Source organism: Streptomyces sp. NPDC026500 (genome assembly GCF_055567635.1).
In genome coordinates, this window is the sequence record NZ_JBVHQB010000001.1 from 454,232 (window position 1) to 684,917 (window position 230,686).

Annotated in this window: 188 protein-coding genes, 2 tRNA genes and 3 pseudogenes (2 of these 193 cut by a window edge); 119 read left to right on the forward strand and 74 right to left on the reverse strand. The window is 70.5% G+C overall.

Features of this window, described 5'->3' with window-relative positions; genetic code table 11:
* Window positions 1-471 carry the 3' portion of a YbjN domain-containing protein gene (locus tag ACZ4N5_RS02080; protein WP_467755205.1) on the forward strand. It extends 72 nt beyond the left edge of the window, so the window shows 471 of its 543 coding nt (coding positions 73-543); the start codon falls outside the window, past its left edge; its stop codon occupies window positions 469-471.
* 54 nt (window positions 472-525) lie between these two features.
* On the opposite strand, the gene ACZ4N5_RS02085 is transcribed toward ACZ4N5_RS02080, so the two are convergent.
* Window positions 526-1,725, reverse strand: a complete 1,200-nt coding sequence (locus ACZ4N5_RS02085; RefSeq protein WP_467755206.1) for a hypothetical protein — start codon at window positions 1,723-1,725, stop codon at window positions 526-528.
* A 670-nt stretch (window positions 1,726-2,395) separates the two neighbouring features.
* Complete coding sequence (locus ACZ4N5_RS02090; RefSeq protein WP_467755207.1) at window positions 2,396-3,610, reverse strand: pyridoxal phosphate-dependent aminotransferase; 1,215 nt, start codon at window positions 3,608-3,610, stop codon at window positions 2,396-2,398.
* Between the two features lie 1,317 nt (window positions 3,611-4,927).
* Here ACZ4N5_RS02090 and ACZ4N5_RS02095 point away from each other — a divergent pair.
* The 7 genes from ACZ4N5_RS02095 (at window position 4,928) to ACZ4N5_RS02125 (ending at window position 13,082) form a co-directional block, all read left to right on the forward strand.
* A complete protein-coding gene (locus ACZ4N5_RS02095) occupies window positions 4,928-5,458 on the forward strand; it encodes a DUF2617 family protein (RefSeq protein WP_467755208.1) in 531 nt (176 codons plus the stop codon).
* Window positions 5,459-5,778: 320 nt separating this feature from the next.
* The gene (locus ACZ4N5_RS02100; protein ID WP_467755209.1) at window positions 5,779-7,455 is read left to right on the forward strand and encodes a polyamine aminopropyltransferase; all 1,677 of its coding nucleotides are present in this window, start codon (window positions 5,779-5,781) and stop codon (window positions 7,453-7,455) included.
* A gap of 67 nt (window positions 7,456-7,522) precedes the next feature.
* Entirely contained in the window at window positions 7,523-8,722 is a 1,200-nt protein-coding gene (locus tag ACZ4N5_RS02105) for an SRPBCC family protein (protein WP_467755210.1), read from the forward strand.
* A 56-nt stretch (window positions 8,723-8,778) separates the two neighbouring features.
* Window positions 8,779-9,573, forward strand: coding sequence for an aldose epimerase family protein (locus ACZ4N5_RS02110; protein ID WP_467755211.1), 795 nt, complete (start codon window positions 8,779-8,781; stop codon window positions 9,571-9,573).
* A 10-nt stretch (window positions 9,574-9,583) separates the two neighbouring features.
* Window positions 9,584-10,132: an orotate phosphoribosyltransferase gene (pyrE, locus tag ACZ4N5_RS02115; protein ID WP_467755212.1), complete on the forward strand. Its 549-nt coding sequence runs from the start codon at window positions 9,584-9,586 to the stop codon at window positions 10,130-10,132.
* A gap of 186 nt (window positions 10,133-10,318) precedes the next feature.
* Window positions 10,319-11,341 (forward strand): class II fructose-bisphosphate aldolase, encoded by a 1,023-nt coding sequence (gene fbaA / locus ACZ4N5_RS02120; protein ID WP_467755213.1) that lies wholly within the window; start codon window positions 10,319-10,321, stop codon window positions 11,339-11,341.
* A 130-nt stretch (window positions 11,342-11,471) separates the two neighbouring features.
* Entirely contained in the window at window positions 11,472-13,082 is a 1,611-nt protein-coding gene (locus tag ACZ4N5_RS02125) for an MFS transporter (protein WP_467755214.1), read from the forward strand.
* On the opposite strand, the gene ACZ4N5_RS02130 is transcribed toward ACZ4N5_RS02125, so the two are convergent.
* Window positions 13,051-13,626: a hypothetical protein gene (locus tag ACZ4N5_RS02130; protein WP_467755215.1), complete on the reverse strand. Its 576-nt coding sequence runs from the start codon at window positions 13,624-13,626 to the stop codon at window positions 13,051-13,053. The two genes, ACZ4N5_RS02125 and ACZ4N5_RS02130, sit on opposite strands and share 32 nt — an antisense overlap.
* Before the next feature lie 127 nt (window positions 13,627-13,753).
* Between ACZ4N5_RS02130 and ACZ4N5_RS02135 the strand changes: the two genes are divergently transcribed.
* From ACZ4N5_RS02135 to kynU, 3 genes are all read left to right on the forward strand, one after another.
* Window positions 13,754-14,167, forward strand: coding sequence for a DUF3151 domain-containing protein (locus ACZ4N5_RS02135; protein ID WP_356465547.1), 414 nt, complete (start codon window positions 13,754-13,756; stop codon window positions 14,165-14,167).
* Window positions 14,168-14,369: 202 nt separating this feature from the next.
* Window positions 14,370-15,215 (forward strand): tryptophan 2,3-dioxygenase family protein, encoded by an 846-nt coding sequence (locus ACZ4N5_RS02140; RefSeq protein ID WP_467755216.1) that lies wholly within the window; start codon window positions 14,370-14,372, stop codon window positions 15,213-15,215.
* Window positions 15,208-16,410: a kynureninase gene (gene kynU, locus ACZ4N5_RS02145; RefSeq protein ID WP_467755217.1), complete on the forward strand. Its 1,203-nt coding sequence runs from the start codon at window positions 15,208-15,210 to the stop codon at window positions 16,408-16,410. Before ACZ4N5_RS02140 ends, kynU begins: the two co-directional genes overlap by 8 nt.
* A gap of 295 nt (window positions 16,411-16,705) precedes the next feature.
* On the opposite strand, the gene ACZ4N5_RS02150 is transcribed toward kynU, so the two are convergent.
* Window positions 16,706-17,377: a TetR/AcrR family transcriptional regulator gene (locus ACZ4N5_RS02150; protein WP_467755218.1), complete on the reverse strand. Its 672-nt coding sequence runs from the start codon at window positions 17,375-17,377 to the stop codon at window positions 16,706-16,708.
* 207 nt (window positions 17,378-17,584) lie between these two features.
* On the opposite strand from ACZ4N5_RS02150, the gene ACZ4N5_RS02155 reads away from it, so the two are divergent.
* The 8 genes from ACZ4N5_RS02155 (at window position 17,585) to ACZ4N5_RS02190 (ending at window position 27,372) form a co-directional block, all read left to right on the forward strand.
* A complete protein-coding gene (locus ACZ4N5_RS02155) occupies window positions 17,585-18,688 on the forward strand; it encodes an alpha/beta hydrolase (protein ID WP_467755219.1) in 1,104 nt (367 codons plus the stop codon).
* A gap of 558 nt (window positions 18,689-19,246) precedes the next feature.
* Complete coding sequence (locus tag ACZ4N5_RS02160; RefSeq protein WP_467755390.1) at window positions 19,247-20,173, forward strand: alpha/beta hydrolase; 927 nt, start codon at window positions 19,247-19,249, stop codon at window positions 20,171-20,173.
* On the forward strand, window positions 20,166-21,389 hold the full coding sequence (locus ACZ4N5_RS02165) for an acyltransferase family protein (RefSeq protein ID WP_467755220.1): 1,224 nt from the start codon (window positions 20,166-20,168) through the stop codon (window positions 21,387-21,389). Before ACZ4N5_RS02160 ends, ACZ4N5_RS02165 begins: the two co-directional genes overlap by 8 nt.
* A 340-nt stretch (window positions 21,390-21,729) precedes the next feature.
* Entirely contained in the window at window positions 21,730-23,100 is a 1,371-nt protein-coding gene (locus ACZ4N5_RS02170) for a sensor histidine kinase (RefSeq protein WP_467755391.1), read from the forward strand.
* Window positions 23,097-23,783: a response regulator gene (locus ACZ4N5_RS02175; RefSeq protein WP_467755221.1), complete on the forward strand. Its 687-nt coding sequence runs from the start codon at window positions 23,097-23,099 to the stop codon at window positions 23,781-23,783. Before ACZ4N5_RS02170 ends, ACZ4N5_RS02175 begins: the two co-directional genes overlap by 4 nt.
* A gap of 149 nt (window positions 23,784-23,932) precedes the next feature.
* A complete protein-coding gene (locus tag ACZ4N5_RS02180; protein WP_467755222.1) occupies window positions 23,933-25,282 on the forward strand; it encodes a sensor histidine kinase in 1,350 nt (449 codons plus the stop codon).
* Entirely contained in the window at window positions 25,279-25,962 is a 684-nt protein-coding gene (locus tag ACZ4N5_RS02185; protein WP_467755223.1) for a response regulator, read from the forward strand. Before ACZ4N5_RS02180 ends, ACZ4N5_RS02185 begins: the two co-directional genes overlap by 4 nt.
* A 189-nt stretch (window positions 25,963-26,151) precedes the next feature.
* Entirely contained in the window at window positions 26,152-27,372 is a 1,221-nt protein-coding gene (locus ACZ4N5_RS02190) for a cytochrome P450 (protein WP_467755224.1), read from the forward strand.
* 199 nt (window positions 27,373-27,571) lie between these two features.
* On the opposite strand, the gene ACZ4N5_RS02195 is transcribed toward ACZ4N5_RS02190, so the two are convergent.
* Complete coding sequence (locus tag ACZ4N5_RS02195; RefSeq protein ID WP_467755225.1) at window positions 27,572-29,185, reverse strand: ABC transporter permease; 1,614 nt, start codon at window positions 29,183-29,185, stop codon at window positions 27,572-27,574.
* Window positions 29,182-30,174: an ABC transporter ATP-binding protein gene (locus tag ACZ4N5_RS02200; RefSeq protein WP_467755226.1), complete on the reverse strand. Its 993-nt coding sequence runs from the start codon at window positions 30,172-30,174 to the stop codon at window positions 29,182-29,184. Before ACZ4N5_RS02200 ends, ACZ4N5_RS02195 begins: the two co-directional genes overlap by 4 nt.
* Before the next feature lie 103 nt (window positions 30,175-30,277).
* Between ACZ4N5_RS02200 and ACZ4N5_RS02205 the strand changes: the two genes are divergently transcribed.
* Window positions 30,278-30,775 carry a GbsR/MarR family transcriptional regulator gene (locus ACZ4N5_RS02205; protein WP_467755227.1) on the forward strand — a complete coding sequence of 166 codons (498 nt, stop codon included), beginning with the start codon at window positions 30,278-30,280 and terminating at the stop codon, window positions 30,773-30,775.
* A 129-nt stretch (window positions 30,776-30,904) separates the two neighbouring features.
* Here the strand turns inward: ACZ4N5_RS02205 and ACZ4N5_RS02210 are convergent, their stop codons facing one another.
* Entirely contained in the window at window positions 30,905-31,759 is an 855-nt protein-coding gene (locus ACZ4N5_RS02210; RefSeq protein ID WP_467755228.1) for a diacylglycerol kinase family protein, read from the reverse strand.
* Between the two features lie 200 nt (window positions 31,760-31,959).
* On the opposite strand from ACZ4N5_RS02210, the gene ACZ4N5_RS02215 reads away from it, so the two are divergent.
* On the forward strand, window positions 31,960-33,243 hold the full coding sequence (locus tag ACZ4N5_RS02215; protein ID WP_467755229.1) for an adenylosuccinate synthase: 1,284 nt from the start codon (window positions 31,960-31,962) through the stop codon (window positions 33,241-33,243).
* A 156-nt stretch (window positions 33,244-33,399) separates the two neighbouring features.
* On the opposite strand, the gene ACZ4N5_RS02220 is transcribed toward ACZ4N5_RS02215, so the two are convergent.
* The 5 genes from ACZ4N5_RS02220 to ACZ4N5_RS02240 all read right to left on the reverse strand — a co-directional run bounded on the left by ACZ4N5_RS02220 (window position 33,400) and on the right by ACZ4N5_RS02240 (window position 40,384).
* Window positions 33,400-35,262: an RICIN domain-containing protein gene (locus ACZ4N5_RS02220; RefSeq protein WP_467755230.1), complete on the reverse strand. Its 1,863-nt coding sequence runs from the start codon at window positions 35,260-35,262 to the stop codon at window positions 33,400-33,402.
* 39 nt (window positions 35,263-35,301) lie between these two features.
* Window positions 35,302-36,123, reverse strand: a complete 822-nt coding sequence (locus ACZ4N5_RS02225; protein WP_467755231.1) for a carbohydrate ABC transporter permease — start codon at window positions 36,121-36,123, stop codon at window positions 35,302-35,304.
* A complete protein-coding gene (locus ACZ4N5_RS02230) occupies window positions 36,120-37,010 on the reverse strand; it encodes a carbohydrate ABC transporter permease (protein ID WP_467755232.1) in 891 nt (296 codons plus the stop codon). Before ACZ4N5_RS02230 ends, ACZ4N5_RS02225 begins: the two co-directional genes overlap by 4 nt.
* Before the next feature lie 155 nt (window positions 37,011-37,165).
* Window positions 37,166-38,407: a sugar ABC transporter substrate-binding protein gene (locus ACZ4N5_RS02235; protein WP_467755233.1), complete on the reverse strand. Its 1,242-nt coding sequence runs from the start codon at window positions 38,405-38,407 to the stop codon at window positions 37,166-37,168.
* 36 nt (window positions 38,408-38,443) lie between these two features.
* A complete protein-coding gene (locus tag ACZ4N5_RS02240) occupies window positions 38,444-40,384 on the reverse strand; it encodes a glycoside hydrolase family 127 protein (RefSeq protein WP_467755234.1) in 1,941 nt (646 codons plus the stop codon).
* A gap of 350 nt (window positions 40,385-40,734) precedes the next feature.
* On the opposite strand from ACZ4N5_RS02240, the gene ACZ4N5_RS02245 reads away from it, so the two are divergent.
* The 3 genes from ACZ4N5_RS02245 to ACZ4N5_RS02255 all read left to right on the forward strand — a co-directional run bounded on the left by ACZ4N5_RS02245 (window position 40,735) and on the right by ACZ4N5_RS02255 (window position 44,518).
* Window positions 40,735-41,766: a LacI family DNA-binding transcriptional regulator gene (locus ACZ4N5_RS02245; protein WP_467755235.1), complete on the forward strand. Its 1,032-nt coding sequence runs from the start codon at window positions 40,735-40,737 to the stop codon at window positions 41,764-41,766.
* Between the two features lie 321 nt (window positions 41,767-42,087).
* Window positions 42,088-43,905, forward strand: a complete 1,818-nt coding sequence (locus ACZ4N5_RS02250) for a bifunctional metallophosphatase/5'-nucleotidase (protein WP_467755236.1) — start codon at window positions 42,088-42,090, stop codon at window positions 43,903-43,905.
* A gap of 322 nt (window positions 43,906-44,227) precedes the next feature.
* Window positions 44,228-44,518 (forward strand): DUF3303 family protein, encoded by a 291-nt coding sequence (locus tag ACZ4N5_RS02255; protein ID WP_467755237.1) that lies wholly within the window; start codon window positions 44,228-44,230, stop codon window positions 44,516-44,518.
* A gap of 168 nt (window positions 44,519-44,686) precedes the next feature.
* Here the strand turns inward: ACZ4N5_RS02255 and ACZ4N5_RS02260 are convergent, their stop codons facing one another.
* From ACZ4N5_RS02260 to ACZ4N5_RS02270, 3 genes are all read right to left on the reverse strand, one after another.
* Entirely contained in the window at window positions 44,687-45,337 is a 651-nt protein-coding gene (locus tag ACZ4N5_RS02260) for a hypothetical protein (protein WP_467755238.1), read from the reverse strand.
* Window positions 45,338-45,545: 208 nt separating this feature from the next.
* A complete protein-coding gene (locus tag ACZ4N5_RS02265) occupies window positions 45,546-46,241 on the reverse strand; it encodes a GntR family transcriptional regulator (RefSeq protein WP_467755392.1) in 696 nt (231 codons plus the stop codon).
* A gap of 170 nt (window positions 46,242-46,411) precedes the next feature.
* Entirely contained in the window at window positions 46,412-47,767 is a 1,356-nt protein-coding gene (locus ACZ4N5_RS02270; RefSeq protein ID WP_467755239.1) for an aminotransferase class III-fold pyridoxal phosphate-dependent enzyme, read from the reverse strand.
* 289 nt (window positions 47,768-48,056) lie between these two features.
* Between ACZ4N5_RS02270 and ACZ4N5_RS02275 the strand changes: the two genes are divergently transcribed.
* The gene (locus ACZ4N5_RS02275) at window positions 48,057-50,126 is read left to right on the forward strand and encodes a serine/threonine-protein kinase (RefSeq protein ID WP_467755240.1); all 2,070 of its coding nucleotides are present in this window, start codon (window positions 48,057-48,059) and stop codon (window positions 50,124-50,126) included.
* Between the two features lie 153 nt (window positions 50,127-50,279).
* Window positions 50,280-51,047: pseudogene (locus ACZ4N5_RS02280) on the forward strand (substrate-binding domain-containing protein); the annotation flags it as partial.
* A gap of 91 nt (window positions 51,048-51,138) precedes the next feature.
* On the opposite strand, the gene ACZ4N5_RS02285 reads toward ACZ4N5_RS02280, so the two are convergent.
* Complete coding sequence (locus tag ACZ4N5_RS02285; RefSeq protein ID WP_467755241.1) at window positions 51,139-51,882, reverse strand: SLATT domain-containing protein; 744 nt, start codon at window positions 51,880-51,882, stop codon at window positions 51,139-51,141.
* A gap of 309 nt (window positions 51,883-52,191) precedes the next feature.
* Here ACZ4N5_RS02285 and ACZ4N5_RS02290 point away from each other — a divergent pair, with 309 nt between their 5' ends.
* From ACZ4N5_RS02290 to ACZ4N5_RS02320, 7 genes are all read left to right on the forward strand, one after another.
* Window positions 52,192-52,536 (forward strand): YbaB/EbfC family nucleoid-associated protein, encoded by a 345-nt coding sequence (locus ACZ4N5_RS02290; protein ID WP_467755242.1) that lies wholly within the window; start codon window positions 52,192-52,194, stop codon window positions 52,534-52,536.
* An 86-nt stretch (window positions 52,537-52,622) separates the two neighbouring features.
* Complete coding sequence (gene recR, locus ACZ4N5_RS02295; protein ID WP_328554338.1) at window positions 52,623-53,222, forward strand: recombination mediator RecR; 600 nt, start codon at window positions 52,623-52,625, stop codon at window positions 53,220-53,222.
* Window positions 53,215-53,874, forward strand: coding sequence for a DUF5063 domain-containing protein (locus ACZ4N5_RS02300; protein WP_451806387.1), 660 nt, complete (start codon window positions 53,215-53,217; stop codon window positions 53,872-53,874). The genes recR and ACZ4N5_RS02300 overlap by 8 nt, the downstream gene beginning before the upstream one ends.
* A gap of 284 nt (window positions 53,875-54,158) precedes the next feature.
* Entirely contained in the window at window positions 54,159-55,436 is a 1,278-nt protein-coding gene (locus ACZ4N5_RS02305) for an aspartate kinase (RefSeq protein ID WP_467755243.1), read from the forward strand.
* Window positions 55,433-56,497, forward strand: coding sequence for an aspartate-semialdehyde dehydrogenase (locus ACZ4N5_RS02310; RefSeq protein WP_467755244.1), 1,065 nt, complete (start codon window positions 55,433-55,435; stop codon window positions 56,495-56,497). The genes ACZ4N5_RS02305 and ACZ4N5_RS02310 overlap by 4 nt, the downstream gene beginning before the upstream one ends.
* Before the next feature lie 436 nt (window positions 56,498-56,933).
* On the forward strand, window positions 56,934-57,602 hold the full coding sequence (locus ACZ4N5_RS02315) for a SigE family RNA polymerase sigma factor (protein ID WP_389281336.1): 669 nt from the start codon (window positions 56,934-56,936) through the stop codon (window positions 57,600-57,602).
* Window positions 57,599-58,732 (forward strand): hypothetical protein, encoded by a 1,134-nt coding sequence (locus ACZ4N5_RS02320; RefSeq protein ID WP_467755245.1) that lies wholly within the window; start codon window positions 57,599-57,601, stop codon window positions 58,730-58,732. Before ACZ4N5_RS02315 ends, ACZ4N5_RS02320 begins: the two co-directional genes overlap by 4 nt.
* Before the next feature lie 148 nt (window positions 58,733-58,880).
* Here ACZ4N5_RS02320 and ACZ4N5_RS02325 read toward each other — a convergent pair whose 3' ends face one another.
* Window positions 58,881-59,720: an SURF1 family protein gene (locus ACZ4N5_RS02325; protein WP_467755246.1), complete on the reverse strand. Its 840-nt coding sequence runs from the start codon at window positions 59,718-59,720 to the stop codon at window positions 58,881-58,883.
* Window positions 59,721-59,769: 49 nt separating this feature from the next.
* A complete protein-coding gene (locus ACZ4N5_RS02330) occupies window positions 59,770-60,144 on the reverse strand; it encodes a nuclear transport factor 2 family protein (protein WP_467755247.1) in 375 nt (124 codons plus the stop codon).
* Between the two features lie 128 nt (window positions 60,145-60,272).
* On the opposite strand from ACZ4N5_RS02330, the gene ACZ4N5_RS02335 reads away from it, so the two are divergent.
* Window positions 60,273-62,102 carry a S9 family peptidase gene (locus ACZ4N5_RS02335; RefSeq protein ID WP_467755248.1) on the forward strand — a complete coding sequence of 610 codons (1,830 nt, stop codon included), beginning with the start codon at window positions 60,273-60,275 and terminating at the stop codon, window positions 62,100-62,102.
* A 186-nt stretch (window positions 62,103-62,288) separates the two neighbouring features.
* On the opposite strand, the gene ACZ4N5_RS02340 is transcribed toward ACZ4N5_RS02335, so the two are convergent.
* Complete coding sequence (locus ACZ4N5_RS02340; protein WP_467755393.1) at window positions 62,289-64,274, reverse strand: NAD-binding protein; 1,986 nt, start codon at window positions 64,272-64,274, stop codon at window positions 62,289-62,291.
* A gap of 243 nt (window positions 64,275-64,517) precedes the next feature.
* Here ACZ4N5_RS02340 and ACZ4N5_RS02345 point away from each other — a divergent pair, with 243 nt between their 5' ends.
* The 9 genes from ACZ4N5_RS02345 to ACZ4N5_RS02385 all read left to right on the forward strand — a co-directional run bounded on the left by ACZ4N5_RS02345 (window position 64,518) and on the right by ACZ4N5_RS02385 (window position 73,641).
* Window positions 64,518-65,282, forward strand: coding sequence for a Crp/Fnr family transcriptional regulator (locus ACZ4N5_RS02345; RefSeq protein ID WP_467755249.1), 765 nt, complete (start codon window positions 64,518-64,520; stop codon window positions 65,280-65,282).
* A gap of 280 nt (window positions 65,283-65,562) precedes the next feature.
* Window positions 65,563-66,174, forward strand: coding sequence for a hypothetical protein (locus ACZ4N5_RS02350; protein ID WP_467755250.1), 612 nt, complete (start codon window positions 65,563-65,565; stop codon window positions 66,172-66,174).
* Window positions 66,167-68,404, forward strand: coding sequence for a hypothetical protein (locus tag ACZ4N5_RS02355; RefSeq protein WP_467755251.1), 2,238 nt, complete (start codon window positions 66,167-66,169; stop codon window positions 68,402-68,404). The genes ACZ4N5_RS02350 and ACZ4N5_RS02355 overlap by 8 nt, the downstream gene beginning before the upstream one ends.
* A gap of 78 nt (window positions 68,405-68,482) precedes the next feature.
* Entirely contained in the window at window positions 68,483-69,565 is a 1,083-nt protein-coding gene (locus ACZ4N5_RS02360; protein WP_467755252.1) for a hypothetical protein, read from the forward strand.
* Entirely contained in the window at window positions 69,558-70,865 is a 1,308-nt protein-coding gene (locus ACZ4N5_RS02365) for a DUF4407 domain-containing protein (protein ID WP_467755253.1), read from the forward strand. Before ACZ4N5_RS02360 ends, ACZ4N5_RS02365 begins: the two co-directional genes overlap by 8 nt.
* A gap of 117 nt (window positions 70,866-70,982) precedes the next feature.
* A complete protein-coding gene (locus ACZ4N5_RS02370; protein WP_467755254.1) occupies window positions 70,983-71,492 on the forward strand; it encodes a Pycsar system effector family protein in 510 nt (169 codons plus the stop codon).
* A gap of 515 nt (window positions 71,493-72,007) precedes the next feature.
* Window positions 72,008-72,775: a calcium-binding protein gene (locus ACZ4N5_RS02375; protein WP_467755255.1), complete on the forward strand. Its 768-nt coding sequence runs from the start codon at window positions 72,008-72,010 to the stop codon at window positions 72,773-72,775.
* 186 nt (window positions 72,776-72,961) lie between these two features.
* Window positions 72,962-73,270, forward strand: a complete 309-nt coding sequence (locus tag ACZ4N5_RS02380) for a hypothetical protein (RefSeq protein WP_467755256.1) — start codon at window positions 72,962-72,964, stop codon at window positions 73,268-73,270.
* Window positions 73,267-73,641, forward strand: a complete 375-nt coding sequence (locus ACZ4N5_RS02385; protein WP_467755257.1) for a winged helix-turn-helix domain-containing protein — start codon at window positions 73,267-73,269, stop codon at window positions 73,639-73,641. The genes ACZ4N5_RS02380 and ACZ4N5_RS02385 overlap by 4 nt, the downstream gene beginning before the upstream one ends.
* Window positions 73,642-74,778: 1,137 nt before the next feature.
* Here ACZ4N5_RS02385 and ACZ4N5_RS02390 read toward each other — a convergent pair.
* The 3 genes from ACZ4N5_RS02390 to ACZ4N5_RS02400 all read right to left on the reverse strand — a co-directional run bounded on the left by ACZ4N5_RS02390 (window position 74,779) and on the right by ACZ4N5_RS02400 (window position 79,296).
* Window positions 74,779-75,312: a hypothetical protein gene (locus ACZ4N5_RS02390; RefSeq protein ID WP_467755258.1), complete on the reverse strand. Its 534-nt coding sequence runs from the start codon at window positions 75,310-75,312 to the stop codon at window positions 74,779-74,781.
* Window positions 75,313-77,668: 2,356 nt separating this feature from the next.
* Window positions 77,669-78,916 (reverse strand): XRE family transcriptional regulator, encoded by a 1,248-nt coding sequence (locus ACZ4N5_RS02395; RefSeq protein WP_467755259.1) that lies wholly within the window; start codon window positions 78,914-78,916, stop codon window positions 77,669-77,671.
* A gap of 158 nt (window positions 78,917-79,074) precedes the next feature.
* Window positions 79,075-79,296 (reverse strand): hypothetical protein, encoded by a 222-nt coding sequence (locus ACZ4N5_RS02400; protein ID WP_467755260.1) that lies wholly within the window; start codon window positions 79,294-79,296, stop codon window positions 79,075-79,077.
* 45 nt (window positions 79,297-79,341) lie between these two features.
* Between ACZ4N5_RS02400 and ACZ4N5_RS02405 the strand changes: the two are divergent.
* Together ACZ4N5_RS02405 and ACZ4N5_RS02410 are read left to right on the forward strand one after the other, a co-directional pair.
* A pseudogene (locus ACZ4N5_RS02405) lies at window positions 79,342-80,577 on the forward strand (LacI family DNA-binding transcriptional regulator).
* Between the two features lie 356 nt (window positions 80,578-80,933).
* Window positions 80,934-82,052, forward strand: a complete 1,119-nt coding sequence (locus ACZ4N5_RS02410; protein WP_467755261.1) for a ParB N-terminal domain-containing protein — start codon at window positions 80,934-80,936, stop codon at window positions 82,050-82,052.
* A gap of 709 nt (window positions 82,053-82,761) precedes the next feature.
* On the opposite strand, the gene ACZ4N5_RS02415 is transcribed toward ACZ4N5_RS02410, so the two are convergent.
* The 3 genes from ACZ4N5_RS02415 to ACZ4N5_RS02425 form a co-directional block, all read right to left on the reverse strand.
* Window positions 82,762-82,835, reverse strand: a tRNA-Pro gene (locus tag ACZ4N5_RS02415).
* 28 nt (window positions 82,836-82,863) lie between these two features.
* A complete protein-coding gene (locus ACZ4N5_RS02420; RefSeq protein WP_467755262.1) occupies window positions 82,864-83,664 on the reverse strand; it encodes a Pr6Pr family membrane protein in 801 nt (266 codons plus the stop codon).
* Window positions 83,665-84,091: 427 nt separating this feature from the next.
* The gene (locus ACZ4N5_RS02425) at window positions 84,092-85,018 is read right to left on the reverse strand and encodes a metallophosphoesterase (protein WP_467755263.1); all 927 of its coding nucleotides are present in this window, start codon (window positions 85,016-85,018) and stop codon (window positions 84,092-84,094) included.
* A 204-nt stretch (window positions 85,019-85,222) separates the two neighbouring features.
* Between ACZ4N5_RS02425 and ACZ4N5_RS02430 the strand changes: the two genes are divergently transcribed.
* Window positions 85,223-85,687, forward strand: coding sequence for a GatB/YqeY domain-containing protein (locus ACZ4N5_RS02430; RefSeq protein WP_467755264.1), 465 nt, complete (start codon window positions 85,223-85,225; stop codon window positions 85,685-85,687).
* 133 nt (window positions 85,688-85,820) lie between these two features.
* Here ACZ4N5_RS02430 and ACZ4N5_RS02435 read toward each other — a convergent pair whose 3' ends face one another.
* Entirely contained in the window at window positions 85,821-88,100 is a 2,280-nt protein-coding gene (locus ACZ4N5_RS02435) for a transglycosylase domain-containing protein (protein WP_467755265.1), read from the reverse strand.
* Between the two features lie 405 nt (window positions 88,101-88,505).
* On the opposite strand from ACZ4N5_RS02435, the gene wblA reads away from it, so the two are divergent.
* Window positions 88,506-88,844, forward strand: coding sequence for a transcriptional regulator WblA (gene wblA, locus ACZ4N5_RS02440; protein ID WP_028799159.1), 339 nt, complete (start codon window positions 88,506-88,508; stop codon window positions 88,842-88,844).
* A gap of 133 nt (window positions 88,845-88,977) precedes the next feature.
* Here the strand turns inward: wblA and bagB are convergent, their stop codons facing one another.
* Together bagB and bagA are read right to left on the reverse strand one after the other, a co-directional pair.
* The gene (gene bagB / locus ACZ4N5_RS02445) at window positions 88,978-90,366 is read right to left on the reverse strand and encodes an ATPase BagB (protein ID WP_467755266.1); all 1,389 of its coding nucleotides are present in this window, start codon (window positions 90,364-90,366) and stop codon (window positions 88,978-88,980) included.
* The gene (gene bagA, locus ACZ4N5_RS02450; protein WP_467755267.1) at window positions 90,363-91,340 is read right to left on the reverse strand and encodes an ATPase BagA; all 978 of its coding nucleotides are present in this window, start codon (window positions 91,338-91,340) and stop codon (window positions 90,363-90,365) included. The genes bagB and bagA overlap by 4 nt, the downstream gene beginning before the upstream one ends.
* Window positions 91,341-91,466: 126 nt before the next feature.
* On the opposite strand from bagA, the gene ACZ4N5_RS02455 reads away from it, so the two are divergent.
* From ACZ4N5_RS02455 to ACZ4N5_RS02470, 4 genes are all read left to right on the forward strand, one after another.
* The gene (locus tag ACZ4N5_RS02455; protein WP_261704751.1) at window positions 91,467-91,628 is read left to right on the forward strand and encodes a DUF4177 domain-containing protein; all 162 of its coding nucleotides are present in this window, start codon (window positions 91,467-91,469) and stop codon (window positions 91,626-91,628) included.
* On the forward strand, window positions 91,625-92,095 hold the full coding sequence (locus tag ACZ4N5_RS02460; protein WP_467755268.1) for a RidA family protein: 471 nt from the start codon (window positions 91,625-91,627) through the stop codon (window positions 92,093-92,095). Before ACZ4N5_RS02455 ends, ACZ4N5_RS02460 begins: the two co-directional genes overlap by 4 nt.
* Window positions 92,096-92,352: 257 nt before the next feature.
* On the forward strand, window positions 92,353-93,222 hold the full coding sequence (locus tag ACZ4N5_RS02465) for an NUDIX hydrolase (protein WP_467755269.1): 870 nt from the start codon (window positions 92,353-92,355) through the stop codon (window positions 93,220-93,222).
* Window positions 93,219-94,049, forward strand: a complete 831-nt coding sequence (locus ACZ4N5_RS02470; protein ID WP_467755270.1) for an MBL fold metallo-hydrolase — start codon at window positions 93,219-93,221, stop codon at window positions 94,047-94,049. Before ACZ4N5_RS02465 ends, ACZ4N5_RS02470 begins: the two co-directional genes overlap by 4 nt.
* A 66-nt stretch (window positions 94,050-94,115) precedes the next feature.
* Here ACZ4N5_RS02470 and ACZ4N5_RS02475 read toward each other — a convergent pair whose 3' ends face one another.
* Window positions 94,116-94,934, reverse strand: a complete 819-nt coding sequence (locus ACZ4N5_RS02475) for a nucleotidyltransferase (protein ID WP_467755271.1) — start codon at window positions 94,932-94,934, stop codon at window positions 94,116-94,118.
* Window positions 94,935-95,182: 248 nt separating this feature from the next.
* A complete protein-coding gene (locus ACZ4N5_RS02480) occupies window positions 95,183-95,857 on the reverse strand; it encodes a Crp/Fnr family transcriptional regulator (protein WP_006382668.1) in 675 nt (224 codons plus the stop codon).
* 336 nt (window positions 95,858-96,193) lie between these two features.
* On the opposite strand from ACZ4N5_RS02480, the gene nth reads away from it, so the two are divergent.
* Genes nth through ACZ4N5_RS02495 form a run of 3 tightly spaced genes read left to right on the forward strand, consistent with a single transcriptional unit; the run spans window position 96,194 to window position 99,228 of the window.
* Window positions 96,194-97,252 carry an endonuclease III gene (nth, locus tag ACZ4N5_RS02485; protein WP_467755272.1) on the forward strand — a complete coding sequence of 353 codons (1,059 nt, stop codon included), beginning with the start codon at window positions 96,194-96,196 and terminating at the stop codon, window positions 97,250-97,252.
* A gap of 52 nt (window positions 97,253-97,304) precedes the next feature.
* Complete coding sequence (locus ACZ4N5_RS02490) at window positions 97,305-98,015, forward strand: NUDIX hydrolase (RefSeq protein ID WP_467755273.1); 711 nt, start codon at window positions 97,305-97,307, stop codon at window positions 98,013-98,015.
* Window positions 98,016-98,028: 13 nt separating this feature from the next.
* On the forward strand, window positions 98,029-99,228 hold the full coding sequence (locus ACZ4N5_RS02495) for a MarP family serine protease (protein WP_467755274.1): 1,200 nt from the start codon (window positions 98,029-98,031) through the stop codon (window positions 99,226-99,228).
* Window positions 99,229-99,243: 15 nt separating this feature from the next.
* Here the strand turns inward: ACZ4N5_RS02495 and ACZ4N5_RS02500 are convergent, their stop codons facing one another.
* The 6 genes from ACZ4N5_RS02500 to ACZ4N5_RS02525 form a co-directional block, all read right to left on the reverse strand.
* Window positions 99,244-99,423: a hypothetical protein gene (locus ACZ4N5_RS02500; RefSeq protein ID WP_261704743.1), complete on the reverse strand. Its 180-nt coding sequence runs from the start codon at window positions 99,421-99,423 to the stop codon at window positions 99,244-99,246.
* A 162-nt stretch (window positions 99,424-99,585) separates the two neighbouring features.
* On the reverse strand, window positions 99,586-100,536 hold the full coding sequence (locus ACZ4N5_RS02505) for an alpha/beta fold hydrolase (protein WP_467755275.1): 951 nt from the start codon (window positions 100,534-100,536) through the stop codon (window positions 99,586-99,588).
* Window positions 100,533-101,009, reverse strand: a complete 477-nt coding sequence (locus ACZ4N5_RS02510; RefSeq protein WP_467755276.1) for a phage holin family protein — start codon at window positions 101,007-101,009, stop codon at window positions 100,533-100,535. Before ACZ4N5_RS02510 ends, ACZ4N5_RS02505 begins: the two co-directional genes overlap by 4 nt.
* A gap of 43 nt (window positions 101,010-101,052) precedes the next feature.
* Window positions 101,053-102,405 (reverse strand): Na+/H+ antiporter NhaA, encoded by a 1,353-nt coding sequence (gene nhaA, locus ACZ4N5_RS02515; protein ID WP_467755394.1) that lies wholly within the window; start codon window positions 102,403-102,405, stop codon window positions 101,053-101,055.
* 407 nt (window positions 102,406-102,812) lie between these two features.
* On the reverse strand, window positions 102,813-104,813 hold the full coding sequence (gene acs / locus ACZ4N5_RS02520; protein WP_467755277.1) for an acetate--CoA ligase: 2,001 nt from the start codon (window positions 104,811-104,813) through the stop codon (window positions 102,813-102,815).
* Window positions 104,814-105,382: 569 nt separating this feature from the next.
* Window positions 105,383-107,770: a SulP family inorganic anion transporter gene (locus ACZ4N5_RS02525; RefSeq protein ID WP_467755278.1), complete on the reverse strand. Its 2,388-nt coding sequence runs from the start codon at window positions 107,768-107,770 to the stop codon at window positions 105,383-105,385.
* A 337-nt stretch (window positions 107,771-108,107) separates the two neighbouring features.
* Here ACZ4N5_RS02525 and ACZ4N5_RS02530 point away from each other — a divergent pair, with 337 nt between their 5' ends.
* Entirely contained in the window at window positions 108,108-109,382 is a 1,275-nt protein-coding gene (locus ACZ4N5_RS02530) for a polysaccharide deacetylase family protein (RefSeq protein WP_467755279.1), read from the forward strand.
* A gap of 94 nt (window positions 109,383-109,476) precedes the next feature.
* Here the strand turns inward: ACZ4N5_RS02530 and ACZ4N5_RS02535 are convergent, their stop codons facing one another.
* A complete protein-coding gene (locus tag ACZ4N5_RS02535; RefSeq protein WP_467755280.1) occupies window positions 109,477-110,457 on the reverse strand; it encodes an ATP-binding protein in 981 nt (326 codons plus the stop codon).
* A gap of 101 nt (window positions 110,458-110,558) precedes the next feature.
* Here ACZ4N5_RS02535 and ACZ4N5_RS02540 point away from each other — a divergent pair, with 101 nt between their 5' ends.
* Window positions 110,559-111,383, forward strand: a complete 825-nt coding sequence (locus ACZ4N5_RS02540; RefSeq protein ID WP_467755281.1) for a Fic family protein — start codon at window positions 110,559-110,561, stop codon at window positions 111,381-111,383.
* 367 nt (window positions 111,384-111,750) lie between these two features.
* Here ACZ4N5_RS02540 and ACZ4N5_RS02545 read toward each other — a convergent pair whose 3' ends face one another.
* Window positions 111,751-112,584, reverse strand: a complete 834-nt coding sequence (locus ACZ4N5_RS02545; RefSeq protein ID WP_467755282.1) for an HAD family hydrolase — start codon at window positions 112,582-112,584, stop codon at window positions 111,751-111,753.
* A 573-nt stretch (window positions 112,585-113,157) separates the two neighbouring features.
* On the opposite strand from ACZ4N5_RS02545, the gene ssd reads away from it, so the two are divergent.
* The 5 genes and pseudogenes from ssd to ACZ4N5_RS02570 all read left to right on the forward strand — a co-directional run bounded on the left by ssd (window position 113,158) and on the right by ACZ4N5_RS02570 (window position 117,741).
* Window positions 113,158-114,252 carry a septum site-determining protein Ssd gene (gene ssd, locus ACZ4N5_RS02550; RefSeq protein ID WP_467755283.1) on the forward strand — a complete coding sequence of 365 codons (1,095 nt, stop codon included), beginning with the start codon at window positions 113,158-113,160 and terminating at the stop codon, window positions 114,250-114,252.
* Window positions 114,249-115,808 (forward strand): TadA family conjugal transfer-associated ATPase, encoded by a 1,560-nt coding sequence (locus ACZ4N5_RS02555; RefSeq protein WP_467755284.1) that lies wholly within the window; start codon window positions 114,249-114,251, stop codon window positions 115,806-115,808. Before ssd ends, ACZ4N5_RS02555 begins: the two co-directional genes overlap by 4 nt.
* Before the next feature lies 1 nt (window position 115,809).
* Complete coding sequence (locus ACZ4N5_RS02560) at window positions 115,810-116,667, forward strand: type II secretion system F family protein (protein WP_467755285.1); 858 nt, start codon at window positions 115,810-115,812, stop codon at window positions 116,665-116,667.
* Window positions 116,664-117,452 (forward strand): annotated as a pseudogene (locus ACZ4N5_RS02565) (type II secretion system F family protein); the annotation flags it as partial. The gene ACZ4N5_RS02560 and the pseudogene ACZ4N5_RS02565, both read left to right, overlap by 4 nt.
* Window positions 117,439-117,741 (forward strand): Rv3654c family TadE-like protein, encoded by a 303-nt coding sequence (locus ACZ4N5_RS02570; protein WP_467755286.1) that lies wholly within the window; start codon window positions 117,439-117,441, stop codon window positions 117,739-117,741. The pseudogene ACZ4N5_RS02565 and the gene ACZ4N5_RS02570, both read left to right, overlap by 14 nt.
* Window positions 117,742-118,134: 393 nt before the next feature.
* Here the strand turns inward: ACZ4N5_RS02570 and ACZ4N5_RS02575 are convergent, their stop codons facing one another.
* Window positions 118,135-120,588, reverse strand: coding sequence for a DEAD/DEAH box helicase (locus ACZ4N5_RS02575; protein WP_467755287.1), 2,454 nt, complete (start codon window positions 120,586-120,588; stop codon window positions 118,135-118,137).
* A gap of 80 nt (window positions 120,589-120,668) precedes the next feature.
* On the opposite strand from ACZ4N5_RS02575, the gene bldG reads away from it, so the two are divergent.
* The 11 genes from bldG to ACZ4N5_RS02630 all read left to right on the forward strand — a co-directional run bounded on the left by bldG (window position 120,669) and on the right by ACZ4N5_RS02630 (window position 138,572).
* Window positions 120,669-121,022, forward strand: a complete 354-nt coding sequence (gene bldG / locus ACZ4N5_RS02580) for an anti-sigma factor antagonist BldG (RefSeq protein WP_028799135.1) — start codon at window positions 120,669-120,671, stop codon at window positions 121,020-121,022.
* A 101-nt stretch (window positions 121,023-121,123) separates the two neighbouring features.
* Complete coding sequence (locus tag ACZ4N5_RS02585; protein WP_355842799.1) at window positions 121,124-121,552, forward strand: ATP-binding protein; 429 nt, start codon at window positions 121,124-121,126, stop codon at window positions 121,550-121,552.
* Between the two features lie 312 nt (window positions 121,553-121,864).
* Entirely contained in the window at window positions 121,865-124,273 is a 2,409-nt protein-coding gene (locus ACZ4N5_RS02590; protein ID WP_467755288.1) for a sodium-translocating pyrophosphatase, read from the forward strand.
* Between the two features lie 230 nt (window positions 124,274-124,503).
* Complete coding sequence (locus ACZ4N5_RS02595; protein ID WP_467755289.1) at window positions 124,504-125,100, forward strand: small secreted protein; 597 nt, start codon at window positions 124,504-124,506, stop codon at window positions 125,098-125,100.
* A 247-nt stretch (window positions 125,101-125,347) separates the two neighbouring features.
* Entirely contained in the window at window positions 125,348-126,877 is a 1,530-nt protein-coding gene (locus ACZ4N5_RS02600; RefSeq protein ID WP_467755290.1) for a DUF7059 domain-containing protein, read from the forward strand.
* Window positions 126,878-127,942: 1,065 nt separating this feature from the next.
* Window positions 127,943-128,140 (forward strand): hypothetical protein, encoded by a 198-nt coding sequence (locus ACZ4N5_RS02605; protein ID WP_467755395.1) that lies wholly within the window; start codon window positions 127,943-127,945, stop codon window positions 128,138-128,140.
* 248 nt (window positions 128,141-128,388) lie between these two features.
* A complete protein-coding gene (topA, locus tag ACZ4N5_RS02610; protein ID WP_467755291.1) occupies window positions 128,389-131,184 on the forward strand; it encodes a type I DNA topoisomerase in 2,796 nt (931 codons plus the stop codon).
* Between the two features lie 107 nt (window positions 131,185-131,291).
* Window positions 131,292-134,669, forward strand: a complete 3,378-nt coding sequence (gene tmk, locus ACZ4N5_RS02615) for a dTMP kinase (protein ID WP_467755292.1) — start codon at window positions 131,292-131,294, stop codon at window positions 134,667-134,669.
* A gap of 456 nt (window positions 134,670-135,125) precedes the next feature.
* Window positions 135,126-136,331 (forward strand): DNA polymerase III subunit delta', encoded by a 1,206-nt coding sequence (locus tag ACZ4N5_RS02620; RefSeq protein ID WP_467755293.1) that lies wholly within the window; start codon window positions 135,126-135,128, stop codon window positions 136,329-136,331.
* A 475-nt stretch (window positions 136,332-136,806) separates the two neighbouring features.
* Complete coding sequence (locus ACZ4N5_RS02625) at window positions 136,807-138,390, forward strand: alpha/beta hydrolase (RefSeq protein WP_467755294.1); 1,584 nt, start codon at window positions 136,807-136,809, stop codon at window positions 138,388-138,390.
* Window positions 138,391-138,498: 108 nt separating this feature from the next.
* Window positions 138,499-138,572 (forward strand) — tRNA-Thr (locus ACZ4N5_RS02630).
* A gap of 11 nt (window positions 138,573-138,583) precedes the next feature.
* Here the strand turns inward: ACZ4N5_RS02630 and ACZ4N5_RS02635 are convergent.
* Window positions 138,584-138,964, reverse strand: a complete 381-nt coding sequence (locus ACZ4N5_RS02635; RefSeq protein WP_467755295.1) for a hypothetical protein — start codon at window positions 138,962-138,964, stop codon at window positions 138,584-138,586.
* Window positions 138,965-139,217: 253 nt separating this feature from the next.
* Here ACZ4N5_RS02635 and ACZ4N5_RS02640 point away from each other — a divergent pair, with 253 nt between their 5' ends.
* Window positions 139,218-141,056: a hypothetical protein gene (locus ACZ4N5_RS02640; protein ID WP_467755296.1), complete on the forward strand. Its 1,839-nt coding sequence runs from the start codon at window positions 139,218-139,220 to the stop codon at window positions 141,054-141,056.
* 283 nt (window positions 141,057-141,339) lie between these two features.
* Window positions 141,340-141,927 carry a hypothetical protein gene (locus ACZ4N5_RS02645; protein ID WP_467755297.1) on the forward strand — a complete coding sequence of 196 codons (588 nt, stop codon included), beginning with the start codon at window positions 141,340-141,342 and terminating at the stop codon, window positions 141,925-141,927.
* Between the two features lie 107 nt (window positions 141,928-142,034).
* Here ACZ4N5_RS02645 and ACZ4N5_RS02650 read toward each other — a convergent pair whose 3' ends face one another.
* Both ACZ4N5_RS02650 and ACZ4N5_RS02655 read right to left on the reverse strand, forming a co-directional pair.
* The gene (locus ACZ4N5_RS02650; protein ID WP_467755298.1) at window positions 142,035-142,316 is read right to left on the reverse strand and encodes a hypothetical protein; all 282 of its coding nucleotides are present in this window, start codon (window positions 142,314-142,316) and stop codon (window positions 142,035-142,037) included.
* 252 nt (window positions 142,317-142,568) lie between these two features.
* Window positions 142,569-144,131 (reverse strand): APC family permease, encoded by a 1,563-nt coding sequence (locus tag ACZ4N5_RS02655; RefSeq protein ID WP_467755299.1) that lies wholly within the window; start codon window positions 144,129-144,131, stop codon window positions 142,569-142,571.
* 386 nt (window positions 144,132-144,517) lie between these two features.
* Between ACZ4N5_RS02655 and ACZ4N5_RS02660 the strand changes: the two genes are divergently transcribed.
* The 4 genes from ACZ4N5_RS02660 to ACZ4N5_RS02675 all read left to right on the forward strand — a co-directional run bounded on the left by ACZ4N5_RS02660 (window position 144,518) and on the right by ACZ4N5_RS02675 (window position 150,564).
* Entirely contained in the window at window positions 144,518-144,814 is a 297-nt protein-coding gene (locus ACZ4N5_RS02660; RefSeq protein ID WP_467755300.1) for a hypothetical protein, read from the forward strand.
* Between the two features lie 28 nt (window positions 144,815-144,842).
* Complete coding sequence (locus tag ACZ4N5_RS02665) at window positions 144,843-145,268, forward strand: DUF3052 domain-containing protein (RefSeq protein ID WP_467755301.1); 426 nt, start codon at window positions 144,843-144,845, stop codon at window positions 145,266-145,268.
* Window positions 145,269-145,438: 170 nt separating this feature from the next.
* Window positions 145,439-146,296, forward strand: coding sequence for a glycosyltransferase family 2 protein (locus ACZ4N5_RS02670; RefSeq protein WP_467755396.1), 858 nt, complete (start codon window positions 145,439-145,441; stop codon window positions 146,294-146,296).
* A gap of 320 nt (window positions 146,297-146,616) precedes the next feature.
* A complete protein-coding gene (locus tag ACZ4N5_RS02675; RefSeq protein ID WP_467755302.1) occupies window positions 146,617-150,564 on the forward strand; it encodes an AfsR/SARP family transcriptional regulator in 3,948 nt (1,315 codons plus the stop codon).
* A gap of 132 nt (window positions 150,565-150,696) precedes the next feature.
* Here the strand turns inward: ACZ4N5_RS02675 and ACZ4N5_RS02680 are convergent, their stop codons facing one another.
* Window positions 150,697-152,388, reverse strand: a complete 1,692-nt coding sequence (locus ACZ4N5_RS02680; RefSeq protein WP_467755303.1) for a bifunctional 3'-5' exonuclease/DNA polymerase — start codon at window positions 152,386-152,388, stop codon at window positions 150,697-150,699.
* Window positions 152,389-152,555: 167 nt separating this feature from the next.
* Window positions 152,556-153,347 carry a Clp protease N-terminal domain-containing protein gene (locus ACZ4N5_RS02685; protein ID WP_467755304.1) on the reverse strand — a complete coding sequence of 264 codons (792 nt, stop codon included), beginning with the start codon at window positions 153,345-153,347 and terminating at the stop codon, window positions 152,556-152,558.
* 162 nt (window positions 153,348-153,509) lie between these two features.
* On the opposite strand from ACZ4N5_RS02685, the gene ACZ4N5_RS02690 reads away from it, so the two are divergent.
* A complete protein-coding gene (locus ACZ4N5_RS02690) occupies window positions 153,510-154,637 on the forward strand; it encodes a DUF2786 domain-containing protein (protein ID WP_467755305.1) in 1,128 nt (375 codons plus the stop codon).
* A 100-nt stretch (window positions 154,638-154,737) separates the two neighbouring features.
* On the opposite strand, the gene ACZ4N5_RS02695 is transcribed toward ACZ4N5_RS02690, so the two are convergent.
* Window positions 154,738-155,295, reverse strand: a complete 558-nt coding sequence (locus tag ACZ4N5_RS02695) for a DUF4232 domain-containing protein (RefSeq protein ID WP_467755306.1) — start codon at window positions 155,293-155,295, stop codon at window positions 154,738-154,740.
* 297 nt (window positions 155,296-155,592) lie between these two features.
* Window positions 155,593-156,099: a hypothetical protein gene (locus ACZ4N5_RS02700; protein WP_467755307.1), complete on the reverse strand. Its 507-nt coding sequence runs from the start codon at window positions 156,097-156,099 to the stop codon at window positions 155,593-155,595.
* A 413-nt stretch (window positions 156,100-156,512) separates the two neighbouring features.
* Between ACZ4N5_RS02700 and ACZ4N5_RS02705 the strand changes: the two genes are divergently transcribed.
* The 4 genes from ACZ4N5_RS02705 to ACZ4N5_RS02720 all read left to right on the forward strand — a co-directional run bounded on the left by ACZ4N5_RS02705 (window position 156,513) and on the right by ACZ4N5_RS02720 (window position 158,694).
* On the forward strand, window positions 156,513-156,905 hold the full coding sequence (locus tag ACZ4N5_RS02705; RefSeq protein ID WP_467755308.1) for a VOC family protein: 393 nt from the start codon (window positions 156,513-156,515) through the stop codon (window positions 156,903-156,905).
* A gap of 232 nt (window positions 156,906-157,137) precedes the next feature.
* Window positions 157,138-157,557 (forward strand): ArsR/SmtB family transcription factor, encoded by a 420-nt coding sequence (locus ACZ4N5_RS02710; protein WP_467755309.1) that lies wholly within the window; start codon window positions 157,138-157,140, stop codon window positions 157,555-157,557.
* Between the two features lie 185 nt (window positions 157,558-157,742).
* Window positions 157,743-158,204, forward strand: a complete 462-nt coding sequence (locus ACZ4N5_RS02715) for an SRPBCC family protein (RefSeq protein ID WP_467755397.1) — start codon at window positions 157,743-157,745, stop codon at window positions 158,202-158,204.
* A gap of 205 nt (window positions 158,205-158,409) precedes the next feature.
* Entirely contained in the window at window positions 158,410-158,694 is a 285-nt protein-coding gene (locus tag ACZ4N5_RS02720) for a DUF397 domain-containing protein (protein ID WP_467755310.1), read from the forward strand.
* Window positions 158,695-158,864: 170 nt separating this feature from the next.
* Here the strand turns inward: ACZ4N5_RS02720 and ACZ4N5_RS02725 are convergent, their stop codons facing one another.
* Window positions 158,865-159,386, reverse strand: coding sequence for an ATP-binding protein (locus tag ACZ4N5_RS02725; RefSeq protein WP_467755311.1), 522 nt, complete (start codon window positions 159,384-159,386; stop codon window positions 158,865-158,867).
* A gap of 338 nt (window positions 159,387-159,724) precedes the next feature.
* Here ACZ4N5_RS02725 and ACZ4N5_RS02730 point away from each other — a divergent pair, with 338 nt between their 5' ends.
* The 3 genes from ACZ4N5_RS02730 to ACZ4N5_RS02740 all read left to right on the forward strand — a co-directional run bounded on the left by ACZ4N5_RS02730 (window position 159,725) and on the right by ACZ4N5_RS02740 (window position 162,836).
* Window positions 159,725-160,549, forward strand: coding sequence for a helix-turn-helix domain-containing protein (locus tag ACZ4N5_RS02730; protein WP_266765787.1), 825 nt, complete (start codon window positions 159,725-159,727; stop codon window positions 160,547-160,549).
* Window positions 160,550-160,694: 145 nt separating this feature from the next.
* Window positions 160,695-162,155, forward strand: a complete 1,461-nt coding sequence (locus ACZ4N5_RS02735; RefSeq protein WP_467755312.1) for an aldehyde dehydrogenase family protein — start codon at window positions 160,695-160,697, stop codon at window positions 162,153-162,155.
* Between the two features lie 132 nt (window positions 162,156-162,287).
* Entirely contained in the window at window positions 162,288-162,836 is a 549-nt protein-coding gene (locus tag ACZ4N5_RS02740) for a DinB family protein (RefSeq protein WP_467755313.1), read from the forward strand.
* Window positions 162,837-162,998: 162 nt separating this feature from the next.
* Here the strand turns inward: ACZ4N5_RS02740 and ACZ4N5_RS02745 are convergent, their stop codons facing one another.
* Both ACZ4N5_RS02745 and ACZ4N5_RS02750 read right to left on the reverse strand, forming a co-directional pair.
* Window positions 162,999-164,405 (reverse strand): glutamate decarboxylase, encoded by a 1,407-nt coding sequence (locus tag ACZ4N5_RS02745; protein WP_467755314.1) that lies wholly within the window; start codon window positions 164,403-164,405, stop codon window positions 162,999-163,001.
* 86 nt (window positions 164,406-164,491) lie between these two features.
* A complete protein-coding gene (locus tag ACZ4N5_RS02750; RefSeq protein WP_467755315.1) occupies window positions 164,492-165,778 on the reverse strand; it encodes an ion channel protein in 1,287 nt (428 codons plus the stop codon).
* Window positions 165,779-165,931: 153 nt separating this feature from the next.
* Between ACZ4N5_RS02750 and ACZ4N5_RS02755 the strand changes: the two genes are divergently transcribed.
* Window positions 165,932-166,699 (forward strand): MerR family transcriptional regulator, encoded by a 768-nt coding sequence (locus tag ACZ4N5_RS02755; protein ID WP_467755316.1) that lies wholly within the window; start codon window positions 165,932-165,934, stop codon window positions 166,697-166,699.
* Window positions 166,700-166,911: 212 nt separating this feature from the next.
* Here ACZ4N5_RS02755 and ACZ4N5_RS02760 read toward each other — a convergent pair whose 3' ends face one another.
* A complete protein-coding gene (locus tag ACZ4N5_RS02760; RefSeq protein WP_467755317.1) occupies window positions 166,912-167,277 on the reverse strand; it encodes a YbjQ family protein in 366 nt (121 codons plus the stop codon).
* 139 nt (window positions 167,278-167,416) lie between these two features.
* On the opposite strand from ACZ4N5_RS02760, the gene ACZ4N5_RS02765 reads away from it, so the two are divergent.
* Entirely contained in the window at window positions 167,417-168,595 is a 1,179-nt protein-coding gene (locus ACZ4N5_RS02765; protein ID WP_467755318.1) for a DedA family protein, read from the forward strand.
* A 46-nt stretch (window positions 168,596-168,641) separates the two neighbouring features.
* Here the strand turns inward: ACZ4N5_RS02765 and ACZ4N5_RS02770 are convergent, their stop codons facing one another.
* Entirely contained in the window at window positions 168,642-170,300 is a 1,659-nt protein-coding gene (locus ACZ4N5_RS02770) for a threonine/serine exporter family protein (protein ID WP_467755319.1), read from the reverse strand.
* 156 nt (window positions 170,301-170,456) lie between these two features.
* A complete protein-coding gene (locus ACZ4N5_RS02775) occupies window positions 170,457-170,948 on the reverse strand; it encodes an inorganic diphosphatase (protein ID WP_210578029.1) in 492 nt (163 codons plus the stop codon).
* A gap of 79 nt (window positions 170,949-171,027) precedes the next feature.
* Here ACZ4N5_RS02775 and dacB point away from each other — a divergent pair, with 79 nt between their 5' ends.
* From dacB to folE, 6 genes are all read left to right on the forward strand, one after another.
* Entirely contained in the window at window positions 171,028-172,584 is a 1,557-nt protein-coding gene (gene dacB / locus ACZ4N5_RS02780; protein WP_467755320.1) for a D-alanyl-D-alanine carboxypeptidase/D-alanyl-D-alanine endopeptidase, read from the forward strand.
* A 149-nt stretch (window positions 172,585-172,733) separates the two neighbouring features.
* Complete coding sequence (locus tag ACZ4N5_RS02785) at window positions 172,734-173,882, forward strand: zinc-dependent metalloprotease (protein WP_467755321.1); 1,149 nt, start codon at window positions 172,734-172,736, stop codon at window positions 173,880-173,882.
* A gap of 192 nt (window positions 173,883-174,074) precedes the next feature.
* Window positions 174,075-175,238 carry a tRNA lysidine(34) synthetase TilS gene (gene tilS / locus ACZ4N5_RS02790; protein ID WP_467755322.1) on the forward strand — a complete coding sequence of 388 codons (1,164 nt, stop codon included), beginning with the start codon at window positions 174,075-174,077 and terminating at the stop codon, window positions 175,236-175,238.
* A gap of 169 nt (window positions 175,239-175,407) precedes the next feature.
* Window positions 175,408-175,968, forward strand: a complete 561-nt coding sequence (gene hpt, locus ACZ4N5_RS02795) for a hypoxanthine phosphoribosyltransferase (protein ID WP_261704688.1) — start codon at window positions 175,408-175,410, stop codon at window positions 175,966-175,968.
* Between the two features lie 199 nt (window positions 175,969-176,167).
* Window positions 176,168-178,195, forward strand: coding sequence for an ATP-dependent zinc metalloprotease FtsH (gene ftsH, locus ACZ4N5_RS02800; RefSeq protein WP_467755398.1), 2,028 nt, complete (start codon window positions 176,168-176,170; stop codon window positions 178,193-178,195).
* A gap of 145 nt (window positions 178,196-178,340) precedes the next feature.
* A complete protein-coding gene (folE, locus tag ACZ4N5_RS02805; protein ID WP_326721525.1) occupies window positions 178,341-178,946 on the forward strand; it encodes a GTP cyclohydrolase I FolE in 606 nt (201 codons plus the stop codon).
* A gap of 14 nt (window positions 178,947-178,960) precedes the next feature.
* On the opposite strand, the gene ACZ4N5_RS02810 is transcribed toward folE, so the two are convergent.
* From ACZ4N5_RS02810 to ACZ4N5_RS02835, 6 genes are all read right to left on the reverse strand, one after another.
* The gene (locus ACZ4N5_RS02810; protein WP_261704685.1) at window positions 178,961-179,449 is read right to left on the reverse strand and encodes a DUF3180 domain-containing protein; all 489 of its coding nucleotides are present in this window, start codon (window positions 179,447-179,449) and stop codon (window positions 178,961-178,963) included.
* Window positions 179,450-179,522: 73 nt separating this feature from the next.
* Window positions 179,523-180,134 (reverse strand): 2-amino-4-hydroxy-6-hydroxymethyldihydropteridine diphosphokinase, encoded by a 612-nt coding sequence (folK, locus tag ACZ4N5_RS02815; protein WP_467755323.1) that lies wholly within the window; start codon window positions 180,132-180,134, stop codon window positions 179,523-179,525.
* Entirely contained in the window at window positions 180,131-180,490 is a 360-nt protein-coding gene (gene folB / locus ACZ4N5_RS02820; RefSeq protein ID WP_355842688.1) for a dihydroneopterin aldolase, read from the reverse strand. The genes folK and folB overlap by 4 nt, the downstream gene beginning before the upstream one ends.
* A gap of 247 nt (window positions 180,491-180,737) precedes the next feature.
* Window positions 180,738-181,232, reverse strand: coding sequence for a nuclear transport factor 2 family protein (locus ACZ4N5_RS02825; RefSeq protein WP_467755324.1), 495 nt, complete (start codon window positions 181,230-181,232; stop codon window positions 180,738-180,740).
* Window positions 181,229-182,140, reverse strand: coding sequence for a dihydropteroate synthase (folP, locus tag ACZ4N5_RS02830; protein ID WP_467755325.1), 912 nt, complete (start codon window positions 182,138-182,140; stop codon window positions 181,229-181,231). The genes ACZ4N5_RS02825 and folP overlap by 4 nt, the downstream gene beginning before the upstream one ends.
* 272 nt (window positions 182,141-182,412) lie before the next feature.
* Entirely contained in the window at window positions 182,413-184,242 is a 1,830-nt protein-coding gene (locus ACZ4N5_RS02835; RefSeq protein ID WP_467755326.1) for a phosphatidylglycerol lysyltransferase domain-containing protein, read from the reverse strand.
* A 199-nt stretch (window positions 184,243-184,441) separates the two neighbouring features.
* On the opposite strand from ACZ4N5_RS02835, the gene ACZ4N5_RS02840 reads away from it, so the two are divergent.
* The gene (locus ACZ4N5_RS02840) at window positions 184,442-185,572 is read left to right on the forward strand and encodes an alpha/beta hydrolase (protein ID WP_467755327.1); all 1,131 of its coding nucleotides are present in this window, start codon (window positions 184,442-184,444) and stop codon (window positions 185,570-185,572) included.
* A 374-nt stretch (window positions 185,573-185,946) separates the two neighbouring features.
* Window positions 185,947-187,641: a DNA polymerase III subunit gamma/tau domain-containing protein gene (locus ACZ4N5_RS02845; RefSeq protein ID WP_467755328.1), complete on the forward strand. Its 1,695-nt coding sequence runs from the start codon at window positions 185,947-185,949 to the stop codon at window positions 187,639-187,641.
* Window positions 187,642-187,787: 146 nt separating this feature from the next.
* Here the strand turns inward: ACZ4N5_RS02845 and ACZ4N5_RS02850 are convergent, their stop codons facing one another.
* On the reverse strand, window positions 187,788-189,074 hold the full coding sequence (locus tag ACZ4N5_RS02850) for a PH domain-containing protein (protein WP_467755399.1): 1,287 nt from the start codon (window positions 189,072-189,074) through the stop codon (window positions 187,788-187,790).
* A 101-nt stretch (window positions 189,075-189,175) separates the two neighbouring features.
* Window positions 189,176-189,679, reverse strand: a complete 504-nt coding sequence (locus ACZ4N5_RS02855; protein WP_467755329.1) for a PH domain-containing protein — start codon at window positions 189,677-189,679, stop codon at window positions 189,176-189,178.
* A 31-nt stretch (window positions 189,680-189,710) separates the two neighbouring features.
* On the opposite strand from ACZ4N5_RS02855, the gene ACZ4N5_RS02860 reads away from it, so the two are divergent.
* Complete coding sequence (locus ACZ4N5_RS02860) at window positions 189,711-190,862, forward strand: NADH-quinone oxidoreductase subunit D (RefSeq protein WP_467755330.1); 1,152 nt, start codon at window positions 189,711-189,713, stop codon at window positions 190,860-190,862.
* On the opposite strand, the gene ACZ4N5_RS02865 is transcribed toward ACZ4N5_RS02860, so the two are convergent.
* A complete protein-coding gene (locus ACZ4N5_RS02865; RefSeq protein ID WP_467755331.1) occupies window positions 190,827-192,020 on the reverse strand; it encodes an SAM-dependent methyltransferase in 1,194 nt (397 codons plus the stop codon). The genes ACZ4N5_RS02860 and ACZ4N5_RS02865 overlap by 36 nt on opposite strands.
* Before the next feature lie 118 nt (window positions 192,021-192,138).
* Between ACZ4N5_RS02865 and ACZ4N5_RS02870 the strand changes: the two genes are divergently transcribed.
* The 3 genes from ACZ4N5_RS02870 (at window position 192,139) to ACZ4N5_RS02880 (ending at window position 194,780) form a co-directional block, all read left to right on the forward strand.
* Complete coding sequence (locus tag ACZ4N5_RS02870; protein ID WP_467755332.1) at window positions 192,139-193,347, forward strand: sensor histidine kinase; 1,209 nt, start codon at window positions 192,139-192,141, stop codon at window positions 193,345-193,347.
* Between the two features lie 54 nt (window positions 193,348-193,401).
* The gene (locus tag ACZ4N5_RS02875) at window positions 193,402-194,073 is read left to right on the forward strand and encodes a response regulator (RefSeq protein WP_467755333.1); all 672 of its coding nucleotides are present in this window, start codon (window positions 193,402-193,404) and stop codon (window positions 194,071-194,073) included.
* Window positions 194,074-194,147: 74 nt separating this feature from the next.
* Window positions 194,148-194,780: an AAA family ATPase gene (locus tag ACZ4N5_RS02880; RefSeq protein ID WP_467755334.1), complete on the forward strand. Its 633-nt coding sequence runs from the start codon at window positions 194,148-194,150 to the stop codon at window positions 194,778-194,780.
* A 151-nt stretch (window positions 194,781-194,931) separates the two neighbouring features.
* On the opposite strand, the gene ACZ4N5_RS02885 is transcribed toward ACZ4N5_RS02880, so the two are convergent.
* On the reverse strand, window positions 194,932-196,038 hold the full coding sequence (locus ACZ4N5_RS02885) for a DUF5937 family protein (protein WP_467755335.1): 1,107 nt from the start codon (window positions 196,036-196,038) through the stop codon (window positions 194,932-194,934).
* Window positions 196,039-196,207: 169 nt separating this feature from the next.
* Between ACZ4N5_RS02885 and ACZ4N5_RS02890 the strand changes: the two genes are divergently transcribed.
* Complete coding sequence (locus tag ACZ4N5_RS02890) at window positions 196,208-196,426, forward strand: hypothetical protein (RefSeq protein WP_355842652.1); 219 nt, start codon at window positions 196,208-196,210, stop codon at window positions 196,424-196,426.
* Window positions 196,427-196,460: 34 nt separating this feature from the next.
* Here ACZ4N5_RS02890 and ACZ4N5_RS02895 read toward each other — a convergent pair whose 3' ends face one another.
* Window positions 196,461-197,672 carry a threonine aldolase family protein gene (locus ACZ4N5_RS02895; protein WP_467755336.1) on the reverse strand — a complete coding sequence of 404 codons (1,212 nt, stop codon included), beginning with the start codon at window positions 197,670-197,672 and terminating at the stop codon, window positions 196,461-196,463.
* 219 nt (window positions 197,673-197,891) lie between these two features.
* Here ACZ4N5_RS02895 and ACZ4N5_RS02900 point away from each other — a divergent pair, with 219 nt between their 5' ends.
* From ACZ4N5_RS02900 to ACZ4N5_RS02950, 11 genes are all read left to right on the forward strand, one after another.
* Window positions 197,892-198,830, forward strand: coding sequence for a Rossmann-like and DUF2520 domain-containing protein (locus ACZ4N5_RS02900; protein ID WP_355842646.1), 939 nt, complete (start codon window positions 197,892-197,894; stop codon window positions 198,828-198,830).
* Window positions 198,827-199,819, forward strand: a complete 993-nt coding sequence (gene panC / locus ACZ4N5_RS02905; protein WP_467755337.1) for a pantoate--beta-alanine ligase — start codon at window positions 198,827-198,829, stop codon at window positions 199,817-199,819. The genes ACZ4N5_RS02900 and panC overlap by 4 nt, the downstream gene beginning before the upstream one ends.
* Complete coding sequence (locus ACZ4N5_RS02910; protein ID WP_467755338.1) at window positions 199,816-201,585, forward strand: L-aspartate oxidase; 1,770 nt, start codon at window positions 199,816-199,818, stop codon at window positions 201,583-201,585. Before panC ends, ACZ4N5_RS02910 begins: the two co-directional genes overlap by 4 nt.
* 5 nt (window positions 201,586-201,590) lie before the next feature.
* Window positions 201,591-202,568: a carboxylating nicotinate-nucleotide diphosphorylase gene (nadC, locus tag ACZ4N5_RS02915; protein ID WP_467755339.1), complete on the forward strand. Its 978-nt coding sequence runs from the start codon at window positions 201,591-201,593 to the stop codon at window positions 202,566-202,568.
* Between the two features lie 8 nt (window positions 202,569-202,576).
* Window positions 202,577-203,374, forward strand: coding sequence for a type III pantothenate kinase (locus ACZ4N5_RS02920; protein WP_467755340.1), 798 nt, complete (start codon window positions 202,577-202,579; stop codon window positions 203,372-203,374).
* 159 nt (window positions 203,375-203,533) lie between these two features.
* The gene (locus ACZ4N5_RS02925; protein WP_467755341.1) at window positions 203,534-205,162 is read left to right on the forward strand and encodes an LPXTG cell wall anchor domain-containing protein; all 1,629 of its coding nucleotides are present in this window, start codon (window positions 203,534-203,536) and stop codon (window positions 205,160-205,162) included.
* Between the two features lie 164 nt (window positions 205,163-205,326).
* On the forward strand, window positions 205,327-205,923 hold the full coding sequence (locus ACZ4N5_RS02930) for a hypothetical protein (RefSeq protein WP_467755400.1): 597 nt from the start codon (window positions 205,327-205,329) through the stop codon (window positions 205,921-205,923).
* A gap of 13 nt (window positions 205,924-205,936) precedes the next feature.
* Complete coding sequence (locus ACZ4N5_RS02935; protein WP_328554209.1) at window positions 205,937-206,122, forward strand: hypothetical protein; 186 nt, start codon at window positions 205,937-205,939, stop codon at window positions 206,120-206,122.
* A gap of 194 nt (window positions 206,123-206,316) precedes the next feature.
* Window positions 206,317-206,733 (forward strand): BlaI/MecI/CopY family transcriptional regulator, encoded by a 417-nt coding sequence (locus ACZ4N5_RS02940; RefSeq protein WP_389083906.1) that lies wholly within the window; start codon window positions 206,317-206,319, stop codon window positions 206,731-206,733.
* 9 nt (window positions 206,734-206,742) lie between these two features.
* Window positions 206,743-207,312 carry an amino-acid N-acetyltransferase gene (locus ACZ4N5_RS02945; protein ID WP_356783973.1) on the forward strand — a complete coding sequence of 190 codons (570 nt, stop codon included), beginning with the start codon at window positions 206,743-206,745 and terminating at the stop codon, window positions 207,310-207,312.
* A 227-nt stretch (window positions 207,313-207,539) separates the two neighbouring features.
* Window positions 207,540-207,875 (forward strand): histone-like nucleoid-structuring protein Lsr2, encoded by a 336-nt coding sequence (locus ACZ4N5_RS02950; protein WP_467755342.1) that lies wholly within the window; start codon window positions 207,540-207,542, stop codon window positions 207,873-207,875.
* Here the strand turns inward: ACZ4N5_RS02950 and ACZ4N5_RS02955 are convergent.
* Window positions 207,854-208,588, reverse strand: a complete 735-nt coding sequence (locus ACZ4N5_RS02955; protein ID WP_467755343.1) for an SCO3374 family protein — start codon at window positions 208,586-208,588, stop codon at window positions 207,854-207,856. The genes ACZ4N5_RS02950 and ACZ4N5_RS02955 overlap by 22 nt on opposite strands.
* A 430-nt stretch (window positions 208,589-209,018) precedes the next feature.
* Here ACZ4N5_RS02955 and ACZ4N5_RS02960 point away from each other — a divergent pair, with 430 nt between their 5' ends.
* Complete coding sequence (locus ACZ4N5_RS02960) at window positions 209,019-211,544, forward strand: ATP-dependent Clp protease ATP-binding subunit (protein WP_467755344.1); 2,526 nt, start codon at window positions 209,019-209,021, stop codon at window positions 211,542-211,544.
* A 77-nt stretch (window positions 211,545-211,621) separates the two neighbouring features.
* On the opposite strand, the gene ACZ4N5_RS02965 is transcribed toward ACZ4N5_RS02960, so the two are convergent.
* On the reverse strand, window positions 211,622-214,753 hold the full coding sequence (locus ACZ4N5_RS02965; protein WP_467755345.1) for an NACHT domain-containing protein: 3,132 nt from the start codon (window positions 214,751-214,753) through the stop codon (window positions 211,622-211,624).
* Between the two features lie 667 nt (window positions 214,754-215,420).
* Here ACZ4N5_RS02965 and ACZ4N5_RS02970 point away from each other — a divergent pair.
* Window positions 215,421-216,107 carry a M23 family metallopeptidase gene (locus ACZ4N5_RS02970; protein WP_467755346.1) on the forward strand — a complete coding sequence of 229 codons (687 nt, stop codon included), beginning with the start codon at window positions 215,421-215,423 and terminating at the stop codon, window positions 216,105-216,107.
* 89 nt (window positions 216,108-216,196) lie between these two features.
* Here the strand turns inward: ACZ4N5_RS02970 and ACZ4N5_RS02975 are convergent, their stop codons facing one another.
* Window positions 216,197-216,808 carry a TetR/AcrR family transcriptional regulator gene (locus ACZ4N5_RS02975; RefSeq protein ID WP_467755347.1) on the reverse strand — a complete coding sequence of 204 codons (612 nt, stop codon included), beginning with the start codon at window positions 216,806-216,808 and terminating at the stop codon, window positions 216,197-216,199.
* 171 nt (window positions 216,809-216,979) lie between these two features.
* On the opposite strand from ACZ4N5_RS02975, the gene ACZ4N5_RS02980 reads away from it, so the two are divergent.
* The 3 genes from ACZ4N5_RS02980 to ACZ4N5_RS02990 all read left to right on the forward strand — a co-directional run bounded on the left by ACZ4N5_RS02980 (window position 216,980) and on the right by ACZ4N5_RS02990 (window position 219,784).
* Window positions 216,980-218,593 carry an MDR family MFS transporter gene (locus ACZ4N5_RS02980; protein ID WP_467755348.1) on the forward strand — a complete coding sequence of 538 codons (1,614 nt, stop codon included), beginning with the start codon at window positions 216,980-216,982 and terminating at the stop codon, window positions 218,591-218,593.
* A 170-nt stretch (window positions 218,594-218,763) separates the two neighbouring features.
* Window positions 218,764-219,243, forward strand: coding sequence for a helix-turn-helix transcriptional regulator (locus ACZ4N5_RS02985; RefSeq protein ID WP_467755401.1), 480 nt, complete (start codon window positions 218,764-218,766; stop codon window positions 219,241-219,243).
* Window positions 219,244-219,337: 94 nt separating this feature from the next.
* Window positions 219,338-219,784: a VOC family protein gene (locus tag ACZ4N5_RS02990; RefSeq protein WP_467755402.1), complete on the forward strand. Its 447-nt coding sequence runs from the start codon at window positions 219,338-219,340 to the stop codon at window positions 219,782-219,784.
* A gap of 98 nt (window positions 219,785-219,882) precedes the next feature.
* On the opposite strand, the gene cseC is transcribed toward ACZ4N5_RS02990, so the two are convergent.
* From cseC to ACZ4N5_RS03015, 5 genes are all read right to left on the reverse strand, one after another.
* Window positions 219,883-221,364 (reverse strand): two-component system sensor histidine kinase CseC, encoded by a 1,482-nt coding sequence (cseC, locus tag ACZ4N5_RS02995; RefSeq protein WP_467755349.1) that lies wholly within the window; start codon window positions 221,362-221,364, stop codon window positions 219,883-219,885.
* Window positions 221,365-221,464: 100 nt separating this feature from the next.
* Complete coding sequence (cseB, locus tag ACZ4N5_RS03000; RefSeq protein ID WP_467755350.1) at window positions 221,465-222,172, reverse strand: two-component system response regulator CseB; 708 nt, start codon at window positions 222,170-222,172, stop codon at window positions 221,465-221,467.
* Between the two features lie 19 nt (window positions 222,173-222,191).
* On the reverse strand, window positions 222,192-222,845 hold the full coding sequence (locus ACZ4N5_RS03005) for a hypothetical protein (RefSeq protein WP_467755351.1): 654 nt from the start codon (window positions 222,843-222,845) through the stop codon (window positions 222,192-222,194).
* On the reverse strand, window positions 222,833-223,372 hold the full coding sequence (locus ACZ4N5_RS03010) for a SigE family RNA polymerase sigma factor (RefSeq protein ID WP_339130720.1): 540 nt from the start codon (window positions 223,370-223,372) through the stop codon (window positions 222,833-222,835). Before ACZ4N5_RS03010 ends, ACZ4N5_RS03005 begins: the two co-directional genes overlap by 13 nt.
* A 252-nt stretch (window positions 223,373-223,624) precedes the next feature.
* Window positions 223,625-224,542, reverse strand: coding sequence for an HhH-GPD family protein (locus ACZ4N5_RS03015; RefSeq protein WP_467755352.1), 918 nt, complete (start codon window positions 224,540-224,542; stop codon window positions 223,625-223,627).
* 192 nt (window positions 224,543-224,734) lie between these two features.
* On the opposite strand from ACZ4N5_RS03015, the gene ACZ4N5_RS03020 reads away from it, so the two are divergent.
* Window positions 224,735-225,577: a hypothetical protein gene (locus ACZ4N5_RS03020; RefSeq protein WP_467755353.1), complete on the forward strand. Its 843-nt coding sequence runs from the start codon at window positions 224,735-224,737 to the stop codon at window positions 225,575-225,577.
* Window positions 225,578-225,680: 103 nt separating this feature from the next.
* On the opposite strand, the gene disA is transcribed toward ACZ4N5_RS03020, so the two are convergent.
* Window positions 225,681-226,805 carry a DNA integrity scanning diadenylate cyclase DisA gene (gene disA / locus ACZ4N5_RS03025; protein ID WP_467755354.1) on the reverse strand — a complete coding sequence of 375 codons (1,125 nt, stop codon included), beginning with the start codon at window positions 226,803-226,805 and terminating at the stop codon, window positions 225,681-225,683.
* 68 nt (window positions 226,806-226,873) lie between these two features.
* Window positions 226,874-228,283: a DNA repair protein RadA gene (radA, locus tag ACZ4N5_RS03030; protein WP_467755355.1), complete on the reverse strand. Its 1,410-nt coding sequence runs from the start codon at window positions 228,281-228,283 to the stop codon at window positions 226,874-226,876.
* Between the two features lie 364 nt (window positions 228,284-228,647).
* Here radA and ACZ4N5_RS03035 point away from each other — a divergent pair, with 364 nt between their 5' ends.
* Window positions 228,648-230,438 carry a BACON domain-containing protein gene (locus ACZ4N5_RS03035; protein ID WP_467755356.1) on the forward strand — a complete coding sequence of 597 codons (1,791 nt, stop codon included), beginning with the start codon at window positions 228,648-228,650 and terminating at the stop codon, window positions 230,436-230,438.
* 94 nt (window positions 230,439-230,532) lie between these two features.
* Here ACZ4N5_RS03035 and ACZ4N5_RS03040 read toward each other — a convergent pair whose 3' ends face one another.
* A protein-coding gene (locus tag ACZ4N5_RS03040; protein ID WP_467755357.1) for a DUF3109 family protein crosses the window boundary here: on the reverse strand, window positions 230,533-230,686 show its 3' end. 686 nt of this gene lie beyond the right edge of the window; 154 of the gene's 840 nt are visible here — the last part of the coding sequence; the start codon falls outside the window, past its right edge; its stop codon occupies window positions 230,533-230,535.

The following is a 230,686-nucleotide window of genomic DNA, read 5'->3' on the forward strand; positions in this document are numbered from 1 at the left end:
CCCGTGGTCCCGGATCAGGACCTCGTGAAGCAGCTCCTTGATCAGATGGAGCTGAAGTACGTCGTCGACGACGAGGGTGACCTCGCGGCGCCGTGGGAGGAGTTCCGTACCTACTTCATGTTCCGCGGCGAGGGCGACCAGCAGGTCTTCTCGGTGCGGACGTTCTACGACCGGCCGCACCAGCTCGACGAGAAGCACGCGCTCCTCGAGTCGATCGACGACTGGAACCGTCGCACCCTGTGGCCCAAGGTCTACAGCCACACTCACGACGACGGCACCGTCCGCCTGATCGGTGAGGCGCAGATGCTGATCGGCACCGGCGTCAGCCTGGAGCACTTCGTGTCCTCCACGGTCAGCTGGGTGCGCGCCGCCATCGAGTTCGACAAGTGGCTCGTCGAGCAGCTCGGCCTGGAGCAGGAGATCAACGAGGCGGAGAAGCCCGAGGACGGCGACGAAGCCGAAGACGAGTAGGCCCGTCCCCGCAGCGGCGCTCATCACGGCGCGCACCGGCCTCTGGGACAGGTCCTAGAGCGGGGTGTGCGCGATGACGACCAGATACGCGCCGTAGGCGAACGAGAGCCCGGCCAGGGCACCGACCACCAGGGTCGCGTGCCAGGGGCGGGCTCTCGCCGTTCGCACCAGCGCGCGGGCCAGCGGCAGCAGCAGCGGGAACGCCGGCAGCAGGAAGCGCGGCTTCGACTCGAAGAACCCCGAGCCGCCCAGCGCGATCAGCAGCAGGACGCCGCTGTAGACGAGCAGCGGCAGGGGCGCCCGGTCCGCGATCAGCAGGGCGTACAGCAGGACGGCCGCGGCGACGATCACCATCGTCATGGGGAACACGAACCGGTCCCCGTGGAGCAGCAGGTGCTTGACGAAATGGAGCGACCCCGTGCCGAGGTCGAAGCGCGAGCCCCACAGCCGCTGCACCTGGAAGTAGCCGCCGAGCCAGTCGCCCTCGTGGTGTCCCACCCACAGCACGTAGCCGACCCAGCCGATCGGCGCGAGCGCCGCGCCCGTCCACAGCCTGTGGGAAACTTTTCCGCGGCTCCGCCAGATCTCGTGCGCCGCCGCCGCGAGGACCGCCGCGGCCACCGTGAAGCCGTTCGGCCTGGCCAGCCCCGCGAGCGCGGCCAGTGAGCCCGCCCACAGCCAGCGCCGGTCGAGCACCGCGTACAGCGACCAGGCGGCGAACGCGGTCAGCACCGGCTCGGTGTACGCCATCGTCAGCACCACCGAGTGCGGCAGCAGGCCCCACAGCAGCACCAGCGCGGTACCGACCGCGCGGCCGTGCAGGCGGGCCCCGATCGCGTACACCCCGCACACGGCGGCCGCCGCCGCGATCCAGGCGACCAGCAGGCCCGCCGAGCCCCCGGTCAGCGGGGTCAGCGTGGTGACGGCCCGGACGAGGGCCGGGTAGAGCGGGAAGAACGCGAGGTCGCTGTGGACGACCGTGGGGTGGAAGTGGAGCGTCCGCCCGTAACCGTGCGCGGCGATCCCCAGATACCAGGCCGAGTCCCAGGACCGCGCGAGCAGGGCGACCGGGTGGTTGCCGGTGGCCCAGGCGGTCCCGGCGAGCACGAGGAGGCCGGCCAGGCGCGCGGCTGCGAACAGTCCGAGCGCCGTGACCGCGGCGTACGGCAGGTTGCGCGCGGCGCGGGAGGGGCGGACGGCACGGTCGCCGGGCTCCGTGAGAGCGGGGCGAGCGAGGGTACTCGGGTGGGTCACACCCCGAACTGTGCGTTCCCTACGGGGTATTTGCGAGCTTTGATCGTCCGTGCGGGTTCCGTTCCGGGGTCCTCGGCGCGCCGCCCGCGTGTGGGGTGCCGCCGGTGCTAAGCGTGCCCCGCACAGCGGGTCCCCTTCCCCCTCCCGGACCCGTCCCAGCTCGTCCCCGGCCCGGCCCAGCTCGCGCGCGGTCCGGTCGCTGGCCTTTGCTCCGGGCCGGACCCCCGGTTCGGCCGCCCGGGCACCGGCCTTCGCCCGGGCCGGACGTCCGGTTCGGCCACCGGGCCGCAGGTCGCCCGGCCACCGGCCTTTGCCCGGGCTGGACGTCCGGTTCGGCCACCAGGCCACCCGGGCCACCCTGGCCGCCCGGCCACTGGGCCGCTGGGCCGTCTGGACATCGCCGCCGTCTGGCCGCAGGGACGGCGCGGCCAGCAGACCGTCCCGGTCTGCTCTTAAGCGCCCTCCTGGTGGCGGGGCCTGGATCCTCCGCTGAGCGCATGGGCGAACCGTCTTCCCCTTGGCCACCGGGCCACCGGGCCACCGGGCCGCCCGGCCACCGGGCCACCGGGGCCACCTGGGCGACCCGGGCCACCGGGCCGCTGGGCCGCCTGGACATCAAGCCGCCTGGCCGCACTGAGAGCACGGTCAGCGGACCGCCCACAGCGGGGGTTCAGGATGCGAGGCGCTGCAGGCGGCTGGTGGCCTCGGCGAGAACGTCGTCCTTCTTGCAGAACGCGAAGCGGACGAAGGGCGCGCCCTGCTCGCGGTGGTCGTAGAAGACGGCGTTCGGGATGGCCACGACCCCGGCGCGCTCGGGCAGGGCGCGGCAGAACGCGAAGCCGTCCGTCTCGCCGAGCGGGCGGATGTCGGTGGTGATGAAGTACGTGCCCTGCGGCCGGAAGACCGTGAAGCCCGCCTCGGCGAGGCCCGACGCCAGCAGGTCCCGCTTGCGCAGCATGTCCGCGCGGAAGGTCTCGAAGTACGCGTCCGGCAGCGCGAGGGCCTCGGCGACGGCGTACTGGAAGGGCCCCGACGCCACGTACGTCAGGAACTGCTTCGCCGACCGTACGGCGCCGACCAGGGCCGGCGGCGCGGTCACCCAGCCCACCTTCCAGCCGGTGAACGAGAACGTCTTGCCCGCGCTGCCGATGGTGACCGTCCGCTCGCGCATCCCCGGCAGGCCGGCCAGCGGTACGTGCTCGGCGTCGTCGAAGACGAGGTGTTCGTAGACCTCGTCCGTCACCACGAGCAGATCCCGCTCGACGGCGATCCGCGCGATCTCCGTCAGCTCCGCCCGGGTGAGGACGGTACCGGTCGGATTGTGCGGGGTGTTGATCAGCAGCAGCCGGGTCCGCTCGGTGACCGCGTCGCGCAGCTCGTCGAGGTCGAGCCGGAAGCGCCGGTGGTCGACCCCGTCGTGGGCGCCCTCGTCGGGGCGCAGCGTCACGGGCACGCGTGTCCCGCCCGCCATGGCGATGGAGGCCGCGTACGAGTCGTAGTACGGCTCCAGGGCGATCACCTCGTCGCCGGGCTCCAGGAGCGCGAGCAGCGAGGCCGCGATGGCCTCGGTGGCGCCCGCCGTCACCAGGACCTCGGTGTCGGGGTCGTACGACAGGCCGTAGTGGCGTTTTTGATGCGAGGCGATCGCGGTGCGCAGCTCGGGGACGCCCGGACCCGGCGGGTACTGGTTCCCGCGGCCGTCCCGCAGCGCGCGGACGGCCGCCTCCCGGATCTCCTCGGGGCCGTCCGTGTCGGGGAAGCCCTGTCCGAGGTTGATCGAGCCGGTGCTCAACGCGAGGGCGGACATCTCGGCGAAGATCGTCGTCCCGAACTCGGCCAGCCGGCGGTTCAGAAAGGGGCGCGCACTGGAGGTCATGCCGGTCATCCTGCGCCCAAGTTCGGGAGTTCCTCAACTCACCTTCGCCGGTGGGCACCTGCGCCGACAGCCGGGACACCGCTTCTGAGCAGGGGAGAGCTTTCGCCGACTGTCGTCAACTGTCGGACGCCGGTCACCCTCGGTCGGCCCGGCCCCGCGTCGGCCGACGCGGCCGGGGCGATGACGGCTCCGGCGGTCAGGACGGCGGCGGCTGTGGCGAACAGTGCGGATTTGCGAATAGCTTTCAAGGTCAACCCCGTTTTGTGTTCGTAGCGTTGGAGTCTCTGGAGCGATGGCCGACCCCAACTCGCCCTTGGTCCAGGGGCGGTCGAGGTCAGTAGTCGAATTACGTCATGTCCGCCGACGCACCGTCTCAAGATCCTCATTCCGTCATGGATGTCACTCGGGAGCAGGGAACCGATACAGGCCTCGCGGCCTCGGCCGGAGGCCGACCATGAATGCGGCCCAGTGATGCGCACCGGGCCCCTGATCCGCACTTCTGTGCAGGTCATGGGGCATCCCCACATTTGGATGCTCAGGAGTTCCTCAACTCTGCTTTGGGCCGCGGAGCGTGAGGGCATCCCCCAGTCACGCAGGACCGGAATCGAGAAGCACGGCCCACGGGGGGCCGCTTCGGGGGAACGGAAGGAGGGTGACGCCATGATCATCGGCATCATCCTGGGGGTCATTGTGCTGGTTGTGGTCATGAGGGCCGTCGGTGGAGTCAGGAGGGGATGGCGCCGCTCCCGGGGCAGCGGCGGTGGCGGCAGCCGTAGTTGGTGGGCCGGCGGTGCGGACGGCGCCACGTCCTGTGGTTCGTCCGGCGGCCACCACGGGGGGCACGGGGGTCACTCCTGCGGGGGTCACTCGTCGTGCGGAGGCTCGTCCTGCGGAGGCGGGTCCTCCTGCGGTGGGGGCGGATGCGGCGGAGGCAGCTGACACGGGGCAGCTGAGCTCCCTGCGGAAACGCATCCGGCGCACGGACGTGCCCGTCGGCCGACGACTGCCGACGGGCACGTCCGTGCGCCGGGCGCACGCCATTGTTGAACAGTTGAGCTGTGGAGCCCTCGGGGGGATGGAAACCCCACGAAGTTGGGTAAAAACGCTGTGGCGGAACCACAGTTCATGATTCCCTCTAAACCACCAAAGCAGCCCTGGTAAATCACCAAGCAGCCCTGGGCCGACAGGCCTCGGAAGTCCATCGGATGGTCCTATCGGACGCGTCCTTCGGATGCCCTTCCGGCCGGGCTGACCGGGCCGTTCCCCCGGTGTTGACCGGGTGCGCCGGAACCCCACCTCACCTTTGCGTGCTAGCGGAGCCGACCCATGCTCACGACCCTGAAAACCTCGTACACCGACACGCGCGCGGCCGATCTCGCCTGGACCCTGGGCCGCGAACCGCTGCCGGCCCTCGCCACCCTCGACCTCGAACTTGCCGGGGCGAAACTTCAGTTGAGACTGCTCGGCGCGTCCCACCAGGTACTCCTGGAGGAGGAGCGGGGCAGTTGCTCGGAGACCGTCGCGTGCATCGCCGGCAGCAGCACACCCCTGCCGCTCGGCGTCGCGAAGCGGTTCGACGACTGGGAGTACGAGTTCGCGGCCCGCGTCGAGATCCTGTCCCCCGGCTCCTTCGCGGGCCGCGCCCAGGAGTTGCTGGCGCTGGTCTCCGACCACCCCCAGGGTCTCGCCGGCGTCTTCCCCGGCAGCCCGCACGCGTTCACCGCGATGCTCGCCCAGCGCCACGAGGGCCAGGTCCATTGGCGTACGTGGCACGCGTACCCGCAGGACGGCCAGTTGGTCGCGACGCGTACGCGGGTCGGCGTACGGACGGACGCCTTCAGCGCGTCCGGCGTCTGAGGGCCGGGTCGCGCGCGACCCGACCGTCGACGTGTCCGGTTGTTCCACATGCCGTTGTTCCAGGTCCCGTGTTCCACGTCCGGTGTTCCGTGTTCCGCGTCCGGTGTTCCACGTGCCGCTTTTCGAACCCTGCTCCCCGTGTCCCGTATCCGGCGGCGGCGGGGGGCGGGCGCGTGGCGGGACGCGGTAGGTGCGGATGTGGGGTTCGCGCGCGGTGTGCCGGGAAGATGCCCAGGTCAACTCCGTGCACCATGAAGAGCAATAGTTTCCACACGTGTGGGTGACGAGACGTAGTGGCGGCGTGACGTAGCGTTCACGACGTGATCGAACCGCACGCGCCAGCTCCCCCCGGCGCGCCGCCGCCCTGGGGCGTCCAGGGCCAGGCGCGGCTGCCCGTCCGTCCGGGCATCGGCCGGTTCCTCGTCCTGGCGGGAGTGTTCGTCTGCGCGGCATGCGGACTCGTGTACGAACTCGAACTCGTCGCCCTCGCCTCGTACTTGATCGGTGACTCGGTCACCCAGGCATCCGTCGTGCTCTCCGTCATGGTCTTCGCCATGGGCGTCGGCTCCCTCGCCGCGAAGCGGCTGCGCCCCTGCGCCGCGGCCGGCTTCGGCGCCGTCGAGGCGGCGCTCGCCCTGGTCGGCGGATGCAGCGCGATGGCCCTGTACGCGGTGTTCGCCTGGACGGGCGCATGGGGCGGCCTGTGGGCGGACGGGCCCCGCTGTCTGCTGGTGGCCTTCTCGCTCACCATCGGTCTGCTCATCGGCGCCGAAGTCCCCCTCCTCATGGAGCTGATACAACGCATCCGCCGCCAGGACCCGGGCGGCGCGGTCGCGGACCTGTTCGCGGCGGACTACGTGGGCGCCCTCGTCGGAGGCCTCGCCTTCCCGTTCCTGCTGCTGCCCCTGCTCGGCCAGCTGACGGGCGCGCTGCTGACCGGAACGGTGAACGCGGTCGCCGGCGGCGCCCTCGTACTCGGCCTGTTCCGAAGGGACTTGACCCGCCGCGCGCGCTGGACCCTGGTCGTCGCCAACCTCGTCGTCCTCGGTCTGCTCGCCTCGGCCGCGGTGCTGGTCGGCGACTTCGAACGGGCCGCACGGCACGCGCTGTACGGGGCGGACGTGCGTGTCGCGCTCCGCACCGGTGTCCAGGAGGCCGTCCTCACCGGCGGCACCCGCGGCCGTCCGCTCCACCTCTTCCTCGACGGCCGCCTGCGGTTCAGCGGCCGTGACGAGCACCGCTACCACGAGGCGCTCGTCCACCCCGCGATGAACGGACCGCACGCCCGCGTGCTCATCCTCGGCGGCGGTGACGGACTCGCCGCCCACGAAGTACTGCGCCACTCCGGGGTGCGCCACATCGACATCGTCGAACCCGATGCGGACGTGGTCCGGCTGGCGCGCCACGACACCGCGCTGTCCGCCCTCAACCACCATGTGTACGACGACCCACGGGTGCACGAGGTGACGGCGGACGCCTTCGGCCGGCTGCGCGGCGCCCGGTCGACGTACGACGTCGTCATCTCGGACCTGCCCGATCCGGGCATCACGGCGAGCACCAAGCTGTACTCGCAGGAGTTCTACGGCCTCGCGCGCCGCGTGCTCGCCCCCGGCGGGCGTCTCGTGGTCCACGCGGGCCCGCTGGCCGACCGGCACCGGGCTTTCTGGACGGTCGACGCGACGATCCGTGCGGCCGGGCTGTTCACCAGGCCCTACCGTGTCGGCGGCCGGGACTCCGGCTTCGCGGCGGGTCCCGACCGTATCGCCGGCGGCTCCGCGGGCGCTGCGGGCGATACGGGCGCGGCGGGCTCCGCGGGCGACTGGGGTTTCATCCTGGCCTCCCGTACACCCGCACCCCTGAGGCTGGACTCCTCCTGCCCGCGGCTGCGCACCCTCACCCAGGCGGCCCTGACGGCGGACGCGCGCGCCGCCTCCCGAAGCCGCTTCCTGCGCCCCCTCCCGCCCTCCACGCTGGTGCATCCGCGGTACACCGACTGAGGTCCGGGTGCGGGAATCCCGGGATACGCGGGTGCGGTCCGGGTGGTGCTGGGTAGGCTCGGCTGACATGGAGCATGAGGTGTTCGTTCCGTTTCCGGCCGGGCGGCTGAGGGAGGCGCTGGCCGATCCCGTCCGGGTCGCCCGTGCGATCCCGGGTCTCCAGCAGGACGCGTCGGCCGTCTCCGACAGCGCGGCGGACGCGGACTCGCCGCCCGTCTCCGGGACCGAGCCGCCCGTCTCCGGGACCGGACAGGGCGCCGCGGAGATGTCCTCCCGGGCTCGGCGCGAGCGGGACGCGGGGGCCGCGCGCGTCGCCGGGCGCCTGAAGGTCCGCGTCGCCGGTCACACGATCACCTATCGCGGCGCGTTCCGGGTCACCGCCCAGGAGGACGGCTCGTACGCCGTCGAGGGCGACGCCACGGAGGTACGCGGCGGAGGCGCCGTGAAACTTGCGCTGACCCTGCGGCTCCTCCCCGCCGACGGCGGTACCACCCTCGCGTTCGGCGGCACGGCCTCCGGCGACGGCCGCGTGGCCGAACTCCCGCACGACGCGGTGTCCTCGGCGGGACAGCGCCTGCTGACCCGCTTCGGAGAAACCCTGACAGCAGACCTCACGACACGGGCCGACTCCGTGTCCCGAGCCGAGGCCGGACCCGAGTCCGGACCCGGGGCCGGACCCGGGACCGAACCCGAGGCCGGACCCGGGACCGAACCCGAGGCCGCGTCCGAGACTGAACCTGCAGCCGGAGCTGAGCCCGAGGCCGGAGCCGAAACTGAGACCGGAACCGGAACCGGAACCGGAGCCGAAACCGAAACCGAGACCGGAACCGGAACCGAGACCGAAGCCGAAGCCGAGAAGGAACCCGGACCGGGACCCGAACCCGAGATCGAAGCTGAACCGGAAGTCGGTGCTGGTGCTGGTGCTGGTGCCGGGGTCGAGGCGTCCTCTCTCTACGAGGCGGACGTGCCGCCCTCTTCGCTCGACCCGTTGGCCGAGGACGACGAGTTCGACGGCGAGGACTTCGTGGCGGAGGCCGGGGAGCCGGGGCGTGCGGACCCCATGGCCGAGGCGGCGCATGCGCGGCGGACGATGATCGGTCGCAGCGCGGAGGAAGTGGACCACGCTCCTCCGAGGGGCCGCTACGCCCCCGTCCCGCCCCCGGAGGCCACCGCCGCCCGCGCCACCCTCCGCTGGGCGGCCCCCGCCGCGGCCCTGGCGCTGGCCTCGGCGATCGTCGTGACCCGGGCGCTGCGCAGGCGCCGTTGAGGGAGCGGTGAGGGCGGGAAACCACAGGGCGCTCCGGCCCCAGTAGGGTCGACCCCGTGAGTAACGAAGACATCACGCTGACCGCGGGTGACGCGGAGGTGACCGTGGCGCCGGGGAACGGCGGACGGGTCGGGAGTCTGCGGGTCGGCGGCGTCGAACTGCTGCGGCAGGGCGCGAAGTTCGGGTGCTTCCCGATGGTCCCGTGGTGCGGGCGCATCCGCGACGGCCGGTTCCTCGACGGCGCCGCCGTCCGGCAGATGCCGCTCAACTCCCCGCCGCACGCCATCCACGGCACCGCCCGCGACGGCTCCTGGACCACGGCCCGCGTCACCACGGACGGCGCCGTGATCACGTACGGCCTGGTGGACCCCTGGCCGCACCCCGCTCGCGTCACCCAGGCCTTCACCCTCACCGAGGACGACCTGACGATCACCATGTCCGTGGAGACGTACGGGGACTCGTTCCCGGCCCAGGTCGGCTGGCACCCCTGGTTCAACAGGAACCTGGGGGACGGCGGCGAGGACGTCCGCGTCGACTTCCGGCCCGCGTGGCAGGAGGAGCGGGGCGAGGACCATCTGCCCACCGGCCGCCGCGTCGACCCGAAGCCCGGCCCCTGGGACGACTGCTTCGGAATGCCGGAGGGCGTCGACGTCACGCTCACCTGGCCGGGGCGGCTGGAGCTCAAGGTCGGCAGCCGCGAGCAGTGGGTCGTCGTCTACGACGAGCAGGAGGCGGCCGTGTGTGTGGAGCCGCAGACCGGTCCGCCGAACGGGCTCAACACCCACCCCCGGCTGGTCACACCCATCGACCCCCTCGAAGCCACCACCACCTGGAGCTGGCGGCGGCTCTAAGCTGGCGTCCATGAGTGACGTACGCGGCGAGCTGCTGCAGCAGATCAAGGACAAGGCCGTGGTGCACGGCAAGGTGACCCTCTCCTCGGGTCTTGAGGCCGACTACTACGTGGACCTGCGCCGGATCACGCTGGACGGCGAGGCGGCCCCGCTCGTCGGGCAGGTCCTCCTCGACCTCACCGCCGGCCTGGACTTCGACGCGGTCGGCGGGCTGACCATGGGCGCCGACCCGGTCGCCGGGGCGATGCTGCACGCCGCCGCCGCGAACGGGCGCAGGCTGGACGCCTTCGTCGTCCGCAAGGCCGCCAAGGCGCACGGCCTGCAGCGCCGTGTCGAGGGTCCCGAGATCAAGGGCCGGCGCGTCCTCGTGGTCGAGGACACCTCGACGACGGGCGGCTCCCCGCTGGAGGCCGTCCAGGCCGTCCGGGAGGCCGGAGCCGAGGTCGTCGGCGTCGCCACGATCGTCGACCGTGCGACCGGTGCCGCCGAGAAGATCGAGGCCGGCGCCGGGGTTCCGTACCTCTTCGCCTTCTCCAAGGGCGAGTTGGGCCTCGACTGACGAAAGCTCCCGCGGGGCCCCGCCGACGGCCGGGTCCCGCATGTCGGATGGGGGTCTGGAGCATCCGGCGATGTCTGGAAAGATGGGGCCGACGATGACGTCGCCCCCCTAGGTCAGGGCCATAAGCACCAGTCCCGTCGTACCGCAGCAGCAGTACGCAGACCCGCACATACAAGGAGCGGACAGATGCCCATCGCAACCCCCGAGGTCTACAACGAGATGCTCGACCGGGCGAAGGCAGGCAAGTTCGCCTACCCGGCCATCAACGTGACCTCGTCCCAGACCCTGCACGCTGCGCTGCGCGGCTTCGCGGAGGCGGAGAGCGACGGCATCATCCAGATCTCCACCGGTGGTGCGGAGTTCCTGGGCGGTCAGCACAAGAAGGACATGGTGACGGGCGCCGTCGCGCTCGCGGAGTTCGCGCACATCGTCGCCGCCAAGTACGACATCACGGTCGCGCTGCACACGGACCACTGCCCGAAGGACAAGCTGGACGGCTACGTCCGTCCGCTGCTCGACATCTCCGCCGAGCGCGTCGCCCGCGGTGAGAACCCGCTGTTCCAGTCCCACATGTGGGACGGCTCCGCCGAGACCCTCGCCGACAACCTGGCCATCGGCCAGGAGCTGCTCGCCAAGGCCGTCGCCGCGAAGATCATCCTCGAGGTCGAGATCACCCCGACCGGTGGCGAGGAGGACGGCGTCAGCCACGAGATCAACGACGAGCTGTACACGACCGTCGACGACGCCCTGCGCACCGCCCAGGCCCTCGGCCTGGGCGAGAAGGGCCGCTACCTGCTCGCCGCGTCGTTCGGCAACGTGCACGGTGTGTACAAGCCGGGCAACGTCGTCCTGCGCCCCGAGCTCCTCAAGGACCTCCAGGAGGGTGTCGCCGCCAAGTACGGCAAGGCGAGCCCGTTCGACTTCGTCTTCCACGGCGGCTCCGGCTCCACCGCCGAGGAGATCGCCACCGCGCTGGAGAACGGCGTCGTGAAGATGAACCTCGACACCGACACCCAGTACGCCTTCACCCGTCCTGTCGTGGACCACATGTTCCGCAACTACGACGGTGTGCTGAAGGTCGACGGCGAGGTCGGCACCAAGTCGAAGTACGACCCGCGCACCTGGGGCAAGCTCGCCGAGGCCGGCATGGCCCAGCGTGTGACCGAGGCCTGCGCCGCCCTGCGTTCCACGGGCACCCGGCTCAAGTAGTCACCCGGTGGTCCGCCGGTAGGCCCCTGGTAGTCCACCGGTGGCCCTTCGTGGTGGTCCTTAGGTAGTCATCCCTGCGGAAGGGCCCGGCACCCGCCACGGTGCCGGGCCCTTCCGTATGCTCCGAGGTATGGCTGTGCCTGCGAGGGACGCATCGGACGTGTCGGACGGCAGACCCGCGGTACGGATCGCCTCCCCGACGGGGAAGTGGATCCTGCTGACCACCGTCCTCGGCTCCAGCATGGCCCTGCTGGACTCGACCGTCGTCAATGTCGCTCTGCCGACCATCGGCCGTGACCTGGACGCGAGCCTCGCCGCCCTCCAGTGGACCGTGAACGGCTACATGCTGTCGCTGGCCGGACTGATCCTGCTCGGCGGCTCGCTCGGGGACCGTTTCGGGCGCCGGAAGGTCTTCGTCATCGGCGTGGTGTGGTTCGCGGCCGCCTCGCTGCTGTGCGGGCTCGCGCCCAACGTGGGCGTGCTCGTCGCCGCGCGTGTCCTCCAGGGCGTCGGCGGGGCGCTGCTCACCCCCGGCTCGCTGGCGATCATCCAGGCCTCCTTCCACCCGGACGACCGGGCCCGTGCCATCGGCCTGTGGTCGGGCTTCGGGGGTGTCGGGGCCGCCGTCGGGCCGTTCCTGGGCGGCTGGCTGGTGGACGGGCCCGGCTGGCGCTGGGTCTTCCTGCTGAACATCCCCGTCGCGCTGGTGTGCGCCCCGATCGCCCTGCTGCACGTTCCGGAGTCGACCGGCGGAACCTCCCGATCGACCGGAGCCGAGAGCGGGGAAGGCAAGCCGCACCGCGGCTTCGACGTCCTCGGCGCCGTCCTCGGCGCGCTCTCCCTCGCCCTGGTGACGTACGCGCTGATCGAGGCCACGAGCGGTTCCCTGCTCGTGTGGCTGGCGGCCGTCGGAGGCGTGGTGGCGGGGGTGGCCTTCGTGTACGTCGAGCGGCGGCGGCCCGATCCGATGATACCGCTGGACATCTTCGCCTCGCGCCAGTTCACGGCCGTCAACCTGGTGACCCTGTGCGTCTACGCGGCCTTCGGAGGCTTCTTCTTCCTGACCGCGCTCCAGCTCCAGGTCGTGGCGGGCTACTCCGCGCTCCAGGCCGGTACGGCGCTGCTGCCGACCACGGTCCTGATGCTGCTCTTCTCCGCCCGCTCCGGCGAACTCTCCCAGCGCATCGGCCCGCGCATCCCGCTGACGGTCGGACCGCTGCTGTGCGCGGCGGGCATGCTGCTGATGCTGCGGGTGGGCGTGGACGCGTCGTACGTGGCCGACGTACTGCCCGCGCTGCTGGTGATGGGGCTCGGCATGGTCACCCTGGTCGCGCCGCTGACCGCCACCGTCCTGGCCTCCGTGGACACCGGGCGAGCGGGCCTGGCCAGCGGGATCAACAACGCGGCGGCCCGGGTGGCCGGGCTCCTCGCCGTGGCCGCGCTGCCGCTGCTCACCGGGATGGGAGAGGAGGCGTACCGCTCGGCGGACGCCTTCGACGCCGCCTTCCGCCGGGCGATGCCGCTGTGCGCCGGTGTGCTGGTGGTCGGCGCGGTGCTGGCCTACACGACCGTACGCCGCCCGCCGCCCGGCTGCCTCCGCCCCGAGTGCCACACCCACGGCTCGCTGACGGCACCCCCGCTGGAACCGGAGCGATCCCGGGGCGTCCTCGGGACCCCGGGCTCCCCCGGCTCCCCAGGCTCTTCGGGTTCTACGCCTTCCAGCGCTGATCCAGCTTCGTGATCGTGCCGGAGGCGTCGGTCCGGTAGGCGAAGTACATCCGGCTCGCACGGGCCGAGGCCTCGGCCTTGGCGAGGAAGGCGCGGACATCGATCGGCTTGTTCACGTTGGTGTCGTAGAACGGCTCGTTCACGGAGAGCTGTGCCGTCGCGGAGAGCCGTGTCTCGTGCCGCGGGCCGATCGCGTGCCATACGGGGGCGTCGGGCCGCGGGCAGGTCCAGGAGCCCTCCTGGACCTTGATGTACGAGCCGTCCTTCGCGACGCGCGTGCCGGGCAGCAGCGTGACGTCGACGCCGGACCAGCCCTTGCAGAGGGGACCGTCGGAGGAGGCCGCGGCGGTGGCCGTCGGCTCGGCGCCGGCGGTCGGGGCCGCGGTCGCGGCGGAGGCGGTGGCCGGTGCGGAGGGGGTGGCCGGTGTGGAGGAGGTACCGGCGGCGGTGTCGTCCCCCGGTCCGCAGGCGGTCGTGGTCGTGGCGAGCAGAACGGCGGCGGCGAGGGCGCCCAGGGCGCCACCTCTGCGGATCCGGGCAGCGGTCGGTACCGCCATGATGATTCCCCCGTTGGCGTGAACACGTTCGACAGATGCTGATCGAAGTGTGACCGCGGAACGGATCGTTCCCTGAGCGCCGTGGGCAACCGTTACCGATCACGGACAATGCAGCAGACTGGAACCCATGACGATTCACGAGAACCTTCTCGGGGGACCGCCCCCGACCCATCTCCCGGACGACCCGGAGCCGCGCGAGCTCCTCGCGAACGGCACGGCCCCCGCCGATGTCGCCGCCAAGTACCCCACCTCCTCGCTCGCCTGGGCGCAGCTCGCCGACGACGCGTTCGAGCGCGGCGGTGTCGTCGAGTCGTACGCCTACGCCCGTACGGGATACCACCGCGGCCTGGACGCCCTGCGCCGGAGCGGCTGGAAGGGACACGGACCGGTGCCCTGGGAGCACGAGCCGAACCGCGGTTTCCTGCGCGCCCTGCACGCCCTCGCCCGCGCCGCCCAGGCGATCGGCGAGCAGGAGGAGTACGAGCGCTGCAGCCAGTTCCTGAAGGACTCCTCGCCGACGGCGGCCCAGACCCTGGGCTAGTCCCCGGACCGGTTTCCGGGGACGCCGGGCCTGTTCCGGGCGGGTTCCTTCGGGGCACCGTGATGCGGGTCCGCCTGGTGTGACCAGGCGGACCTTGCGGTTTCGGGGGACGATTGTGGAGGATGCCCGGTGGGGACCGGGGCCCCCGTGTCGGTAACGGCAGGGGCGGACCGCTACCCGGAGCACATTGCAGGAGACAGCGATGTCCCACCAGGCTCAGCCCACGCCGGCTCAGGAGCCCGAGACTCCGCATCTCGACTTCCAGGGCACGACGCCGTACGAGGACTACGTACAGGCCGACGTGCTCACCCACCTCCAGCACACCCTCTCCGACGACCCCGGAGAGATGGTCTTCCTGGTGACGACCCAGGTCATGGAGCTGTGGTTCACGGTCATCGTCCACGAGTGGGAGACGGCGGCCAAGGCACTGCGCGCCGACGACGTCCCCGTCGCGGTGGCCGCGCTGAAGCGGTCCGTACGGGAGCTGGAGGCGCTGAACGCGTCCTGGCGTCCGCTCGGACAGCTCACCCCCGCGCAGTTCAACTCCTACCGTTCGGCCCTCGGCGAGGGTTCCGGTTTCCAGTCGGCGATGTACCGGCGCATGGAGTTCCTGCTCGGCGAGAAGTCCGCCTCCATGCTCGTCCCACACCGGGGCGCGGCGCGGGTGTACGCCGAGCTGGAGAAGGCGCTGCACGAGCCGAGCCTGTACGACGAGGTGCTGCGGCTGCTCGCGCGGCGCGGGCACGCGATCCCGGCCGCCGTGCTGGAGCGTGACGTGTCGCAGCGCTACGAACCCGTCCCCGAGGTCGAGGCCGCGTGGACGGCCCTGTACGCCGGTGACGACACCGACGAGCTCGCGCGGCTCGGCGAGGCGCTGACCGACGTCGCCGAGCTGGTGTGGCGCTGGCGCAACGACCACCTCGTCGCCACGCGGCGGGCGATGGGCTCGAAGACCGGCACGGGCGGCTCCGCCGGAGTGGCCTGGCTGGAGAAGCGCGCGCAGAAGAACGTGTTCCCCGAGCTGTGGACGGCGAGGTCCTATGTCTGAGCGAGACTCTGTGTCCGCGCAGGCCGCGCGGGCGGCGGAACTGGACGCGGCCGACGAACTCGCCGGGCTGCGCAAGCAGTTCGTGCTCGACGACGTGGTGTACCTGGACGGGAACTCGCTCGGCGCGCTGCCGGTCGGGGTCCCGGGCAGGGTCGAGGACGTCGTCCGCAGGCAGTGGGGCGAACTCCGCATCCGCTCCTGGGAGGAGAGCGGGTGGTGGACCGCGCCCGAGCGGATCGGCGACCGGATCGCCCCGCTGGTCGGCGCGGCGGCCGGACAGATCGTGGTCGGCGACTCGACCAGTGTGAACGTCTTCAAGGCGCTGGTGGGCGCGGTACGGCTGGCGGGCGAAGGGCGCGACGAGATCCTCGTCGACGCGACGACGTTCCCGACGGACGGGTACATCGCGCAGTCCGCGGCCCGTATGACGGGCTGCGAGCTGCGTCCGGTCGATCCGGACGAGGTGCCCTCGGTACTCGGCTCCCGCACGGCGGCGGTGCTGCTCAACCACGTCGACTACCGCACGGGCCGGCGCTTCGACCTCCCGTCCCTGACGTCCGCGATCCGTGCGGCGGGTGCCGTATCGGTGTGGGACCTGTGCCATTCCGCGGGCGCCCTGCCGGTCGGGCTGGACGAGCACGGGGTGGACCTGGCGGTCGGCTGCACCTACAAGTACCTGAACGGCGGCCCGGGTTCGCCCGCGTACCTCTACGTCCGCGCCGGCCTCCAGGACCGCTTCGACTCCCCGCTCCCCGGCTGGAACTCGCACGCGGACCCCTTCGGCATGAGCCCGTCGTACGCACCCGCGCCGGGCGCGTTGCGCGGGCGGGTCGGCACGCCGGACATCCTGTCGATGCTGGCCCTGGAAGCGGCGCTGGAGGTGTGGGACGGCGTGTCGATCGACAGCGTCCGCGCCAAGTCGCTCGCCCTCACCGACTTCTTCCTGGAGTGCGTCTCCGCGTACGTCCCCGAGGGGCGCGTCGAGTCCGTGACTCCCTCCGCCCACGCGGAGCGGGGCAGCCAGGTGGCCCTGCGCTGCGCGGACGCGGGCGCTGTGATGAAGCGCCTGATCGACAACGGCGTCGTGGGCGACTTCCGTCACCCGGACATCCTCCGCTTCGGCTTCACCCCCCTGTACGTCGGCTTCGCCGACACGGAGAGGGCAGCACGGGTACTGGCGGAGACGTTGAGCTAACAGGAGCCGGACCCCCCGGCTTCGAGGGCGGGGCGGGGCGGAGCGGGGTTCAGCCCCTCCGGCGTTTGCGGAGCGGGGTTTGCGGAGCGGGGTCTGGGGCGGGTCCCAGGCACGATGGGGGTCCCCTCTGGTCGAGCGAAGCGGACCCCTTGGGGGAGGGCAGGGGCGGAGGGGCGAAACCCCTCTGGCCCCGCCGCCCGGTGCCGTCGGGTCTCCGGTCTTGCCCGGCACAGCCTGGGCGTCTTGGCGCTCCGGGCGACGGGGATTCCTTGGTGCGGGCCCCCGGCCGGAGACGTCACTCGGCGGAGACGAACACCCCGGCCCCCGCGGCGGCCACCGCCGCGGACGCCGCCCGCTCCGCATCGGCGACACCCGGCACCACGCCAGTCGCGAGCAGCCCGAAAAACAACGGCGCCGAAACGGCCCGCACGACCGCCACCACATCCGTCCCCGCCGGCAACTCTCCCCGGGCAACCCCCTGTTCCACACAGGGCACCCACTCGGCGACCCGTACCTCGCAGAACCTCCGCAACGCCTCGGCCGCCTGCGCGTCGCACGCCCCCGCGGCGATCACCGCCCGGAACAGCGCCCCCTTCCGAGGATCGGCGAGCGTCCGCCGTACGAGCTCGGCATGGGCCCGCAGATCCCCGAGCACGCTCCCCGTGTCCACCCGCGGAAGCGGCCGCCCGGCCATGTCGCCGAGCAGATCGGCGACCAGCCCCGCCACCGACCCCCAGCGCCGGTACACCGTCGTCTTGCCCACCCCGGCCCGTCGGGCGACATCGGCCGGATCGAGCCGCGCGAACCCCTCCTCGGCGAGCACATCCCCGGCGGCCCGCAGTACGGCCGCACGGACGCGCGCCGTACGCCCCCCGGGACGCACGGTGCCGGGCTCGGCGAATCCGGCGGATCCGGCCGACTCGACGGGCTCGACCGGGTCGACCTGGTCGGTGGGGTCGGCGGACATGACGGTCTCCTTCGTCGGGCATTCGTCGAACACGCTCCGGAGCGGCGCGACGCCACCCGCCAACGTAACGAAACAGTAGAACCGTTTACCCCTCACCGAGCGTGACAACCCGTTGTCGGCGCACGTCACCGGCCTGATACCGTCCCCGCCAACGGCCGAATTGTTCCCTGGTCCGCCAAATCCGTTTCACCGCTGAGAGGTTGGAGCATGCAGGACGACGCCGAATCCCGGGACGGCGGCGACGCCGCGGCAGAGCACCGCGCGGGCGCACAGCACGACGGTGCGCAGCGGGACGGTGCCGAGCGCGACGCCGCCATCGCGCGCGGCGCCGCCGAAGAGGCGTCCGCCTTCTCGCACCCGGCCGTGGACCCCGACGTCACCCTGGCGTACGGCGACCACCCCGACCAGGTGATCGACTTCTACGCCCCGCGCGACCCGGACCCGGAGGTCCCCACCCCTCTGGTGGTCGTACTGCACGGCGGCGCCTGGCGTGCCCCGTACGACCGCCGCCACATCACCCCGTTCGCCGACTTCCTGACCCGCCGCGGATTCGGCGTGGCGAACGTCGAGTACCGCCGCGGCGCGGCGACGCCCCCCGCGCCGGCCGGTCCCGCGATCCCCGCGCAGGGCGGCCCCGCCGTCTCCGGCGCGGACGGCCTGGCTTCTTCCGGGGCCGACGGATCCGGCGACCGAGGCGACGGCGGAGCCCAGGGCGGCAGCGGCGGCGATACCGGTGCCGGGGCTCCGGTCGCCGGCCGGTGGCCCGACACCTTCGACGACGTGGCGGCCGCGCTCGACGCACTGCCCGCACTCGTACGCGAGGCAATTCCGCAGGCCGACCCCCGGCGCATCGTGATCACCGGCCACTCGGCGGGCGGTCACCTGGCCCTGTGGGCCGCGGCCCGGCACCTCCTGCCCGCCGACGCGCCCTGGCACCTCGACCGTCCCGCGCCACTGCGCGGAGTCGTCGCCCTCGCCCCGATCGCGGACTTCCAGGTCGCGGAGAAGCTCGCGGTCTGCGGCGGGGCGTCCCGCCAACTCCTGGGCGGAGAAGCAACGTTCGCGGAACGCCTGCCGTACGCCGACCCCGTGCGGCTGCTCCCCACCGGTATCGCCACCACGCTCGTCCAGGGCCGTACCGACGTCGTCGTTCCGCAGGCGGTCGCCGAGTCGTACACGGACGCGGCCGCCAAGGCGGGCGAGGTGGTCGGTCTGACGCTCCTGGAGGGCGTCGGCCACTTCCCCCTGATCGACCCGGCCGCCGACGCCTGTGCCGTGGTGGCGGAGGAGATCGCCCAGCTGGCCTGGTAGCCGGGCAGCTCGGTCGATATCCGAGAAAAGAGCCCAACTCCCCTGATAAGCAGGGGAGTTGGCCGAGAGTTGGCCGCCCTCTTGCCTCTCTCTCCCGAACCCCGGTCATACCCGTAGTACCTGAGAGCTACCTCCAGGATGGGGTCCGCAGCGGGACGCGGATGACAGGTGACGATCCGTAATTTCCCTTCCAGCGACGCCCGATGAGCGGGCGGACGGGGAGGGACGGACACCATGAATTCCCGGGCGAAGCCGATCTTCAGGAGGAGAGCGGACGTCTTCGCGGACCCGCCACGGGACAGGCGGAGCGCACCACCCGCGGCGACCAAAGCTCCGCGCCCTCGCGCCGAGGTTCGGCACCCTTGTGCCGAGGCTCCGTGTCCTGGCGCCGAGGTTCCGCGCCCTCGTTCCGAAGGCCCTGGGCCTCGTTCCGAAGGCCCGTGGTCTCGCGCCGAAGTTCCGTGCCCTTGTGCCGAGGCTCCGTGTCCTGGCGCCGAAGTCCCGCGCCCTCGCCCCGAAGTCCCGCGCCTCCGTGCTGGAGGCGGGGTCGCCCGTCGGCTGCGCCGGACGCTGCTCGCCGCGCTCGTCACGGCCGCGGTCGTCGTCCCCCTGTCCGCCGCCGCCCGCCCGGAGATTCCCGCGCCGGCACCCGCGGTCCTCGCACCGCTGACGGCGGCGACCCTGGAGAAGGCGTACGAGGCGAACCGGGCCGACGCGGCGGAGGCGGCCCGGATGGCCGCGGACCACGGGGACCGCACCCGGGCCGCCGACGACCGAGCGATGGCCGCCCCCTCCCGCCATTTCCTCTCCTTCGACGGCAGGGGGCCCGGCCGGGCCGTCGAGGTCTTCGGCGACCTCGCCCACGCCGACCGCGTGGCCGTCCTGGTCCCGGGCTCGGACACCTCGCTGGAGACGTACGACCGTTTCCGCGCCGGCGCCGTCGCCCTGCACGACCGACTCGGCCCGCGCGGCGCCGTCCTCGCCTGGCTCGGCTACGAGACGCCGGGCACCGTGAGCGCCACCGTCCTGACGACGGACCGAGCGGAGCAGGCGGCCCACCTCCTGCGGACGTTCGTGCGCCAACTGCGCGGCGTCGTCGGCCGGTCGGCGCACCTGTCCCTGCTGTGCCATTCGTACGGCACGGTGGTCTGCGGCCGCGCGGCCCAGGGCCTGGACGTGAGCGACATCGTGGTCGTCGGCAGTCCGGGTACCGGAGCGTCCTCCGCCGCCGCGCTGCGCACCTCCGCCCGTGTCTGGGCCGCCCGCGGCTCCGCCGACTGGATCGCGCACGTCCCGCACGCGAGCGTCGGCCTCTTCGGTACGACCGTCGGCTTCGGCCCCGACCCGGTGTCCCCGTCCTTCGGCGCCCAGGTCTTCCGGGCGGGCGTCGGCGGCCACAGCGACTACTTCGCACCGGGTTCGGTGTCCCTGGCCAACCTCGCCCGCATCGTCCTCGGCGACACCTCGGAGGTGACCCGTGCGTGACCTGACCGGCACGACCGCGCTGACCGGCGTACGGACCGCGATCCACCGCATCGACCGCGCCACCCCCGTCGAGCGGGACCGCGCCGTCGACGCCCTGCGCGCCCTCGCGATCCTGGGCGTCGTCCTGGGCCACTGGCTGGTGACCGCGCTGGTCGCGGACGGCGGCGCGCTGCACACGGCGAGCCCGTTGCAGCACATGCCCTGGCTGACCCCGATCTCCTGGGTCTTCCAGACGCTCGCCGTGTTCTTCCTGGTGGGCGGCCATGTGGCGACGAAGAGCTACGCGTCGGCGCAGGCGCGCGGCACGACGTACGGGCAGTGGCTGCGCGCCCGGATGGGCCGTCTTCTGAGGCCTGTGGCGGCGGTGCTGGCGCTCTGGGCGGTGGCGACGGCCTGCCTGCTCGCGTCCGGCGCGGACTTCGGCACGGCGCACACACTGGTGAAGCTGGCGCTGTCCCCGCTCTGGTTCCTGGTCGTCTTCGCCGGACTGACCGCGGCGACACCGCTGGTGACCCGCCTCAACCCGCTGTGGCCGCTGGCCGTCGTTCTCCATGTGGACGTCATTCGTTTCGGCTTCGGCGGCCCGGCGTGGCTCGGCTGGGTGAACCTCGCGGCGGGCTGGCTGGTGCCGTACGCCCTGGGCGCCGCCTGGACACGCGGCGAACTGGAACGGCGGCGCGCGGGCTGGGTGTTGTTCGGCGGCGGCGCGGTGGCGACGGCCGCGCTGGTGACGTGGGCCGGTTATCCGGCGTCCATGGTCGGCATACCGGGGGCCGCCGTCTCCAACCTCAACCCGCCGACGCTGGCCGCGGTCACCTTCGGCCTGGCCCAGTGCGGACTCGCCCTGCTGCTGCGCGACCCGCTGCGGCGGGGGATGCGGCGCCCCGCGGTCTGGGCGGGCACGGCCTTCGCCAACCTCTCCGCGATGACGATATTCCTCTGGCACCAGACGTCCCTGATGGCGGTGACCGCCCTCGGCCTCCTCGCGGGTCGGCTTCCTGGCCTGCACACCACCCCCGACTCCCTGATCTGGGTGGCCGCGAGGGTCGCCTGGCTGCCCGTCTTCGTCTGCGCCCTCGCCCTGTGCTGGTGCGCCTTCAGCGTGCACGAGCGGGGACCCCGTCGCCCCACCGGCCGCCCGTCCCGGGTCGTCCGTGTCCACCGAGTCCACCGCGGCCACGGCCCGGCCACACCCGGGGCGGCGCCTCGTGCCTAGGCTTGACGACGTGACCAGCGAGGAGCACCGGCCCCCGAACAACGAGCCCGCCACGCTCCCTGACGTCCCCTCACACCCGCCCGGAACCTCCGCTCCCACCTCGGTGTCCGGAGCGTCCGCTCCCGCCACGGTGCCCGGAGTTCCCGCGCCCGCCACGGTGCCCGGAACCTCCGCTCCCGCCACGGTGCCCGGAGTTCCCGCGCCCGCCACCGCGCCCGGAGCCCCCGCCCCCACCACCGTGCCCATCAGCCGTGGAGCCCGTTCCCCCCGCGGCATTCGCGTACAGGCACTTGCCCAGGTCTCTTTCCCGTTCCTGCGCGGGATCCTGGCCGAGCTCGCGGTGCCGGCGGCCGCGCCGCTGCCGCCGTTGTCCCGGCCCCGTTGGCTGCGTCGGCTGCCGCATGTCGTGGTGTGCTTGATCGCCCTCGGTCTCGGGCTGGCGGCCATGGACGAGCTGAGCGACGGCTATCGACTGGGTGTCCCGCTGGGCACGTTGAGCGGCATCGCGCTGGGCGCGGCGATCGTGTTCGCGCTGTGGCGTCCAGTGCCGGCCTGGTGGCTGTCGCTGGGTGCCACCGTGGTCGCCGCCGCCGCTGCCCGCTCGGACATAGCGGCGGCCGTCCCGGGACCGGTGCCGGGACCGGACTGGCCGTGGAGCACGTCCGCGATCATGGCGCAGGCCTTCGTGCTCTTCCTGCTCGCCCTGCGGTTGCCCTCGCGCGTCTCTGTCGGCGCGCTGGCCCTGACCGGTCTGGCCACCTATGTGCTGCAGGGCCTGGCCGGCGGACCGTCGTACCCCCCGAGGGCCGTGCTCCCCGGACCGTCGTATCACCCAACGGGAGCGCTCGCGGTCGTCGTCTTCGCCGCCGCCGTCCTTCTCGGCACAGCGCTGCGTGGTCGTCGCGAGGCCCGCACCCAACTGGTCGAACAGGCGTCCCTGACCGAGGAGGAGCGCGCCCGCCGCACGGTCCTGGAGGAGCGCAGCCGTATCGCGCGCGAGCTCCATGACGTGGTCGCGCACCACATGTCGGTGATTTCCATTCAGGCACAGGTCGCCCCGCATCTGGTCGAGAACCCGACCGAGGAATTGAAGGAGAACCTGGAAGGCATCCGGCAGAACGCCTTGGAGGCGCTGACCGAACTGCGCCGGGTGCTCGGAGTGCTGCGTTCGGAGAATCCGGAGGACCCGTACGGCCTCGGTGCGGGTGCGGGTGCGGGTGTGGCGCCGGACGCCCCGCAGCCCACGCTGGACCGTCTGGAGGCGCTGGTCGAGAACACCCGCGCCGCGGGACTGGACGTGACCACGGAGATCGCCGGGGAACAGCTTCCCCTGGCACCGGGCGTCGAACTGTCGGCGTACCGGATCATCCAGGAGGCACTGAGCAACGCCCTGCGCCATGCGCCGGGTTCAGCGGTGAAGGTGGAGCTCTGGCACTTCCCGCGGGGCCTCCAGGTGAGAGTCGTCAACTCGCGGCCCGAGCGCCCCGCTCCGCCGTCCCCGGGCGCGGGACACGGACTGCTCGGCATGCGGGAGCGCGTCGCGATGCTGGGTGGCACCCTCGTGACCTCGGAGACGTCGTGCGGCGGTTTCGCGGTGGCGGCCTTCCTCCCGGGCAACGGCACCGCACCAACCGACGAAGATGCGCCCATCCACGATGCCGCCCGGACCGACGACACCTTCACAGGCCTCCCAGGAGAAGAGACGCCATGACGACCGTGAGCGGCACCGGCACCATCCGCGTACTGATCGCCGACGACCAGCAGATGGTCCGCCAGGGATTCACCGTGCTGCTCAACACCCACCCGGGCATCGAGGTGATCGGCCAGGCGGTCGACGGACTGGACGCGATCCTCAAGGTCGCCGAACTCGCCCCGGACGTCGTCCTGATGGACATCCGCATGCCCGAACTCGGCGGCATCGAGGCGACCCGTCGCATCACCACCGACACCCCGAACATCAAGGTCCTGGTGCTCACCACCTTCGACCTCGACGAGTACGTCTACGAAGCTCTGCGCGCCGGTGCGTCCGGCTTCCTCCTCAAGGACGCCTCGGCCGATCAACTCGCGGAGGCGGTCCGGGTGGTCGCGGCCGGCGACGCCCTCCTCGCCCCTGGCATCACCCGCCGCCTCATCGCCGAGTTCTCCCGCCTCGACTCCACCCCGCGCGCCCCGCTCAAGCAACGCATCGGCGACCTCACCGAACGCGAAACCGAGGTCCTGGCCCACATCGCCCAGGGCCTCTCCAACGCCGAAATCGCCCAACGCCTGGTGGTGGCCGAGCAGACCGTGAAAACCCACGTCGGCCGCATCCTCGTCAAGCTGGGCCTGCGCGACCGCACCCAAGCAGCTGTCTTCGCCTACGAATCAGGCCTGATCCGCCCCACCGGCTACTGACCCGCCTGGCCCCCACGCCACGGGGCCAGCCCATCGGCATCGGCCCACCCCCACACCCCCGGCCCTACCCGTAGTACCTGAGACGGACCCGCAAGGACCCTCCTCGCAGGTGACGACCACACCCCCCACCCGGCCCTACCGTTTTGAACGTGACCGAGACGACCCAGACGCAGACGACACCCCCGCCCCCCGGAGGTGCCGGGGCCAAGCCCCGCAGCCCGGAGTACCGCCTTGCCGCGGACGCCGTGCGCGGCCTGCGGCAGGACATGTTCCACGATGCCTTCGCCTACCGCCCGCTCCCCCCGATGCGCACGGACGGCCCGCTCACCCGCCGCCTCCCCGGAGCCCTGCGCGCAAAGGCGGCCTGGATCCCGCACGGGACGGTGGCGGCGGTCGGCCTGGTGGCGATGGCCGCGGGATACAGCGCCGCAGGCGGCCAGTTCGCCTCCTTGCTGTGCGGGCTCCTCGCCCTGCTCCCGGTCCTGGCGACCCTCGTCCGCCCGGTCGGCGCCTTCTGGTTCTCGATGGCGGCGGCCCCGGTCGTCGCCATGTTCGGCAGCGCCTGGAGCGACTGGCCGTGGGCGCCCGGCAGTTTTATAGCGCATGTCACGGTGCTGACGGTCGTGGCGCTGCGCTCACGCCCCCGCGTGGCGGCGTGGATGTGGCTGCTGACCGCGGCGTACAGCCTGCTCGCCGAGACCCTTTTCGGCGGGGGCTACTACAGCATCAACACCTTCCCGCTGCTCTTCGTCTCCGCGCTGGCCCTCCTGGTCGTCACGGTCCTGAACATCCGCAAGGAGGCCGAGCAGGAGGTGACGGCCCACCAGTCGGAGACGGCACACGAGCGTTCCCGGCGCACGCTGCTCGAAGAGCGCACGACGATCGCCCGCGAGCTGCACGACGTGGTCGCGCACCACATGTCGGTGGTCGCCATCCAGGCGGAGGCGGCGCCCTACCGGGTGGAGAATCCGCCCCCGGAGCTGGAGCAGGCGTTCGTGACGATCCGGGAGAACGCGGTGGCGGCGCTGACCGAACTGCGCCGTGTGCTGGGTGTGGTCAGGGCCGAGGACTACGAGGCCCCGGACGCACCGCAGCCCACTCTCGCCGATCTCGACGCGCTCCTCGCCAACGTGCGGGACGCGGGTCTGACCGTGGAGAAGGCGGTCACCGGTGCGGTGCGCGAACTTCCGCAGGGCGTCGAGCTGTCGGCGTTCCGGATAGTCCAGGAGGCTCTCAGCAACACGCTGCGGCACGCGCCGGGCGCGTCGGCCCGTGTCGAGATCGGTTATGTCCTCGGCGGGCTCGGCCTGCGCATAGTCAACGGTCCCGCGCCGGTGACGACCCTGGAGAAGTCCACGCACGGCGCGGGGCACGGCATCACGGGCATGCGCGAGCGGGTCACGATGCTGGACGGTGAGATGACGACGGGCGTCATGGACGACGGAGGGTACGAGGTGGCGGTGTTCCTGCCGGTGCCGTCCGGGGAGGGGACCGAATGACGGGCGGCACGAGTCGTGCGATCCGCGTGCTGATCGCCGACGACCAGATGATGGTCCGCGAGGGCTTCTCCGTGCTGCTCGGCGCGATGCCGGACATCGAGGTGGTCGGCGAGGCGGTCAACGGCCGGGAGGCGGTCGACCGGGTCCGTGAGCTGCAACCGGACGTCGTGCTGATGGACATCCGCATGCCGGAGATGAACGGGATCGACGCGACCCGGGAGATCGTCGCCGCGGACGGTGCCGCGAAGGTGCTGGTGCTGACGACGTTCGATCTCGACGAGTACGTGTATCAGGCGCTGCGGGCAGGAGCGTCCGGCTTCCTGCTCAAGGATGCCTCGGCCCGCCAGCTCGCCGACGGGGTGAGGGTGGTGTCGGCCGGGGAGGCGCTGCTCGCCCCCTCGGTCACCAGGCGGCTGATCACCGAGTTCTCCAAGCTCGCGGACGCGCCCCGGTTGTCGGCGACGGCGCACGCGGCGTACGGGGATCTGACCGATCGGGAGACGGAGGTGCTGGTGCTGATCGCGCAGGGGCTGTCGAACGCGGAGATCGCCGCGCGGCTCGTCGTCGCGGAGTCGACGATCAAGACCCATGTGAGCCGCATCCTGGTGAAGCTGGGGCTGCGGGACCGGACGCAGGCGGCGGTGTTCGCGTACGAGGCACGCCTGGTCACACCCGGGTGACCGTGACACATCGGATCGCACCCAGGTGACCGTGGCATGGCGGGTCACACCCGGGTGATCGTGGCACGGCGGGTCGCGCGGAGGGACTGGCGGGAGCCGGCCGTACCGGCGTAACGGGACGGACAGGCGGTGGCACGCTGTTCAGGACGGCCCTGTTCAGCGAGGGGTGGGTCGGGCTAGCGTCCGTTCATGGCAGCTTTGGAGAGTTCGCGGGCCTTCGACCCGTGGGATCCGGCGTTCGTGGCGGACCCCTACCCGGCGTACGAGGAACTGCGTGCGCGCGGCCGGGTGCACTACTACGAGCCGACGAACCAGTGGCTGGTGCCGCACCACGCGGATGTGTCGGCGCTGCTGCGGGACCGCCGGCTGGGTCGGACGTATCAGCACCGGTTCACGCACGAGGACTTCGGGCGGACCGCGCCGCCGCCGGAGCACGAGCCGTTCCATGTGCTCAACGATCACGGGATGCTCGATCTGGAGCCTCCGGACCACACGCGGATCCGGCGGCTGGTGTCGAAGGCGTTCACGCCGCGCACGGTGGAGCGGCTGAAGCCGTATGTGGAGGGGCTGGCGGGTGAGCTCGTCGACCGGCTGGTGGAGGCGGGCGGCGGGGATCTGCTGACCGATGTGGCGGAGCCGCTGCCGGTGTCGGTGATCGCGGAGATGCTGGGTGTCCCGGAGTCCGAACGGGCACCGTTGCGGCCCTGGTCGGCGGACATCTGCGGGATGTACGAGCTGAATCCGTCCGAGGAGGTGGCGCGGAAGGCGGTGCGGGCGTCGGTGGAGTTCACCGAGTACCTGCAAGGGCTGATCGAGGCTCGCCGCAAGGAGCCGGCGGACGATCTGATCTCGGGTCTCATCGAGGCGCACGACGAGGGCGACCGGCTCACCGAGCAGGAGATGATCTCCACCTGCGTGCTGCTGCTGAACGCGGGACACGAGGCGACGGTCAACTCGACGGTGACCGGCTGGTGGACCCTGTTCCGGCATCCCGGGCAATTGGCGGCGCTGCGGGCGGACCACACGCTGATACCCACGGCGGTGGAGGAGCTGATGCGCTACGACACCCCGCTCCAGCTGTTCGAGCGCTGGGTGCTGGACGACATCGAGATCGACGGTACGACGGTCCCGCGGGGTGCGGAGATCGCGATGCTCTTCGGGTCCGCGAACCGTGACGCCGAGGTGTTCGCGGACCCGGAGACGTTGGACCTGTCCCGGGCGGAGAACCCGCACATCTCCTTCAGCGCGGGTATCCACTACTGCATCGGCGCTCCGCTGGCCCGGCTCGAACTGGCGGCGTCCATGAGCGCGCTCCTGACCAGGGCCCCCGCTCTCCGGCTCACCGAGGAGCCGGTCCGCAAACCGAACTTCGTGATCCGCGGACTGGAGGGCCTGTCGGTCGAGGTCTGAGGGGTATCGCCACCCCCTGCCCGACGGCGCGGCCCCTGCTGTCGCCGGGCCGCCGCACCGCCTCTCACCTCGCCTGCCTCAGCGCCTCTCACCTCGCCTGCCACCCCGTCAGGCGCCTCGCCCGTCACCCCCTCGGGCCGCGCCGCCTGACATTCGCGTCAGGCCGCCCGGCGTGCCATCCGTCGGGCTGCGTCGCCCCTCACGTGGTCAGGTCGCGGCGGCGCAGGGACGTCAGTCCCACTGCCGTCAGGGCCGCCGCGATTGCGGTGAGGACGAGGACCGGTGTCCAGGCCATGGTGCCGCCCGGCAGCTTCGGGAGGTGACCGAAGGGGGAGAGGTCCATGACGGCCTGGGGGATGTTCAGGGCGGGGCCGATCCAGCCGAGGAGAAGGGCGAGGCCCGCTGCGGCCCAGGACGCGGGGGCAAGCCGGGGCGAGAGGCCGTAGAGCAGGACGGCGACGCCGCCCAGGGTCCAGATCGCCGGGACCTGGACCAGGCAGGCGCCGAGGACGGCGCCGACTTCGGAGCCGTAGCCGAGACCGAGGCCCAGTCCGCCGAGCAGCATGATGAGGACCGCGCCGCCGAAGGCGAGGACGAGGTGTCCGCCGGCCCAGCGCAGCCGGCCCACGGCGGCGGCGAGCAGGGGTTCGGCGCGCTGCGAGGTCTCCTCGCCGTGCAGCCGGAGCACGGAGGAGACGATGTAGAGGGCGGCGACCATGCCCAGCATGTTCACCATGGCGGCGAGGAACGCGTCGGTGATCCCGGCCTGCCCGCCCATCCGCTCGATGATCTCGCGGGTCTTGGCGTTGCCGCCGACGAGGTCCGCGGCTCCCTTCGTGATGCCGCCGAACGCGGCGCCCGCGGCGAGGAAGCCGAGGCTCCAGCCGAGCACGGCGCCGCGTTGCAGCCGCCAGGCCAGTGCTTCCGCCGTGCCGAGGCGGCCGGTCGCGGGTCCCGGCCGGGTGGGCAGGAAGCTCATCCCGACATCCCGCCGCCCGGCGAGTGCGTAGGCGGCGGCGCCCTGTGCGGCGACGGCGGCGACGAACAGCAGCAGGACCCACCAGCGCTCGTCCGCGTAGGCGCGGAGGTTCTCCAGCCAGCCCACAGGGGAGATCCAGGTCAGCAGCGACGAGCCGTCGTCGGTCGCCGAGTCGCCCGCCGCCCTGAGGACGAACGCGGCGCCGATCAGCCCGCCCGTCAGCCCCTTGGCGAGCCGTGCGCTCTCCGTCAGCTGGGCGACGATCGCGGCCATGGTCGCGAAGACCATCCCGGTCGCGCCGATCGCGAGTCCCAGCGCCAGGGCCCCGGCGCCGCCCTGTCCGGCGAGGCCGCCCGCGATGAGCAGGGCGAGGACGCCGTTGGCGACGAGCGCCGCGAGCAGGGCGGCGGTCAGCGGGGCCCGCCGTCCGACCATCGCGGCGGAGATGAGTTCCTGCCGTCCGCTCTCCTCCTCGTCCCGGGTGTGCCGTACGACGACGATCAGGCTCATGATGGCGGCGAGGACTCCCGCGTAGCCGCCGATGCGCCAGGCGGTGAGTCCGCCGAGCGAGTCGCTGAACACCGGCCCGTAGGTGGCGCGCAGGGAGCTGTTGGTGAGCATCTGCCGTGCCAGGGTGGCGCGTTCGGCCGGGGTGCTGTAGACGGTCTTCAGCGAGGCAGGCAGGGAGAGCACCATCAGACCGGTCACGCCGATCCACAGCGGCATCATCACGCGGTCGCGGCGCAGTGCGAATCTCAGCAGGGTTCCGGTGCCGGCCAGTGGGCGGGAGCCGCCGACGCGTGCGGCGAAGGCGTCGGCGGTCGTGGCGGTCATCGGGCCATCGCCTCTTCGGACCCGTCCGCCCGGACATCCTCCTGGTAGTGCCGCAGGAACAGCTCCTCCAGGGTCGGCGGGGTCGAGGTCAGGGACCGTACGCCGGAGTCGGTCAGCGACCGCAGGACGGCGTTCAGTTTGTCGGTGTCGACGTGGAGCCGGACCCGGCACTGGACCCCGTCCGGCCGGGCCCCGGTGTCCTCGACTTCGAGATCGTGGACCCCGGGCAGGGACGTCAGTCCGTTCGGCGGACCGGTGAGTTCGGCGGTGACGCTGGTGCGGGTGAGGTGGCGCAGGTCGGCGAGGGAGCCGCTCTCGACGGTCTGGCCCTTGCGGATGATGCTGACGCGGTCACAGAGTTCCTCGACCTCGCTCAGGATGTGCGAGGACAGCAGAATGGTGCGGCCCCGGTCGCGCTCCTCCCGGACGCACCGCTGGAAGACCTCTTCCATCAGCGGGTCGAGGCCCGAGGTCGGCTCGTCCAGGATGAGCACGTCGACGTCCGAGGCGAAGGCCGCGACGAGGGCGACCTTCTGGCGGTTGCCCTTCGAGTAGGTGCGCCCCTTCTTGGTGGGGTCGAGTTCGAAGCGCTCGATCAGGTCGGCGCGCCGCGCCGGGTCGAGGCCGCCGGTCCGTCCGCCGTCCTGCCCGCCGCGCCGGGCGCGGCCCCCGTTGTGGAGCCGCCCGTAGAGGTCGATGACCTCGCCGCCGGAGAGGTTGCGCCACAGGGTCACGTCGCCGGGGACGTAGGCGACCCGGCGGTGCAGTTCGACCGCGTCCGCCCAGGGGTCCATGCCCAGCATCTGTGCCGCGCCCGAATCGGCGCGCAGCAGGCCCAGCAGGACCCGGATGGTGGTGGACTTCCCGGAGCCGTTGGGGCCGAGGAAGCCGTGCACTTCACCGGCCTCGACCTCCAGGTCGAGGCCGTCCAGTGCGTGCGTCTTGCCGAACGACTTGTGCAGTCCGGCGACGCTGATTGCCGTCGTCATGGTCCAGAACGTACGCTTCTTTCAGAAATTTGTGAAGTTAAGGAAACATATAAATCCTGGATACACTCGACGGCGACGCGTGAGCTGGGGAGATGATCGAGAGATGGCGGAACCGACTACGGCGGAGCGGGATCCGGAGGCGGTCTCGAAGTTCGTCGAGGGCTTCGCGGCGCAGCTCGTCGAGGCCGGGATGCAGCGGATGCCCGCCCGGGTCTTCGCGGCCCTGCTGGCCTCGGACTCCGGGGCCATGAGCTCCGCCGAACTCGGCGAGCAGCTCCAGGTCAGCCCCGCGGCCGTGTCCGGCGCGGTGCGCTATCTCGCGCAGCAGCACATGGTCTCGCGCGAGCGCGAACCCGGCTCGCGGCGCGAGCGGTACCGCGTGCACAGCAACCAGTGGTACGAGGCGTTGACCAACCGCGACGCGGTGCTCAAGCGCTGGGAACTCGCCCTGCGCGCCGGCGTCGACTCCCTCGGTTCCACGACCCCGGCCGGGCGCCGGCTCTCCGAGACCCTGGCGTTCTTCGAGTTCATCGACGGCGAGATCGCCGCGATGATGGAACGCTGGCGCGCCCACCGCCAGACGCTGTACGGCGACGAGTGACGAGCGGGGACCGGGCGCCCCGGTCCCGAGTTCCGGCCCGCCCCGTCAGGGTGGACCGGCATCTCCCCGTCACCCGTTGCGCGCGTGGACCAGGTCCCCCCGTTGCCCAGGTGGACCAAGCCCCTCCTGTCAGTGTGCCGTCGGCAGGGTCAGGCCCCAGGCCGACTCCCGTACTGTCCAGGTCCGGGTCCGGACCGGGCCGCTCACCACGGAGTCCGCGCGGTAGCGGAAGTCGGCGCCGGAGACGGTGACCTTGTGTCCCAGCAGCCGCAGGGGCGAGGACTCGGCCCCCACGGACACCCCGCGGACCTCGATCTCGGCTCCCGTCCCCGATTCCCCGGGTGTCACGGACACGGCTTCCACGGGCTGGTCCAGATCCACCACGCACACCCCGTCGACCTCGATCCGCAGCCGGGAGGGCCCGAGTCCGGGTGCGGAGGCGAGCCGGGACGGCCGCGAGGCGAGAGTCCGTACCAGGGACTGGCAGGTGCGGAGCCAGGGATGCGCACCGGCCTCCCCGGGCGCTCCCGCGTGCACCGGAGCGGGCGTCCGGGAGGGCAGCGAGGGGATGCGCAGCGCGCCGAGCACCACGCCGTCACTGTCGTCCACGAGCAGGTCGAGCCGTCGCTCGGCCCCGTCGAGGACCGCTCTGGCCGCCGCGACGGCCCCCATCGGCACCCCGAGCGAACGGGACAGCGACAGCACACCGCCCACGGGCACGAAGGACAACGCGCACGCGGCGAGTTCCCGCTGCCGGTGCAACAGGGACACCGCCCGCAGCAGGGCACCGTCGTCACCGATGACGACGGGTCGGCGCGCACCCCGGCGGATCAGTGCCCGAGCAAATTCCTCGGGCCCCTCCGGAAGGCACACTTTCGTCGCCGCACCCGCGCTGAGCACGTCTTTCGCGATCCGGACGGACTCGCCGTCCGTCCGTCGGGCGACCGGGTCGATGACCACCAGGAGCTGGTCGGAAGCCGCCACCTCGGTCCTGCCTCGCTTCCTCGGGTAGCATCTTTGTGCAAGAGCCCCTTGCGCCTTTGCGCCAGGGGCTTCGTCTATTCCGGGGCATCCGGTCCGACGGTCGCGGCCAATGGTGGTCGCCGGCGTACGCAGCCGTAGTCAGAACCAGCCGCGTACGTCCCCGACCTTGGACATGCCCCGCCCGGAAGGGGTGTACGCCTGTGCCCGCACTTGTGCTGCTCGGTGCTCAGTGGGGTGACGAAGGCAAGGGAAAGGCCACCGACCTGCTCGGTGGATCCGTGGACTATGTGGTGCGCTACCAGGGCGGCAACAACGCCGGCCATACGGTAGTCGTGGGCGACCAGAAATACGCCCTCCACCTCCTCCCTTCCGGAATCCTCACGCCGGAGTGCACTCCGGTGATCGGCAACGGAGTCGTCGTCGACCCGTCCGTCCTGTTCTCCGAGCTGAACGGACTGAACGAGCGCGGCATCGACACCTCCAAGCTGCTGATCAGCGGAAACGCTCATATCATCACGCCTTACAACGTCACTGTCGACAAGGTGACGGAGCGCTTCCTCGGGAAGCGGAAGATCGGGACCACCGGACGCGGTATCGGTCCGACCTACGCGGACAAGATCAACCGCGTCGGCATCCGGGTCCAGGACCTCTATGACGAGTCGATCCTCACCCAGAAGGTCGAAGCGGCTCTGGAGGTCAAGAACCAGCTGCTCACGAAGCTCTACAACCGCCGCGCCATCGAGGCGGGCCAGGTCGTCGAGGAGCTGCTGGGCTACGCGGACCGGCTCAAGCCGTACGTCGCGGACACCGTCCTGATCCTCAATCAGGCGCTGGAGCAGGACAAGGTCGTGCTCTTCGAGGGCGGCCAGGGCACGCTGCTGGACATCGACCACGGCACGTATCCGTTCGTGACGTCGTCGAACCCGACCGCGGGCGGCGCCTGCACGGGTGCCGGCGTCGGCCCGACCAAGATCAGCCGGGTCATCGGCATCCTCAAGGCGTACACGACGCGTGTCGGCTCGGGCCCGTTCCCGACCGAGCTCTTCGACGCGGACGGCGAGGCGCTGCGGCGCATCGGCCACGAGCGCGGCGTGACGACCGGCCGTGACCGGCGCTGCGGCTGGTTCGACGCGGTCATCGCCCGCTACGCGACCCGCGTGAACGGTCTGACCGACTTCTTCCTCACCAAGCTGGACGTCCTGACCGGCTGGGAGGAGATCCCGGTCTGCGTGGCGTACGAGATCGACGGCAAGCGCGTCGAGGAACTCCCGTACTCCCAGACCGACTTCCACCACGCGAAGCCGATCTACGAGAAGCTCCCCGGCTGGTCGGAGGACATCACCAAGGCGAAGACCTTCGCGGACCTCCCGAAGAACGCGCAGGACTACGTGAAGGCGCTGGAGGAGATGTCGGGCGCGCCGATCTCCGCGATCGGCGTCGGACCGGGCCGCGACGAGACGATCGAGATCAACTCGTTCATCTAGCGCGGAGCGGTGTCCGGACCAGATTCGGAGCGGTAACCGGAACAGGTTCCGGAGCCGTGTCCGGTCCAGGTTCCGAAGCCGTTTCCGAAACGGTTGTTTCCACGAGTGCGCCCCCGGCCGACATCCGGGGGCGTACCCGTACCTGGGGAGCCGGCCTCAGCGCGAGGTCAGCCTCCACAGGTGGTCGGCGGTGCCGTTGTCGTCCCACTGCAGGACCTGGGCGCCGGTGGAGGTGCTCATGCCGTTCACGCCGAGCAGCAGACCGCTGTTGTAGTTGGCGATCTTGTAGTAGCCGTCACCGGCCGGGACGATCTGCCAGAGGTGGTCGGCGGTGCCGTTGTCCGCCCAGATCAGCGCGGTCCCGCCGTCCGCCGTGCTCGCGTTCGTGATGCCGAGCAGCAGGCCGCTCGCCTTGTTGGTGATCCGGTAGAGGCCGGATCCGGCGGCGGAGAGGGTCCAGGACTGGCTGGTGCCGGTGGAGGACGTGGCCTGGACGACCGCGGTGCCCTGGGCGGTGCCCGCGTTCTGGGTGTCCAGGGCGAGGGCGCTGTTCTTGTTGGTGATCTGGTAGGTCCCGGCGAGCGATGTGGAGCTGCCGCTGGGGGTGATGACCAGGTGGTAGCCGTCCGAGGCGTTCATGGCCACGGGCACGGTGACGGACCCGTTCGAGACGGTGTAGTCGGCCTCCGAGATCGTGTACGGGGCCGATACGGCCGTGGTGCGGCCCTTGGACGGGGTGTACTCCAGCTTGGCGTGCACGGTGCCGCCGAAGGCGGACAGTGAGCCGAGGCCCTTGACCGTCACGGCCGTCGAACCGGTGCCGCCGCCGAAGACGACGCTGATCTGCCGGCCGTCCCCGGTGCGGGACGCGGCGCCGTCGATGCCGGTCTGGGCCGGGGGTGTGGTGGGGACCATGCTGCCCGACATGTCGCCGTACCACTTGTAGAGCCAGTACGAGCCGTTGGGCGATCCGCCGGTGTCGGTGAGGGTGTCGCCGAGGGTGCCGTAGTGGTTCCAGAAGGCCAGCTCGGCGTCGTGGACACCCGCCCGCTCGAACTTGGCGACATAGCCGACGAGCGTACCCGGCACCCCCACCTCGGTCGGCGTCGCGTACTCCTCGATGGAGATCGGGCGCGCGCTGATGCCGAGACTGCTTTCCAGGGATCGGTACGCCGCCACGTGCGCCGCGATGTCCTGGGAGCCCTGGAGTTCGTGCCAGGCGATGATGTCGGGGACGGTGCCGGCGGCCTTGGCGGCGGTGAGGAACGTGCTCATCCAGCTCTGGTTCCACGCCGAGTGGCTGGGGCCCTGGATCGGGGTGGTGGTGTCCTTGGCGCGGACCTCCTTGTAGGTGCGCGTCCAACCCGCCTCGAACGTACCGGCGTTCGTGGTGTCCCAGGTCCAGTCGGGTTCGTTCCACAGCTCGTAGGCACGGATGTCGGTGGCGGAGGAGGACTTGACCGACGCGATCTGGGTGTCCACGGCGGACAGCCAGTTGCTCCAGCTCACCCACTTGTAGGGGAAGTTCGGATACCAGTCGGGCATGCGGACGACGACCCCGGCGCCGGCCCGCGCGGCCTTGGACGCAACGGTCAGCGCGTCGCCCCCGGGAGCGGGTTCGCCGTTGGGGAGCTGTGAGCCGCCCGGTGCCATCTGTACGAAGGTGTTCGGCTTCAGCGGGGTGACCAGGCCGTCTGCCGGGGTGCTCGCGTCGGCGAGGCCGTACAGGCTGCCGCTCGCCACATGGGTGACGGAGCGCAGGGTCTGGTCGGCGTTGACGACCAGGGTGGTGGCCGCGGTGGGAGCGGCCTGGGCGGGGGGTGCGGTCAGGAGGGCGGTGGCGGCCAGGGCGATGGCCCCCAACGCGGCCTGCGTCCGGCCACGGTGGGGTCTGACGGCGGCGCGGCGCACTCGGCTCGCGGGGTTCGATCCGGCTGCGCGGCCCGTACCGCCGATCTGGTTCGTACGGCCTGAGCGGCGCATGGAGCTCGTGCGTCTGGTGCGGCTCGTGCGGCTCATGGAGGAGCCTCCTGGAGGTGGGGAGCGGGGAACGCCTGCTCAGTCCTTCACCGCGCCCGCGGTCACGCCCGCGGCCACGTAGCGCTGTGCGAGGACGAGCAGGACGGTGGCGGGAACCGACGCGACGACGGCGGTGGCCATGATCGCGTTCCATTCCTGGTTGTTGTTGCCGATGTAGTGGTAGATGCCGAGGGTGATGGGGCGCATGTCGCCGCCGCCGTCGAGGGTGTTGGCGAAGACGAAGTCGGACCAGGCCCACAGGAAGCCGAAGAGCGAGACCGTGACGATCGCGTTCCGGCTCACCGGCAGGACGACGGAGCGGAAGATCCGCCAGGTGCCGGCGCCGTCGATCCGGGCCGCGGAGATGAGTTCGCCGGGAATGCCCGACATGAACGCGGCGAAGATCATGACGCCGAACGGCACGGCGATGGTGGAGTCCGCGATGATCAGGCCCCACCAGGAGTTGAGCAGCCCGAGGTCCAGGAAGAACCCGTAGAAGCCCATCGCCATGACGATGCCGGGGATCATCTGGGCGACCAGGAGTGCGAGGCCGAGCGGTCCGGCGCCGGGCGGCCGCAGCTTGGCGAGGGAGTAGCCGGCCGGGGCGGCGAGGACCAGGGTGAGGGCGACGGTGCCGAGACCGATGAGCAGGCTGGTGCCGAGATAGGGCAACTGGTCGTTCAGGACGGCTCGGTAGCCCTCGAAGGTGGGGTGCAGCGGGAACAGGTCGGGCGGGCTCTTGCGCATGTTCCGCTGCGGGGTGAGGGATACGTTCAGCATCCAGTACACCGGGAAGAGCATCAGCGCGATGAGGGCGGTGCCGATCACGGTGTGACGGCGCTTGCCCGTACGGGACTTCACGACTCCTGCCTCCTCTGGACGCGGACGTGCAGCAGCCCGAAGGCGAGGGCGATGACGATGAGGATGTTGCCGACGGCGGCGCCGGGGCCGAACTTGGGCAGCAGGGTGCCGAATCCGAGCTGGTAGGACCAGGTCGCCAGGGTGGACGAGGAGTCGCCGGGGCCGCCCTTCGTCATGATCCAGATCAGGTCGAAGACCTTGAGGGTGTAGACGAGGCCGAGCAGCAGCGTGATCGCCGAGACCGGGCGCAGCAGCGGGAAGGTGATGCGGCGGAACTGCTGCCAGGCGTTCGCCCCGTCCAGGGCGGCGGCCTCGTACAGCTCGGCCGGGATGTTCTGGAGGCCGCTGTAAAGGATGACCAGGTTGAAGGGGATGCCGATCCAGATGTTGGCGATGACGACCGACGTCAGCGCCCAGTGCGGTGAGGTGAGCCAGCCGACGGGGTCGACGCCGACCAGGTGCAGGGCGTAATTCACCACGCCGGACTCGCTGTTGAACATCCAGGACCAGGTCGACGCCGACACGATCAGCGGCAGCAGCCAGGGGATGAGGAACAGGGCCCGGAGGGTGGGGGCCAGCGGGAACCGGCGGTTGAAGAAGACGGCGAGCGCGAGGCCGGCGGCGTACTGGACGGCGATGGACGCGAAGGTGAAGACCATGGTGTGCCGCATCGCCGGGGCGAAGGACGGGTCGTTCAGTACCGTGCGGAAGTTGTCCCAGCCCGAGAACGGGGCGTCGCCCGCGACGAAGGATCTGACGGTGTAGTCGCGCAGGCTCAGGTCGAGGTTGCGGTAGAGCGGGTAGGCGTAGAAGGCGGCGAGGTACGCGGCCAGCGGGGCGAGGAAGGCGAGCGCCGTCAGCTGGCTCCGGCGGTGATGGGTGAGCATGCGGGCTCCTGGGCGCGGGAATTTCAGCCCCTCCGGCGTTTGAGGAGCGGGGTCTGGGGCGGAGCCCCAGGGACGGGAAGACAGGGGCGGCGCGGGCGAAGGACGGCTGGGCCCCGCCCGTCGACCGTCCCGCCCGTTGCCGCCCTGCCCAGGGCCTATCCCTTGGAGGCCGCGGTCTGCGCGTCCGCCAGGGCCGCGGCGGGGCTCTTGGCGCCGGAGAGTGCCGCCTGCACGGCGGTCCACATCGGCTGGGAGATGGTGGGGTATTTGGTGCCCAGGCCCCCGCTGGTACGGCCACGCGCCGCTGCGACCGCCTCCACCCACGGCTTGAGCTTCGGGTTCGCCTTGACCTGCTGGGCCTGGACGGCGGCGGTGGGTGCCACATAGGTCAGCGTCGTGTCGCTCGCGAGCAGGTTCTGGGCGCTGGTCAGACAGGCGACGATCTTCTTGCTGGTGTCGTAGCGGCCGGTGTCCTTCTGCACGGGAACGGTGACGAATTCGCCGCCGGTGGGAACCGGTGCCGAACCGCCGTTCTGCGCCGGGATGTTGACGATTCCGTACGGGAATCCGGCCTTCTCGGCGTTGGCGAGCTGCCAGGTGCCGTTCTCGCCGAAGGCGTAGTCCCCGGTGGCGAACTCCTGCCAGCTGGTGGTCTGGGTGTTGTTCAGTACGTCCTTGGGGGCGTAGCCCTCGTCGACCCACTGCTTCCACAGGGTGAGGGCCGCCACGCCCTTGGGGGAGTCGAGCTGGGTGAGGTCGCCGCCGGAGCCCCAGAACCACGGCAGGAACTGGAAGCTGCCCTCCTCGGTGTTGATCGCCGAGAAGGTGATGCCCTTCTTGCCCGCCGCCTTGATCTTCTTGAGGGCCGCGGTGAGGGACTGCCAGTCCTTGATGCCGGCCGGGTCGACGTGCGCGGCGGAGAGGACCTTCTTGTTGTAGTAGAGGGCGAGGGTGTTGGCGCCGATGGGGACGCCGTAGGCCGCGTTGTCGAGGGTGCCCGCGCCGATGATGTTCTTCTGGATCGCGGTCGTGTCGAGGCCGAGGTCGCTGGTCCTGGTGAGGATGCCCGCCTCCACGAGGGTGGAGACGACCGGGTTGTCGACCATCATCACGTCGGGCGCGTTGCCCTGCTGGGCGGCCAGCAGCGCCTTGTTGCCCAGGTCCGTGGTGTCGTACGCGGTGCGCTTGACCTTGACCCCGGCCTCGGTGCCGCACGCGGTGACGCGCTTGCCCCAGTCGGAGGAGGCGTCGAACTGCGGGTACGGGTCCCAGAAGGTGTACGTCGAGGAGGAGCCGGACGAGGAGGAGGAGCCGGAGCCGCCGCCGCACGCGGTGACGGTGGCGAGGGCACAGGCGGTGGCTATGGCTGCGGTCAGGGTGCGGCGGGTGCTTCTCACGGGGTGACCTCGTTGTCGGGAGAGGGACGTGCGGATTCAGGACGTGGGCAGCCAGACGCGCATGCCGCCGTCCTCGCGGTTGGCCCAGGCGTAGTAGGGGATCGCGGTGAGTTCGACGGGGTCGCCGGCCGGCGGGGCGTCGTGACCGGTGGCGGGGCGGTAGGGCCACCAGGAGCCGTCGGTGGCGAGGGTGCGGCGGTGTCCGGCGGCCAGCACGGTGGTGACGCCGCCGAGCAGGTCGGGGCGCTGTTTGACGGCGAGCGGGCGGGTGGTGTCGAGGACGATGTCGTCCAGGCCGCCGCCCGGGTGGTCCGCCTGTTCCAGGCAGTACACGAGCGGGCCGCGTTCGATCGCCGCGCAGCCGCGTACGGCGTCCACGCGCGGGTCGGCCGCGGTGAGCCGGGCGTCCAGGGCGAGTTCGAGGATCACCCGGTCGCCGGGGGCCCAGGTCCGCTCCAGGCGCAGCCAGCCGTCCTCGACGGGCGCGTCCGTGCCGTCGTACGTCCGGTCGCCGTCGTGCACCCGGAACGCGTCGCACCACTGCGGGACGCGGAGCGACAGGGTCCAGGGTGTCTCGGGCGTCTCCGTGACGGTCAGGGCGATCGTGCCGTGCCACGGGTAGTCGGTCTCGGCGCGTACGACGACGGGGGCGGCGGCCAGGTCCGCGCGGTACTCGCCGGTGACGTACTGGTGGATCTGGAGACCACCGGCGTCGGCGGACGCGAGGTAGTGCTCCAGGGAGGCCAGCAGCCGCATGACGTTGGGCGGGCAGCAGGCGCAGCGGAACCAGCGGGTGCGGCGGGCGGACTGGTCGCCGCCGGGGTCGGTGTGGCCGTCGCGGACCTGGAGCGGGTTCACGTACAGCCAGCGCTCGCCGTCCAGCGAGACTCCGGCCAGGAAGCCGTTGTACAGCGTGCGTTCGATCAGGTCGCCGTAGCGGGCCTCGCCGGTGAGCAGGGCCATGCGCCAGCTCCACTGGACGGAGGCGATGGCGGCGCAGGTCTCGCAGTAGGCGCGCTCGTTGGGGAGTTCGTACGGGTCGCCGAAGTCCTCCTCGTCGTGGTGGGCGCCGAGCCCGCCGGTGAGGTGGGTCTTCGTCGCCACCATGGCCTGCCACAGGCGCTCGGTGGCCGCGCGGAGTTCGGCGTCGGCGGTCTCGGCCGCCAGGTCCGCCGCCGCGGCCAGCAGATACAACTGCCGTACGGCGTGGCCCTCCACGGTGATCGCCTCGCGCAGCGGGACACGGTCCTGGCAGTAGGCCTCACCGCCGAGCAGGCCGTGGCCGTGCCGGTCGACGAAGTAGCCGGCCAGGTCGAGATAGCGGCGTTCGCCGGTCTCCCGGTAGAGCTCGACCAGGGCCGTCTCGATCTCGGGGTGGCCGTCGATGCCGTCGAGGGGCTTCCCGCTGCCGGGGGTGCCGAAGACCGAGTCGACGTGGTCGGCGAAACGGCGGGCCACGTCGAGGAGTTCGGGGCGTCCGGTGGTGCGGTGGTGGGCGACGGCCGCCTGGATGAGGTGGCCCGCGCAGTACAGCTCGTGACCCCAGCGCAGATCCTGGTAGCGCTCGCCGTTCCCGCGCACCTGGAACCAGGTGTTGAGATAGCCGTCGGGCTGCTGCGCGGCGGCGACCAGGGCGATGATCCGGTCCACGTCGGTGGCCAGGCCGCCGACGGGCTCCTCGGCCAGCTGCCAGGCGGCGGCCTCCAGCCACTTGTAGACGTCGGTGTCGAGGAACGGGTACGCGCCCTGGAACACACCCTCGGCCGTGCCCGCCGCCAGCCGCAGGTTGTGCAGGTTGCCCGCCGACTCCAGCAGGCCCGGTCCCTGGGGGATGGAGGTGCGCGCGTTGACCTCACGGCGGGTGTGCCAGAAACCGGCGCCGATCGTGACGGGCGCGGGGCGCAGCGCGCCGAGGGCACCGGGAGTGGGGTGGACGGGTCCCGTGCCGGGGAGGGCGGAGGAGCGTGTGCGGGGCATGGTTCTCCGGTTCTCGTCGGAACGCGTTCGACGGGTCGTGCATCGTTCGGGAACGGGTACGGCAGGGGGCTGGGGTACGGGTACGGCGGGGCTCGGCTACGGGTACTGGTACGGGTGCGGCGGCTGCTCGGGTACGGCGGTGCGGTCGGCTGCTGGGAACTCGTTTGAGCAACCGTTTTCCTGCCGGAAAGTAGAGGGGAGACGGCCGGAGGGGTCAAGGGGCGCGACGCAGATTTTTCTCCGCTGCTCCGGCTCTGGCCCGTACCCCTGGCCGCTGGCACGATGGGGTCGCTAATGTCGTCGGCGAGGGACAACGACGTCCCGGTCGACGCGAAGGAAAAGGATTGCCCGTGACTTCTGCTCCGCGCTCGTCCTCCGCCGGCCGGGCCAAGCTCGCCGATGTCGCCGCTCTCGCGGGGGTCAGTGTGGGTACGGCGTCGAAGGCGCTGAACGGCGGCGGGCGGATGCGGCCCGAGACCCGCCAGCGGGTTCTCGATGCCGTCGAGTCGCTCGGCTTCCGGCCCAACCAGCACGCGCAGAGCCTGCACACCGGCCGCAGCTGGACGGTCGGTCTGATGACGACGGACGGCATCGGCCGCTTCTCCACCCCCGTGCTGCTCGGCGCGGAGGACGCGCTCGGCGCCGGGAAGATCTCCGTGCTGCTGTGCGACACCCGGGGCGACTCGATCCGGGAGCAGCACCATCTGCGCAATCTGATGGACCGCAGGGTGGACGGCATCATCGTCACCGGCCGCCGCACGGACCCGCGCCCGCCGCTGACCGGCGTCGACCCGATCCCCATCGTCTACGCGCTCTCCCCGTCCAACGACCCGGCCGACACCTCCGTCGTCTCCGACGACCGGGGCGGCGCCCAGCTCGCCGTGGAACATCTGCTGGCCGCGGGCCGGACCCGGATCGCGCATGTCACCGGCCCGGAGCACCACGCGGCCGCCCGCGACCGCGCCCGGCACGCGGCCGAGCACCTGGGGCGCTCCTCGCTGCGACTGGCCACCGGGCGCGTGCACTTCGGCGAGTGGAGCGAGGCGTGGGGGCGCCGGGCCGCCGACGCGGTGCTGCGCACGGCCCCGGACACGGACGCCTTCTTCTGCGGCAACGACCAGATCGCGCGCGGGGTCGCCGACGCGCTGCGCGAGCGGGGCGTGGACGTCCCCGGTGACATCGCCGTGGTCGGCTACGACAACTGGGACACCATGGCGCTGGCCTGCCGCCCGCCGCTCACCACCATCGACATGGACCTCACCGAGATCGGCCGGATCGCCGCGCTGCGCCTCCTGGAAGCCATCGACGCCGACGACGCGGAGCCGGAGCCGGGGGGCGTCCACACGGTTCCGTGCCGGCTGGTGGTACGCGAGTCGAGCTGATCGCAGACTCCGGCCTTCCGGCTCCGGGTGCCCGCCTCCCGGCAGCCCCGACAGTCCCGGGCGTGCTCCGCGTGCTGCGGGGAATGGCCAGGCAGCTGGGGCCGAAGTCGTCCCGAGCGCGGTGTGACGGCGGGGTGAACGTGGTTCGAAACCCCGGTTCGTTGAGTCCCGGAGACCTCGAACTGACCGTTACTTGACCGGGAGATGGGCTTCTCCTGGTTCCGGAGTGGATAGGTGGGCGACCACGCTCTACGCGTGTAGTTCCGCACGGCTCGCACGGCACGTCCCCCTGCCCACGTCACCCCAGTCCCAGGAGTCCGTATGCCCGTCAATCCCCTGAACCGCCGGGAGTTCGTGAAGAAGTCGGCCGTCACCGGTGCGGCCGTGGCCGTCGGCGGCGTGGTCGCGGCGGCCCCCGCGCAGGCGGCGGACCGCAAGCCCCCGAAGCCGCCGCGCACCTGGTCGTTCTCGATTCTGGGCACCACCGACCTGCACAGCCACGTCTTCGACTGGGACTACTACACGGACGCGGCGTACAAGGACAGCAAGGGCAACTCGGTCGGCGTCGCGCGCGTCGCGACCCTCGTCAAGGAGCAGCGCGCCGCCAAGGGCGAGGACCACGTCCTGCTCGTCGACGCCGGCGACATCATCCAGGGCACCTCGCTGGCGTACTACTACGCACGGGTCGACCCCATCGTCGGCACCGACGGCAAGCGGGGTCCCAAGCACCCCATGGCCATCGCGATGAACGCCATGCGGTACGACGCCGCCGCGCTCGGCAACCACGAGTTCAACTACGGCATCGAGACGCTGCGCAGATTCGAGCAGCAGTGCCACTTCCCGCTGCTCGGCGCCAACGCGCTGGACGCGAAGACCCTGCGCCCGGCCTTCCAGCCGTACACCGTGAAGCGCATCCGTGTCCCCGGCGCCCCGGACATCAAGGTCGGCATCCTCGGTCTGACCAACCCCGGAATCGCCCTGTGGGACAAGGACAACGTCGCCGGGAAGATGGCGTTCACCGGGCTCGTCGAGCAGGCGAAGAAGTACGTCCCGCGGATGCGCGCGCTCGGCTGCGACGTCGTGTTCCTCACCGACCACTCGGGTCTGGACGGGAGTTCGTCGTACGGCAACGAACTCCCGTACGTGGAGAACGCCTCCAACCTCGTCGCCCAGCAGGTCCCCGGCATCGACGCGATCCTCGTGGGCCACACCCACACCGAGGTCTCGTCGTACACGGTCACCAACACCGAGACCGGCAAGGACGTCGTCCTCTCCGAGCCCTACTGCTACGGCATGCGGCTGACCGTCTTCGACTTCGAGCTCGAACTCGTCCGCGGCCAGTGGAAGGTCACCAGCACCAAGGCGCAGACCCTCAACAGCAACACCGTCGAGGAGGACGCCGAGATCACCCGGCTGATCAAGGCCGACCACGACCTCGTGGTGAAGTACGTCAACACGCCCGTCGGCACCTGCACCGCCGACCTCTCCGCGGCGGAGGCGTGCTGGAAGGACGTCCCCGTCATGGACTTCATCCACCAGGTGCAGATGGCGGCCGTCGCCACCGGTCTGTCGACGGCCGACGCGGCCCTGCCGCTGATCTCCGTCGCCGCGCCCTTCAGCCGCACCGCCGACATCCCCCAGGGCGACGTCACGATCCGCGACGTCGCGGGGCTCTACATCTACGACAACACCCTGTACGGCAAGAAGCTGACGGGTGCCCAGCTCAAGGACTACCTGGAGTACGCGGCGAAGTACTACCACCAGGTCCCGTCCGGTACGGCGGTGGACACCGCCACCCTCACCAACGCCAACAGCTTCTGGGACTACATGTACGACACGGCGGCGGGCGTCTCCTACGAGATCGACATCGCGCAGCCGGAGGGGTCGAGGATCAAGAACCTCTCCTACAACGGCACCGCGGTCGCCGCCGACCAGCTCTTCGTCGTCGCGGTCAACAACTACCGGGCCAACGGCGGCAGCGGCTACCCGCACATCGCGGCCGCCGACATCGCCTACAGCTCCACCAACGAGATCCGCCAGCTGATGATCGACTACGTGACGGCCAAGGGCACGCTGAACCCGGCGGACTTCGCGGTCGCCAACTGGAAGTTGACGCAGGACGGTACGCCCGTCTTCTGATCCGGCGCGCCCGGCGCAGCCGCTCCGCAGGGAACGCGGCCCCGGCGCGCCCGCCGCACCCGCCCCACGAGGAACCCGGCCCAGGCCTCACCGCAGAGGGTGAGGGCTGGGCCGCCCGCGTCCGACCCGTTCCCTGCCCGCGCCCGGACCCGGCCGCCGAGTTGGCGCCACCGGCCCGGCGCGGACGCCTTCTCGTGCGCACACCGCGGCCGCGCTCGGCGCTGCAGGTGCTGGAGTGGGCACGCGGATGACAAGGGGCATAGCCTGAAAGTGCACGTTTGGGTGCCTATGCGTGCGTCGACCGATGGAGAGGGTGAGTGCGATGCGCGTGATGCTCAGGGCGACCATGGACACGGAAAAGGCCAACGAGCTCATCCGTGACGGGAAGTTGCACCAGTTGATGCAGGAAACGATGGAGAAGCTCAAGCCGGAGGCGGCCTACTTCACCACCAACGACGGCAACCGCGCCTGCTACCTGGTCTTCGACCTGGAGGACAGCAGCCAAATCCCGGTGATCGCCGAGCCGTTCTTCATGAGACTCGGCGCCCGCGTCGAGTTCTCCCCCGTCATGAATGCCGACGATCTCAAGAAGGGCCTGTCCCAGCTCGGCTGACGGCCGGCTGCGGGAACAGGCGCATTCGGGCCGGGCTCGGAGGCGTATCCGGGCAGGGGTGCGCGGACGTATCCGGCCGGACGTGCGCGGGCTTGTCCCGACGGGCCGGTGTCGTGTCCGCCGGTGCGGGGCCGTGTACGGCCGGGGCCCCGCACCGTGAGATCCGGATCAGCTGAAGATGATCATTGAGCCCTGGGCGAGACTCCGGGTCGCCGCGGCGTGCAGGCCCAGCCAGACATGACGCTCGCGGGCGAAGGGGCTGGAGTCGTACGGGGCCGGAGCGGCGGGCTCCTCCAGCTCCGTGGGGGCGCTCGGGGGCTGCGGTGGTGTCGGGGGGTTGGCCGGGTCGATGCCGATCGAGGGGGCCACGAACTCGAGTTCGCGCAGGAGGGCGTGGGAGGAGCCCAGGGGCCCACCGCCCGCGAGGAGTTCGTCGTTGGCCAGCGGGTGCGGGAACTTGACCGGCACGTACGCGCCCGCGTGGTCGTAGTGCCAGACCAGATGCGACTGCTGGGCGTTCGTCTCGAACATCTCCAGCAACTGCTCGTAGTCACCGCCCAGTTCGTCGACCGGCGCCACCGCGAGCCCGCACATCTGGAGCAGGTAGGCGCGGCGCAGGAAGTGCAGCGCGTCGTAGTCGAAGCCGGCGACCGGGGCCACGTCACCCGACAGGCCGGGCATGTACGCGTACACCGGCACCGGGGGGAGTCCGGCCTCGGCGAGCACCTTGTCGTAGAGCGCGAGTTCCTCGGCGAAGGGGTTGTCGGGGGTGTGGCACAGCACGTCGACGAGCGGGACCAACCACAGGTCACAGGCCAACAGACGGCTCCTCTTGCTCCTTGGGGTGCAGGGTGGTCAGGGCAGCGTAGTGCGCGTGGCGGTGTTGTGAAGAGGCCGGTACGCAAGTAGGCCACCGGGTTGGCCGGGGTCGGTCCGCCGCCCGGGGGCCGGGCCCCCATCCCCCCGATCGCCCGGAGGGTGTGTCCTCAAACACGGGACCGGGGCGAACCGGGTCCCGGTCCGCGTCTCAGGGGGCGTCGAGGCGCTCGATGAGGGCGAGCGCGTGCTCGTTGTACGCCGCCACGATCGCCCGCGCCGTGTCGGCGTCGCGGCGCGCGAGCGCGTCCACCAGTTCCGTGTGGCCGGACCACAGCTGGCCTCTGAGGTCGGCGACCCGGCGCAGGTGCTGGACCGTGCAGACCCAGGACTGGACCCGCAGCCGGTGCAGGAAGTCGCCGAGGTAGGTGTTGCCGAAGAGGCTGCTGAGCTCGCGCCAGAAGCGTAGGTCGTAGCCGATGAGGATGTTCAGGTCGCCGGCGGAGGCCGCGCGCTGGGCCTCCTCGCCACGGCGCCGGACGGCCGCGAGGGCGGCGAGCGCGCGGGGGTCGTCGGCCTGCCGCATGCCCTCGGCCACGAGGGTCTGGAACATGCCCTCCGTGATCAGGCTGCGCGCCTCGACCATGCCGCGGTAGTCGGCGGCGGAGTACTCGTGCACCCGGAAGCCGCGGTGCTGGTCCGCGTCCAGGAGCCCCTGGGCCGACAGGTCGACCAAGGCCTCGCGGACGGGGGTGGCGGAGACGCCGTACTGCTCGGCGATCTCCTTCACCGTGAACTCCTGGCCCGGCCGGAGGCGACCCCCGAGCACCTCGTCACGGAGCGCGTCCGCGATCTGCTGCCGCAGGGTGCTGCGGGTTACGGCGCCCGTGCCGCCGGTGCCGGCCATGGTGGTCGTCTCACTCCCCATCGCGTGGGTGGGTGCGCGTGTCTACTCGCGTATCCCTTCGAGCAGGCCACCATACGCCGTGGGGGTCGGCGGGCGGATTCCACGGCACCCCCGAAGGGCCCGGACAACCGCGCGACCGACCCCCACAAGGGCGGGAACCCCCTAGGGCCTCACACTGTGTGCTCGTCCGCCACCGACAGTGCCTCGTCCAGGGCCGCCAGCCCCTCCTTGGCCTCGGCCTCGGTGATGTTGCACGGCGGTACGACGTGGGTGCGGTTCATGTTGATGAAGGGCCACAGACCGCGGGCCTTGGCCGCGGCACCGAACGCGGCCATCGGCGCGTTCGCCTCGCCCGCCGCGTTGTACGGGACCAGCGGTTCCCGGGTCTCCCGGTCCTTCACCAGCTCCAGCGCCCAGAAGACGCCCGTGCCGCGCACCTCGCCGACACTCGGGTGCCGCTCGGCCAGCTCGCGCAGCCCCGGCCCGAGGACCGTCTCGCCGATGGCCGCGGCCTGGTCGACGATCCCCTCCTCCTCCATGACGTTGATCGTCGCGACGGCGGCGGCGCAGGCCAGCGGGTGCCCGGAGTAGGTGAGCCCGCCCGGGTAGGGCCGCCTGGCGAAGGTCTCGGCGATGGCGGCGGAGATCGCCACGCCGCCCAGTGGCACATAGCCGGAGTTCACGCCCTTGGCGAAGGTCATCAGGTCCGGCGTCACCTCGTAGTGGTCGGCGGCGAACCACTTGCCGGTCCGGCCGAACCCGGCCATGACCTCGTCCAGGATGAAGACGATCCCGTACCGGTCGCAGATCTCCCGCACCCCGGCGAGGTAGCCGGCCGGCGGCGTCATGATGCCCGCGGTGCCCGGGATCGTCTCCAGGATGAGGGCCGCTATGGTCGCGGGCCCCTCGAAGGCGATCGTGTCCTCCAGGTGCTGGAGCGCGCGCTCGCACTCCTGCCGCTCGCTGTCGGAGTGGAACGGGCTGCGGTACAGGAACGGCGCCCAGAAGTGGACGACACCGGCGGCGCCGATGTCGTTCGGCCAGCGCCGCGGGTCGCCGGTGAGGTTGATCGCGGTGGAGGTGGCGCCGTGGTACGAGCGGTAGGCGGAGAGCACCTTCGGACGGCCGGTGTGCAGCCGGGCCATCCGCGTGGCGTTCTCGACGGCTTCCGCGCCGCCGTTGGTGAAGAAGATCTTGTCCAGGTCGCCCGGGGTCCGCTCGGCGATCAGCCGGGCCGCCTCCGAACGCGCCTCGACGGCGAAGGCGGGCGCGAACGTGGACAGGGTCGCGGCCTGTTCCTGGATCGCGGCGACGACCTTCGGGTGCTGGTACCCGATGTTGGTGAAGACGAGCCCGCTGGTGAAGTCCAGATACCGCTTGCCTTCGTAGTCCCAGAAGTACGACCCCTCCGCGCCGGCGACGGCTAGCGGGTCGATGAGCTCCTGCGCGGACCAGGAGTGGAACACGTGCGCGCGGTCCGCGGCCTTCACGGCGGCGCCGGCCTGGGGGTTGGGCTGAGGGGTCATGCGGCGAAGCGTAAATGTCCACGGACCGGGCGCGATATCGGCGTCCTGTCTGTGGTCGGGGGCTTTCCGCGACAGTCTGTCGGGCTTGGCCGAGGGAGGGGCCCGCGTTCCGGAGCGTCCGGCGGCCCATTCCGGCGATCCCCTGGCGGCGGCCGTCAAGGCGACGGCGGGACCTGTTACCAAAACGGGATCAGTCGTGACGGAACCGTAGACACCGCCCCGCCCACCTCCCCGTATGGCGCACTATCCTCGGTCTGTTGCACACATATGGGGGAGGGTGGGCGCTGGCATGGAGAACTTGGGGGCAGGGGATCCGCAGCAGATCGGGGCGTACCGACTGCTGGCGCGGCTCGGTGCCGGAGGGATGGGCCACGTCTATCTCGCGCGGTCCGACCGGGGACGTACCGTCGCCGTCAAACTCGTCCGGCCTGAACTCGCCGAGCAGGAGGAGTTCCGGGCACGCTTCCGCCAGGAGGTGCAGGCGGCGCGCCGGGTCGGCGGGCTGTGGACCGCCCCCGTGCTGGACGCGGACACCGAGGCCGCGATCCCCTGGGTGGCCACCGGCTATGTCGCGGGGCCCTCGCTCCAGGCCGTCGTCGGGCGCGACCACGGCGCGCTGCCCGAGCGTTCCGTGCGCATCCTCGCCGCGGGCCTCGCGCACGCGCTGAAGGACATCCACGCCGCGGGCCTCATCCACCGCGACCTCAAGCCCTCGAACGTCCTCGTCACCATCGACGGCCCCCGCGTCATCGACTTCGGCATCGCGCGTGCCCTGGAGACGGTGACCGACGGCGGCCTGACCCACACCGGGGCACTCGTCGGCTCGCCCGGGTTCATGGCCCCCGAGCAGGTGCGCGGCGACCGTGTCACGCCCGCGTGCGACATCTTCTGCCTCGGCTCCGTCCTGTCGTACGCGGCCACCGGCACGCTTCCGTTCGGGGCGGCCAACAGCGGTGTGCACGCCATGATGTTCCGTATCGCGCAGGAGGACCCCGACCTGACGGGTGTGCCCGAGGGCCTCGCCGACCTCGTGAAGGACTGTCTGCGCAAGGACCCCGGCGCCCGGCCCGGTCTCGACGAGATCCTGGAGCGCACGGGCGCGGAGGACACCGTCTCGGAAGGGCGCACCCTCGACCCCTGGCTGCCCGGCTCGCTGGTGGCCCAGCTCGGGCGCCACGCGGTGCAGTTGCTCGACAGGGAGAACCCCGACGACGGACAGGCGCAGCCGTCCGGTGCTCCGGCGCTCGGTGCCGTTCCCGCCAGGCCGGCTCTGCCGCCGGCACCCGCGGCGCCGGTCCCCGCCCCGGACCTCTCCAAGCCGCCGGCCGGCTCGCCCGCCTCCTCGGCCTCCGCCGCGTCCTCGACGCCCTCGGCCTCCTCCTCGGCGCCCGCAGCGTCGGCCGAGGCCTCCCCGGAGCACGCGCCCTCACCCGCCGAGGAGGGCTCCACCCCGCCTCCCCCCGGGCAGCCCGGCCCCGTGAACCATCTCCCCACCGTCATCGGGGGCTCGGGCGCGACGCCTCCTCCGGTGGCGCCGGCCGGTCCGCACCCCGCCTACGGCTACCCGCAGCAGCACCCGCAGCCCGCCGGCCAGGGCCCGGCCCACCCCGCGTACGGCTATCCGCAGGCCGGCTGGGGATCGCCCCAGCCGCCGTACGGCTCGACGCCTCCCTATGGTCCGGGCGTCGCCGCGGGCCCGTACGGACCCGGCGGCGCGACCCCGCCGCCCTACGGCCCGACCCCTCCGTACGGCCCCATGGCCGCCCCGCCCGGCTTCGAGCCGCCGCGCAGGAGCGGCCGGTCCACCGCCCTCCTCGTCGTCGTGGCCCTGGTCGTCGCACTCGGCGCGGGCGGCAGCGTGTACGCGCTGCTCAAGGGCAACGCGGGCGGGGGCGGCCAGGACGACCCCAAGGCGTCCACCCCGGCCTCCGGCGGGACGACACCGGGGCAGAGCGCGTCGCAGACGCCGACCACCGACTCCGGGTCGCCCAGCGACGGGGCGACGCAGGGCGGCACCGTCCCGGAGGCGTTCCTCGGCACCTGGGACGCGGCCATCGACAACGCCACCGGCCACCACACGCGGCGGATGACCATCCAGCAGGGCGGGGTCGGCGACACGGTGCTGACGGTCACCGCGGACGGCAGTAGTTACCACTGTGTCTTCCAGGCCGCCCTCGCCGCCGCTCCGGGGCCCGGGGGGCCGCTGGAGATCGGCCCCTCCCAGGTCACCGTCGGTGAACCGCCGTCCTGCAAGCCGGGTGACGCCTCCGAGGTCACCCTCCTGCCGGACGGCCGGCTGCGGCGGGCGAAGACCGGCTCGGCAGCCGAGGCCGAGCTGACCTACACGAAGAGCGGCTGAGCCCTTGGCCCACCCCGCGGGCGGCGGCCCGCGGGGCCCCCGGAAAAGCGCCGACTGCCGTGCTGTCCGAGGCTGTTGAAGTTCACTTCCCGTATGTGGGTTGTTTCCGGCCGGAGCCGTACGGTGACCGCACCGCAGTGCTCGGGCGCGCACGACTGCCAGGGCGCCACGATCAACGTGGACGCCCACGGCAGCACGGCCGGCGTGCGCGAACTCGACACGGCGGGGAAGGGGTCGCAGAAAGGGTCCCCGGCCCTCGTCGCCCTCTCCGATGGCCCCAAGCCGGGCGACTTCCCGCAGCTGCGGGAGAACCGGATCGCGGTGTCGGTCTTCACGCTGGTCGTCAACGACTCCGTCCCGGTCAGGGACCTGTCGCTGACCGACGTACGACGGCTGTACCGCGGCGAGATCAAGAACTGGAAGCAGCTCGGCGGACCCGACAGGCCCGTCCTCCTCGTCAGCCGGGACGCCAACTCCGGTACCCGGCAGGTGTTCCAGCGCCGGGTGCTCGGGCGCGGCGAGATCGCCAACTCCTCGCTGGACTGCGTCCACCAGGACGACGCGACGGCACCGCTCGTGCGCTGCGAACTCGACTCCACCGAGCAGGTGCTGAACACGGTCGCGAGGCTCCCCGGCGCGATCGGCTACAGCGAACTCAATGACGCCACCGGGCACAAGGGCCTGCACCGGATCAGCCTGGACGGTCACGGCGCCTCGGTCGAGGACCTGGAGCACGGAACCTCGGACTACCCGTACCGCGAGATCGAGTACGCCTACACCTACGGACAGCCGCCCGCCGACTCCCTCGCCTCCAGCTTCCTCTCCTATATCAGCCGGGGCAGCGGCCAGGACGTCGTGCGCACCCACGGCCATCTCCCGTGCGGGACGCCGGTCGGGCTGAGGATCTGTGGAGCCGGGTGACGCTGCGGCAGCCAGGCAGCCAGGCAGGGCAGCCGGCCGGCCCGGCACACGCGTCCCGTGGAACTGCTGACGGGGCTTTCGTGCGGGACCGCTACCGGGGCTCGGGCGGGCGCTGGCGGGGCATATTCGGGCGGGTTCCCGGTGGCAGGGGGGCGCGCCCGTTCAGGGGCGAGCCGTCGGGCCGGGGCGCTCCCGCCGAGGACGACTGGATCCCCAGCGGCGCCGGCCCCGTACGGAACTCCACCATCCAGTCGGCCGTCTCGGTGCGCACCAGCTCCGTGACGTCCTCCGAGAACCGGCGCAGCACCCCGATGCACCGGTCGGCCGCCTCGCTGGCCGTCCCGTCCGCGGGCCCGAGGACCTCCCGCACGCTCTCGGACGCCCAGTCGAACTGAAGGGCCTGAAGCCGTCGCTGCACGGCCTGTGCGGTGGCCACATCCCTTATCCATCCGGAGGTCACTCCGAAGAACCGGTCGACTGCGACGCAGGAGACCGCGAGCAGCAGTGCCAGATATCCCCAGGGAGCCGCCCCCCGCACGGACCCGGTGAGGTCGAGCAGCGGCAGCGCGGCCCCGGCGACGGCTCCCAGCGAGGCCCCGCACCGCAGCAGCCGCGCCCCCCAGCGCTTCCAGACGCGGTCGGAGAGGTACCAGGCGGCCGTGTCGAGCGCCCCTTGTTCCACCCACTGGTAGAGCTCATGGAGTCGCTCGGCGGGCTCCCCCCAGTCGCCGAGCGGAAACGGCCGACCGGTCAGGTCGCCCGGCCGCAGCCCCGCCGCGCCCTCGCTCCGCCCGTCCTGGGGCGGCCCCTCCGGCTGCATCTCCGGCTGACTCACCCGGCACTCCCTAGTTGACGACGGTGATGGACGGTGATGACGGACGACGGTGACGACGGTGGCGCATATGACACTGCGTGATGTCGTGTGACGCGTGGTGCAAATGCGCCGCCCCCTTCCTACCGCCCAATGGGTGGCGATGGACCGGGTTTACCGGCTTTTCCGCCTGGAAGAGGGTCTTGATCAGGTATAGGCGCTGTGACGGTGTCACTCGAAAGAGTGCTTGGGCGACGGGCCCGTCGACCACGTAGGCTCGTGCTGGACAGGAAAAACGGTCCAGACAGCCGTACTCGAAACCAGGAGCTGATCGTGATTCCCGGTGGTGGCCAGCCCAATATGCAGCAGTTGTTGCAGCAGGCCCAGAAGATGCAGCAGGACCTGGCGAACGCGCAGGAGGAGCTGGCGCGGACCGAGGTCGGGGGCCAGTCGGGCGGCGGCCTGGTGAAGGCGACCGTGACGGGTTCCGGAGAGCTCCGCGCCCTGGTGATCGACCCGAAGGCGGTCGACCCCGAGGACACCGAGACGCTCGCCGACCTGATCGTCGCGGCCGTCCAGGCGGCGAACGAGAACGCGCAGGCGCTCCAGCAGCAGACGCTCGGCCCGCTCACCCAGGGGCTCGGCGGCGGCAGCGGCATTCCCGGTCTGCCTTTCTAAGACCGGTGGCGGCCAACTACCGTACGCACCAGGAAGAAACGTAAGACGGACCCAGGCGGTAACAGGACACTCGGAAAGGCAATCCGTTGTACGAAGGCGTAGTTCAGGACCTCATCGACGAACTGGGGCGGCTCCCCGGCGTCGGTCCCAAGAGCGCGCAGCGGATCGCCTTCCACATCCTTCAGGCGGAGCCGACGGACGTGCGCCGGCTCGCGCAGACCCTCCTGGAGGTCAAGGCGAAGGTCCGCTTCTGCGCGACCTGCGGCAATGTGGCGCAGGAGGAGTTGTGCAACATCTGCCGCGACCCGCGCCGCGACCTCTCGGTGATCTGTGTGGTGGAGGAGCCGAAGGACGTCGTCGCGGTCGAGCGCACGCGTGAGTTCCGCGGCAAGTACCACGTGCTCGGCGGCGCGATCAGTCCGATCGAGGGCGTGGGCCCGGACGACCTGCGGATAAGGGAACTGCTGGCCCGCCTCGCCGACGGCGCGGTCACCGAGCTCATCCTGGCCACGGACCCGAATCTGGAGGGCGAGGCCACGGCCACGTATCTCGCCCGCATGATCAAGCCCATGGGCCTCAAGGTCACCCGCCTGGCCAGCGGCCTCCCGGTGGGTGGCGACCTGGAATACGCGGACGAGGTCACGCTCGGCCGCGCCTTCGAGGGGAGACGACTTCTAGATGTCTGACGCCACGCTGCATGCGACCAGCCCGGACCCCGACGACTTCGTGGTCCAGATCGCGGACCAGGTAGAGAGCTTCCTGGTCGCCGTCACCGAGGTGGCCAAGGGCGACGAGCCGGACTCGGCCGTGCCCTTCCTCCTCCTGGAGGTCTCCCAACTCCTCCTGGCCGGCGGCCGTCTCGGCGCGCACGAGGACATCGTCCCCGACGAGCGCTACGAGCCGGACCTCGGCCCGGAGGCGGATGTGGACGAACTCCGCGAGCGTCTCGCGGTGATGCTGGAGCCGATCGACGTCTACTCCGAGGTCTTCGACCCCTACGAGCCCCGCAAGGCCCCCGTCCCGGCCCGTATCTCCGACGACCTGGCCGACGTCATGGCCGACCTGCGCCACGGCATGGCCCACTACCGCGCGGGCCGCACCACGGAAGCCCTGTGGTGGTGGCAGTTCTCCTACTTCTCCAACTGGGGCTCCACCGCCTCCGCGACCCTGCGTGCCCTGCAGTCCGTGGTGGCCCACGTCCGGCTGAACCAGCCCCTGGAGGAGCTCGACGGCCTCGACACCGACCAGGAGATCGGCGAGGAAGCCCTCGCGGAGGAGGCCGGCAAGGTCATGGCGGAGGAGATCGCGGGGCCGCTCGGCCTGCGCACGGTCAAGTAACCGGCCGCGCTCCGGCGGAGGCGCGCGGTGCGGTCGGCCGCGCTCCGGCGGAGATCCGGGGCCCGCGGTGTGACTCGGGGCACTTTCGGAGTGCCGGGGCTCCGGCACGGGCAGGTGCCGTCTCGGAGCGGCCGGATGTCCCTTACCGACCTGACAGCCCGGGGTGATCACGTCGTGAGCGGGACATCTCACGATGCGATACCCCGGAAGGGAAATCCGGCCGCTCGTTAGACTGAGCCGACCGCAGTTTTGCGGTGCAGAGACGGATTGAGCGAGGAGCGCACGTGGGCCTTGTCGTGCAGAAGTACGGAGGTTCCTCCGTAGCCGATGCCGAGGGCATCAAGCGCGTCGCCAAGCGGATCGTGGAAGCGAAGAAGAACGGCCACCAGGTGGTCGTGGTCGTTTCCGCGATGGGCGACACGACGGACGAGCTGATCGATCTCGCCGAGAAGGTATCTCCGATGCCCAGCGGCCGGGAGTTCGACATGCTGCTGACCGCCGGAGAGCGGATCTCCATGGCCCTGCTGGCAATGGCGATCAAAAACCTGGGCCACAGCGCCCAGAGCTTCACCGGCAGCCAGGCAGGCGTCATCACCGACTCGGTCCACAACAAGGCGCGGATCATCGACGTCACCCCGGGCCGTATCCGTACGGCGCTCGACGAGGGCAACATCGCCATCGTCGCCGGCTTCCAGGGCGTCTCGCAGGACAAGAAGGACATCACCACACTGGGCCGCGGCGGGTCCGACACCACGGCCGTCGCGCTGGCCGCGGCGCTCGACGCCGAGGTGTGCGAGATCTACACCGACGTGGACGGCGTGTTCACCGCCGACCCGCGTGTGGTCAAGAAGGCGAAGAAGATCGACTGGATCGCCTTCGAGGACATGCTGGAGCTCGCCGCCTCCGGCTCGAAGGTGCTGCTCCACCGCTGTGTGGAATACGCCCGCCGTTACGACATCCCGATCCACGTGCGCTCGTCCTTCAGCGGACTTCAGGGCACCTGGGTCAGCAGCGCACCGACCAAGCAAGGGGACCAGAAGGTGGAGCAGGCCATCATTTCCGGTGTCGCTCACGACACCTCCGAGGCCAAGGTCACGGTCGTCGGTGTCCCGGACAAGCCGGGCGAGGCCGCCGCGATCTTCCGCGCCATCGCCAACGCCGAGATCAACATCGACATGATCGTGCAGAACGTGTCGGCGGCGACCACGGGCCTGACGGACATCTCCTTCACCCTCCCGAAGACCGAGGGCCGCAAGGCCATCGACGCCCTGGAGAAGGCGAAGAGCGTGATCGGCTTCGAGTCGCTGCGCTACGACGACCAGATCGGCAAGATCTCGCTCGTCGGCGCCGGCATGAAGACCAACCCGGGTGTCACGGCCGGCTTCTTCGAGGCGCTCACCGACGCCGGGGTCAACATCGAGCTGATCTCGACCTCCGAGATCCGCATCTCCGTCGTCACCCGCGCCGACGACGTCAACGAGGCCGTACGGGCCGTGCACACCGCCTTCGGACTCGACTCCGACAGCGACGAAGCCGTTGTCTACGGAGGCACCGGGCGATGACCGGACGACCGACGCTCGCGGTCGTGGGAGCGACCGGGGCCGTCGGCACCGTCATGCTCCAGATCCTGTCGCAGCACGCGGACATCTGGGGCGAGATCCGTCTGATCGCCTCGCCGCGCTCGGCCGGCCGCAAGCTGGCCGTGCGCGGCGAGCAGGTCGAGGTGGTGGCCCTGTCGGAGGAGGCTTTCGACGGGGTCGACGTCGCGATGTTCGACGTTCCGGACGAGGTGGCCGCCCAGTGGGCGCCGATCGCCGCCGCCAAGGGCGCGGTCGTCGTCGACAACTCCGGCGCCTTCCGGATGGACCCGGAAGTGCCCCTCGTCGTGCCCGAGGTCAATCCGCACGCCGCGCGTGTGCGCCCGCGCGGGATCGTCTCCAACCCGAACTGCACGACCCTGTCCATGATCGTGGCCCTCGGTGCCCTGCACGCCGAGTTCGGGCTGCGCGAACTAGTCGTCTCCTCGTACCAGGCGGTCAGCGGCGCGGGCCGTGCCGGCGTCGACACCCTGCGCCGGCAGATGTCCCTCGTCGCGGGTACGGAACTGGGGAACAGCCCCGGTGACGTACGCCGCGCGGTGGGCGACGACACGGGCCCGTTCCCGGAGCCGGTCGCCCTGAACGTGGTGCCGTGGGCCGGGTCGCTCGCCGAGGACGGCTGGTCCTCGGAGGAGATGAAGGTGCGCAACGAGACCCGCAAGATTCTCGGGCTGCCCCATCTGAAGGTCGCCGTGACCTGCGTCCGCGTCCCCGTCGTCACCACGCACTCGCTGACCGTGCACGCCCGCTTCCAGGACGAGGTGACCGTCGACAAGGCGCGGGAGATCCTGGCCACCGCGCCCGGAGTCGTGCTCTTCGACAACCCGGCCGCCGGGGAGTTCCCCACGCCCGCGGACGTGGTCGGCACCGACCCGACCTGGGTGGGCCGGGTCCGCCGGGCACTGGACGACACGTCGGCCCTCGAACTGTTCGTGTGCGGGGACAACCTGCGCAAGGGCGCCGCCCTGAACACCGCTCAGATCGCGGAGCTGGTGGCGGCGGAGATCATCGGGAGCACTCGCTAGGTCCGGCCCCGGATGCCCGCCGGTTCCGCACGTTCTGCGCTCCCCGCCGGCGGCGGCCGTAATCCTGGTGCCCTGCGGGCGGTGGGTTTGTAGGATCTCCCTCGGTTCAGTGATCAACTTAATGGTCCGGACCACTTGTACAGACCCCCATCGGCGTTCGAAGATTTGGTTCCCCGCTCTCCGCAACCGCGCGGAGGACGGGGAGCGTCTTTGCGGACGCCATTCAGAGGCGTCCAGGGGGCGGCAGAGCATTGGGCATAGGGGAAGAGCTGTTACGCATGAGGGCATCTAGTGCACCGTCGCGCGCGCTCAGCGGCGTACCGGCGGGCGGTCCGGGGGGCGTTCCGCAGGACGGGACTCCCGCCGATGTGACACCCGGCGCAAATGTGATGCCTGTCGCGTACAACCCTGCCGGGGGGACGTGTGTCCAACTGGCGTGGCAGAGGTACTCGAATTCACCGCGGTACAGACAAGGGGCGTGGCCCTGCGTCCACCCCGCCGACTCCGCAGCCCCGGCGCGTCCGGCGGCATGCCGGTGATCGCGCCCATGCCCTCAGCGCGGCCCGCCCGCATTCCGAATCAGCGTGACGGCGCCGAGAACAGCCTGGCGGCAGGTACGACCGTCGACCATCTCACCGAGACCTACCGGGCGCACTACCGGTCGCTCCTCGGCCTGGCGGCGCTCCTGCTCGACGACACCGCCTCCTGCGAGGACGTCGTCCAGGAGGCCTTCATCCGGGTGCACTCGGCGCGCAAACGCGTCCGGGACCCGGAGAAGACGCTGGCCTATCTGCGCCAGACCGTCGTCAACCTCTCGCGTTCGGCCCTGCGCCGGCGCATCCTCGGCCTCAAGCTCCTCTCGAAGCCGATGCCCGACATGGCGAGCGCCGAGGAAGGCGCGTACGACCAGTTGGAGCGCGACGCGCTGATCAAGGCGATGAAGGGACTCCAGCGCCGTCAGCGCGAGGTCCTGGTCCTGCGCTACTTCGCGGACATGACCGAGGCCCAGGTCGCCGAGACGCTCGGTGTCTCCCTGGGTTCGGTGAAGGCTTACGGCTCGCGGGGCATCGCTGCGCTCCGTGTCGCCATGGGGGCCTCCGCATGAGCGGGTACGAGGACCGGCGGCGCCCCGAGGAAGAGGGGCGTCCGGAGTACGAGCACAAGCAATCGCACGCTGGGAACGGAACTGTGAACCACGGCCCCGACGAACAGCCCGACACACTGGGCACGGACGGACTGGGCTCCGAAGGGCTCGGCTCCGACGAGCTGGCGCTGCGTCGGCTGCTGCACCGGGCAGTCCAGGAGATCGAACCCACCGACGGCACCCTGGACCACCTGCGCCGTGCGGTACCGGCCCGACGGGCCCGCAAGCGCCAGGCCGTGGTCGGCATGGCGGCGGCGGCCCTCTTGATCGGTACGGCGATCCCGGCGTTCGTCCATGTCGCCAACTCCTCCGGGTCGAACGCCGACCAGTCCATCGCGGCCAACAGCTCGCAGGCCCAGGGCGGCGCGAACCAGGGCAAGGACTCGGACGGCGGCCAGGGCAAGGACGCGGGCGGCTCCGCCGGCACGTCCAAGGACAACGGCACCGGCGGCAGTACGCAGACACCGGGCGGCAAGGACAAGGGCGCGAGCGGGGCCGCCACGGGCGGTGCCGACCCCTCGGCCTCCGCCTCGGTGGCCACCACGTGCACGGCGGACCAGCTCGGCGGGGCCTCCGGTACCGCCGCCGCCCCGGACTCCACCGGCACGGTCTACGGCTCCTTCACCGTCTCGAACATCTCCACCACCGCCTGTACGGTCACCGGCGCCGGGACGGTCAGCGCACTCGCCCAGGGTGCGGCGGACGCAACCAAGATCGGTGTGGCGACGCATGTGGCGGGCGACGCGGCCACCGGGCTGCCCGACCCCTCCACGGAGGTCACCTCCCTGGTCCTCCAGCCGGGCACCTCGTACGTGGTGAAGTTCGCCTGGGTGCCCTCGTCGACGTGTCCGGCCACCGCGGACCCCTCACCGGACCCGACCCCGACGCAGGGCGCCACCGACACCGGCGGCACGACCACCGACGCGGCGGTCACCGGCACCTCGCCCCAGCTCCTCGTCGCGGACGGTGTGCAGGACGGCAGTGTCATCGTCTCCGGCACGGCGGCGACGGGCGGCGCGACGGCATCGGTCACCGTGTCCAACGCCTGCGCGGGCACGGTGTACCACACGGGGATCCTGGCCTCGTCCTGACGGACCCGCGACGCTCGTTCCGGCCCGTGCGTACCGCTCGGGTGGAGCGGTACGCGGCGCGCGGGTGGAGCGGTACGCGGCGCTGGGGTGGAGCGGTGCTCGGGCTCCGGCCCCGGCTCGCCCCAGGCCGCCCGGTCGGCCCGCCCTGTCAGGCCGTGGCGGACGGCGTCGCCGGAGCGGCGGCACCGGTGTCGGCGTCCTCGGACTGCTTCTCCGGGGCGTCGGGGGCGTTCGGGACAAGCCCCAGTTCGGCGTCGCGGGCGAACTCCACCTCGCGGCGCAGGAGGCGGAACCACATGAAGACGACGAAGCCCGCGAAGACGAACCACTCGCCGGTGTAGCCGAGGTTCTGGAACGCCTTGAGGTCCAGGCCCGTGTTGTCCGGCGCGGTCGGAGGAACCGCCTTCATGCCGGCGTCGGCCCTGTCGAGGGTGATCCACGCGTCGTACGGGGTGTACGGCACGAGGTTCACCAGCGAAGCGGAGCTGATCGCGGCGGTCTGTCCCGGGGGAAGTCCTCCAGTCGCGCTGACACCGTTGGACCCGGGACTCTCGGACGCCTGGAGCGCACCGGTGACGGTGACCTCGCCGCCGGGTGCGGCCGGGGCCTTCGCCGGGTCGGCGGCACCGGGCAGCCAGCCCCGGACGACGGGCAGCGCCTTGCCGCCGTCGACCCGCAGGAGCGTCAGCACGTAGTACCCGCTCCTGCCGTCCAGTTCCCGGCCGGGCACGAGAAGCTGCTTGCCGTACCGGCCCTTCGCGGTGGTCTGCTTGCCGGACGTCACCGTGGTCACGGGCAGCATCTCGGCCAGCGGCCGGGCGGGGTCGGTCCTGGCCGTCGAGGCCGCCGCCTCCGCCGTCCGGTGGTCCCGCACCCGGTCCTCGAACCGCCCCAACTGCCACGACCCCATGAAGATGCAGAAGGGGATGGCCAACAGCACGAAGACGTTGATCCCCCACCAGCGGGGCGTCAGCAGGAACCGGTACACGCCGTCCACGGTACGGGGCGGCCGAGCCGGACTTGGCCGTGGGGCCCGCTCAGTACCGCTCGGCCAGATGCTCCCGGCCGGCCGGAGGCTCGTACGGCTCGGGCCAGAAGTCGGTCACCGTGGCGATACGGCCCTCCTCGTCCGCCGTGAAGAACGTGATCGCCTGCATCTCCTCCAGGCCCACCGTGAAGTGGGTCCGGGTGACGGCCTGACCGGACTCGACCAGGACGCGCTCGATCCGGACGTGCCAGTCGCCCGGATACTCGCGGTTGAACTCGACGTACCGCTCCCTGCCGCTGATGCGTTCCCGTGTCTGAGGCAGGGTGTAGACGACGTCATCGGCGAGCAGGTCCGCGAACGCTCCCCACTCCCGGGCGTCCGCGGCGGCCCAGTAACTCTCGACGGTCTTGCGCAGATCGGTCATGCGAAAAAGTCTGCACCCCGGCACTGACAACGGCTCTGACCTGCGCACGCGGCCCGGGGGCCACGAGGTTGTCCACAGGTTGGGGACCTCGTCGGCGCGAGGCGGGGCGAGCCAGGCACTATGGGGCCATGACTGAGAGCACCAGGTCCACCGAGCAGCAGCAGGCAGACATGCCCGACTGGGAGAAGCGCTTCCGGGCACCGCGGGTGTCGCTGCCGGACTGGGCGGAGGACGCCCCGCACCGCTCCCTGTTCGTCTCGAACGCGACGGGGACGTACGAGCTGTACGCGTGGGACCGCGCGACGGGGGAGCAGCGCCAGGTCACCCACCGGGCGAACGGCACGACGGACGGGGTGCTCTCGCCCGACGGCGAGTGGATCTGGTGGTTCGACGACAAGGACGGCGACGAGTTCGGCATCTGGCGGCGCCGCCCGTTCGACGCCGCCCTGGTCGAGGGAGGCGTCGACGAGCCGGCGGTCCCCGGCCTCGACCCCTCCTACCCGTCGGGCCTGGCCATCGGCCGCGACGGGCGTACGGCCGTCGTCGGCCGCTCGACGGACGACGACGGATCGACGATCCATGTGGCCCGCGCCGGCGAGGCCCCGGTGGAGATCTACCGGCACCGCGAGTCGGCCGGCGTCGGCGACCTCTCGCACGACGGTTCGCTGATCGCCGTCGAGCACACCGAGCACGGCGACGCGATGCACTCGGCGCTCAGAGTGCTGCGCCCGGACGGTTCGACGGTCGCCGAGCTCGACGACACCGAGGGCGGCACGGTCGAGCTGGGCCTCGAAGTGCTGGGCTTCGCCCCCGTCGACGGGGACGGCCGACTGCTCATCGGGCACCAGCGGCGCGGCCGCTGGGAGCCCCTGGTGTGGGAGGTGACCACCGGCGAGCAGACCGACCTGGGCCTCGACCTTCCCGGTGACGTGGCCGCCGAGTGGTATCCGGACGGCTCGGCCCTCCTGATCGCCCACAGCTTCGAGGCGCGCAGCGACCTGTGGCGCTACGACCTCGCCTCCGGCGAGCTCATCGAGGTCGCGACCCCGCCCGGCACGGTCTCCGGGGCGACGGCCCGCCCGGACGGGACGGTGGAGTACCTGTGGTCGTCCGCGGCCGAGCCGTCTGCCGTCCGTTCGACGACCGGCGAGATCGTCCTGGACCCGCCCGGCCAGAAGTCCCCGGGATCGGTCCCCGTGGAGGACGTCTGGGTCGAGGGACCCGGCGGCCGCATCCACGCCCTGATCCAGAAGCCGGCCGGCACCACCGGCCCGCTGCCCACCGTCTTCGAGATCCACGGCGGCCCGACCTGGCACGACAGCGACTCGTTCGCGGCGGGCCCGGCGGCCTGGGTCGACCACGGCTACGCGGTGGTCCGGGTCAACTACCGAGGTTCCACGGGCTACGGCCGCGCGTGGACCGACGCGCTCAAGCACCGCGTCGGCCTCATCGAGCTGGAGGACATCGCGGCGGTCCGCGAGTGGGCGGTGACGTCCGGCCTGGCCGACCCCGAGCGGCTGATCCTCACCGGCGGTTCCTGGGGCGGCTACCTCACCCTTCTCGGTGTCGGCACCCAGCCCGACGCGTGGGCCCTCGGCATTGCCGCCGTCCCGGTCGCCGACTACGTCACGGCGTACCACGACGAGATGGAGGCGCTGAAGGCCATGGACCGCACGCTCCTCGGCGGCACTCCGGAGGAGGTCCCCGAGCGCTTCGAGGCGTCCTCCCCGCTGACCTACGTCGACGCGGTCAAGGTCCCCGTCTACATCTCGGCCGGTGTCAACGACCCCCGCTGCCCCATCCGCCAGATCGACAACTACGTCACGCGCCTCGCCGCCCGCGACGCCGTCCACGAGGTCTACCGCTACGACGCGGGCCACGGCTCCCTGGTCGTCGACGAACGCATCAAGCAGGTCCGCCTGGAACTGGACTTCGCGGAACGGCACCTGGGGAAGTAGCCCCGGAACCCCGCGCGGAGGGGCCCGGCGGAGGGGCCGGGTCCCCCTCCGCCGGACCTCGCCGGACCTCGCCGGACCTCGCCGGACCTCGCCGGACCTCGCGGGCCCCCGCCGGACCTCGCCGCACCTCGCCGGACCCGGCCGGACCTCGCCGGACCCGTCAGGACCCCGCCGGACCACTCCGGCCTATGTCCCGGCCCGCTGCCGGGGCCGCCGGCCGAGCAGCTCCGCGAGCCCCCGCCGCGTCGCGGCGAGCACCACATGGTCCTCGGACCGCAGGACGTAGGTGGAGGGCAGGTCCCACACCAGCCGGGGGCCGCGCGAGGAGGACGCCGGGGCCGCCCGGCGTTCCGCGGGAGTCGCCGTGTCCAGCGCGAGCACCCGCCAGGCCCCCGCCCGGAACGCCTCACCCACCGTGCGCCCCTCCAATTGCGGATGCCCGCCCACGTCCACCGCGGCGAACAGCAGAACCCGCCGCTCGACGGGAATCGCCCCGAGGATCTGCCGCCCCATCATCGCCCCCGCGAACGCGGGCGCGGCCAGATGGGACACGCTTCGGCTCCGGGTGAGCGCGTCGGGATGCGCGGCCCGCAGGGTGCGGTACACGGCGGTCGCGAAGTCGTCGTCGTACAGCCGCAGTACGACCCGCAGATCGGGCCGTAGGGTCCGTGCGTAGAGCACGGCCTCCAGGTTCATGGTGTCCGCGCTGGTCAACGCCAGCAGCGCGTGCGCCCGATTGATCTTGGCGGCCTCGAGCACCCCTTCCTGCGTCACGTCCCCCAGCACCACAGGCACCCGCAGCCTCCGTGCCAGCGCGAGCCCCCGCGCCTCGGGATCGGCCTCGACGCACACCACGGGAATGCGCAGCTCCCGCAGCCGCGCCAGCACCCGCGTACCGATCTTGCCGACCCCGAGCAGCACCACGTGCCCGGACAGCCCGCGCGGCGGCTTGCGCAGAGCGGTCCCGCTGCGGAAGGTGCCGAGCGCCTCCAGCACCGCGGCCAGCAGCACCGGCAGCAGCAGCAACCCGACCATCCCGGAGCAGAGTTGGAGGATCTGCCGCCCGAGCGGCTCGCCGATGGCGGGATCGTTGATGGCGAAGAGATCGAGCAAGGTCAGATACGTCGCCTGGAGCGGGGGCTCCCTCGTGACCAGCACCGACGCGACGGCGAGCCCGATCACGCACCCGACGAGTCCCGCGAACGACCAGCGCAGCCGCCGGGACAGCAGGGAGCCGAACCACGGGACGACGCCCCGTCCGGCGTTCAGTTCCGGACCGGAGTACGACACGTTCTCCAGGACGACCGTGGCGCGTCCGGTCGCGGCGGCCACCGCCCTTTCGTCGGGCAGGAGTTGAGGCCCCTGCGCGCCGCTGCTTTCGGAACCGTCGGCGCCGGCGGGGTCGTTGGTCGTGGCGGACAGCAACGCCAGCGTGCACAGCCCCGGATCGGCGACCTCGCCCGGACCGGGCGGCGGCCGCTCCACCGCGCGCAGCATCAGCCCGTCGGTCTGGACGACCTTGCTGGTGCCGGCCACGGCGGTCGCGGCCAGCGCGGGCGCGGCCGTGTCGGCGTCGGACAGCACGGTGGTGGAGGCGTCGTAGGTCTCGATGTTCCTGCCCGCCTGTGAGGCATCCGGCCCCGAGGCGCCCCCGGCGGTGTCCGAGGCGCCGGCCCCGGCGGCGAGCGCGCTGTCGGCAGCGGCGGCCAGTGCCGAGGCCTGGTCGAGGAGCGCCTCGATGTGCTGCCCGAGGCGCCGGTTGTAGAGCCGCAGAACCAGCCGGATCCGCGGGTTGAGCCGCCGGGCGGTGAGCGCGGCACGGATGTTGGTCTCGTCGTCGTCGTACACGAGCGCGAGCGCGGCGGCCCGCTCGACGCCCGCGTAGGCGAGTGCACCCTCGGTGAGTTCGGCGGCCTCCACCACCCGCTCGGAACCGGGAGGCTCATCGGTCCGGCCACCTCCGGACTCCCCTGGGCCGCCCCCGTTCCCGGAGGCCCGGTTCACGGCCGCGGACACCCGGTCGAACAGGGCCGTGGCCCGCGTCCGCCCGACGACCGGCGGCCGCACACCGCCCTGCGCGGGCGGCACCACGAGGGTCACCCGCTCGCCGTACACCGCACGCAACTCGGCGGCCAGCCGATGTGCCAGGGCGTCGTCCCCGGCCACCACCATGTGCTCGGCGGCGTCACTCGACACACTCTGAGACGGAAGATTCCCCACGAGGAGGAAGAGTGCCCCATGGGTACGGGTGGTTCCAGTGGGGAAGCCCGGGAACCCCGGGAGGCCTGGTCCTGCCCGCGCCCCGCTGACCGTCGGCCGAGTCGAGACCGTGCGTTCGATCGAATTGAGCTCTTGTGCGCGACAACAGGCCATGTTGCCGCAGGACGCCTTGCCGGCCGGGTGTGCAGCGGCAGCATGGTCGGGTCGCTGAATGGCGTGTTTCGCGCGGAGCGAGATCTTCGGGGGTGCGAGATGGATGGCGGCTGGCAGCCTTTCACGTTTCTCAGCAGACTGCGGAGTGAGACCCGGGACGAGTTCCTCCAGCAGGGAATCAAGAAGCACTACTCACCTCACCAGCCACTTCTGCAGCAGGGCGACTCGAGCCGTCATGTATTGCTGATCACCAGTGGCGTGGTGAAGGTCGCTGCCAGTTCCGCGAGCGGATACGACGTGCTCCTCGCCGTCCGTCTGGCAGGTGATCTCGTGGGAGAGATGGCGGCCTTCGAGGAATTGCCCCGGTCCGGCACAGTGGTGGCGTGCAGTGAAGTGACGGTGCGGATCATTCAGTTGCCCGTACTCGAAGGCCTTCTGTCCCGCCATCCGGATGCGATGAGGGCCATGCTGCGCATGCTGTCCGCGCGGCTGCGCTGGGCCAATCGCCGGCGCATCGACTACAAGGCGTACGACGCACCTACCCGATTCGCCCGTGTACTGGCCGAGTTGGGTCAGGCGTACACCCAGCCCGCTCCCGACGGCGACGGCAAGCGGTGCGTGCTCGGTTTCACGCTGACCCAGAAGGAACTGGCGTCACTGGCCGGCCTCGCCCTGCCGACGGCCGAAAAGTGCCTGGCCACCCTGACAGCGCAGGGACTTGTGCAGTGCAGTTACCGAAACATTACAATCTGTGACGTTCCTAAGCTGCTGGAATTCGCCAAACTCGATGGTGAGATCCCGTACTGATACGGGATCGGATCAGGCCGACTCTCCTAGCCTCTGGGCAGCGCAATGCGGGCCTTGCCTGCTCAGAGAGGAAGATCCAGTGGTCGAGTGGTCCGGGTACCACCCCTGTACGTGTATAGCCGTGGACGCACAGTCATACGGAAGCAAGAACGATCGAATACAGTCTGAAATGCAACACGATCTGCCCAGAATTCTCGACAGGGCGGCCAGGAGTGCGGGACTGGACCGTTCGGAATGGCAGATTCAGCCGAAGGGCGATGAGCAACTCGCCGTCCTGCCCATGAGTGGCGATGAACCCCGCCTGGTCGACGACTACTTCCGGCACCTGGTGTCCGAGCTGCGTCATTACAACGGGCAGCGGACAGGGGCGGCCCGTATGCGGCTTCGCGCCGTCGTGCACCACGGCCTGGTGGAACTCGCGGACAACGGGTTCGCCGGAACCGCGGTGGTGGTCACCGCGCGACTGCTCAACTCCCACCCTTTGTACGAGGCGTTGAAGACCCACGACACGGCAGACCTGGCGCTCATGCTGTCAGAACAGGTCTTTCGCTCTCTTGTGGCCGGTGGCCACACCACGCTGCGGCCGTCGGACTTCCGTCGCGTCACCGTCGAGGTCAAGGAGTACAGGTCGACCGCCTGGGTCACGGTGCCCACGCTCGGCACGCGGTCCGCGGCCGACGAACGTCGGGCATCCGCCGACCGACCGCACCGCGCCCCGGCGGATCCGCCGGAGCCCGCGACCGCGGCGGACGCCGACGAGGAGCCCGCGAACAGCGACAGCGGTGCGGGCACGCGCAACGAATACCGCGCGGACCGGATCAGTGTCACCAACATGACCGGTCCTGTGGACGCGCGGAAGGCCGTGTTCGGCTTCGGTGCAACCGATGCCTGATCACACCGACGGCCTCGGCCGGCCGGACCCCGACGACAGCCTCGACGTGACCCCGGTCGCACCGGTTCCACCCGTCGACGAGAACGGATTTCCCTCTCCGGCGCACGACGGGGCCGATGACGGCGCGGCGGACGATCCCGCGGAGGACTCCCACGACCAGGACGCCCAGGCCCGGCTCCATGAGGAACGCAGGGCCGAAGAGGACGAGAAGGAGAAGGACGGGAAGGGATACGACGACCTGCGGCTGGTCCAGCAGCGCGTCTACAACAACTTCTACGCGTCCGTGGACGCCTCCGGGGCGGCCTTCGGGTTCGCTGCCGGGGCGCGGACCGGCCTCGCGCCGGGCATCGTGGAGCCCGAGACGGTGGACCAGGCGCTGCGTTTCTACGTCCGCCCAGAGCCCTGCTTCGACGAGGCGCTCGGCAGACTCTCCAGCGACTCCCTCGTCGTCCTCACCGGTCAGGATGGATGCGGTCGAGGCGCGGGCGCTCTCGCACTGCTCAGGGAGGTCGCCGGCGACGGTGCGAGTCTGCGCAGTCTGTCCCCTGCGAACGCGTTGGCCGACCTGGTCACCACCATGGCCATCGAGGCGGGCCATGCGTACGTCATCCGCGACTACGTCGGTGAGACGAACGTCGAGGCGGTACAGGAGTACGAGGTCGGGCGACTGAGCGAGGAACTGCGCCGCAAGGGTGCGTTCCTGGTGATCACCGCGGGCCGCACGACTCCTCGGCGCCTGGCGCTCAGCGACCACTGCGTCCAGTGGCGGGCACCGGACCCCTTGGAACTGTTCCACCACTGCCGGGAGCGACTGGCGCCTGTCGAGATCGACCCGGGCACGGAGAAGGAACTGCTGGAGGGCATCGCCGAACAGCGCCGCCCGGCCGATGTCGTGGCCGCGGCGGAGGCGCTCGCCGAGAATCCCCGGAAGGCTGTCGAACTGCTCCGGGACGGGGACAGCAGGATCGTCCAGGATTGGTTCGCCGCCAAGCCGTCCGCGGACGACCTGCTGCCGATTGCTGCCCTCGCCTTTCTCGAAGGGGTCCCGGAGCGGATCTTCGAGGGAGCGTGCGCCCTGCTCCTCGCCCGTATGCGGGCGTGGGAGCTGACCGGTGAGACGCCGGTCGAACCGGAAGCCGTCACCACACTGCCGCCCCACGGTACGGGCTTCGAACAGTCCCGGGCCCGCTGGAACGACAGGGCGGTCGGACTCGTTCGTGTGGAACGCCGTGCCGGCCCCGGCCAGGACGTCGCCCGCAGCGAACGGCGCCTCGTCTTCACCTCCCCGCGCATCCGCGATCTCGTCATCGGCGAACTGCACGGCCTGTACGGGTACAAGCTGTGGTATCCGCTGCGGCAGTGGCTGGGCGACCTGTCCCGGCTGCCCGACCTGGACGCCCGTACCGAGGTCGCCCGCGGCACGGCCGTCCTCGCCCGGTACGCGCTGACCGAGGTCGAGGAACACCTGCTGCGCAACTGGGCCGAGGGGATCACAAGCCAACGGGTCACGGCCGCGCTCACCCTGCAGTTCATGTGCGAGGCCGAACACCTCGCCCCGCAGGCGCTGAACATCGCGCTCGGCTGGGCGGACAACAGCGGACCCGGCCGGGCCGTCACGACGGCCATGGCGCTGACCGGAAAGCTCGGATCGCTCTACCGTCTGGAGGCGCTCAACTGGTGCTGGTTCCTGACCGGGCGCGGCGAGCGCATCGCGTTCGCCGCACGCCGCTCACTGGTCCTGCTGCTCCAGACCGCCGAACAGGAACCGGAACGCGCGCTGCTCACCCTGCGGTACGCGCGTACCCGCCTCGCCGCCACCGCGAAGCGGTCCAAGGAGCATGCCGACGCGCTGCGCACGGTCGTCCAGCTCCTCGAGGCCGAAAGGCTGGAGGAACCCGGACCCGTCGTCGCCACGCTGCTGCGGCAGGGCCACGACAATGCCCGGCACCTGGGAGCGCTGTGGGCGGCCGTACTGCTCAGCAGCTTCCGCCGTCGTGCGGTCCGGGCCCTGTGCCGCACTCTGGTGCACCTGCGGGAGGACCCCGGCGCGATTGATGCCGTACGTCGACTCGGCGAGGCGATGCGGGCCGCGTCCGGCGACCGGCAGTGGAACGCCCTGGCCCACGCGCTCTCCGGCGCCCTGCGGGATCCCGACTTCGCCGTTCCCGGCACCCGTCAACTGGCCGTCGTCCTGGTCGGATCGCTGCGCGGCGTGCCCCACTCGGACTAGATCCGACCAGGGCGTCGCTCTCTTCCCGCCCTGCCTCTTTTCTCTGTCTCCGTCTTCAGTTCAAGGAGCCCGAAGCAAGTGAACTATCCAGTCATCGCCGAGCAGGTCCTGGACACGATCCAGGGCAGCTGGTGGTCACGGCGCCGTCGCCGTGACGATGTACCGTCCCTGCCGCCCGGCGCGGTCTACGTCTTCAGGGTCGGCGGCAACTACCGCTGCTTCCCCGAGGGCATGGTCTTCGACCCGTCCCATCCCGACGTCCTCGACGCCTCCTCGGTCAGCCTCGTGGACACCAGGGCCCGTCTGGTGGAGGTCGAGCGCAGGCTCCCCTCGGTGAGCGAGGCCGACCAATTCACCGTCCGTGCCTCCTTCACCTGCCAGGTGACCGATCCGACGGTCATCGCCCGGCAGGGCGTCATCGACGTCGTCGAACCGCTGCGCGCCTATCTGCTCGGTGACAGTGACCTTCCCAAGGCGAGTGCCGACCACCGGGTCGAGGAGATCAACGCGGTCCGGGCCGAGGTCGCCCGCCGCATGACCGCCTACAGCGCGGTCGTGCCGCCGCGGGTCGCCGGGATGAGCCTGGAGTTCGTGAGCGCCGAGGTCAGCACGGTGGAGAGCCTTCGCGCCTGGGAGGAGAAACTGCGCGACGCGCACCGCAACGGCCGGCTCAGCCAGTACCAGATCGACCTGGAGACCAAGAACGCTTCGGTGATCGCCGATCTGCTGTCCCAGGGGTCCGACCATGTGGACGCCTTCGGCATAGCGAGGCAGGAGATCGACGTCCCCCAGGCCGCGGCCCGTATCCATCGGACGGCCGAGGAGGAGGGGGCCCGCAGGCATGCCGCGGCTTCCGCCGCCCAGGCCCACGCGCAGGCGCAGGAGACGGCCGAGTCGCAGATGCGGCGTGACATGGTGCTCACCCTGCTGCGGCAGATGGGCGCCCACGACGACTTCGTCGACTACCAGCAGGTCCTCGAACAGGTTCTGCGCGAAACCGGCAGGCGCCCTGGCATCGGCTCCGGTACTGGTGCCGGGGACGTTCCCATGGTGGAACCGGCATCGTCCGCACGGCCGGCGTCGGTGCCGCGGGACCGACCCGGGGCGGCCCGGGACCGTCGCGAGGGCTTCGTCCAGAACGAGGACGATCTCTTTGACTGAGCACCGCACCCGCCCCGCCGGCACGCGCCGGTCCGCCGATGTCGCCGCCCGGCTGCGCGCCCTGAGCGGTGTCAGCGAGGGGCTACTGGACCGGACACCGCACGAACGCGCCAAGTACACGGCACTCGGGGGAGTGGTATTCGGCACCTCCGTCATCGCGGCGTTCTCGATGTGGAACTTCGCGACGGAGGCGCTCGGCAGGGCGTCCGTCCTGGCAGTGATCCCGACCGTGATCTGGATGCTGTTCATCCTCAACCTCGACCGCCTGCTGGTCACCCCGCAGCCGAACGCGCGACGCCAGGCAGGGCCCCTGGTTCTGCGCCTGCTGATCGCCCTGATGCTCGGTGTCGTCATTGCCGAACCCCTGGTGCTGAGGATCTTCGCGACAGCGGTGGAGGAGCACGTCGCCGGGGAGCGCATCGGAGACATCGACCGGCTCAGGTCGAACCTGGTCCGCTGCAACCCCGTTCCGGACACCACCACGGTCACCGCGCCGAAGAACTGTGCCTCCGCGTACGTACTCTCCTTCAGCGAGGCGCCGGGTCAACAGGCCGACGAACTAGGCACGTTGCGGTCCGACGCGGCCGCGCTCCAGAAGCGGGTGGACCGGGACACGAACAGGCTGGAGGCGATCGACACGGAGGTCCGCGCCGAGTGCCGAAGGCTGATCCGTATCGCGGGCACCGGCCTGTACCAGCGGACCTCCGAATGCCTCCGGCTCCGTGCGAAGGCGCAGGACTACCGCACGTCGCACCACACCGAACAGAACGAGACCCGGCTGGCAGGCATGAACAGCCGCATCGAGAGCCTCGGCGGCCGACTGACCTCCGCACGGGACGACTTCTCCAAGGCCCGTGACACGGCGATCGAGAAGCGGATCTCCGACGAACGCGCCAAGCAGAAGGAGATCGGCGTCCTGGAGCGCATCCAGGCTCTGGACGACCTCGCGGGTGGCAACACCGTTGTTCTCGTGGGCATCTGGATGATCCGCCTGCTCTTCGTCCTGCTCGACATGCTTCCGGTGATGGTGAAGTTTCTCGGCCGCGAGAACTCCTACGAGCAGATGCTCACCATCCACAGCAACAGCGCGGTCCGTATCTACGGTGAGCAGGTCCGCCTCGACGAACGGCGCGCCCTGGCCGACTTCGAGATCGCCCAGGACGCGATCGAGCAGGAGATCCGTCGCAACCGCGCGGAGTCGGAGGCGGCCCTGCGGGAGCACACGGCCGCGATGAACATCCGTGTGCGTCAGGCGGTGAACGCGCTGGAGGACGAACTCCGTCGCACAGCCGGCGTCTGACCACGAGACGGCCGGTCAGCCGGCCACATGAGTACGCCAACGGCGCAGCGGCCGCCCCGGTCCCACACCGGGGCGGCCCGGCAACGGCAATCCCAGCGACAGTCGAAAAGGGGAACCATGGCTACAGGCGAGGGCACGGCGGGGCCCGTTCGTGACACAGAGCTCGCCCGCATCTTGCTGGTCGAGGCGCGCGAGGAACTGCTCAAGGCCGACAACAAGGCCGGTTTCCTTCTGGCGACCCTGGGCGCCATGCTCACCGCGCTGCTCGGGACGATGTGCGGCGGCGTCATAGAACCACGCCGGCATGTCGTGATCTCACAAGTCCTGCTCTGTGGCGGCTGCATCACCTGCCTCATGGCCCTCGTCCTGCTCGGTCTGGCCGTGGCCCCGCGCGTCGGGCGGCCCCGCATCCTCCGAGCCCACTACTTCGGCGACGCGAGTGCGACGGCTTCCGTTCCCGACCTCGCGGAAGCCGTACGCCGCACCGCCCCTCTGGACCGTGACCTCAGCCAGCTGACGATCCTGTCCCGAACCGTCTGGATCAAGTACCGCTGCATCCGCCACGCGATGGCCTGGAGCGCGGCCTTCGTCACCCTCACCCTGCTGGGAATCCTGACCGGCACATAGAGCGTGCCCCGGCAGAGACAGCTGCAGAGGCCGAGGCGCGCGGACAACCGGCGGCCCCCGTCACCGCCGCCCGGCGAGGGGCCGGGTGTTTCTGCATCCCATAAGGCGTTCCAGCCCCGGGAACGGCCGGCGGCTCGTAGCCGATCCGCATCACTCGGCTCCCAGCCGACGGTCGTACGGCTCCCGGACAGCCGGAACCCTTTCGCCTCGGGACGACGCGCTGATCCGGGGGCCGGAGCCCGGCTGCCCATCTCGTCCGTAGCAGGCCTCGACGCAGGAGCGACGCGCCTCGCACCCAGCGAGAAGGCGGGGTTCACCTGTTTCGGCGGGGTATCAGTGGCCGGAGAGCTGCTGGGCAGGCACGTCTTGCGATGCTCGCGGCTCCGGCACGCGTGAGGCACGCACACATCGACCTGAGGCGTACGTACAACCATTACCCCAGGTGAACGGTCTTGTGCACACCCGGACTCCAGAGCGGAGATCCGGTTCACCGTTCCTGTTGTCTCTGGAGAACCATGCGCATCCGTACGGCCGCGGCCGCCACTGTCGGCAGCTTGGCGCTGCTCACCCTCCTCGCGCCTGCCGCGCAGGCGGACACCCACAAGGGCGACACCACCGTCACCTCGGTGATCTTCAGCAAGACCACCGTCAACGTGGGTGTCAGCGAGGTCCAGAAGCTGACCGCCACAGCCACCGCCAAGGACAACTCGGGTATCAAGATCATGGCCGGCCTCAAGCTGGTGAGCTCCGACAGCCGCGTCCTGTTCGCAAAGTCGTCGACGTGCACACGCCCCACGTCGACGACCATGAAGTGCAGTTGGACGTACGACCTGGACCCCGACAGCACCGACTACCCCGATCTCCGTAACAGCTCGGCCGGCACCTGGCACCTCAATCTGGAGGCCGCTGCCTATGACAGCGACTTCTATACGCTCGACAGCAGCGCCACGGTGAAGATCAAGCGCTATGCCAAGCTGGCGACGACGCAGGCGACGCCCGAACCGGTCGCCAAGGGCGGAACGCTGACGGTGACCGGCGCCCTGACCCGAGCCGACTGGAACACCAACGCATACACCGGCTTCGCCACCCAGAAGGTCGCCCTCCAGTTCAAGAAGTCCGGTGCCTCGACGTACACCACAGTCAAGACGGTGACCACCGACAGCGCCGGCAAGCTGAAGACGACGACCACGGCGAACGCATCCGGCACCTGGCGCTGGTACTTCGCGGGAACGGGGACGACCAGCTCGGCGACGGCGACGGGGGACTGGGTCGCGTTGAAGTAGGGCTCTTCTCGGCGCAGCCGGGGCGGGGGTGCTGACCGCCCAGGAGTCGGCGGGCGGACAGCCGGCCTTTTTGCGCGGCTGGGGTGCCCACCCCGCTCATTGGTTTGGCAACAAAGAACCCCCGGGTCATCGGCCTGGGGGTTTCACATGGAGCGGGTGAGCCGAGAATCGACCTGCACTCTCCGCTTGGGAAGCTCATGTCGCCCGGGGCCGGCTGTCATCGGACTTCTCGCCCTCGGAATTGCCGAGCGCAGTTGGATCGCCGCGGCGGCCGGCATCGCTCACGCCCTGCTGCTCACGGGGTACCTGGGAGCCTCCTGGGGCAGCGGATGGCTTCCCTGGCAGCACCCGGCCCACCCCGGCTGGGCCGACGGACCGCAGTTCAAGGCCTTTCTGCTCGCTGCCGTCCTGCTCTTCGCCGGTCTGTGTGAGTGGACAGCGGTCCGCCGCCGGGGCGCGCCCGGTGCCGCAGCTGCGGGTACGGTCGTCTCATGAGCGTCGAAGACTCGACCGCTTCGCAGGACGACCAGGAGGAACTGCATCCCACCCAGGCGCTGGACGACACCGTCCACCAGCGCGTGCGGCTCGGCGTCCTCACCGTTGCCCGCGAAGCCGACCGGGTCGAGTTCAGCTTCCTGAAGAAGCAATTGGCCGTCACCGACGGAAATCTCTCCCGGCACCTGAAGGTGCTGGAGGAGTCCGGAATGATCAATGTGGAGAAGGGCTACGCCGGTCGACGCCCCCGAACATGGGTCACCCTCACCCGTGAAGGTGCGCAGGCCCTGGACGCCGAACTCCGGGCCCTACGTGCACTCGTGCTACGCCTTGAGGCTCCCCGTCCCGCACCCGGCACACCCGACGCGTGATCACCGCTTCAGGAGCGAGGTTGGGCCGCGTCGCGGCTGAGGCAGCCCTGCGACAGGCCACCGATGCCCTGATCAGCGCCCGGACCGACTGAGCAGCGGCCCGGTGCGAGTGCCTGGCATCCGGCCTGCGCCTGGCTGCTTCCTCAGTTGCCCGGTCATGGACGGCATCTTCAAATGCGATCCGGAGCGCTAGTCGCTCAGATAGACCCGCGGCAACGTCAGAGGGCCTTTACCGATCCGGTAAAGGCCCTCTGAACTGCTATTTAGCTGTCGGGGTGGCGGGATTTGAACCCACGACCTCTTCGTCCCGAACGCGATCAGGCGCCTTCGTGACCTTGATTCGTGGTCACCCTGACCTTCTCGTTCGGCGCCAGCTCCGTCCATTGCTGTCCGTGCCAGTCCCGGCTTGGTTGCCGGGTTTGGCCCCCCGTTTGGCCCCCGGCCATCCATACCTCCGGCGAGGGTGGACTGGCCGGCACCCACTAAAACTCGTCCCGCTTGGGCGCCGTGGACACTGCGGCCTTCTTCTGGCGGCTCACGTCTGCACGGACCCTCGCGTTGACGAGCGTGGCTCGGCGCGAGAACGCGTCGCGTAGCTCGTCCGAAGAACGCGACGGATGCTGCCAGGCGTCGGTGCGCTCGTTTCTATTTCCCTGGTGGCTGGGTGACGACGATTCGCCAGACCACCGAATCGGCCGCCGAGAACTTCCACGCCAGTTCGTGCATATGAGCGTGCGGTATTTCGGCGGTGTATACGCCGGTCCCGTCACCGCACTGAGACCCGGCGAGAGGCTTTCCGGTGGCGATGATGTCGAAATTGGAGGGACCGGCGCATGTCCACATCACCGTGATGGATGAGGCCTTACCCGCTGACGCGGGAAGCGTGACACCGCCCTTACCGTGACCCGTTTTTGTGTACAGCGTCTTCGATCCGACAGGGAGCGACGACTGGACCGGATTGGGAAGGCGGTCCGGGCTCGTTGGGGTCTGTATCGCAGAGGGGGGTGCGCTGGCCCCCGTCTCCGCCCCGTGGGTGGAGGTCGCCTGCGGGTGAGCCTCGCCGGAACAGGCCGACACGAGCACCAGGGCCGACAGACCTACGGCCAGCAGGGAAGGCTTCATCAGATCGTCCTCAGCTCAGGAGTGGGCGATGTAGGGCGAGAGTGCAGGGAGCTTGGCGGTCCCGTGGTTCGTGACCCTCCACTCGCAGCCACCGTTGTAGGAACCCTGCTCCCAGTTGAAGGAGTATCCCTTCGAGCCGAGGGCGAGCCATCCGTCCCTCTGGCTCGCCGGAACCTTCCACGAGCCGCCAAGGGTGACGGTGGTGGTCTTCGCGTAGGAGACCGAGCCGCCGAAGGTCTCCTCGGCGGAAGCAACGATGATCGACTCACTGAGCTTTGCCGCATATGTGAAGGTGCCGGTCCAGGTGTGGCCCTTGGCCACCGAGACCGAGAGCGTGACGCCGGACTGTCCGTGGACGGTCTTGGACTTGTCACCGACGAACACGCTCTTGGCCTTGGTGATGGAGATGATCGAGTCTTGCTGGCAACTGTCCGGGTGCACGGGACCGTTGGCGACGGCGTCGGCGTCGCCCGGCGCCTGAGGGATCGGGTTCCCGTCTTGGTCGGCATTGACCGGTATTGGGGCGTCGTCCGCAAATGCAGTTCCCACGCCCCCGGACCCCATGGCGAGAAAAGCTGTCAGTGCAGCGGCTGTGCATGCGCGAGTTATGGCGTTCATTGTTCCCTCCGTTGTCGCTCCCCCCGGGAGCGGCATGAACAGAACAATCGTGGACTGCCTGGGTGATCGTCAAAGAAACTCGACTGATCTGAGCAAGACTTGAGCAGGACCATTGAAGATGGGTCATTGGCTACACCTTGGCCCTGCAAGCACGCGGAATCTCACGCTCCGTCGGTGCGAATCGATCGCGCGAGCGCGAGGATGTTGCCCTTTTAACAACCTTTTTGCTCAATCAAGGAATCTAAAGGATTGATCCTTGAATTTACCCTCGATCTTCATGACAGTTCGCCGGACAGGCCGGTGAACCACTTTGGTTGGTCGGGCGACGGGCTCGAGGCAACCAATCGGGACTGTGCGGGCCGTGCTGCCGGCGCCGCTCGGGATTCCCGCGAGCATGATGCAGTTGGTTAGTCACTATGACCGGCAGCGGCCGGTGGGGAGGCATCTGCGGGTGTCGGTGGACGCGAGGTTGATGGAGCGCTGGCTGGCTGGCTGGCCGGGCGGGTCGGTGCTGTAGGTGGCCGGGGAAGTGTTGGTGGAGGAGTCCGGGGTCGGCAGTAGCGACCAAGAGCCGGAAACCGGGATCCATGAGGCCGCAGCAGCACCCCACGGGGTGCCTCGCCCGCGATGCCGTCTCCTCAGGGTGGAACGCGCGGGGATCGGGGGCGCTTTGCTTGAAGACTGCTTGCTCCCGAACGCGATCTGGCCCCTTGTGACCTTGCTCCTGGGTCACTGGCCTGCTCGTTCGCCTCCAGAACAGCCACTACAGTCCAGGACTGTTCGGGTGCGGCTTCACCGTTTGGCCCCCGGATAGGCCCCCTTGCGAGTCGGGCTCTTCCCTGTCAGACGCCACCCGTGCACGGAGCGGACGCTGTCGGTGTCCCGCCTTGTCGGGGAAGTTGTCGGCAGCCCACCGAGGGGCTCGCTTGCCCGCTCCACCGTCTACGACTTCGCTTGACCGGGAAGAACTCTCGTCAAGGCTCCTTCAACAGTGGTTTTTGCAGTCCCCGATCCAGGAATGAGTGCCAGAGCTGCTGCTGCTAGCAGAAATACTCGAACAGAAGACCCAGCCGCCTCACCAACTCCAGGCAGGACGGGAATCAATAGGGCAAAAGTCACCATGGTTGCCGCGGGCACGGAGTGTAAGGCGACCCTTGCAACTCTAGAAGACCGTGACAGTTCTGGAGCATTCTCGAGTAGAGCCTCTGTGTCGCCATCGAGTGCGTTGATGAATCCTCTGACAAGAGAGTCTTCGATAAGAAGATACTGGGATTCTTCTCGTACTTTCGCCAACTCTACCGAGTGGCTCCGGATGGCAGCCGCCACTCTGAGGTGAAAGGATCGAATTTCACGCCGCAAGGATCTCTCGCGCAAGGTGGTATATCGAATTTGAATAGGGTATGCCTCTATGCGAGCAGCCCATATTTCGATGTTTTTCCTGAAGAGCATCCGATTGTTCGTGCACTCATACCAGTCTGTATATCTAGCAGCTATGGTGAGGCTTGACAGTTCGAATAGTGCCAGAGTCACAACGTCAAGACTGTGGACAGTGCGAAGTCGGTGACGTCGATGCAGTTGCCCCTCAAGTGTGTGAGCGGCTCTACTGATTCCGTACCCAGCAATAATTGTGGCTGGCAAGATGACAGCAAAACCCGTGGGCCATCCTTCGTAGGTGCGAATTAACCCAATTACTCCCACTGCCCCAAATGAGAAGAAAGTTGAAGCCGCAAAAATGGCGTGTCCGTGAAATTTTGCGAGCGGTGAGAATTGGCGCTGTACCGTTTCAGCGCGAGTTCCTGTAGGGCCCTTCCCGAAGGTTTGCCAAAAGGTCCTTCGGCGGTGAAGCGCGGGACCGATAGTGACAAGTAGGCTAGCGGCTAGGAATTGCTCAAATGCTAGCGTCTGGCCCTGTGTCAGGACTGATTTCCGTTCGGGTTTCCAGTAACTCGCTGGGTGTGAGTGAATTATGTATGTTGCGACCGCTAAGGCAATGGCAAGGCTTGACATGAAGAACGCTAGGTGGATGCGTTCTAGTCGTCTGGTGATTATCGGCTGGATGTGGTAACGCTCCATTATGGGAATCATTTTTTCGCGAATATCGCGATCTCGTAAAGTGTCGGCTTGGCCTGCAATGAGGGAAGCTCGCCCCTCTGCATCCTGTCTGATACCTATGGATCTTTCGCGCAGTAAGCCTTCCCAATTAGTGTTTCTTCGCATATCCTTCCCTCTTTCCTAGTGTTTCGGCGATGATCCTCATGTCACGATTCGCGTGAACCTACTGGCCAGCTCAGCGGGGCATAAATCCGGGCTTGTTCTCGGCGAGCGAGTGAAGGCGCGCAAGGTAGTCCTTGGCTGCTGGCTCGGAGCAGTACCGGTGTCGCATCTCTGCTGCGAGCTCACGGCTGGTCATGATCAGCGACGGCACCGACTGGCGGTCCCCTTCGAGGGCCCGCCCTCCCATGATGAGTGCCTGTTCCAAGTCGCCCTCACGCGCTGCCGTGACTCCGAGCGTGACTCGCGCTTCCGCGTCCCGCATCGGTGAGCGCTCGGTCCCGTCGAAGTCCGTTCCTGCCCTCAGTACTTCGTCGGCGAGCGTGCGCGCAAGCTTGTCTTCGCCGACCAGGCGGTAGCAGTCCATCGAGTAGAAGTCGAACTTGGCAGGGTCCACTACGAAGTGGTTGTCCAAGTTGTCGGGGTGCGGCATTCCTTCGAGTAGACGCCGTCCCTTGTCGAGCGCGACCTCAACTTGCCGGCGGTCTCCGAGCCGCGCCCACGCCTTGGCTTCCTGGCCTGCGAGCTGCACGGCCACGCTGTGGTGCGGTGCCACCTCGCCTCCGGCCTGCGCTGCCGAGATCACGCCGCGGTAGTCGCCGGTCGTGAGCGCGAACCATGCGCGCATCTCGTGCGCCCACCCGGCAACCTCTGGTTGGTCGGCTTCGGTCGCGAGCGAGAGGGCCGCCCGCCGCATCGTCTCGGCAGCGTGACGGTCTCCCATGTCGTACTCGACGCAGCCGACCAGGAGCGCGAGCCATCCGGACGGGGCAAGTACCTCGCGGTGCTGGGCAAGCGTGAGGCTCTTGGTGTGGAGCTCGACGACACGGCGCAGCCATTGGCGCCCCTCGATGATGAGCTGCCCGCTCGGCATGTACGGGTATTCCGAGCACAGTCGGTCGGTCGTGATCCGCAGAGCATCGAGCGTGGCGCCGTCGACATCCGACCGGTTGAGACGGCTCACGATCTCGAGCGTCTCCATACCGCTCGCTGCCATGATCTCCCGGTCTCCATCGCGCCGTGCCGGCGCAGGGAAGAGCGCGTGTGTCACGGTGCCGAAGGTGGCCGCGATGATCGGTTGGTAGAAGTCGTTCGGAGCCTGGCCGGACTCCCAGCGCTTCCACTGGCGAATCATGCTCTCTTCCGCGGGCAGCTCGGTGGGGGCGTGCGCGCGTAGGGCCCGGACTGCGTCTCGTTGCGACCAGTCGCGTGCCATTCGCTCAGCCGCGATACGCCGTGCCCATGCGGGCCTGTCGTCGGTCATGCGCCCTCCTCCGAGTGCCTGCTCCGAGTCTCGCGCGTGAGCCGGGGGGACAGGGAAGGTGACAGGCAGGTGTCACCGGACATGTCCCCTCCCCTCTTCTGCCGTCCCCTGGTTGTCACTTACTTCTCAACTCCCCATCCCCGCATGCTAGTTGCAGATCACGCACCACCCGGCACGGAGCGACTTTCGAGAGCTTCGAGCCTGCCACGGAGTTCCGAGACTTGGGAGGTGAGATGTTCGAGCTGACGCAGGACTTCGGGAAGGTCGACACCCGCGTCGGCTTCGGTGGCTTGCTGCGGATCGCGGGCGTAGCTGCCGCGGGACGTGGTCAGGATGAGGCCATCCTCGCGGAGGATCGCAAGCGCTCGCTGCACCGTCATTCCCGAGATCTTGAACCGCGTAGCCAGGTCTCGCACGGAGCCCACATGGGCCCCCGGCTACCTGAGTTCGAAGACCATCCGCTCGCGTCGATTCAGCGCACGGACGTCGACATCTGGGACAAGAAGGAACGGGCGCTCTGCGCCGTATCGAGCGTCAAGACATGGCGAGGCACCCTTCACCTGGTCCTCGAAGACGCGGTGAACGAGGCACTCATCACCTCCAACCCCGCAACCAAGCGCCGCGGAAGGGGCAAGCGCTGGTCGCTCACGTGACCGCGGACCGGAGAAGGTGGTCACAGACCCGCTCGGCATCCTTCTGCTCACCGAACGAGCCTCCATCCTTTCCGGGCGTGACGATGAGTTCGTCGGCACTGTCACCAAGGGCTACACAGGCATGCGATGGGGCGAAATCGTGGGTCTGGAGACCGAGTTCCTTCGCCCCGCAGCCTTGCGGGTGGAATGGCAGCTCTACGAACTCGACTCGGGAGAGTTCGAGCGCTGCCCTCCCAAGGACGACAGCTACCGCACCATCGACGCTTGTCCCTGGTTCGTTCGTCTGTGGGCCGGACACATTGCTCGTACGCAGCCGACGCCCTGCCCCTGTCACGGCAAGACGTACGTGTTCCGCGGGCAGGGGGTTTCCCGGACGGGGGAGACGGGTGCGAAGTTGGTGGACGTTGCGCGACGCGTCGGCGTTTCCACCGGCACCGTGTCCAACGTCCTCAACCGGCCCGATGCCGTAGCCGAAGCGACCAGAGCCCGAGTGCGGGAAGCCATCGACGTCCTTGGCTTCACCCGTGGCGGGGGCGCCGTCGATCAGGTTGCGCACTGGCGAAGGAACGGGTTCGCCACGTGGCTCTTCACACCGGCCGCTTCAGGCTGGTACCCGAAGAAGGCACCGCAGGAAGCGCGGCCCGTGCCCGTACTCGCCGAACCCTGGCCCGGCGTCCCGGCGCGGGGGAGAGGCGCGAAGGCGCGGGCGGATTCGTGCTGGGTCCCCATCGCGAAGGGGCTGACCCCTCACGGGCTGCGCCATACGCACAAGACGCGTATGGAAGGGTTTCGTACACCGCCGAAGCTGATGGATGAGCGCATGGGGCACATCGACGGGTCGGTCCAGGCGCGTACTCGCATATCACTCGGCAGATGCGCGAGGACCTGATCGAGGCTCTCACCGCAGAGTGGGAAGCGGCGCTCGATGCGCGGTTGGCGATGAGCCTTACGTCTCCGGTGGCCGTGCTCAACGACCTCTTGCAGGAACGTCTGAGAGCACTTCGGTAGGCACCGTCTGGGAGTGGGATTCCAAGATCTTCTCCCGGATTTCTCCCAGGAGGTCCTACGCAACAGAAAGAGCCAGCGTCCTCACATGAGGACGCTGGCTCTGAACTGGTTTTCGGCTGTTGGGGCGGCGGGAACCAGCGACCTCTTCGTTCGAACGCAATCTCGAATCCGTGTGATGTAAGTCCGATGTGCGGTGGCCTATCAGGTCGAGGCTGGCCCGGTCACCTTCTCCCAATCGCCACGATCGCCCGATTGATATCCAGTCGCCACTTTCATTACTTGATCAGTAAGGTGAGGGAAGAATCTATGATTCTCGATCTTGTGAACGGGGGAAGTCGGTAGCCAGGGGGGTTACCTTGGAATCTCGCACGATGCGCGGTTACTTGCCATTAATGATCGTTCCGATCTTTGCGGTTCTCATAAATCTCACGTTGATTCCTTTTGATCAAACGTGGACGCTTTCGGATTGGGCGACAAATGTAGTTCTGGCGCTTGTGGTCACTATGGTGGGGGGGATGCTGGCTCGCCGTCAGCAAGAGATACAAGAGGCTTTGGCTGACCTTGAAATGACGGAGAAGATAGCTGTCCTTGCTTTGGAATCTGGATCTATAAAGAGGAAAGGCGGGTCTGAGGCGTCGGTAATCTGTCAGACTTTTTTTGACGCGCGGGCTGGGCTGAGCCTTTTAACCCTGGCGCGTACTGATATGCAGCGCGAGTACTTAGCTGGAATGGCGCGCACGATGAAGGTAATAGAGGGTTTCACAACCCTCGACCTCATCGCGTATCAGGCATGGTCGCCTGAGGGGGACTGGGTGGCATACAAGGAAGCGGCTCGTTCGCTTGCTGGAGACCTGCGACTCCGGAAGGAAAGGTGCGCTCAGGAGCTTCAAGGTGCTGTTGCGGAACTGGAGACAATCCTGGAGGGAATGCTGATGCTGACCGAGCCCCCTAACGTTTCACCCAGGTCATTTATGGGCTATTTTGCATCTGGTGGAAATCGGATTCGAGTTTCCCTGAATTGGGATCTCCTTCTCGATCTGGCAGGTGAAGGGACCGCCAGTATTGACGTGTCTAACTTCGGCATGTCGCAAGTGTGTGACGCCGAGATCTATTTCACCCCGTGGTATCAGAACGGTGATGGCGTAGAGACCTCTTGGAGCGATCCAGGCGCCGCCGCCTTATCGGTGATTGACGCCTCTGAGCGCGTCAGCGGACAGAGGCAACTTCGTCTAGCGCAGATTCAGAGTTGGCTCACGTCGCAGTCTGACGGCACGTGCAAAGAAGTGTGCATCGCGACGATCGCCTTGCCGGAGGGGAAGCGCCTAGTGTTGGACGGGAATCATCGTCTCGTAGCAGCCGTGCCCCTCCTGAGGCGGGGAGTGCGTGTCGAGGTACGAGAGTTCCTCGTGACAGCACCTCTGAGTGACGATTTGTTGCCTGATCTAGTGCACTGGCAAACGACCGCGCCCAGTTGATGCGGCAGGTCGAGCAATAGTTGCGGCCGGAACCCGGGCCTCTGCTGGCCGATCGCGTGCAGCAGTGTGAGGTAGCCCTGAGTCGCTGACTCTGAGCTGTACTGGCGCTTCATCTCGGCAGCCACTTCGCGGCTGTTCATGATGCGCGGTGGCACCGATTGCCGACCCAACACCCTGGACCAGCTTGCCATTTCTGCCTCTTGCCCGCTCCAACTGAGACGCTCACTAAGAAGTGCTGCCTCTTTTGAGGGCCACCTCAACTTGTCGGCTGGGGGCCGGGGGATCGTGTTGGGTGCCGGTGGCAAAGGGGGTTGGCTACTCGTGGGCTGCGGTCACGTACATCGCGCGCACTGCAGGTTCCGTAGTCCGCCCGCGCCGTGCGCGGGTCTTGACGGCGCAGGGAAGGTGCTGAGAGTTGGCGCTTTGGTTGTGGCTCCGCTTCTCGCGGATCACTCGGATGCGCCGAGCCTTAACGGTCGTCCACGCTGTCGGGCGAGAAGGGGGTCAGGTTGTCCGACCGCCCGTGTGCCCCACCCTCGCCGTCAGTTCTGCTCACCACATCAGCCGGAGCATCTAGGGGAGCGCCAGTAAGTGCCGTCTGGGAGAGAGATGACAAGATCTTCTCCCAGGTTTCTCCCAAGAGGCCCCAGAAACCACTCAGGGACCCGACCCGCTAAGCGGATCAGGCCCCTGACCTGGTACTTCACTGTCGGGGTGGCGGGATTTGAACCCACGACCTCTTCGTCCCGAACGAAGCGCGCTGCCAAGCTGCGCTACACCCCGATTGTCGCCGCTCTCGCGGCGACGTCGTTTACTTTAGCCCACTGGTGGCCGGAGACGAAATCCGGTTTTCGGGGCGTCGGAGGCGGCGTCGGACCGGGTCGGGGCGCACGTGGTCGAGGACGACGATGAGGAAGGCCAGGGCGTAGAAGGCGACGCCGAGGATGGCGGTGTTGCCGAGGACGCCCCCGTAGCCGTGCCGGTCCACGTCGACGAACGGGTAGAGATAGCGTGCCGGGGTCCCGGGCGACAGCATCGCGCCGCGGGCCAGACAGAAGGCCAGGTAGGCGAGGGGGTAGAGGAGCCAGGTCACCGCGTTGCGGAGCGCCAGCGGGGTGGGGCGGGTCAGTAGCAGCCAGTCGAGGGCCACGGCGATCGGCGTGACCGTGTGGAGGAGCATGTTGGCGACCGCGTGCCAGCCGGGGAGCGTGTCGTTGCCTCCGGTCATGGAGAACGGGGTCGGCTCGTTCGCCAGGATCAGGTGATAGACCAGGCCCGTGATCGAGATGTAGATCAGTGTGCCGCCCGTCAGTACCCCGGGCAGGGGCCGGCGAGCCGACCAGGCCCTTCGGGCCGACGCCGCGAAGACCACCGCGACGAGCAGGTTGGTCTGGATCGTGAAGTAGCTCAGCGCCCGGGCCGGGTTGCCCAGCTTGATGTCGATGGCCACGCCCGCTGCCGCCGCGAGGGCCACCAGGACGCGGTACGCCGCGGTGGCCGGGCGGCGCGAGGGAGCCACCACCGCCGTCGCGGGGACGAAGGAGCGGGTCGACGGGAGGATGCCCGGTATCGCGGGGAGATCGGGTATGTCCCTCGGCATGGGGGTGATCATGGCCCCACGCTAAGCGGATCGGGCGTTTTGGGCGATATGAGTCGACTGGGTGGGTTACTACGGCAGCGGTGACGGCCCGCGTCGGCGGAACTCGCTCGGTCTCGGCCTCGGTCTCCGGCCCGCGTCGGCGGAACTCGCTCGGTCTCGGCCTCGGTCTCCGGCCCGCGTCGGCGGAGCGAGAACGCCGTACGTGTCTCCGTCCTGCGTCGGCGGAGCGAGAGTGCCGTACGTGTCTCCGTCCTGCGTCCGCGGAGCGCCGTGCGTGTCTCCTGCACGCGTCGGCGGAACTTTGCTCGGTCTCCGGTCTCCGGCCGGCGGCCGGCGGCCTGCGTCGGCGGAGCGCCGTACGCGTCTCCGGGCTGCCCGCGAGAGATCGCAACCCCGGTGTCGCACCCGGGTATCGCCCGCGAGGCGGCCCGGAGGACCCCTACTTCCGCTCCACCAGCGTCAGCAGCGACGCCTCCGGCGGGCAGGCGAAGCGGACCGGTGTGTAGCGGTTCGTGCCGCAGCCCGCCGAGACGTGCATGTACGACGTCCGGCCCTCAGCCGTATGCCTGGAGAGGCCCTTGACGCGGTCCGTGTCCAGGTCGCAGTTGGTGACGAAGGCGCCGTAGAAGGGGAGGCAGAGCTGGCCGCCGTGCGTGTGGCCCGCCAGGATCAGGGGGTAGCCGTCGGCGGTGAAGGCGTCCAGGGTGCGCAGGTACGGGGCGTGCACCACACCCATCGAGAAGTCGGCGGACTCGGACGGGCCGCCGGCCACGCGTGCGTAGCGGTCGCGCTTGATGTGCGGGTCGTCGAGGCCGGTCAGCTCGATCTCCGCGCCCTCGATCTTCAGAGTCCCCCGGGCGTTCGTCAGGTTCACCCAGCCCGCGGTGTCGAAGCCGTCGCGCAGGTCGCCCCACGGGTTGTGAATGGCGCCCACGACCGGCTTGTTGCCGTTCAGCCCGTGACGGCCGTGTGCCTTCTCGAACAAGTAGCGGGCGGGGTTGCGGAGTTTGGGGCCGTAGTAGTCGTTCGAACCGAAGACGTAGGCGCCCGGGAACTCCATCAGGGGGCCGAGCGCGTCCAGCACCTCGGGCACGCCCTCCGGGTCCGAGAGGTTGTCCCCGGTGTTGATCACGAAGTCGGGGCGCAGACCGGCCAGGGAGCGCAGCCAGCGCTGCTTCTTGCGCTGCCCGCTCACCATGTGAATGTCCGAGACCTGCAGAACGCGCAGCGGCCGCATCCCCGGCGGCAGGACCGGGACCGTGATCCGCCGCAGGCGGAAGGAACGGGCCTCGAACCCCGCCGAGTACAGCAGACCGGCGGCGCCCACCGCCGTGATTCCCAGGGGTACTCCGTATCGCGCGCGCATACGTCCATCGTGTCAGACCCCGACAAGCCCTCGTACCCGCCTGTGGACAACCCGGAAACCCGCAGCGAGACCGCTGAGAGGGAGGGTCCCGGGAGGCCTCCGCGCGAAACCGGGAGGAGGGCTTCGGGCGGCCTCCGGGCGCCCGTCGGGCGCGCTGCGAAATCAACAGGCGTCCGCGTCACCGCACCTGCGACACTGGACGGCATGACCACGCTCAAGTCGAAGTTGCAGGAAGACCTCAACGCCGCGATCAAGGGGCGCGACGAGCTCCGCTCCTCGACGCTCCGGCTGACCCTCTCCGCGATCACCAACGAGGAGGTCGCGGGCAAGACCAAGCGCGAACTCTCCGACGACGAGGTGCAGAAGGTGATCGCCCGCGAGGCGAAGAAGCGTCGTGAGGCCGCCGAGGCCTTCGCGCAGGGCGGGCGCCCCGAGTCGGCCGAGCGGGAGCGGGCGGAGGGCGAGTTGCTCGCCACGTATCTGCCCAAGCAGCTGTCCGACGAGGAGCTTCAGCAGATCGTCGCCCAGGCCGTCGAGGAGGCGAGGGCGGCGGGTGCCGAAGGCCCGCGCGCCATGGGCCAGGTCATGAAGATCGTGAACCCGAAGGTGGCCGGCCTGGCCGAGGGCGGCCGTGTCGCCGCCGTCGTGAAGCAGTTGCTCGCGGGCTGAACCCACGGCCGCTTACCGGGCCGGCCGACGCCGTCGCCCGTTCCTGGGCTGAACGCCCCGTGGGCCAGGATCGACTCCTGGCCCACGGGGCGTTACGTGTTCAGGCGCTCGGGCGCCCGTTCCCGGCGGGCGGTCAGTTGCCCTGGCCGCCGTTCCCGTTGCCGCTGTTCGTGTTGCCCTGGATCCATCCCTGGGGAACGGAGAAGGAGGGCGTCGGGAAGGCCACTCCGCCGTCGGTCTGGCCGGTGATGGTGTTTCCGTTTCCGTTCCCGCCGTTCCCGTTCCCGCCGTTGCGGCCGTTGTTCCCGTCGTCCTGGCCTTTGCCCTTGCCCTTGTCCTTCACGGGGTCGGGAATGTTGACCAGGTTGAAGGCCGGGGCGTCCTTGCCCACCAGGGCGCCCGTCATCAGGTCCCGCCAGATCGGGCCGGGGACCTGACCGCCGTACACCTTGTCGTGGTAGACGCCGCCGATCTGGATGTTGGTCATGTGGACCCGCTGGGTGGCGCTGCCGACCCAGACCGCGCCGGAGAGGTTCGGCGTGTAGCCGACGAACCACGCGTTCTTGCGCTCGTCGGTCGTACCGGTCTTACCGGCGTTGGCGCGGTCGGTGAGACCGGCCTGCTGGCCCGTACCGGAGTCGATCACGCCGCTCAGCAGGCTGTTGACGGTGTCCGCTGTCTGCTCGGACATGGCCCGCGAGCAGGTCGACTTGGGCACGTCCAGGGACTTCTCGCGGCCGCCGATCTGCTGGCTGATCGACTCGATGGCGATCGGGGTGCAGTACATGCCGCGGGAGGCGAAGGCGGCGTAGGCCGTGGCCATGGTGAGCGGCGAGATGCCCTTGGCGCCCAGGGCGATGGAGGGCACCTGGGGGAGCTTGTCGCCGTTGCCCTGGACCACGCCGAGCTTGTCGATCTGGTTCATCACCGGGCAGAGGCCGATGTCGGAGATCATCTGCACGAAGTAGGTGTTGACCGACTTGGCCATCGCCTCCTTCAGCTGATACGGGCCCTTCTCCGACGCGCTCTCGTTCGGGACCTGCTCGTTCGCCTGGTTCGTCCACGGCTTGCTGCCGCAGGTCTGCACGGGGCTGGGGTACGGCATGGAGTTCGGCGAGGAGTACTCCTGCGTCGCCGGCCGGCCCTGCTCCAGCGCGGCCGCGGCCACGAACGGCTTGAACGTCGAACCGGTCGGGAAGCCGAAGTTCGAGCCGCCCATGTCGTAGTTCACCGAGTAGTTGTACTCGGTCTCGTTCTTTCCGTAGCCGTACGGCTTCGACTGGCCCATCCCGAGGATCTTCCCGGTGCCGGGCTCGACCAGGGTGGCCGCCGCCGCGACCTTGTCGGACTTGTAGACGTGATCCTTTATCGACGCCTGGATCGACGCCTGGGACTGCGGGTCGAGCGTCGTACGGATGGTCAGGCCGCCCTGGTTCCAGACCTTCGCCCGGTCCTCCTTGGTCTTGCCGAAGACCGGGTCGCTCAGGAAGACGTTCTCCACGTACTTGCAGAAGAAGCTGGCGCCCTTGATCGCCGTGATGCAGCCGTTCTTCGGCTGGCTGACGTGCAGCCCGAGCTTCGTCTCCTTGGCGGCGTCGGCCTGCTCCTGGGAGATGTCGTGCACCTCGGCCATGCGCTGCAGCACGGTGTTGCGGCGCTTGGTGGCCTCCTCCTCGTCGTTGACCGGGTCGTACCGGCTCGGCGACTGGACGATGCCCGCGAGCAGCGCCGACTCCTGGAGGTTCAGGTTCTTGGCGGGCTTGGAGAAGTAGCGCTGGGAGGCGGCCTCGATGCCGTACGCCTGCTCCCCGAAGAACGTGATGTTCAGGTAGTTCTCGAGGATCTTCTTCTTGCCCAGCTTCTCTTCCAGCTGGATCGCGTACTTGAGCTCGCGGATCTTGCGGCCGATGGTCTGCTGGGTGGCCTGGGCGACCTTGGTCGGGTCGTCGCCGGCCTCTTCCACGAAGTAGTTCTTCACCAGCTGCTGGGTCAGGGTGGAGGCGCCCTGGGCCACCCCGCCGTTCTGCGCGTTCTGGTTGACCGCGCGCAGGATGCCCTTGAGGTCGATCGCGCCGTGCTGGTAGTAGCGCGAGTCCTCGATCGCGACGATCGCCTTCTGCATGTAGGGCGAGATGTTCTTGAGGTCGATCACCGTGCGGTCGCGCGAGTAGACCGTCGCGATCGGACCGCCCTTGCTGTCCAGGATCGTGGTCCGCTGACTCAGCGACGGACTCTTCAGATTGTCCGGAATGTCATCGAACCCCTGGACCGAGCCCTTGGCAGCCAGACCGAGCGCGCCCGCTGCGGGCAGCGCGATTCCGGCCATGACGGCGCCCGCGAGCACGCTGACACCGAGGAACTTGGCGGCCTGCTGCGTAGGGGACAGACCACCGCCCGAGCGCTTCTTTGGCATGAGGGCAGCCTACGTTCTCATTCGCCGGACACGCGTATATGCCTTGGCCTAAGCTGCTCTCAACTGTCACAGCAGTGCGGCCACGTATCAATACGTCCGGCGACCCCGAATCGTTCCGGAGGTTCCGCGTCCCTGTGGAGCACGTGTCCGAATCAGCCTTGTGTGTCACATGGCGTCCGTTGTGACTCGACTGAAGTGTCCGGGTTTGTCGGGATGGTCGCGCATGTCCTCGGCTCACTCCCCCGGGTGATCTGCCGCTTACGCATAGTCCGTTCGGGCCATTCAAGATTGGGCCCGAAGGGGGTGTTGCGCTGTGCCCACCTTCCGTAACGTCCTCAACTGGCGGCGGTGAATATGCCGCTGCCGCCGTGGGGGAGCCTCGATTCGGGAGAGGACGGCGCCGGTATGGGCTGGGTAACCGACTGGAGTGCGCAGGCGGCCTGCCGCACTACCGATCCAGATGAACTGTTCGTTCAAGGAGCAGCGCAGAACAGGGCCAAGGCAGTGTGCACCGGATGTCCGGTTCGCACGGAGTGCCTCGCCGACGCGCTCGACAACCGCGTCGAATTCGGCGTGTGGGGTGGCATGACAGAGCGCGAGCGCCGCGCATTGCTGCGCCGGCGGCCGACCGTCACCTCGTGGCGCCGCCTGCTCGAGACCGCGCGTACGGAGTACGAGCGCGGCGCGGGCCTGCTGCCTCTCGACGAGGAAGAGGTGTACGAGCGCTACGCGGCGGTGGGCTGAGGGGAGTTCGCCCTTCGGGGCGGGACGCCACCCTCGGGCCTCTCAGGCGCCCGTCCGAGCCCTTCCAGGGCCCGTCCGGTGCCGCGGAGGCCGGCAGGGCTGAGGGCGTCCCCTCAGGGCCTCTCCCGCACGCTCAGCTTTCGGGCAGCTCCGGCCGGTGGGCCGCGAGCCGGTTCCCGATGTCCCGCAGCCCCGCGAGATCGTGTACGTCACCGGGCAGCGCGGCCACTTCGGCCACCGGCACCTCCGGGTGTCGCGCGGCGAAGCGGTCACGCGTGCGCTGCTCGCGGGAGAGCAGCTGCATGCGCTCGGCGTGGAGCCTCAGCAAACCTGCGGTGAGTTGGTCGATGGATCGCTCGGGGTCCGTGGCGGCGGTCCTGTCCGTAGCGGTGGTGCGGTCCGTGGTGGCTGTCCTGTCCGTGGCGGCGGGGGAGCCTTCGTCAGGAGCTGATCTCTCGGAAGCCGGTGATTCTGAACTGCCGTACGTGTCGGGAGAGTTACGAAGTCCAGCTTTCCCGCCCCCCTGATCCACAATGCCGGGCTCGTCAAGATTTTCTTCAGCGGCGGATTCAGGGTTTTCCGCGTCGGCGGAATCAAGATCCTCCGCGGCGGCGAGCGCCCGTTCGGCGGGCAGCTGGGTGGCCCCGCTGCCGTGCACCCGGTTGAGCACCAGCCCGGCGAACGGCATGTCCTCGGCGGCCAGCCGCTGCACGAAGTACGCGGCCTCGCGCAGCGCGTCCCGCTCGGGGGCCGCCACCACGAGGAACGCGGTGCCGGGCGCCTGGAGCAGCTTGTACGTGGCGTCGGCCCGCGTACGGAAACCGCCGAAGGTGGTGTCCATGGCCGCGACGAACGTCTGGACGTCCTTGAGGAGCTGGCCCCCGAGCAGCTTGCCCAGGGTGCCGGTCATCATCGACATCCCGACGCTCAGGAACTTCATGCCCGCCCGGCCGCCCAGCTTCGCCGGCGCCGTCAGCAGCCGGATCAGCCGCCCGTCGAGGAAGGATCCGAGCCGCTTCGGGGCGTCCAGGAAGTCCAGTGCCGAGCGGGACGGTGGTGTGTCGACCACGATCAGGTCCCACTCGTCGCGCGCCCGCAACTGGCCCAGCTTCTCCATCGCCATGTACTCCTGCGTGCCCGCGAAGCCCGCCGAAAGTGACTGGTAGAAGGGGTTGTTGAGGATGGCGGCCGCCCGGTCGCCGTCCGCGTGAGCCTCGACGATCTCGTCGAACGTGCGCTTCATGTCGAGCATCATGGCGTGCAGCTCGCCGCTCCCCTCGACGCCCTTCACGCGGCGCGGAGTGTTGTCGAGCGAGTCGATGCCCATGGACTGCGCCAGCCTGCGCGCGGGGTCGATGGTGAGCACGACCACCTTGCGGCCGCGCTCCGCGGCGCGCAGCCCGAGGGCCGCGGCCGTGGTCGTCTTGCCGACGCCGCCCGAGCCGCAGCACACCACGATGCGGGTCTTCGGGTCGTCGAGCAGCGGGTCGAGATCGAGGACGCGGGCGGGGTCCAGACTCATGACATCCCTTGCTTACGCAGCTGTGCGGCCAGTTCGTACAGGCCCGCCAGATCCAAGCCCTCGGCGAGCAGCGGGAGTTCGTGCAGCGACAGGTCCAGTTCGGCCAGTACGCTCCGCTGCTCGGTCTCCAGGGCGTACCGCTCGGCGTACTCCCCGGCCTGCTGGAGGAGCGGCCCCACCAGCCGCTCGGCGAGTCCGCCGCGCCGCGCGCCGCCGAGGCCTGCCGCGGAGAGCGACTTGGCGATCGCCGTACGGGGAGCGGCCTCCACGAGTGCCAGGTCGGTGTCGTCGAGGAGTGCCGGGCGCACCATGTTCACGATGATCCGGCCCACCGGAAGTTTCGCGGCGCGCAGCTCCGCGATCCCGTCCGCGGTCTCCTGTACGGGCATCTCCTCCAGCAGCGTCACCAAGTGGACCTCCGTCTCCGGGGACTTGAGGACACGCATGACGGCCTGGGCCTGATTGTGTATCGGGCCGATCTTCGCGAGGCCGGCGACCTCGTCGTTGACGTTCAGGAAGCGGGTGATGCGGCCTGTCGGTGGCGCGTCCATCACTACGTAGTCGTACGTGAAGCGGCCGCTCTTCTCCTTGCGCCGCACCGCCTCGCAGGCCTTGCCGGTGAGGAGCACGTCCCGCAGTCCGGGCGCGATGGTGGTCGCGAAGTCGATCGCGCCGAGCTTCTTCAGGGCGCGGCCGGCGCCGCCGAGTTTGTAGAACATCTGGAGGTAGTCCAGCAGCGCCAGTTCGGGGTCGATGGCGAGGGCGTACACCTCCCCGCCCCCCGGAGCGACGGCGATCTTCCGCTCCTCGTAGGGCAGCGCTTCTGTCTCGAAGAGCTGCGCGATGCCCTGTCTGCCCTCGACCTCGACGAGGAGGGCGCGCTTGCCCTCGGTCGCGAGGGCGAGCGCGAGGGCCGCGGCTACCGTGGTCTTGCCGGTACCGCCCTTGCCGCTGACGACCTGGAGCCTGCTCACGTATTCGAGCCTAACCAGTCCGCCGCCGGAGTAAGCAGGAGGCTGTGGACAAGCCGCGCTTTCGAGGGTGGGACAGTGGGTGGCTCGGGCGGGAGATGGTGGTCGCCAGCGGCTACAGTCGGCCACATGACCAAGTGGGAATACTCAACCGTGCCGCTGCTCGTCCATGCCACGAAGCAGATTCTGGACACCTGGGGCGAGGACGGCTGGGAGCTCGTCCAGGTCGTGCCCGGACCGAACAACCCCGAGCAGCTGGTGGCCTACCTGAAGCGCGAGAAGTCCGCATGAGCGGGGCGGTCGAGGCGAAGCTCGCCGAACTCGGGCTGACCCTTCCGGGCGTCGTTCCGCCGCTGGCCGCGTACCAGCCCGCCGTGCAGTCGGGCCTGTACGTGTACACCGCCGGACAGCTTCCGATGGTGGACGGGAAGCTTCCGGTCACCGGGAAGGTGGGGGCCGAGGTCACCGCCGAGGAGGCCAAGGAGCTGGCCCGTACGTGCGCGCTGAACGCCCTGGCGGCGGTGAAGTCGGTCGTGGGCGACCTCGACCGCATCGCGCGTGTCGTGAAGGTCGTGGGCTTCGTGGCCTCGGCTTCGGACTTCACCGGGCAGCCGGGTGTGCTGAACGGCGCGAGCGAGCTGCTGGGCGCGGTGCTCGGCGACAAGGGCGTGCACGCCCGCAGCGCGGTCGGTGTGGCCGTGCTGCCGCTGGACGCGCCGGTCGAGGTCGAGATCCAGGTGGAGCTGACGCACGCGTAGCACTCCGGGCGTCTTCCGGTGTCGTGCCCGGCTGAGTTCCGGGTGCCCGGTTCGTCGTCGTTCGGGGCCGTGCCGGTACATCCCTGATGCACCGGCACGGCCCCTTCCGTACGTGCGTCTCGGCCCCTCCGGCGTTTGCGGAGCGGGGTGCGGGGCGGAGCCCCCGGGGACGGGAAGGGCAGGGCGGAGGGGCCGAGGAGCGCTTGTGGGGGCGGTGAGGCCTCGAACATCCGCCCGGCTCGGGATAGCCTCCGGCCATGGGGAATGGGCAATGGTTTCCGGCGGAGTGGCCGGAGCGGATTCGGGCGCTTGCCGAGGGCACGCTGACGCCGGTCACGCCCCGGCGCGCCGCCACCGTGATGCTGGTCAAGGACGGCGAGGCCGGCCCCGTGGTCCACATGCTGCGCAGACGCGCCTCCATGGCCTTCGCCGGAGGCGCGTACGCGTATCCGGGCGGCGGCGTGGACCCGCGTGACGACGAACACCAGATCCGCTGGGCGGGGCCCACGCGCGCGTGGTGGGCCCAGAGGCTCGGCGTGGACGAGACCTCCGCGCAGGCCGTCGTCTGCGCGGCCGTACGGGAGACGTACGAGGAGGCGGGCGTCCTGCTCGCCGGCCCCAGCCCGGACACCGTGGTCGGCGACACGACGGGGGACGACTGGGAGGCGGACCGGGCGGCCCTGGTCGCCAGGGACCTGTCCTTCGCGGAGTTCCTCGACCGCAGGGGGCTGGTGCTCCGCTCGGACCTGCTCGGCGCCTGGGCCCGCTGGATCACCCCGGAGTTCGAGTCCCGCCGCTACGACACGTGGTTCTTCGTGGCCGTCCTCCCGGAGGGCCAGCGCACGCGGAACGCCTCCACGGAGGCCGACCGCACGGTGTGGATCCGTCCGGCCGACGCGGCCGCCGGCTACGACAAGGGCGAGCTGCTGATGATGCCGCCCACCATCGCGACCCTGCGCGGGATCGTGGAGTACGGGAGGGCCGCCGACGCCCTCGCCGCCGCGCCCGCCCGTGATCTGACCCCCGTCCTGGCCAAGGCGCGCCTGGAGGAGGGCGAGGTCGTCCTCTCCTGGCCGGGACACGACGAGTTCACCAAGCACATCCCGACCGGCGGAGCGTCCGCATGACCGACGCAGCAGCCCTCCCCGGCCGGCCGCGAGGCACCGTCCTCTCCGGCCCCGCGACCGCGCGCGCGGTGAACGTCCTCGCCCCCAACGCCTCCCCGATGACCCTGGACGGCACGAACACGTGGATCGTGTCCGAGCCGGACTCCGAGCTCGCGGTCGTCATCGACCCTGGGCCCCTGGACGACGTACACCTGCGCACGGTCCTGGACACGGCCGAGAAGGCCGGGAAGCGTGTCGCGCTGACCCTGCTGACGCACGGGCATCCCGATCACGCGGAGGGCGCGTCACGGTTCGCGGAGCTGTCGGGGACCAAGGTCCGGGCTCTGGACCCCGCGCTGCGGCTGGGGGACGAGGGGCTGGCCGCGGGAGACGTGATCAGCCTCGGCGGGCTCGAGCTGCGCGTCGTGTCGACCCCGGGGCACACCGCCGACTCGCTGTGCTTCCATCTCCCGGCCGATCGGGCCGTCCTGACCGGGGACACCGTCCTGGGGCGCGGTACGACCGTGGTGGCCCATCCCGACGGGCGCTTGGGCGACTATCTCGACTCCCTGCGCCGCCTCCGCTCCCTGACGGTCGACGACGGCGTCCACACCGTCCTGCCCGGTCACGGGCCCGTCCTCGAGGACGCACAGGGCGCGGTCGAGTTCTATCTCGCCCATCGCGCCCACCGGCTCGCCCAGGTCGAGACCGCCGTCGAGAACGGCTACCGGTCGCCGGACGAGGTCGTCGCGCGCGTCTACGCGGACGTGGACCGGTCGTTGTGGCCCGCGGCCGAGCTGTCGGTGCGGGCACAGATGGACTACCTGCGGGAGCACGGGCTCATCTAGGACGGCCCCAGGCACCAGGAGAGGCCCCGGCCGCGGCGGCGTTTTCCGGGGTCCTGGAGGAGGCCTTCACGGGCGGGGCGCCTTGATGCCGTGCACGCGCGCGTACTCCCCGGCGAGCCATGGCCCCAGGTCGTCCACGTACGAGCGGAGCACGGCCGGCTCGCCGGTCGGTTCGTATCCGCGGACGGCCGCGTTCCGTACGTCGTCGGCCCGCTCCGGGTAGTACGCGCCGAACGCCTCGGCCATCTCCCCGAGGTCGCTGGTCCAGCCGTTCCAGCGCGGCATGACGAGTGTGAAGCCGGTGCGGACGAGGTGCCGCGACATCGAGCGGACCAGCGGGCGCCTGGCCGCGTCGGTGTCCGCGGCGGCGGCGATCCGCTCGCGCCAGCGCGGCAGCATCAGGGCGAGGTCGCCGTTCGTCTCGCGGGCCAGCAGCGCGTCGGGGCGGTAGCGCGGCAGGTGTTCGGCCAGATCCTCGCCCAGGAGGGGGGTACAGAGGCAGGCGACGAACCAGCCGAGGTCGTGGGTCTCCAGGTCGCTCAGCAGCCGCGTACGGCTGAACAGGAGCGTTCCCACCCCGTCGATCTCGGCGAACTCCTTGTCGAGCGCCTCTTCGAGCGCGCGGGCGTCGGCTCGGTCCGCGTCCGTCGGCTCGTCGCGCAGGGACAGGAGCAGGTCGAGGTCGGAACGCCCCACGCGCGCGGTGCCGCGCGGGATCGAGCCGTAGAGGTACGCGCCGTTCAGCCGGGTCCCGAAGACGTCCAGGACGCGGTCACGGGCCGCCGCGACGACGGGCCCGAAGGCGTACGGGACGCGCGCGGGCGATCCCTCGCGTTCGATGTACCCCTGGGCGTCGAGCCCTCTGCGGTGTCCCTGAGCGGCCATGGCGCCCACTGTGCCCCGAAGGGCTGCCGTGGCGCAGATCATTTACGGCTGCCCTTCGGGGCACGGCGGGCCGAGGCGAGGAGAACCGTGGGCGGCTGTATGGGTCGGGTCCGGCCGCGGAGGGTGGTTCTGAGGACAGGTCCCGCTTCGGAAGGGTTGCGACATCGGGGTCCCGCCTCCAAAGGGTTACGACGACGGGGTCCCGCCTCGGAAGAAGGCGGGACCCCGTCGACGTACGGCCACATGTGTCAGCGCGAGCGCTTGGCGAGCCTCTCCACGTCCAGGAGGATCACCGCGCGGGCCTCCAGGCGGAGCCAGCCGCGGCCCGCGAAGTCGGCGAGCGCCTTGTTGACGGTCTCGCGGGAGGCGCCGACCAGCTGGGCCAACTCCTCCTGCGTGAGGTCGTGCACGACGTGGATGCCCTCTTCGGACTGCACGCCGAAGCGGCGCGACAGGTCGAGCAGGGCGCGCGCGACACGGCCGGGCACGTCGGAGAAGACCAGGTCGGACATCTGGTCGTTGGTCTTGCGCAGGCGCCGGGCGACGGCGCGCAGCAGGGCGGCGGCCACCTCGGGCCGCGCGTTCAGCCACGGCTGGAGGTCGCCGTGGCCGAGGCCGAGCAGCTTGACCTCGGTGAGTGCGGTGGCGGTCGCCGTGCGCGGGCCCGGGTCGAACAGCGACAGCTCGCCGATCAGCTCACCGGGGCCGAGGACGGCCAGCATGTTCTCGCGCCCGTCGGGGGAGGTGCGGTGGAGCTTCACCTTGCCCTCGGTGACCACATAGAGGCGGTCGCCGGGGTCGCCCTCATGGAAGAGGGCGTCGCCTCGCGCGAGAGTCACCTCACTCATGGAGGCGCGGAGCTCCGCGGCCTGCTCGTCATCGAGCGCCGCGAAGAGCGGGGCGCGCCGCAGAACGTCGTCCACGAGTTCTCTCCTTGTCGACCTGCTCAGGGGATCTTGCTCCCCCTTGGTACCAGGGGACCGTGTTCCCCATCTTGCCGGACGGTCCAAACAGTGTGATCAGTCACAAGTCTGCCGCACTGGCGTCCCAACGAGTGCGGCAGGGGGCCAATTGGGGGCCGATCTTCGGGGTCCGGGGCGGATGTCAGTATCGGGCTTTAGGCTGGCCGGGTGTCCAAAACGCCGGTGAGAGCACAGGCCAAGGGGGCTGGGCGGGTGGTTGTACGTCGCGATTCCGCTGTGGGCGAACAGGCCCCCGACGGAACCAAAGAATCGACAAAAGCGGCAGAGTCGACGCCGGTGAAGGCGGTCTCGAAGACCGCATCGAAGGCGGCCGGCGGCAAGAGCGCGAAGAAGACCGCCCGTCAGACCGCCAAAAAGGCGACGCCCGCGAAAACGGCCGCCAAGAAGGTGACGCCGGCGAAGGCGGTCTCCAGGAAGACGGTCTCCAAGAAGGCCGCCCCCAAGGAGGGCGTCTCGAAGAAGGCCGTCTCCGTGAGGGCGGCTTCCAAGAAGGCGGCGTCCGGTGAGGCCGTCGGCAAGAAGGTGGCACCCGTGCAGCCCGTCGTCCCCGAGCCGCCGCGGAACGAGTCGCACACCGCCCTCGTCCGCCGGGCCCGCCGTATCAACCGCGAGCTCGCCGAGGTGTACCCGTACGCCCACCCGGAGCTGGACTTCGAGAACCCCTTCCAGCTGGTCGTCGCCACGGTCCTGTCCGCCCAGACCACCGACCTGCGGGTGAACCAGACGACGCCGGCGCTCTTCGCCAGGTACCCGACCCCCGAGGACCTCGCCGCGGCCAACCCGGAGGAGGTCGAGGAGATCCTGCGCCCGACCGGGTTCTTCAGGGCCAAGACCAAGTCCGTCATAGGGCTCTCCAAGGCTCTGCGGGACGACTTCGGGGGCGAGGTGCCCGGCAGCCTCGAAGAGCTCGTCAAACTGCCCGGTGTGGGCCGCAAGACCGCCTTCGTCGTGCTCGGCAATGCCTTCGGACGGCCCGGGATCACCGTGGACACCCACTTCCAGCGGCTCGTGCGGCGCTGGCGGTGGACGGCGGAGAGCGAGCCGGACAAGATCGAGACGGCCGTGGGCGGGCTCTTCCCGAAGAGCGAGTGGACCATGCTGTCGCACCACGTGATCTTCCACGGCCGCCGCATCTGCCACGCCCGCAAGCCCGCTTGCGGCGCCTGCCCCATCGCCCCGCTCTGCCCGGCGTACGGGGAGGGCGAGACCGACCCCGAGAAGGCGAAGAAGCTCCTGAAGTACGAGAAGGGCGGCTTCCCCGGCCAGCGACTCAACCCGCCGCAGGCCTATCTGGACGCGGGCGGCATCCCCGCACCCCCACTGGGCGCCGGATGACGGAACGAACACGGCCCCGGCGGGCGTTGGGAACAGCAGAACGGGGGTGGCGATGAAGCGCGCAGGCAACACACAGGACGCGAGCAACACGCAGGGCGGGCCGGTGCTCAGCAAGGACGGTCTGCCCGACTGGCTGGGCCCGGTCGCGCACGCCGCGGAGACGGTGGAACCGCTCCAGCTGAGCCGCTTCTTGCCGCCGGCGAACGGCACGGGCCGGCAGTCCGCGGTGCTCATCCTCTTCGGCGAGGGCGACCGGGGCCCCGAGCTGCTGCTCATGGAGCGCGCCGGCACCCTCAGATCGCACGCCGGGCAGCCGTCCTTCCCCGGTGGCGCGCTCGACCCCGAGGACGGCGACCCGAAGGCGGACGGGCCGCTGCGGGCGGCCCTGCGCGAGGCCGAGGAGGAGACCGGCCTCGACCCGAGCGGCGTCCAGCTCTTCGGCGTGCTGCCCAGGCTGTACATCCCGGTCAGCGGCTTCGTGGTCACCCCCGTCCTCGGATGGTGGCGCCGCCCGACGCCGGTCGGCGTCGTCGACCCGGGTGAGACGGCCCGGGTCTTCACCGTGCCCGTGGTGGATCTCACGGATCCGGCCAACCGTGCGACCACCGTGCACCCCAGCGGTCACCGAGGTCCGGCGTTTCTGGTCGAATCCGCCCTGGTCTGGGGCTTCACGGCCGGAGTGATCGACAAGATCCTGCATTTCGCGGGCTGGGAGCGCCCGTGGGACCGCGAGAACCAGGTCCCGCTCGACTGGCGCGCGTGACAAGGTGACCTTCGTGAATGTGCTGGACATCCTGTTGCTGGTCGCCGCCGTGTGGTTCGCGATCGTGGGCTATCGCCAGGGCTTCGTCGTCGGCATCCTGTCGGTGATCGGTTTCCTGGGCGGTGGTCTCGTCGCCGTCTACCTGCTCCCGATCATCTGGAGCTGGACGACCGACGACAGCAAGGTGAGTACGACCGCCGCCGTCGTGGCCGTGGTCGTCGTGATCGTCTGCGCCTCCGTGGGCCAGGCCCTCACCACCCACCTCGGCAACAAGCTGCGCCGGTACATCACTTGGTCCCCGGCCAGAGCCCTGGACGCGACCGGCGGCGCCCTTGTGAACGTCGTGGCGATGCTGCTCGTCGCCTGGCTGATCGGCTCGGCCCTCGCCGGCACGACGCTGCCGACGCTCGGCAAGGAGGTCCGCAACTCCAAGGTGCTGCTCGGTGTGTCCCGTGCGCTGCCCGCCCAGGCCAACACCTGGTTCGCCGACTTCTCCTCGGTCCTGGCGCAGAACGGCTTCCCGCAGGTCTTCAGCCCGTTCGCCAACGAGCCCATCACAGAGGTCCAGCCGCCCGACCCGCAGCTCGCCGGCAGCCCCGTCGCCGCCAGCTCGCAGAACTCCATCGTCAAGGTCATGGGCACCGCCCAGAGTTGCGGCAAGGTCCTCGAAGGCACCGGTTTCGTCTTCAGCGACCGCCGCGTGATGACCAACGCGCACGTGGTCGGCGGGGTCGACGAGCCCACCGTCCAGATAGGCGGCGAGGGCAAGAAGTACGACGCCAAGGTCGTCCTGTACGACTGGGAGCGCGACATCGCCGTGCTCGACGTACCGGATCTGAAGGCGCCCGCACTGCGGTTCAGCCCTAAGGACGCGAGCAGCAGTGACAGCGCGATCGTCGCGGGGTTCCCGCAGAACGGCTCGTACAACGTCCAGCCCGCGCGCGTGCGGGGCCGCATCACGGCCAACGGCCCGGACATCTACCACCGCAAGACGGTGCGCCGCGACGTCTACTCGCTGTACGCGACGGTCCGTCAGGGCAACTCCGGCGGACCGCTGCTGACACCCGAGGGCAAGGTGTACGGAGTGGTCTTCGCGAAGTCGCTCGACGACGCCGAAACCGGCTACGCGCTCACCGCCGACGAGGTCCGGCCGGACATCGCCAAGGGGCTTACGGCCAACCAGCAGGTGGACAGCGACAGCTGCGCGCTCTGACCGGTGGGCGGGGCCTCAGCCGCGTGGATGGCGCAGCCGCACGGAGACCCAGCGGGCCCGGCGGCGCAGAATGTGCGGAATCCCCACGCGAGGATCCGTGCCCGTCAGCTGCGGGGTGCCCCTCTGATGGGAGCTCAGACCCGTGGCCGAGCGGCGATTGCGTGCTGCGTCACTGTAGTCGTGCGTCCAGCCCATACCCCGACGTCTGCCCCTGCCCCAAGGTCGATAACCTCGCCCCGGCCCTTCAATTGGCCTATGCGTCGGGCAAGTGGCCGTTCGTAGGACAGGTGTTCACGGTCCGCATTCCGGGCGCGGCACCGGGCGCGTTCGGGCGGTCACTCAAGGGTGACCGAGCGGTCACCGGTCGGGTTCCGGATCCTTCAGCCAGTTGATCAGTTCGGTGGAAAACGCGACCGGATCCTCTTCGTGCGGGAAGTGACCGAGCCCGTCGAACAGCCGCCAGCGGTACGGCGCTTCGACGTACTCGCCGGAGCCCGCCGCGCTCCGCGTCCGCATCACCGGATCGAGTGAGCCGTGCAGATGCAGCGTCGGCACCCGCACCGGCCGCTTCATGCGCCGGTTGAACTGGATGCCGTCCGGGCGCGCCATGGACCGCACCATCCACCGGTACGGCTCGATGGAGCAGTGCGCGGTCGACGGGATGCGCATGGCCCGGCGGTACGTCTCCAGGGTGTCCTCGTCCGGCTGCCGGGGCCCCGACCAGTCGCGTACCAGACGGCCCACCAGGGCGCCGTCGTCGGCGATCAGTTGGCGCTCCGGGATCCAGGGGCGCTGGAATCCCCAGATGTACGAGCCCGCCGCCGTCTGCTTGACGTCGGAGAGCATGGCGGAACGCCAGCGCCGCGGATGCGGCATGGACGACACGGCGAGCCGGCGGACGAGCTTGGGCCGCATGGCGGCCGCCGTCCACGCGAGATAGCCGCCGAGGTCGTGCCCGACCAGCGCGGCGTCGGGCTCGCCGAGGGACCGTACGACCCCGGTGATGTCGAGCGCGAGGTTGGCGGGGTCGTAGCCGCGCGGGGTGCGGTCGCTGCCCCCGACGCCCCGCAGGTCCATGGCCACGGCCCGGAAGCCGGCGTCGGCGAGCGCGACGAGCTGGTGTCGCCAGGTCCACCAGAACTGCGGGAAGCCGTGCAGCAGCAGGACGAGCGGCCCGTCGCCGAGCTCGGCGATGTGGAAGCGCGCGCCGTTGGCGGCCACGTCCCGGTGGGTCACTTTTTGTCCGCCGGGAAGGTCGATCCGTACGACCGAGGTGGGTTGCGCCGAAGGTGTGGCGGGGTCCGTCATGAGGATGAGCGTGCCACAGCCTTGACGGCGTCCTCGACCGGTTCGGGCCGGGGGTGCGGCTTGGCGTTCTGCAGAACACCCGCCGTCTCCTTCATGGAGGCGGCCACCTTCTGCGGGCCCTGGCTCTTCTTGGTCTTCTTCGCGAAGACCGTACCGATCAGCGCGAGGACGGCCGCGACCAGCACGTTGGCCGCGAACGACAGCAGGAAACAGATCGCGAGATTCCAGTCGCTCCAGGTCCGGATGCCGTACGCGAGGGCGAAATTGAGCATCGGCAGGGAGAAGATCAGCACCGCGCCGGCCGCCGAGAACGCGCCGCCGCTGGCCGCGCCGCGCTTGACGTCCTGCTTGAGCTGCGCCTTCGCCAGTGCGATTTCGTCGTGCACCAGCGCGGACATCTCGGTCGTCGCCGAGGCGACCAACTGGCCGATACTGCGTTCGGCGCCGACCGGGCTGCCGTCGGGTGCGCTCATCGCGATCTCCCTCTTCTGCATGTGTTTGTACGGTCCTGTCAGATCATGCCGGACCGTCGTTCCCCTCGCTTGCCCCACCCGCCACTTCGGCAAGCCTGCGGTGTTCCGCGGCCTTGCGCTCGTAGATCGCGGCCATGCGCAGGTGGTACTCCGGTTTGTCCTCCTCGTAGATGTCGGGGATGCCGTCGAGGTCCTCGTCGCGTTCCTCGGCCTCGCACAGCGCGCGGTATTTGGCGTTGCGCATCTTCAGCAGCGCCGTGGCGAGCACGGCAGCGATGAACGAGCCGATCAGGACGGCGGCCTTGGTCTCGTCGGTGAGGCTCGTATTGCCTTCGAAGGCGAGCTCGCCGATGAGCAGGGAGACGGTGAAGCCGATGCCGGCGAGGGTGGCGACTGCGGCGACGTCTGCCCATTCCAGTTCGTCACTGAGCGAGGCCCTGGTGAACCGGGCCGTCAGCCACGTACCGCCGAAGATGCCGACCGCCTTGCCGACGACGAGCCCGAGCACCACGCCGAGTGTCTCGGGCCGGGTGAACACATCGTGGATCGCTCCGCCGGAGATCGCGACGCCAGCGCTGAACAGGGCGAACAGCGGCACCGCGAGTCCCGCCGACACCGGGCGAACCAGATGCTCGATGTGCTCGCCGGGGGAGTGCTCCTCGCCCTCGAGCGGATGGCAGCGCAGCATCAGGCCCATCGCGACACCGGCGATGGTGGCGTGGATGCCGCTGTTGTACATCAGCCCCCAGATGACGAGGGCGAGCGGGACGTAGATGTACCAGCCGCGCACGCCCTTGCGCAGCAGCAGCCAGAAGACGCCGAGGCCCACGACGGCCCCGCCGAGCGCCGCGAGGTTGATGGAGTCGGTGAAGAAGACCGCGATGATCAGGATCGCGAACAGGTCGTCGACGACGGCGAGGGTCAGCAGGAAGGCGCGCAGGGCGGACGGCAACGACGTCCCGATGACGGCGAGCACGGCGAGCGCGAAGGCGATGTCGGTGGCTGTGGGGACGGCCCATCCTTCGAGTGAGCCTCCGCCGAACACGTTGGTCAGGACGTAGACGACCGCGGGAACGACCATGCCGCAGACCGCGGCGACCACGGGCAGCACCGCGGCCTTCGGGTCCCGCAGATCCCCGGCCACCAGCTCGCGCTTCAGCTCGATCCCGGCGACGAAGAAGAACACGGCCAGCAGCCCGTCGGCCGCCCAGTGCTCGACGGACAGGTCGAGCCCGAGCGCCGCGGGCCCGAAGTGGTAGTGCGAGACGGTCTCGTAGCTGTCCGGCAGGGTGTTCGCCCAGATCAGCGCCGCGACCGCCGCGATCAGCAGCAGCACTCCGCCCACGGTCTCGGTGCGCAGCGCGTCCGCCACGAAGTTCCGCTCGGGCAGGGACATCCGGCCGAAGAACTTACGGGTGGTGGTGCTGGGGGGCGCGGGCACGAGGAGGACCTCCGGTCGAGCAGGCAGGACTGAGCACTCGCCGACCAGACTTCCCGGCACACCATGAACGATCTTGTCGCGCCTTTGACGCTTTGCTTACTTTACCTAAGATGCGGCCGGGTCGGTGCGGGATCTTCACATTACGACCAAACCGGGCGCGAGGCGTGCTGGTTGGGCTGAGGGGGCACCCTGACGACCCCTGACGACCCCCGGCGACCCCCGGCGACCCCCGGCGACCCCCGGCGATGCCGGGCGACCTCCGGCGACCCGGGGACTGCGTGAGGGTGCGGGATTGCGTGAGGGGTGCGGGAGCACGGGTGCTCCCGCACCCCTCAGGGTCGGGCCGGCGAGGTGACCCCGCCTCAGTCCTCGCTGGATGCGGCCGGCAGCTTCGCCTGGATCAGGTCCATCACCGTGGAGTCGGTGAGCGTCGTGACGTCACCGAGCTCGCGGTTCTCGGCCACGTCGCGCAGCAGGCGGCGCATGATCTTCCCGGACCGGGTCTTCGGCAGCTCGGCCACCGGCAGGACCCGCTTCGGCTTGGCGATCGGACCGAGCGTGGTGCCCACGTGGTTGCGCAGGTCCGCCACCAGTCCGGCGTCCTCGGCGGAAGCCGTCCCGCGCAGGATGACGAAGGCGACGATCGCCTGCCCGGTCGTCTCGTCCGCCGCGCCCACGACCGCCGCCTCGGCGACCGCCGGGTGGGAGACGAGGGCCGACTCGACCTCGGTCGTCGAGATGTTGTGCCCGGACACGAGCATCACGTCGTCGACGCGCCCGAGAAGCCAGATGTCGCCGTCGTCGTCCTTCTTGGCGCCGTCCCCGGCGAAGTACTTCCCCTCGAAGCGCGACCAGTACGTGTCGAGGAACCGCTGGTCGTCGCCCCAGATCGTGCGCAGCATGGACGGCCACGGCTCAGTGAGCACGAGGTAGCCGCCACCGCCGTCGGGCACCTCGTTCGCCTCGTCGTCGACCACCGTCGCCGCGATGCCGGGCAGTGCCCGCTGCGCCGACCCCGGCTTCGTCTCGGTGACCCCGGGCAGCGGCGAGATCATCATCGCGCCGGTCTCGGTCTGCCACCAGGTGTCGACGATCGGCGTACGGTCCCCGCCGATGTGCTTGCGGTACCACATCCACGCCTCGGGGTTGATCGGCTCGCCGACCGACCCGAGCACCCGCAGCGACGACAGATCGAACTTCGCGGGGATGTCGTCGCCCCACTTCATGAACGTACGGATGGCCGTGGGCGCCGTGTACAGGATCGTCACCCCGTACTTCTGGACGATCTCCCAGAACCGGCCCTGGTGCGGCGTGTCCGGGGTCCCCTCGTACATCACCTGCGTCGCGCCGTTCGAGAGCGGTCCGTATGTGATGTACGAGTGCCCGGTGACCCAGCCGATGTCGGCCGTGCACCAGTACACGTCGGTCTCCGGCTTGAGGTCGAAGACGGCGTTGTGGGTGTACGAGGCCTGCGTGAGGTAGCCGCCCGAGGTGTGCAGGATGCCCTTCGGCTTCCCGGTGGTCCCGGACGTGTAGAGGATGAACAGCGGGTGCTCGGCGTCGAACGCCTCCGGCGTGTGCTCGGCCGACTGCCGTCCGACGATGTCGTGCCACCACACATCGCGGCCCTCGGTCCAGGCGACGTCCTCGCCCGTACGGCGCACCACCAGCACCTTGTCGACCCCGTCGACCCGGCTGACCGCCTCGTCGACGGCGGGCTTGAGCGCGGACGGCTTCCCGCGCCGGTAGCCGCCGTCGGAGGTGATGACCAGCTTGGCGTCGGCGTCCTGGATGCGGGTGGCGATCGCCTCCGCGGAGAACCCGCCGAAGACCACCGAGTGCGCGGCGCCGATACGGGCACAGGCCAGCATCGCGACGACGGCCTCGGGAATCATCGGCAGGTAGACGGCGACCCGGTCGCCCTTGCCGATACCCAGCTCGGTGAGGGCGTTCGCGGCCCTCGACACCTCGTCCTTGAGCTCGGCGTAGGTGATGGCCCGGCTGTCGCCCGGCTCACCCTCGAAGTGGATGGCGACGCGGTCCCCGTTCCCGGCCTCGACATGCCGGTCCACGCAGTTGTACGCGACGTTCAGTTTTCCGTCGGCGAACCACTTCGCGAACGGCGGATTAGACCAGTCCAGCGTCTCGGTCGGCTCGGTGGCCCAGGTCAGCCGGCGGGCCTGCTCGGCCCAGAAGCCGAGCCTGTCAGCCTTGGCCTGCTCATACGCCTCCGCGGTGACATTGGCGTTCGCCGCCAGGTCGGCGGGCGGCGCGAACCTGCGCTCTTCCTTCAGCAGGTTGGCCAGGCTTTCGTTGCTCACGACATCTCCCTTTCCCAGGGTGTCCGTTGTGTCCCAGGCCACAGCTCATCAGACCGGGGGGCTCGGTGACAAGGCCCGATCCTAAATTGGTTTAGACCTATCCTGTGTCGCTGGTCCGAGCCCTCGGTCCGCGCGGCACGTCCTTGCCCCGCGACGCGGCCCCGCCGTCTCTCACGAGACCACATGAGTCCGCACCCTGGGGCACGTACGTTCTCCCCGCCGGGTTCACACGGACTACAACCACGGGAACGACTCGGGGAACAGGCCGGGGCCACCTCCCCCGCTACGGACGGGACTCACAACGCGCCGAAGACTCACTTGGCGGCCTGGCGGTCCGCAGTCCTCACGGCCCCTGGCGGTACGCCGCTCGGTAGCTCAGTAGGTCGGTAGCGAGGTCCGCGGTGGTCCGGTAGCCCGCTGCCTGGCAGCTCGCCGCCCGATAGTCCGGGCGCCTCGGCAATCGGTGCCGTGTCGCCCCCGCAGCCCCCTCCATGGCCGGGCGTGTCGATGCCCCCACCTTGCGACCGGGGCCGGAGCACCTGCAGCGGAGGTTGCAACGTGTTGCGAGGTGGTGCGCGGCCCCGCCGACCGGGGCCGCGCACCACGGCCGATCACGCCGGGTGCCGCAGATCCTCCGCCGCGCCCACATGATCGAACGCGCCCACGTGATCGAACAGTTCGGCCCCGTCGCCGTCGGCCAGCAGATACGCCTGGGCCTCACCGACGTGGAAGTACATTCCGTGCAGTTCGAGCACGCCCTCCCGCAGGGCCCGCGCCACGGACTCATGTGCCCGCAGGTGCTCCAACTGCTGCACCACGTTGGTCAGACAGAGCTGCTCCACCGCATCGGCGGGCGCCCGTCCGGCGAGTCGCGCCCACGGTCTGTTGTCGGCGGCCGTCCGGTCCAGGCTCGGCTGCCCGTGCCGCAGCCACCGCTTGAGCGGCGTGAGCGCCCCTCCGGGCTCCGACGCCAACAGTGCCTGCATGGCGCCGCACCCGGAGTGTCCGCACACTGTGATGGACCGCACCTTCAGCACGTCCACCGCGTACTCGATGGCCGCGGCCACCGAGTCGTCCCCGCTCTCCTCCCCGGGCAACGGCACGAGGTTGCCCACATTGCGCACGACGAAGAGGTCGCCCGGACCACTGGATGTGATCATCGAGGTGACGAGCCGGGAGTCCGCACAGGTCAGGAACAGCTGGGACGGCCGTTGCCCTTCCCGTGCGAGCCGGGCCAGCTCGTCCCGCACCAGAGGTGCGGTGTTGCGCTGGAACGCGCTGATGCCGCGCGCCAGTTGGTTCCCGCTCGGTCTGGCCTCGCCGGTCCCCTCGCCCTGCCCGGCCGAAGGGGCGTCCGCGGACGGGAACCCCGGGTCGGCGGAGGTCTCGCACTGGTGGTTCCGCCAGGGTGTCCAGGGCCGGCAGCGGCAGTGTCCGGAGTTGGCGGGCTCGGCGATCCGTGTTCCGGTTCGCCCGGCGAGATCGACCGTGCCGCCCTGGGCGATGTGCGCGCTCTGCCAGTCCTGCAGCGACTCGTACGCCGCGTGGTCCATGAACGAACCGTCCAACTCCACGACGGTGTCCGCCCCTTGGGGCACGAGATGCAGGGCGCGGCTGAGTCTGGGCACCGCGAGGAACGTCAACTGACCTCGTACATGTACGTAATGGACCCCTTCCCTCTCTTCGTGCGTGATGCGGGTGCGCCCGAGACGGTGCAGGGCGACACCGACGGCCACGGAGACCCCCAGCGCCACGCCCTCGAGAACTCCGAGGAACACGACGCCGAGCGTGGTGACGGCGTACACCAGCACCTCGCGGTGGCGGGTGACCGTGCGGATGTGGTGCAGGGACACCATCTGGATGCCGACGGCCATCACCAGGGCGGCGAGCGATGCGAGGGGGATCAGCTCCAGGATCGGGACCATCAGCAGCGCGGCAATTACTACGAAAACGCCGTGCAGCATCGTGGAGTTCCGGCTGACGGCACCTGCTTGCACATTCGCTGAACTACGCACGGCGACCCCGGCGACGGGCAGCCCGCCGAGCATGCCGGACACGGCATTGGCGGCGCCCTGCCCGAGCAGTTCCCGGTCGAGGCGGGAACGGCCCACGCGTGCCTGGAGTTCCGGGCGGCCGCTCACCAGCTTGTCCACCGCGACGGCGCCGAGCAGCGACTGCACGCTGCACACCAGCGTCACGGTGAGGACGGAGGCGGCGATGCCGAGCACCGGACCCTCGGGCAGCCCGGCCAGCGCGTGGCTGCTCCAGGACGGCAGGTCCACCCTGGGCAGTGTCAGTCCGGCGAGCGAGGCGGTCGCCGTGGCTCCGGCGACGGCGACCAGCGCGGCGGGGACCTTGCGCAGCACCTGCCCGGTTCGCCCGGGAATGCGCGGCCAGGCGAACAGCAGCGCCAGTGTCAGCATGCTCATCGACACGGCCGCGGGGTGCACGCGCGCCACCTGGTCCGGCAGCGCGATGAGGTTGTCCATGACGGAGCTCTGCGGGATACCTCCCAGCACGATGTGCAGTTGGGCGACGGCGATGGTCACGCCGATTCCGGCGAGCATGCCGTGCACGATCGCGGGGCTGACGGCCAGGGCCGTACGGGCTACGCGCAGGCAGCCGAGACCCAGTTGGACGATTCCCGCGAGCACGGTGATGGCGCAGGTCGCGCGCCAGCCGTAGTGGTGGATGAGCTCGGCCGTGACGACCGTGAGCCCGGCGGCGGGCCCGCTCACCTGGAGCGGCGAGCCGCCGAGGCGTCCCGCGACGAGCCCGCCGGCGGCGGCGGCGACAAGGCCGGCCTGGAGAGGCGCGCCGGTGGCGAGGGCGATGCCGAGGGACAGGGGAAGGGCGATCAGGAAGACCGCGATCGAGGCCGACAGATCGGCGCCCGCGACACGGAAGCGTCGGGGCGGGGTCGGCGGGGGGCTGTGGGGCGGGTGGACATGCGCGGGCCGAGTCGGGTCGGCGGCGCGGGTGGGGACGCAGGCAGACATGGTTCCCGTCTCCTCCGGGGCAGCGCGGTCGCGGAACAGGTGATCCCCCGTCCGAAGCGGCGGGGGGCGGGTCGCGGCCGTGGGTCACGGCGTGCAGTGGCGGGACTTTCAACGCTCGGTAAACGGATCGTAATGCAGAGTAAAGGGATGATGTCGAAAATGGGAGCAAATGGGGCATTGATTCACTCTATGGAGTGAAGTGGGCTTTTGATCGGCTTGTCGTATTTATTCCTACTCGATCCCGTGAAACCTTGGCGGCGCTGCCGGTTCATAGCTGCACATAACCGCGATAGCGACCTAATCGGCGTTGCTCGACCGAGGAAGAGGAGGGCGGAACATGGCCGCCACCCAGAGGATCGCCGCGGCTGGAGCACTCGCCGCGGCCTGCGCCGCGGCGCTCGCCGGTTGCGCGGGCGGTACCACCGCTTCCCAGGAAGGCGCGCACGGCACGAAGAAGGCGGCGGCAGGGGCCCCGGCGCCCAAGGCCGCGGTCCGCCTGATCGGCGACGGTTCCACCTCGTACACCGGGGCGCAGCCGCATCTGCCGCGGCCCGAACGGTTGAAGCCGGGTCAGAAGCCCCCGCAGTTCGTGGTCTTCTCCTGGGACGGTGCCGGCGAGGACAGCCAGAAGCTCTTCTCGCACTTCCGGAAGCTCTCCAAAGCCAACAGAGCGACGATGACGTACTTCCTGAGCGGCGTGTACATGCTGCCGGAGGACAAGCGCGATCTGTACCGGCCGCCGCAGCACTCGCCCGGCAGCTCGGAGATCGGCTTCAACGACCAGCAGGGTATCGAGGACACCGTGAAGCAGCTGCGCGCCGCGTGGCTGGAGGGCAACGAGATCGGCACGCACTTCAACGGCCACTTCTGCGGCGCGGAGGGCGGGGTCGGGCAGTGGTCGGTCGCGGACTGGAAGAACGAGATCGCGCAGGCGAAGTCGTTCGTGAAGTCCTGGAGGACCAACTCGGGCCTGAAGGCCGCGGCGTCGCTGCCCTTCGACTACGACAAGGAACTCATCGGCGCCCGCACTCCTTGTCTGGAGGGCCGGGAGAACTTCATGAAGGCGGCCCGCGAGCTGGGCTTCCGCTATGACACCAGCGGCGTCAACGACCAGCTCTGGCCGAAGAAGAAGGAGGGGCTGTGGGACCTGTCGATGCAGCTCGTGCCCTTCCCCGGACACTCCCACGAGCAGCTCACCATGGACTACAACTTCATGGTCAACCAGTCGGGTACGCGGACTCAGGGCGACCCCGGCAAGCAGAAGTTCTGGGGCGACCAGATGCGTGACGGCCTGCTCAAGGGCTTCGAGCGTGCCTACGACGGCAACCGCGCCCCGCTGATCGTCGGCAACCACTTCGAGTCCTGGAACGGCGGCAACTACATGCGTGCCGTCGACGAGGTCGTCGAGCGGGTCTGCACCAAGGCCGACGTGCGCTGTGTTTCCTTCCGGCAGCTCGCCGACTGGCTCGACGCCCAGGACCCGGCCACCCTCGACAAGCTCCGGGGTCTCCAGGTCGGCGAGGCGCCGAAGCAGGGCTGGACGTCCTTCCTCTCCGGCCGTCCGGCCCCGGCCCCGAAGGGCGTCCCCGGGGCGCCGGCGGTCAAGCCGTAGCGATGCCCCGGGCCGCCCTGTCGCTCAGGCCGCAGCGATGCTTCGGGCCGACAGGCCGCTCAGGCCGCAGCGGCGCTCCGGGCCGGCAGGCCGCTCACGCGGTGACCATCGGACTCTCGCCGAGCACGAAGCCGGGGTCGACCTGGTCAGCGAGGTCCGTCCCGGTCTTGGCGTTGCCCCAGTTGGCGGCGTTCTTCAGGTGGAACTGCACCATCTGGCGCGTGTACCGCTCCCAGTCGCGCAGTTCGTACGTGGCGTCGGCGGCGGTCCGCATGGCGTGCAGCGAGCGGCGGTTGGCCTCCTCCAGGGACTCGAACCGGGGAGGGCGGCCCTTCTCCATGGCGCGCACCCAATCCGAGTGCCCGACCGTGACCAGGAGGTCGTCACCGACCTCCGCTCGTAGGAAGTCGATGTCGTCCTGGCCCTGCACCTTGTTGCCGACGACCTTCAGGGCGACGCCGAAATCGCGGGCGTACTCCTTGTACTGGCGATAGACGGAGACTCCCTTCCGGGTCGGCTCGGCGACGAGGAACGTGATGTCGAAGCGGGTGAACAAGCCGGACGCGAAGGAATCGGAGCCCGCCGTCATGTCGACGACGACGTACTCGCTCCGGCCGTCGACGAGATGGTTCAGGCAGAGCTCCACTGCACCGGTCTTGGAGTGGTAGCAAGCCACCCCCACATCGGCCTCGGTGAACGGGCCGGTGACCATCAAACGGATGGTGCCGCCGTCGAGTTCCACCGGCCGGGCGCAGGCGTCGTACACAGGATTGGTCTCACCGAGCCGCAGCAGCCGTGAGCCCTCGCCGGGCGGGGTCGTCTTGATCATCGTCTCGGCGGACGCGATGCGCGGATTGGAGCCGCGCAGGTAGTCCTTGATGAGCGGCAGCCGCTCGCCCATGGCGGGGAGCGCGGCGGCCTCCGCCTCTTCGAGCCCGAGCGCGGCCCCCAGGTGCTGGTTGATGTCGGCGTCCACGGCGACGACAGGTGCCCCCGAGGCGGCGAGGTGGCGGATGAAGAGCGACGACAGGGTGGTCTTGCCGCTGCCGCCCTTCCCGACGAAAGCAATTTTCATGTTCACCAAGGGTAGTGCGACTGTCGCTCTTGGTGCTTGCGCCGCGTGAAGAAGACCACTCCTTCGTGGGGCGCGGCCCCCGGGTGCGTAATGTCGTACTCATGAGTACGACAGGTGCGACCGCTGATCCGCTCGCGGCCCTGGGTTCGCTTCCCGGGGTGGCCGATTCCGTGGAGTCCGTCCGCAAGGCCGTGGACCGGGTCTACGGACACCGGATCATGCGGCGTCGCAGCAACGAGATCACGTCCGAGGCGGCGCTGCGCGGGGCCCGCGGTTCCGCGGCGCTGTCCGGTGCCGACTGGGCCCTCGAAGAGGTGCGTCGGCGTACCGACTTCAGCGCGGAGGACGAGGCCCGTACGGTAGGCGCCGCCCTGCGGCTGACCGCCGAGGCGGGCCAACTCCTGTCCATCTGGCGGCAGTCGCCCCTGCGTGTGCTGGCCCGGCTGCACCTGGTGGCGGCGGCCGACCGGGGTGACGCGGTGGGCCGGCCGCGACAGAGCGGGGAGCCGGTCGACGAGCCCCTGGTGGAGCTGCCGCTGCCGGACGCGGACGAGGTCGCCGGCCGTCTCGAAGGCCTGTCCCAGCTGATCATCGCGGGTGGCTCGGCCCCTGCCCTGGTTACGGCGGCCGTCGTCCACGGCGAACTGATCGCCCTGCGTCCCTTCGCCTCCCACAACGGACTGGTCGCGCGCGCGGCGGAACGCATCGTGCTGATCGGCAGCGGTCTTGACCCGAAGTCCATCTGCCCGGCGGAGGTCGGCCACGCGGAACTCGGCCGTGCTGCCTATCTCGCGGCGCTGGACGGCTATGTGTCTGGCACCCCGGACGGCATGGCCGCCTGGATCGCGCACTGCGGCAGGGCGGTCGAGCTGGGCGCCAGGGAGTCCGCCGCGGTCTGCGAGGCGCTTCAGCGCGGCGCCGCGTAAGGAGCACCCGATTCCCCGGACAGGGTTGCGGCGGTACGAGTTCTCGTACCGCCGCTGGCATGTTCACCGGGTTACCAAGCGTCCTCGAGATGTTGCCCATCAGGTCGGGAACTTTTGCCCGTCACCTGGTGCGGCTGGCCCGTAATCGACGGGTCGACGTCGCGTGGGTGCTCGATGTTCATGCTCGGTCCGTGGGGCCTGATTGCGTTTGAAGGTGATCCTCTCGGATGTCCTTGGTCTCGCGGGCCGCTAAACCCTTTGTACTCCAGGTCCGGAGGAAGCGGAACCCCTGACCGCACTTCTTTACTTTTAGGTTCAAAAGGGTGAGAAATGGACTTCAATATGCAACACGCGCACGCGTGACGGTTCACGCCACCGTCGCGCGACGCCGACTCGCGTACCAGACAAGCCCCGCCGTGGCGGCAGCGGCTCCTATCGCGGCCGCTGCGACGAGTGCCGGCCGGGGAGGTACGGACAGGGCGGGCAGCCGCTGCTTCAGCCGGACCGGGCGGTGGAAGTTCAGGATCGGCCACGAGCGGGCGACCGCCTCGCGGCGCAGCGCGCGGTCCGGATTCACCGCGTGCGGATGCCCGACGGACTCAAGCATCGGCACGTCGGTCGCCGAGTCGCTGTAGGCGTAACAGCGGGTCAGGTCGTAGCCCTCGGAGGCGGCCAGCTCCTTGATCGCCTCCGCCTTCGTCGGCCCGTAGGCGTAGTACTCCACCTCGCCGGTGAAGCAGCCGTCCTCGCCGACGACCATGCGGGTCGCCACCACGCGGTCCGCGCCGAGCAGTTCACCGATCGGCTCGACGACCTCGGCACCGGACGTGGACACGATGACGACGTCGCGGCCGGCCTTGTGGTGCTGCTCGATGAGCGACGCGGCCTCGTCATAGATGATCGGGTCGACGAGGTCGTGCAGTGTCTCGGCGACGATTTCCTTGACCTGCTGGACGTTCCAGCCGCGGCACATCGAGGACAGGTACTTGCGCATCCGCTCCATCTGGTCGTGGTCGGCGCCGCCCGCCAGGAACACGAACTGGATGTACGCGGTGCGCAAGGCCGCCCTGCGGTTGATCAGCCCGCCTTGGTAGAACGACTTGCTGAAGGTGAGCGTGCTCGACTTCGCAATGACTGTCTTGTCCAGGTCGAAGAAGGCCGCTGTACGGGGCAAGGAGTGGTTTTCCACGAGGTTGAGCATAGGGCCCACCATTCGGCGTAAGGTGAGGCGCGTGGGTTTGCCTGAGAGGGCTCTCGGGTACACCATGGAAGTCACGGATCGTTCGCGACCGTGCTAACCCGGTCCGACTCCTCCCCCCCCCCGAGTCGGCCGTGGGGACGACCCCCGCTCTCCCCCCCGGCGGGGGTCGTCGCATGTCCGGATGGGTTTTCCCCTCTTCTGCGCGGCCCCGGAGCCTTACCGGCACCTTTGATTCCGCGCTCTTCGCGCGCCCGCGATCCGTCACTGTGTGTAGCTGTTGGGATGCGCTGCGGAAGTCGTTGAGCCTTCACCGGTAGGCGTGAAGGCGATATTCACAGCCGCTGAGTTGTCCACAGTTTTCGACCAAGATCCACACGATTTCCGGGATCGCTGCACCGTGATTCCCACGCGCTCCGTTCGCGGCCAGTTCATGGCCGGTTCCGTTTGTCGGACGCGTTTGGCCGGTTCGTAACGGCCGTTCATATGGAGGCCGCTTGCCGGTTCTTCACACGAGCGGGAATCGCGGGGTCCTGGAGGGCCCCGCGCACGAAGCAGCGAAGGGGGCTGGAGAACGTGGCGGGAGCCATCACCCATGACCGGCCGCCCACCGCCGAGGGGCGGCAGGGCGGACCATTGATCGTCACCGAGGACGTCGAGCTCCTCGACGACCTGCTGCGCCTGTGCGCGGCGGCGGGCGCGCGGCCCGAGGTCCATCACGGGATTCCGGAACGCAGGGGCAGCTGGGAGGCGGCACCTCTCGTCCTCGTCGGCGACGACGCAGCACCGCGTGTGCGCGGGGCCGCGCGCAGAAGGGGCGTGGTGCTGGTCGGCCGGGACCAGGACGATTCAGGAGTCTGGCGGCGGGCCGTCGAGATCGGCGCCGACCACGTCCTAGTGCTGCCGGACGGCGAGCAATGGCTCGTCGACCGCATCGCCGACGTGGCCGAAGGAGTCGGCCGGCCCGCTCTCACCGTCGGCGTGCTCGGCGGCCGCGGCGGGGCCGGTGCCTCCACGCTGGCCTGCGCGCTCGCCCTCACCTCGGCGCGTGAGGGGAATCGCACCCTGCTCGTGGACGCGGACCCTCTCGGAGGCGGACTCGACGTACTCCTCGGAGGAGAGGCGGCCGAGGGACTGCGCTGGCCGGCGTTCGCCGCATCCCGCGGCAGGGTCGGCGGCGGCGCCCTGGAGGAGTCCCTGCCCGAACTGCACGCACTGCGGGTTCTCAGCTGGGACCGGAGCGACGCGGTCACCATTCCGCCGCAAGCGGTACGAGCGGTCCTGGCTGCCGCCAGACGGCGCGGTGGAGCGGTGGTCGTCGACCTGCCCCGCCGTATCGACGGAGGTGTCGCCGAGATCCTCGCCCAGCTCGATGTGGGTCTGCTGGTGGTTCCCGCCGACCTGCGCTCCATCGCCGCGGCCGGACGGGTGGCGTCCGCGGTCGGCATGGTCCTGCGCGATCTGCGGATCGTGGTCCGCGGACCCTACGCGCCGGGTCTCGACGACCGAGAGGTCGCCCGGCTGCTCGACCTGCCCCTGGTGGGCGAACTGCCCGCCGAACGCTTCCCGTTGGACGGCGGGCCGCCACCTGGGAGTGCGGCCAAGGGGCCTCTGGCCCGTTTCTGCGCGGCCTTCTGGGAGCGGGTTCCGGTCGAAGGAGGGGGCGTATGAGCTGGGACGCGTCCACAGGCATGGACCGTGGCGCGGGACTCGACAGCCGAACGGGACCGATGCCCAAGGACACGGGCGAGGGCGGCCCGCCCGCTCGGGCGGACACGCGGGACGGACCCGGGCGCTACTTGTCGGGACGCACGGATGCGCGGGACGGGCCCCGGCGCTACATCGCCGGGCGGACCGCAACGCGCGGCGGACCCGGAGGCCTCCGGCCAGGAGGTACGGCGACGTGGGACGGGTCCGGCGGCGGCTCGGACGGACGCGCGGGGCTGCTGGACGGCGTGCGGCAGTGGCTGGCCGAGAGCGGTTCCGAGCCGACCCCCGCGCGCGTGGCACAGGCGCTGCGTGAGCAGGGGCGGGTGCTCGGGGACGCCGAAGTCCTCGGCGCGGCCGAGCGGTTGCGCTCCGAACTGGTCGGCAGCGGACCGCTGGAACCGTTGCTGGCCGACCCGTTGGTGACCGACGTGCTGGTGTCGGCGCCCGACCGAGTCTGGGTGGACCGCGGCGGCGGCCTGGAGTTGACCGCCGTGTCCTTTCCGGACGCGGCAGCCGTACGACGTCTCGCGCAGCGCCTCGCGGCGGTGGCCGGCAGAAGGCTCGACGACGCCCGCCCCTGGGTGGATGCCCGACTGCCGGACGGGACACGTCTGCACGCGGTCCTGCCACCGGTCGCCGTCGGCTCCACCTGCCTCTCCCTGCGCGTCGTACGGCCGCGCGCGTTCACGCTCGACGAACTGGTGGTGGCGGGGACGGTGCCGCCCGGCGGGGACCGGGTGCTCAGAGCACTGCTGGAAGCCCGGTTGTCCTTCCTCATCAGCGGAGGCACAGGCTCCGGCAAGACGACCTTGCTGAGCGCGTTGCTGGGGCTGGTGGGTCCCGGGGAGCGGATCGTGCTCGCCGAGGACTCGGCGGAGCTGCGGCCCGACCATCCGCATGTGGTGCGCCTGGAAGGGCGGCCCGCCAATCAGGAGGGCGTCGGCCTTGTCTCGCTCCAGGATCTCGTCCGGCAGGCCCTGCGGATGAGACCGGACCGGCTGGTGGTCGGCGAGGTGCGCGGTCCGGAAGTGGTCTCGCTGCTGGCCGCCCTCAACACAGGACATGAGGGCGGCTCAGGAACGGTTCATGCCAACGCGGCGGCGCAGGTCCCGGCCAGGCTGGAGGCGCTGGGTACCGCGGCCGGGCTCGACCGGGCCGCCCTGCACAGCCAACTGGCGGCGGCACTGTCCGTGGTCCTGCATCTGGTGCGGGACCGGGCCGGACGGCGCCGGATCGCCGAGGTGCATGTGCTCGAACGCGACCGGTCGGGGCTGGTGGTGACCGTGCCGGCGCTGCGGTGGGGCGAGGACGCCTTCGCGTACGAGCGGGGGTGGGACCGGCTGCGGGAGCTGCTCCGGGACGGAAGCCAGGGACATCGCGGGCCGATTCGGCTCGGGACAGAGGGAGTTGCTCCGGACAGGTGGTGGGCCAGGAGCCCTTCGGACGGAAAGGACGCCGGGGCCGTGACAGCGGCCGGACGTCGGGAAGCGAACGGGGAGCGGGATGGGGATCGGTGAGATGACGGACGCGCCCGCGGGAGCCGCCGTGGCGTGTGCCGGGATCGCGGCCTGGCTGATCGGCGGACGCGGCTCGGGGGTGCGCAGAGCGAGGGTGCTGCTCGTCGGCGATGGGGTGGCGACCGTGCCGCCCCGGTGGGAGAGGGCGTTGATCGACTGGCGGCGGCTGCGCGGCCGGCTGCGGCCCGAAGCCTGGTCGCTGGTGGCGGGACTGGTGATCGCAGTGCTGGGTACCTCGGTATTGCCGCTTTTCCTCGGGGCCGCCGGAATGCCCCTGCTGGGGAGGGTGCGGCGGGCGGGCGAAGCTCGGCGCGAGCGGGAGCGACGCGGCGACGCGGTGATCGCCCTGTGCGGTGCCCTCGCCGGTGAGGTGCGGGCCGGACGTCAGCCCGGCGAGGCGCTGCTCGGAGCCGCACGCGACTCGGACGGACTCGGTGACGCGCAGCCGGTGGTGCTGGCCGCGGCGAGATTCGGCGGGGATGTGCCGGATGCGCTCACCGAGGCGGCACGGCAACCCGGCGCCGACGGACTGGTGGGGCTCGCCGCGTGCTGGCGCGTGGCCGTGGACCGGGGTGCGGGACTCGCGGCGGGCCTGGACCGGCTGGAGGCCGCGCTGCGAGCCGAGCGCGACCAAAGAGCGGACATGCGTGCCCAGTTGGCCGGATCACGCTCGACGGCCTCGATGCTCGCGGGCCTGCCGGTCCTCGGTCTTGTGCTTGGCACCGCGCTCGGCGCGGACCCGTTGCACGTGCTGTTGCACACCGGTTCCGGGCTGGGCTGTCTGCTGGTCGGCGGGGTGCTGGAGGGCGTGGGGCTGTGGTGGGCGCTGCGGATCGTGCGAGGGGCGGAGACGGCATGAGCGCGGAAGTTGTCCACAGGCTGGGGGTATTTGTGTGCGGAGTGCTCCTGGTCGGCACGCCGGCCCGTTGGCTCGGGGCGGTGCGGCGCGCGAGGAGAGTGCGCAGGCGGCTGGCCGAGTTGCTGTTCCTGGAGACGGTGCCATCGCCGCGGCGCCACGAGGTACGGAGCCACGAGGTACGGAGCCACGGTCGGCGGTGGCTGCCCTTGCTGGGCGTCGTGTGCGCCGGCTGGGTCCTGATCGGCGGTCTCGCCGGGGTTCTGGTGGGGCTGGCGGCCGGGTTCGGCGTCCGGCGGTGGCGGCAGCGGCGGAATCCCACCCCACCGGAGGAGTACGACGTGACCCGGGCAGCCCGCCAACTGCCGCTCGCAGCCGACTTGGTGGCGGCCTGCATCGCGGCGGGAGCGAGTCCCGTAGCGGCCGCCCAGGCCGTCGGTGAGGCACTGGGCGGACCGGTGGGTGAGCGGCTGGCCCGGGGCGCGGCGGAGGTGCGGCTCGGGGGTGAACCGGTCGACGCGTGGCGGAGGTTGGCGTCGATACCGGGCGCCCAGGGGTTGGCGCGACTGCTGGAGCGGGCGGGCGAGTCGGGTGTACCGGCGGCTGTGCCGGTCGGCCGGCTCGCGGCGGAGGCCCGCGCCGAGTGGGGGCGCACCGCGACGGCACGGGCACGTCGGGCGGCCGTCATGGTCACCGCACCCGTGGGGCTGTGCTTTCTGCCCGCCTTCCTCGCGATCGGCGTGCTGCCCGTGGTGATCGGGCTGGCCGCTGGCGATGGGGCAGGCCGTCGTGGTGCGGCACCGGGCGGCAGGGGCGGCGGACTTGGCGGCCCTCGCCGCGGCGGACCACTGGAGCGACGGCGGCGCGGCGGCCTGTGCCCGCGCGGACCGTGTGGCCCGAGCGCAGAGCGCGCGGCTCGTGCGGTGCGCCGTCGAGGGCCAGATCTCGGATGTGACGGCGGCGTCGGGATCCGGACCGCTCGTCGCGGAGGTCAGATCGAGGGCGGGGCCTCCGGGTTCTCCGGGTTCTCCGGGTTCTCCGGGGCTTGCGGGGCCCACAGGGCCTCGGGGCCGCTAGACCCTTCAGGCCCTGCAACCCCTCCGGATCCTGCACGGCCTGCACGCCCTGCGGGCCGGTCGGACCGACGGGGGCCGGTGGGATCGACGGCCGGCCCGACCGGAGGGACCCGGGGTTCCTCAGCCCCCGCCCACCCGGCTCCTGCCGTCCGGCACCGACTTCTCCGATCCTCGCCCCTCGGACGTCACGCAGCCCACGTTCACCCGTTCGGCCCTCACGCGCTCGACTTTCACTCGTCTGGCCCCCGCGCCACCGGCTTTCACCCGTCCGGTCTCAACCCTCGTGCATCCGGTCCTGATGTCTTACCCGGACTCCGGCGGCCCTGACTCCAGGCCCGGATTCCTCCGGCCGTGCCTCCCGCCCGAGCTGTTCCGGACCGGATTCCTCAGGCCCTCACTCCTCCGGTGCCGTCCGCAGCAGTTCCGTGAGGAGGCGTACGGCGCCTCGCTTGTGCAGTGGATCGTTCCCGTTACCGCACTTGGGGGACTGGATGCAGGAGGGACAGCCGGCGTCGCACTCGCAGGAGGCGATGGCCTGCCGGGTGGCCGTGAGCCAGGAGCGGGCTGTGTGGAAGGCGCGCTCGGCGAATCCGGCGCCGCCCGGGTGGCCGTCGTACACGAAGACGGTGGGCAGGAGCGTGTCCGGGTGGAGGGGGACGGAGACGCCGCCGATGTCCCAGCGGTCGCAAGTGGCGAAGAGCGGCAGCATGCCGATCGACGCGTGCTCGGCGGCGTGCAGGGCGCCGCCGAGGATCTCCGGGTTGATCCGGGCCGCGTCCAACTGGTCCTCGGTGACCGTCCACCAGACGGCACGGGTACGGAGCGTACGGGGAGGGAGGTCGAGTTTCGTCTCGCCGAGCACCTCACCGGTGATGACACGCCGACGCAGGAAGGAGACGACTTGATTGGTGACCTCGACGGAGCCGTAGCACAACCGGCCCTCGCCCCAGGGGACTTCGACGTCGGTTTCGAGGACGGCGATGGACGTGGTGTCGCGGGCGACCGTCGAATACGGCGGGCTGGCCTCCTCGACGAGTGCGACGGAGTCCTCCAGGTCCAGCTTGCGCACCAGGTACGTACGGCCCTGGTGCAGATGGACCGCGCCCTCGTGGACCGCCGTGTGCGCGGCGCCCTCGTCGACCGTGCCGAGCAGGCGCCCGGTCCCGGACTCGACGACCTGCACCGGGCTGCCGCCGCCCCCGCGGATGTCGGTCAGGTCGACGGCCCGCTCCTTGCGCGTCCAGTGCCAGGCCGTGGCGCGGCGGCGCAGCAGCTTTGCGGCCTCCAGCTGCGGCAGCAGATCGGCGGTGGCGGGGCCGAAGAGCTCCAGGTCGTCGTCCGTGAGCGGGATCTCGGAGGCGGCGGCGCACAGGTGCGGGGCCAGGACGTACGGGTTGTCGGGGTCGAGGACCGTGGATTCCACCGGTTGGTCGAACAGGGCCTCGGGGTGATGGACGAGGAAGGTGTCCAGTGGGTCGTCGCGGGCGACGAGGATCGCCAGTGCGCCTTCCCCGGAGCGGCCCGCGCGGCCCGCCTGCTGCCAGAGGGAGGCGCGGGTGCCCGGGTAGCCGGAGATGACGACGGCGTCGAGGCCGGAGATGTCGACGCCGAGTTCGAGGGCGGTGGTGGCGGCGAGGCCGAGGAGTTCCCCGGAGTGCAGCGCGCTCTCCAGGGCGCGGCGTTCCTCGGGGAGATAGCCACCGCGATAGGCGGCGACACGCCGGGCCAGCGAGCGGTCGATCTCGGCGAGGCGTTCCTGGGCGATCACCGCGATCAGCTCGGCGCCGCGCCGGGACCGAACGAAGGCGATCGAGCGCATGCCCTGGACGGTGAGGTCCGTCAGCAGATCGGCCGTTTCGGCGGTGGCGGTACGCCGGACGGGTGCACCTTTCTCGCCGTGCAGTTCGGTGAGCGGGGGCTCCCACAGGGCGAACACAAGTTCCCCTCGTGGGGAGGCGTCGTCGGTTACCTCGACGACCGGGAGGCCGGTCAGGCGGCGTGCCGCGAGCGAGGGTTCGGCGGCGGTCGCGGAGGCCAGCAGGAAGACGGGAGAGGCGCCGTAGCGGGCGCAGAGGCGGCGCAGCCGGCGCAGCACCTGGGCGACGTGGGAGCCGAAGACGCCGCGGTAGGTGTGGCACTCGTCGATCACGACGTAGCGCAGGGCGCGCAGGAAGGAGGACCAGCGGGGGTGGGAGGGCAATATCCCGCGGTGCAGCATGTCGGGGTTGGTCAGGACGTAGTTGGCGTACTGGCGTACCCATTCGCGCTCCTCGAAGGGCGTGTCGCCGTCGTACACGGCTGGGCGTACGGCATTGCCCAGCGGTTGTGAAAGTTCCTTCACCGAGCGGCGCTGGTCGGCTGCCAGGGCCTTGGTGGGGGCCAGGTAGAGGGCGGTGGCACCCCGGCCGTTCGGGGCCTCGGAGCCCTCCAGGAGGGCCGTCAGGACCGGGGCGAGGTACGCCAGGGACTTGCCGGAGGCGGTGCCGGTGGCGACGATGACCGACTCGCCGTCCAGGGCGTGCTCGGCGACGCGTGCCTGGTGGGCCCAGGGGTGTTCGATGCCCGCGGCCTGCACCGCGGCGACGACCTCCGAACGGATCCGGTCGGGCCAAACGGCATGGCGACCCGCTCGCGGGGGCAAGTGCTCCGTATGAGTGATGCGCGAAGCCCGGCTCGGCCCCGAGGCGAGCCGGTCCAGGACGGTGCTCGGCGACGGGCGGGAAGCGGTGTCCGCCGAGGATCGATCGGATCGGTGATTCTTGGCCATCGGCATCGAGTGTGTCACTGGCGTGACGGACAATGGGCCCAAGGCGTCGTGCACGCCTGCCGGTAAGTGATTGAATGCCATCGCGGCTGGCGAACCGTCCCGGGGGCTCTGCCGAGGTGTCCCATGGGGCGACCGCTCGATAGCAAGGTGCTGGAGGATCCGTGGACCTGTCCCTGTCGACTCGCAATGTGTCCGGCCCTAATGGCGACCGTACGGTCGTCGAGGTCGGCGGCGAAATCGATGTATATACCGCGCCCAAGCTGCGGGAGCAGCTGGTCGAGCTGGTGAACGACGGCAGCTTCCACCTCGTCGTCGACATGGAGGGCGTGGACTTCCTCGACTCCACCGGTCTCGGCGTGCTGGTGGGCGGCCTGAAGCGCGTCCGGGCCCATGAGGGCTCGCTGCGCCTGGTCTGCAACCAGGAGCGCATTCTGAAGATCTTCCGAATTACTGGTCTCACCAAGGTGTTCCCGATTCACACCTCGGTGGAGGAGGCGGTCAACGCGACCGACTGACCACCGGTCTCCCGGGTCGTGGGCCCGGGCTTCGCAGAAGTGGGGGTCCGGGCCCACGGCCCGGTCCCCTGACAGCACGCCCGTAGTTCAGAGGGGGATGCATGGCCACCGTTGAACTCCGCTTCAGCGCGCTGCCCGAGCACGTCAGAACCGCCCGACTGGTGGCGGCAGCGGTGGCGCGCAGGGCCGGAGTGGACGAGGCCGTCCTCGACGAGGTCAGGCTCGCCGTCGGCGAGGCCTGTACTCGTGCCGTCGGACTGCACCAGAGCAACGGCATCTCGGCGCCGGTGCAGGTGACGCTGATCGAGGAGGAGAAGCAGTTCTCCATCGAGGTCGGTGACGAGGCGCCGGGTTCGGTGCCCGGAGGGGCGGCGTCCGGCGCCGCCTCGGACGCGGAGACCGAGGAGGACGAGATGGGCCTCGCGGTCATCAGCGGCCTCGTCGACGACGTGGAAGTCACCGCCGGAGAGCACGGCGGACTGATCAGGATGAGCTGGCCCACAACGCCGCCGGCCGTGGCTCTTCCCTGACATCCGCCCCTCATTTATTGCCCCGAAGGGCCCTACTCGGTGGGGCCCTTCGGCATGTCCGGGATCTCGTGCTGGGCCATACGGTGATCGTGCACGGCGTTTCGTGAATTGATTCACGATCATTCGCGCGATAATTGGATCAAGCGTCAACGCTTCTAGGGCATTACTGCATTTGGGTCCGTGGACGCCTGCGGATCATTTGCTGAAGAGCAAGTGACGGCTAATTCCGCTTACCGCGCACTGTTTTGATCAGGTTCCGGTACCTAGAATCCGTCCACATCTTGAGCTCAGCCCAAGCGTCAAGGAGGACGAATGGCGGGGCTTTCTACCCCTCATCAGTTTGACCACCCCTCAACCTTCGCAGCCGCGGTTCTGACGGACGGCAACCGTCTCATCGTGATGGTCATCGCGGGTGTCGCCGTGGCGGCGCTCGTGGTCGCCGGGATCCTGGTGCGCCAGGTTCTCGCGGCCGGCGAGGGCACCGACAGCATGAAGAAGATCGCGACGGCGATCCAGGAGGGCGCGAATGCCTACCTGGGACGTCAGATGCGCACGCTCGGCGTATTCGCCGCCGTGGTGTTCTTCCTGCTCATGCTGCTGCCCGCGGACGACTGGAATCAGCGCGCCGGACGGTCGATCTTCTTCTTGATCGGCGCGGTGTTCTCGGCGACCACCGGTTACATCGGTATGTGGCTCGCCGTACGGAGCAATGTCCGCGTGGCCGCCGCGGCAAGGGAAGCGACCCCGGCGGCGGGTGAGCCCGAAAAGGATCTCACCGCCGTCTCGCACAAAGCCATGAAGATCGCTTTCCGCACCGGTGGCGTCGTCGGCATGTTCACGGTGGGGCTCGGTCTGCTGGGCGCCTCCTGTGTGGTGCTCGTGTACGCGGCCAACGCGCCGAAGGTCCTTGAGGGCTTCGGTCTCGGCGCGGCGCTGATCGCCATGTTCATGCGTGTCGGCGGCGGCATCTTCACCAAGGCCGCCGACGTCGGCGCCGACCTGGTCGGCAAGGTCGAGCAGGGCATTCCGGAGGACGATCCGCGCAATGCCGCGACCATCGCCGACAACGTGGGCGACAACGTGGGGGACTGCGCCGGCATGGCCGCGGACCTCTTCGAGTCGTACGCCGTCACGCTCGTCGCCGCGCTGATCCTCGGCAAGGTGGCGTTCGGCGACTCCGGGCTCGCGTTCCCGCTGATCGTGCCCGCGATCGGCGTACTCACCGCGATGATCGGCATCTTCGCGGTGGCGCCCCGGCGCTCCGACCGCAGCGGCATGTCCGCGATCAACCGCGGGTTCTTCATCTCCGCGGTGATCTCGCTCGTGCTGGTCGCCCTGGCCGTGTACATCTACCTTCCGGGCACCTATGCCGAACTGGACGGTGTCACGGACGCGGCGATCAAGGCCAAGGGCGGTGATCCGCGGGTCCTCGCGCTCGTCGCCGTCGCGATCGGCATCGTACTGGCCGCGCTCATCCAGCAGTTGACCGGCTACTTCACCGAGACCAGCCGCCGTCCCGTCCGGGACATCGGCAAGAGTTCACTGACCGGCGCGGCCACCGTCGTCCTCGCCGGCATCTCCATCGGTCTCGAATCGGCCGTCTACACCGCCCTGTTGATCGGCCTCGGCGTGTACGGGGCGTTCCTGCTGGGCGGTACGTCCATCATGCTGGCGCTGTTCGCGGTGGCGCTCGCCGGAACGGGCCTGCTCACCACGGTCGGTGTCATCGTCGCGATGGACACCTTCGGCCCCGTCTCCGACAACGCGCAGGGCATCGCCGAGATGTCCGGTGACGTCGAGGGCGCGGGCGCGCAGGTGCTCACCGACCTGGACGCCGTCGGCAACACCACCAAGGCCATCACCAAGGGCATCGCCATCGCCACCGCCGTCCTCGCGGCCTCGGCCCTCTTCGGCTCGTACCGTGACGCGATCACCACGGCCGCGAGTGACGTGGGCGAGAAGGTCTCGGGTCCCGGGGCGCCGCTGAACCTGATGATGGACATCTCACAGCCCAACAACCTGGTGGGTCTCATCGCGGGCGCCGCGGTCGTCTTCCTCTTCTCGGGGCTGGCGATCAACGCGGTGTCGCGGTCCGCCGGGGCGGTGGTCTACGAGGTGCGGCGGCAGTTCCGCGAGCACCCCGGGATCATGGACTACTCCGAGAAGCCCGAGTACGGGCGCGTCGTCGACATCTGCACAAAGGACGCGCTGCGCGAACTGGCCACACCCGGCCTGCTCGCGGTGCTCACACCGATCGCGATCGGGTTCACGCTCGGTGTCGGGGCGCTCGGTTCGTTCCTCGCGGGCGCGATCGGCACCGGCACGCTGATGGCGGTCTTCCTCGCCAACTCCGGTGGGGCGTGGGACAACGCCAAGAAGCTGGTCGAGGACGGCCACCACGGCGGCAAGGGAAGCGAGGCCCACGCCGCGACGGTGATCGGCGACACGATCGGTGACCCCTTCAAGGACACGGCGGGCCCCGCGATCAACCCGCTGCTGAAGGTCATGAACCTGGTGTCGCTGCTGATCGCTCCGGCGATCGTCAAATTCTCGTACGGCGACGACAAGAGTGTCGGCGTACGGGTGTTCATCGCCATCTTCGCGCTCGTCGTGATCGTGAGTGCCGTGTACATCTCCAAGCGGCGCGGGATCGTCATGGGTGACGAGGAAGACAACGAGGAAGGGGTCGCCAAGTCGGCCGATCCGGCGGTGGTTTCCTAGCTCACAGGTTCTGCGCCTGATGTGGCACGGACTTCCGTGCCTGGTCAGGGAGTGGGCCAACGGGCGGGCGGACAGCGCGTGTTGACGTGCTGTGCGCCCGCCCTGTGTGTGTTCACACCGTCGTCGTGAGCCTTCTCTCGCTTGGTGCAAATGGCTTCAAAAGTTGTCTTAGCGGACATTCGACATGTGGGTGTCGCCCGGATGGCGTGTAAGTTCCGGGGCCGAGAGCCATGGAAGGGGCCAAACCGGTGAACAAGAAGCTCGCGGCCGCACTGTCCGGCGGTGCGGTACTGGTACTCGCGCTGTCGGGATGCGGTAGCAGCGGCAACGACGGCAACGACAAGCTGAACTCCTGGGCCAAGCAGGTCTGTGACGCGGTGAAGCCGCAGGCGCAGAAGATCGAGGACGCGAACGCCGCGATCCAGAAGCAGACCTCGGACAACAGCACGCCGGATGCCGTTCAGAATACGGATGCACAGGCCTTCCAGGACATGTCGGACGCCTACAAGGCGATCGGCACCGCCGTCGACAACTCGGGACCGCCGAACGTCGACGGCGGCCAGACGAAGCAGACCAACGCGGTCAAGGAGCTCAAAGGCATCTCCGCGTCGTACGCCGACCTGAAGAAGCAGGTCGACAAGCTCGACACCAAGGACCAGGCCAAGTTCGCCGAGGGCCTCAAGGGCATCGCGACCCAGCTCGCCAAACTGAGCCAGAGCGGGAACGACGCCCTGAAGCAGTTGGAGGAGGGCGACGTGGGCAAGGCGATGGCGCAGCAGGAGAGCTGCAAGTCGGCTTCCGGGTCCGCGGCGGCGACCACGGGCTGAGCCCCGGGGGACCCTCGGTGGCGGCTTGGAGCCGAGTCTCCACTACGAGTGCCCAGGGCGGCGATCGCCCGTTCGACCGAATGAGAGCCCGGCATGCATGCGTGCCGGGCTCTCGGCACGCCCTGTCCCCGGGGGACGGCCGCAGGTGATGCGCTGTCCGCACGTGGGGCGTGTCCACAGGCGGTGCCCTGTCCACAGGTGGCGCGTTGTCCACAGGTGTGGGTGCCGGTGGGCAATAGCGGACACAATGGGAGGCGTGAGTCACACCAGCCTGTCACCGTTGCCCTCGTCCGATCGTGCCGACATCGCCGCCCGGCTGCGGAGCGCCCTCCTCGACGCCTCCTTCACCGCGGACGGACTCCTCGACCTGCTCGGCGCCCCCGCGTACGCGGCGCTGGCGCGCAGTGAGACCGTGCCCGCCCTCCGGGCGACCAGTGGGGACACACCGCTGGAGACGCTCGTGCGGCTGTTCCTGCTGCAGCAGCCCGTGCCGTACGCGCGCGTGGCGGACGTGCTGCCCGTCGAGGACGCTCTGGAAAGCGGTTGGCTGACCCGGACGGGCGGGGACGAGGTGGCGGCGACCGTCGACATCCGGCCCTATGGCGGGCCCGGCGGTGAGGACTGGTTCATCGTGTCCGACCTCGGATGCGCCGTCGGCGGCGCGGGCGGTATCGGCAGCCGGGAGGAAGGTGTCGTCCTCGGCGTGGGAGGCGCCTCCACGACGCTCGCCGGCATCACCGTGCGTATGCCCGTCGACTCCGCCCTCGATCTCGGTACGGGCTCCGGAATCCAGGCCCTGCACGTCGCGCAGCACGCCACGCGCGTGACCGCGACCGACCTGAACCCCCGCGCGCTGCACATCACGGCGCTCACTCTCGCGCTCTCCGGCGCCCCGGCCGCCGACCTGCGTCAGGGCTCCCTCTTCGAGCCGGTCCGCGCCGACGAGACGTACGACCTGATCGTCTCGAACCCGCCCTTCGTGATCTCGCCGGGTGCCCGGCTGACGTACCGCGACGGCGGAATGGGCGGGGACGATCTGTGCCGCACGCTCGTCCAGGAGTCGGGGGACCGGCTGAGCGAAGGGGGGTACGCCCAGTTCCTGGCCAACTGGCAGCACGTGGAAGGCGAGGACTGGCAGGACCGGCTGCGTTCCTGGGTGCCGCGCGGCTGTGACGCGTGGATCGTGCAGCGCGAGGTGCAGGACGTCACGCAGTACGCGGAGTTGTGGCTCCGCGACGCGGGTGACCACCATGCCGACCCGGCCGACTACCAGGCGCGGTACGACGCCTGGCTCGACGAGTTCGAGGCGCGCAAGGTGAAGGCCGTCGGCTTCGGATGGATCACGTTGCGCAGGACGACGGCTGCCGAGCCCTCCATCACGGTCGAGGAGTGGCCGCACTCCGTCGAGCAGCCGCTCGGCGAGGCCGTGCGCGAGCACTTCGACCGGGTCGACTATCTGCGGCGGCACGACGACGCGGGCCTGCTCGCCGGGCACTTCAGACTTGTGGCGGAGGTCGTGCAGGAGCAGGTCGGACTGCCCGGCGCCGAGGACCCGGAGCATGTGGTGCTGCGTCAGCACCGCGGAATGCGCCGGGCCACCAAGGTGGACACGGTCGGCGCGGGCTTCGCCGGCGTGTGCGACGGAACACTGAGCGCGGGGCGGATTCTCGACGCCATCGCCCAACTGGTCGGCGAGGACCCGGTGTTGCTGCGCGACCGGACGCCCGCACAGATCCGCCTGCTGGTCGAGCAGGGATTCCTGGAGCCGGTCGAGTAGCCGAGTGAGCCGCGGCCGGGGCGGGGCCGGCCCGGGTATGGCTTGGCTTGAGCTGGGGTGACGCGAGGCCTGCGGCTCCTCCGGTGCGGCTTCTCCGGCCTTGCGGTCCTGGGGCCTTGTGGCTTCTCCGGTATTGCGGTCCTCGGGCCGTGGGGCTCCGCCGGCCTTGCGGCTGATCGGAATCCTCCGTAGGGACGGGAATCCGGCCAACATCCGTTCGGCGGCGGACGCTTCCGGCCATCCCTGTCACGCATGCCGCCCACCTCGCCGACTGCGGCGTGACGCCCCAGCCGGAGCCTCGCGAACCCCGGCCGATCGCCATCGCCGAAGCCATCGCCGTAGCTATCGCTCTAGCCACCGCGGCAGCCAGAGCGTCTAGCCGTAGCCGTGACCACCGCCACTGCAGTGGTCGAAAGCCACCGCCTCCGTCGAAGCCACCACCTCCGCCGTAGCCACCGCCCCCGTCACTGCGACCGTCGAGATCCTCGGCACCTTCGGCCATCCCGCCGCCGGGCTCGCATCCCTGAGCTCCCCCCACCCGGGCCGCAGACCTTGCGCCATGTCCTGCACGCGGACGACGTCGCCCTGCTGGTCGCGCGGATACCGCGGGTGACAGTTGGACCTCGACCTCGACCTCGCCGCCGTACCACAGGCATGGGCATGGACATGGGCGTGGACATGGAGACGGAGATGGAGCCGGCCAGGGATATGGAGGCGGACTTGGGCTGCGAGAAATGGCCTGCAGAAATGGACGAGAAGAAGGGGATCGGCCGTGGGGAAAGCTCCGTGGCGGCAGGTTCGAGGTCAGCCGGGCGGCCGGGAGCGGAGGCGGAGGCGTTCGGCCGGCCGGGCGACGACGGGGGCGGGAACGACGGATTCGCCACAGTCATCCGCGCCGCGGGCCGCGCGGATGAGAAAGGGACGGCCAGGTGGACGACTGCGCCGGGTGAGGTGTGGGCGCCCCATGGGATGCCGGTTGCCCGGCGTTCTCCGTGGCTTCGTGCGTACGCCGCCAGGGCGTGTCAGCCTCCCGAGCCTGAGGACTCGGGGCGGAAGGACAGAGCCATGGAAAGCGGACCGGCGATCTTCGCGGGGGTGGTGTTCGCCCTGTTCGGAGGTGGAATCCTGGCCTGGACGGTGATTCGGGTGCGACAGGGTGAGCCGGTCGCCCACGGTGTGAACCGCGTCGCATCGGCGACCCTCGCGGGCGTCGCCGGAAGCGGGGCGCTGGCGCTCGGAATGTGGTGCTTCACGCGCGTGTGAGACCGCGCGTGAGGACCGGGTCTTCGGTAACTGGGAAGTTACCCTCCGGATAGGCCCGAAAGCGCTGGTCGACGCTCCGGGCGGCAGGAATGGCGGTAGTCGGGTTACCGTTCGAGTGGCCGTTGCGGGCTTTTCCCGTTTGACACGGGGGCGGGATGTACCGTCACACTCCGCAGCGTCAGCATGACCCGATCCCTCGGGAATCAAGCCCCGGGGAGATTCCGCGTCGACCGGAGAGAAGAGCGAAGTTGTCCCCGACCAGCGACACCGCACACGGCGGCCGCCGACTCGTCATCGTCGAGTCGCCTGCCAAGGCGAAGACGATCAAGGGCTATCTCGGCCCCGGCTATGTCGTCGAAGCGAGCGTCGGGCACATCCGCGACCTCCCGAACGGTGCCGCGGAGGTGCCGGAGAAGTACACCGGCGAGGTCCGCCGCCTCGGTGTGGACGTCGAGAACGACTTCCAGCCGATCTATGTGGTCAACGCCGACAAGAAGGCCCAGGTAAAGAAGCTCAAGGATCTGCTGAAGGATTCCGACGAGCTCTTCCTCGCCACCGATGAGGACCGCGAGGGCGAGGCCATCGCGTGGCACCTCCTGGAGGTCCTCAAGCCCAAGGTTCCCGTCCACCGGATGGTCTTCCACGAGATCACCAAGGACGCGATCCGCAGCGCCGTGGAGAACCCGCGCGAGCTGAACAAGCGCATGGTCGACGCCCAGGAGACCCGCCGCATCCTCGACCGCCTCTACGGCTACGAGGTCTCGCCGGTCCTGTGGAAGAAGGTCATGCCGCGCCTGTCGGCGGGCCGCGTCCAGTCCGTGGCGACCCGGCTCGTCGTCGAGCGGGAACGCGAGCGCATCGCCTTCCGTTCCGCCGAGTACTGGGACCTGACCGGCACCTTCGGCACCGGTCGAACCGGTGACGCGAGCGACCCGTCCAACCTGGTCGCCCGCCTCACCTCGGTCGACGGCAAGCGCGTCGCGCAGGGTCGCGACTTCGACTCGCTGGGCCAGATCAAGGGCGCGAACACGCTCCACCTGGACGAGACGAACGCCCGTGCGCTCGCCGCCGCCCTTCAGGACACGAACTTCGCGGTCCGCTCGGTCGAGTCCAAGCCGTACCGCCGCTCGCCGTACGCGCCGTTCCGTACGACGACGCTTCAGCAGGAGGCCTCGCGCAAGCTCGGCTTCGGTGCGAAGGCGACCATGCAGGTGGCGCAGAAGCTGTACGAGAACGGCTTCATCACCTACATGCGTACGGACTCCACGACCCTGTCGGACACGGCGATCACCGCCGCCCGTGCCCAGGTCACGCAGCTGTACGGCGCCGACTACCTGCCGGCGCAGCCGCGTACGTACGCCGGGAAGGTCAAGAACGCGCAGGAGGCGCACGAGGCGATCCGCCCCTCGGGTGATCGTTTCCGCACCCCCGCCGAGACGGGACTGACCGGCGACCAGTTCAGGCTGTACGAGCTGATCTGGAAGCGGACCGTCGCCTCCCAGATGAAGGACGCGGTCGGCAACTCCGTCACCGTGAAGATCGCGGGCCGGGCCGCCGACGGCCGTGACGCCGAGTTCAGCGCGTCCGGCAAGACGATCACCTTCCACGGCTTCCTGAAGGCCTACGTCGAGGGCGCGGACGACCCGAACGCCGAGCTCGACGACCGCGAGCGCCGCCTCCCGCAGGTCAGCGAGGGCGACCCGCTGTCCGCCGAGGAGATCACGGTCGACGGCCACGCCACCAAGCCGCCGGCCCGCTACACCGAGGCGTCCCTGGTCAAGGAGCTCGAAGAGCGCGAGATCGGCCGCCCGTCGACGTACGCGTCGATCATCGGCACGATCCTCGACCGCGGTTACGTCTTCAAGAAGGGGACGGCCCTGGTGCCCTCCTTCTTGTCGTTCGCCGTGGTCAACCTCCTCGAGAAGCACTTCGGGCGGCTCGTCGACTACGACTTCACCGCCAAGATGGAGGACGACCTCGACCGCATCGCGCGCGGTGAGGCGCAGGCCGTGCCGTGGCTGCGGCGGTTCTACTTCGGTGAGGGCGAGGCGACCGGCGCCGCCGAGGCCGGCAACGGCGACGGTGACCACCTGGGCGGCCTCAAGGAGCTCGTCACCGACCTGGGCGCCATCGACGCCCGTGAGGTGTCCTCCTTCCCGGTCGGAAACGACATCGTGCTGCGCGTCGGCCGCTACGGCCCGTACGTCGAGCGCGGCGAGAAGGATTCCGAGAACCACCAGCGCGCCGACGTGCCCGAGGACCTGGCCCCGGACGAGCTGACGGTGGACCTCGCCGAGGAGCTGCTCGCCAAGCCGAGCGGTGACTTCGAGCTCGGCGCCGACCCCGAGACGGGCCGCCAGATCATCGCCCGGGCCGGCCGCTACGGCCCGTACGTCACCGAGGTGCTCCCCGAGGGCACCCCGAAGACGGGCAAGAACGCCGTCAAGCCGCGTACCGCCTCGCTGTTCAAGTCGATGGCGCTCGACACGGTGACCCTGGACGACGCCCTCAAGCTGATGTCCCTGCCGCGCGTCGTCGGCAAGGACGCCGAGGGCGTCGAGATCACCGCGCAGAACGGGCGCTACGGGCCGTACCTGAAGAAGGGCACGGACTCGCGCTCGCTCACCGCGGAGGACCAGCTCTTCACCATCACGCTGGAAGAGGCTCTGGAGATCTACTCCCAGCCCAAGCAGCGGGGCCGTGCGGCCGCCAAGCCGCCGCTGAAGGAGCTGGGCGAGGACCCGGTGAGCGGGAAGCCGGTCGTGGTCAAGGACGGCCGTTTCGGGCCGTACGTGACCGATGGCGAGACCAACGCGACGCTGCGTTCCGACGACAGCGTCGAGGAGATCACTCCGGAGCGCGGCTACGAGCTGCTCGCCGAGAAGCGTGCCAAGGGTCCGGCCAAGAAGACCGCGAAGAAGGCGCCCGCGAAGAAGGCACCGGCCAAGAAGACGGCCGCCAAGACGACGGCTTCGAAGACGGCCGCCAAGAAGGCGCCCGCCAAGAAGACCGCCGCAAAGAAGACGGCGGCCTCCGAAGGCTGAGTCCTCCCATGTCGGAGAAGCGGACGCCCCTACACCATTTGGTGTGGGGGCGCCCGTATGTTCGGGCACCCCTCCGGGGAGTCAGTGGGTCCGGATAGGCTGGCAGGATGACGCGAGCCGAGCAGCCAACGGCCCAGAATTGGGCCCCCGACGACTCCCTGGTCGCGGATTCACGCGAGCGTGCCGTCCGCGCCCTGCTGCGTCAACCGCAGTTGAAGCGGTTGTGGAGCGCACACCTCGTGGGAGGTGTCGCGGACGCACTGGCCCTGCTCGTCCTGGTCGTCCTCGCCCTCCAGGCGGCGATCTCCGAGGGTTCCTTCGGCGGTGGCGGCCGCGGGGCCGCCCTGGCCGTGGCGGCCGTCTTCGGAACGCGGGTCCTCGCGACGCTGCTCTTCGGAGCTGTGCTCCTCGGGCCCCTGACGTCGCTGACCTCCCCCGACGGGCTCCTCGACCGGCGCTGGACCATGCTCGGAGCCGACGGCCTGCGGGCCGCGCTCCTGATCGTCGCGCCGCTGTTCATCGGCTGGACCCCGGACAACGCGCTCGCCGTCCTCCTGGTCATCGTCTTCGTGTCAGGAGTCGCCGAGCGGTTCTGGACGGTGTGCCGGGAGAGCGCGGCGCCCGCGCTGCTGCCCGTCCCGCCGCTGGAGGGTGCCACGGTGCGCCCGCTGCCGGACCACATGGACGCGCTGCGGCGGCTGTCCCTGCGTACGGCGTTCGGCGCGGTGCCGATCGCGGCCGTCACCCTGGTCGTCGTCTCCCTTGTCAGCAACCTGCTGGGCGCCGGGATCGACTGGTTCGGCCAGCACCAGGCGGCGCTCGCGTCGTACGTCGCGGCCGGACTGTTCGCGGCCTCCCTGTCGGTGATCACCTTCCTCGAACTGCCCGACGCCCGCACCCCGCGCGCGCGGTCGCCGCTCGAGGGACTGCGCCGCCCGAAGACGGGCACCGGCGTCGACAAGGGCCGTACCGGCGCGATTCCGCTCCTGGTGCCGGCCTGCGCGGCCGTGGCCGGGGCGATCTCGGCCGCCGTCGCCGTCTCCGTGCTGGACGCCATCGACCTGGGCGGCGGACCGGTGATGTACGGGCTGCTGGTGCTGGCCCTGACCGGCGGTGTCGTCGTCGGCATCCGCACGGCCCCCTCACTGCTCCCGTCGCTGTCGCGGCGCAGGCTGTTCGCCCTCGCGATCGCCTTCACCGGGGTCGCGCTGCTGGTCGCCGGCCTCGTTCCGGACGTCACCACCGTGCTGCTGATCGTCGCCTTCGCCGGCATCGGCGCGGGTGTCGCCGCCAACACCGGGCACGCGCTCCTCGACCAGGAGGTCGAGGACTACCGGCGAGCCCGCACCACCGAGCACCTTCACGCGGTCGTACGCGTCTTCGTGGCGGTCGGCGCGATCGTGGCGCCGCTGGTGGCCGCCGCGATCGGCCCGCACCGCCTGGAGAACGGCAAGTTCGTGTTCGCGCACGGCGGCGCCGCCTTCACCCTGATGCTGGTCGGCGCGCTTCTGCTGCCGGTCGCCGCCGTGGTGCTCGCCAAGGCCGACGACCGTTCCGGGGTGCCGCTGCGCAAGGATCTGCTGGACGCGTTGCGCGGCGGTGACGACCCGGCGCAGGTTCCCGCGACGAGCGGCTTCTTCATCGCCCTGGAGGGCGGCGACGGGGCCGGCAAGTCCACCCAGGCGCAGGCCCTCGCCGACTGGATCCGGGGCAAGGGCCACGAGGTCGTGGTGACCCGCGAGCCGGGCGCCACGCCGGTCGGCAAGCGGCTGCGCTCGATCCTCCTCGACGTGTCGTCCGCGGGCCTCTCGCACCGCGCCGAGGCCCTGCTGTACGCCGCCGACCGCGCGGAGCACGTCGACACCGTCGTGCGTCCGGCGCTGGAGCGCGGTGCCGTCGTCATCTCCGACCGCTACATCGACTCCTCCGTGGCCTACCAGGGTGCGGGCCGCGATCTGTCCCCGACGGAGATCGCCCGGATCAACCGGTGGGCGACGGACGGGCTCGTACCGCATCTGACGGTTCTGCTGGACGTGTCGCCGGAAGCCGCCCGCGAGCGGTTCACCGAGGCGCCCGACCGGCTGGAGTCGGAGCCGGTCGAGTTCCACACGCGCGTGCGGTCCGGTTTCCTGACGCTCGCCGCGGCCGACCCGAGTCGCTACATGGTCGTCGACGCCGCGCAGGAGCCCGAGGCCGTCACCACGGTCGTACGGCACCGGCTCGACGTGATGCTGCCCCTCTCCGAGGCCGAGGTGAAGGCCCAGGAGGAGGCGCGCAGGGCGGCCGAGGAGGAAGCCCGGCGCAAGGCCGAGGAAGAGGCCGCCCGCAAGGCGGAGGAGGAGCGCCTGGAGCGCGAGCGCCAGGCACAGCTCGCGAAACTGCGCGCCGAGGAAGAGGAGCGCAAGCAGCGCGAGCTGGAAGAGGCCCAGCGGCGCGAGGCCGAGCGCCAGGCGGAGGAGGCCCGGCAGCGCGCCGAGGAGGCCCGCCGCCGTGCCGAGGAGGAGCGGGTCCGGCTTCTCGCCGAGGAACAGGTCCGTGCGGCGGAGCAGGAGCGGGTGCGCAGGCAGGCCGAGGAGGAGGCGCGGCTGCGCGCCGAGGCCGAGGCGCGCCGCCTTGAGAAGCAGCGCAAGGCCGAGGAAGCGTTGCTGCGCGCCGAGGAGGCCCGACGGATCGCCGCGGAGGCGGCTGCCGCTTCGGCGGCCGCGGCGGCTTCGGCCGAGGCCGCGGTGTCGAGCGCAGGGACGGGTACCGGGGTCGGTCCGGGGGCCGACGCAGGGACGGGCCGTGAGGCCGGTGCCGGGACGGGACGCGATGCCGGTGAGGCTTCGACAGCCTCGGCATCTCCGTCACCCTCTCCGTCCGGTTCTCCCTCTGCTTCTCCGTCTTCCTCCGTGCCTTCATGGGCCGCGGCGGCTTCCGTGCCGGACAACGAGACGACTCTGCCCACGCCGGTCGTGACCGATCGGGCGGCCGACGAGACCGCCGTACTCCCGCCGGTACGACCGGGTGAGGGCCGCGCGGGTACGCGCCCGGCGTCCCGCTCCGACGCCGAGGACACGGCCACGCTGCCGAAGCCGCCGGTGGCGCCGGTTCCGGGCGGGGCCGCGGACGAGACGGCGGCGCTGCCGCCCGTCTCACGGCGTCAGGGTGCGGCCGACGAGACGGCCGTTCTTCCTCCGGTACGGGACGGGGGTGCGGGGGCCAGGGCCGACGCGCAGTCCGGTGAGCCCGCCGACCGGATGCCCCGGGGCTTCTTCCGCGACGAGCGGCCGACAGCGGGGTCCGAGGGTCCCATCGACCGCACGCGGGAACTGCCGCAGGTGGACGAGACGGGCGCCCCGCGCCGCAGGCCCCGCTCCGACTGGGCCGAGGAGACCCCGCTCGACGACCTCCCGACCCTGGCGGACGAACTGCTGGGCCCGCGCGAGGACGAGGACGACTGGGACGAGGGGCACGGGCAGGGACGCCGCGGGCGACGACGCTAGTCCCGGGCCGCCGGACACGGCGCGTGCGGAAGCACGCGCCGCCGGTGGCCCCGGTGGCCCCGGTGGCCCCGGTGGCCCCGGTGGCCCCGGTGGCCCCGGTGGCCCCGGTGGCCCGGGCCCTGGCGGTCCCGGGGCCCCGGTGGCTCCGGTGGCCCGGGCCCTGGCGGTCCCGGGTGGCGCTGGTGGTCCCGGTGGTCCGGGCAGTCTTGGCCGTGTCGACCGTCCGGTGTCCGGGCGGTCGGGCAGCGGCAGTGGCATTCGGTTCGGCGGCCCGCGCCCGGGTCCGGCAGGCTGCGGTCGGCTGCATGCGGCCCGCTTCCGGCGTCCTGTTCCCCGCGTCCGGCTCCCCGTGTCCGGCTTCCCGCGTCCGGTGAACGGGCGGGTGGGACCCGATTGTCAGTGGCGACCCGCACAATGGACGACGCGAGACAAAATGCGACGGAAGGGCGGAGCCCCATGACTGTGTGGGACGACCTGGTGGGCCAGGAGAAGGTGAGCGAGCAGCTCGCCGCCGCTGCCCGGGACGCCGACGCCCTTGTCACCGCGGTCGCCGCGAAGGTCCCGCTCCCCGAGGCGTCCAAGATGACGCACGCCTGGCTGTTCACGGGCCCGCCCGGCTCGGGCCGCTCCACGGCGGCGCGCGCGTTCGCGGCCGCGTTGCAGTGTGTGAGCCCCGACCGTGCGCTCGGCGGAATCCCCGGCTGCGGGTTCTGCGACGGCTGTCATACGAGCCTGGTCGGGACCCACGCCGATGTGCAGATCGTCCGCACCGACCTGCTCTCCATCGGCGTCAAGGAGACCCGTGACCTGGTCCGTCGCGCCCAGCTGTCGCCCGCCGTCGGCCGCTGGCAGGTCATCGTCCTGGAGGACGCGGACCGTCTCACGGAGGGCGCGGGCAACGTCCTGCTGAAGGCCGTCGAGGAGCCCGCTCCCCGCACGGTCTGGCTCCTGTGCGCGCCGTCCATCGAGGATGTGCTGCCCACCATCCGCTCCCGCTGCCGGCTGCTCACGCTGCGCACCCCGCCGGTGGAAGCGGTCGCCGACATCCTCGTACGTCGTGACGGCATCGAGCCCGCCATCGCGGCGGCCGCCGCGCGCGCGACGCAGGGCCACATCGGGCGGGCCCGCCGCCTCGCCACGGACCCGAGCGCCCGTCAGCGCCGCGCCGCCGTCCTCAAGCTCCCGCTGCGGATCGACGACGTCGGCGGCTGTCTCAAGGCCGCCCAGGAGCTGATCGACACGGCTTCGGAGGATGCGAAACAGCTCGCCGAGGAAGTCGACGTCAAGGAGACCGAGGATCTGAAGACGGCGCTCGGCGCCGTTCAGGGCGGCCGGATGCCGCGCGGCACGGCCGGCGTCATGAAGGAGCTGGAGGACCGGCAGAAGCGCCGAAGAACGCGTACACAGCGCGACAGCCTGGATCTGGCCCTGATCGACCTCACCGGCTTCTACCGCGACGTACTCGCCCTTCAACTCGGCTCCCGCCTGGCCATCGCCAACGTGGAGGCGGGGGACACGCTGGAGCGGCTGGCCCGCGGCAGTTCGCCGGAGTCGACCTTGCGCCGCATCGACGCGATCGCCGCGTGCCGGGAGGCACTCGACCGCAACGTCGCCCCGCTGCTCGCGGTGGAGGCGATGACGATGGCGCTCCGGGCGGGCTGAGCCCCTTGCGTGCGCGCTGCATGCCTTCCGCGCATGCCTTCACGATGCGGCGCGCGGCAGCGGGGCGCGCTGGCGCAGTGCCGCGCGGCGCGGTGCCACGACGTCCGGGCACCCTGTCGTCGTCCGGCAACACCACGTCGTCCGGCACCCTGCCGTCGTCCGGCACCCTGTCGTCGTCCGGCACCGCGTCGTGGTCCGGCACCGCGTCGACGGGACAACTGGCGACCCGCGTCACCCGGCCAGGAGGCGACTTCCAGGCCACCCGGCCAGGAGCGGCGTCCAGGACCGCCCGGCGAAGGTGTGAGGCCCGGGCCGTCGGGTCAGGACCTGCATCCCAGATCATCCGGCCAGGACACGAGGGCCGGGTGACCCGGTCAAGGGCGACGCGCCCGGCGACCGGTTGACCGAGTCACTCGTACGAGCCGCTTCTGCAACTGAAGGTGATCAATTGATCGCGCAAGGTTACGCTCGCGGGATGCACATGAGGCGTACCTCTCGGCCGACCCGAACCCTCCGTGCGGGCGGCGTGCTGCTGGCCGCCGTGGCGTTGTTCATCTCCGCCTGCTCCTCGGGAAGTTCCACGACGACGGCCGCGACGACCGAGGCGGCCCTCACCGCGCTGCCGCGCGCCACGCCGTCCGCGCTGTCGCCGTACTACCAGCAGAAGCTGAACTGGCGCAGCTGCGGTGTCCCCGGCTTCGAGTGCGCCACGATGAAGGCGCCACTCGACTACGCGAAGCCGGGCGCGGGCGACGTCAGGCTGGCGGTCTCCCGCAAGAAGGCCACGGGACCGGGCAAGCGCCTCGGTTCGCTGCTGGTCAATCCCGGAGGGCCGGGCGGTTCGGCGGTCGGCTATCTCCAGTCGTACGCCGGGATCGGCTATCCGGCGGAGGTCCGCGCGCGCTACGACATGGTGGCGGTCGATCCGCGGGGAGTGGCACGCAGCGAGCCGGTCGAGTGCCTCAACGGCCGCGCGATGGACGCGTTCACGCAGACGGACACCACGCCGGACGACGGTCGGGAGACGGATCAGCTCGTCGAGGCGTACAAGAAGTTCGCCGAAGGCTGCGGCCGGCACTCGCCCGAGCTGCTCCGGCACGTCTCCACGGTCGAGGCCGCCCGCGACATGGACATCCTGCGGGCCGTGCTGGGCGACCAGAAGCTGACCTATGTGGGGGCGTCGTACGGGACGTTCCTGGGGGCCACGTACGCGGGCCTCTACCCGGACCGGGTGGGGAGGCTGGTCCTGGACGGCGCGCTGGACCCGTCCCTGACCTCGCGCAAGTTGAACGAGGAGCAGACGGCGGGGTTCGAGACCGCGTTCCAGTCCTTCGCCAAGGACTGTGTGCGGCACAGCGACTGCCCGCTCGGCGATGCGGGCACGAGCCCGGATCAGGTGGGCAGGAACCTGAAGGCGTTCTTCCAGCAACTGGACAAGGAGCCCATCCCGGCGGGCGACCCGGACGGCCGCAAGGTCGGGGAGGCGCTCGCGACGACCGGGGTGATCGCGGCCATGTACGACGAGACGGCCTGGCCGCAGCTGCGCGACGCGCTCACCTCCGCGATGAAGCAGAACGACGGCACGGGCCTGCTGGCCCTCTCCGACAGCTACTACGAGCGGGACGCCGACGGCCAGTACGCGAACCTGATGTCCGCCAACGCCGCCGTGAACTGCCTCGACCTGCCGGCCGCCTTCTCCGGCCCGGACCAGCTGGAGCAGGGACTCCCCGCCTTCGAGAAGGCGTCCCCCGTCTTCGGTGAGGGTCTGGCCTGGGCCTCACTGAACTGCGCGTACTGGCCCGTGAAGAACACCGGCGAGCCCCACCGCATCGAGGCGAAGGGCGCGGCGCCGATTCTCGTCGTCGGCACCACCCGCGACCCGGCGACGCCGTACCCCTGGGCCCAGTCCCTCGCCTCCCAGCTCTCCTCCGGGACCCTCCTCACGTACGTCGGTGACGGCCACACCGCCTACGGCCGAGGCAGCACCTGCATCGACTCGACGATCAACCGCTACCTCCTCCAGGGCACCCCTCCCCAGAAGGGAAAGCGCTGCTCATAGCCCTGCCGAGCACCCCTGGAACGCCTGCCTCGGGGCGTGTGCGGAGCACCCCCGGAAACTGTGTAGACTTACCGACGTTGCTGATCGCACCATAGGTGTGGGCAGCGCGCCGCCTTAGCTCAGATGGCCAGAGCAACGCACTCGTAATGCGTAGGTCTCGGGTTCGAATCCCGAAGGCGGCTCTGTGGAAGCCTCAGGACTCACTCGCCGTGACCTGGGGCTTTTGCTTTTCCATGATCTCCTTGTGGTCTGAACCACTTGCCGAACTGGACCCCGTGATGGCCCGATGGGGCCCGATCTGGGGCCCGCGTGGGTCCGGTCCGTCCCCCCTAAGTCCGTTCTTCTTCTCTGCGGCCCGGTACATGGCGATGATGTCCAGAGGCTGAGGCCTTCCTGGGGTGCGCGTCTCGGGCAGCCCCGTCCGGGATGTGGGGCTGTCATCCGCATCGACGAGGGCCCTGGCATCGCCTGCACGGCTTTTCAGCGCGACGTCGGCGGCCGCCGCCAGACGCTCGGCCTCGTCGCGGCCGTTTTCGTCACCGACCCGGCACTGCACGAGATCCTGCTCCTCCAATCGGGCACGGAGACGCCCACCCGGCGATTGCCGACAACAGCCGTGTGGGCAGGGGTGGTTGAGGTCTTCGGTCAGTTCCGTAAACCTGTTCGCTTCGTTGTCGGGGCGACCGATAGAGTCCGATGCGTTGCGTCATGTTCACGGCAACCGTACAAAGAGCGCGGCCGGCCTCCGGATGTCCGGGGCAGCGAGGCCGCGCCATTCCCGTGGGGGCAATCCAGCAGTGAGAACACGCTCTTTGGTGTCGGCGGCCGTGTCCGCCGCACTGGGCGCCGCGCTCCTCGCCGCGCCGGCTCTGGCGTACGCGGCCGACGGCGGCACGCCCGGGCAGAACCCGGCGGCCACCGCGGCCACGAATCCGACGGCTGATCCGACGCCGGCGGACACGCCCATCAGCGCCCCGTCCGCCACTCCTTCGGACACCCCGACCCCGTCCGACCCACCCACCGGCGAACCGTCGGACACCCCGACTCCCGCCGATCCGACCCCGTCCTCCCAGCCCTCCGGCGGCCCGGCGCCCGACCCGAGCAGCAGCGCGCCTGCCGACGGCACCGGCGCCCCGGTGTTCGGCGACGTCGGCTCCGACCCCTCCGACGCCGGCTTCCTGACGGTCGCCGTGTCCTCCGATTCGGCGATCACCGAGGTGTCCGCCGACCTGACCGAGCTGCGCGGCGCGAACCCGGTGACCGTCGCGGTCACCGGCTTCACGCTCGTCTCCGGCACGCCGCAGGACGGCGTCTGGCGCTCGCCTCGCATGTCGCAACTGCCGTCGTACGGCAGCTACGACGTGACGGTCAGCGCCCAGGACAGCGACGCCGACAGCAGCTCGTCGGCGCACGCCACCACCGTGGACGTCGAGCCGAAGCCGGTCTTCGCCGACCGCAGCATCAGCCCCGCCGTACTGGACGTGGAGCACACGCACGTCACGCTCGGCGGCCGCATCTCGCTCTTCGACCCGATCACCGGCGACACCTCGCCGCTGGCCGGCAAGACGCTGAGCGTGGTGGCCGAGAACGCCTACAGCACCGTCACCGCCGCGGACGGCAGCTACGCGATCGACGTGGCACCGAAGTTGAACGGCGACAACGCCACGTCCGTGCCGGTCTCCCTCTCCTTCTGGATCGCCAACCCCGACGGCACGAACACCTATGTGCTCGTCGACACGAAGACCCTGCCGGTCGTGGTCAGCCCGAGCCGGATCCGGCTGGACCACTCCAGCGTGCAGATCAAGTTCGGAGCCAAGGCGTCCTCGTCCGGTGTCGTGGAGTATCTGTACGACGGCACCTGGCGCCCGGCCAAGGGTGTCGCGCTCGACATGGGCTACTACGCCACGGCGACCAGCGGTGCCGGCGGGCGCTTCACGCTCACCGACCCGTACATCCCGTACGACGACGGCACGTACACGGTCGAGACCAGTCGCGACAGCTACCTGGCCGACCCGTATCTGACCGCCTCGCACGCGCAGTTCAAGGTCGACGTCATCAACAAGACGAACATCTGCTTCTGTTCGAGCTGGATCGACGAGTACTCCAACCTGCACATCCAGGGCAGCATGAGCGCCAGCAATGGCAAGGTGCCGCCGAACCGGAAGCTGTACCTCCAGCAGTCGGCCGACGGCAAGACCAGCTGGAAGTCCCTCGGCTGGTTCACCGCGAAGTCCGACGGCACCTTCGACCTCGACGGGTACGTGTCGGTGCCGAAGGGCTACTGGCGGCTGTACTCGGCGGGGTCGTCGGACTACCAGTCCGGCTACTCCAACTCCGTACACTTCAACCGCACCGCCACCCGGATCACCGGCTTCAACGCCGGCCCCGAGCCGGTACGCAAGGGCCACACCGTGACCACCACCGGCACCTTGCAGCGGCTGAGCGGAACGAAGTGGGTGGCGTTCGGCGAACAGCGCGTCTACATCCTCTTCCAGGCCAAGGGCAAGAAGTCCTGGACGGAATTGGGCTCCGTCAAGGCGGACTCGCACGGCCACTTCACCGCCCGCTTCACCGCGAAGCAGGACGGCACCTGGGTCGGGGTCTACCTCGCGTCCGGCTCCTACGTGGATGCGGAGAGCTACCACGACTACGTGGATGTGCGCTGAGTAGCCTCTTCTGACGACCAGCACGAAGGGCGCCCCGGAACATCCGGGGCGCCCTTCGCCTTTGCCGCCCGGCCGCCCGGCGGCGTGGCTACGCGCCGCCAGGAGCACCGCCTCCCCCCGGCTCGCATCCAGGTGAACCGGATGGGACTGACTGACCTGGACGGTCCCGCACCACCGACGACCGTTCACGGGCGCCGGTGTCCGACGGTGCAGCAGGATGCTTCCCGTAGCTTTCCCGTAGCTGCATTCAGTGCCGAGAAGGCGCTCTTGGGAGGGTCGAAAGATGGTGGGACCGGCCGTACGGCTGCGTGTGATGCTCGTCGTGCTCGGCCTGTTCGCGGCTGTGTCTGCGTGCGCCGGCCCTGCGCCCTGCGCCGGGGTAGGCGTCGTGTCCGGTGTCGGCTTGATGTTCCCGCACGAGGGATACGACAACCTCGCCGGCGCCTCGTACGAGCTGTGCTCGCGGGGCGAGTGCGTGAAGGGGAAGCTGCCGCAGGAGGACATCACGAAGGTGCACCTCCCGCTGCCGGACGACGTGGACCCGGACGCCGCCCCGGTCCGCTTCCGGGTCACCCGCAAGGGCGCCACGGGCCCCGTCATCGACGCCACCGCCGATGTGAAGCTCGCGCGTCAGTCCGACGGCTGCGGCGGTGGCGGGTACAGCCAGCGGATCGCGTTCACGAAGGGCGGAGGCTTGATGACGGAGATTCCGCCGGGCCTTTGGGAGGCGTGGGTCAAGCAGGGTGAGGAGCCCGCCACAGCGTCACCCTCCACCGGAGCGACGGTCGAGGCGACTGCGACGGCCGAGCCGGCTGTGACGGCCGAGGCGACTGCGCCGACCGAGGTGACCGAGGCGGCTGAGTCGCCCTGAAGCAGCGGCGGCCGTGCCCGCCACCTGACCTAGTGGGGACAGCCGCAAGGGGCAGCGGCAGGGGCAGGGAGTTCCGCGCGGGCTACTGGTGCGGGGGCAATCGATCATCAGGCCGCGGACATCCCCGTCGAGCTCAGCCCCGACAGCACCATCCGTTCCACCCGGCGTGCATGGTCCAGCCCGCCGGCGTCGGTGCAGGTGAAGGGCGTGGCGGCGCACAGGCGCAGGAAGGTCAGCTTCGCCTCGGTGTCGTCGGAGATCACGCGGATGTCGGGGACGGCCGGGTCGGGGCTCCCGTCGAACGCCTCCCACCACACGTAGGCGGAGCAGCCCGGGTCGGTCTCGTGGATGAACCAGAGGCCGGCCTGCTGCGCGTTGACGGAACTCACGGAATCAACCGGACCTTCCGGACCCACCGGACCGGTCTGACCCACGGGACCTTCCGGACCCGTCCGACCCACGGGATACGGCCCGACGGCTCGCAGGACGTCGCGGTGGGCGCACCGGCCTGACGCCGCCCCTCCCGGACACCGTCCCGGTGGCCTCTCTCTCCCCCCGCCACCGGGACGGTTCACCGCTTTCCCGGACCATCACCCGGGGCCGCCCGCCTCTTGGAGGCCGGCGGTTCCGCCATAGGTGGGTCAGTGGCCGCTCGGGTCGTGGGACGAGACCGCGATCGTCTCCTTGCGGAAGTAGGACGGGCGGAACGCGCCGTACAGGAACATCAGGACGGCACCGAGGAGAAGGGCGCCGATGCCGGTGACGAAGACGCCGCCGAGCTGCCAGTGCGGCGGGAACGGCATGGTCCACGAAGTGCTGCCGTAGTCGGCGGCGGCGTACACGATGCACGCGTTGATGAAGAAGTAGAGGAGCATGGCGCCGCCCAGGCCCGGCATGATCCCGCGCGTCCAGAGGTCGCGTGGGCTGCGGGTCAGGACCCTGCGGTAGTACCAGACGCAGGCGAAGCCGGTGAGACCGTAGTAGAAGGCGATCATCAGCCCGACCGAGCCGATGGAGTCGGCCAGGACGTTCTCGCTCACCCGGGTGAGCATGACGTAGAACGCGATCGAGGCCAGGCCCATGCCCACGGTGGACCAGGTCGGGGTGAGGAACCGGGGGTGGATGCGGGCGAAGCGCTGCGGGATGGCCTTGAACGCGGCCATGGACAGCGTGGTGCGGGCCGTGGGAAGGATGGTCGTCTGGGTGGAGGCCGCCGCCGAGGTGAGGACCATCACGATCAGAAGCTTCGTGGCGACCGTGCCCCAGCCCCCGGTGCCGAAGACCTCGGCGCCGAGACTGGAGAGGACGTCTCCGGAGTTGTCCGGGTTGCCCAGGCCGATGCCGTGCTCGCCCACTCCGGCGAACGCCTGCGCGGACGTGGTGACCATGACGTAGACGAGGAGCAGGATGACGGTGGAGATGACGGCGGCGCGGCCCGGGGTGCGGTCGCGGTCGACGGTCTCCTCGTTCACGGACACCGCGGTGTCCCAGCCCCAGTAGATGAACACTCCGGCGAGGATGCTCTTGGTCAGGTCGTCGAACGAGTTGATCTCGAAGGGGTTGAACCACGACCACGAGATCTCCGACGACACGCTCGGCGCCGTACCGCCGTACACCTTGACCAGTGCGGTGACCGCCAGCAGACACAGCACCACGATCTCGATGGTGAGCAGCAGCTTCTGCAGGTTGGCCGAGATCTCGATGCCGATGTAGCAGATCAGGGTCATCACGGCGATCCACAGGACGCCGACCACGGTGACCCAGAAGGTGTCCTGCGCCAGCCCGTCCGCGCCGATGAGCTGGAAGCCGTACGCCCCGGCGATCTGGGCCAGGTTGGCCATCACGATGATGTCGGCCGCGACGATGCCCCATCCGCCCAGCCAGCCGGTACGGGGGCCGAAGGCCCGGGCCGCCCAGGTGAACGTGGTGCCGCAGTCGGGGTCGGCCCGGTTGAGCTCCTTGTAGCCGTAGGCGATCAGGAACATCGGGATGAACGCCAGCACGATCACGATCGGTGACTGGAAGCCCACGATTCCGACGATGACGCCGAGGGTCGCCGCGAGGCTGTAGGCGGGGGCGGTGGAGGCCAGCCCGATCACCGTGCTGGAGAACAGGCCCAGGGCGCCACCCTTGAGGCCCTTGTCCGTGGCCCCCGGTCCCAGCGGGGGGAGCGGTGCGGGCGGCGGGACGGATGGTGAGCTCATGACGCCCTCCGGAACCTTGTGGCGACCCGCCGACGGTGGACCGGGCGCCCGCAATCCCCGGCTCGGGAAGCCTCGGGGTCCCCGGGGGTCACCGAGGGAGTCCGGGGGACCGGGCCGCTCCCACCAGCATGAACCCGCTCGCCGACAACCGGTAATCGAGCCGCGGGCTCCACTCCGCGGACCGGCTCAGCCCTGTCGCTCCCCTTCCCTGTCCTGACTGAGAGCGCCGGGACGCCGCTCACCCCTTCGCCGTCCGTCGCACCTCCGTCGTCCGTCGCACCTCTGCCGCCTGCCACATCTTCGGTGTCTGTCACACCTTCGCGCTCCCGCACGTCAGGGAGTCGACGGCGCCGCACGGGGCGGCCCGCGGAGCAGGAGACGAGAACATGACCGTTCTGATGGTGCGTGCCACGGTGAAGCCCGAGTTCGTCGGCGAGCTGGAGGAGGCGCTGCACAAGATGTTCACCGCCGTCGAGGAGGCGCGGCCCGCGGGCGTGCGCTACGCCTCGTACCGGCTGCCCGACGGCGTCACCTACATCGCCCAGCTGGAACTCGCGGACGGGACCGAGAACCCGCTGCCCGCGATCGCGGAGTTCCGTGAGTTCCAGGCGAGCCTGAAGGACTGGATGGCCGGGCCGCCCGCCGTCGAACACCTCGAGGTCAGGGGCGCGTACGCGGGCTGACCGGGCCAGGCGGTGTCATCCTGCGGGGATGACGGGATCCAGCGCGGCGGGTGGCGGGTACTCCGGTACTCCGCTCGCCCGGAAGATCGGCATCAAGGCGGGGCACCGGGTGCGGCTGGCCCACGGGCCGCGGGACTGGGAGATTCCCGGACTGCCGGAGGGCTGCGAGGTGGAGGACGGCGGCCCGAAGGGGGCGGACGTCACCGTCGCCTTCTTCCGGGAGCGCGCCGAACTGGCGGCGCGCGCGGCCGGGTTGGTCACGGACCTGTCCGACGATGCCATGCTCTGGATCGCCTGGCCCCGCCGCGCGGCCGGGCACCGCAGCGACATCACGGAGAACGATCTGCGGGACCTTTTCCTGCCCCTCGGCGTCGTCGACGTGAAGGTGGCGGCGCTGGGGGAGGACTGGTCGGGGCTGAAATTCGTACGGCGCAAGGAGAATCGGCGACCCTGAGCGTGGACGTATGGGCGTAGATCAGGACGTACGCGCGGCGGACGTGACAGCGTACGTGAGGGGGAATTCCGGTGAACGGCTAGCATCGCGGCACAGTTGTCGGCCGGGATGGGGTGGGTGTCGTGTCACAGGCGGAGGAGGGGCCACGGATCGCCGTTGCCGTGGTCACCATGGGCAACCGGCCCGTCGAGGTCGACGCACTGCTCACCTCCGTGGCCAAACAGGACGTGGCGCCCACCCGGATCGTGATCGTCGGCAACGGCTGTCCGCTGCCCGAGTTCGCGGAACGCCTCGGCCTGCCGGGCGAGGTGACCACCGTCGAACTGGACGACAACCTCGGCTGCCCCGGTGGCCGGAACGTCGGCCTGAGCCGGCTCCGTGAATTCGGGGACGTGGACGTCGTCGTCGAGCTCGACGACGACGGGCTGCTCGTCGACGGCGACGTGCTGCGCAAGGTGCGCGACCTGTATGCCGCCCGGCCGCGGCTCGGCATCGTCGGCTTCCGCATAGCCGACGAGCACGGGGAGACGCAGCGCCGCCATGTGCCGAGGGTCGGGGCCAAGGATCCGATGCGCGGCGGACCGGTCACCGGCTTCCTCGGAGGCGGCCACGCGCTGTCCATGCCGATGCTCGCCGAGACCGGGGACTGGGCCGCCGAGTTCTTCTTCGCGCACGAGGAGACCGACCTCGCCTGGCGGGCCATAGACGCCGGCTGGACCGTGCTGTACGAGCCCGAACTGCTCCTCCAGCACCCCAAGACCTCGCCCGCCCGGCACGCCATCTACTACCGCGTGACCGCCCGCAACCGGGTCTGGCTCACCCGCCGCCGGCTGCCCCTGGCGCTGATCCCGCTGCACCTGGGGATCTGGATCGTGCTCACGCTGCTGCGGACGCGGTCGGTCGGCGGGCTGAGGGCCTGGTTCGGCGGATTCGCGGAGGGGCTGCGCCAGTCCGGCGGAGAACGGCGCCCGATGCGGTGGCGGACGGTATGGCGGCTGACCCGTCTCGGGCGTCCGCCGGTCATCTGAACCCGGCTCACAGGCCCTTGCGGTTCCTGTGGCTCTTGTACGGACGGAGGCCCCGGTCGATCACCTCGCGACCGGGGCCTCTCACGTCCCCGGATCCGGCCGCGGCGGCGACACTCCCCCGAGTTACGCGTAGTACGCGCGCACCGTCGGGCCAGATCCGATGGACTGATCAGATCAGGCCGCGCCAACGGATCGCTAACATGAGGCCAACGGTTCCCACGGGAACGATCGGACGAACGGCGTGAACTCGCCCCGAGAGGGCGGGAAACCGCCGTGGTGCGCGGCCGGGGCGGTCGGCGGAAAGGCAGTGGGGCGGCGTGATGCGGAACGGGCTGCGGTTCGGGCTGCTGGGGCCGCCGGTCCTGTACGACGCCGACGGCGGGGTCGGCTCGATCGGCAGCGGCAAGATGCGCGCCCTGCTGGCCGCACTGCTCCTCGAACCGGGCCGGGCCGTCTCCGTCGACGTGCTCAAGGACGCGCTGTGGGGCGGGACGCCACCCGCCTCCGCCCAGGCGTCCCTGCAGAACCATGTGACCCGGCTGCGCCGTCTCCTCGACGATCCGGAACGACTGCGCGCCGTACCGCCGGGGTACGTCCTGCGCGTCGGCGAGGGCGAGTTGGACGTCCGCGTCTTCGAACGGCACGCCACCCTCGCGCGTGACGCGCATGACGAGCGCGACTGGGAGCGGGCGCTGTACGAGTCCACCGCCGCGCTCGCGCTGTGGCGTGGCACCCCGCTGAGCGGCCTGCCGCCCGAGACCGGCGGACACGCCTTCGTCCAGCATCTGGAGGAGGCCCGGCTGCTGGTCCTGGAGTGGCGGTACGAGGCGGAGCTGTGCCTCGCCCCGACGGCCTCCCGGCTCGACCGGCTGGCACCGGAGCTGGCCGCCCGCACGGCCGAGCATCCGCTCCGCGAGTCGTTCCACCGGCTTCTGATGCTCGTCCTGCACCGCACCGGGCGCCAGGCCGAAGCCCTCGCCGTCCACCGTGACCTGCGGGCCCGCCTGCTCGACGAACTCGGCATCGAGCCGGGCCCGGCCGTACGCAAGGCACACCTGGAGATCCTGCGGGACAACGACTGGGTCCCGGGCGAAGTCCGCGCTGCCGATCGGGTCATGGGCGGGGGCGGGCCCCGGGGTGGCGCCGGAGCCCCTGGCCGGGGCCGGAACGGTGACGGGGGCAGGGCCGGGGACGGGACTCCGGGCGGAGACACGGACCGGGGGAGGAACGGCGACTGGGGCCGGAACGACGGCCGTAACCGTGACGGCGACCGCAACCACGGCCACGTCCACGACCGGAGCATGGACGGGAATGGCGACGGGACCTGGAGCAGGGACGACGACAGGGACGGCGACGGGAGAGGCGACCGGTCCTGGAGCAGGGACGGTGACGGGGGCAGCGACCCGACCTGGAGCAGCGACGGACGCAGCGACAGGGGCCGGAGCGGTGGCCGGGACGGGAACGGGAACAGCGACCGCACCTGGAACAACGACGGAGACAGGGACGGAGACAGGGGCGGGGACAGGGACGGCGACCGACGCGGTGGCCGTGACGGGAACGGCGACCGGACCTGGAGCAGCGACGGAGACAGGGACGGGGACCGGGACGGCGACCGACACGGTGGCCGGGACGGGAACGGCGGGGCGGCGGAATCCGCAGCCGGCTCCGCCCGGGTCGACCGGGACCCGGCTTCGCCGCCCCGTCCTGCCCAACTCCCGCCGCCCCCGGCGCACTTCACCGGCCGCGAGGACGCCCGCGTCCAGTTGTGCCAGGTCCTGGACCCGGAAAACTCCGTGCACCTGGCGCACCCGGAAGCCCCGGCATACCCGGACGCCGGGCCCGACGGCGCAACGTCGGCAGGCGCGTCGGCAGGCGCGTCCGGAGGTGCGGCAGGCGGCGCACCCGGTGACCCGGCGATCGCCGGTGCGACCGAACGGACGGCCGCCGGAACGACCGACCGGACGACCGCCGGGGCCATTGCCGGAACAACCGACCGGACGACCGCCGGGGCGATCGCCGGAGCGACCGCCGGCGGAGCAGCCGACGGGTCGCAGCGCGGTTCGCACGGCCGGCCCTTCGGCAGCGACCCCGCCACCGGGATGCCCCGGGTCGCGGTGATCAGCGGGATGGCCGGCGTAGGCAAGAGCGCGCTCGCGCTGCACGTCGCACACGGGCTGAGGGAACGATTCACCGACGGTCAGCTGTACATCAACCTGCACGGCGCCACCCCCGGCATGACCCCGCTCACCGCCGGTCAGGCGCTCGCCGCGCTCCTGCGCGACCTGGGCGCGGAACCCCGGCGTATCCCCGAACACCCTGACGCGGCAGCGGCGTTGCTCCGCTCGATGCTCGCGCCCACCCGCACCCTCATGGTGCTGGACGACGCGGCGCACGCCGCCCAGGTGCGGCCGCTGCTGCCGGCGGGCGCGGGCTGCGCGGTCATCGTGACGAGCCGCTCGCCGCTCACCGCCCTGGACGGCGCCGCCCGTTTCCCGCTCGCGCCGCTGACGGACGAGGACAGCGCGGCCCTGCTCCGCGCGGTCTCCGGCCGCCGGGACGGACTCGACGGCGGGCACCCCCTCGTCGAACTCACCGGCCGGCTGCCGCTCGCCCTCCGGGTCGTCGCGGCCCGCCTCGCCGCCCGCCGAGCTCTGACCCCCGACGTTCTGGCCGGTCAACTGGCCGCTACGGAAGGACGATTGCACCATCTGGAGTACGACGACCTGAGCGTGCGCCGTTCGCTCGCCGTCGCGCACGACGCGCTGCGCGCCTCCGAGCGTGAGGCCGACCGGGACGCGGCGCTCGCACTGTGCCGTATCGGCGCGCTCGACCTGCCCGCCTACGGGGCCGCCCTCGTCGCCCGCCTCACCGGCACCGACGAACGCCGAGCCGAGGCCGCGCTCGACCGCCTGGTCGATGTCGCCCTCCTGGAGGAGACCGCCTACGGCCGCTACGCGCCGCACGACCTCGTACGGGATTTCGCCCGGGAGATCGCGGGCGCGGCGGAGTGCGTCCTCGCGGCAGCGGGCGTGGGCGCGAACCCGGGCGCTCCGGCTGCCGGGAGTGCCTCCGGGGGTGGGGTCGCCGCCTACGGCAGTGAGGGTTCGCCCGTCCCGGGCAGTCACGGCGATTCCGTTCACCCCGGTCATGACGCGGTCGTCGCCGAGCGCGCCCTGCGCTGGTACGCCGGTGTCGCCGCCCGTTCCCTGGAGGCGATCCTCGAACCCGGTCTGGACCGGGAAGACCGCAGCAGGCCGACCGCCTCGCAGCCGGCCGGGCACGCGGCGGACGTCGCGGCCACGCCCCCGTTCTGTTCCGGGCGGGAGGCCTTCGCCTGGGGCGACACGGAGCTGGCGAACGTGGTCGCGTTGGCGGAAGGGTACGCGCAGGCCTCGCCGTACGTCCCCGTGCTGGCCCGCATGCTCAACCCGTACGTCCAACGCAGTGGGCGCGTGGCCGAGTTGGAGGTTCTTCAGCGTGCCGCGCTGGGAGCGGCGCGGCTGCTCGGCGACGAGGCCGCCGAGGCGTACGCGCTCGGCGACCTCGGGGGCCTGCACTTCATGACGGGCCGTGTGGGTGAGGCCCTCACCCTGAACGACGAGGCGCTCGCGATCTGGCGCCGCCTCGGAGTGCGATCCTGCCTGCGGCGGGGGCTGAACAACCGGGGCATGCTCCTCGAAAGCCTCGGCCGTTACGCCGAGTCCAGTGAAGCCCTGCTCCAAAGTCTGCAGTTCTCGCGGGAGTTGGGCGACCTGCACATGGAGGCCATCACCTACAGCCACCTCGGCAACCTGTACGAGCACACCGATCCACGGGCCGCCATCGATCACCACAAGCGCAGCCTCGCCATCGGCGACGCCATGCAGGACGTGATCCTCCGGCACTCCGCGCACTGCAACATCGGCTACGCCCACCTCACTCTCGGCGAACCGGCCGCCGCCGTACCGCACTTCGAGGAGAGCCTGCGCATCCTGGGCGGCCACGGCGACTGGCACGGCGAGTCACAGACCCGGCTCGGCCTCGTGCGCGCCCTGCGCGGCGTCGGCCACTGGGAACGCGCCGCGCGCGAGTGCGATCTGTTGCGGTGCCGCGCCGATCGTCGCGCCGACCGCTATACCGGAGGCCTCGCCCGCCACCAGCGGGGCCTGCTGCTACGGGAACGTGGCGACGCCGAAGCGGCGTACCAGGAGTGGACGTCGGCGCTGGAGGCCCTGGAGGAGACAGACAGCCCAGTGACAGGCGAACTGCGAAAACTACTCGCGAAGTAGCGCGCCCGTCGCCGATGCCGCGGCCGACCGTCCTGCCGAAGGGCGCTGAGGCTGCGTCGACTCCATCGGTGATCTCCCGCGCCGTCCCGCCGGGGATCCGGCACCGGAGGCGCGGAAGGCCGCGCGGACGCGCTATTTCGCGTCCGCGTAACACTGCACGACCGCCGTCGTGAACGGAAACCGCACCGGCGTCTCCCCGAAGGTGAGGCGGCCCGCGAGTTCGGCGGCGTCGCGGATGGCGGCCACCACGATGTCGGCCTCCTCGGCGGGGCAGTGCACGATCACCTCGTCGTGCTGGAAGAAGACCAGTTCGGCGGCGAGTTGGGAGCAGGTGCGGCGCAGTGCCGCCAGCACCAGCAGGGCCCAGTCGGCGGCACTGCCCTGCACGACGAAGTTGCGGGCGAACCGTCCGCGGGCACGGGAGTCGGAGGAGGCGTAACCCGGCACCCAGCCCTGGTCGACGGCGGTGTCGACGGGATCGTCCTGCGGGATGCCCGCCTCTTCCCCGCTGTCGTCGCCCGTCCCGGCCGCCGGAGGGCAGGTCCGCCCCAGCCAGGTCCGCACGAGGCGCCCCTCCTCGCCCGCGCGGGCCGCGTCGTCCACGTAGGCCACGGCCTTGGGGAAACGGCGGCGGAGCAGGGCGAGGTTCTTCAGCCCGTCGCCCGACGTCTGGCCGTAGACGGCGCCGAGCACGGCGAGTTTGGCCTGCGCGCGGTCGCCGGAGAAGGCCCGGTCCGACACCGACTGGTAGAGGTCGCTCTCGCGGCCCGCGACCTCCATCAGGCCGGGGTCGCGCGAGATGGCCGCGAGGACCCGGGGCTCCATCTGGTCGGCGTCGGCGACGACCAGTCGCCAGCCGGGGTCGGCGACGACGGCACGCCGGATCACCTTGGGGATCTGGAGGGCGCCGCCGCCGTTCGTCACCCAGCGTCCGGTGACCGTCCCGCCCGGCAGGTACTCGGGCCGGAACCGCCCGTCGCGCACCCAGTCCTGGAGCCAGGACCAGCCGTGGGCGACCCAGATCCGGTACAGCTTCTTGTGCTCGATCAGCGGCTTCACGGCCGGATGGTCGATCGACTCGATCTCCCACCGCCGGGTGGACTTGACCTTGATCCCGGCCTGGGCGAACGCCTTGACGACGTCGGCCGGCAGATCGGGTCTGACCCGTCTCCCGAAGGCGGCGGACACCTCCTCGGTGAGCTCGGCGAGGCGCCGGGGCTCACCGCCCCCGGTGTACCGCTCGCCGAGCAGTTCGTGCAGCACCTCCCGGTGGACGTCCGCGCTCCACGGCAGCCCCGCCTGGTTCATCTCGGCGGCGACGAGCATCCCCGCGGACTCGGATGCCGTCAGCAGCCGCATCCGCTCCGGGTACGCGGTCGTGTCATGGCGGCGCTGCTGGTCGGCGTAGACCGCGAGGAGATCCGACAGCGGTACGCGCACCGGGCGCGGTTCGAAGAGGGAGGACTGCGAACCGGGCTCGGCGGAACGCTGCGGCGGGTCCGGCGGCACGGGGCCGCCGCGCAGTCTCGCCAGCGCGGCGGCCGCCGACCGGGGCTCGCCGAGCCGCCCCTCATGTCCGAGCAGCAGGGTCTCGGCGGCCTCCATGTCGTAACACCGCTCGACTCGCACCCCCGTGGCGAGCAGTCGCGGGTAGACATCGGCCGTCGACCGCCACACCCACCGGCTCACGTCCGGCCGTGTCCTCACGGCCTCCGCGAGGTCCGCCTCCCGGCGGACCGGTCCCGTGGGCAGCCCGTCCGGGCCGAGGGCGGCGATCTCCGCACCACCGTCCTCGGCCGGCGCGAGAGCCCAGCGCTCGGTCATGCTTCCGAGTCTCGCAGGAGGGTCTGACAATGCCGTCCGGCGACGCGGCCCGCAGCTTGTGAGCCCACCGTGGCCCGTAGTGCGCAGCTCGTAGCCCGTAGCTCGTAGCCCGTGGCGGTGGCCCGTAAGCCCGCAGCCCGTAGTGCGCCGCCGGCCACGGCACTTCCCTATCCGTTCCCCTCGGGGTGCCCGTCCGACGTCCCCTCGGGCTTGCCCTCCGTCTGCGCCTGCGCCTCCGTCCTCTCCTTCACGATCTCTTCGATCATGTGCCCGATGTGCGCCTCGGTCGCCGCCTTGTCGACGCCTGCGCTGCTGAGAACGCCTTCGCCGTTCTCGAACTCCAGCAGGGCGAGCAGGATGTGCTCGGTGCCGACGTAGTTGTGGCCGAGGCGGAGGGCCTCGCGGAAGGTGAGCTCCAGGACCTTCTTGGCGGCCGGGCCGTACGGGACCAGTTCGGGGACCTCGTCGGCGGCGGGCGGGAGCGCGGCGACGGCGGCCTCGCGGACGGCGTCAAGGGAGACGCCCTGCGCCGTGATCGCCCGCGCGCCGAGCGCGTCGGGCTCGCTGAGCAGGCCGAGGACGAGGTGCTCGGGCAGCCCTTCGGTCCCGCCCAGGGCCTTGGACTCGTTGTGCGCGACCATCACGGCCTTGCGGGCCCGCTCGGTGTAGCGGCCGAACCCCTGGCTGGGGTCGAGGTCCGCCTCCGCCTTCGGCACGAACCGCTTCTGCGCGGCCTGCCGGGTGACGCCCATGCTCCTGCCGATGTCGGTCCAGGACGCCCCCGAACGCCGTGCCTGGTCCACGAAGTGCCCGATCAGATGGTCGGCCACGTCGCCCAGGTGATCAGCCGCGATCACCGCGTCCTGGAGCTGGTCGAGCGCGTCGCTGTGCACTTTCTTGATGGCCTCGATGAGGTCGTCGAGTCGCACGGATGCCTTGCCGGGTGGGTTCGTCGTCATGTGTCAACGTTAGGTTGACAGTCTAGAGGGTGTCAACCCGAAGTTGACACTTGGCGTCCCGCGTTCGGCGGCCGATGCGCTGTCCACAGGGTGTGGACGAGCCGACGGCTACAGCGCCAGGCCGTACTCCGGCCCCCGACCGGCCCGTGACACGATCGGGGGATGAGTACGTCCAGCACCGTGGAGCGCGCCTTCGGGGCCGCCCTCTACGCCGACTCCGACGCGGCCCTCGACACCGGCGCCTCCCTGCTCGCCACCGACCCGGCCTCCGACGCCGAACTGGCCCGGCGCGGTGAGGAGTTCGTCGCGGCGGCCTGGCGGCGCGGCTGGCAGCCCGCCGATGTCGTACGGATCGTGCGGCGCGACCTGGACGACGTACACGTACGCCTGGTGACGTCCTTGATCCTCGCGGAGAGCAGGGGCGACCGCTCGCCCCGGGGCGCGCGCTGGGCGGCCCAGCTCGAAGAGCTGGAGGCCGAGCCCCACGACATTCGCACCGACCGCTTCTCCCGCGCCACCGCCGCCCTGGAGCTCTACCGCCTGCTCCTGCGCCTGCCCTCCATCGAGCCGCTGGACCCGCCGAGGGTGCCGGCCACGGTGGCCGCCCCCCGGGAGACGCGCATGCTCACCCGTATCCGCGCCCTGCTCGCGAAGGCGGAGGCGACCGGGTTCCCGGAGGAGGCGGAGGCGCTCAGCGCCAAGGCACAGGAGCTGATGGCGCGGCACAGCATCGACGAGGCGCTGCTCGCGGCCCGGACCCACGCGAAGGACGCGCCCGGCGCCTGCCGTATCGGCGTCGAGCCGCCGTACGAGACGGCCAAGGCCGTGCTCCTGGACGCGGTGGCGGGGGCGAACCGCTGCCGGGCCGTGTGGAACGACGCTCTCTGTTTCTCGACCGTGGTCGGCTTCGAACCCGACCTGGAAGCCGTCGAGCTTCTCTACACCTCGCTCCTTGTGCAGGCCACGGCGGCGATGACGAAGGCGGAGGCGGCGCAGCGTGCGGGCGGCCGCAAGCGTACGAAGACGTTCCGGCAGTCGTTCCTCGCCGCGTACGCGCACCGGATCGGCGACCGGCTCGCGTCGGTCACCGAGGACCAGGTGACCGCCACGGAGGGGGAGTTGCTTCCGGTGCTCGCCGCCCGTGACGTGGCGGTCGCGGACCACCTGGACCAGATGTTCCCGAAAACCGTGACCACCCGGATGCGCGGGGTCACCGACGAGGCCGGATGGCACGAGGGTGCCGCGGCGGCCGACCGGGCGCAGGTCCGGGGTCGACGACCGCTCCCGTGAGGAGCTTGGCCGGTCCCCCAGGTGTCCGGTCGGACCCCCAGTGGTCCGGCCGTTCCCGTACGGGCCCGGCCGTTCCGCAAGCCCGGCGGGTGATCGCTCGTCAGTCGCCCGCGTGCTGGAACGGCGTCACGGAGGCGTTCGGCTCGCTCGCCGAGCCCTTGCCCGCGACCGGGCCGTACGACCACGGGAAGCTCTGCGTCGTGTCGGCGCCGGGCAGGCCGATCTTCAGCGTCTTCACGGCGAGGGTCTTCGCGTCGCCCTCCGCGCCCCGTACGTAGGTGATGGTGAAGGACGCGGTGTCGCCCTTGGCGAGGGTCAGCTGCTCCGGCTCCGCGGACTTGTCCGCGGCGATGTCCGCCGAGGTGTCGCCCGCCTGAACGGAGAGCCCGGGGAAGCCCTTCAGGGTGCACTGGGCGCCCTTGTTGGTGAGGGTGACCGGGATGTTGCCCGTGTCCCCTGCGGCCGTCGCGGCGTTCGCGGGACCGACCTGGATGCCGGCGTCACCGATCACGCAGGCCGCGACGGTGGCCTTCTTCGCGGAGCCGGCCGAATCACCGGATTTCCCGGAACTGCTGGAGCTGCCGGAGCCGCCGCCGTCGCAGGAGGTCAGAGCGAGGGCCGCCGTGAGGACGGTGACGGCGATGGGCAGAGCGCGCATGGGTTCCCCTGGGAGTCGTGACGATGTGCATGGATCATCACGCACTCGGGCCCGCCGAGGTTGCGCGCCCCTGGCCGTTCACCCGCCCGGGACCGATATCGCCCGCTATTGTCCGTGGATCTTCCCCGCACTGTCGTAACGGACCGCCGGATTGGACCGTCCGCCGGAAGGCCGGAAGGCCGGAAGCCTGGATCGCCGGAACGCGCTGACGCGTATGCACTGACGGAAATGCACTGACGGAAATGCGCTGACGGAATGAACCGGCTCCGGGCGTCCAGGCTCGTGAGGTTCGCGGGATCAGGAGCCCAGACCCGCCGTGGGCAGGCCCGTGGGCAGCTTTCCGCCCTCGCTCTTGGTGTACGTCTCCTTGCCGAGGCCGCCCTGCCAGGTGACCTTCAGGGTCGTACCGCTGACGGAGTCGACCATGCCGACGGCGCGCTTCTTGCTGCCGTCCGTACAGGCGAGGCGGATCATCTGCATGCTCGCCTCGTCGGACGTGGTGCCGCTGCACACGGTGCCGCCGGTCGCGAAGAGGCCCGCCTGCTTGCCGTTGATCATGAGGACCACGGCCTTGCCGCCCGCGGTGGTGAGCCAGCTGCCCTGGAGCTTGCCGCCCGCGGGGGGCGTACTTCCGGAGCCGCCGCCCGTACCGGTGCCGTCCGTGGCGGACGCGCTCGGGCTCGCGGACGCGTCCCCGGAGTCGTCGCCCCCGCTGCTGCAACCGGTCAGCACGAGCGCCGCCGCCAGTCCCGCGGTCGCGGCCGCGATACGCGCCTGGCGGGACGGGAAGGTCGCCGTAGTCACTGAAGCCCCCAAGGGTGGGTTGGATGCGGGTCGCCCGAACGATCGCAGCAAGTTACCAGGAGGACCTGGGGGTCCTCGTGGGGAATCCGGCGTGCGTTTGCTCACGGACATTCAACTGGGTCGGGTCGAAAGGGCGGAGGGGTCGGGGACATCCGTCCGCAGGGGGGACTCGAGATGCGCCGTGCGCCGAGACAGGGACCCGGGCGGGGGCCGGGCGCCGACGAGGACCCGAGGCGGGGCCGTGCACCGACGGGGCCGGAGGCTTTACACCGGCGAGGGCTGGAGGCGGTGCACCGACGGGGCCGGAGGCCTTACACCGGCGAGGGCTGGAGGCGGTGCACTGGCGGCGGGCTCTATAGGTAGGAGATTTCCTACGATTGACGCGTAGGGAATCTCCTACCTATGCTGGCTCCATGAACATCACCCACGCCTCCTTCGTCACGCTGCCCGTCGCCGACCAGGACCGGGCCCTGCGCTTCTACACGGACGTCCTCGGCTTCGAGGTCACTGCCGACCTGGACATGCCGCCCGGCCGGTGGCTCCAGGTGGCGCCCGCGGGGGCGCAGACCGTCTTCACTCTCTCGGGTCCGGGCATGGGGAGTTTCACGCCCGGCGAGACCCGGGGGATCATGTTGGTCACGACCGATGTCGACGCCGACTGCGCGCGGCTCGCCGCCGCGGGTGTCGCGGTGGAGGGTCCCGACGACCTCCCCTGGGGCCGCATGGCCTCGTTCCGCGACCGGGACGGCAACGGTCTGATGCTGATCACGGAGAAGGCTCCGGGGACGGCCTCGGAGCAGGAGTGAAGGGTGTGAGCGCGCCATGACGGGGACCAGGGCCGGGACCCGAGTCGGAGCCGGGACCGGGTCGGAAGCCGACCCGGAGATCGGAGCCGGGTCCGGCCCGGAAGCCGGGTCCGGGCCGGAAGCGGGGGCCGGCCCGGAAGCCGGGGCCGGGCCGGAAGCCGGGGCCGGGCCGGAAGCCGGGGCCGGGCCGGTGGCAGTGACCCGTCCGGGACGAGTAGCCCGGACCGGACCAGTGGTTGAGGCCGAACCGGAAACCGGAGCGCTCGCCGGAGCACTCGCCGGCGACGGAGCTCCCGCCGGGGTCCCCGCCGAAACTCCCACCGCCCGCGAGGACCAGCTCTTCGCCGCTCTCGCCAACGCCACCCGTCGTGAGGTGCTCCGGCTGCTGCGCGAGCAGGGGCCTCAGCCCGTTCAGGCCCTGGCCGACCACTTCGCCATGCGCCGCCCCAGCCTCTCGGAACACCTCAAGGTGCTCCGGGAGGCCGGACTCGTGTCCGAGGAGCGCGCGGGCCGACAGCGGATCTACCGCCTGGAGGCCGCCCCGCTCGCCGACGTACAGGACTGGCTCCATCCGTACGAGCGGTTCTGGCGCGACAGGCTGAGGGGTCTCGGCGATCTCCTGGACCGCATGCCCGACGATGCCGAGACATGAACCACGACCCGCAAGGCGCGAACCACGACCCGCACGGCGCCAACCCAGAACCGCAAGGCACGAACCGTGAACCGCAAGGTGCGAGCCATGCCCCGCACGGCATGAACCCCGACCCGCACGGCACGAACTCCGGTCCAGAGGGCACGAACCCTGGCGCAGAGGGCGTGAACCCCGGTCCGCAAGGCCTGGACCCTGTGGCCGAGGACGACCTCACGACCATCCGCGTCGATCAGTTCCTGCCGCATCCGCCCGCCAAGGTCTGGCGTGCGCTCACCGAGCCCGAGCTGCTCGCGCAGTGGCAGATGCCGGGGTCCGAGGACTTCCGGCTCGAAGTCGGCCACCGGTACACGCTGACCGCGGTCCCCCGCCCCAACGCGAACTTCTCCGGCACGGTTGACGTGCGCGTTCTCGCCTATGAGCCGCAGCGGATGCTGAGCGTCCGGTGGGCGGACGCGACCGCGGCCCGTCCTGCGGACTGGACCATTACCTGGACACTGGAACAGGAAGGGCGCGGTACGCGTCTCTTCCTAGTACACGAGGGATTCGATCCGGACGATCCCGCACAGATGATGGCGCGGAAGATCATGGACGGGGGCTGGAGGTCGCATGTGATGCGATCTCTGGGGAATGCGCTGGACCAGATGTAGTTCGTCCCGCACTCCGGTGAGCTGCAGACCGTAGTCGGGCGGACGACAGCCGGTAGTCAAGGACCGGTAAAAGCTGTAACCGCAGGACCACCCCGTGTGCACGTGCATCTGCCCATGCATCTGCACATGAACAGAGCTATGATCCGAGTCAGTTGACTACTGCATCTATGGCCACCTCAGCCACTGCACGACCGGGGAGCGACCTGTGGACCACGACGTGTTCGACGTGGATGACGTGTACAACGGTATGGCTGAATTCGTGCACAACGGCATGGCTGCGACCGAGCTGGACGGCGTCGCCTGGCAGAAGAGCCGGCACAGCAACTCGCAAGGTTCCTGCGTGGAGTTCGCGCGGCTGCCCGGCGGTGACGTGGCCGTGCGGAACTCGCGGTTCCCCGAGGGACCCGCGCTCGTCTACACGCGCGCCGAGATCGAGGCGATGCTGCTGGGCATCAAGGACGGCGAGTTCGATCACCTGATCGCCGGCTGACGGCCGTGATCGTGAGCCGTCCGCAATGGGCCGGTCGCGGGAGAGCCGGTCACGGCATGGGTGGCTGTGGGAAGGCCGCCTGCGGGAAGGGTGACGTCAACCGAGGGTGAGCGTCACGCAGCGTTCTGTAACGCGCGTAGAACCGCGGCGCCAAAAGGCGCCGCGGTTCGTCATTCGGAGGGGAGCGCGGCCGTCCCCGGCTGGGACCCCAGCCGGAACAGCGCCCATACGACCTTGCCGCTGAGTGTTCCGGCGAGCGGGTGCCAGCCCCAGCTGTCCGAGAACGAGTCGACCAGGAAGAGGCCGCGCCCCGACTCCGCCGCGAAGTCGTCCGAGTCGCCGGCGACCGGACTTTCGTGGCTGGGGTCGCGTACGGCGCACACCAGACGTGAGGTCCACCGCATCAAGTGCAGCCGTACGGGCGGCCCTTGATCGTCCTTGCGGGGCGTGTCCGAGGGCAGCGCGTGCCGCAGGGCGTTGGTGACGAGCTCGGAGACCACCAGGCAGACGTCGTCGAAACGGTCGCCGATCTCCCACTGGTCCAGCGTTCCTCGGGTGAACTGGCGGGCCTCGCGCACCGCTTCGTAGCGGGCGGGCAGGGCGCACGAGGCGGCGCTGGACACGGCCGCGGGATCGAGAGGCGGAAGTCCCTGCCGTAAGGGTTCGAGCATGGTCGATCCATTCGTCCCCATGCGAGGCACTCCCGGGTGTTCGCGGTCGTTGCGATGCAGCGGTGGCGCGAGGACCATGGTTCCGAATGCGTACAGCAGATGCAAGGGCAGATGCACGTGCACGCGCCCGAATTGGACCTTCCTCTCCTACTTCTTGCTCATTTCTTCCGTCACCTTATTCTCAGTTGTTGACGCTCCACTGGTCTTTTTCTGTGCTCCACCTTTGGCTACTTTCCGTTTCCGTAACTGAACGAGTACTGCTTGAAGTGTTTTAGTGGCAGACTTCGGCGTCTGGAAGACGGTTGGGGAGGCTGACGAACGTGAGCGCTGGTGAGTCGAGCGGCTCGGTGGTGCGGCGCATGCTGCTGGGGTCACATCTGCGGCGCCTGCGTGAGGCGCGTGGCATCACCCGTGAAGCGGCCGGTTACTCGATCCGCGCCTCCGAATCGAAGATCAGCCGCATGGAGTTGGGAAGGGTGAGCTTCAAGACGCGCGACGTCGAGGACCTGCTGACGCTCTACGGCATCAACGACGAAGCCGAGCGCACCTCCCTTGTCTCGCTCGCCAAGGAGGCCAACGTCGCGGGCTGGTGGCACAGTTACTCCGACGTCCTGCCCTCCTGGTTCCCCACCTATGTCGGTCTCGAAGGCGCGGCCCACCTGATCCGGGTGTACGAAGTGCAGTTCGTGCACGGCCTGTTGCAGACCGAGGCCTACGCCCACGCGGTCGTCCGGCGTGGGATGAAGGGTGCCTCCGCCGCCGACGTCGACCGGCGCGTGGCCCTGCGCCTGGAGCGCCAGAAGTACCTCGTCTCCGAGAACGCCCCCGAGTTCCACATCGTCCTCGACGAGGCCGCGCTGCGCCGCCCGTACGGCGACCGCGAGGTGATGCGCGGACAGCTCCAGCATCTGATCGAGGTCTCGGAGCAGCCCAACGTACGGCTTCAGGTCATGCCGTTCAGCTTCGGCGGGCACTCCGGTGAGAGCGGCTCCTTCACCATCCTGAGCTTCCCGGAGTCCGACCTGTCGGACGTGGTCTACCTGGAGCAGCTCACCAGCGCGCTCTACCTGGACAAGCGCGAGGACGTCACCCAGTACGAGAGCGCGCTCAAGCAGTTGCAGCAGGACAGCCCGGGGCCGTCCGAGAGCCGCGATCTGCTGCGGGGGCTGCTTCAGCTCTCCTGAGAGCGTCCACAGACTTCCCCGGACTTCTCTGGTCTCCTTCAACTCCCTTGAAACACAAGTACGATGACGTGTGATCAGACCGTGATCGGATGTCTGCTGACCCGGGCCAAGGACTGCCTCGGCAGCACAGGGATTGAGGGAGCACATGTCGTCCTACTTCACCGACCTGGCCCAGCAGTACATCGACGGCGAGTGGCGTCCGGGAACGGGCTCCTGGGACATCATCGACTTCAACCCGTACGACGGCGAGAAGCTGGCGTCGATCACGATAGCCACGGTCGACGAGGTCGATGAGGCCTACCGCGCCGCCGAGCGCGCCCAGAAGAAGTGGGGCGCGACGAACGCGTACGCGCGCCGCGCGGTCTTCGAGAAGGCCCTCGCCGTCATCGACGAGCGCGAGGCGGAGATCTCCGAGGTGATCATCGCCGAGCTCGGCGGCACCCGCCTCAAGGCGGCCTTCGAGCTGCACCTCGTCCGGGAGTTCCTGCGCGAGTCGGTCCAGCTGGCGCTGCGCCCCGAGGGGAAGATCATCCCCTCGCCGGTCGACGGCAAGGAGAACCGCCTCTACCGCGTCCCGGTCGGCGTCGTGGGTGTCATCAGCCCCTTCAACTTCCCCTTCCTGCTGTCGATCAAGTCCGTCGCGCCGGCCCTCGCGCTCGGCAACGGCGTGGTCCTGAAGCCGCACCAGAACACCCCGATCGTCGGCGGCTCCCTGGTCGCCAAGATCTTCGAGGACGCGGGCCTGCCCGGCGGTCTCCTCAACGTCGTCATCACCGATATCGCCGAGATCGGCGACGCCTTCATCGAGCACCCGGTCCCCAAGGTCATCTCCTTCACCGGCTCCGACAAGGTCGGCCGGCACGTCGCCACGGTCTGCGCCGCGAACTTCAAACGCTCGGTGCTCGAACTGGGCGGCAACAGTGCCCTGGTGGTCCTGGAGGACGCGGACATCGACTACGCGGTCGACGCGGCGGTCTTCAGCCGCTTCGTCCACCAGGGTCAGGTCTGCATGGCCGCGAACCGTGTCCTCGTGGACCGGTCGATCGAGGCGGAGTTCACCGAGAAGTTCGTCGCCAAGGTCGGGACGCTGAAGACCGGCGATCCGAGCGACCCGCAGACGGTCATCGGTCCGGTCATCAACTCCTCCCAGGCGGACGTGCTTTCCACCGTGGTCGAGCAGGCGATCGCGGAAGGCGCCACCGCGCTGCTGCATGGCACGACCACGGACAACATGGTCGAGCCCTCCGTCCTGACCGGCGTCCCCGCCGACTCGGACCTGCTCCGGCAGGAGATCTTCGGCCCGGTCGTCTTCCTCGTCCCGTTCGACGGGGAGGAAGAGGCGGTCCGGATCGTCAACGACACCCCGTACGGACTCTCCGGCGCCGTCCACACGGCCGACATCGAGCGCGGCGTGAACTTCGCCAAGCAGATCGACACCGGCATGTTCCACGTCAACGACGGCACCGTCCACGACGAACCCCTCGTCCCCTTCGGCGGTGAGAAGCACTCGGGCATCGGCCGCCTGAACGGTGAGACGACGGTCGACTCCTTCACCACGACGAAGTGGATCTCGGTGCAGCACGGGCGGAGCCGCTTCCCCTTCTGACCGTTCCACCCTTTCCGACACGCCTTCGCGTGATCGTTCAGCGTGCCCGGACCCTTGCGGACAGAACCTGACCGCAAGGGTCCGTAGCGTCATCGGTGTCAGTCAGGCGGACCCGATGAAAGGCGGCCGGTCATGGTCACGCATGTGCGAGCGGAAGAGCAGGGCGACGAGCGCGGGGCACTGCTCGCCTTCATCGAGGAGCAGCGCGGCGGTATCCGCCGGTCGCTGCTCGGGCTGACCGAGGAACAGGCCGCGAGCAGGCCGAGCGCCAGTGAACTCTCCCTTTCGGGGCTGCTCAAGCATGTCGCCGAGGTCGAGCAGGGCTGGGTGGCCCGCGCCAAGGGCGAGTCGCCCGCGGTGAAGCGGGACGAGTCGAACTGGCACGAGTGCTTCGTCCTCGCCGACGGCGAGACGGTTGCCTCGCAGCTCGCGTACTGGGAGAAGGTCGCCGCCGAGACGGAGGCTTTCCTGCGCGCGGTGCCGAGCCTCGACGACACCTTCGCGCTCCCGAACGATCCCTGGTTCCCGCCCGACGCCCGCGTCTCGATGCGCTGGCTGGCCCTCCACCTGATCCGCGAGACGGCTCGCCACGCCGGGCACGCCGACATCATCCGCGAGTCCCTGGACGGCAAGACGGCTTTCGAGCTGGTCGCACAGGAACAGGGCACCTCTTGGGGCTGAGGTCCCCACGCCCGAGGCCGGACGCCCGAGGCCGGACGGCCTGCGGCGGGACGGCCCGCCGGCGATTCGACCCCTCGTACTCGGCGCGGCCCTGCGTTCGCCGCCACCCACCGCTCGCGGCTCCTCCCGGAGAGCCGCGAGCGGTCCGGCGCGACAGCCGACCTAGTGGTGGAAACTCGTCGCCGCGTCCCTGTCATGGGTCATCGGACCCGGCTGGCGGCGCAGTTCGGGCAGCAGCTGGGACAGGTTCTCGATGAAGAGGTCGGCGAGGTCCGACGAGAAGCCGTTGCGGCAGACCACGCGCAGCACGGACAGGTCCTGGCGGTTCTCGGGGAAGGTGTACGCGGGCAGCAGCCAGCCGTTCTCGCGCATTCTCCTGGACACGTCGAAGACGTCGTACGCGGTCACCTCGGGCGCCGTGGTGAAGGCGAACACCGGCAGCTCGTCGCCCCGGGTGATGAGGCGGAAGTCGCCCAGACACTCGATGCGTTCGGCGAGCGAGCGTGCCACGTCCCGGGTCGTCTGCTGCACGGCCCGGAAGCCCTCGCGGCCCAGCCGCAGGAACGTGTAGTACTGCGCGACGACCTGCGCTCCCGGGCGGGAGAAGTTGAGCGCGAAGGTCGGCATGTCGCCGCCCAGGTAGTTCACCCGGAAGACCAGTTCCTCCGGCAGCTCGGCCGCCGTCCGCCACAGCGCCCAGCCGACACCCGGGTAGACCAGGCCGTACTTGTGCCCCGAGGTGTTGATCGACGACACCCTGGGCAGCCGGAAGTCCCAGACCAGGTCCTCGTCGAGGAAGGGCGCGATCATCGCCCCGGACGCGCCGTCGACGTGGACCGGGATGTCGAGGCCGGTGCGGTCCTGGAGCTGGTCCAGCGCCGCGCACAGCTCCTCGATCGGTTCGTACGACCCGTCGAAGGTGGAGCCGAGGATGCCGACGACCCCGATGGTGTTCTCGTCGCACAGCTCGGCCGCGGCCTGGGGGTCGAGGTGGAACCGGTCGCCCTCCATGGGGACCTGGCGGGCCTCGACCTCCCAGAAGTTGCAGAACTTCTCCCAGCACACCTGGACGTTCACGCCCATGACGAGGTTGGGCCGGGCACCGGGGTAGCGGTCCGCGTTGCGTTGCGTCCAGCGCCGCTTCAGCGCCATCCCGGCGAGCATGCACGCCTCGCTCGACCCGGTCGTCGAACATCCCACCGCGGCCGACGGATCCGGCGCGTTCCACAGGTCGGCGAGCATCGCCACGCAGCGCCGCTCCAGCTCGGCCGTGCGGGGGTACTCGTCCTTGTCGATCATGTTCTTGTCCCGGCACTCCGCCATCAGGACCCCGGCCTGCGGTTCCATCCAGGTGGTGACGAACGTGGCCAGGTTCAGCCGGGAGTTCCCGTCCAGCATGAGCTCGTCGTGGACGAGCTGGAGCGCGGTCGTGGGTGGGAGCGGGCCCTCCGGGAGGCGGTGCTTCGGTGGCGCCTCGACCATGCCGCTGACCGGATTGGTCTCGCCGTAGAACGGATTGACGGAGAGCGGGCGGTCATCGGGCTTCTGGTGGCCCTGATGGAGCGGCATGGCTTCTCCCAACGCTTCAGCGGGACGGCGCGTCCCTTTGGTCCATCCGGTTCATCCGGTTCATCGGATGAGGGCTGCCCGGCGGTTCACCGGATCGGGCTTCCGTCCTCGTGCAGTTGCATCTGCGGCCGTCCGGTCACCAGCAGCCAGGCCGGCAGGGAGGCGATGCAGAGCAGGGCGATGATCGTGGGCGAGGACACCAGGACAGCGGCCGTGAACAGGCTCACCCAGCCCTGCCGGGTGGTCGCGAGGAGCATGCCCAGCACCCCCGCGGCCAAGCCCAGCGACGCCGGGACCGACGACACGAGCGCGTGGGCGCACAGACCGAACGCGGCACCGATGAAGACGGCAGGGAAGATCCGGCCGCCCCGGAACCCGCAGGACGCCGCGACGACCAGCGCGGCCAGCTTCACCCCGCCCATCAGCGCGTACCGGCCCGCCGAATAGCCGTCCGGGTTCCGGGCCATCTCGGCGACCTGGTCCAGGCCTTTGAACAGCGTCAGCGGCCCGCCCAGACAGCCCAGCAGGCCGAGGACGAGCCCGCCGACGGGGAGCGCCACCATGGGATGGCGCAGGAGTGAGAACACCTTGTGGACGTAGGGGAAGGCGCGGACCCCGGCCATGCCGAGCACCGCCGTCACGGAGGCGATCACCAGCGCGGACAGCACATCGGCCCAGCCGGGAGTGCCGAGCGGGGGCAGATCGAGGTCGAAGCTCGCGTGTCCCAGCAGTGCCGTGGTCATCGAGCCCACCGAGGCCGCCGTCAGCGGCGCGAAGAGGTTGTCCCACAACAGTCCCTTCACCTGCCGCCCGGCGAGCGCCTCGGAGATGACCAGCGCCGCCGCGACCGGCGTACCGAACAGGGCGCCGATCGTCCCCGCCTCGGCCAGCATCACCCACAACGGGCCGGGCGCCGCGGGCGCGAACCTGCGGCCCGCCCAGAACGCCAGCGCGACGTTGGTGGCGATGATCGGGTTCTCGGGGCCGAGGCTCGGGCCGCCCGCCAGCATCAGCGCGGTCGCCACCAGCAGTCCGGGCAGGATGAAGAGCGCCATCGGCTCCGCCTGGAGCCCCACGGTGGCCGGGTCGGGGCCCGCGTGCCCCGGCGCCTTCCACACCACCAGACCGACCAGGATGCCGGTGGTGGTGAGCATGACGATCATCCAGAGCGAGGAGTAGCCGCCGATGCCGAGCGCGTCCGGCAGGTCCGTCCAGAGAACGTCCTTGAGCTGGTCGGCCAGCTTGCTCACGCCCACGTAGAGAAGGGCCGATACCGCGCCGACGACCACGGACGGAAGGAACAGCGGCAGCAGAGTCCGTGCGGGCGTCGCCCGGGTGAGGGCCGGTCCCGGGGGAGCCGCTTCGTGGGTCACGGGCTCACCCTAAGCGCGCGAAACGGACATAACATCCCGAGCGTCGTCGCCGGACCGATCTCGAGCGTCGACGGCCGGACCCGTGGACTTCGGACTTGCACCTCACGTCACGTCAGGCCTCATCGTGAAGGGCGTACCGAGGAAGGAGCGGAAGTGAGCTACTCAGTGGGCCAGGTCGCCGGATTCGCCGGAGTCACGGTGCGCACGCTGCACCACTACGACGAGATCGGTCTGCTCGCGCCCGGCGAACGCAGCCATGCGGGTCATCGGCGCTACAACGACGCCGACCTCGACCGGCTGCAGCAGATCCTGTTCTACCGAGAGCTCGGCTTCCCGCTCGACGAGGTCGCCGCCCTGCTCGACGACCCGGAAGCGGACCCGCGCGCGCATCTGCGCCGCCAGCACGACCTGCTGACCGCCCGGATCGAGAAGCTGCAGAAGATGGCCGCGGCCGTGGAGCACGCCATGGAGGCACGCACGATGGGCATCAACCTCACGCCCGAGGAGAAGTTCGAGGTCTTCGGGGACAAGGACCCGGAGGCGCACGCGGAGGAGGCCGAGCGCCGCTGGGGCGGCACGGACACCTACGCCGAGTCGCAGCGCCGCACCGCCCGCTACACCAAGGACGACTGGAGGCGCATGCAGGCCGAGGTGGCCTCCTGGGGCGAGCGGTACGACGCCCTGATGGAGGCCGGGGAGCGGCCGGACGGCGAGCGGGCCATGGACATGGCCGAGGAGCACCGGCAGCACGTCACCAAATGGTTCTACGCGTGCACCTACGAGATCCACCAGGGGCTCGGTGACATGTACGTCGCCGACGAGCGGTTCAAGGAGTTCTACGACTCCAGGCGGCCGGGGCTGGCCGAGCACCTGAGGGACGCGATCACCGCGAACGTCGCCCGGCACTCCCGCGAAGCCTGATCCAGGGGGCGTCCGTGACGGCGACGGGCGCCGGTCCGGCCGAGTGCCGTTCGCGCCGGCGATGCCGTCCGAACCGGTGACCCGCGTGGGCGGTGCCGTCGGTATCGGTGACCCACGCGGGCCGTGGCGTCGGTATCCGTGAACCGCGCAGACAGTGTCGTCGGCACAGGTAAGGGGCGTCCGCCTTTGCGGGCGCCCCTTACCTGCGCGCGCTACTCCTTGGCCAGGACCACGGCCGTGCCGTAGGCGCACACCTCCGTGCCCACGTCCGCCGCCTCCGACACGTCGAAGCGGAACATCAGCACGCCGTTGGCGCCACGCGCGCGTGCCTGCTCGACGAGCCGCTCCATGGCCTGGTTGCGGGTCTCCACCAGCGTCTTGGTGAGTCCCTTGAGCTCACCGCCGATCATCGACTTCAGGCCCGCGCCGATCTGGCTGCCCAGATGACGCGAGCGCACGGTGAGGCCGAAGACCTCGCCGATGACCTGCTCGACGCGATGGCCGGGAACGTCGTTCGTCGTGACGACCATGACGTCCGCGTGGGGACCCTGGCCGCCGCCGTATTCATCGATGCCCATGGTCCACAGCTTTGTCCCAGTCGTCGCACAGTGCATCCTGGAGTCACGGGTGGAACCTGGAGTGGACACATTGCGTTGATAGCTTTGGCCGCCGTACAGGACCGCCGCACCTCCCTTCACCCCTCAGGAGCCCGGAACCGTGATGACGCTTGCCCTCGGTCCCAGCTGGCTGGATCCGAACACGCTCCTGGACAACTACGGCATCTGGGGCCTGCTGCTGGTCGTCTTCGCCGAGTCCGGCCTGCTCATCGGCTTCTTCCTGCCGGGTGACTCGCTGCTGTTCACCTGTGGTCTGCTGATCGCCACAGGCGCGATGGACTTCCCGCTGTGGGCGGCGATCCCGCTGATCTGTCTCGCCGCGGTCCTCGGCGACCAGGCGGGCTACCTCTTCGGCAAGAAGGTCGGGCCCTCGCTCTTCACCCGCCCGAACTCCCGCCTGTTCAAGCAGGAGAACGTGGTCAAGGCCAACGAGTTCTTCGAGAAGTACGGGCCCAAGTCCCTGGTGCTGGCCCGCTTCGTGCCCGTCGTGCGCACGTTCACGCCGATCATCGCCGGCGTCAGCGGCATGAAGTACCGCCCCTTCCTCACCTTCAACGTCATCGGCGGCGTGATGTGGGGCGCGGGCGTCACGCTGCTCGGCTCCTGGCTCGGCAAGATCGAGTTCGTCAACAAGAACATCGAGCTGATCCTGATCCTGATCGTGCTCGTCTCGGTGGTCCCGATCTTGATCGAGTTCCTGCGCGCCCGTTCCCAGGCCAAGAAGAACCCGCCCCAGGAGCCCGTCCCGGCGCAGCCCGCGGCCGCCCACACCCGTTCCGCCGCGCCCGTCATGGACGACGCGACCAGGCCGCTGCGCGTGCCGCCGGTCCACGAGGGCCAGGACCCGTCGTACGGCAGCCAGGGCCACGGCCGGACGTACGGGGACCAGGGCCACGGCCAGTCGTACGGCGATCAGGGCCACGACCAGTCGTACGGGAACCAGGAGCAGGACCAGTCGTACGGGAACCAGGGGAACGACGCTTACGGGAACCAGGGGAACGACGCTTACGGGAACCAGGGCCAGGGCTACGGCCATCAGGGCAACGGCTACCCGCCCCAGCAGCAGTACCAGCAGCCCCAGCAGACGTACCAGCAGCCGTACGGCTCGGACCAGGACTACGGCTACGACCAGCAGCAGTACGACCAGGGTTACCAGCAGGGCTACGACCAGGGCCAGGCCCACCCGCCGCAGCAGCACCCCCAGCAGCACCCCCAGGGCCACCCGCAGCAGCGGTACAGCTCGGAGTACCCCTACGGCCAGGGCCCCACGCAGAACTGAGCCGCCCGCCCGGTCCTCCGTGGACCGGGCTTCCTGGAACCGGGCCTCAGAACCCGCGTGTCCGCTTGGCGGCCCGCCGCCCGCCGGCGGAGCCGCCCGGCAGGCGCAGGAACAGCCGCGAGATCTCCGAACCCAGGTTCACGCCGATCGCGATGGCCATGGCGAGGGCCGCCGCCTTGGTGAGAGACACCAGGCCCTTGTCGACCTCGTTCTGGGCGATCGACAGCAGTCCGAAGTAGGTCGCCGAACCGGGCAGCAGGGGCCCGATCGCGGCCGTCGTGTACGGCAGCGCGGACGCGAACCGGTAGCGCGAGAGCAGCTGCCCGAAGAGGCCCACCAGGCCCGCGGCGACGGCCGTGGAGGCCACCGGCGAGAGGCCGCCCGCGTAGTGCATCGCCCCGTACACCGACCAGGCCACGCCTCCGTTGAGGGTCACCGCGAGGACGGTGGATCGTTCCTGCTGGAGCAGGATCGCGAAGGTGAGCGACAGCAGCATGGACGCGGCGATCTGGATCAGCGGCCGCTCGGAGATGCTCAGCCCCGCGTCCGGGTTGAGCTGCGTGCCCAGCTTCACGCCGAAATAGAGCACCAGCAGGACGCCGGAGACGATCCCCACGAAGAAGTACATGACTTCGAGCAGCCGCGCGGACGCGGTGATGTAGAAGCCGGTCAGCCCGTCCTGCACCCCCGCGACGAGGGCCCGCCCCGGCAGCAGCGCGAAGAGCCCACCGGTGATCACCGCGGAGGCGTTCACATCGACGTGCGCCAGCGTGAGCGCGACCCCTATCGCGGCCGGCGGCATCGCGGCCACCGTGAACTGGTAGAACTCCGGCAGCCCGCGTCCCGCGCACAGCCACGCGAGCCGGTCGCCCAGCATCGCGCCGAGCGCCGCGGCGACGAACACGATCGCGTCACCGCCGACGAGCACGGAGGCCGCACCGGCGAGCAGTCCGCCGGAGGCGGTCAGTACCCAGCCGGGATACGGGTGCCGGTTGCGCCGGATCTCCGCGAGCCGCCCGTAGGCCTCCTCCAGGGAGATCGCGGTCTCCGGGTCGCTCAGGTCGTCGACGAGCCGGAAGACGGCCGCCAGGCGCGTGTAGTCGGTGCCCCGGCGGCGCACGGTCCGTGACGCCGTCACCGGGTCGTCCACCAGGGACGGCTGGTGCGAGATCGACAACAGGGTGAAGGTGACGTTCGGCTCGCAGCGGTCAAGACCGTAGGAGCGGCAGACCGCGAACATCGCCGTCTCCACGTCCTCGGCGCCCTCACCGCCCGCGAGCAGCAGTTCGCCGATGCGCAGGGTCAGGTCGAGGACGCGCGGGACGGCGGGCCCCGACTCGTCCTCCTTGTGCACGGGTTCGGGCGCGGGTCGCTCGGTCACCGGCATGCGCAGCATCGTGCGCATCCGGTCCTGCCACGGCGCGTCCTTCGTCAGGCTGACCAAGGGGATGCCGGTCGCCGGTGTGAAGGCGGGCGGCGCCTGCTTGGCGCTGTAGGTGCGCGGCGTGCTGAACGCCGAGCCTCCCTGCTCGGGCCCGGCATGCTGGGGTGCGTCGAGACCCACGGGCAGCGCGAACTCCGATGTCGTCGAAGACTCCTCGTCGGCCGCCGCCGCCCCCGGCGCCGCCACACCGGCGGGCGGGCTGAAAGCACTCCTCGCCTCGTCCGACTGCGGCTTGCGGTCTTCCGCTTCCGGGTCCGCCACCAACTCCAGCCTCGCCTTTCGCGTCTGTGTGGTTCTCCTTCTTGCCTTCCGTATGCCTCAGTATGCGTACGGACGCACGAACGGGCCGCGCGACCCCCATGGGGATCACGCGGCCCGTTCGGAAGCGGGGGAGGTCATCGACCGCCCACGGGGAGGTCAGTGACCGCCCGAGTCCTTGAAGCGCTTGTAGGAACGCTCGATCTCGGCCTCGGCCTCGGTGCGGCCGACCCAGTCGGCGCCCTCGACGGACTTGCCGGGCTCCAGGTCCTTGTAGACCTCGAAGAAGTGCTGGATCTCCAGGCGGTCGAACTCCGACACGTGGTGGATGTCGCGCAGGTGCTCCACACGCGGGTCGTGCGCCGGGACGCACAGCAGCTTGTCGTCGCCGCCGGCCTCGTCCGTCATACGGAACATGCCGATCGCGCGGCACTGGATGAGGCAACCCGGGAAGGTCGGCTCGTCCAGGATGACCAGGGCGTCCAGCGGGTCGCCGTCCTCGCCGAGAGTGTTCTCGACGAAGCCGTAGTCGGCCGGGTAGCTGGTCGAGGTGAAGAGTCGACGGTCCAGACGGATCCGACCGGTCTCGTGGTCCACCTCGTACTTGTTCCGTGAACCCTTCGGAATCTCGATCGTGACGTCGAACTCCACCGGTGGCTCCTCCATGATCAGCACATAGTTCTGGTGGTTAAGTGTCCCTCACGCAGGTGGGTGATCGCGAAAGGGGCTGGTGGTCGTGCCAGAGCTGAGGGCTTGGCGGGCTGCGAGACCGCATGTGGTGCGGATCGCACGGACGGTGAAACCGCATGTGGCGCGGGTCACCCAAGCCGTGCGGCCCCGTGCCGTGCGGTGGACGACACCGCAGCTCACAGCCGTCGCAGCCACCGTGGGCCTGGCCCTGGCGGCCGGGGCGGTGGCCGTGGCCGGTCCCTGGGACTCCACCGGCCAGCGTACGGCCGAGCGGGACTGGGCCGCATCGCGGGCGCCCGAGGGTGGCACAGATCACGCACGTAAATCCGGTACGCCCCGAACGTCACCCCGGCCCGCCCCCAGCGCCGCCTCCGTACTGACCGGACTCGGCGGCTCGGCGAGCGCCGTGCCCGCGCCCGCCGAGAAGGCACTCGCGGGCGTCCTCGACCCGCTGCTGGCCAACCCGGTCCTCGGCGCGGTGCGCACCGCCGTCGTGGTCGACGTGGCGACCGGCAAGCGGCTCTACGGCAAGGGCGCCGACCTGGTCCAGACGCCGGCCTCCACCACGAAGATCGCCACCGCTGTCGCCGCCCTCACGGCGTCGGGCCCCGACCACCGCATCGTGACGCGTACGGTCCTGGAGCCCGACACCAAGGAGCTCGTGCTCGTCGGCGGCGGCGACCCGACGCTGACGGCCCGCAAGCCCGCGGACGGCTGGGCGGACCTGAGCACCCTCGCCGAGGAGACGGCCACCGCCCTGAAGGCCCGTCACATGAACCACGTGACGCTCTCCTACGACACCTCGCTCTACTCCGGCCCCGGCCTTCACCCCATCGGAGTCAACGAGAACATCGCGAAGGTCACCGCCCTGATGGCCGACGAGGGCCGCCTGGACGACACGACCAGCGGACCGGCCGGGCGCGCCCTGGACCCGGCGGCGGACGCCGCGCGCACATTCGCGGACCTGCTCCACGACCACGGCATCACCACGACCTCGCCCGGCCCCTCGAAGGCGACGAGCCGCTCCCAGGCCCTCGCCTCCGTCTCCTCCCCGCCGCTGTCCGCCCTGGTCGAGCGGATGCTGACCAACAGTGACAACGACATCGCGGAGGCCCTGGCCCGCCAGGTCGCCCTCGCCACCGGCGAGGAACCCAGTTTCGACGGCGACGCGAAGGCGATCCGCGCCCAGCTGAAGAAGCTCGGACTCCCGCTGTCCGGGGCGCGGTTCGCGGACGGCAGCGGCCTGAACCGCGCCGACAAGCTCTCCGCCGACCTGCTCACCGCTCTGCTGGCCAAGGCGGGAGACCCGGCCCACCCCGAACTCCGTTCGGTCCTCACCGGCCTGCCCGTCGCCGGTTTCACCGGCACCCTCAGCACCCGCTACACCGACGCCCCCACCGCCACCGGCGTCGTCCGCGCCAAGACCGGCACCCTGACCGGCGTCAACACCCTCGCCGGCACCGTCGTCGACAAGGACGGCCGTCTGCTGGCCTTCGCGTTCCTGACCTCCGACGCCGCACACCCCCCGAACCCCCTGGAGGCGCGCGCCGCGCTGGACCACACGGCGACGGCCCTGGTGGCGTGCGGCTGCCACTAGGACCTGTCCGACGATCGACAGGGCCCCGAACGGACACCTTCGGACCCGCCCGACCCGTGGGCACCAGAAGCACCACCAGCCCCTCGGCCGGGGCGCATCCGGCGCCGTACCCCTAACCGCAGCCGGACCCGCTCACGTACGGTTGACGCATGACGAGCATCGGTGGTGCTGCATCTACTGGGATGGTCGACTGGAATCTCGCGGTGGCGACCGCGACCCGGCTCGTACGGCCGGGACCCGAGGTGAGCCGCGACGAGGCCAGGGCCATCGTCGCGGAGCTGCGCCGACACGCGAAGGCCTCGGAGGACCATGTCCGGGGCTTTACTCGTATGGGTGACGACATCGTCCACGACACCCCCGTCCTCGTAGTCGACCGTCCCGGCTGGGTCCGGGCGAACGTCGCCGGGTTCCGGGAGATCCTCAAGCCCCTTCTGGACAAGATGCAGGAACGGCGCGGGAACACCCCCGGCGGAGCCGTCCTCGGCGCCGTCGGCGGCAAGGTCACCGGCGTCGAGCTGGGCATGCTGCTGTCGTTCCTGTCGTCGAGGGTCCTCGGGCAGTACGAGACGTTCGCGCCCGCGACCAGGGACCTGCCCGCGGGGGCGCCCTCCGGCTCGGGCAACGGCGGCGGCCGGCTGCTGCTGGTCGCCCCGAACATCGTGCACGTGGAGCGCGAACTCGACGTCCAGCCCCACGACTTCCGTCTGTGGGTGTGCCTCCACGAGGAGACTCACCGCACCCAGTTCACGGCCGTGCCCTGGCTGCGCGACCACCTGGAGGGCGAAATCCAGTCGTTCTTGGCGGAGACCGAGGTCGACCCCATGACCGTCCTGGAACGCATCAGGGAGGCCGCCCAGTCGCTCTCCGGCTCCCGCCCCGACACCGAGGAGGACGACGGCGGACGTTCCCTCGTGGAAATCGTGCAGACGCCCGCCCAGCGGGAGATCCTCGGCCGGCTCACCGCCGTGATGTCCCTCCTGGAGGGACACGCCGACTTCGTGATGGACGGCGTAGGGCCCGCCGTGGTCCCCTCCGTCGCCGAGATCCGCGAGAAATTCCAGCAGCGCCGCGCCAAGGGCGCCTCCCGCCTCGACCTGGCCCTGCGCAAACTGCTCGGCCTGGACGCCAAGCTCAGGCAGTACAGGGACGGCGAGCGGTTCGTACGGGCGGTCGTCGGCGAGGTCGGCATGGACGGCTTCAACCGTGTGTGGACCTCTCCGAACACTCTCCCGACCAAGGCGGAGATCGCCAAACCGGCGGACTGGGTCGCGCGGGTGCACCGCAAGGCGGAGTCGTGAACCCTACGGGACGGTCGTGAAACGAATCCGGCCGATGGCAGGCAAACGCCCCTGCTATCACCCGTCCGAGGGACCGTGGAGCATGGGTAGGCGTGCAATGCTCGGGGAACGCCCCGGTTCTGTCACCATCGACACACTCTGAGTGACCGATCCCGGGCTAACCCCCCGAAAACTTCATGAAGGGAACCGGACATGGGTCCCCATCCTGCGGTCGCGGCGATACGCCTGGCGGTCCGCCGCGTACTCCACGACATCCTCACCGACCAACCGCCCGCCCCCGACACCCGGCGTACGCCCGTACGCGGTGCCGTGCGCCCCTGCGCGCCCGACGCGGAGCGCGTCCCCGCCCCCGGAACACGGCGCAGCGTGACCGCGCCCGCACGGGCCCCGCACGACCAGCCTCCCGCGAGCTCCCGGCCCCGGCCGGGCGAGGACGGTGCCCCGGCGCCGCTCGTGCTCGTCGCCTGCTCCGGCGGCGCCGACTCCATGGCGCTCGCCTCCGCCCTCGCCTTCGAAGCCCCCAAACTCGGCATCCGCGCCGGTGGCATCACCGTGGACCACGGTCTGCAGCCCGGCTCCGACCTGCGCGCCGACGAAGTCGTGCTGCGCCTCACCGAGCTGGGGCTCGCCCCTGCCGAGTCCATCGCCGTCACCGTCGGCCGCGACGGAGGCCCAGAGGCCGCCGCCCGCGACGCCCGGTACGCCGCCCTCGACTCAGCCGCCGAGCGCCACGGCGCCTCCGCGATCCTCCTCGGCCACACCCGCGACGATCAGGCAGAGACGGTCCTGCTCGGCCTCGCCCGCGGCTCCGGCATCCGCTCACTGTCCGGAATGGCCGCGGTCTCGGGGGCCGACGGCCGTTACCGCCGCCCCTTCCTGCACCTGGACCGGCAGACCGCCCGCAAGGCGTGCATGGTCCAGTCGCTGCCCGTCTGGGACGACCCGCACAACGCCGATCCGGCCTACACCCGCTCCCGGCTCCGCCACGAGGGCCTGCCGGCCCTGGAGAAGGCACTCGGCAAAGGAGTCGTCGAGGCACTCGCCCGTACGGCCCAGCTCTCCCGGGACGATGCCGACGCCCTCGACGCGTGGGCCAGTCAGGCGGAGGCGTCCGTACGCGACGCGGCCGGCCTCCTGGAGTGCGCCAAGCTCTACGCCCTGCCACCCGCCGTACGCCGCCGCATCCTGCGCCGCGCGGCCATCGAGGCGGGCGCTCCGGCCGGTTCGCTGTTCGCCCGCCACATCGAGGAAATCGACCGGCTGATCACCGGATGGCGCGGTCAGGGGGCCATCAATCTCCCGGGCAAAGTCGTCGCTCAGCGCCAGGGTGGCAGACTGGTGATTCGGCAAGGCTGAAACCGGACCCTGCACCGGGGCCGCTCACGCGGCTCCCCGGGACCCCTTCACTCGGGTCGCGGGCGGTCCGAGCGGCCGCGCGGGTGAGCCGAACGGGACCGCCGCCAGTGAACACGGGCGCCCTGTAGGTGAACGAGCCCAAAAAAAGTGGGACGGACGACCGAAAGTGATGCGGGTGGACGCGAAAGACATGGGCACCGACCTCAAGTCGGTGCTCATCACCAAGGAAGAGATCGACGCGAAGCTGGTTGAGCTGGCCGCGAAGATCGACGCGGAGTACGCGGGCAAGGACCTGCTGATCGTCGGAGTGCTCAAGGGCGCCGTGATGGTCATGGCGGACCTCGCGCGTGCGCTGTCCACCCCCGTCACCATGGACTGGATGGCCGTGTCGTCGTACGGCGCGGGCACCCAGTCCTCCGGCGTGGTGCGGATCCTCAAGGACCTGGACACCGACATCAAGGGCAAGCACGTCCTGATCGTCGAGGACATCATCGACTCCGGGCTGACCCTGTCCTGGCTGATCTCCAACCTCGGCTCCCGCGAGCCCGCCTCGCTCAAGGTGTGCACGCTGCTGCGCAAGCCGGACGCGGCCAAGGTCGCGATCGACGTGGAGTGGGTCGGCTTCGACATCCCGAACGAGTTCGTCATCGGGTACGGCCTGGACTACGCCGAGAAGTACCGGAACCTCCCGTTCGTCGGTACGCTCGCGCCTCACGTCTACGGCGGCTGAGCGCCCTCTTCCTGAGGACGGCTCAGTCCTTCCAGGACGTTCGGGAACCCCAGCGGGTTTCGCGCCGTTGGAGCATGCGTGGACGGGATTGCCAGCAGTCCCCTGCGGCTTCGGGTGACAATGCTGGGGTACCGTCCGAAGAACAGTCTTTATCAAACTCACTATGGCAGGAGGGACGGGGCGGCACCGCTCCGTATGGATGGACGTGAAGCGATACTTCCGTGGGCCGGTCATGTGGATCGTGCTGGCCGTCCTTGCCGTGGTCGTGTTGATGCAGGTCGTCGGTTCGTCCGGCGGCTACAAGACGGTGGACACCGGCCAGGTCGTCCGGGCGATCAACGACAACAAGGCCCAGTCAGCCAAGATCACCACTGGCGACGAGCAGGTCATCAAGGTCTCGCTGAAGGACGGCGAGAAGGTTGACGGCAGCTCGAAGATCCAGGCGAGCTACATCGGCGACCAGGGCGTGGCCCTGGCCAACACACTGCAGGACAAGTACCAGAACAAGCAGATTCCGGACGGCTACACCGTCTCGCCGTCCAAGCAGAACCCCTTCGTGGGCATCCTGCTGTCTCTGCTTCCCTTCGTCCTCATCGTCGTCGTCTTCCTGTTCCTGATGAACCAGATGCAGGGTGGCGGCTCCCGGGTCATGAACTTCGGGAAGTCCAAGGCGAAGCTCATCACCAAGGACACCCCGAAGACGACGTTCTCGGACGTCGCGGGCTCGGACGAGGCCGTCGAGGAGCTCCAGGAGATCAAGGAGTTCCTCCAGGAGCCGGCGAAGTTCCAGGCCGTCGGCGCGAAGATCCCCAAGGGCGTCCTGCTGTACGGGCCTCCTGGTACGGGCAAGACGCTCCTCGCTCGCGCCGTCGCGGGCGAAGCCGGCGTTCCCTTCTACTCGATCTCGGGTTCCGACTTCGTCGAGATGTTCGTCGGTGTCGGTGCCTCCCGAGTCCGTGACCTGTTCGAGCAGGCCAAGGCGAACGCTCCGGCGATCGTCTTCGTCGACGAGATCGACGCGGTCGGCCGCCATCGCGGCGCCGGCCTCGGCGGTGGTCACGACGAGCGCGAGCAGACCCTCAACCAGCTGCTCGTCGAGATGGACGGCTTCGACGTGAAGGGCGGCGTCATCCTGATCGCCGCCACGAACCGGCCCGACATCCTCGACCCGGCCCTCCTGCGCCCCGGCCGCTTCGACCGCCAGATCGCGGTCGACCGCCCGGACATGCAGGGCCGTCTGGAGATCCTCAAGGTTCACCAGAAGGGCAAGCCGGTCGCTCCGGACGTCGACCTCTCCGCAGTGTCGCGCCGGACTCCCGGCTTCACGGGCGCCGACCTGGCGAACGTGCTGAACGAGGCGGCGCTGCTCACCGCGCGCAGCAACCGGAAGCTGATCGACAACTCCATGCTGGACGAGGCGATCGACCGCGTGGTCGCGGGCCCGCAGAAGCGGACCAGGATCATGTCGGACAAGGAGAAGAAGATCACCGCGTACCACGAGGGCGGACACGCCCTGGTCGCGGCGGCTTCTCCGAACTCCGACCCGGTCCACAAGATCACGATCCTGTCGCGCGGCCGTGCCCTCGGCTACACGATGGTCCTGCCGGACGAGGACAAGTACTCCACCACGCGCAACGAGATGCTGGACCAGCTCGCGTACATGCTGGGCGGCCGCGCTGCCGAGGAGCTCGTCTTCCACGACCCGACCACGGGTGCCGCGAACGACATCGAGAAGGCCACGGCCACCGCTCGCGCGATGGTCACGCAGTACGGCATGACCGAGCGTCTCGGCGCGATCAAGTTCGGCGGCGACAACACCGAGCCCTTCCTGGGCCGGGAGATGTCGCACCCGCGCGACTACTCGGAAGAGGTCGCCGCGCTCGTCGACGAAGAGGTCAAGAAGCTCATCGAGAACGCGCACAACGAGGCCTGGGAAATCCTGGTCGAGAACCGCGACGTCCTCGACGCGCTGGTGCTCCAGCTGCTGGAGAAGGAGACGCTGAGCAAGGAGCAGATCGCCGAGGTCTTCGCTCCCATCGTCAAGCGCCCGGCCCGCCCCGCGTGGACCGGCTCCTCCCGTCGCACGCCGTCCACCCGCCCGCCGGTGCTCTCCCCCAAGGAGCTGTCACTGACGAACGGGGCGAACGGCTCGGCGGCGGCCATCGCCGCCGCGACGGAGTCCGTCCCGGCGACGGAGGCGGCCCCGGAGGACCGCACCGAGAGCTGACATCGCTCGGCTCCGGGCGGCCTCACCAGGCCCGGAATGGATGCCGCGCCCCCCAGGTTCTAGCCTGGGGGGCGCGGCATTTTCGTGTGCCCGCACCTTTTGGACGCGTCGAGGCACGCACAGGATCCACAGGAACGAGGACCAGATGACCGACCCCGTGACGCTCGACGGTGAGGGCGTGATCGGCGAGTTCGACGAGAAGCGTGCCGAGAACGCCGTACGAGAGCTTCTGATCGCGGTCGGCGAGGACCCGGACCGCGAGGGCCTCAGGGAGACGCCGGGGCGGGTGGCGCGGGCGTACAGGGAGATATTCGCGGGCCTGTGGCAGCAGCCGGAGGACGTGCTGACGACGACGTTCGACCTGGGCCACGACGAGATGGTCCTGGTGAAGGACATCGAAGTGTTCAGCACCTGTGAACATCACCTGGTCCCCTTCAGGGGCGTCGCACACGTCGGCTACATCCCGGCCACCAGCGGCAAGATCACCGGCCTGTCCAAGCTGGCCCGCCTCGTCGACGTCTACGCCCGGCGTCCCCAGGTGCAGGAGCGGCTGACGACGCAGATCGCCGACTCCCTGATGGAGATCCTGGAGCCGCGCGGCGTGATCGTGGTCGTCGAGTGCGAGCACATGTGCATGTCCATGCGCGGCATCCGCAAGCCGGGCGCGAAGACCATCACGTCGGCGGTGCGCGGACAGCTGCGCGACGCCGCGACGCGCAACGAGGCGATGAGCCTCATCATGGCCCGCTAGGGCCTGTCTGCGGGCTAAGCCACCGGAGCGGCCCCGCCGTGGTGTTCGTCGTCGTCCTCCGGGAGCTTGCAGACGCGCTCCAGGAAGAAGGCGGCCGCTATCACGCCGATCCCGGCGATGACGGAGAGGCCGGCGTAGATGGCCTGGTCGCGGCGGGCGGGGACCTCCAGCGATTCCAGGAGGAAGACGCCGGTGCCGCCGTACATACCCGCCACCAGGGCGGCCACCAGGGCGCTCGCCTGGCCGAAGACGACCGCGCGGGCGGCCATCAGCGGATCGACGCCCTTGGCGCCGGGGCGGCGCTCGCGCTGCGCCTTGAGACGGGCGCGCAGCGACAGGGCCGTCGCCAGGAGGACGATCGCGATCAGGGCGAGGACGATGGGCGCGGCCAGCGGGACCCGGGGCAGCGTGCCCACCGCGTTCCACAGGCGGGCGCCCGCCCAGGACAGCACTCCGGCCACCACGAACACGGCGGCCAGTGTCCTGATACGCAGCTCTTTCACGTTGCCCCTTCGGTAGCCCGCCTGCGGCCGGGCCCCGTGTCGGGCCGGCCGGTGGTCGTCTTGACCTTAACGACTACTCGGGCAGCCGGAGTTCCAGGTCGGCGCGGGCCGCGACACCGTCGCACGTGAGCGTGGCGAGGAGCTGGGCGACGGCGCCGTGGCCGGGGAGCTGTGCCTCGGGATCCACGTCGTGCCAGGGGGCGAGGACGAAGGCCCGCTCGTGGGCGCGCGGGTGAGGGAGGGTCAGCACCGGGTCGTCGGAGACGACATCGGCGTACGCCACGATGTCCACGTCGATCGTGCGCGGGCCCCAGCGCTCGTCCCGTACCCGGTGGAAGGCCTCCTCGACGGCGTGCGCCCGCTCCAGGAGCGAGGACGGGGGGAGGGTGGTCCTGAGCACCACGACCGCGTTGAAGTACGAGGGCTGGCTGCCCGGTTCGACGCCCCACGGCTCCGTCTCGTAGACGGGGGAGACCGCTTTGACCCGGACGCCCGGGGTGTCCTCCAGGGCGTCGATGGCGCCCTGGAGGGTCTCCAGACGGTTGCCCAGATTCGAACCGAGGGAGATCACCGCGCGCCGGGGGTTGGACAGGGTCGTGTCGGCGGCGTCCACCTGCTCGACCACGGAGGCGGGCACCGGCTGGACGGTCGGGTCGCTCTGACTCTCGGTGAAGGACGCGGTCATACTCGGCTCCGGATGATCGTGACGGTGACGTCGTCGAAGGGGACCGTGATGGGCGCGTCCGGTTTGTGGACGCAGACCTCGACCTCCTGGACACCGTCGTGCTTGAGACACGTCTGGGCGATGCGCTCGGCGAGCGTCTCGATGAGATCGACCGGCTCGCCCTCGACCACGGCGACGACCTCTTCCGCCACGATGCCGTAGTGCACGGTCTTCGACAGGTCGTCGTCGGCCGCGGCCGGCCGGGTGTCCAGGCCCAGCGTCAGGTCCACGATGAAGGTCTGGCCCTCCTCGCGCTCCTTCTGGAAGACGCCGTGGTGCCCGCGGGCCTTGAGGCCGCGCAGCGCGACACGATCCACGCGAATCACTCCTGCAATCGTCGGTAACGGCCGTCATGCGCCGACCGCGGTCGGCGCACCGGCCTCAAACGAATCTACCTGCGGGCACTGACAACGCTCGCCCGCGGGGACGGGCGCCCCGGTGGAGGCAACGAGGCTTCACCGGGCGTTTCCCCTGGGGAACACGGCGGCTCACGGGTTGGTAGCCGCCCCTACCCCGGGCAGGCGATTCCAATCATCGGTTGGTCCCTGCGGGCCCTGCACCCACTCAACCGGCGGTGTCCTCGTCCTCTTCCTCGCCGGACTCGGCCAGCACGGGTGAAGCGTGGTGGGACCAGAGTTTCCAGCCGTCGGCGGTACGGCGGAACACGTTCGTGGCGACGACCAGCTGGCCGACGAGCGGGCCGAGCTCGTCGCCGCCTTCGGGCGCGGGGCCGCCGCTGAGGATGTTCTCGGTGCAGGTGACCAGGGCCGTGTCGCCGGACACGGAGACGCGCACGTCGGTCAGGAAGAACTGGATGTACTCCGTGTTCGCCATGATCAGCGCGTACGAGCGGAGAACCTCGCCGCGCCCGTTCAGGACGGGCCAGCCGGGGTGGACGCAGGAGACGACCGCGCCCTCGCCCTCGAAGTCGTCGTCGGACGTGTCGAGCGGGGCCAGCCACAGCGAGGACAGTTCCTCGAAGTCACCCCGCTCCATCGCCTCGTAGAACGCCGTGTTGGCGAGTTCGACCTGCTCGACGTCGGTACGCGGTGTGCTCACCGGGCTCCCTCTGCGGCCGGACCGCCGGCGGCACCCGATGCCCCGCCGGTCCGGGCACCCTCGACGGCGCGGGCGACCCGTACGGCGTCGGCGGTGGCCCTTACCTCGTGCACGCGGACCGCCCAGGCGCCCTGCTGGGCGGCGATCGCCGAGACGGCGGCGGTCGCGGCGTCGCGCTCGCGCGCGGGAGGCGGCGCGCCCTCGGGGCCGGCCAGGACGCGGCCGAGGAAACGCTTGCGGGAGGCGGCGACCAGCAGGGGGTGGCCGAGGGCGCGGAGGCGGTCGAGGTGGGCGAGGAGGGCCAGGTCGTGCTCGGGGTCCTTGGAGAAGCCGAGCCCGGGGTCGACGACGATGCGGTCGGGGGCGATGCCGCCCGCCAGAACGGCCTCCACGCGCGCGTGCAGTTCGTCGAGGACCTCGGAGACCACGTCCTCGTACGCCCCCTGGACGTTCCCGCCCGCCAGGAAGCCGCGCCAGTGCATGACCACGAAGGGGGCGCCCGCGGCCGCGACGGCCGGGATCATCGCCGGGTCCGCGAGCCCGCCGCTGACGTCGTTGACGAGGGCCGCGCCCGCGGCGAGGGACTGCTCGGCGACGGAGGCGCGCATGGTGTCCACGGAGACGGTGACGCCCTCGGAGGCGAGGCCGCGGACGACGGGGATGACGCGCTTGAGCTCCTCCGCCTCGTCGACGCGGGTGGCTCCGGGACGGGTGGACTCGCCGCCCACGTCCACGAGGTCGGCGCCCTCGGCGACCAGGCCGAGACCGTGCTTGACCGCGGCCGTCGTGTCGAACCAGCGGCCGCCGTCGGAGAAGGAATCGGGGGTGACGTTCACGACCCCCATGACCGCGCAGCGGTCCCATGTCGGCAGTCCCGCGACTCGGCCGCGCCCGCGCTCATTACTCATACGTCCAGCCTAGGCCTCCTGCGGGAGGCCTCACCGCCCCCTGCCGGTCTCCGTGGTTCCCGGTACGCGGGTGCGCGTCCCTCCCCGCCGGGGCCTCGCGCCGGGACCCTAGGCCGCGCCCGCCCGTTTCCGGCCCGCCGACCGCCGACCGCCGACCGCCGACCGCCGACCGCCGCCCGCCGCCCGCCGCCCGCCGAACGCCTGCCCCCATGCCCGCCGCCCCGGCGCAGCCCCCGAGCGGCACCCCTCAGGGGCACCGCCCGGCACGCCGGCTACGCGGCCCTCATGTCCCGCTCCGCCACCGTGTGCGCGCAGGGACGCGGGGCCCGTGTGCGGCGGCGCAGTATCCGGGGCAGGGCGAGGTTCACGAAGCCCTCGGCCTGCATGGCGGCGAGGCCGATGCGGGGGAGGTCGCGGGAGGCGGCGTAGACGACGAAGCGCGGCTCCCAGCGCGGGTGGAACTTGGCGTTGAACTTGTACAGCGACTCGATCTGGAACCAGCGGGACAGGAAGACCAGCAGCCCGCGCCAGGCGCGCAGCACGGGCCCGGCGCCGATCTTCTCGCCGCGGGCGAGCGCCGAGCGGAACATCGCGAAGTTGAGCGAGATCCGCTCGATGCCGAGGCGGGGCGACGCCTGGAGTGCCGCCACGATGAGGAGTTCGTTCATACCGGGGTCGGCCGCGCGGTCGCGGCGCATGAGGTCGAGCGACACGCCGTCCGCGCCCCACGGGACGAAGTGCAGGACGGCCTTCAGGTCGCCGTACGGGCCGGGCCGGTCGTCGGCCTTGTGCGCCGTGGCGATCAGACAGTCGCCGTCGGACGGGTCGCCGATACGGCCGAGCGCCATGGAGAAGCCGCGCTCGGTGTCGGTGCCGCGCCAGTCCTCGGCGGCCCGCCGTATCCGGTCCAGTTCGCCCTCGCTGAGGTCACGGATGCGCCGTACCCGGGTCTCGTAGCCAGCGCGCTCGATGCGCTTGACCATCTGGCGCACGTTCCGCATCGCGCGCCCGGAGAGGGAGAAATCCGCGACGTCCACCACCGCCTCGTCTCCCAGTTCGAGGGCGTCGAGGCCGGTTTCGCGGGTCCACACCTCGCCCCCCGTCTCGGAGCAGCCCATGACGGCGGGTGTCCAGGAGTGCGCCCTGGCCTCGTCCATGAAGCGCTCGATCGCGCCGGGCCAGGCCTCCACGTCGCCGATGGGGTCACCGCTGGCGAGCATCACCCCGGAGACGACCCGGTAGGTGACGGCCGCCTTGCCGCTGGGCGAGAAGACGACCGCCTTGTCGCGGCGGAGCGCGAAGTGACCGAGGGAGTCGCGGCCGCCGTGCTTGTCCAGGAGAACGCGCAGCTGGGCCTCGTCGTCCTCCGTGAGGCGCGCGGCCGGGTGTTCGGGCCGGAAGGCGAGGTAGATGGTGGTGACGGCGGTGAGCCAGCCGAGCGCGCCGAGGGAGAAGGCGACGGTCCAGGAGGTGGGGCCGGCGTAGTCCACGGGGCCTTCGAAGCCGACCAGGCCGTACAGGACGTGGCTGATGCGGTCGGCCAGGCTCGGGTCGCCGATCATGCGGTCCTCGTGGACGCTGACGATGACGAGTCCGAGGACGAGGGAACCGGCGCCCATGAGAACGAAGTTGGCGAGCGCACGCCAGCGGCTGCGTGGATCGGGCAGCGCCGCGAACTCGTCGCGGTTGCGCAGCAGCGGTGCGAGCAGCGCGGCCGATATGACGACGCCGATCACCGAGTGGCGGTACGCGAACTGCGCGACGGCACCCGCCGGGAGCAGGACGACCGCGGCGCGCCAAGCCCGGCGTTTGCGGCGGCGCAGCCCGTGGGCGAGCAGCAGCAGGAGCACTCCGGCGCTCAGCGACAGCGCCGCGGCGAAGGGTCCGAACGCGCCGGGCAGCACCTCGGCCAAGGCGTGCATACGGCTGTGACGGAAGCGCGGGAAGACGCCCGCGGCGATGTCCAGGAGACCTACGAGCGTGCAGGCCCTGGCGACCAGGGCGGGGACGGCCTCCGGGCTCGGACCGCGGAGTATGCGCCGCGTCCGGCCTGTTCGGCCTGGAACCCCACCCGACAATTCCCCATCTACCCTGACAGACATCGCATCCCGTGGTTCGGCGAGAGACCTTGAATCCGGTGCCATTCCGGCATCCGGCGACATTGCGCCCTCTAGGACGGTGTCTTGGGGAGACAGGTTCACTCCCTTCCGGAAAGCCGGTTCAAAAGGCAAGGAAAGTCCAGGGCAAGCCCTCGCCAAGGAGCGGGACGGACCCGGACGGAAAGCGCAGGCGGAACAGCCCATGGGTCTCACAAGCAACAAGGTGCTGGCATTGGTGGTCCTGCTCGCCGTGCTGCTGTTCATCGGCACGGTGTGGTGGTGGCCGCGGCTCGCCCGGCGCACCTGGTGGTCCGTCAGCGGACGTGTGGGGCTGCTCCTGGCCACCCAGGTGATGTTGTTCGCCTCGATCGGGCTGTGCGCCAACCAGGCGTTCGGGTTCTACGCCAGCTGGGCGGATCTCCTGGGCCGGGAGAAGGGTGAGGGTGTGGTCGTCGACCACAACGGGGCGGGCGGTCCGAACGGCGGCCCCCTCCAGGTGGTGGACACGGAGGAGGTGGCCGTCTCGGGCGGCGGCCGGCTGCAGACCGGTGGCCAGATCCAGAAGATCGACATCGTCGGCACCACGACCCACATCGCCACGCCGGCGTACGTCTACCTGCCGCCGGAGTACTTCCAGCCGCAGTACCGCACCCGTACGTTCCCGGCCGTCACCGTGCTGACCGGCTATCCCGGCACCGCCAAGGCGCTCATCACGGCCCTGCACTTCCCGCAGACGGAGAATCGTTTGGTCAGGAACGGCAGGAGCCAGCCGATGATCCTGGTCATGCTGCGGCCGACCGTCGCTCCCCCGCGGGACACGGAGTGCGTGGACATCCCCGGCGGTCCGCAGACCGAGTCCTTCTTCGCCAAGGACCTCCCCGACGCCGTATCGGCCCACTACAGGGTGGGCAGGAAACCCGGGAGCTGGGGTGTCATCGGTGACTCGACGGGCGGCTACTGCGCGCTGAAGCTCGCCGTCCACCACCCCGGGGTGTACGCCGCCGGCGCCGGCCTGTCGCCGTACTACAGGGCGCCGATCGACCGCACGACGGGCGACCTCTTCCGCGGCGACAAGGCATTGCGCCAGGCCGCCGACCTGCGCTGGTACCTGAAGCACAAGCCCGCCCCCGACACCTCGCTCCTCGTCACCAGCAGCAAGGTGGGCGAATCCAACTACAAGGCCACGCTGGGCTTCATAGACCTGGTGAAGTCCAAGCGGCTCACCAGGATCTCGTCGATCATCCTCGACAGCGGCGGCCACAACTTCAACACGTGGCGGCGCGAGATCGCGGGGACACTGCAGTGGATCAGCGGGCGGCTGAGCGACCGCTGACGGGTGCCGCGCCGGGGCCGTGCCGGCCGAAGGCATGCCGCGCCGGGGCCGTGCCGGCCGAAGGGCCGTGCGGTGCCGGGCCGCGTCGTCTCGGGCCGTGTCGGGCCGTGTCGTGCCGAGCGGACGAATTAGGGTGCCCGGTACGGAGCAATGTCGTCCCTCGGGGAAATGTCGCGCATCAATGATTCCGATTCGGTGAACCGTCCGGAGCCGGCGGAATTGATCGGGGAGCGGGCGTGACCGGGGGCGTGACGGGCCTTGTGGGACAAGCGGTGTGCCCTGCGGACGCCTGGTACAGGACAAAGGCTCCGGGGTGACTGTGTTTTTACCGTGCGGGGCACCAAGATTCGCCTACGCGCGGTAAGTTTCTGGCCATGCCACGTGGACGCCACCGCCATTCCCCGCCCTTGCACAGGGTGCTGCCTCCTTCGGCGATCGCCGGCGTGTCGCTCGTCTGCGCCGTAGGGCCCTGGCTGTTCACGGATGCCTTCGCGCTCCGTGTCCTGGCCGCGGGTGCCGCGGCGACGGCGGTCGCCGGTGCGGTCGTCATGCGCCGCTGGGACACCTCGGCGGGTAAACGCGTCGCCGACCTCACGCGCGCGCGGGCGAGCGACGAGTGGCGTCATGAGGAGCGCGTCGCCGAACTGGAGACGGACCTCGACGAGTCGCGCGAGCTGCGCGTCAAGCTGGAGCAGAAGCTGCGCGCCAAGCGCACCGAACTGGCCGGCCTGCGCAATGAACACGCGGCGCTGCTGCGGCGGTACGCCACGGCGGAGACGGAGCGGGCGACCGCTCTGGAGGGTCGTCGGCAGCTCGCCATAGAGGCGTCGGTGCCGGCACGAGCCCTGCCCGCCGCGCGGACGGCTCCGGATGCGGTGGAGACTCCGGAATCCCCCGACACGCCGGAATCCCCGGACACGACGGATTCCCCGGACGCGACGGACCTCTCCGACGCGGTGGGTTCGCCGGACACGCCCGGGGCGGTCGAGGCGTCCGAGGAATCGGACGAGGCTGAGGGCCCCGAGGAGTCGGGGGAGTCCGAGGGCGCGGTGTCAGCGTCCGGGAGCGGGACGGAGGCCATCGAGGCCTTCATGGCGCCGGACGACGACCCTGCTCCCCTGGACGCGGACGCGGAGTTGCCGGCGGAGGCCGGCCCCGGGACCGGGACTGGGACCGACGAGTCTCCCGAGGTCTTCTCTCCGGCCGGGTCGTCGCTCTTCCTGCGGGCCGGAGCGGCGTTGAGCCGGATAGGGGGTAGTGCTGAAGAGGCCGAAGGCGCCAAGGCCGGGGCGGTCTCGACGTCCGTGGCCCTGGCACTGCCGGACTCGCACCCCGACGCGGCTGTCGCCCCCGAGGGCGCCGGCTCCGACGCCGGCCCGGCGACGGCCGAGTCCCTGAACAGTGGGTCCGCCCGCGGCGGGTCCGCGCTGGACGCGGCCGTCAAGAGGGACGCGGCGGCGAAGAAGCGCGCGGCGATGCAGAAGGGTGCGGTCGCGGCGAAGGACGCGGTCGCGAACGGCGAGGCCCGGCAGGGCACTCCGGCCACCGAGGCGGGTCCGTCCTCGGACTCCGTCACGGAGGCGGGTGGGGCGCAGGGGAAGCCCGAGGCGGTCGGCGAGCATCAGCGCGCGGCCGCCGAGGCCGAGCCGACGCAGTCCGCCCCGTCCGCGACCCCCACGACGTCTCCCCAGGCCGAGGCGGCACACTCGGCCCGGGCGGCGCATCACGCCAAGCCCGCCCAGCGGTCCGGGCATTTCACCGTGCCGACGGCGGTGGCCGTCGTCCCGCACACCGCGCCGGTGCGACGCCCCTCGGTCGAGGGAGGGTTCGACTTCTTCGGTACGCAGAAGGAGGCGTCGGACGCCGCCGCGATGGAGGCCGTACAGAACGAGGACCTGGCCGACGTGGTCGGTCAGGAGGCACTCGCTCTGCACAAGGCCGAGGCCGAGTCCGGCTTCAAGCCCGCGAGCGAGGCTTCGCGCGGTGCCGACCGTCAGGTCATCGATCTGACCGAGCACGACGAGACCGAGCACATCAACATGACGGGGCTGCGGAGCGCGGTTTCCTGAACCGCCCGCTTGCCGAACAGGCGTGACGGACTGAGGGCAGTGGCACCACACCACTGCCCTCAGTCCGTTGCGAGGGGCACACCCTCCGCGCCGGCGGGCGCCGTGGCATCCTCCGCACGAACTCCGCCCCTGTGCGTGCCTCGGCCTCAGGCCATCCACCGGTCCGGCCGGGCTTCCCGCCGTCCCGTGCGGGACCGGTCCGCCTGCGCCTGGAGAAGCTTCCTCGCCTCCGCGGCATCCCGCAGCCGCGCCGTCACCGTCCTGCCGGCGCCGGTGTCGATGTGGACGTCGGCGAGCCCCCTGAAGCGCTCCCAGGGCCCCTGCGTCAGCCGTACGCTCTGCGCCTTCGCGTGCGGGACGAGGGAGAGGCTGCGCCGCAGCAGCCCGTGGCGCGCCGCGAAGACGCTGTCGGTGACGGCGAGTCCGTATCCGCGCCACCAGAACGGCACGCACCAGCCGGCCCGCCGCGGCGGCCGGTCCAGGGATGCCGGGACCGTCACCCCGGGCAGCGCCGCGGCGATCACCGCCTCCGCGACCTCGCGCGGAGCGACGGGCACGAGGACCGAGTTCGACGACCCGGCCACGTCCAGTTCGACCCGCACCCACCTGCCCCGCCACAGCAGGGGTTCGACGATCCGTACGGTCTGCACGCGTCCGGGCGGCACGGTCTCGTGCGTACGGTCCAGGAGCCCGTGGTCGATGCGGAGTCCGTCGGGCGACTCGCCCACCGTCCAGTCGTACTCGGCGACGAACCGCCCCACGCTGCGCGCGCCCGCCGCGCCGAGCAGCGGCAGTCCGGTCGCGAGGACCGTCCACACGCTGTGCGTGGCGAGCCACAGGAGCGTGGGGACGACGAACGCGGCGGCCAGCGAACCCCAGGTGGCGCCGGTGAGCAGCAGGGAGGCGACGAGCACGCCGGGCGGGACGTGCAGCAGCCGCCGGACCGGCGCCTCGCCGACCTCGTGGGCGGACTCGGGCGCGAACCCGGCGGCCCGGGCGAGGAGTTCGGCGCGCAGCATCCGGGCCTCGCCCTCGCCCAGGTATGCCAGTTCGTCCTTCTTGTCCGTCCCGACGACATCGAGCTTGAGCTTGGCGACGCCCGCGACACGGGCCAGCAGCGGCTGGGTGATGTCGACGGCCTGGAGCCGTTCGAGCCGGATGTGCGCGGTGCGGCGGAACAACAGGCCGGTACGGATGCGCAGTTCGGTGTCGGTCACCGCGAAGTGGGTGAACCACCAGCTCAGAAAGCCGTAGAGAGCGGCGCCCGGGACGACCACGGCGAGTCCGACGAGCAGTGCGGTCGTGGTGAGTCTGGTCAGCTGCTCCTGCGCCTGGTTGGGGTCGTGGACGGCCCAGCCGGCGAGCACGGCGACCGGCGCCCACGCGCGCCGGAACGGTGTCACGGGGTGCAACCGCCGTTCGGACAGCGGCATTTCCGCCCGTACGGAGTCGTCGTCGCCCGGCAGGGCCGTCGCGGCGGAGGGACTGCCGGGCACGGCGGACGTCTGTCCCGAGGAGTCCGGGGAGGCCGTGCTCACAGTCCCGCCGATCGTGCCTCGCCCAGTTCGGTCAGCCGGTCCCGCAGCCGCTCGGCCTCGGCCGGGTCGAGACCCGGGATGCACGCGTCGGTCGCCGCGGCGGCCGTGTGCAGCTGCACGCTGGCGAGCCCGAAGTGGCGTTCGAGGGGCCCGGAGGTCACCTCGACCAGCTGCATGCGCCCGTACGGCACCACGGTCTCCTCACGCCACAGCACACCCCGGCTGATCAGCAGGTCGTCGGCGCGTTCGGCGTACCGCCAGGAGCGCCAGTTGCGCCCCAGCATGCGCCAGCCCCACGCGGCCAGGGCGAGCGGCAGCAGCGCGAAGGCCGCCCAGCCCGGACCGGCGAACAGGGCGAGGAGCAGTCCGACGGCGATCGTCAGCAGTCCCAGCCACACCACCAGCAACAGCCGTCGCATCCGCAGCAGCCCCGGAGGCAGCCCGGTCCAGACCGGCTCCGCCGTCGCGCTCTCGTCGGTCCGCGTGCTCCCCGTCTCCATGGCGCAAGCGTACGTACGAGAGACTGTGCCCATGACTCCTACGACGGAGACCATGGTCGGCATCGGCGGCGCTGCCGAGAGCACCGACATGGTGCTCAACATCGGCCCCCAGCACCCCTCGACCCACGGCGTGCTGCGACTGCGGCTCGTGCTCGACGGCGAGCGGATCCAGCACGCGGAGCCGGTCATCGGCTATATGCACCGCGGCGCGGAGAAGCTCTTCGAGGCGCGCGACTACCGCCAGATCATCATGCTCGCCAACCGCCACGACTGGCTGTCCGCCTTCTCGAACGAGCTGGGTGTCGTCCTGGCCGTGGAGCGGATGCTCGGCATGGAGGTCCCCGCGCGCGCGGTGTGGACGCGCACGCTCCTTGCGGAGCTCAACCGCGTCCTCAACCACCTGATGTTCCTCGGCTCCTATCCCCTGGAACTGGGCGGGATCACCCCGATCTTCTACGCCTTCACGGAGCGCGAGGAACTCCAGCACGTCATGGAGGAGATCTCCGGCGGGCGCATGCACTACATGTTCAACCGCGTCGGCGGCCTCAAGGAGGACCTCCCGGCCGGATGGGCCACGCGCGCGCGTGCCTGCGTCGCCGCGCTGCGCTCGCGGATGAGCGTGTACGACGACCTGGTGCTCGGCAACGAGATCTTCAGGGGGCGTACACGCGGTGTGGGCGTCCTCAGTCCGCGGGCCGTGCACGCGTACGGCGTGAGCGGCCCCATCGCCCGCGCCTCCGGCGTCGACTTCGACCTGCGGCGCGACGAGCCCTACCTCGCGTACGGCGAGCTCCAGGACACCCTGAAGGTCGTCACACGCCAGGAGGGCGACTGTCTGGCCCGCTTCGAGTGTCTCCTGGAGCAGACGCACGTCTCCCTCGACCTCGCGGACGCCTGCCTCGACCGGCTCGCCGAACTGCCGCCCGGCCCGATCAACCAGCGTCTGCCGAAGGTCCTGAAGGCGCCCGAGGGGCACACGTACGCCTGGACCGAGAACCCGCTCGGCATCAACGGCTACTACCTCGTCAGCAAGGGCGAGAAGACCCCGTACCGGCTGAAGCTGCGCTCCGCGTCCTTCAACAACATCCAGGCGCTCACCGAACTGCTGCCCGGGACGCTGGTCGCGGACATGGTGGCGATCCTGGGGTCACTGTTCTTCGTGGTCGGGGACATCGACAAGTAGGGCGCGGCGCAGGACGGCATCCGGGGCATCCGGGGCGTCCGGAGCGGCCGGTTCGTCCCGGAGCACGTCGGGGAAGCCGACGGGCTGGAGCAGCCAGCCGAAGTCGCCCAGCCCGCCCGGCGCGGTGAGTTCCGCCGCCGCTCCGGCGCCCGCGAGAGCGCGCACATAGGCGGCGGGGTCCGTCGACGCCAGTGCGAGCGGGGGACGTGCGCCGCTCACGCCCAGCGCGCGCAGTGCCGCGCGCTGGGTCACCACGCGTCCCCCGGGCAGCGCGCACGCGTCGAGCGCCACATGCGCGGTGATGTCGCACGAACCGTCCGGCACCGGCGCCGTCTCGCGTCCCTCCCGAAAGCCGGTGAGCGTCCCGAAGGGCGGCCGTCCGCCCGCGAAGTGCGCGTAGTCGACGGCGACGGCGAGGCCACGGTCGAGCGCGGACACGGCGGAGGCCCAGGCGAGGTCCCGGGGAAGCCCGATCTCCGCACGGGCGCCCTCGGCGGGCGCGAGGGGCACTTCGGCAGAGGTGCGCGCCTCCGGTGGAAGGGGCGCTCCAGGCGGGGGCGTGTGGGCCGGCCGCGCTCCCGGTGCGGGCGTGCGGGCGGGCCGCGCGCCGACGGGCGGCCACCACCAGTTCCGCAGCCACTGGGCGTCCGCCCCGGTGACGGCCTCCCCGAGACGTTCGGCTCCGTCGCCGCGTACGAGGACCAGCCGCGGCACTCCGTCCGGGCCGACCTCGGCGACGTCCACGGGCACGTTGTCCAGCCACTCGTTGGCGAACAGCAGCCCGGTGATCCCCTGCGGGGGCTCGGCGAGCCACGCGATCCGCCGGTCGAGGCCGGCCGGCCGGTCGGCCCGCTCGACCGCGTAGCCGCGCGCGCGGGAGGCCACGTCGGCGGGGAGGGCGGCCAGGACGCCGGTCACCAGCTCGCCGCGGCCCGCCGCCATGTCGACGAAGGCCAGTGTGTCCGGGTGGCCGAGCGCCGCGTCGAGGCGGCACAGCAGCCGTGCCACGGCGCCCGCGAACAACGGGGACGCGTGCACCGAGGTCCGGAAGTGCCCGGCCGGTCCCTCGGGCCTGCGATAGAAGCCGGAGGGGCCGTACAACGCCTCCTCCGTAGCCTCGCGCCACCCATGCCACTCGCCCGTCGCCGCACATTCCACCGGGCCAGGCTAAGCGTCCCGGAGCGGGGGGCCTCCACCTTGGGGAGTACGCGGGGCGGTCCCGGATCGATCCTCCGGCTGACCCCTGCACACTGCACGCTTCCCTACTCTGGGTTACGTGCAGCGCCTCTATGACTTTCTCCGTAGGTACCCGACATGGGTCGACAGCTTCTGGGCCGTCGCCCTGCTCGGCATCTCCGGGGTGAGCCTCTCAAATGTCAACGGCGCCGCGGACCAGCAAGCGTCGTCGCTTGTCCCGGCGCTCCTGATCGCCGTCGTACTGAGCTTGGTCGTCGCGCTGCGGCGCCGCATGCCCGAGAAGATGCTGGTCCTGGCCGTGGCGGCAGGCCTCGCACAGCTGGTCCTCGACGTCCCGACGGCGCCCGAGGACTTCGCGATGCTGGTGATCATCTACACCGTCGCCGCGGACGGCGCCCGCTGGGCCTCCCGGCTCGCGCTGATCGGCGGCCTGTGCGCGGGCACGCTCTCGCAGCTGCGCTGGCCCGCGCACGAGGCCGGCGGGCTGGCCGGTGTCCTCATAGCGATCTTCCAGACCGTTCCGTTCGCGCTCGCCTGGGTGCTCGGCGACTCGATCCGCACCCGCCGCGCCTACCTCGCGCAGCTGGAGGAGCGCGCCGCCCGTCTGGAGAAGGAGCGCGAGGCGCAGGCCAAGGTCGCGGTGGCCGCCGAGCGCGCCCGGATCGCGCGCGAGCTGCACGACGTCGTCGCCCACAACGTCTCGGTCATGGTGGTTCAGGCCGACGGTGCCGCGTACGTCATGGACAGTGCCCCGGATCAGGCCAGGAAGGCGCTGGAGACCATCTCGGGGACCGGCCGGCAGGCCCTCGCCGAGATGCGCCGCCTGCTCGGCGTCCTGCGCACCGGCGAGCACCAGGAGGGCGGCGAGTACGTGCCGCAGCCGGACGTCGAGCAGCTCGACGACCTGATCGAGCAGTGCCGCACCTCCGGCCTGCCCGTCGACTTCAAGGTGGAGGGCACCCCGCGCCCGCTGCCCAGCGGAGTGGAACTCACGGCGTACCGCATCGTGCAGGAGGCGCTCACCAACACCCGCAAGCACGGAGGCCCGAACGCGGGTGCGAGCGTCCGCCTGGTCTACTTCGACGACGGCCTCGGCCTGCTCGTCGAGGACGACGGCAAGGGCGCGCCCCACGAGCTGTACGAGGAGGGCGGCGCCGACGGGCACGGCCACGGCCTGATCGGTATGCGGGAGCGCGTGGGCATGGTCGGCGGCACCCTGGACGCGGGGCCGCGGCCGGGCGGAGGCTTCCGCATCAGCGCCCTGTTGCCGCTCAAAGCGGCTCACTGACACCTGTACACAACTGATCCTTACGAATGATCCCTACGAAGTGAAAGGCCCCCGATGGCGATCCGCGTGATGCTCGTCGACGACCAGGTGCTGCTGCGCACCGGCTTCCGGATGGTGCTCGCCGCCCAGCCGGACATGGAGGTCGTGGCCGAGGCGGGCGACGGCGTCGAGGCCCTGCAGGTACTGCGCGCCACCGAGGTCGACGTGGTCCTGATGGACGTACGCATGCCGAAGCTGGACGGCGTGGAGACCACCCGCCGCATCTGCTCGGACCCGAACCCGCCGAAGGTGCTGATCCTCACCACCTTCGACCTCGACGAGTACGCCTTCTCCGGGCTGAAGGCGGGCGCCTCCGGATTCATGCTCAAGGACGTGCCTCCGGGCGAGCTGCTCGCCGCCATCCGTTCCGTGCACAGTGGCGACGCCGTGGTCGCGCCGTCCACCACCCGGCGCCTGCTCGACCGGTTCGCGCCGCTGCTGCCCAACGCCGGCAAGGAGCCCCAGCACAAGGGGCTGGAGCGGCTCACCGAGCGCGAGCGCGAGGTCATGATCCTCGTCGCGCAGGGCCTGTCCAACGGGGAGATCGCGGCCCGCCTCGTCCTCTCGGAGGCCACCGTGAAGACCCACGTCGGGCGCATTCTCACCAAGCTGGGGCTGCGTGACCGGGTCCAGGTGGTCGTGCTCGCGTACGAGACGGGGCTCGTCCGGGCGGGCGGGCTCGGCTGACGCACGGCGCGCACGGCCGGCGGCCGGGGTGGGGGCGTGACCGGGATGTGACCGGCGCCCACTAGGGTCTGCGCATGCTCCTGTGGATCAACGGGCCCTTCGGGGGCGGCAAGACACAGACCGCACACGAGATCCAGCGCCGACTGGCCGGCAGCGTCATCTGCGATCCGGAACACGCCGGTTTCGGCCTGCGCCGTATGCTTCCGCCCGAACTCCGCGGCGATTTCCAGGGCTTGGTGTCCTGGCGGCAGGGTGTGGTCGAGGTGCTCGACCTCGCGCTCAGCAAGCAGGGTGGTGTGGTCATCGCCCCCATGACGGTCACGGACCCCGTGTACTTCACGGAGACGGTCGGACGGCTGCGTGAACTGGGCCACGACGTACGCCACTTCGCCCTGCTGGCCGAGCGTGAGACCGTACTGGGGCGGCTGCGCGAGCGCGGCTTCGGGCAGCTTCTGCGCCACGTCGCCGGGAAGGACGCTCCGCTGCGGCGCGAGAGCTGGGCCGTGCGGCAGCTCGACCACTGCCTGGAGCGGCTGCGCGAGCCGGAGTTCGCCGAGCATCTGTGGACCGACCAGACGACGGTCGCCAAGACCGCCGACCGCATAGCCGTCCTCGCGGGGCTGACGCTCACGCCGAACCGGGACGGCGCCCTGCGCGGACGCCTGCGGCGGGCGCTGACGAGCGCGCGCCACATCCGCTTCGACTGAGCCGGTCGCACGGGCCGGGGCGGGGTTCGTTCCCCGCGCTTGCGCGCCGCCCGCGTGCCGGGGGAGCACTGTTTCCCGCGAGTCTGCGTGGCCGCCGAGTCTGCGTGCCCGCGTGGCTGTGTGCCCGCGTGGCTGTGTGCCGCGCCGGGCCCTAGCGCAGGATGCCCTCCAGGAAATCGCTGCCCAGCCGGGCCACCACGCTGACGTCGAGCTGGTGCAGCACGTACCGCCCACGGCGCCGCGTGGTGATCAGGCCCGCCTTCTTGAGCACGCTCAGGTGCCGGGATATCTCCGGCGCGGTCATGCCGTGCGCCTGGGCCAGCTCGCCGGTGGTGTACGCGCTGCGCGCCAGGTGGCGGCAGATGCGCATCCGGACCGGGTGGGACAGGGCGGTCATTCGCAGGGTGAGCTGCTCGACGGAGGGCGGGGTGGCGAGCTCGGGGGAGCTGACGGGGTAGTGCAGCACCGGCTGCCATTGGTACCGGTGCAGCACCATCAGGTGCGGGCGGCCGAGGCTGGTGGGGACGAGGAGCAGGCCGCCGTCCGCCGTGACCGTGCGCCCCTCGGTCAGCTTGTCGACGGTGATGCGCCGCGCCGTCTCGTCCAGGGAGAGTGCGGAGGACACGGAGGCCAGCGCCTCCGACAGGCCCTTGTGCCGGAGCAGATCCGTCTTGTGACGGGCCTCGGCGGCCAGCGGGTGGCGCAGCCGGGACCAGGTCTCGGCGAAGAAGGCCTCGTCGCAGTCCTCCAGGAACTGCCTCAGCCAGGCCCGCACGCCCGGCGGGTTCACCAGCAGCCGCTCGGTGAACCGCGTCTGCTGTGGCCCGCGCGAGGCGGCCAGATCCACGGCGCGCCGCCGCACCTCGGGGTCGGAGAGGGCGTGCGGCCCCTCGGAGCTGTAGGCCAGCGCGCAGGTGAACTCCAGGGCCGCGTCCACGAACTGCTCGTCCGTGAGCTTGTCCAGCAGGTCCAGGTCCTCGGCGAGGGTCGCGCCCGGCAGCGTGGCCCCGCCCGGGACGCCCGCACACGCCAGGAACAGGTCCGAGAACGTCGTACGCCACAGGAAGTCCGCCTCGCACATCCGGTCCGCGAGATGGGGATCGAGCCGGGCGGTCACCCCCGTCACCCAGCCCTGCAGCCCGGGGTGGTGTCCCGGCTCCGCGAGCGCGTGCAGCGCCATCCCCAGCTCGGCCAGCGGCGACGGCACGACGGCGATCCGCTCCGGCCGCAGCCCGCCGATGTCGATGTGCACGCTCATGCCCCCATGGTGCACCCCGCCACCGACAACGGGCCGCCGTCGATTGACGGCGGCCGTCAATCGGGGCGACAGCCGTGGCGATCAGGCGGAACCTGGGACGTCCGGGGCATTCCGTGCGGGTCCTCGCGGGTCCTTCGGTCCCATCCCTCGTCCCGAGAGGCGATCGGTCATGAGCATCACGCAGCAGTACCTCCTGGACACCTACCGGGCCTCGCAGCACGGGGAAGCGGCACCTCCGGCACCCGGCAGCCATGACTGGGAGGTCGCGCGGGAGCTGCGCGACTACCGGCAGTTCCGGGCCGTCGTGGCCGGGCATCCGGCCCACGGCCGGATACGCGGCGCGCTGAGCCGGTGGCTGCACGGACAGCGCCGGCACCCGGCCCACTGAGGCCTTTGCCGCCGAGCCGTCCGGTGATCCCGTGCTATTCGGTGATTCCGCCCGGCAGCCGCTCCACGAACGTCCGGACCGCCGCCTTCACGTCGTCCGCCGTCCACTCCAGACCCGGCCCGGCCACCGTGACCTCGGTGTACGCGAGTCCGGGGCCGCCCCTGTTCCAGCCCTGCGCGAAGAGGCCCGTCCTCGTCTCCTCGACGTGCCGCAGCGCCGCGTCCCCGAGGACGTCCGGCTCGTACGGAAGCCAGATCTGGAACTGGTGGGTGTGCGGCTCCTCCGGGTGGACACGGACCCACGGGACACCGGCCTCCGTGAAGCCCTCGCGCAGGGCACCGGCCACCACGCGCGCGTGGGCGACGTAGTCCGGCAGCCGGGGCAGCTCCCGCTCCAGGCCGATCAGTGCCGACAGGACGGTCGGGAACTGCTGGATGATCATGCCGCCGTACCGGTGCCGCCAGGTCTTCGCCTCGTCCACCAGCGTCTTCGGCCCCGCGACGGCGGCACCGCCGAAGCCGCCGAGCGACTTGTAGAACGAGACGTACACACTGTCCGCGAGGCCCGCGATCTCGCTCAGGGAGCGGTCGAAGTGCGGCGTGCACTCCCACAGCCGGGCCCCGTCGATGTGGACCACCGCGTCGCGCTCCCGGGCGGCCTCCACGACCTCGGTGAGCTCCTCCCAGGAGGGCAGGACGAAACCGGCCTCCCTGAGGGGCAGCTCCAGCAGCAGCGCTCCGAACGGCTCGGGGAAGTCCCGCACCTCCTCGGCGGTCGGCATCCGCGGCTCGTCCGTCAGACGGACCGGGCGCAAGCCGCTGACCTGGCTGAACGCCTGCCTTTCATGGACTTCGGGGTGATTGAGGGCATGCAGCGCCACGGTCGCGTCGCCGGTCCGTCCCGCCCAGCAGCGCAGGGCGACCTGCTGGGCCATCGTCCCGGTCGGGAAGAAGACCGCCGCCTCCATGCCCAGCAGTGCGGCGACCCGCTCCTCCAGAGCCTCGACGAGGCCGTCGCCGTACATGTCGACCCGCCCGTCGAGGTCGCACACATCGCCCGCGCCCTCGCTCAGCCAGGCAAGGCGCTCGCGGAGCGTCTGCTGGTGGCCGGGCCGCCACAGCACCCGCTCGGCCGCCTTCCAGGCGGTGATGCGCCGCTCGAACCGCTCCTTGGGAGACAGCTCCGCCGTCTGCTCCCCGGCCTGCTCCGCAGGCTCCGTACCGCTCTGTGCCGCCGTATCGCTCATACCAGGATGATGTCCCGAGCCCACCCGGTCGGTCACCCCGATTTGCGCGCGCCGGTGACCTGCGGAAATCCCGTTCACGCGGTCGGTGCACGGCCTTTTCCCGAGGCCCGCGGAAACCCACAGCCTGTGGACGGCCGAACTGCCCTCGAACCAATCGCGTTAACATGACGAGAAATCGTCCGGTACCCCGAGCGGACTGGAACGGAAGGCCGCCGTCGAGTGAGTACGTTTCCCCAGCCAGAGCCCAAGGACCGCCCCGCGCGGCTGACCGTCGGCGTCGTCGGCGCCGGCCGTGTCGGACCCGCGCTCGCCGCGGCACTCCAGCTCGCCGGACATCGCCCGGTGGCCGTCTCCGGCGTCTCCGACGCCTCCAGGCGTCGTGCCGCGCAGCTCCTGCCCGACGTGCCGCTGGTGTCCCCGGCACAGGTCCTGGAGCGCGCCGACCTGGTGCTGCTGACCGTTCCCGACGACGCCCTCCCCGGGCTCGTCGAAGGGCTCGCCGAGACGGGCGCCGTCCGGCCCGGCCAGCTGCTGGTGCACACCTCCGGGCGGTACGGCACGCGGGTGCTCGACCCGGCGCTCAGGGCCGGAGCGCTGCCGCTGGCCCTGCATCCCGCGATGACGTTCACGGGCACCCCCGTGGACGTCCAGCGGCTCGCCGGATGCTCCTTCGGGGTCACCGCGCCCGAGCAGCTGCGGATGGCCGCCGAGGCCCTGGTGATCGAGATGGGCGGCGAGCCCGAGTGGATCGCCGAGGAGTCCCGGCCGCTCTACCACGCGGCCCTCGCGCTCGGCGCCAACCACCTGGTGACCCTGGTCGCCGAGTCGATGGAGCTGCTGCGCACCGCCGGTGTGGAGGCCCCCGACCGGATGCTGGGACCGCTGCTCGGCGCCGCTCTGGACAACGCGCTCAGATCGGGCGACGCGGCCCTGACCGGACCCGTCGCGCGCGGGGACGCGGGCACGGTCGCCGCGCACGTCGCCGAGCTGCGCGAGCACGCTCCGCAGACCGTCGCCGGCTATCTGGCGATGGCCCGCGCGACCGCCGACCGCGCGCTCGCCCACGGACTGCTCAAGCCGGAACTCGCCGAGGACCTCCTGGGGGTACTCGCCGACGGGACGGACGGGACCCAGGGGACCGAGGGAGACGCCCGATGACCACTGCCCTGCTGCGCACCGCCGACGAACTGCACGCGCGTGCCCGCACCGGCCGCCGAGCCGTCGTGATGACCATGGGCGCCCTCCACGAGGGCCACGCCACCTTGATCCGCGTCGCCCGCGAGATCGCGGGCGACGGGGGCGAAGTGGTCGTGACCGTCTTCGTGAACCCCCTCCAGTTCGGTCAGGGCGAGGACCTCGACCGCTACCCGCGCACCCTCGACGCCGACCTGAAGATCGCCGAAGAGGCGGGCGCGAACGTCGTGTTCGCCCCCTCCGTCGACGAGGTCTACCCCGGCGGCGAGCCCCAGGTCCGGATCTCGGCGGGACCGATGGGCGGGCGCCTGGAGGGCTCCGTGCGGCCCGGCCACTTCGACGGCGTGCTCACCGTGGTCGCCAAGCTGCTGCACCTCACCCGGCCCGACGTGGCGCTGTTCGGCCAGAAGGACGCCCAGCAGCTGGCCCTGATCCGGCGCATGGCACGCGACCTGAACTTCGGCGTGGAGATCGCCGGTGTCCCCACCGTGCGCGAGGAGGACGGACTCGCCCTCTCCAGCCGCAACCGCTACCTCTCGGCCGGGGAGCGGCACACCGCGCTCGCTCTCTCGCAGGCCCTGTTCGCCGGCCGCGACCGGCACGCCGCCCAGGAGGCGCTGCGCGCGCGGGCCCTCGAAGTGCCCGCCACACGCGCGCGTGCCGAGGCCCTCAGCGCCATAGGCGAGTCCCGGGCCGCGGCCGACGCGCACGCCGTCGCGAAGGCCGTCCCCGGCTGGCCCGGCGGCGTCCGCTCTGCGGCCCGGCTGGTCCTGGAGGAGGCGGCCCGCATGCAGCCGCCGCTGGTCCTGGACTATCTCGCTCTCGTCGACCCCTCCGACTTCACGGAGATCCCGGACGACTTCACCGGCGAGGCGGTCCTCGCCGTCGCCGCCCGGGTCGGGACGACCCGGCTGATCGACAACATCCCCCTCACCTTCGGAGCCGCCTCGTGACCGGCAAAGGCACAGGTTCAGACACAGCCAAGGGCACCGGCATACGACTGCACGCGCCGGCGCCCGGCTGGGCCCTCAGCGCGGACGTCGTGGTCGTCGGATCAGGCGTCGCCGGTCTCACCGCGGCCCTGCGCTGCGAGGCCGCGGGGCTGAGGACCGTCGTCGTCACCAAGGCACGCCTGGACGACGGCTCCACGCGCTGGGCGCAGGGCGGCATCGCCGCCGCCCTCGGCGACGGCGACACCCCCGAGCAGCACCTCGACGACACCCTCGTCGCGGGCGCGGGCCTGTGCGACGAGGAGGCCGTGCGCATCCTCGTCACCGAGGGCCCCGACGCCGTCCGCCGGCTCATCGCGACCGGCGCCCACTTCGACGAGTCCTCCGAGGGCCGACTCGAACTCACCCGCGAGGGCGGCCACCACCGCCGCCGCATCGCGCACGCGGGCGGCGACGCGACGGGCGCCGAGATCTCCCGGGCCCTCGTCGAGGCGGTACGCGCGGGGGGCCTGCGCACGGTCGAGAACGCGCTCGTCCTCGACCTCCTCACGGACTCCGACGGCCGCACCGCGGGCGTGACCCTGCACGTCATGGGAGAGGGCCAGCACGACGGGGTGGGCGCCGTGCACGCCCCCGCCGTGGTCCTCGCGACCGGCGGCATGGGCCAGGTCTACTCCGCCACGACCAATCCGTCCGTCTCCACGGGCGACGGCGTGGCCCTCGCCCTGCGCGCGGGCGCCGAGGTCTCCGACCTCGAATTCGTGCAGTTCCACCCGACCGTGCTGTTCCTCGGACCGGACGCGGAGGGCCAGCAGCCGCTGGTCTCCGAGGCGGTCCGCGGCGAGGGCGCCCACCTGGTCGACGGTGACGGCGTGCGCTTCATGGTGGGCCAGCACGAGCTGGCCGAGCTGGCGCCCCGGGACATCGTCGCCAAGGGCATCATGCGCCGGATGCAGGAGCAGGACGCCGAGCACATGTTCCTCGACGCCCGGCACTTCGGCGCCGCCATGTGGGAGCACCGCTTCCCCACCATCCTGGCCGCCTGCCGAGCCAACGGCATCGACCCGGTGACCGAGCCCGTCCCGGTCGCCCCCGCCGCGCACTACGCCTCCGGAGGAGTACGGACCGACGCGCGGGGCCGCACCACGGTCCCCGGCCTGTACGCGTGCGGCGAGGTCGCCTGCACGGGCGTCCACGGCGCCAACCGGCTCGCCTCCAACTCGCTGCTGGAAGGCCTGGTCTACGCCGAGCGGATCGCCGCCGACATCGCGGCGAGCCACGCCGAGGACGGTCTCCACGCGCGCGTGCCCGAACCCGTTCCGCACCCCCAGAAGCCCGCGCACCCGCTGCTCGCCCCCGAGGACCGGTTCGCGATCCAGCGGATCATGACCGCGGGCGCCGGTGTGCTGCGCTCCGCCGGGTCCCTCGCGACCGCGGCCGACCAGCTCCAGCGGCTGCACACCGACGCGCGTGACGCCCTCGACGAGAACGGCAAGACCTCCGAGCCCGGCGTCGACACCTGGGAGGCCACCAACCTGCTGTGCGTGGCCCGCGTCCTGGTCGCCGCCGCCCTCCTGCGCGAGGAGACCCGGGGCTGCCACTGGCGCGAGGACCACGCCGACCGGGACGACGCGGACTGGCGCCGCCACATCGTCGTACGGCTGAATCCCGACCGGACGCTCGCGGTCCGGACCACCGATACCGCAGACTTCCCCCCGACATCCCGGCAGCCCCACGCGGCGCCCCAGTCCCGTCCCCAGGAGCAGTGACCGAAGTGAGCACCCACGACCTTCCCCTCGCCCAGAGCGGCGGCTGCGGCGACGGCTGCGGCTGTGGCGCCGATACGGACGAGGAGTACCTGGAGTGCGGCCTCGACCCCGCGCTCGCCCAGCTCCTCGCCGACGCCGGTCTCGACCCCCTGGAGGTCGAGGACATCGCGAACGTGGCGATCCAGGAGGACCTCGACCACGGCGTGGACGTGACGACGGTCGCGACCATCCCCGAGGACGCCGTCTCCACCGGGGACTTCACCGCGCGGGACGCGGGCGTCGTCGCGGGCCTTCGGGTCGCCGAGGCCGTCATCTCCGTGATCTGCACCGACGAATTCGAGGTCGAGCGGCACGTCGACGACGGTGACCGCGTCGAGGCCGGCCAGAAGCTGCTCACCGTCACCACGCGCACCCGCGACCTGCTGACGGCCGAACGCAGCGCCCTGAACCTTCTGTGTCGCCTGTCCGGCATCGCGACCGCCACGCGCGCGTGGGCGGACGCGCTCGAGGGCACCGGGACCCGCGTGCGGGACACCCGCAAGACGACGCCGGGCCTGCGCTCCCTGGAGAAGTTCGCGGTGCGCTGCGGCGGCGGCGTCAACCACCGCATGTCGCTCGCCGACGCCGCGCTGGTCAAGGACAACCACGTGGTCGCCGCCGGCGGCGTGGCACAGGCCTTCAAGGCCGTACGGGAGATGTTCCCGGAGGTCCCGGTCGAGGTCGAGGTAGACACCCTGCACCAGCTGCGCGAGGTCGTGGACGCGGGCGCCGACTTGATCCTGCTGGACAACTTCACGACCCTCGAGTGCGAGGAGGCGGTGGGCGTCGTCGAGGGCCGGGCCCTCCTGGAGGCGTCCGGGCGGCTCACCCTCGACGACGCCGCCGCGTACGCGCGGACGGGCGTCGACTTCCTGGCCGTGGGCGCACTCACGCACTCCTCCCCGATCCTCGACATCGGTCTCGACCTGCGAGCGGCGGAGTAACCGCGACCATGCTGCTGACCATCGACGTAGGCAACACCCACACGGTCCTCGGCCTCTTCGACGGGGAGGAGATCGTCGAGCACTGGCGCATCTCCACCGACTCGCGCCGGACCGCCGACGAACTCGCCGTGCTGCTCCAGGGACTCATGGGCATGCACCCGCTGCTCGGCGAGGAGCTCGGCGACGGCATCGACGGCATCGCGATCTGCGCCACCGTGCCGTCCGTGCTGCACGAGCTGCGCGAGGTGACCCGGCGCTACTACGGCGATGTCCCCGCCGTCCTCGTCGAGCCCGGCGTCAAGACGGGCGTGCCGATCCTCACGGACAACCCCAAGGAGGTCGGCGCCGACCGGATCATCAACGCCGTGGCGGCCGTCGAGCTGTACGGCGGACCGGCGATCGTCGTCGACTTCGGTACCGCGACCACGTTCGACGCGGTCAGCGCGCGGGGCGAGTACATCGGCGGTGTCATCGCCCCCGGCATCGAGATCTCGGTCGAGGCACTCGGCGTCAAGGGCGCCCAGCTGCGGAAGATCGAGGTGGCCAGGCCGCGTGCGGTGATCGGCAAGAACACGGTGGAGGCGATGCAGTCCGGCATCATCTACGGGTTCGCGGGTCAGGTCGACGGGGTCGTGAACCGGATGGCGCGCGAGCTCGCCGATGATCCCGAGGACGTCACCGTCATCGCCACGGGCGGGCTGGCCCCGATGGTCCTCGGCGAGTCCTCGGTGATCGACGAGCACGAGCCGTGGCTGACGCTGATCGGACTGCGCCTGGTCTACGAGCGGAACGTGTCCCGCCTCTGAGCAGTACCGCAGTTGCGGAGCACTTCCGACTGCGTGGTCGGAGCGGTACGGCCGGCCCGTGTTCGTCTGGAGTTCATACAACCTTCTGGTGGGGTTCGGGGTCATGGCGGGTGACTTCGGGGACGCCCCGGGGCCCTGGACCACCAGAGGGAGTTTCCGATGAGATCGGTTCCGGCTACTGCCAGAACTGCCGGTGGGAGACGGGCCCGGTCGGCCGTGTGCGCCCTCGTCGTAGCGGCGGTGCTGACGGGCGCGTCGACCGGACCGGCGGCCGCGGACGGGGACACGGTGAAGGACGGCGGGCCGGCGGCGGCGTCGGTGCCTGCCGGCGCCGACATCGTGCTGGTGAGCCCGACGGACGTGAAGGCGTATCCGTACGACGATCAGAATTCCGAAGGTCTGTACGCCGGCGTGCGCAACGACGGAACGACGACGGTCGGCTCCTACACGCTCACCCTCGACACCTCGTCGCTCGAGGGTGTCGCCGATGTGACGGGCTGCCCGGAGCAGGCGGACCACAACCTGGTCTGCACACGGGGCAAGGAGTCACTCGAGCCCGGCGGGTCCGCTTCGTACAACCTCGGGCTGCGGCGCGCGAAGGGCGCGCCGGCCGGGGCCTCGGGCGAGATCCGCATGACCGTCGCGTCGCACGGGGTCCGGCTCGCAACCCGGACGATCAAGGTGACGGTTCCCGACGCGGGCGTGGTTCTCGACCGGCTGGAGCGCACGCCCGCCAGCGAGAAGGTGAAGCCGGGAGCCTCCATGAAGGTGATGAGCGGGTTCACGAACTACGGTGCCACTCCGCAAGAGACTGTGGGCTTTTCCGTCCGGTACGAAGGCGTGACGCCCGACCAGGAGTTCAGCAACTGCGAATACCGCACCTGGGGCGATTCCACCCATGGGAGCGGCCTGGCGCACTGTGTGGTCAAGGGCCCGGCCGACGTCAGCGGTTCCTACGATGTGGATCTGGGCTCGATGACGGTCGACTCGGCGGTGCTCTCCGGTGAGCTCGCCGTCCACTACGTGCCTGACATGCGGTTGGGTCGGCAGGACGACTACCACCGCGGAACCGGCGCTGAGCTGAGGCTGACGCCTCGCCCGGCGTCCGCGCCGCCGGGTGTGCCGCAGGGCAGCAACGGGGACTACACCCGATTCTCCGTCGACAACACCGCGGACATCCAGGCCCTGGGGACCACCGTGCGGCAGCGGGAGGCCGGGGACCCGGTGACGGCCACGGTCGGTGTGCGCAACAACGGTCCCGCCGGGATGCAGTCGTGGAACGGGAGCGAGCCGGGCGAGGACCCGCCGTACCAGACGCATGTCTATCTCCCGGCCGGGACGGAGGCCGTCACCGTTCCCGAGCACTGTCACAAGTTCACGGACAAGCATGACGCCGTCTACTACGACTGCGTCATGAACACCGAGCAGGACTTCTGGATCGACCCGGGCCAGCGGACGTCCTGGACCTTCGAACTGCGGGTGGTCGATGCGGCCGCTTTGAAGCCGGGCCGCGTCGAGGTGCTGTGGAGCGACCCCCACATGAGCAACAACAGAGCGGCCATCGTCGTCGGCGCTTCGGGCCGGGGTTCGGGCAGTGGTGGCGCGGACGGCACGGTGGGTTCCGGCGATACGCCCAGCGCGCAGGGCTCCGCCGGCACCGGCGTCGACGCCGGCCAGGGGGAACTGGCCGAGACGGGCATGGACTCGGTGACGTTCACGGCCGCGGCGGCGGCCCTGCTCCTGGGCGGCGGACTGTTCCTCGGCCTGCGTCGCCGAACGGCACGCTGAGCGCCGGGGGGTCCGTGACGTGACCCCCGCCGGGCCCGCCGTGCGGACCTCCGTGGTCCGAACGGCGGGCCCGTGCCACGCCACAAGAAGTACATTCGTCTGATTCTTCGCATTCAGTGCGTATCGTCACTTTCATGCCCACGCCCTACGGATCCCACGGCGGCATGGCGTTCGGCGCGGAGGAGCTGCGTGTGCTCCGTCGTGCCCTCGCCCTCGCCCTGCACCCCAGTCCCGTCTCGGCCGAGGACGTCCAGGACTGCCTCCGCCTCGCCGAGTCGGTCGACGAGGCGGCCCGCGAGGGAGCCAGGCTCCGGGCCTTCCTGCTGGACGACCTGGCCCGCTACCGGGCCGCGTTGCCGGGCACCGCCGCCGGCTATCTCGTCCTCCTGGAGGAGGTCCTCACCTCCGGCTACCGGCCGAACCCCGACGACCTCGCCGCGCTCCGCGCGCTGCGCGGCAACCCCGCCGCGGCGGCCCTCCTGGACCGTTGCCGGGTCCTGGCCGAGCAGGACGTGCGCGCCCGGCTCGCGGGCCGCGCGGTCGCCTCGGTCCCCTCGTCCCGCACCCGGCTGCTGGCCCTGCCCGGCGGTCGCGCCGCCGACGAGCAGGACAAGAAGCCCGAGCCGAAACCGCAGTCCCAGCCGCCGGCCGGGACGCCGCGTCCGGACCGGCCCATCCCCACCCCCGGCGAGGTCTTCCCGCCGAGGCGCAAGCCCGGACCGCCTCCGGCGAACCCGCCGCAGCAACTCGCGGCGGGCTAGCTACTCTGGAGCCATGGACTATGTCTCCGCGCTCGTGCCCCCCGTAGTGATGGCCGTGTTCTTCATCGGGCTCATCGTGACGATCGTGAAGAGTCAGGGCGGGGCCAACAAGGCCAAGGAGGACGGGGTCGTCGACGCCGCCCTCGCGCGCGTGGAGGCCGCTCAGCAGGCCTCGGCCCCCAAGGACGCCGGGGCCTGAGCCCCGGGCGGCCCCGCGCGCGGCTCCGCCGGGCACGACCGTCCTCCGGCCGGGGCCCGCACCGAACCGCGCTCTCAGGGCGTACGACTCGGACGTTTCATACGTTCTTCGAGTCGTACGCCCTTTTTGTTGGCCATCTCCCACTATTGTTCTGAACTGTGCCTCGCCCATTGGGAGAACTCGAAGACGCGGTCATGACGCGGGTGTGGAAGTGGAACCGCCCGGTGACCGTTCGGGAAGTCCTGGAAGACCTTCAACAGGAACGGTCCATCGCGTACACCACCGTGATGACCGTTTTGGACAATCTCCATCAGAAGGGCTGGGTGCGCCGAGAGGCGGAAGGCCGGGCCTATCGATATGAGGCGGTCTCCACACGGGCCGCCTACTCGGCGGCGCTGATGAACGACGCCTGGTCGCAGAGCGACAACCCGGCAGCCGCTCTCGTCGCCTTCTTCGGGATGATGAGCGAGGAACAGCGGGTCGCGCTCAGGGATGCTGTGCGCATGGTGCAAGGGCCCGAACCACAAGCTTCCGAAGCCGCCGAAAGGCCACCGGTGCCCGAGCCCTCCGAGGAGAACCCCGCCGCCGACGGGGGCGCCTCCGGGCGATAGCGTCCGCTCATGCCAGCAGAGCGTCCCGCGGAGGTTCCGGCAGAGCTTCCGGCACAGCATCCCGAAGTCACCGCAAAAGCCGTCACCGTCCGGCGGGCCAGGACCGGCGATGTCGCGGCCGTACGCGGACTCCTTGACGCGAACGTGCGCCGCCGTATCCTGCTCGACAAACCCACGGTCACTCTTTACGAGGACATCCAGGAGTTCTGGGTCGCGGAACGCGACGACAACGCCGAGGTGGTCGGCTGCGGCGCCCTGCATGTGATGTGGGAAGACCTCGCGGAAGTCCGCACTCTCGCGGTGAACCCCGCGGTCAAGGGCCTGGGTGTCGGTCATCAGTTGCTGGAGAAGTTGCTGCAGACCGCTCGCTGGCTCGGCGTTCGACGGGTTTTCTGTCTGACCTTCGAAGTCGGCTTCTTCGCGAAGCACGGCTTCGTGGAGATCGGCGAGACACCCGTCGACACCGATGTGTACGCCGAGCTCCTGCGTTCCTATGACGAGGGCGTGGCAGAGTTCCTCGGTCTCGAACGAGTGAAACCGAACACCTTGGGCAACAGCCGGATGCTTCTGCATCTGTGATCGCCGCCGGCTATTCCGGCGGAGTGCGTTGCCCACGTTCCCTATGTCCGAAACGCGCACGTTTCCGGGTGGGCAGTGTCCAGTGAGTCTCTGCCAGGGGTTTGTGTTTTTCCAGCAAAAGCGGTTTGCTTTCCGACGTACTGCAGTACTGCATATAACAAGGGACGGCGAAACGGCGGACGCCGCGGACCCTCCTTGCCCTGAAGTTATCGATGAAAGGAAATCCGGTGGCACAGAAGGTTCAGGTCCTTCTTGTCGACGACCTCGACGGTGGCGAGGCGGACGAGACCGTGACGTTCGCGTTGGACGGCAAGACGTACGAAATCGATCTCACGACCGCCAATGCGGACAAGCTCCGTGGCCTTCTCGAGCCCTACACGAAGGGTGGCCGTCGTACCGGAGGCCGCGCTTCGGGCGGACGCGGAAAGGCCCGCGCCGCTTCCGGTGGCAGCCAGGACACCGCGCAGATCCGCGCCTGGGCCAAGGAGAACGGTTACGAGGTCAACGACCGCGGCCGCGTTCCCGCGTCCATTCGCGAGGCCTACGAGAAGGCAAACGGCTGAGCGCACGCGCGCCGCAGCCTTACCCGGTGGCACTGCGTCGCCATTGTCAGCACCAGTCGTACGAGATCGGGGGCGCCCCCAACGCCCCCGCCGACGCCCCCGCCGCCCAGCGCCGGCAGCGTCGGCAATGCCGGCTCCACCTCGCGGCCGGGCTCCGGGGGTCGCAGCCAGCGGGCGGCCCCTCGCGGGCCCCTCTGCGTTTCCGGACCGGCTGACAGCCGGTCCGCGGGACGGACGCGCGGGTGGCCTTCGGGCCGGGCCTCGGATCCGTCCTCGGACCCGTCCGGCAGCGGAGCACGGGGACCCGGCGACGCCGGAGCCCCGAAATCCGGCGCCACCGAGACGCTGAGATCCGGCGGCGGGGGAGCCTCGATGCTTCCGTCCGCACCGATCGCCGTGAGATCCAGCGCGAGAGCGCCCCACTCCAGCCAGTCGAGCAGCCCCGGCAGCTCCTCCGCGCTCCCCGCGGCCACCAGCAGCCGCATCCGCTCTCCCTGCAGCACCACCGGAGAAGCGGGTCCCAGATGCCGCAGCGCCGCGAATCCCGCCTCCGCCGGCACCTCCAGGACGTCGAAGCGCAGCCCCGTGACGAGCCGTAGCGGCGAACCGGGCACTGTCGCCCAGCCCAGTTCGTTCTCGTACCACTGATGCACCGGATCGACCGGATCACCCGGATCGAACGGCCGGCGAGGGACAGGGACGGTGGGAACCATGCAAGGAGCAACCGCCGGAAGACCCCTGGAGTTACGCTGGGCGTTTACGCGAACGCACAGAGTTCCGGAACAAAGGGCGTGCGGGAGCGTTCCGCCGGGCATGGATGTTCGCCCGTAGCGGAGGGAATCGGTGCGCGCGGCATGGAGTGTCCGTGCGTACGGGTAAGACATCCCTAGTGGGAGGGGCGACACGCAGGGCTCGGGCATCTCACGTTCGCCATCGGCGTACAGCGGGAGAGGGTATCTGCCTGGCCTGCGGGAACATCGTCTCGCACCATCAGGTTGGAGCAGATGTCGGCGTTCGGGGTCAGGAGGCCAAGGACGGTGTCGGCAGTTGGAATGAGCGGTCCCCGCTTGCGGGACTAAGCTGCGGAAGGACAGGGAGGGGAGCGTCCCCTTACTGCCTGACCGCTCTGAGGAGCGATTAACGATGTTCGAGAGGTTCACCGACCGCGCGCGGCGGGTTGTCGTCCTGGCTCAGGAAGAAGCCCGGATGCTCAACCACAACTACATCGGCACCGAGCACATCCTCCTGGGCCTGATCCACGAGGGTGAGGGTGTCGCCGCTAAGGCCCTGGAGAGCCTCGGGATTTCGCTCGAGGCGGTCCGCCAGCAGGTGGAGGAGATCATCGGCCAGGGCCAGCAGGCGCCCTCGGGCCACATTCCCTTCACCCCCCGTGCCAAGAAGGTCCTGGAGCTTTCGCTCCGCGAGGCCCTTCAGCTGGGCCACAACTACATCGGCACGGAGCACATCCTGCTCGGCCTGATCCGTGAGGGCGAGGGCGTCGCCGCCCAGGTCCTGGTCAAGCTGGGCGCTGACCTCAACCGGGTGCGGCAGCAGGTGATCCAGCTGCTCTCCGGATACCAGGGCAAGGAGACCGCCACCGCCGGTGGTCCTGCCGAGGGCACCCCCTCCACGTCCCTGGTCCTCGACCAGTTCGGCCGGAACCTCACCCAGGCCGCTCGTGAGTCCAAGCTCGACCCGGTCATCGGGCGCGAGAAGGAGATCGAGCGGGTCATGCAGGTCCTGTCCCGTCGTACGAAGAACAACCCGGTGCTGATCGGTGAGCCCGGCGTCGGCAAGACCGCCGTCGTCGAGGGCCTCGCCCAGGCCATCGTCAAGGGCGAGGTGCCCGAGACCCTCAAGGACAAGCACCTCTACACCCTCGACCTCGGCGCGCTGGTCGCCGGCTCCCGCTACCGCGGTGACTTCGAGGAGCGCCTGAAGAAGGTCCTCAAGGAGATCCGCACCCGCGGCGACATCATCCTGTTCATCGACGAGCTCCACACGCTGGTCGGTGCGGGTGCCGCCGAGGGCGCCATCGACGCCGCTTCGATCCTGAAGCCGATGCTGGCCCGCGGTGAGCTGCAGACCATCGGCGCCACCACGCTGGACGAGTACCGCAAGCACCTCGAGAAGGACGCGGCCCTCGAGCGCCGCTTCCAGCCGATCCAGGTGGCGGAGCCTTCCCTCCCCCACACGATCGAGATCCTCAAGGGTCTGCGCGACCGGTACGAGGCCCACCACCGCGTGTCCATCACGGACGAGGCCCTGGTGCAGGCGGCGACGCTCGCCGACCGGTACATCTCGGACCGCTTCCTCCCCGACAAGGCGATCGACCTGATCGACGAGGCGGGCTCCCGGATGCGCATCCGCCGGATGACCGCACCGCCGGACCTCCGTGAGTTCGACGAGAAGATCGCGGGCGTGCGCCGCGACAAGGAGTCGGCCATCGACTCCCAGGACTTCGAGAAGGCGGCCTCTCTCCGCGACAAGGAGAAGCAGCTGCTGGCGGCGAAGGCCAAGCGCGAGAAGGAGTGGAAGGCCGGCGACATGGACGTCGTGGCCGAGGTCGACGGCGAGCTGATCGCCGAGGTCCTGGCCACCGCCACCGGCATCCCGGTCTTCAAGCTGACCGAGGAGGAGTCCTCGCGTCTGCTGCGCATGGAGGACGAGCTCCACAAGCGGGTCATCGGCCAGAAGGACGCCATCAAGGCGCTCTCGCAGGCGATCCGCCGTACGCGAGCGGGTCTGAAGGACCCGAAGCGTCCCGGTGGTTCCTTCATCTTCGCCGGCCCCTCGGGTGTCGGTAAGACGGAGCTGTCGAAGACCCTCGCGGAGTTCCTCTTCGGCGACGAGGACGCGCTGATCTCCCTCGACATGTCGGAGTTCAGCGAGAAGCACACGGTCTCGCGTCTCTTCGGTTCGCCCCCCGGATACGTGGGCTACGAAGAGGGCGGCCAGCTGACCGAGAAGGTCCGCCGCAAGCCGTTCTCCGTCGTCCTCTTCGACGAGGTCGAGAAGGCCCACCCGGACATTTTCAACTCGCTGCTGCAGATCCTGGAGGACGGTCGTCTGACCGACTCCCAGGGCCGGGTCGTGGACTTCAAGAACACGGTCATCATCATGACGACCAACCTCGGCACCCGGGACATCTCCAAGGGCTTCAACCTCGGCTTCGCGGCCGTGGGCGACGTCAAGAGCAACTACGACCGGATGAAGGCCAAGGTCAACGAGGAGCTGAAGCAGCACTTCCGCCCCGAGTTCCTGAACCGTGTCGACGACACGGTGGTCTTCCACCAGCTGACCGAGGAAGACATCATCCAGATCGTCGACCTCATGGTCGCGAAGGTGGACGAGCGTCTGAAGGACCGGGACATGGGCATCGAGCTCAGCCCGAGCGCCAAGTCCCTCCTCGCGAAGAAGGGCTACGACCCCGTCCTGGGCGCCCGGCCGCTGCGCCGGACCATCCAGCGCGAGATCGAGGACGTCCTCTCCGAGAAGATCCTCTTCGGCGAGCTCCGTCCCGGCCACATCGTGGTCGTCGACACGGACGGCGAGGGCGAGACCAAGGCCTTCACCTTCCGCGGTGAGGAGAAGTCGGCGCTCCCCGACGTCCCGCCGATCGAGCAGGCCGCCGGCGGTGCCGGTCCCAACCTGAGCAAGGAGGCGTGACCTCCGGGTCCGCCTGAAAAAGGGGCTGCCCCGGGACTTCGGTCCCGGGGCAGCCCCTTTTCCATGAGGGGGAGGGGTCACAGAACGTTGTGGGTCGTTGTCGTCGTGTGTACGCCGGGCAATTGACTCGCGAGATGTTCCGGCGCAATGCCGGTGTCCGAATCGAGGACGAAATTGACCGTCCTCAGATTCGGCACCAGGGCTCGGAGTCCGGACAGGTCCTCATTGCCCGCCAGCTTTCTGAGCTCCAGGTGTTCGACGGACGGAAGCGGCGGTGCCGATGCGAGGGATCCCAGGGCGGCCCGGTGGATCCGCAGTTCTCTGAGCCCCGCCAGTGCGGCGACCTCGGACCAGTCGGCGCGGGAGAGCTCGCCGGGCACCCCGCTGAGCCACAGCGTGCGCAGGGACTGCCAGTGACGCAGCCCCCGCAGCCCGGTGTCGCGCAGTACGTCCAGGCCGAAGGAGATGACTTCCAGCGGCGCGTTCAGGGGGAGGGTCTCGCTCAGCGACCGGCCCCTGAGCCGGTGTCCGACGTTCAGTTCACGCAGCGAGGACAGCCCCGTCAGACCGCTGGGTGCCGGGGTCCGTCCCGAGGCGGACAGCAGGAACAGCCCCCGCAGGGGCAGCTCCGCGAGGGGCACGAGATCGTCGACCCCCGTGCACTGATCGAGGTTGAGCTGCTCCAGGCGCCGCTGAGCCGTCAGGAAGTCCAGGTCCCGCAGACGGTTGTTGTAGCGCAGCGCCAGATGCGTCACCTGGTGGGGCGGCAGGCAGGAGCGCAGCTCCGCCGAGTCGATGTCACCGACGATCTGCAGCCTGGGTCGGCCGCCCAGTTCGCGCAGCACACGCAGCTGTGCGGCCGAGTGCGCGGTGAAGTACAGGCCGGCCGGGTCCAGCTGGGCGATGATCTCGGAGGCGTAGCGCTCGGTGTCGAACCTGTGCCATCCCCAGGTGAGTTGGGCTCGTACGGACAGGGCCGGGTGCGAGCTGAAGCGTGCCAGTACGGGGATGGCCGCGTCGGTGCCGATCAGGGAGGCGGTGACCACGACCCCTCGGGCCTCGGCCTCGGTCAGCCCCTCCGGTCCGGGCAGCAGCTCCAGGACGAGGGGGCCGGCCTCGGCCAGGGCGCGGGCCTCCTCCGACGTCCTCGGCGGGATGAGCGCGCCCGCGTCGCCCTCCACGGCGGCCCGCACCTCGGGCGCGAGCTGCGTGGCGTGTTCCAGCGAGGCGAGGGCGAGAAGCCGTACGCGGGTCGCGGACGCCCCGTCGAGCCGTGCCGCGGCGCCGGTCATGGAACTCAGCAGCTCGGCCCGTTCCCGTGGCCGGGCGTGGGCGACGGCCATCCGGATCACATCCGCCCACTGGGACTCCCCGGCGTTGCGCACCAGCAGCCCGAAGTCCCCGTCCTCCACCGCGGCCTTGGCGCCCAGGTAGTCCTGGAAGGTGCGGTGGACGAACTCGACTGTCCCGAGGGCGGGTTCACGGAGAAGGCCGCTGCGGACGATGAGGTGACGCAGTATCCGCGCGGCGTCGCCCTGTTGGGCGGCGGCCGGGAGTGAGGGCAGGACCTCGGCGACGATGCGTTCGGCGCGGTCGCGGTCCATCTCCGCCCGGCCGTTGCGGATGAGCCAGTAGGCGAGCCGTTGCAGAAGCTGGATCTGCGGAAGTTCCGTGAGATGGATGCCGTCGTGACTGCTTCCGCGCACGAACATGTCGCGCTCCTCGTCGCGGCGCGACAGCAGCATGGAGAGCGCGGCGTCGTACAACTCCTGTCTGCCGTGCGGAAGATAGCCCCGTCGGTCACGGTGCAGCGCGCAGATCAGGCCGCACATCAGGGGATTGGTGGCGAGGCGGCCGAGGTCCGGCTTGGTCCGGACGGCTTCGAGGAGGGACCGCTCGTAGCCGTCGAGGCGGTCCGTGTCCGGGGCGTCCAGGCGTGCCGCGGCATGCCAGCGGCGGATGAACGCGCCCACGTCGTCGCCGGTCATCGGCGAGAGGACGAGTTCGGTGAAGCCGTCGGGGGCGAGCCAGTCCTCCCGTACGGCCGAGGGGCGGGACGTGACCAGCCACTGGTTGCCGGGGTAGGCGTCGAGGAGTTCACGCAGCCAGCGGCGGGTGTGCTCGCGGTCACGTTCGGGGATTTCGTCGAGGCCGTCGACGAGCAGCAGGCCGCGGCCGTGGCCGAGCACCCTGTCGGCCCAGCCGTCCGGCTGGGTCGCGTGGAAGGGAATCCGGACGGCGGACAGGAACGCTTCGGGGGCCGGAAGACCGTCCGGGCGGCGGACGAGGGTGCGCAGCGGGAGGACGAAGGGGATGCGGTCCCCCCGCTCGCCGCGCGCCGTGGTCACCGCCAGCCACTGCACCAGCGTGGTCTTGCCGGAACCGGCCACACCGCGCAGGAGAACCAGGTCCTGCTCCGACAGGGCCTGTTCGGCGGGCAGGGAGGTGGCCGCGGCGGCGATGCGCACACCGTCCGACGAGGTGGTCTCCTCGTCCTCCACGGGTCGTAGGGCCTGGAGGCTGAGGTAGGCGGCGTCCAGCGGCCAGCGTTCCGGGGAGTTGACGAGGTCGATGCCGTAGATGGTGAGGTGGCTGTGCCTGGTGGCGAGATGGGCGAGATAGCGCTTCTCGAAGGCCTGGTCGGTGCCGCCCGTCATGGGTGTGCGTGCGATCAGCTCGTCCAGCTTGGCGATCGTCTCGCGCTGTCTGCGGCTCTGCTCCACGAGGGTGCGGGGGACAAAGGTCGAGCGCTGGGTGAAGAAGTGCAGGATGTGGAGGCAGGCGGTGTCGAGCAGCCCCTCATAGAACAGGGTCGCGTCGAAGGACAGGTCCCGGTCGGGATTCCCGCCGGCCGCGCGCAGCCGCTGGGCGAGCGCCCGGTGGCCGAGCTCCACCGCCTGGACGTCCGTCATGGTGAGGTCGCCCAGGGCGTGCAGGGTCGCGGCCAGGGCATGGACGACGGCCGGCTCCTCGTCGGCGGGGAACGGACGCTCTCCGCCGCGCAGCGCCCGGCCGACCAAGTCGGCCGAAAGACTGGCCAGTTCCTTCTCGCCGACGACCCGTTTCTCGCCCTTGAAGGACACGAACGTCGATATGCGTACGGGCTGGTCCACGAGCCCGGCTCCCGGGCCCTCCGCCACGAAGAGCTTCCTCACAAGAGGCGCGGCCACGCTCGAGGCCAGGCGCGTGCCGATGGTTACTGGGTCCATGACGATCCCCCGGGAGAACCTTGAGCCAGAAGCACAACCGTATGGTCTGGCAGCTGATCCACACAGCTGATCTGCGCAGCCGATGCGCGCAGCCGATCCACGCAGCCGATCCGCACCGCAGATCGCGGTCTCACCGCCCCCGGGACGACCGCCGGCTCCCCCTCGTGGCGCGGGTCACTGATTCGGGGGGTCGGGGGTGGCCGACGGGCTCCCCAAGACCCTTGAAACCAGGGGCCGGAGCGTAGCCCGCGTCACATTCAGGGGGTCCCGGATCCGGTGGCCCGGTGACATGCGGCACAGGCGTTTTGTCCGGTACTAGGGCGAATAGTGGATACAGCAAAACGGACAAAAAGGACCTTCGGCCCGGGGTGGGGAGGACTGTTCGCGGGCCGTGCGGACAGGTGGGTCAGGGGCAGGTTTAGCAAGGGATGTGCTGGCCCGAAGTGGGGTTAAACCATGTTTCCCGGGCGAAAACGACAAGATCCCGTGCCGGGATGTCCGAGCTGTCAAAGTTCATCAAGTTTTGAGATGAAGTACTAGGTTGCGTCGTAGATGGGGGGTTTGAGTGCCCCGGGGGGTGCGGGTTACCAATGAATGGCCCACTCGGCGGCAGGCAGTGCGCCGGAGTGGTTGTTCAGTCCCTTGTCCCCGTCTCCACGAGGTATTCATGTCGAAGCGCGTCACGTCCCGCAAGTCCCTTACGTCGCTGGTCCGTACTCGGGCGGCCGTCCTGGCCGTCGGCCTGGGCGCCTCGGCCGTACTGGGTGCAGGGGTCGCGACCGCCGCCGAAACGGGCGTCAGCGCCAGCACGACCGTCACCGCGGCCAACGCCGTACAGACGCAGGCCGCCGCTCAGGCCAAGGCCGCCGCCGTGAAGAAGGCCGCGGTCGCCAACAAGGCCGCCGTCGCGAAGAAGGCCGCCGCCAAGAAGGCCGCCTCCTGGATCGACCCGGTGGCGAAGTACACCCTGTCCGCCACCTTCAACCAGGCCGGCGGCATGTGGGCCCACAAGCACTCCGGCCAGGACTTCGCCGTGCCGCAGGGCACCAACGTCATGGCCGCGCACGGCGGCACCGTCGTCAAGGCGGGCGGCAACGGCGCCGGTGACGGTCCGGCGTACGGCAACGCCATCGTCATCAAGCACGGCAACGGCACGTACTCGCAGTACGCCCACCTGTCGCGCATCGACGTGCACGTCGGCCAGGTCGTCGCCACCGGTCAGCACATAGCCCTGTCCGGCAACACCGGTAACTCCAGCGGCCCGCACCTGCACTTCGAGATCCGTACGACGCCCAACTACGGCTCGGCCATCAACCCCGTCGCGTTCCTGCACGGCAAGGGTGTGACTGTCTGATCCACCCGCGCCGGTGACCCGGCGCGGAGCCCCGGTGCAGAGTGCGGGAGCAGAGCCCGAGGCGGAGCCCCGGCGTCCGGAAAGCGGCGCTACGAAACTCCGCCTCCGTGGGCCGCTCCGCCCCCGTGGGCCTGTGTCACCAGATCGATCGCGACCTCCAGGACGGCCTTGCGCTTGTCCTCGGGGTCGCCTTCGACGTCTTTGAGCACGAACATGCCGGCGTGCATCGTGAAGAGCGCGCTGATGCAGCGGACCTGGTCGGTCAGCGGCGACTCGGGCTCCTTGATGATCTCCAGCATGCTGATCATGCGGTCCTTGAAGGTCTCGCCGATGCTCAGCTCGCGTACCGTCGCCTGGTTCTCCTGCATGAAGCGGAAGAGCGGGGACGCGCCGCCGAGGGCGTCGCTGTAGCGGCGCAGCACCTCCTGCTTGGTCTCCAGGCTGTGCGGCTGCTGCTTGCCCCACTCGATCAGCTCGTCGAGCGGCCTCGTCAGATCCTCGAAGAGGCTGATGAGGATCTCTTCCTTGGTCTTGAAGTGGTAGTAGAGCGCCGCCTTGGTGACATCGAGGTGCTCGGCGATCTCGCGCAGCGAGGTCTTCTCGTAGCCCTGCTCGGAGAAGAGTTCGAGGGCTACGTCCTGGATGCGCTGCCGAGTGTCGCCCCGGCGCTGCCGCTTGGTGCTGTCCATCGTGCCGCCCATCCTCGTATTCCTCGCGCTCCTTGAAACTTACCTGTCGACCGGCTGGTAAAACTAGTCGTACTTACTTGACGCCCGGCTAGTTGCGAGGCTATTTTCCCGGAGTGTAGTCAGCTTGCCGGTCGGCAAGTAAGTAGCCGGACGGCGGCAGAAGTACTTAGGGGAGTGGGAACGATGGCGGACAAGACGAAAGCGGCCGAACCGGCCGCCGAGCAGGCCGGGAAACCGGCCGAGGGCGAGAAGCGGCAGCGCAGCGTGCGCGTGGTCCTTCTCGCGCTCATGCTCACGATGATGCTGGCGATGCTCGACAATATGATCGTCGGCACGGCCATGCCGACCATCGTGGGTGATCTCGGCGGACTCGAACACCTTTCCTGGGTCGTGACGGCGTACACCCTCGCCACCGCGGCCTCCACCCCGATCTGGGGCAAGATCGGCGACATGTACGGGCGCAAGGGCGCCTTCATGTCCTCGATCGTGATCTTCCTGATCGGCTCCGCGCTGAGCGGCATGGCCCAGAACATGGGTGAGCTGATCGGATTCCGGGCCATTCAGGGTCTCGGCGCCGGCGGTCTCATGGTCGGTGTCATGGCGATCATCGGTGACCTGATCCCGCCCCGTGAGCGCGGCAAGTACCAGGGCATGATGGCCGGCATCATGGCGCTGGCGATGATCGGCGGTCCGCTGATCGGCGGCACCATCACCGACAACTGGGGCTGGCGCTGGTCCTTCTACATCAACCTGCCGCTCGGCGCGGTCGCGCTCGCCGCGATCAGCATCGTCCTGCACCTGCCGAAGAAGCGGTCCGAGACGCGCATCGACTACCTCGGTGCCGCGCTGCTGACCGTCGGCATCACCTCCATCGTCCTCGTCACCACCTGGGGCGGCACGGAGTACGCCTGGTCGTCCGCGCGGATCATGGAGCTCATCGGCCTCGGCGTCGCCGCGCTGGTCGGGTTCGTCTTCTGGCAGACCAAGGCCGCCGAGCCGATCGTGCCGCTGCACATCTTCCGCAGCCGCAACTTCACCCTGATGTCGATCATCGGCTTCGTCACCGGCTTCGCCATGTTCGGCGCCACGCTGTTCCTGCCGCTGTACCAGCAGGCGGTCCAGGGCGCGTCCGCGACCAACTCCGGTCTGCTGCTCCTGCCCATGCTGGGCGCGATGCTCGTGACGTCGATGGTCGCCGGGCGGGTCACCACCGCCACCGGCCGCTACAAGATCTTCCCCGTCCTCGGCGGTGTGCTGATGGTGATCGGCCTCTACCTGCTGTCGACGATGGACACGGACACCACCCGTTTCATGTCCGGCGTCTACATGGCCGTCCTCGGCCTGGGCATGGGCTGTCTGATGCAGGTCACCATGCTGGTGGCGCAGAACAGCGTGGAGATGAAGGACATGGGCGTCGCGTCCTCCTCCACCACCCTGTTCCGTACGCTCGGCTCGTCGTTCGGTGTCGCCGTCATGGGCGCGCTGTTCAACAACCGCGTCAAGGACGTCATGGCCGAGAAGGCCGGCGCGCTGGGCTCGAAGATCACCGAGCAGTCCCCGCAGCTGGACGCGGCGAGCCTGGCGAAGCTGCCGGCGGCGGCGCGCGAGGCCTACCAGCACGCGGTGTCGGCCGGTACGCACTCGGCCTTCCTGCTGGGCGCGTCGGTGGCCGTGATCGTGATGATCTCGTCGGTGTTCGTCAAGGAGGTCGCCCTCAAGGGGGCGGGCGCGCCCAAGCCCGCCGAGGACGGCGCGCCGACCGAGGCACCCGAGGTCCAGCTCGCCGAGCCGGTCTGACCTGATCGCGGGGCCGGCCCTTCCAACGGCCCCTGAACTCCTCGCAACGAAGGCCCCCGGCGTTGTCCGCCCCGGGGGCCTTCTCCTGTGCCGGGCCTTCTCCCGCACGGGTCCTCTCCCGTGCCGGGTCACTGTCAGTGCCGCGTGCCACCATCGGGAACGTGGACCGAATGCGGCAGCTGCGGCTCGCCAAGGACGTCATCGATCGGGACTGGGCCGAGCCCGGCACCGATCTCGACGCGCTGGCCGCTCGGGCCGGATATTCGCGGTATCACTTCATACGGGTCTTCAAGGCGGCGTACGGCGAGACCCCGGGCCAGTATCTGACGCACCGGCGCATCGACCGGGCCGAGGACCTGCTGCGCACCGCGAACCTCTCGGTGACCGAGATCTGCCATCTGGTCGGCTTCAGCAGCCTCGGCACCTTCTCGGCGCGCTTCAAGACATGGACCGGGCTGACCCCGAGCGAGTACCGGGCGAAACACGTCGGGCGGGGTGCCGCGCTGATACCGGGCTGCTACGCGATGCTCTGGGCCGGCGGCTTCCGGCCCGCGCCGGGCGCCGAATCCCGTACCGGCACGGGTGCGCCGGGTGCGGAGTCCCGTACCGGCACCGGTGGGGGAGAGCGCAATTCCGGAGAAGCGCCGTGACGCGGAGGCCGCCTACCGTGGCAGGGCACGCACGGAGGACGACGATCCGGCCGGACCGCGCACACCTCGCGATCCCGCACACCTGGAGCACACCATGATCAAAGGACTCGCCATCTCGACCGTCTGGGTCCTCGACCAGGACCGGGCCAAGGAGTTCTACACCGAGAAGCTCGGGCTCGAACTCCGTACGGACATGACGATGGGCGAGGGCGGCATGCGCTGGCTCACCGTCGGCGCCCCGGATCAGCCCGGGATCGAGCTGACCCTCATGGTGCCCGGACCGCCCGCCATGGACCCCGAGTCCGCCGAGATGATGAAGAAGCTGGTCGCCAAGGGCGTGCTCGGCGCGGGCGTGCTGAGGACCGACGACATCCACGGCGACTACAAGAAGCTCAAGGACCGTGGCGTGGAGTTCCTCCAGGAACCGCAGGAGCGCCCGTACGGCACGGAAGCGCTGTTCCGCGACGACTCGGGGAACTGGTTCTCCTTCACCCAGCACCGCGAGGGCGAGCTCGACCTGGAGAAGGACTGGAGCTGCTAGGACAGGCCCCACCAGGTCTGGAGCCGCCGGGACAGGCACCGACGGGCCCGGACCAGCCAAAGCCCCGGACCCGGCCGGCCAGGTGCTCGCCGCTGCGGCTACTTCCCGGACGGCGGCAGCATCGGGTAGCTCCCGGTGCTCGTCGGCGCGTGTTCCGGCAGCCACAGCACCGCGACCGCGCCCTCGGCCGGTACGTCGTGCGGTGCCCCGGCGGGCCGTACGTTGCGGAAGGTCAGCCGCGCGCCGAGCACCCGTGCCTGGCCCGCGGCGATGGTGAGGCCGAGTCCGTGGCCGTCGCCCGCGCGGTCGGTACTGCCGGTGCGGAAGCGGCTCGGCCCCTCGGCGAGGAGCTTCTCGGGGAATCCGGGGCCGTGGTCGCGGACGCGGATGACGCGGCCTTCGACGGTGACCTCGATCGGCGGTCTGCCGTGCCGGGCGGCGTTCGCGAGGAGGTTGAGCAGGACGCGCTCCAGGCGGCGCGGGTCCGTGGTGACCTCCGACTCGTGCACCACCCGCACCTCGACGTCCGCGCCCTTGGCGGCGACCCGCCGGGCCACGAACTCGCCGAGCATGATGTCCTGCAGCTCGGCCCGCTCGGAGGCCCCGTCCAGCCGGGCGACCTCCAGGACGTCCTCGACGAGGGTGCGCATGGCCTGCGCCCGGTCGCGTACGAGTTCGGTGGGGCGGCCGGGCGGCAGGAGTTCGGCCGCCGTGAGCAGCCCCGTCACCGGGGTGCGCAGTTCGTGGGCGATGTCGGCGGTGACCCGGCGCTCGGCCTCGATGCGCTGCTGGAGCGCGTCGGCCATGGCGTCCACGGCACGCGCGAGGTCATCGGTCTCGTCGAGCACGACACCGCCGATCGCGTCCCGCACCCGTACGTCCCGCTCGCCCTTGGCGACCCGGTTCGCGGCGGCCGCCGCCTTGCGTAGTCGGCGCGACAACTGGCCGCCGATCAGCACGCCGAGCGCGCTGCCGCCGAAGACGACCGCGATGGACCCGATGATCAGCGCCTGGTCGAGGTCCTTCATCACGTCCGCGTTGCGGTCCGTGAACCGCTCGTGCCAGGACAGCACCTGGCCGTTCCTGAGCGGTACGGCGGCCCAGATGTCCGGCACGCCTTTCGTGTTGTCGGAGACGTACGTCGCCCGCCGCCCCTCCGAGACCTTCGTCATCAGGTCCGACGGAATGGCGGGATCGTCGATCTTGGCCCCGAACGGCGGCGGCCGGCCCGGCCCGTACATGCGCTCGGCCAGCTGGATGCGCTCGTCGGCCAGGTCGCGCGAGTTGTCCAGCATCGAGACGCGGGCCGCGTTGTGCACGACCAGGCTCAGCGCGATGGCGACGAGCGCGCCGACCAGGGCGATCGCCGTGCTGAGCTTCCAGCGGATGCCCGTACGAATGCTCGTACCCGAATCCGCGCCCCGGTCGATGCCGATGCCGATGCTTCGGCTCCTGCCGGTGTCTCCGCCGAGGCCTCCGAACCTGCCGGGATGCCTGCCGGTATCCCCGCCGAGGATCTCGCCCCCGCCGGAACTCCTGTGGACGGCGAAGCCCACGTCGTCGCGCGAACCCGTGTTCATGCCGCCGCCCGCGTCCGAGCGTCTCCCCGGAACCGGTCCCTGCCCGGGAACCGAGGGTCTCCCCGGAGCCGAGCGCTGAAATATCCCCCGCATAGCGTGCTCAGGCCTTCAACTTGTAGCCGAAGCCGCGGACCGTCTCGATACGGTCCTGGCCGATTTTCGTGCGCAGCCGCTGCACATGGACGTCGACCACACGGGTGTCCCCGCCCCAGCCGTAGTCCCACACACGTTCGAGCAGCTTGTCGCGGCTCAGCACCGTCCCGGGCGCGGACGAGAACTCCAGGAGCAGCCGCATCTCGGTGGGCGTCAGCGCCACCGGCGTACCGCTCCTGAGAACCTCCATGCCCTCGGTGTCGATCTCCAGATCACCGAACGCCAGCACCCCGCCGTCCATCGGCGCGGACCCTTCGCCCGTCGCGCCCACGCCGCCGTTCGCGTGCCCGAAGCGGCGCAGCACCGCGCGGATACGGGCGACCAGCACGGCGCCGTCGAAGGGCTTGGTCACATAGTCGTCGGCGCCGGCCTCCAGGCCGAGCACGACGTCGATCGAGTCGGCGCGGGCGGACAGCATGATGACCGGCACGGTGGACTCGTCGCGGATACGACGGCACAGCGAGACGCCGTCGAGCCCGGGGACCATCACGTCCAGCAGGGCGATGTCGGGACGGTCGGCGCGGAACGCCTCCAGGCCCGAGAGCCCGTCGGGCATGGCCGTGACCGCGAAGCCGTCGCGCTCCAGGGCGAGTTGCGTGGCCTCGCGGATGACGTCGTCGTCCTCGACGAACAGGACGTGGGTCTGCTCTGCCATCCGGCTGTTCCGTCCGCTCTCAGTTCGCGTCGGGGTCGGGCGAACTCGTGCCGCCCACCGCGTTGCTGTAGTCGTTGTGGATCCGGGACTGCTCGGCGAAGCGCGTCGCGGACCAGCTGTAGGTGATCACTTCCTCGCTGGAGGGGTACGACACCGGGTCGCCCTTCTCGTACAGCTGCTGGGTGACCACCAGATCGCCCCGGTCGATCTCGGCGTAGACCGGCGGCTCCTCGGCCTTGAAGACATTCTGGTACCTGCCGTTCTCCTCGCGATAGACGTACGAGCCGACGCCGACGGCATCGGCACAGGTCATCACGTTGATCACGATGTCGTTCGAGGATCCGCCGGTCAGGTCCCCGTACGACACGTCGACCGGGTACTCGTCGGCGACGCACGGCTTCAGGTCGCGCTTGACCGCCGCGCTGACCGTCGGGTCGCTCTCGACGATCTTGACCGCGTCCACGCGCTTGGACGCCTTGGAGGGCGAGCCGGAGATGACCGGCGTGAGGCTGCCCTTGGCGACCGCGTCGGTGCCCGCCGGGCCCTCGTCGCGGGCGCCGGTGCCCCCGGTGGCGCACGCGGTGACGAAAAGGCCGAGGGCGGTGAGCCCGGCAGCCGCCGAACTCCCCGCCTTCAGGGCCGCTCTGGCCCGAACTGCTCCTAGGCCGCGCAACGCTCCCGCTCCTCACGTTCGAGCGCGCGGGCGTCCAGGTCGCGGCTCTCCAGCTCCTCGCGGAGCCGGGCCAGCGCCCGGTGCAGCGTGCTCTTGACCGTTCCGGCCGACATACCGAGTGCGGCGGCCGTCTCCTCCGTGGACATCTGCTCCCAGTGTCGCAGCACCACGACGCTGCGCTGCTTGGGTGCCAGAACCTTCATGATGTCCATCAGCAGCGCGCGGTCCGCGTGCTGCTCGGTGGCGTCCTCCACACACGCGTCCGGCAGCTGCTCGGTGGGCACCTCCTCGAGCTTGCGGGCCCGCCACCACTCGGTGCGCGTATTGATCATCACGCGGCGCAGGTAGGCGTCGGCGAGGCGCTTGTCCGCGATGCCCTCCCACCGGCCGTACGTCCGCACGAGCGCGGTCTGGAGCAGGTCCTGGGCGTCGACCGGGTCGGGGACCAGGCGGCGGGCACTGCGCAGCAGCGCGTCCTGCCGAGTGCGGACGTACTCCTCGAATTCGAGCACCTCGCCGTGCGCCATGATCAACCGCCTCCATCCCCGTTTCCGACCTGCCTGCTGTCGGTTGTCCGTTGCCCTGCGAACCGCCGCTCTTCCGCCGCTCGTTGCGGCCTTTCCTGCGGTACGGCACTGAAGCTACGGAGGGGTTGTCACGGGGTTGTCCGAGACAGCCTGCGGCCAGCACTCGGCTGTCCGTCGGTTGTGTAACGGTCGTAGGTGCGGGGTAAGGGGAAGTGGTCTTACGTCCCGGTTGATCCGGTTCTGGTGTCGCCGCTATGTCAGGGGCAGCCGATACAGACCACCGGGGAGCGGCTCCACGAGTCCGTCGGCGACGAGTCCGTCGAGCGCCCGTCCCCGCTGGACGGGTTCGTCCCACACCCGGTCCAGCGCGGTCTGCGGAACCGGCACATGCGCCTCCCGCAGGACGGCCAGCAGCTTGCCGCGCACCTGACGGTCCGTGCCCGCGTACGTCTGCCCCTTGCGCGGCGGTCCGTCGTGCTCCGGCTTGCCGGCCAGCCGCCAGGCGCACTGCGCGGCGATCGGGCAGCGGTGACACGTCTCGTTCTTCGCCGTGCAGACCAGTGCGCCGAGCTCCATGGACGCCGCGGCCCAGCGCGACGCCGTGCTCTCGCTCTCGGGCAGCAGGGCACGGGCGAGCCTGCGTTCGGCGGCGGTGGTGGCGTTGGGCGGGTACTGCACGCCGGTGACGGCGCGGGCGAAGACCCTGCGCACGTTCGTGTCCAGGACGGGATGCCGCTGGCCGTACGCGAACGACGCGACCGCAGCCGCCGTGTACTCCCCGATGCCGGGCAGCGCCAGCAGCTGCGCGTGCTCCGTCGGTACGTCGCCGCCGTGCCGTTCCGTTATGGCCACGGCGGCGCCGTGCAGACGCAGGGCGCGGCGCGGGTAGCCGAGCCGTCCCCAGGCCCGGACGGCTTCCCCGGGGGCGTCCTTCGCCAGATCGGCGGGGCGCGGCCAGCGGGCCAGCCACTGTTCGTACACGGGCAGGACGCGGTTGACCGGGGTCTGCTGGAGCATGAACTCGCTGACCATCACCGCCCAGGGGCCGGCATCGGGATGCCGCCAGGGCAGATCGCGGGCGTGCTCGTCGAACCAGGCGATGACGGGGGTGTGGAGGTTCTCGCCGGGAGCGTTCCGGGTGGGCTCGGTGGGCTTGATGGGTGCAGTCATGGCGATGTCGATCCTGCCATGCGGTGGTGAGGATGCGGGGACGACGCCGGGGGCGGGCGGTGGTGAAAGACCGCACCCGGCGGCCGTCGCGGCGCCGGGAAGGGTGCCCGCCGGGATGATGATCCGGAAAAGTTGGTACCGGGGCGGCGGGTGGGGCGAGCGGCGCGGCCGATCTCTCGTACAGTTTGCGCCGTGGGATCTCTGCGCAATCCGGTCGGGCCGCTCCCCTCCACCATTTACTGGCGTCGGAGGGCCGTTCTGCTGTCCGTAGTAGGGCTGTTGGCGCTGTTCACCGTCTGGGTGGTCGGCACCGGCGGCGGGGGCGGCAACAACGGTGCCGGCGGGTCGAACGGCAAGAACCCCGCGACCTCGATCACGCCGGGCCCGTCCGGTTCGGGCCCCGCGATCAGCCAACACCCGGGCGGCCGCGACGAGTCGAGCGCCGGGGGTGACAGCGGCGGCGGCACCGGCGGGAGCGGGAGCGACAGCGGCGGGGGGTCCGGCGGAGGTTCCGGTGACGGTTCCGGCGACGGCTCCACGGGCTCCGGCGCGGGCTCCGGCGGCGGCTCCGACGACGGGGCGAACAACGGCGGCGGCGGATCGGCCGATCAGCTCCCGGCCGGTTCCACTCTCCCCAACTGCACCTCGAACAACGTCAAGTTGACGCTCAAGAGCGTGCACAACACGTACGCCCCCGGCGAGCAGCCCGCGATCGAGTTCATCGCCAAGAACACCTCGGGCAGCGACTGCAAGGTCGATCTCGGCCCGAAGAACACGGTTCTGACGATCACTCAGGCGGGCAGCGACAAGGACATCTGGGCCTCGGACGACTGCCCGAAGAACACCGCGGGCGTCCTCTACCGCGTGCCGGCCGGCAGCCAGGTCGTCTACACGGTGAAGTGGGACCGCAGGCCCGGCGCCCCCGCGTGTGCGACGCCCCCGTCGGGTTCGGCCCCCGCCGGCACCTACCTGGTCGAGGCGAAGGCTCCGGGCCTGACCAAGGCGCAGACGTCGTTCGTCCTGTCCAAGGACTGAGGGCCCTCGACTGGCCGGCCCTGATCCGAGGGGCCGCCGTGTGAGGCCTGAACCGGGGCCCTCGACCGACGAGGAACCCCTGGACATAGCGCTCCAGGACCGACTAGACGTAGCGCTCCAGGATCGACGACTCCGCGAGACGGGACAGTCCCTCGCGGACGCTGCGCGCCCGCGCCTCGCCCACGCCGTCGACCGTCTGGAGGTCGTCCACGCTGGCGGCGAGGAGCTTCTGGAGCCCGCCGAAGTGCTCCACGAGCCGGTCGATGATCGCGCCGGGCAGGCGCGGCACCTTGGCGAGGAGGCGGAAGCCGCGCGGGGAGACCGCGGAGTCGAGCGCCTCGGGAGAGCCGGTGTAGCCCAACGCCTTTGCCACCGTGGAAAGTTCGAGCAGCTCGGCGTGGGCGAGCGCGTCCAGCTCGGACAGCGCCTCGTCGACCGTGCGGGACCGCTTGGCGGTCGGCTCGGGCACGTAGTCCCGAACGACCAGCTCGCGGTCGGGCTCGACGCCGGCGATCAACTCGTCGAGCTGGAGGGTCAGCAGACGGCCGTCCGTGCCCAGTTCGACGACGTACTCGGCGATCTCGGTGGCGATGCGGCGCACCATCTCCAGACGCTGCGCGACCGCGGAGACGTCCCGGACGGTGACGAGGTCCTCGATCTCCAGCGCCGACAGTGTTCCCGCGACCTCGTCCAGGCGGAGCTTGTACCGCTCCAGGGTGGCGAGGGCCTGGTTGGCGCGGGAGAGGATCGCGGCGGAGTCCTCCAGGACGCGGCGGTGACCGTCCACGTACAGGGCGATCAGACGCATCGACTGGGACACCGAGACGACGGGGAAGCCGACCTGCTTGCTCACCCGGTCCGCGGTGCGGTGCCGGGTGCCCGTCTCCTCCGTCGGGATCGTCGGGTCGGGCACCAGCTGCACGCCCGCCCGAAGGATCTTGGTGATGTCCTTGTCGAGCACGATGCCGCCGTCGAGCTTGCACAGTTCACGCAGACGGGTCGCGGTGAATTCGACATCCAGGACGAATCCACCCGTACACATCGCTTCGACGGTCTTGTCGGAGCCGAGCACGATGAGTCCGCCCGTGTTGCCGCGGAGGATCCGTTCGAGCCCGTCGCGCAGTGCCGTGCCGGGTGCCACGGCGCTCAATGAGGCGCGCATCAGGCCATCGGCACCGGAGCTCCCGCCGGACTTTCCGGGAGCTGCTGCCCGGTCGTTGGCTGCCACTGCACTCCTCCGGTCGCAGGTTTTTGGTCGCCCTCGGTTCGTACGGACGGGCGAGACCAGGGCAAAGTCTACCGGCGCTGCTCCTCGTCCCGTGGGGCCTCTCTGCGACGCGAGCGCGGAAGGACGCTCAGCGCCGCGCCGATGTCGGCCACTTCCACGACCTTCATACCGGCCGGGACCTTGCCCGGATCGGTCGGTACGAGCGCGTGGGTGAAGCCCAGACGGTGTGCTTCGGAAAGCCTGCGCTGGACGCCCGTGACCCGTCTGACCTCGCCCGCGAGCCCCACTTCGCCGATCGCCACGAGGTTCTTGGGCAGCGGGGTGTCACTGGCCGCGGACGCCAGGGCGAGCGCGATGGCGAGGTCCGCGGCGGGCTCGGAGAGCTTCACACCGCCGACCGTCGCCGAGTAGATGTCCCGCTTCCCGAGGGCGCTGATCCGGCCGCGCTGCTCCAGGACGGCGAGCATCATCGAGACGCGGGAGGTCTCCAGACCGGATGTCGTACGGCGCGGGGAGGGGATCTGGGAGTCCACGGTGAGTGCCTGCACCTCGGCGACCAGTGGGCGGCGGCCTTCGAGGGTGACGGTCAGGCAAGTGCCGGGGACGGGCTCGGTGCGGCGCGTCAGGAAGAGCCCCGAGGGGTCGGTGAGGCCGGTGATGCCCTCGTCGTGCAGCTCGAAGCAGCCGACCTCGTCCGTCGTGCCGTAGCGGTTCTTGACCCCTCGGACGAGCCTCAGGCGGGCGTGCCGGTCGCCCTCGAAGGAGAGGACGACGTCCACGAGGTGTTCGAGCAGCCGGGGTCCGGCGATCGCGCCGTCCTTGGTGACATGGCCCACAAGCAGGGTGGACATGCCGCGCTCCTTGGAGGCGCGGATGAGCGCGCCCGCGACCTCCCGGACCTGGGCCATGCCGCCGGGCGCGCCGTCGATCTCCGGGGAGGCGATCGTCTGGACGGAGTCCAGGATGAGCAGGGACGGCTTCACCGCGTCCAAGTGGCCGAGGACGGCCGCCAGATCGGTCTCCGCGGCGAGATAGAGGTGGTCGTCGATCGCCTTGATGCGGTCCGCGCGGAGCCGCACCTGGCTGGCCGACTCCTCGCCCGTCACATACAAGGTGCGGTGTTCGTCGCTCGCGGACTTGGCCGCCACGTCCAGTAGGAGGGTGGACTTGCCGACGCCGGGCTCGCCCGCGACGAGGACGACCGCCCCCGGCACGAGACCCCCGCCGAGAACGCGGTCCAGCTCGGGCACGCCGGTGCTGCGGGCGGTGGCCTGACGGCCGTCGACCTGTCCGATGGGGACCGCGGACGTGGTGACCCGTCCCGGTGCCGTCGTGCGGACAGCGGGCGTGCCGTACTCCTCGACCGTCCCCCATGCCTGGCATTCGGGGCAGCGGCCGAGCCACTTGGCCGTCTGCCAGCCGCACTCGGTGCAGCGGTAGGACGGCCGGTCCTTCGCGGTTTTCGTACGGGCAGCCATGACCGAACCGTAGCCGGACCCACTGACAACCCGGCACGCGCCGGTACGGCCCCGCCCTGGGCCGCCGCCCCGGGCCGTGTTCTGGGCGGATGTGTCCCGTGCCCTGAGTCGTCCGGCCCCCGGCCCTCCGAACCCTCCCGGGCCCGTGGCGCGAGCCCCCGTGCTCCGTTCCCACCCCCGCGAGACCGGGCCCCGCGCGGAGCTGCCGCCGACCCATCTGCCATGGACTGCCATCGCCACCCGTGACGGCCCAGGCCAGGGGTCGGAGGTTCCTGTCCCCTTATGAGGGATCGTTTCACCCGTACGGATTAAATGTGCTCAAGGGGGAGGAAGGGGCCGGCCCCGGGCACCTACGGTCGCACGGGTGACGAGCAGCAGTCCGGAGACCTCCACGCACACCACCGGCGCACACCGGGCGCACGGAGCCGCGCGCAAGCGGGCGGCCGCGCCCCGTGGCGCCACCCCCCGCACCCTGGTCCAGCGTCCCCCCGCGCGTTACGAGCCCTACCTGGACGGCCTGTTCACCTACTGCCTGTCCGTGCTGTGCGACCACGACGCGGCCACCGCCGCCCTGGGGGACGCCCTCGCGCTGGCCGAGCGGCGCGGCCCGCGCGGCCCGGAGTCCGCAGGCGACCGCAGGGCCTGGCTCTACGCGCTCGCCCGCTGGTCCTGCCTGCGCAAGCTCACCGAAGCGCGGCGCAAGCGGCAGGCGGCGCACGCCTCCGGGCGGCACACCCCCCGTAGGAGCGGCCCCCTGGGTGCCGCCAAGGGCCCCCACGAAGAGGCCGCCCTCAAGGGAGCGCACAAGGCCGCCGCCGACCGGCGCGCGGCCGAGGCGCTGAGCGCCGCTCCCGTGCCCCAGGAGGTCCAGGACGACCGTCGGCGCGAACTCGCCCTGTTGGCGTGGCCGGAGGCCGCCGGAACCACCCCGGAGCAGCGCGAGGCGCTCGAACTCGCCGTGCGGCACCAGCTCGCCGCCCACGAGGTCGCCGCCGTCCTCGGCATGGACCTCGCCGCGGCGCGCGAGCTGCTCGCCTCCGCCGCCTGCGAGGTCGAACGCACCCGCGCGGCCCTCGCCGTCGTGGAGACCGGCGCCTGTCCGAGCGTCGCCCGGCTCACCGGCGACAGCCGGCTCGTGCTGAGCACCACCCTGCGCGGCGAGCTCGTCCGGCACGTCGACGACTGCCGCCGCACCGCCGAGCGGGCGGTCCCCGGCGCCTGGCCCGGCACCAGCGTCACGCCCGCGGCGCTGCCCGTGCTGGAGGCCCCGCAAGCGGCCCTGCGCGTCGCGATGGCGCACACCCCACGCGCGCGGGGCAGCGCTCCGCGCTTCGACCGGCGCGGCTTTCCCATGGACCCCAAGGACCACGCCGCCCGAAGGGACCGTCTTCGCGCGCGTGCCGTCACGACGACGATCGTCGCCACCGTCGTCGCCGCGCCCGTGCTCGCCCTCTGGGCGGCGTACCGGGGGGCGCCCCTGACCGGCGAGGGCGTGGACGGCCGCCCGACCAGCACGAGCGAGGCCCAGGACCCCGAGGGTCTGGACGGCGGGCAGGCGGGCGGCTACGAGAACGCCGGAAACGCCAGCGCGGGACCCGGCTCCCACTTCACCAAGGGCAGCGGCTCGCCGGATGTCTCCGTGGAGGTCGTCAGCGCCCGCGGAGGCACTCCGGGACACCTGTCGGTGGCCGCCGGAACCAGCGGCGACACGACCTTGGTCACGCTGACCGCGTCCGGCAGTTCACCGGTCCGCTGGTCCGCGCGCACCGGCGCGTCCTGGCTCTACCTCAGCCAGTCCTCGGGAACGCTCGAACCGGGCGATTCGTTCACGATCAAGGTGTACGTCGATCACCTTCGCGAGCCGGCGGGCCACTGGACCGCGCGGGTGGCGATCGCCCCGGCGGGCGCGGTGGTCACCATCGAGGGGCACGGGAAGGCGGGCTCGCCCCGGCCCGGCGGCCACCCCGACCCAACCGTGACCGGTCCGAGCCCCTCAGGACCGGGCTCCACCGCGACACCGACCACGACCCCGACAAGCCCGGACCCGTCCCCGACCGACCCGACGCCGACACCCACGGCCACCGACTCGTCCCCCTCGGGCCCGGGCGACTCGTCGCCACCGCCGAGTGACAACGATGACCCGGGCGCCTCGTAGGAACCGAGCCACTCGCCGTACGGCCCGGAAGCGGACCCAGCCCACCGGATCCGCAGGATGCGAACCCGACCCACCGGATCCGCGGGATGGGGACTCAGTCCACCGGATCCGCGGGGTGCGGGGCCACGAGCGGCAGCTGCGAGGCCAGCCGTTCCTCGCACAGCTGGACCAGGCGGTCGTACCCCGCCTTGCCCATCAGCTCGATCAGCTCCGGACGGTACGAGACGTACACCGGGTCGCCGGCGCCG

Bases quoted from the DNA above. Each gene is read 5' to 3' on its own strand.
- ACZ4N5_RS02090 (WP_467755207.1), bottom strand. From the start codon at position 3,610: ATGACCGGCATGACCTCCAGTGCGCGCCCCTTTCTGAACCGCCGGCTG.
- ACZ4N5_RS02095 (WP_467755208.1), top strand. From the start codon at position 4,928: ATGCTCACGACCCTGAAAACCTCGTACACCGACACGCGCGCGGCCGAT.
- ACZ4N5_RS02105 (WP_467755210.1), top strand. From the start codon at position 7,523: ATGGAGCATGAGGTGTTCGTTCCGTTTCCGGCCGGGCGGCTGAGGGAG.
- pyrE (WP_467755212.1), top strand. From the start codon at position 9,584: ATGAGTGACGTACGCGGCGAGCTGCTGCAGCAGATCAAGGACAAGGCC.
- fbaA (WP_467755213.1), top strand. From the start codon at position 10,319: ATGCCCATCGCAACCCCCGAGGTCTACAACGAGATGCTCGACCGGGCG.
- ACZ4N5_RS02125 (WP_467755214.1), top strand. From the start codon at position 11,472: ATGGCTGTGCCTGCGAGGGACGCATCGGACGTGTCGGACGGCAGACCC.
- ACZ4N5_RS02130 (WP_467755215.1), bottom strand. From the start codon at position 13,626: ATGGCGGTACCGACCGCTGCCCGGATCCGCAGAGGTGGCGCCCTGGGC.
- ACZ4N5_RS02135 (WP_356465547.1), top strand. From the start codon at position 13,754: ATGACGATTCACGAGAACCTTCTCGGGGGACCGCCCCCGACCCATCTC.
- ACZ4N5_RS02140 (WP_467755216.1), top strand. From the start codon at position 14,370: ATGTCCCACCAGGCTCAGCCCACGCCGGCTCAGGAGCCCGAGACTCCG.
- kynU (WP_467755217.1), top strand. From the start codon at position 15,208: ATGTCTGAGCGAGACTCTGTGTCCGCGCAGGCCGCGCGGGCGGCGGAA.
- ACZ4N5_RS02150 (WP_467755218.1), bottom strand. From the start codon at position 17,377: ATGTCCGCCGACCCCACCGACCAGGTCGACCCGGTCGAGCCCGTCGAG.
- ACZ4N5_RS02155 (WP_467755219.1), top strand. From the start codon at position 17,585: ATGCAGGACGACGCCGAATCCCGGGACGGCGGCGACGCCGCGGCAGAG.
- ACZ4N5_RS02175 (WP_467755221.1), top strand. From the start codon at position 23,097: ATGACGACCGTGAGCGGCACCGGCACCATCCGCGTACTGATCGCCGAC.
- ACZ4N5_RS02185 (WP_467755223.1), top strand. From the start codon at position 25,279: ATGACGGGCGGCACGAGTCGTGCGATCCGCGTGCTGATCGCCGACGAC.
- ACZ4N5_RS02190 (WP_467755224.1), top strand. From the start codon at position 26,152: ATGGCAGCTTTGGAGAGTTCGCGGGCCTTCGACCCGTGGGATCCGGCG.
- ACZ4N5_RS02195 (WP_467755225.1), bottom strand. From the start codon at position 29,185: ATGACCGCCACGACCGCCGACGCCTTCGCCGCACGCGTCGGCGGCTCC.
- ACZ4N5_RS02200 (WP_467755226.1), bottom strand. From the start codon at position 30,174: ATGACGACGGCAATCAGCGTCGCCGGACTGCACAAGTCGTTCGGCAAG.
- ACZ4N5_RS02205 (WP_467755227.1), top strand. From the start codon at position 30,278: ATGGCGGAACCGACTACGGCGGAGCGGGATCCGGAGGCGGTCTCGAAG.
- ACZ4N5_RS02220 (WP_467755230.1), bottom strand. From the start codon at position 35,262: ATGAGCCGCACGAGCCGCACCAGACGCACGAGCTCCATGCGCCGCTCA.
- ACZ4N5_RS02230 (WP_467755232.1), bottom strand. From the start codon at position 37,010: ATGCTCACCCATCACCGCCGGAGCCAGCTGACGGCGCTCGCCTTCCTC.
- ACZ4N5_RS02240 (WP_467755234.1), bottom strand. From the start codon at position 40,384: ATGCCCCGCACACGCTCCTCCGCCCTCCCCGGCACGGGACCCGTCCAC.
- ACZ4N5_RS02250 (WP_467755236.1), top strand. From the start codon at position 42,088: ATGCCCGTCAATCCCCTGAACCGCCGGGAGTTCGTGAAGAAGTCGGCC.
- ACZ4N5_RS02255 (WP_467755237.1), top strand. From the start codon at position 44,228: ATGCGCGTGATGCTCAGGGCGACCATGGACACGGAAAAGGCCAACGAG.
- ACZ4N5_RS02265 (WP_467755392.1), bottom strand. From the start codon at position 46,241: ATGGCCGGCACCGGCGGCACGGGCGCCGTAACCCGCAGCACCCTGCGG.
- ACZ4N5_RS02270 (WP_467755239.1), bottom strand. From the start codon at position 47,767: ATGACCCCTCAGCCCAACCCCCAGGCCGGCGCCGCCGTGAAGGCCGCG.
- ACZ4N5_RS02275 (WP_467755240.1), top strand. From the start codon at position 48,057: ATGGAGAACTTGGGGGCAGGGGATCCGCAGCAGATCGGGGCGTACCGA.
- ACZ4N5_RS02300 (WP_451806387.1), top strand. From the start codon at position 53,215: ATGTCTGACGCCACGCTGCATGCGACCAGCCCGGACCCCGACGACTTC.
- ACZ4N5_RS02310 (WP_467755244.1), top strand. From the start codon at position 55,433: ATGACCGGACGACCGACGCTCGCGGTCGTGGGAGCGACCGGGGCCGTC.
- ACZ4N5_RS02320 (WP_467755245.1), top strand. From the start codon at position 57,599: ATGAGCGGGTACGAGGACCGGCGGCGCCCCGAGGAAGAGGGGCGTCCG.
- ACZ4N5_RS02330 (WP_467755247.1), bottom strand. From the start codon at position 60,144: ATGACCGATCTGCGCAAGACCGTCGAGAGTTACTGGGCCGCCGCGGAC.
- ACZ4N5_RS02335 (WP_467755248.1), top strand. From the start codon at position 60,273: ATGACTGAGAGCACCAGGTCCACCGAGCAGCAGCAGGCAGACATGCCC.
- ACZ4N5_RS02340 (WP_467755393.1), bottom strand. From the start codon at position 64,274: ATGGTGGTGGCCGGGGACGACGCCCTGGCACATCGGCTGGCCGCCGAG.
- ACZ4N5_RS02345 (WP_467755249.1), top strand. From the start codon at position 64,518: ATGGTCGGGTCGCTGAATGGCGTGTTTCGCGCGGAGCGAGATCTTCGG.
- ACZ4N5_RS02350 (WP_467755250.1), top strand. From the start codon at position 65,563: ATGAGTGGCGATGAACCCCGCCTGGTCGACGACTACTTCCGGCACCTG.
- ACZ4N5_RS02355 (WP_467755251.1), top strand. From the start codon at position 66,167: ATGCCTGATCACACCGACGGCCTCGGCCGGCCGGACCCCGACGACAGC.
- ACZ4N5_RS02370 (WP_467755254.1), top strand. From the start codon at position 70,983: ATGGCTACAGGCGAGGGCACGGCGGGGCCCGTTCGTGACACAGAGCTC.
- ACZ4N5_RS02375 (WP_467755255.1), top strand. From the start codon at position 72,008: ATGCGCATCCGTACGGCCGCGGCCGCCACTGTCGGCAGCTTGGCGCTG.
- ACZ4N5_RS02385 (WP_467755257.1), top strand. From the start codon at position 73,267: ATGAGCGTCGAAGACTCGACCGCTTCGCAGGACGACCAGGAGGAACTG.
- ACZ4N5_RS02395 (WP_467755259.1), bottom strand. From the start codon at position 78,916: ATGACCGACGACAGGCCCGCATGGGCACGGCGTATCGCGGCTGAGCGA.
- ACZ4N5_RS02400 (WP_467755260.1), bottom strand. From the start codon at position 79,296: ATGACGGTGCAGCGAGCGCTTGCGATCCTCCGCGAGGATGGCCTCATC.
- ACZ4N5_RS02420 (WP_467755262.1), bottom strand. From the start codon at position 83,664: ATGATCACCCCCATGCCGAGGGACATACCCGATCTCCCCGCGATACCG.
- ACZ4N5_RS02425 (WP_467755263.1), bottom strand. From the start codon at position 85,018: ATGCGCGCGCGATACGGAGTACCCCTGGGAATCACGGCGGTGGGCGCC.
- ACZ4N5_RS02430 (WP_467755264.1), top strand. From the start codon at position 85,223: ATGACCACGCTCAAGTCGAAGTTGCAGGAAGACCTCAACGCCGCGATC.
- ACZ4N5_RS02435 (WP_467755265.1), bottom strand. From the start codon at position 88,100: ATGCCAAAGAAGCGCTCGGGCGGTGGTCTGTCCCCTACGCAGCAGGCC.
- wblA (WP_028799159.1), top strand. From the start codon at position 88,506: ATGGGCTGGGTAACCGACTGGAGTGCGCAGGCGGCCTGCCGCACTACC.
- bagB (WP_467755266.1), bottom strand. From the start codon at position 90,366: ATGAGTCTGGACCCCGCCCGCGTCCTCGATCTCGACCCGCTGCTCGAC.
- ACZ4N5_RS02455 (WP_261704751.1), top strand. From the start codon at position 91,467: ATGACCAAGTGGGAATACTCAACCGTGCCGCTGCTCGTCCATGCCACG.
- ACZ4N5_RS02460 (WP_467755268.1), top strand. From the start codon at position 91,625: ATGAGCGGGGCGGTCGAGGCGAAGCTCGCCGAACTCGGGCTGACCCTT.
- ACZ4N5_RS02465 (WP_467755269.1), top strand. From the start codon at position 92,353: ATGGGGAATGGGCAATGGTTTCCGGCGGAGTGGCCGGAGCGGATTCGG.
- ACZ4N5_RS02470 (WP_467755270.1), top strand. From the start codon at position 93,219: ATGACCGACGCAGCAGCCCTCCCCGGCCGGCCGCGAGGCACCGTCCTC.
- ACZ4N5_RS02475 (WP_467755271.1), bottom strand. From the start codon at position 94,934: ATGGCCGCTCAGGGACACCGCAGAGGGCTCGACGCCCAGGGGTACATC.
- ACZ4N5_RS02490 (WP_467755273.1), top strand. From the start codon at position 97,305: ATGAAGCGCGCAGGCAACACACAGGACGCGAGCAACACGCAGGGCGGG.
- ACZ4N5_RS02500 (WP_261704743.1), bottom strand. From the start codon at position 99,423: ATGGGCTGGACGCACGACTACAGTGACGCAGCACGCAATCGCCGCTCG.
- ACZ4N5_RS02505 (WP_467755275.1), bottom strand. From the start codon at position 100,536: ATGACGGACCCCGCCACACCTTCGGCGCAACCCACCTCGGTCGTACGG.
- ACZ4N5_RS02510 (WP_467755276.1), bottom strand. From the start codon at position 101,009: ATGAGCGCACCCGACGGCAGCCCGGTCGGCGCCGAACGCAGTATCGGC.
- nhaA (WP_467755394.1), bottom strand. From the start codon at position 102,405: ATGTCCCTGCCCGAGCGGAACTTCGTGGCGGACGCGCTGCGCACCGAG.
- ACZ4N5_RS02525 (WP_467755278.1), bottom strand. From the start codon at position 107,770: ATGTCTGCCTGCGTCCCCACCCGCGCCGCCGACCCGACTCGGCCCGCG.
- ACZ4N5_RS02530 (WP_467755279.1), top strand. From the start codon at position 108,108: ATGGCCGCCACCCAGAGGATCGCCGCGGCTGGAGCACTCGCCGCGGCC.
- ACZ4N5_RS02535 (WP_467755280.1), bottom strand. From the start codon at position 110,457: ATGAAAATTGCTTTCGTCGGGAAGGGCGGCAGCGGCAAGACCACCCTG.
- ACZ4N5_RS02540 (WP_467755281.1), top strand. From the start codon at position 110,559: ATGAGTACGACAGGTGCGACCGCTGATCCGCTCGCGGCCCTGGGTTCG.
- ACZ4N5_RS02545 (WP_467755282.1), bottom strand. From the start codon at position 112,584: ATGCTCAACCTCGTGGAAAACCACTCCTTGCCCCGTACAGCGGCCTTC.
- ACZ4N5_RS02555 (WP_467755284.1), top strand. From the start codon at position 114,249: ATGAGCTGGGACGCGTCCACAGGCATGGACCGTGGCGCGGGACTCGAC.
- ACZ4N5_RS02560 (WP_467755285.1), top strand. From the start codon at position 115,810: ATGACGGACGCGCCCGCGGGAGCCGCCGTGGCGTGTGCCGGGATCGCG.
- ACZ4N5_RS02570 (WP_467755286.1), top strand. From the start codon at position 117,439: ATGGGGCAGGCCGTCGTGGTGCGGCACCGGGCGGCAGGGGCGGCGGAC.
- ACZ4N5_RS02575 (WP_467755287.1), bottom strand. From the start codon at position 120,588: ATGGCATTCAATCACTTACCGGCAGGCGTGCACGACGCCTTGGGCCCA.
- ACZ4N5_RS02585 (WP_355842799.1), top strand. From the start codon at position 121,124: ATGGCCACCGTTGAACTCCGCTTCAGCGCGCTGCCCGAGCACGTCAGA.
- ACZ4N5_RS02590 (WP_467755288.1), top strand. From the start codon at position 121,865: ATGGCGGGGCTTTCTACCCCTCATCAGTTTGACCACCCCTCAACCTTC.
- ACZ4N5_RS02595 (WP_467755289.1), top strand. From the start codon at position 124,504: ATGGAAGGGGCCAAACCGGTGAACAAGAAGCTCGCGGCCGCACTGTCC.
- ACZ4N5_RS02600 (WP_467755290.1), top strand. From the start codon at position 125,348: ATGGGAGGCGTGAGTCACACCAGCCTGTCACCGTTGCCCTCGTCCGAT.
- ACZ4N5_RS02605 (WP_467755395.1), top strand. From the start codon at position 127,943: ATGGAAAGCGGACCGGCGATCTTCGCGGGGGTGGTGTTCGCCCTGTTC.
- tmk (WP_467755292.1), top strand. From the start codon at position 131,292: ATGACGCGAGCCGAGCAGCCAACGGCCCAGAATTGGGCCCCCGACGAC.
- ACZ4N5_RS02620 (WP_467755293.1), top strand. From the start codon at position 135,126: ATGACTGTGTGGGACGACCTGGTGGGCCAGGAGAAGGTGAGCGAGCAG.
- ACZ4N5_RS02625 (WP_467755294.1), top strand. From the start codon at position 136,807: ATGCACATGAGGCGTACCTCTCGGCCGACCCGAACCCTCCGTGCGGGC.
- ACZ4N5_RS02645 (WP_467755297.1), top strand. From the start codon at position 141,340: ATGGTGGGACCGGCCGTACGGCTGCGTGTGATGCTCGTCGTGCTCGGC.
- ACZ4N5_RS02655 (WP_467755299.1), bottom strand. From the start codon at position 144,131: ATGAGCTCACCATCCGTCCCGCCGCCCGCACCGCTCCCCCCGCTGGGA.
- ACZ4N5_RS02660 (WP_467755300.1), top strand. From the start codon at position 144,518: ATGACCGTTCTGATGGTGCGTGCCACGGTGAAGCCCGAGTTCGTCGGC.
- ACZ4N5_RS02665 (WP_467755301.1), top strand. From the start codon at position 144,843: ATGACGGGATCCAGCGCGGCGGGTGGCGGGTACTCCGGTACTCCGCTC.
- ACZ4N5_RS02670 (WP_467755396.1), top strand. From the start codon at position 145,439: ATGGGCAACCGGCCCGTCGAGGTCGACGCACTGCTCACCTCCGTGGCC.
- ACZ4N5_RS02675 (WP_467755302.1), top strand. From the start codon at position 146,617: ATGCGGAACGGGCTGCGGTTCGGGCTGCTGGGGCCGCCGGTCCTGTAC.
- ACZ4N5_RS02680 (WP_467755303.1), bottom strand. From the start codon at position 152,388: ATGACCGAGCGCTGGGCTCTCGCGCCGGCCGAGGACGGTGGTGCGGAG.
- ACZ4N5_RS02685 (WP_467755304.1), bottom strand. From the start codon at position 153,347: ATGACGACGAACCCACCCGGCAAGGCATCCGTGCGACTCGACGACCTC.
- ACZ4N5_RS02690 (WP_467755305.1), top strand. From the start codon at position 153,510: ATGAGTACGTCCAGCACCGTGGAGCGCGCCTTCGGGGCCGCCCTCTAC.
- ACZ4N5_RS02695 (WP_467755306.1), bottom strand. From the start codon at position 155,295: ATGCGCGCTCTGCCCATCGCCGTCACCGTCCTCACGGCGGCCCTCGCT.
- ACZ4N5_RS02705 (WP_467755308.1), top strand. From the start codon at position 156,513: ATGAACATCACCCACGCCTCCTTCGTCACGCTGCCCGTCGCCGACCAG.
- ACZ4N5_RS02725 (WP_467755311.1), bottom strand. From the start codon at position 159,386: ATGGGGACGAATGGATCGACCATGCTCGAACCCTTACGGCAGGGACTT.
- ACZ4N5_RS02730 (WP_266765787.1), top strand. From the start codon at position 159,725: ATGCTGCTGGGGTCACATCTGCGGCGCCTGCGTGAGGCGCGTGGCATC.
- ACZ4N5_RS02735 (WP_467755312.1), top strand. From the start codon at position 160,695: ATGTCGTCCTACTTCACCGACCTGGCCCAGCAGTACATCGACGGCGAG.
- ACZ4N5_RS02740 (WP_467755313.1), top strand. From the start codon at position 162,288: ATGGTCACGCATGTGCGAGCGGAAGAGCAGGGCGACGAGCGCGGGGCA.
- ACZ4N5_RS02745 (WP_467755314.1), bottom strand. From the start codon at position 164,405: ATGCCGCTCCATCAGGGCCACCAGAAGCCCGATGACCGCCCGCTCTCC.
- ACZ4N5_RS02760 (WP_467755317.1), bottom strand. From the start codon at position 167,277: ATGGGCATCGATGAATACGGCGGCGGCCAGGGTCCCCACGCGGACGTC.
- ACZ4N5_RS02785 (WP_467755321.1), top strand. From the start codon at position 172,734: ATGACGAGCATCGGTGGTGCTGCATCTACTGGGATGGTCGACTGGAAT.
- tilS (WP_467755322.1), top strand. From the start codon at position 174,075: ATGGGTCCCCATCCTGCGGTCGCGGCGATACGCCTGGCGGTCCGCCGC.
- hpt (WP_261704688.1), top strand. From the start codon at position 175,408: ATGCGGGTGGACGCGAAAGACATGGGCACCGACCTCAAGTCGGTGCTC.
- ftsH (WP_467755398.1), top strand. From the start codon at position 176,168: ATGGACGTGAAGCGATACTTCCGTGGGCCGGTCATGTGGATCGTGCTG.
- folE (WP_326721525.1), top strand. From the start codon at position 178,341: ATGACCGACCCCGTGACGCTCGACGGTGAGGGCGTGATCGGCGAGTTC.
- folK (WP_467755323.1), bottom strand. From the start codon at position 180,134: ATGACCGCGTCCTTCACCGAGAGTCAGAGCGACCCGACCGTCCAGCCG.
- folP (WP_467755325.1), bottom strand. From the start codon at position 182,140: ATGAGTAATGAGCGCGGGCGCGGCCGAGTCGCGGGACTGCCGACATGG.
- ACZ4N5_RS02835 (WP_467755326.1), bottom strand. From the start codon at position 184,242: ATGTCTGTCAGGGTAGATGGGGAATTGTCGGGTGGGGTTCCAGGCCGA.
- ACZ4N5_RS02840 (WP_467755327.1), top strand. From the start codon at position 184,442: ATGGGTCTCACAAGCAACAAGGTGCTGGCATTGGTGGTCCTGCTCGCC.
- ACZ4N5_RS02845 (WP_467755328.1), top strand. From the start codon at position 185,947: ATGCCACGTGGACGCCACCGCCATTCCCCGCCCTTGCACAGGGTGCTG.
- ACZ4N5_RS02850 (WP_467755399.1), bottom strand. From the start codon at position 189,074: ATGCCGCTGTCCGAACGGCGGTTGCACCCCGTGACACCGTTCCGGCGC.
- ACZ4N5_RS02855 (WP_467755329.1), bottom strand. From the start codon at position 189,679: ATGGAGACGGGGAGCACGCGGACCGACGAGAGCGCGACGGCGGAGCCG.
- ACZ4N5_RS02860 (WP_467755330.1), top strand. From the start codon at position 189,711: ATGACTCCTACGACGGAGACCATGGTCGGCATCGGCGGCGCTGCCGAG.
- ACZ4N5_RS02875 (WP_467755333.1), top strand. From the start codon at position 193,402: ATGGCGATCCGCGTGATGCTCGTCGACGACCAGGTGCTGCTGCGCACC.
- ACZ4N5_RS02880 (WP_467755334.1), top strand. From the start codon at position 194,148: ATGCTCCTGTGGATCAACGGGCCCTTCGGGGGCGGCAAGACACAGACC.
- ACZ4N5_RS02885 (WP_467755335.1), bottom strand. From the start codon at position 196,038: ATGAGCGTGCACATCGACATCGGCGGGCTGCGGCCGGAGCGGATCGCC.
- ACZ4N5_RS02890 (WP_355842652.1), top strand. From the start codon at position 196,208: ATGAGCATCACGCAGCAGTACCTCCTGGACACCTACCGGGCCTCGCAG.
- ACZ4N5_RS02895 (WP_467755336.1), bottom strand. From the start codon at position 197,672: ATGAGCGATACGGCGGCACAGAGCGGTACGGAGCCTGCGGAGCAGGCC.
- panC (WP_467755337.1), top strand. From the start codon at position 198,827: ATGACCACTGCCCTGCTGCGCACCGCCGACGAACTGCACGCGCGTGCC.
- ACZ4N5_RS02920 (WP_467755340.1), top strand. From the start codon at position 202,577: ATGCTGCTGACCATCGACGTAGGCAACACCCACACGGTCCTCGGCCTC.
- ACZ4N5_RS02925 (WP_467755341.1), top strand. From the start codon at position 203,534: ATGAGATCGGTTCCGGCTACTGCCAGAACTGCCGGTGGGAGACGGGCC.
- ACZ4N5_RS02930 (WP_467755400.1), top strand. From the start codon at position 205,327: ATGGCGTTCGGCGCGGAGGAGCTGCGTGTGCTCCGTCGTGCCCTCGCC.
- ACZ4N5_RS02935 (WP_328554209.1), top strand. From the start codon at position 205,937: ATGGACTATGTCTCCGCGCTCGTGCCCCCCGTAGTGATGGCCGTGTTC.
- ACZ4N5_RS02940 (WP_389083906.1), top strand. From the start codon at position 206,317: ATGACGCGGGTGTGGAAGTGGAACCGCCCGGTGACCGTTCGGGAAGTC.
- ACZ4N5_RS02945 (WP_356783973.1), top strand. From the start codon at position 206,743: ATGCCAGCAGAGCGTCCCGCGGAGGTTCCGGCAGAGCTTCCGGCACAG.
- ACZ4N5_RS02955 (WP_467755343.1), bottom strand. From the start codon at position 208,588: ATGGTTCCCACCGTCCCTGTCCCTCGCCGGCCGTTCGATCCGGGTGAT.
- ACZ4N5_RS02960 (WP_467755344.1), top strand. From the start codon at position 209,019: ATGTTCGAGAGGTTCACCGACCGCGCGCGGCGGGTTGTCGTCCTGGCT.
- ACZ4N5_RS02965 (WP_467755345.1), bottom strand. From the start codon at position 214,753: ATGGACCCAGTAACCATCGGCACGCGCCTGGCCTCGAGCGTGGCCGCG.
- ACZ4N5_RS02970 (WP_467755346.1), top strand. From the start codon at position 215,421: ATGTCGAAGCGCGTCACGTCCCGCAAGTCCCTTACGTCGCTGGTCCGT.
- ACZ4N5_RS02975 (WP_467755347.1), bottom strand. From the start codon at position 216,808: ATGGGCGGCACGATGGACAGCACCAAGCGGCAGCGCCGGGGCGACACT.
- ACZ4N5_RS02980 (WP_467755348.1), top strand. From the start codon at position 216,980: ATGGCGGACAAGACGAAAGCGGCCGAACCGGCCGCCGAGCAGGCCGGG.
- ACZ4N5_RS02985 (WP_467755401.1), top strand. From the start codon at position 218,764: ATGCGGCAGCTGCGGCTCGCCAAGGACGTCATCGATCGGGACTGGGCC.
- ACZ4N5_RS02990 (WP_467755402.1), top strand. From the start codon at position 219,338: ATGATCAAAGGACTCGCCATCTCGACCGTCTGGGTCCTCGACCAGGAC.
- cseC (WP_467755349.1), bottom strand. From the start codon at position 221,364: ATGAACACGGGTTCGCGCGACGACGTGGGCTTCGCCGTCCACAGGAGT.
- cseB (WP_467755350.1), bottom strand. From the start codon at position 222,172: ATGGCAGAGCAGACCCACGTCCTGTTCGTCGAGGACGACGACGTCATC.
- ACZ4N5_RS03010 (WP_339130720.1), bottom strand. From the start codon at position 223,372: ATGGCGCACGGCGAGGTGCTCGAATTCGAGGAGTACGTCCGCACTCGG.
- ACZ4N5_RS03015 (WP_467755352.1), bottom strand. From the start codon at position 224,542: ATGACTGCACCCATCAAGCCCACCGAGCCCACCCGGAACGCTCCCGGC.
- radA (WP_467755355.1), bottom strand. From the start codon at position 228,283: ATGGCTGCCCGTACGAAAACCGCGAAGGACCGGCCGTCCTACCGCTGC.